Source organism: Streptomyces sp. CNZ287 (genome assembly GCF_007827615.1).
Genome location: NZ_VISV01000018.1, coordinates 1 through 183,459, shown reverse-complemented (window position 1 = coordinate 183,459; position 183,459 = coordinate 1). Strand labels below are relative to the sequence as shown.

Below are 183,459 nucleotides of genomic sequence, written 5' to 3'. Positions count from 1 at the left end.
CGTACGACGTCCTGTCGCAGCGCCTTCTTCTCCGGCCCTTCCGGCATGCCGGAGAGCCGGCGGAACTGTGCGGAGGTGTCGGGTGCGTCGTCGTGCGGGTGTTTCCCGCTCCTTGCCCGGACATGCGCCACGGGGGCCTCCCTCGGGCGAGTTGCGAACGTTCGGTTCTCGCGGGAGGAAGGCTGCGGCCTGATACCGGAGTAGCGGTGGGCGGGCCGCGAACGACAGTCCGGACCGTACGCGGCCGGAGCACCGACGGCTGACAAGCCGTCCGCTCCCGCGGCGTGCCTCTGGTCCGAAGCACTTGAGTCCACCTGCCCGAGGTCCGGCGCCGTAAACGCGAATCGCCCGGCCTACGGCCACACCACACGCCGCATGCCCGGGACCTGAGCGGTCCTTTGGAGGGCTGCGCCGCACACAGGGCCCGCGCCCCTGCCCGTCCTCGTGGGTGCCTTGTGCCGGCCGCGACGGCGCTCACCCGCGCCGGCCGCCGTCCTGGTGCCACCGGGGCGCGTCGGGCGACTCGGCGACCTGGCGCAGCGTGAGGCCGCTGCGGGCGGAGCGGGCCCGCCGCGGGTCCGGCGTGCCGCCGGTGCCGCGCCCGGATCCGGTCCGTACGAGCAGCCACATCGGCTTCTCACCGGAGCCGCCGCCCGGGGCGCCGCCGCGGAAGCGGGTGAGCGCGTACCGGCCGCACAGCTTCCGGCCGTGCAGCTCGAAGGCGGCGTGGCCGTCGTCGATGGCCTGCCCGAACGGCACCGGCTGCCCGCGCCTGCCGTGGCTGAGCGGGCGATAGGTGCCGGTGTCCCAGACGATGACGGTGCCGCCGCCGTACTCCCCCTCGGGGATCACGCCCTCGAACCCCAGGTAGGCCAGGGGATGGTCCTCGGTGGGGATGGCGAGCCTCTTGTCGTGGGGATCGGTGGAGGGCCCCTTGGGGACCGCCCAGGACTTCAGGACGCCGCCGACCTCCAGGCGGAAGTCGAAGTGCACGGTGCTCGCGTCGTGGATCTGCACCACGAACGCCGGCCCGTCCGCGTCACCCGGCGCGGCTTCGCCGCGCGCGGCGGGTTCGCCGCCCGGCTCGCTCGTCCTGTCGAAGTGCCGCTTCTCGCGGCAGGTCCGCAGCTCGTCCCTCTTGCCCACGACAGCCCCTTGCGTCGCCTCGCTCGTTCCGCCTCGGCCGGTGCTCCCGCCGCTCCTTCGCGGCACGTGCGTCCGGGCCTTCATCATCCGCCGGGGCCCGGGTGGTGCGGGCGTGTTACTCCTCCGCCCGGGTGCGGCACGAGCGCGTCGGTGAACGGGCTGGCGAGAGGTCCCGTACGACCGGATCGCGACGGGCTGCGACGGGCATGCGCGGGTCGTGTCAGGTGCCCGTCAGGCGTGTGCCCTCTGCCTGCCCCGCGTCCGGTCCCGTCGTCGTCTGTTCGTGATCGACGCCTACGTCTGCCCACCGGGATCGTCCGGTGGTGGGTGGGGGAGGGCCGGGGGCGCGGGGTCCGGCCGGATCCCGGGCGCTTCGTGCCGCGCCAGGAGGGCCAGGAGGGTGGCCACGGTCAGGCCGGACTCGGCCGGGTGGCGCAGAGGAACGTCCTCCTGGATGCGGTAGGTGTTGGTGCGGCCGTGCCGGGTGCGGGAGAGATAGCCGGCCTGCTCCAGGTCGGCGATGATCCGCTGGCAGGCGCGCTCGGTGAGCCGGCAATGTGCCGCTATGTCACGGATCCGCACCGAGGGGTTGTCGGCGATCACGGCCAGGATGCGGGCGTGGTTGGTGAGGAAGGTCCAGCCGGTGTGGGATTCGGGTGCGGTAGCCATTGCCGGTATCGTACGATGTTTCGTTCGCGTACCGTAAGACACGAAATTCATGTCGCGAATCGTCGTGCGTCATCGAGTGAGGCGAGCAGGAGACCGTCATGCCCTCTCCGCACAGGGACCCCGGGAAGCCCCACACACGGCCTGTGGCCGACAACGACACCACCGCTCAGCCATCACCGCAGCCGGCGGGAGAGCCCGGCACGGCCCTCGGCGAGCTGCCGCCGTGGGTCCGCCACCGGCTGGCCGAGTTGAGCGAGGAGAACGCCCAGCTCAAACAGGCCATCCGGACCAGGCCGGTGGTCGATCAGGCCCGCGGGGTTCTGATGGCCGTCCTCGATGGCGATGCCGACGACGCCTGGCAGGTGCTCCGTCAGACCTCCCAGCACGCGAACGTCCCTCTGCGCGACGTGGCCTCGTGGGTGGTTTCCTCCACCGGGGGCACACCGATGTGCGATGACCTGCGGGTTCCGATGCGCAAGGCGATCGAGCGGGTGTGGAGGCAGCGAGATGGTGAAGGCAGCAGACGCACCGCATCTGCTTCTTGACGAGGTCTGCCGCCTCCTCACCGCCGCCGGCTTCGACGTCACCGCCGGCGGCGGAGAAGGGACGGCGGGCCTGCACGTGCGGCGCAGCGTCGACGCCGTGGTGGTGCGGTGGGAGCCTGGCGCCGCCCTCGATCCCGCCGGACGTGGCCACAACGAGCACGACGGCATCCGGGCGGCCCTGCGTTACGCGCTGCTGGCGACCCTCACCCAGGCCGGCCATGCCGTCGACGTCGACCACGACAGCGACGACGTCCACGTGAGAGAGCCCGTACGAACGGAGCCGGCAGGCGGCTGAGAGCCCGTGGGGCGGCCGCAGGGGAGTCGCGGTCGCGGGAACCGCCGCCCCGGCCCTTCAGGTGGGTGGGTAGGTGGCGGCGGGCAGCCGGTCGATGTTGCCGTGCCACTGGCAGAGCAGGACGGTCGCGTCATCGTCGAGCTTCCCGTCGTGGTAGTCGAGGACGGCGTGGATGAGGCGGCGCAGCGTCTCGGGTACGGGCAGGGCGTCGCTCTGGTGGCGGATGACGAAATCGACGAAGCGTTCGCGCCCGAACTCCCGGCCGTCGGCGTCCCGTGCCTCGGTGATGCCGTCGGTGTACAGCAAAACCCGGTCTCCCGGCTCCAGTTGCACCTCGCACGCGTGGACCGGGAGGCCGAGGTCGGTGCCCAGGGGGTGCGACGGCGGACACGACAGTTCCGACGTCCAGCGTCCGCCCCGGACCAGAACCGGGGAGTGGTGACCGCAGTTGACCCAGGTCAGTACCCCGGTGACCATGTCGAGTTCGGCCAGGATTCCGGTCGCGTAGCGGGTGTGGGTGTAGTGGGCGATGAGCACGTCCTCGATGGCCGCGCACGTATCGGGCAGGCTGACGCCCTGACGGCGCTGGTTGCGGAAGGTGGCCATGGCCAGGTTGGCGGTGAGCCCGGCGGCGGTGTCGTGGCCCATGGCGTCCAGGATCGCCAGGTAGGTGGTCTCGCCGGCGATGCCGTAGTCGAAGGCGTCTCCGGCGGTGGTGTAGGCGGGTTCCATGGCCGCGGCGAGCGTGACCCGGTCGTTGGAGAAGCTCCGGGGCGGCATGAGGGGCCACTGCATCTCCGCGGAAACCGTCATGCTCGTGGTCCGGATCAGCCGGGCGTAGGCGTCGCTGTTGGTTCGCTTGCTCGCCAGCAGCAGGGACACCAGGGAGGTCAGGTCCTGGACCGCCTCCAGGTCCGCGTCGTTGCTGTGGTCGGTGTCGACGCTCAGCACCCCCAGGCGTTCGGCGCCGTTCAGCAGGGGGATCCACTGCCGGAACCGGCCGTGCTCCTCGGTCCGGACCGTGATCAGCCGGGTCTCGGTATAGGCGGTCCCGGGCACGGTGGTGAGGATCCGGAACTCCTGGCCGCCCCGCCCGGCGTCGGAACCGCGCCCGGTCACCTCCCGCAGCACTTCCCCCTGGAGGTCGGCCACGAAGATCCTCGCCCGGTGCAGTCCCGCGGTCCTGGCGTGCTGGGCGACCAGCAGGGGCATCTGTTCGAAGGTGGCCAGATGGCCGGCACGCAGGAGCGCGCGCTGCATCCGCGCGGTGGGCTGGGAAATCAGAAGAAACCCCGGAGAACAGGGACACCCCGAGTTCGCCCGCCTGCGGTCTCGCCGAATGCACGAGAGACCGCTCCCCGGCGTCGGGAGGCGAAAACAAGGAACCGAGCGACTGTTACCAACCGCCAGAGTACGGACCACATGTCCCTGAAAGGCGGTTTTCAGGTTTTACCGAGTGTTGCCCCGTTCGGCGCCCTGATGCCCTGCCCGGTCGCGAACGGAGTTCGGTGATGCGCGCGTCGACGGCGCGCAACCCTGGCGTGAGCGTCGCCGGCCGGTCGTCGGAGGATCGTGACGACCGGCCTGGCCGTGGGGGACGCCCGGGGGGAGTGGGTCCGCTGTCGGGTGCCGCTCGTTCCGATCAGGCGGTCACGGCGTGCACTTGCTTCCACCGCCTATGCCGGCGGCCCAGCCGATGCCTCCGGTGAGGTGCTTGACGAGGTTGTTGTTCCCGCCGTTCTCCGAGTAGGACTCGGCGAAGTGGCCCATGCCGGTGACCCAGATGCGGCCGCCGTCGTACTGCTTGCACCAGGAGATCGGGTGGTCCTCACCCATCGCGTTGGGGCCCGGCTCGTATGTCTCCTCGTCGAGCGTTGCCAGCACGTGCGCGTCGCCGCGTACGCTGCGGGCGAAGTTGTAGTGCTCGTCTCCGAAGCCGAACTCCTTCGGGAGGTTGCGCGTCGACGGGTGGCGGCGGTCCTCGACACGCACCGTGGCGACGTTGTTCAGGTCGCTGGCGGCGTGGCCGGTCATGAGCGTGCCGACCGCGCTGCCGGCCGCGCCGTCCCACCAGTCCCAGGTGGTGACGCCGGCGCCCATGTCGACCGCGTTGTGGTTGGCGGCGATGCCGCCGCCGGCGTTGACGAACCCCCTGATCGCGGCGCGCTGCTCCTCGTCCCACAGCGGGCCCGGGCGGCCCCCGCCGAGCCACTGCGACGAGGAGTTGAAGAGGAAGATCGCGTCGTACTGGGCCAGGTTCTCCGGGGTGAAGACGCGGGGGTTCGCGTCCGGGTGGTCGCAGTTGCCGACGGCCCCGCCGAGGCCGTCGCAGTCCTCTCGTACCGATGAGATCCCGGCCCGATCCAGCGCTTTCTGGATCGGGCCGATGCCGCCGTCGATCGAGCCGGCGTGGCGGTACCCGGTCGTCCCGGTGTAGATCAGGACCTTCGGCTCGGACTTGGCCTCGGCAGGTACGGCCGATGTCGCGACGAGCCCGATCGCCGCCACCGCCAACAACGCACGGTGCACGCCTTGTCGTGCGTAACGCATGGCACTCCCCTCACCTCTGATGTCGTCATCAACTACGGCCTCATTTCGGGGACATGTCAAGACGACCATGCAGGCGGGGAACTCGTCGTGCCGCCGCAAGGTTCCTGCGACCTGGGCTTTTGAGCTGTGCCGCACGTGCCTGTCCGGGCCGGCGCCGGTATGCGAGGCTCTCCGGCAACGCAATCACCCGAGAGGTCCTGAACGACCCGGAACGCACCCGGACGCAGGAGAGTCGAATCCCGGGCGCAGGAGTACCGGAACCCGAACCCGGCACCTCGGTGGTGATCGGCTCACGCATGGTCCGGCTCGCCGCTGCCGGCGACACCGGCGAGGGCGCCGATGTCCGGCTCGGCGGCTACGGGGACACAAGTCGCCGGCCGACCCGGCAAGGCCGCCCGAGGAGTCATGAAGTATCGGTCGGCCCCCTGGCGGGCCGCGGTCGCTCCGGCGCAGCGGAGCGGGCCCCGCCGCGTCTTCTGGATGGAAAGCCAGCATGTCCGTCTACATTCGCCCCAGAACCCACTGGGCGCCGTATGTCGTCGAAGACCCACGTATCAAGGCGCTCGCGGCGGCGCTCGGCCTCCCCGTCGACATGGTGGTGGTGCGCGCCGAGAATCCCCCGCCGAATGACAGGGCGTGGGAGCCGTGGACGGAGGCGTCTTCATCCACCACCGCGGGGAGGGGACCTTCAAGCCCGCCGCGGAGCGCGACTGCCAGAGGGGAATAGCGAAGGTGTGGGCGTCCGGTCATCTCGATGTCGGTGACATTCACTACAACTTCCTGGTGTGCCCGCACGGGGAGATCTACGAGGGCCGGGGGTTCCGGCGAGCAGAGGGGAACGCCGCCGGCTATGTGAACGGTGTGGGGCGCACTACCGGGTTCTATTCGATCTGCGGCCTCCTGCGTTCGGAGGACACCCCGACCCCGAGGCCCGGAGCCGCCCGGAGATCCGGCGCGGTTCCACCGCGGTCAGGCACGCGCAGTGCCTGCTCAGGAATGGGGCGGGCTACGTCAACGTGGAGATCGACGGGATCTTCGGCCGCATCACCGAGACGGCCACGAAGGACGCGCAGAGCCGGTGCGGCGCAGCCGTCGACGGCATCATCGGTCCCGACCCCTGGCGCTGTCTGCACGCGTTCAACCGCTAACCGCCCCTGACGGCGTACGTGACCGGCGGCCCCGTCGCGCCCGACACGCCGTCACCTCCATCCGCCGGTGCACCCCGGCCCCTGCCCGAACCCGGCGTCTGCCACGCGCAGGCGCCGGCAAGCATGCGGTTCACGCTCGTTGAACAGCCGTTTATCGTTTCCTGATCACAGCTTCCTACGCTCGTCCGGCCAGATCCCGCGCCGGGCGGACGAGGCGCGCTGTCGGGCAGGATCCGAACTCAGGCTGGGGGAACGACGTGCTCCGCATTCACTTCACCGATGTGGACCTGGCGAGGACCCGGCTCGCCCCCGCTCCGGACCCCATGTTCGAGATCGCCGCGAGTCTGCACCGGCTGCAGTCCCGCGGGGGCCGGTGGGCCTACGCCGGCTGGTACCGCTCGGCACGGCAACGGCTGCGGGAGGCGGGGCTGGAGCGGGTGCTGCGGAGTGTCCTGCTGCCCCTGTACCCAAGGGCCGCGTACTTCCCGGACTTCCTCACTCCGGCGGATGCGGTGAACGGCCTGGACGCCGGACTGGAGTCGATCCTGGACACGCCTCCGCGACGGGTCGTCGAGGAGATGACCATCCTCGACCGTACCGTCGGAGCACCCGCGTGGGCCGGGCAACTGGCCGGACGGGAGGAGCGCAAGGAGTTCGCGGGCATCCTGCGCGCGTACTTCGACGGCGTCGTCGCTCCCCACGCGGAGCAGGTGCAGGCGCGGATCGAGGCCGAGCGGGCGGCACGCTGCCGCGGGCTCCTCGACGGCGGAGTGGAGGGCATGCTCGCGGGACTCAGACCCATGCTGCGCTGGTCCCCGCCCGTCCTGGAGGTCGCCTACCCCAGGCAGGCCGAGGACCGGGACCTCTATCTGAACGGCCGCGGACTCACCCTCGTCCCTTCGTACTTCAACTGGGGCGAGCCGGTCGCCTTCGCCGACCCGGGACTGCCGCCCGTGGTCTGGTACTCCCTGCTCCACGAGCCCGAAGCCCGCTCCGTGACCGACGGCGCCCCCGAGCAGTCCCTCACCAACCTGTTCGGGCGCGCCCGGGCGGTCGCCCTGCGCGCCGCGTCCGCGGGTGCCACGACCGGCGAGATCGCCCGCGCTGCTGGCGTTTCGGCCTCCGCCGCCAGCAGGCACGCCACCGCGCTGCGCGACGCCGGCCTCATCACCACCGTTCGGCACGGCCCGGCCGTGCTGCACACCCTCACGCCCACGGGCGCATCGGTGCTGCGCGCCGCCATGCGCCGGGCCGAGGACGACGTCACGGGCACCGCCGTCTGAGCCGGCGGCCCCGGCGCCGGGTCCGTGCCCGCGGCATCGCGTCGGCCATGCCGGGCACGACGCCGGCCGGGCAGCCACCGAAACCGGCCGTGACACCCGCTCACGGCGGTTCGTCGCCCAGCAGGACCGCGGCGCCGTACGCGCCCGAGGCCAGGGCCACGGCGGCTGTCATCGCCGCGCTTCTGCTCGCGGGCCGGCGCGCCATGGTCGCGGGCCAGGGGAGCAGGAGCGGGAAGGCCGGGGTCATGAGGCGGCGGCGGGTGATGTCGCCGAACCCGTCCGTGTCCTGGACCGGACTTGCCGCGGCCGTCGCCGGGTCAGCTCCGGTGCCGGTGCTCCTGCCGTACGAGCAGAACGCTCCGCACCAGCGCCCAGACGAGCGTCGCGACCAGCGCCGGCACCCCGAAGAACATCACGAACCCGGCGCCGATGTTGGCGCCGATGCCGCCGGCGGTGAGGATCCGCCAGCCGTACCCGGTGCCGATCCCGGCGAGGACCAGCGGCCCGATCACCTGCCACCACCGCCAGTCGAACCACTCCAGGCAGGTGGCGACCAGGAGCACCAGACCGCAGACGACGGCGACGGCTATCCCGGTGATGCCGAGTGCGGGCTCCAGACCCGGGGGCAGGTCCGGCGGCCGGATGTAGTAGTCCAGGTCGTCGAAGTCCGCGTCCAGCGGACCGATGACCCACCACACCCAGACCGGGCAGGCCAGCACGAGACCCACGGCCGCGACGGCGGAGAGCTGTCTCATGGAGCCATGGTCCGCCGCGCGCGGGATACGGGCATGAGTACGCGTACTCATGCCCGGCGGGGGCCGGGCCGGGAGCGGGAGCGCCGCGAAGTCCTCCTTGGGGGACTTCGCGGGTCGGGAAGGAACCTGTTGTTGCAGGGTTGTTGCCCTACGTGGTGAGGACGCCGAAGGAAAGTCGGTACGCTCCCCGTGACTTCGGGGTGTCGGCAGGATCTCGACTGCCGTGAACAGGGGATGATCACCATGACCAGTGGACCTTCGGCGAACCTTTTCCGGCCGCTCGAGCAGAGCGACCCGGCCGTCGTCGGTGGTTACCGGCTCGCCGCCGTGCTCGGCACGGGCGGGATGGGCAAGGTGTACCTCTCCTACACACCCGGCGGCCGACCCATCGCGATCAAGGTGATCCGGCCCGAGTTCAGTGAGGACCCCGAGTTCCGGCGGCGCTTCCAGCGGGAGGTCCAGTCCGCCCAGCGGGTGCAGGGCCTGTACACCGCGCCGGTCATCGACTCCGACACCGAGGGCGCCCAGCCCTGGCTGGCCACGGCGTACGTACCGGGTCCCTCCCTCGCGCACGCCGTGGCGCAGCACGGCGCGCTGCCGCTGCGCAGTGTGCTGCTGCTGTCCGTCGGCGTCGCCGAGGCGTTGCACGTCATCCACGGTGCGGGCATCGTCCACCGCGACCTCAAGCCCGCCAACGTGCTGCTCGCCTCCGACGGTCCGCGCGTGATCGACTTCGGCATCGCGCGAGCCGCCGAGACCACCGCGCTGACCGGCACCGGGGTGAGCGTGGGCACCCCGTCGTTCATGGCGCCGGAGCAGGCGGCGGCGGGGACGGTCAGCAAGGCGACGGACATCTTCGCCCTCGGCCAGATCGCGGCCTACGCGGCGATCGGCTCACCGGCGTACGGCGAAGGGCCCTCGCACGCGGTGCTCTACCGGATCGTGCACGAGGACCCCGATCTCAGCCGGGTGCCCGCGGAGTTGCTGCCCCTGGTGACGCGCTGTCTGACGCGCGACCCGGACGGCAGGCCCAGCCTGACGGAGATCATCGAGCAGTGCCACGAGATCTCGCCGGAACCGCTGCGGCAGGGCGAGGACTGGCTGCCCCAGGCGGTCGTGGGCTCGATCACCGAGCGGCTGCGGCTGCCGGAACCGGCGAAGACCCCGCCGCCCCAGCCGACCGCCGCGCCGACCCCGGCGCAGGCCGCGCCGCAGCACCCGCCGACCGAGTTCGCACCGCAGCATCCGGCACCGGCACCGGGCCAGATGACGCCGCACCCGCAGGCCGCGTTCTCCCCGACCGCCGCCGCGCCGACGCAGAGCGCGCCGGGGGTCCCCGGAGCGCCGCCGCCGCCCGGGCACCCGATGCAGCCCCCGCCCGGATACCGCACGCCCCCTCCCGGCTACCGCACCCCGCCGCCGGGTGCCCGTCCGCCCTACGCGGCCCCGCCGCCACCCAAGAAGAAGCGGACCGGGCTGATCGTCGCCGCCTCCGTGGTGGGGGCGCTCGTGGTCCTCGGGATCATCGGCTCGCTGCTGCCGGACGGCTCCGACAAGGACAACGAGAGCAAGGCGCCCGCGAGCAGCAGCACCGGCGGCGGCTCGCACAGTTCGGGTGAGGGGGCGGCCTCGGACGCGGAGAAGAAGCCGGTCGACCCGGAGCCGGTCACGTACGAGGGCGTCGACGTGACGCAGAACTACGCCCTCAACCTCGCCGACAACCCTCCGCGGCCGGAGGAAGGCGACGTGGCCTACAGCGGCAAGGACTTGTACTACTACGTCGACACCCTCTTCTCGGACTCCTGGATCGGCACCGACAACGGGAAGTTCATCCTGCTGAACAACTCGGAGCAGGGCTCCCTGGAGACCTGCCGTGCGGAGACCCGCTTCACCGAGAAGATCACTCTCGACCAGGTCGGCGACGGCTCGCAGTTCTGCGTGCTCAGCGACGCGGGCCATATCGCGGTGGCGACGTACCGCGGGAAGCGGGAGTCGGGTGACGCGTCGTACGTCACCTTCGACCTGACGATCTGGCGCAACGCGGAGGAACCCACCACGGAGGACTAGGCCCTTTCCGGCACGAAGTCCGCAGACAGCGGCGCCCGGCGCGTACTCCGCGCCGGGCGCCGCTGTCTGCCGCAAGGAGCCGACGCATCCGCGTCTTGCCCCAACACGCCGCCGTACAGGCTGAGTTGGCTGCCGGGCCGGTCCGGGCGCCCGCGGGGCGGCGCCAAGCACCCTTGCGAGGCGCATTCTTTCGTGGTCCGATATCAACGACCTTGATAGTCAATATCGGTTCCACCGTCGCAAGCGAATCAGTGCCGCCCAAAAGCGAAGCAAGAGGTTCGAATGCGGAACGAAGCGCTGGCGAGCCTCGTCCTCGGTGACGTACTCCGAGAGCGGGCCGAAACCCATCGGACAGAGACCTTCCTCAAATTCCGCGAGGGCGAGGTCACTTACGGCGAGGTCGACTCGATGGCCGACCGCGTGGCCCAGGGACTGGCCACCGCGGGCATCGACCGGGGCGACCACGTCGGCGTGATGCTCCCCAACTGCGCCGACTTCATCCACGTGATCTTCGCGCTGGCCCGGCTGGGCGCCGTCGCCGTGCCGATCAACGTCGGCTACCGCGGCGAACTGCTCCGGCACGTCCTGCACTCCTCCGACGCCTCGGCGCTGATCATCGACGCGCCGTACGCCGACAGACTCCCGGAGGTGGCCCGGCACCTGCCCGACCTGGGCCGCCTCATCGTACGGACGGAAGGCGCGTCCGACGTCCGGCTCGGCGCGCTCGGCAAGCCCGCCGCGACGCTGTCCAGCCTGCTGTCCAACGGCGTGGAGGCACCGCGCGTCGACGTCGGCTTCGGCGACCTCCAGGCGATCATGTACACCTCGGGCACCACGGGTCCCTCCAAGGGCGCGATGATCCCGCACGCTCTGGCGCTGACCTGCGCGCTGGACTCGCTCGACTTCCTCGACCGCTGGGGCAAGACGACGTACTGCCCGCTGCCCCTGTTCCACGCCGCCGGACTCTGGGACGGCGTGATGTCGGCGCTCCTCGCCGGCGGGGCCATCGCCATCGTCGAGCGCTTCAGCGCCTCGCGCTTCTGGGATGACGTGCGCCTGTTCGACGCGCAGGTCGCCATGAGCGTCTTCTCGATGATCCCGATCCTGCTCAACCAGCCGCGCACCGAGCGCGACAAGGAACACCCGCTGGAGACCTTCTACATGGGCAAGTCGAGCCTCGACGAGCCGCTGTGGGAACGTTTCGGCGTCCGCTCGGTGGAGACGTACACCAGCACGGAGGTCGGGATCGCCACCGCCAGCCCGTACGGCGAGTGGCGGCTCGGCTCGTGCGGGCAGGCCCACGAGGAGCGGTTCGAGGTGGCGGTGGTCGACGAGTGGGACCGCGAAGTCGGGGCGGACGAGCCCGGCGAACTGGTCGTACGGCCCAGGCAGCCGTTCGTCATCACCACGGGGTACTACGGCGCCCCCGAGGCCACCGCCGACTGCTTCCGCAACATGTGGTTCCACACCGGGGACCGCGTGTGGCGCGACGCCGACGGCTACTTCTACTTCCTCGACCGGATGAAGGACGCCATCCGGCGCCGCGGCGAGAACATCTCGGCCTTCGACCTGGAGTGCGAGGTCAACCTGCACCCGTCGATCCTGGAGTCGGCCGCCATCGGCGTGCCCTCCGAGCTGGGCGACGAGGACGTCAAGCTGGCGGTCGTGCTCCAGCCGGGAGCGGCGCTGGAGCCCGCGGAACTGGTGGCGTTCTGCGCGGAGCGGCTGCCGCGCTCGATGGTCCCGCGCTACATCGAGTTCATCGACGCCCTGCCGCGCACGCCCACCGACAAGGTCGCCAAGTACCGGCTGCGGGCCGAGGGCGACCACGGCCTCACCCCCGGCACCTGGGACCGGGAGGAGACGCCGTGAACTGGGCGGACACCCCGGAGCAGGCGGCCTTCCGGGAGGAGGTGCGCGCCTTCGTGCGTGACCGCTTCCCGCCTGCCTATGTGCCGGACCCCGAGGCCGAGCAGAGCCTCGAACCCGAGGACGTCTGGGGCTACAACTGGCCGGTCGACCGGCTCTCCGACGACCCGGCGCGGCGCGAGGGGGCCCGCGCGTGGGCGGCGGCCCTCGCCGAGCGCGGGTGGATAGCGCCGCACTGGCCGGCCGAGTACGGCGGCGCGGGACTGCCGGCGCTGGAGGAGTTCGTCCTCCAGGAGGAGATGATGCGCGCCCGCGTCCCGACCGTGAACGGGATCGGCGCCTTCCTGCTCGGCCCGACGCTCCTGGAGCACGGCACCGCCGCGCAGCGCGCCGCACACCTGCCGCCGATCGCCCGCGGCGAGGTTACCTGGGCGCAGGGCTTCTCGGAGCCGGGCTCCGGCTCCGACCTCGCCTCGCTGCGCACCCGGGCGGTCCGCGAGGGCGACGAGGCCACCGGCACGTACACGGTGAACGGGCAGAAGGTGTGGACCTCGCTCGGGCAGTACGCGGACTGGCTGTTCGTGCTCGTACGCACCGATCCGGAGGCGGCGAAGCCGCACCGCGGCATCACGTTCCTGCTGATCGACGCGACCGCTCCCGGGGTGACCATCCGCCCGATCACCGACATCCGCGGGGCGGCGCCGTTCTGCGAGATCTTCTTCGAGGACGTCCGGGTGCCGGCGGCCGACCGGGTCGGCGAGGAGAACCGCGGCTGGTACGTCGCGATGACCGCGCTGAGCTTCGAACGGGCCGGCATCGGCGCCACGATCAAGTACGAGCAGGCGCTGTCGGAGCTCGTCGGCTACGTCGGCTCCGACGAGGGCCGCGCGTACCTCAGGGCCGACACCGGGGCCGCGCTGCGCCGGGAGATCGCCCGCCGCCACACCGAGATCCGGGTGCAGTACAACCTCGCCCGCTACACGGTGTCCAAGCAGGCGGCCGGCGGGGTGCCCGGCTACGAGGCGTCGGTCAACCAGCTCTTCGGCGCGGAGCTGCACCAGCGCCTGGCCCGTACCGGCGCCGCGGCCTTCGGCCGGTCCGCCCAGCTCTGGCAGCGCCGCGACGCCCCGCTCGGCGGCGTCTTCACCCACATGTCGCGCGACTCCGTCGCGTCCACCTTCCTCGGCGGCGCGTCGGAGATCCAGCGCGACGTCATCGCCACCCGGGGCCTGAACCTGCCTCGCAGCCGATAACGACCAAGGAGGAGTCCTCTCCATGTACGAGACCCTCGACCTGAAGATCGAGGAGCGGGTCGCCTGGCTGACCCTGAACCGGCCCGAGAAGCTCAACGCGCTCACCCCGACGACGATGCACGAACTCCGCCGGTTCTTCACCGAGGTGGACGACGACGAGGACGTCTGCGTGGTGGTGCTGCGGGGGGCCGGCGAGCGGGCGTTCTGCGCGGGCATGGACCTCGGCTGGTCGGAGCAGCTCACCAAGCAGGAGCGGGTGGAGCAGGGGCGGCTCGGCGAGAAGACGTTCGCGATGATGGAACGGCTGTCCGTCCCGGTCGTCGCGGCCGTGCACGGCTACGCCGTCGGCGGCGGGCTGGAGCTGGCGCTGGCCGCCGACTTCATCGTCGCCTCCGACGACGCGAAGATGGGCCTGGTCGAGATCACGCTCTCCGCCCGCCCGCCGTACCGGCCGAAGATGACCGAGGACGGCGACCCCGACCAGCCGGAGTTCGGCGGGTCCGCGCCCGGCTGGGGCGGCGTCAAGCGGCTGCCGCGCCGGGTCGGCAAGGCCATGGCCAAGGAGCTGCTCTTCACCGGCGTCCGGCTCGACGCCGCGCGGGCGCAGCGGATCGGCCTGGTCAACGACGTGTATCCGGCGGACGAGTTCGACAAGCGGGTCGGTGAACTGGCCGAGCGGATCGCGGCGATGAACCGGTACAACCTGCGGCTCGTGAAGGAACTGGTCACCAACGAGTACGACTGGATCGAGCCGCACCCGAGCTGAGCGGTGCCGGGCCCGGGAGTGGAAACGAGCGAGGAGGATCTGTGCGGATTTACCGGATCGACCACATCGGCCAGGTCGCACCGGAGCTGGAGCCGCAGGTGGCGCTCCTGGAGGGCCTGTTCGGGTTCCGCTCTACGCGGAGCTGGGAGAACCCCGAAGAGGGCTGCCGCGGCGTACGACTGGAGCTGCCGGGGAACCCGGGGCACACCTGGGAGGTGCTGGCGCCGGCCGGCGAGCGGTCCGCGGTCCAGGAGTTCCTGGACGGCCAGGGCGGCCGCCCGGGACTGCACCACGTCGCCGCGGAGGTCCCCGACCTCGCCGCGGTACGCGCCGAGCTGGAGGCGCTCGGCGTCAAGCCGGCGGCCGGCGGGGACGGCGGCTGGCTGGAGGCGTCGCTGTCGCCGCCCGAGCGCGGCCCCGGCGTGCTGTTCCGGCTGCGCGGCCCCGGCGGCCTCGACCTGTGCGGCGACGGCCCCGCCGTACCGGTGACCGCCGAGCCCCCGGACGCGCCCTCGCTCGGCATCGTCGCCCTCGACCACGTGTGCCAGGCGTTCCCCGACCGCGACGAGCTGGCCCGCTGGTACGAGCGGCTCGCCGGCTTCGTGCAGGTCTGGCGGACGCCCGGGGACGAGCACCCGGACATGGCGGACCTCGTGCTGAACATCCCCGGATCGACGATCTGCTGGGAGGTCATCATGCCGCGCGGCGAGGACTCGTTCATCGAGCGGTTCTGGGACCGCAACGGCGCCGCCGCGCACCACGTGACGTTCGAGGTCGCCGACTGGGACCGGGCGGCGGCGGCCTGCGCGTACCACGGCGTGCCGACGTTCGGCGAGAACGAGGGCAGCACCGACGGCGCCGCCTGGCGCGACACGTTCATCCACCCGAAGCACACCGGCGGCGTGCTCGTGCAGCTCTTCTGGGAGGAACGGCCCGGCGTGTGGGTGCGGTCCGACAAGATCCCGCCGGTGGACTGATGGACCTGACGCTCACCGAGGACCAGGAGCTGATCAAGGACACCGCCCGCGGGCTGCTGGAGTCGCGGAGCGCGAGCGCCGGGGCGCGGGCGGTGGCCGGCGAGCCTGCCGGCTACTCCGCCGCGCTGTGGAAGGAGATGGTCGGGCTCGGCTGGACCGGGCTGGCCCTGCCGGAGGCCCACGGCGGCGTCGGCACCGGGTTCCTGGAGCTGTGCCTGGTCGTGGAGGAGATGGGGCACGCCCTGGTGCCGAGCCCTTTCCTGGCCACGGCGGCGTGCTGCGGGCTGCCCCTCGCCCGGTTCGGCACGGAGGCGCAGCAGGCGCGGTGGCTCGGGGAGATCGCCCGCGGCCGGGTCATGAGCGCCGTGCCTGGCCGCTGGGACGGCACGGGCGGCGAGATCGCCGCGGTCGGGGCGGGCGACGGCTTCGTGCTCGACGGCACGGCGGAGTTCGTGCCGTACGCGCAGGCCGCGGAGGACCTGCTCGTCGTGCCCGGCGAGGGGCCCGCGCTGCTGGTGGACGCCTCGGCGCCCGGCGTCGTCCGCGAGCCGCTCGACGCCGTCGGCGCCGACCGGCCGTGCCGGGTCCGCTTCGACGGGGTGAGGGTGCCCCGCGACCGTGCCCTGCCCGCCGGCCGCGAGGTCGCCCAGGCGATCGACGCGTACGGCGCCGCCGCCACCTGCGCCGCGATGGTCGGCGCGGCCCAGCGGGTCCTCGACCTGACGGTCGCGTACGCCGCGGAGCGGGAGCAGTTCGGCCGGCCTATCGGCTCCTTCCAGGCGGTCCAGCACCACTGCGCGAACATGGCCATCGACGTGCTGAGTTCGCGCTTCATGGCGTACGAGGCGATCTGGCGGCTCTCGGAGGGGCTGGACGCCGCGGCGGAGGTGTCGATGGCCAAGGCGTGGGTGAGCGAGGCGTGCCGGCGGGTCTGCGACACGGGCCACCAGGTGCACGGCGCGATCGGCTTCACGCACGAGCACGACCTGCACTTCTTCTCCGGCCAGATGGCGGCGTGGGCGCTGGCCTTCGGCGATGCCGACCACCACTGGGACCGGGTGGCGGACCACCTGGGCTGGCCCGCCTGAGCGGTACCGGCGCCCGTCGCCCGCCCGGTGCGGGCGACGGGGTGTGCGGCTTTCGCCCTGCGGGACGCAGCGTCGGCGCGCGAGGGCGCGGCCGCGGCGGCTCGGCGGGTCGGGGTCAGTCTCCGGCGGCGTAGTGCAGGAGGAAGTCGCGCTCACGGTCGCGCCCGCTGTCGGGGTCGTGCCTCGGCGTGGCCGGCTGGGTGGCGATCGTGTCGTCCAGCGCGATACGCGGCGGGAGGTGCCGGTAGCGCTCGGATCCCCGCTCCTCGTCCGCGTCGCGGGCCGGGGACTCCTCGTGTCCGGGGAGGCCCGTGGCGATCTCCATGACGACCCAGCCGTTGCCGTCCGGGTCGCTGAACGAGAGGAACGAGCCGTAGCCGCGGCGCCCCGGATCCGGCCCGGAAGCCCCGGCGTCGGCGGCGGTGTGGTGGACGACCTCGCTCGGCCCGGCACCGAGCCGCGTGAGCTCTCCGTACGCGGCGTCGATGTCGTCGACGACCAGGTGCAGGCCCTGCGCCGAGCCCGGCGCCAGGGATGTCACGGAGGTGCCGAAGACGACGGAAGCGGACGAACCCGGCGGGGTCACCTGCACGACCCGGAAGTGCCCGTCCGTGGTGACGTCGGCGTCGAGGCGCCACCCCAGCGCGAGGTAGAAGTCCTTGGCCCGGTCGATGTCGGCGACGGGTATGACGACGACTTCGAGTCTCATGTCCATGATCTGCGCTTCCTTCTCGACGGCCTCGGACACCGTAGTCCTGAGTGGCTATAACGGCCCAGAAGGGGAAGTTCTTCCAGACCGCGGACCCCGCTGCGAGGCGACGTCCCGCTCCCGCCCCTGCCCGTGGCGCACGCCGCCCTGTACATCACTTTCCTGACCTGGGGTTTTCCGGTGGCGGCCTGGCCTGTCACGGGGCCGCGGAAGGAGTGTCCGGCGAGCACGCCCCGTCCTTCGGCGATCTTGGGGTAACGGCGTAGGGGGGCGCGCCAGACCCCCCGTCCCCAGCCCGCGGGTGGACGGGAGGCGGGGGGCGGGGCCGGTTCGGGGTGCGGGTGCGCCGTCGGGTGAGCCTGTCGTGCGCCGGTGCGCGGAGCCCGGCGGTGATGTCAGTGGCGGGTGCGACGATCCGGGTATGACGCACTCCGGGGCCATCGGCGCCTACCGGGACGGTCAGGCAGGCACTTTCGACGACGAAGCCGATCACGGGCTGCGGGACGCGTCCACCCGGGCCGCCTGGGCGGTCGGCTGGACGCGTGGATGCCGCGCCCGGCGGCCGACGTGCTCGACGTCGGCTGCGGGGCCGGCTCGCTGACCTGTCTGCTGGCCGCCGCCGGGCACCGGGTCACCGGTGTGGACCTGGCGCCGCGGATGGTCGGCCAGGCGCGGGCCAAGGTGGCGGCGGCAGGGCTGCGGGCCCGGCTGCTCGTGGCGGACGCCTCGGTTCCGCCGACCGGGGACGAGAGGTTCGACGCCGTGCTCTCCCGGCATCTGGTGTGGACCCTGCCGGAGCCCGAGGCCGCGCTGCGGGAGTGGGTGGCACGGCTCCGCCCCGGCGGGGTGCTCGTGCTGGTCGAGGGGTGCTGGGGCGGCGCGGAGCCGGCCGCCGAGCCGTACGGGCCGGGCACGGGAGTGCTGCCGTGGAGCGGCGGCGTCGGGGCGGAAGCTCTGGCCGGGGCGGTGCGCCCGCCGGTGGCCGGCGTCCGGGTCGAAGACCTCGGCGCCGACGAGCAGTTGTGGGGCGGGCCGGTCGCCGACGAGCGTTACGTCCTGATAGGCAGGGTGTGAACGGGCCGCCTGAGGCGGCCCGTTCGGCCTGCTAAACCTCAGTGCTTCCGAGAGCACCCATCGTGTGGTCTCCATCCTCGTGGGATCTAAGTGGCGGGCGGGGAGGGGACACCGACGTTGGCGCAGTGAGCCGGATGGGTGACCACCGGCCGCACCCGTCGCGCTCGTCACTGGCGCGGCGCAGTCACTCCCTCCCGTCGCGATTCGCGAGGGGACGACTCTTGGAGGCAAGATGTCCGCACAGACGACCCCGGGTCTCTTCCCCGTCCGGGCCGGCGTGGCCGAGCGGGCCGCGCTCACGGCGCTGGTCGACGAGCCGGAGGCACCGTTCAGCGACGCGCCCGTGTACACCCCGCAGGGCGCCGGAGTCCTGCTGCTCCTCGCGCTCCTGTCCCCGAGGGCCCCGAAGGAGTCGCGCCCCTCGTAACGGTCCGCGGACCCGAACTCGAACAACCACGTCCGTGACCGACAGCAGAAGGTGAGCGCCCGATGTCGAATGCCGCGCTGGGGGCCGGGTACGCCGAAGCGGTGGAGCAGTTGGCCGGGCGCGTCCTGGGTGCCCTCCGGGGCACCCGGGTTCCGCTGCCGGCCGTGTCCCACGCGGACCGGCCGGCAGACGCCACCGCGCTGGCCGCCGTGCGCGTCCTGGGACCCGACCTGTTCGCGCCGGCGCTCTTCTGCCGCCAGCCGCTCCCGCAGCCCGACCGGGAGACCCTGGGCTCCGCCCTGCGGGTCTTCCCGCCCCGCCCCGGTGACAGCACCGAGGCGCGCTGGCGCGACCGCACCACCGCCGCGCTGCTCGCCCGCGGCGCGGCCGGGGCCCGGGCGGCGGTCCCGTACGCGGAGGAGGACTCCGAGCGCGCCGCGATCGCCGAGGTGGTGGAGATCGCCGGGTTCGCCGAGGACGCCGAGGACACCGAGTTGACGTGGCAGGAGCGGTCGCAGCGCATGGCGCGGCTCGCCCCGCTGGCGCTTCCGGAGGTGGACGGGCCCTACCAGCAGCGGGCCTGTCTGCACGTCCGGGCGCTCAGCCAGGGCGCGGTCCGCTCCCTGATGCGCCGTGACCACCCCACCGCGGCCCGGCTCGTACGCTGGCTCGCCCTGGCCCAGAGCCGCGGCGCTTCGCCGGCCCTCGACGTCCCGACGGCGCTGGAACACCTGCGCCTGTGGGGCGCCCCCAACGCCCGTACGGCGCTCGACCTCGCCATCGCCGGAAGACTCCTGGCCGCGGCCGAAGGGGGCCCGCGATGACCGCCCCCGGACCGGTGGATCCGGTACGTACCGCGGCGCTGTGCCTGGGCCCCGGCGCCCTGGGCTGGCTGCACCGCAACCGTGCACGGGGCACGTTCGCCGACGGCGCGACGGCCGAACTGGCCGAGCCCGACAGCGTCTACAAGCCGCTGGCCGAGCTGGCACTGGCCGGATCCCTGGTCGTACGCGACGACGCGTTCCCCGCCGCCGAGCGCGACGCGGCCGCGGAACTGCTCGACTTCGCCTGGGACCAGCTCCGCGGCGGCGACCTGCTCTACGAGCGGCAGTTGCGGTTCCCCGCCATGACCGACCCGCTGGAGACGTACGTCCACTTCCACCGCGCCGGCTACCGGCACGAGCCGCTCCAGGAACTGCTCGCCCACCTGACCTCTCTCACGTCCTTCCGCGAGTACGAGCACGTGCCCAACCGCCGCATGGCGGTGGCCAACGCGGCCCGGATCATCGGGGTCGCCGACCGCACCGACGGGCCCGCGCGCACCGCGGCCACCTGGCTCGGGGCGACGCCCGAGCCGTGGACCATGGACTGGATGACGGCGTACCACGTGACCCACACCGTCTTCCATCTCACCGACTGGGGCGCGCAACCGCAGGCCCTGCCGTCCCGCCTGCGCGACTATCTGGCGACCTGGCTGCCGGTGTGGACGGACGTGTGGCTGGAGATCGAGGAGTGGGACCTCGTCGCCGAACTCCTCATCGTCGACGCCTGCATGCCCGAGCCGTCCTTCGAACCGGCCGCCTGGCGGCGGCTGGCCGCCGTGCAGCACGAGGACGGGCTGCTCCCGCGCGACGGCAGGACCGGCACGGACGACGAGGACCGGAGATTCGAGGACCACTACCACACCGCCGCGGTCGCCGCGGTCGCCGGATCCCTCGTGCTCTCGCGCCTGGGCGCCTAGCCGGCGGCGGCGACGTGAACCTCCGTGACCAGCCCCTCAAAGCGGTGGCCGCCGCCGCGGAACCGCGGGCGGCGGTCGTCGTCGCGGTCTTCGCGGGCGGCACGTACCGCGCGCTGTGCCGCGGCGGTGTCGACCGCAAGGGCACCGCCTCGGTCACCGACCGCACGCGCTTCGAAGTCGGCTCGGTGACCAAGACCTTCACCGGGCTGCTGCTCGCCGACACCGCGGCGCGCGGGGAGGTCAGCTTCACGGACCGGATCGCAGAACGGCTCCCGTACGCCGCCCTCCCGCGCGGCCACGGCCGGGCCATCACCTACGAGCACCTGGCGACCCACACCTCCGGCCTGCCCCGGCTCCCGCCCGGGCTGGTGCTCAACGGGCTGCCGTCCTGGTTCGCCAACCCGTACCGGTCGTTCACACCCGAGATGCTGCTGCCCGCGCTCGGCCGCGCCGTCGTGCACCACCCGCCCGGCACCCTCATGCGCTACTCCAACCTCGGCGTCGGCCTGCTCGGCAGGCTGCTGGCCGACGGGGCGGGGACGGACTACGGATCGATGCTCCGCGAGCGCGTCCTCGACCCGCTGGACCTCACCGACACCGGCACCGCGGCCCCGGCCGCCCCGGACCCCGCGTACGCCGTCGGCTACTGGCACGGCCGCCGCCGCCCGCCCTGGGTCATCCCCGCCCTCCCCGGCGCGGGGGCGGTGCGCTCCAGCGCCCACGACCTGATCCGCTTCCTCCGCGCGCACCTCCACCCGGAGGACTCGGACACGCCCCAGCCGCTGCGGATTCCGCTGGCGGAGGCGGTACGGATCCGTGAACTGCCCGCGGGTTACGAGGAGAAGTCGGGCCTGGCGTGGAGCGTCCGCACCCTCTCGGGGGCGACGCTGTACTTCCACAGCGGCACGACCCGCGGCTGCACGGCGTTCGCGGGCCTGAGCCCGGAACGGGAGGTGTGCGTGGTGGCCCTCACCAACTCGGGTGTCACGCTGAGAAGTAGGTTCGTCCAGTCGTCGTATCTGCTGCTGCGGGCGCTGGCGCTGGGCGAGGCCAAGTGACGTTGCGGGGGCGGGGATAGCGGGTGACGGTGCCTTCGGAGAAGTGCTCGACGCCCCGGACGGTGGTGGCCTTCCGGATCACAAACTTGGTCAGGTCGGCCATGTTCCGCAAGGGCGTGAGATCGACTTCCCGGTGATTACGGTGGCACATGACGATGAGGGTCGTGAGTCCGGGAAGTGCCACGGGCACCGGGGACAGATCGATGTCGCCGGGCTGCGAGTAGACGTGGAGCTGGCGGACCTGTGGAGACGGCGGCAGGAGCGCCAGCATCCTCAGGCTGGCCTCGAGTTGGAGCCAAAGGCTCTCGAGTAGAGGAAGTTCGGCCGCCCGGGCGACGCCCTCGACGGGGCAGCAGAGATTGAGGTGGGAGAGGTGTGGCCAGCGCTCGATGCCGTCCAGCCGGAGGTGAGGGGCCGCTGTCGGACCGAGGAGGAGGGAGCAGCCGGGCGGCTGCGCCGCCGCCAGCGGGCAGCGGACCGCGGCCAAGTACTCCTCCGGAGCCGGAAGTTCGCCGCGGCGTACGAGCGTGCGCAGCGGCAGCCAGAACGGCACGCCCCCGCTGAGCTGGCCGAGCCCGCCCGGTAGCGCTCCGTCTGCCGTCGACACCGCCAGCCACTGGAGCAGCGCCGTCTTGCCGCAGCCTGCCAGGCCCCGCACCAGTACCCGCCGCAGCCCCGCCAGCGCCTGCTCGGCGCGCTCCACCCGGACCTCGGTGCGGTGGCCGGGGCCCGCGGCCATGGCGCCGCCGTCGGTGACGGCGGTGTGCAGGGGGTGGCGAGTTCGAGGCTGAGGTAGGCGGCGTCCAGGGGCCAGCGGGCCCGGTCGGGGCGCGACAGGTCCAGGCCGATCACCGAGAGCATGCCGTGGCGTCCGGCGACGTAGCGGCGGTAGCGCTCCTCGAACAACGCCGCCGTGCCGCCCGGGGGAGCCAGCCTCGCCCTGGGCGGCTGCGCTCTGTCGCGTAACTCCAGCAGTTCGCCCGCGTCCGCGCCGAGCGCCCGTGCCGGCTCCACCAGCGTGGTCTCGCTCGGCAGCGCCGAGCCGTTCAGCGCGCGGCTGACCGTCGTGTGCCCCAGCCCCGCCCGCCGCTCCAGACCGCCCATCGTCAGCCGCCGCTCGGCCCGCAACAGCCGTAAGCGCCGCGCCAGTTCCGCCTGCACCTCCCGCTCGTCCCTGCCGTCCGCCCGCACTCCCGGTCCCTCCCCGCGGCCCGTACACCGGTGTTCATCTTCGTACGCTCCGCACTCCCGCGTACGCCGCTCCGGCCATTTTCGTTCCCGACCGCACGGTCTCGCCGGAAGGGGACAGAAACATGCCCGCATCGCCGACCACGCTCACGATCCTCGCGCTCGCCCTCCTCGTCGCCGGCCTGCTCGCCCTCCTGGCCGGCGTCGCCACCGGGCTGCTCGCCCACTGGGACGGCGCCTCCGCTCCCGCCGCCCTGCTGCGCGCCGGTGCCGCCTTCGGCGCGACCCTCACCGTGGCGACCGCGCTGCTCGCCCTCGTCGCCGGCGCGCTGACGTGACTCGCGCTACGCCTCCGGCTCCACCGCCGCCGTCAGCCGCGCCGCCAGCGCCGCGACCGCCGCGCGCAGCTCCGGGCCGCCCTCGACGCGGAACGCGAACGGCATCCGGGCCAGCCAGTCCCGCGCGTACATCGTCGGCGCGCTCGTGCTGCCGGCCAGCACGCAGCCGTCGCCCGCCGCCTCCAGGCGGCCCATCGGCGGCCGCACCCAGCGCGCGACCTCCGCCACCGGGGCGTCGAACGCCACCCGGGTCGGGTACTCCCAGCCCGCGCCGAGGTTCTCCTCCAGCACCGCGACCGCATCGAGGCCGTCGGGCGGGGCGAAGGCGCGGGTCGTCCGGCGGACCTCGCCGATGCGGTCGACGCGGTACGTGCGGATGGCGTCCGCGCGGTGGGAGCGGCACAGCAGGTACCAGCGCCCGTGGCGTACGACCACCGCCCAGGGGTCGACCAGCCCCTCCGACTCCCGCCCCGACTCGCTGCGGTACGTCACCCGCACGCTCGTCCGCTCCGCGCACGCCGCGACCAGCGCGCCGGTCGTCGCCGGGTCGGGGCGGGCCGAGTTCGGGTCGGGGGCGGCAGCGGCGTGGTCCCGCAGCGTCGCCGCCTGCCGGCCGACGCTCTCCGGCAGCACCCGGATCACCTTGTCCAGCGCCTTGCCCACCAGCTCGTCCGCGTCGTCCAGCGCCGCCATGACCAGCGCCAGGGCCTGGGCCTCGGTGAAGACCACCGGCGGCAGCCGCGCGCCGCGCCCCAGCCGGTAACCGCCGTACGGGCCGCGGGCCGACTCCACCGGGACGCCCGCCTCCCGGAGGATCCCGACGTACCGGCGCGCCGCCCGCTCGGTGACGCCCAGCTCGGCGGCGAGTTCGTCCGCGGTCACGCCGGGGCGGGCCCGGAGGAGCTCCGTCGTGCGCAGGGCCCGCGCGGTGGGGCTGAGGTCGGTCGGCATCCGGGCAGGTTATGCGGCCGTGGGGTATTCCGGAAGTGGATTGTCCGGAACCGGTCGTAGCGTGTCGGGTGTCCCACCCCAGGAAGCAGGGAAACGATCATGGACATCTCCCGGTCCGCCGCCGCGCGCCCGCGCGTGCTCGTCGTCGGCGGCAGACTCGCGCAGGTGCGCAAGGCCCGGGCGCTCGGCCTGGACGTCGTGCACGTCCAGTACCCCGACGCGTACGGCAGCGGCCACTGGCCGTACGTCGATCAGGCCCTGCTGCTCGACTACGCCGACACCGGCCGGCTCCTGCCGCTCGTGCGGGCGCTGCACGCGGCGTATCCGGTACGGGCGGCGGTGTCGCTCTTCGAGCTGGGACTGCTGCCCGCGGCCCGGATCAACGAGGCGCTCGGGCTGGGCGGCGAGTCCGTCGAGACCGTGGAACTGCTGCTCGACAAGGGGCGGATGCGCCGGCGCCTGGCCGAGCGCGGCGTCAGCCCGGTGGCCGCGGCGGTCGGCCGGTCGGCGGCGGACGTCCGGGAGTTCACCGCGGCCCACGGGCTGCCGGTCATCGTCAAGCCGGTCCGCGAATCCGGCAGCCTGGGCGTGTTCCACGTACGGGACCTGGCCGCGGCGGACACCGTCGCCGACCGCTTCCGGGCGCTCGACGGCGCGTGGACCGCGCGCGACCTCTCCGACGCCGGCTCCTTCGAGGAGTTCCTCATGGAGGAGTACCTGGACGGACCGGAGATCAGCGTGGAGACCCTGAGCTTCGACGGCCGGCACGTGGTGGTCGCGGTGACCGACAAGGAGACGGGCGGCGCCGGCTTCGTGGAGATCGGCCACGCGCAGCCCAGCGCGGTCGCGCCCGGCACGCTGCGCGACGTCACGCGGCTGGTCGCGGACTTCCTCGACGCCGTCGGGCTGCGCAACGGCCCCGGGCACACCGAGGTCAAGCTCACCTCCCGCGGCCCGCGGATCGTCGAGTCCCACAACCGCGTCGGCGGGGACCGCATCAACGAGCTGACCGAGATCGCCTACGGCGTCGACATGGAGAGCCACGCCCTGGCCGCCGGGCTCGGCGTCCTGCCGCCGCTGACCGCGGCGCCAGAGCCGCGGGGCGGGGCGGCCGTGCGGTTCCTCACCCCGGAACCCGGCCGCGTCGTGGCGGTGACGGGCGCCGACGAGGTGCGCGCCGACCCCGCCTGCGTCGAACTCCGGCTCGGCGTGCGGCCCGGCGCCGTGGTGTCCCCGCTGACCTGGAACGAGGACAAGGCCGGCCACGTCCTCACCCGCGGTGCCACCGCCGCCGAGGCCGCCGCCCACGCCCGCCGCCTGGCCGCCGCGGTCCGGATACGCACCGAGCCCGCCCCGTGACCGCCGCCCCGCGGGGCCTTCCGGACGCCGCCGAGCAGCGGTTCCGCGACGCCCTGCGCGGTCTGCCGGGACGGGTGTGGATCGTGAGCCTCGGCATCCTGGTCAACCGGGTCGGCAACTTCCTGCCCGTGTTCCTCGTGCTCTACCTCACCGGGCGCGGTCACTCCGCCGGCGCCGCGGGCCTCGTGCTCGGCGTCTCCGGCCTCGGCAACGTGCTCGGCAACACGCTCGGCGGCTACCTCGCCGACACCCTCGGCCGCCGCTGGACCATCGTGCTCTCCGGCGTCACCACCGCGGGGCTGACGGCCGCCGTGCCGTACCTCGGGCCGCTGTCCGCCATCGTCGCCGTCGTCGGGCTCATAGGCGTCACGTCGCACGTCTACCGCCCGGCCGCCGCCGCGGCGCTGCTCGACTCGGTGACGACCAACCGGCAGCGCCTCGCCGCCTTCGGCGTGTTCCGGGCCGCGATGAACACCGGCGCCGCGCTCGGCGGAGTCGCCGGCGGCGTGCTGGCCGGCGTCTCGTACACGCAGCTCTTCCTCGCCAACGCCGCCGCCTCCCTGCTCTTCGGAGTGGTCGCGGCGGTGCTGCTGCGCGACGCGCCCCGCCCGCGGGCGGCGGAAGAAGAGCAGGCCGAACGGGCCGCCGGATACCGCCGGGCGCTCGCCGACCGCCTCCTGCTGCGCTTCCTGCTGATGACCGCGGTCGCCGAGTTCGTCTACATCCAGTCCACCGTCGGCCTGCCCCTGCACGTCACCGACGCGGGGCTCGACGCCCGCGACTTCGGCCTCCTCATCGGGCTCAACGGCCTGCTGGTGCTGGCCCTGGAGCTGCCCGCGACGGGCGCGGTGGCCCGCTACCGGCCGGAGCACGTCCTCGCCGCCGGGAACCTCCTCGTCGGCGCAGGGCTCGCGCTCACCGGGCTGATGACGGACATGACCCTGCTGGCGGCGACGGTCGTGGTGTGGACGTGCGGGGAGATGATCACCAGCTCGGTCTCGTACGCCTACCTCGGCAGCCTGACCCCGCCGCACCTGACCGGCCGCTACCAGGGCCTGCACGGCGCCGCGTACACCGTGGGCACCGGTGCCGGGCCGCTCCTCGGCGGCGCCGCGTACGCCGTCGGGCCCTGGGCGCTGTGGAGCCTGGTCGCCGCCGCCGGGGTGCTGTCCGCGTACCTCTGCCTGCCGCCCCGCCCCGCCCCGGCCGGCTGACGCCCCCACCTCTCAGGAGCGGCGGGGCGCGAACTCCGTCGTGGCGAACGTCACCGCGTCGCGGTCCGTCGCGCCCTCGGTGATCCACCAGTACGCGGGCTTCTCCCCGTACAGCGCGAAGAGCGGGTCGGGCGCCCAGTTGAGGATCAGCTCGTCCCGGCCGTCTCCGTCGAAGTCGGCGGCGCCGACCGGCCGGGCGTTGCGGTCCTCCGCCTTCGTCCGCTCGCCGTCCGCGGTCCGGGCCGGACCCTCGCGCAGCACGGGCGTGCGCGCGTCGCCGTCGAGGAGCACGGCGCCGTCGTACGTCGCGACGAGCAGCGCGTCGCGGCCGTCGCCGTCCGGGTCGGCGGCGGCGAAGCCGCCGGGGCCGTAGTACGAGTCCTCGCCGGCCGGCGGCTCGGGCAGGTCGAGGACGACGGGCTCGTCGCCGCTGCCGGGGTAGAGGGTGGCCCTGCCGTCGACCTCCGGCGCCTCCGTCTCGTAGCCGGGCTCGTTGTTGCGGCCGCCGTCGTCGCCCACCGCGACGTCGCGCTCTCCGTCGCCGTCGAAGTCCCCGAAGGCGTGGCCGCTGCCGGCGGTCAGCTCGCGGACCTCGCCGGTCAGCCCGGTGCCGGGGCGCGCCGGGTAGAGCGTGTTCGGGTCCTGCCCGCCGTCGCCGAGCCCCTGCCGCAGCAGCGCGGTCGCGCGCGGCTCGCCGGTGGGGTCGATCCCGTCGGCGGAGAGTGTGCCCTCCTCGTACGGCAGGCTCGTGTCGATGCGCGCGGGCTCGCCCGCCCGGCTGAACGGCCCGTACACCACCACCAGTCTCGCCGCACCCGGGGTGGCCCGCTCCGGCACCGCCAGATCGTGGTGGCCGTCGGCGTCGAAGTCCCCGCGCACCAGCGAGCCCGGCTCCACGCCGGCCACGCCCGGCAGCCGCAGCGGAACCGCCTCGGGCTTCGCGGCGGGCTGTTCCGGGCCGCCGAAGCTCACGTACGGCGCCGCCGGCTCCCCCCTCGGGTCCTGCCGCTCGGCGGTCTCGGTGGAGGGCGTCGTCACGAAGTCGGGGAAGCCGTCGTCGTCCAGGTCGGCGGTGGTCACGTCGGCCGCGCGGAGGCCGTCCGGCCCGGGGAAGCCGGCGGGCAGGGCGGGCAGGCCGAGGTCGCGGCGTCCGTAGACCGTACGGGTCGCCGGGTCCAGGCCGTCCGCCGAGCCGTAGACGACGGCGACGCGCTCCTCTGCGGTCTGCCGGTCGTCGCCGGGGAAGACCGGTACGAGGAGGTCGCGGTGCCCGTCGCCGTTGATGTCGTCGGGGTCCTGCGAGCCGTCGCCGGGCGCCGGGGCCCGGCTCGCGGCCGGGGGCGCGGGCACGCCGGGCTCCGGCGCGCCGTCCGCCGTGGGGGACGGCCCGCCGCCCGCGCCGTCCTCACCGCAGGCGGTGAGGACGAGCAGGGGGCACAGGACGAGCGCGGGGAGCGTGGCACGACGGGTCATGCGCGCCACTGTCGCAGCGCGCGAACGGCGGCCGGCCCGCCGAACGGGCGATCGTTGCACGTTCGTTGGCATCCGCCGCCCGCGTACGGGAGGCTCCGTCAGCGCGGCAGCACGGCCTCGACGGCCGCGATCAGCGCGGCGTCGTCCGGCGTGGTCTGCGGGCGGAACCGGGCGACCGGCCTGCCCTCCGGGTCGAGCAGGAACTTCTCGAAGTTCCACTGGACATCGCCCGCCGTGCCGTCCGCGTCCGGCGTCTGCACCAGCTCCCGGTAGAGGGGGTGCCGGTCCGGGCCGTTCACCTCGATCTTCTCGAACACCGGGAACGTCACGCCGTACGTCGCCGAACAGAACGTCGCGATCTCCTCGGCCGTGCCCGGCTCCTGACCGCCGAACTGATTGCACGGGAACCCGGCGACCGCGAACCCGCGGGCCGCGTACTGCGTGTGCAGCTTCTCCAGGCCCGCGTACTGGGGCGTGAGACCGCACTTCGACGCCACGTTGACGGCGAGCACCGCGGTGCCCCGGAATCGCCCCAGCGAGGCGGGTTCGCCGGCCAGGGTGCGCAGCTCGACGTCGTAGACGCTCATGGGCAAGCAGGTCCTCTCCGCGTGCGGTCATCGCCTCGGGTACGGCCTCACCCGCACCCGCCGCAAGTCTGCCATCTGCGGATGAACGGAAGGGCACCCGGTGGGCCTACGCTTCGGCTGGTCGGCACGGCACGCACACGGCGTACGGCATGGGCACGGCGGTCCCGGCGCGGAGGGGAGGGGCGCGTTGGCGGAGCTGGAACACGGGGACCCGCGTGAGATCGGCGGGTACCGCGTGCTGAAGCGGCTCGGCGCCGGAGGGATGGGCGTCGTCTATCTCGGCCGCTCGCCCGCCGGGACGCTCGTCGCGGTCAAGGTCGTACGCCCCCGGCTGGTCGTCGACGGCCGCTACCGCGCCCGCTTCCGCCGCGAGGTCGCCGCCGCCCGCAGGGTCACGGGCGCGTACACCGCGCCGCTCGTCGGCGCCGACCCGGACGCGGACCCGCCGTGGCTGGCGACCGCCTATCTGCCGGGGCTCTCGCTGGACGAGGCCGTCGGGACCTTCGGCGCGCTGCCCGCCCCCGTGGTGCGGCTGCTCGCCGCGGCGCTCGCGGAGGCGCTGGCCGGGATCCACGGCGCCGGGCTCGTGCACCGCGACTTCAAGCCCGGCAACATCATGCTCACGCCCGGCGGCCCGCGCGTCATCGACTTCGGCATCGCCCGCCCCGAGGACTCCGCGACCCTCACCCAGGACGGCGCGCTGATCGGCACGCCCGGGTTCATGTCGCCGGAGCAGGCCGCCGGCGGCCGGGCCGGGCCGCCCGCCGACGTGTTCGCCCTCGGCTCGGTGCTCGCATACGCGACGACGGGCAGGGCTCCGTTCGACGCGGGCAACCGGATCGACACGCTGCGGCGCATCCAGCGCGGGCAGGCCGACCTCGCGGGCGTGCAGGACCGCAGGCTGCGGAGCGTCGTCGCGGCCTGCCTGCGCGCGGAGCCGCGCCGCAGACCGGCCGCGGCGGCGCTGCTCGACCTGCTGGGGGAGCCCGCGGAGAGCGTGCACGGCACGCGCTGGCTGCCAGCCGCGCTCGCCGAGGAGATCGACGCCCCCAGCGCCCGCGCGCCGTGGCCGGGAGGAGGCGCGGCCGGGTCGGTACGGCCCGGGGAGGCGACCGCGGACCCGTTCGCCGGGACGGCCGCGACCGGCACGGGAGAAGCGGGGGAGGCGGGGGAGGAAGGCGAAGCCCGCGGCGCGCTGCGGCCCCGCCGCCGCGCCCTGCTCGTCGCGCTGACCGCCGCGGGGGTCGCCGGAGCGGGGGCCCTCACCCGCCCGCTGCTGGACGCGTTCGACGACTCCCCGCCTGCGGGAGGCCACCGCCCGCGCACGGACTCCGGTGCCCGGGCCGCGCCGCCCGCCGAGGCGGCGGAGGTCTGGCGGGTACGGGCCCGCTACCGCGGTGAGAGCCTCACCGGGCTCCACGCCGCCGGCGGCGTGGTGTTCGCCCACGGCGGCGAGAAGGGCGGCGTGCAGGCCCTCGATCCCCGTACCGGCGACGAGTCGTGGCACCGTCGCTGGGGCTCCGGCGGCGACGGCGAGTTCACCACCGGCGCCGGCGCCGCCTACCTCGTCGGTCCGCGGGGGGCCGGGACCCAGCGCGTCCTGGCCCTCGCCCCCGCCTCGGGCGGCGAACGCTGGACGTATGCGGAGGAGTTCGGCATCTTCCACGCCGTGGCCGCCGCCGACGGCCTCACCTACGTCGCCACCGGGGGCATCGTCGCGCTGGACAGCCGCAGCGGCGACGAGCGCTGGTCCGACGGGACCACCGCCTTCTCCTTCACCACCGGCTCCGGGTTCGTGGTCGCCGACGACGGTGAGGAGGTCCACGCGCTCGACGCCGCCGGCGGCGGGAAGCGCTGGAGCCACCCGGCCGAGAACTCCACCGCCGTGCTCGCCGCGGACGGCCTCGTCTTCGTCTGCGACGCCTACCTCCGCCTCGTCGCCCTCGCCGCGGCGGACGGAGCCGTCGCCTGGGAGAAGGAACTCGTGTACCCCAGCACCGTCCACGCCGCCGGCGACGGCATCCTCTACCTCACCGAGGACCGCCGCTTCCACGCGTGCCACGCGGACACCGGGGAGGCCGGCTGGTCGTTGCCGGGGGTGGAGTTCGCCGGCCTCGCCGGCGGTGCCGTGCACGTCTGGGGGAGCGTTGCGGAAGACGGCACCACGGGCGGGCGTCCGCGGCTGTACGCTCTGGACCCGTCCGGCGGAGACGTCCTGTGGACGTACGGCGGCGCCGAGTACGTCCACGTCGTCGCCGCCGGCCCGGCCGGGCTGGTCTTCGCCGGTCTCCCCGACGGGTACGTACAGGCACTCAGACCCCCCACCGCACGCCGGCCGAACGGAGGCACGAGTGGAGCCCCTTGAGCCCGACGACCCCCGCTCCCTGGGTGGGCACCGCATCCTGGCGCGGCTGGGCACCGGCGCCACGGCCGTCGTCTACCTCGGCCGCTCCCGCGGCGGGCGGCTGGTCGCCGTGAAGGTCGTGCACGCCGAACGGGCCGGACGCCCCGAGGCGCGGGACCACTTCGTCCGGGAGGTCGCGGCCACCACCGCCGCGGGCGGCGTGCACAGCCCGCCGGTCGTCGCCGCCGACCCCGGCGGCCGGGTGCCGTGGATGGCGACGGAGTTCGTGCCGTCCGTATCGCTGCACGAGGCGGTGGAGCGGTTCGGGCCGCTGCCCGCCCACTCGGTACGCCGGCTGGCCGCCGGGCTCGCGGAGGCGCTGGCCGCGGTGCACCGCGCCGGAGTCGTCCACCGCGACGTCAAGCCCGCCAACGTGCTGCTCACCGCCGACGGGCCCAAGCTCGTCGACTTCGGCATCGCCGCCGCGGCGCAGCCCGCGGAGCTCGCCGGCACCCCCGGCTTCATGTCGCCCGAGCAGGTCGCGGGGGCCGTGGCCGGACCGGCCACCGACGTGTACTCGCTCGGCTCCACTCTCGCCTACGCCTACGCCCGCGGCGACACCGACACCGACACCGACACCGCCGACCCGCCCGGCCCCGGGGACGACGCCGCCCTGCGCGAACTGATCGCCGACTGCCGCCGCCTGGAGCCGGCGGAACGCCCCACGCCCGCCGCGCTCGGCGACCGCCTCGCGGCGGCCGCGGACCCCGGTGCCCCGCCGCCCGGCGCCGCCTGGCTGCCCGCGCCGGTCCTCGCGGCGATCGACGCGCACGCCGGCGAGGCCGCCAACCCGCCGCTGGCACCGACCGGGTCCCCGCGCCGCCGCCTGCTCCTCGGCGGTGCAGCGGCCCTCGCGGCCGGTGCCGGGGCCGTCGCCCTGCTCAGCCTCCGCGAGGACGGCCCGGAGCCGGGGGCGCGGGACAACGCCCGCCCGGCGGCGGAGAACTCCGCCCCGCCCGCACGGAAACCCGAACCCGCGCCGCCGCCGCCCGAGCCGGTGCCGGTCGAGATCGCCCTCACCGGCGACGGGCCCGTCGAGGAGATGACGTACGCCGTCAACCGCGAGCCCGTCACGCTCAAGGACGTCGCGCTGCCCTGGCGCAAGACCGTCGAGGTCCCCCGGGAGAAGGGCAAGGCCGCCTGGAGCATCGACCTGTCCCACTACGGCGAGGTCGCCTACGAGATCCACGTCGACGGCGTCAGGAGGATGTCCCAGCGCTCGCCGGACCCCGGCCTCCCCGCCGCCATGCGCGGTCCCGGCCCGTACAGCCTCCAGGCCGGCGGCGAAACCGCCTGGAGCGCCCCGCCCGCCGACTCGAACGCCTAGTCTCCCGGGCTCGGGACCCCTCCGGGGCGGGCATGGTTACGGTGAGGCGCAGTCACCCGGAGAAGGGGGTACCCGTCATGGCGAGCAAGATCATTCTGCTGCCGAAGGAAGTCGGCAGCCTCAGCCGCGGGCTGCCGCCCGCCGACGTGCCGCCGCAGCCGGAGACGCTGTTCGTGCTCGGTGCGAACGGCGGGATGAGCGTGGCGCCCGACGCGGACTTCACGGTGGTGTTCGGGCGCAACGAGCCTGAGGTGCACGTCTGCGTCGGCGGCGGGGACCAGCACGTCAGCCGCCGGCAGGGGATCCTGACCCGCCAGTACGCGCGCTGGGTCCTCACCAACACCGGGAAGCGCCCCATCCGTTTCCCCGACTCCCGGCTGGTGCACCGCGGCGACCAGGCGTTCCTGCCCGCCGGCTACACCCCGCTGTTCGTCGTCTCACCCCGCCAGGACCACCTGCTGGAGGTACGGATCTCCGCGGCCAGGCCCGGCGGCGGGGCGGGGGGGACGACCGTGCAGGAGGAGTCGACCCTGAGCGACGAGCGCGAACTCGAGGACGACGAGCGGCTCGTGATCGTCTGCCTCGCCCAGCGCTATCTCCAGGGCGACCCGCAGCCCCAGCCGCTGACCTGGGCCCAGGTCGCGGACGAGCTGAAGCGGCGCGAACCGCACCGCAACTGGACGGAGAAGACGACCGCGCACATCGTCTCGGGCGTGCGGCGGAAGCTCAGCCGCAAGGGGGTGCAGGGGCTGCTGGCGAAGGAGGTGCCGCCGCCGGTGGGCAACGCGCTCAACCACAACCTCATCACGGACCTGCTGGAGACCGCGACGATCAAGAAGGAAGACCTGTCGCTGCTGGGGCCGTGAACCCGCGGGGCCGGCGGGCGGGTCAGGGGGCGCCGGGGTCGAAGGGGATGCCCGCGGGCAGGGCCTTCTCCAGGTGGGAGACGAAGGAGGAGTCCTTGAGGCCGAAGTTGGCGCTGCCGAAGTCCGTCGTGGAGAGCTTGTCGCGCAGCCCCGCGGGATAGCCGTTCCAGCCCACCAGATCGGGGAACTGCCAGCCGCCGTGGTGGTTCTCCGGCGGTTCGTCGTTGCCGGTGGCGGGGCGGAAGGCGTGGGTGCCGACGCCGTCCTTGTGGTAGACGACCTTGGGGTGGGTGCCGTCCCACCGGATCTGGTCGCGCGGGTAGGTGTCGAAGTCGCCGTGCGCGGAGGTCGAGACGTACTGCGCCTGGTCGTCCCGGATCCACAGTACGACGTGCTCCCAGTCGTGCCGGTGCCCGAAGAGACCGGTGCCGGGCAGGGCCTGGTCCTTCTCGAAGTACAGGCCGTAGACGACGGCGCACCAGCCGTTGTTGCACTTCGCGCGCGAGTAACCGTTGGTGTTGTCCAGGTCCGCGGCGTCGCGGCAGCCGCCGTCGAGCGCGCCGCCCGGCTCCAGCCCCGGGTTGACCGTGCCGTCGGGGCCGATGGCCGGGGTGGGATAGCAGCCGTCGGTGTCGTAGTCGTACGCGGGCTGGAAGGTCTGCTCCAGGCCGTCCGCGTTGGCCGGCAGCGCCTGCGGCGGTGCGGCGGCCGCCGCGGAGGCGGCGTGCGGTAAGGCGACGACGAGCGCGAACGCGCCGCCCAGGACGGCGGATACGCGGCGGATCCGGCTGCTCGACCTCATGCGGCCTCCCCAGGCGGCTTCGTGGAGCCCCGACGACCGTCACATCCTCCGGCCGCGGTCACCGGCCGGGCAACGGCACAAAGCCGCCCATGGGTGACATGTGACGCGGCGACCGGGCGAAGAGCCGGTGGCCGCGCGGTGGCGCCGCGCCGTCGCTTCGGTGCGCGCGGGCCGGCCGGTCGGCCGGGTCAGCCGGTCAGCGGGATGAGGCCCGCCGGCGTCGGCTCGAAGCCGCAGCCTTCGACGTAGAACGGGCGCAACTCGTCGTCGAAGTCGACGTGCAGCCACTCGCACCCGGCCGCGCGGGCACCGGCCACCGCCGCCGCGACCAGGGCGACGCCGATGCCCTCGCGCCGCCGCGCCGCGGGCACGACGGTGTCCAGGACGAAGGCGTGCACGCCGCCGTCCCAGGCGACGTTGACGAAGCCGACGAGCGCGCCGCCGTCCCGGGCGCACACCCAGCCGAGGCTGTGCCGGTCCAGTTGCGCGCGCCAGTCGGTGTCCAGGACCCGGTGGTGGAACCCCTCGGCGTGCAGGACGTTGACGTCGGCGTTGTCGAACTCGCCGCGCCACTCGTACGTGATCGTCATGGGCCGAGCGTACGGCCGCGGGGGCGAAGCCGGGGGAGCGGCAACTACTCCAGGACGGCGGGGGTCTCGCGGCGCGAGGTGATCCCCGGCTTGGCGAAGATGTGCTCCACGTGCGCGTCCGCGGTCCGCTTGGAGATCACCAGTCGCTCCGCGGCCTCCCGGTTGGACAGCCCCTGCGCGACCAGCGCGGCCACCTCGCGCTCCCGCCGCGTCAGGGCGGGCGCCGCGCTCCTGCCGTCCGCCTCCGGAAGCGCCGTCGCCGCGGGGGCCGCGGCCCCGCCGGGCGGCTCGTCCGCGTCGGTGCGCACCGCCGCGAGGACCGCCGCCCCCGGCATCCGCGCCCCGTCGTCGGCCGGCTCGACGGCATGCCGCTGGTGCTGGAGCTGGCCGCGGTGCGGCTGCGGGCGGTGCCGCTCGCGGAGCTGGCCGACCGGCGCGACCGCCGCTTCGAGGTGCTGACCGGCGGCCGGCGCACCGCCCACATCCGGCACCAGACGCTCCGTACCGCCATCGGCTGGTCCCACGAGATGTGCAAGCGCGAGCAACTGCTCGCGGTTGGCGTCGGTGACCGCGAAGCCCGGCGCCACGGACGCAGCGCGCTGCACGAACAGCTCCAGCGAGTCGGCGGGGCCCAGCGGCGCTGTCGTCAGGCAGCGCTCGCCCGGCACGTCGAGCGGCTGCCGGCTGGTGGCCAGCACGCTGACGCCGGGGGCCTCGCGCAGCAGCACGTCGGAGAGCATCGCGCAGGCGTCCAGCAGATGCTCGCAGGTGTCGAGGACGATCAGCAGCCGCCGCTCGCGCAGATGCGCCACCATCGCGTCCAGCGTGCCCATGCCCGGCTGCTCCGGCAGCTCCAGCACCGCGGCGAGCGAGGTGAGCAGCAGCTCGGGATCGCGCAGCCCCGACAGCTCCGCCAGCCACACGCCGTCGGGGAAGCGGGAGTGAGCCCGGCGGCGGCGCGCATCGCCGTCCGGCTCTTGCCGACCCCGCCGGGGCCGGCCAGCGTGACGAGCCGCGACCGCGCCAACTCGGCGCGGATCAGGGCGATCTCCTCCGTCCTGCCGACGAAGCCGGTGAGCTCCACCGGGAGTTCGCCGCCGCGCCGCTGGCCGAAGCCGAATCCCATGGCACCCCCGGGGCGGTCCGTCCACGTCGGTCGCGATCCCACCACAGCGTACGCAGATCACCGCCGAGCGTGCAGGCCGTACGGCAGCCCTCACCCGTTCGGGACGAAGGCGCTGCCGGAAGCTGGCAGAGGAGCCGGTGCGGGGCCGGGGGAGGGGGCCGGGGAGCGCGGGTCGTAGGCTGCACGGGTGAATGGGAAGCTGTGGCAGATCGAGCCGTCCGGACCGCTCCGCGGTGACGTCACCGTGCGCGGGGCGAAGAACGCGGTGAGCAAGCACATGGTGGCCGCGATGCTCGGTTCCGGGCCGAGCACCATACGCAACGCGCCCGACGTCGGCGAGGTCGGTATCACCGCCCGGATGCTGGAGCACGTGGGCATGAAGGTCGAGCGCACCGACGGCGAGGTCACCGTCGTGCCGGCGCCGGTGGCGGACCCGAGCGTCGACAAGGCGTTCACCGGGCTCAACCGGATCCCGATCCTGCTGCTCGGACCGCTGCTGCACCTGACCGGCGAGGCGTTCGTGCCGATGGTCGGCGGCGATCCCATCGGCCGCCGTCCGGTCGACTTCCACCTCGACGCGCTGCGCCGCTTCGGCGCCGAGGTGGAGCTGGCCGAGGACGGCATCCACGCCCGCGCCGCCCGGCTGCGCGGCACCCGCATCGACCTGCCGTACCCCAGCGTCGGCGCCACCGAGACGGTGCTGCTGACCGCCGTACGGGCCGAGGGCCGCACCGTCATCCGCAACGCCGCGACCGAGCCGGAGATCGTCGAGCTGGCGCTGTTCCTGCAGCGCATGGGCGCGCGGATCTCCCTCTACCCGGACCGCCGCATCGTCGTCGAGGGCGTCGACGCGCTCGGCGGCGCCACCACCCGGCTCGGCGGCGACCGGATCGAGGCGTTCTCCTACCTGGTCGCCGGGCTGGTCACCGGGGGAGAGGTGCGGGTGCACGGCTGCCCGCAGGACCGGCTGGTGACGCCGATCACCACGCTGGCGCGGATGGGCGCCCGGTTCGAGATCACCGACGAGTGGATCACGGCCTCGGCCCCGCGGACGCTGCGTGCCGCGGCCGTGCAGACCGACACCCACCCGGGCTTCGCCACCGACTGGCAGACGCCGCTGATGGTGCTCTTCACGCAGGCCGAGGGGATGTCGGTGCTGCACGAGACGGTGTACGAGAACCGGCTGGCGTACGTCTCCGCACTGCAGGGCATGGGCGCCGAGATCGAGGTGTACGACACCTGCCTGGGCGGCCCCGCCTGCCGCTACCACGACACGGGCGCGCTGCACTCCGCCGTCGTGCGTGGCGTCAGCGGCCTGCGCGGCGGTGACGTCACGATGCCCGACATCCGCGCCGGGTTCTCCGCCGTGCTGGCCGCGGCGGTCGCCACCGGCGGCTCGACGCTGCGCGGGGTGCACCACATCGAGCGCGGCTACCACCGGCCCGTCGAGCAGTTCCGCGCGCTCGGCCTGGAGCTGCGCAGCGTCGAGGTGTAGCGGCGGCGAGGAGCAGGGGCGTCCGCGGGAGGCGGCGCGCGGGGGATGCCCGCTCCCGGCGTAGGGAAACCCGCGGCTCGCGGGGCCGGGCGGGAGCGTGTTCGGGGACGGGATCCGGGAGGGGACTGACGTGGAGTGGTGGTGGGTGGCGGCCGCCGTGCTGCTGGGCGGGGCCGGGGTGGTGGCCGCGGGCTTCCGGCAGGCCGCCGACTCGCCGCGGCGGCTGTCGGGGCGCTCGCAGCGCGCGGCGCGCGGCCTTTCCGTGGTGCTGATCGGCGTCGCGGTGTTCTTCGGGCTGCTGGTGGCGGTGGGCAAGTTCCTCCTCACGACGGGGAACGGCGGGCTCTGAGCGCCGCCAGCATCCGCTGCTGGTGCCGGTGGCCGACCGTCTCGTAGCCGACGACGGTGACGCACGGGGCGAATATCACGACGAGCAGGCACACCGCGACCGGTGTCCCGGTGAGGGAGAGCAGCACGGCCGCGCCCAGCACGGCGAGCGTGAGCGAGATCAGCAGCGCGTGGAAGCGGTCCCTGGCGGACAGCAGCAGGGTGTGCAGCGCGTAGACGACGAGCAGGAACAGGCCGACGGGCAGCGCGACGGAGAGCACCACGGCCGTCTCGCCGATCGCGGCGTGGTGCTCCAGGTACAGCCCGGCCACGTGCAGCCCGGCGCCGGCGCCCGCGATGCCGGCGAAGACGGGGATGTGCCCGTACCCGAAGAGGTACCCGCGGGCGCGCCGGTGCACCAGGATGTCGCCGAAGGGCGTGGTGAAGTACACCCACCACATGCCGAAGGTGAGCCCGGCGCCGGCGACGACGACGGCCACGGCGTTCGCGGTCCACTCGGTGCCGTCCGGACCGCCGAGGAGGCCGCCGGAGGAGGCGACGGTGCCGACGACGCCCTCGCCGAGGGTGATGATGGCGAAGAGGCTGTAGCGCTCGGCGACGTGGTGCGGGTGCCACGGCGTCCCGCCCGCACCGCCCTGGGTGAACACCGGCAGCAGCAGCTCCAGCGGGGTGACGGCCCGGCCGTGCTCCCCGGGGTCGCGGCCCGTCATCGGTACCCGGCCGTGTGCCATCCGCCCGCCGCCCGCGGCGGCTGCGGAGTCGGTCATGGCGCGACGATGCCCCATGGGAAGGCGCTCGCCGCGGGGACTCGCGCGGGGTGCCGTGGGGGCGTACGCCCGCTGCCGTACGGACCGCGCGGCGCACCCGGAGCCCGCGGCGAACCCGTCCCGCGGGCAACGCGACACTCCGCGGGCACCATTGACACCGCCCCGAGCCCCGCTAGCCTCGATTCACGACCGCACGTGACAACGATGTCAGGCGCGTCGGGGGGCGCGTCCAACCGCGAAGGGGCAGCATCGATGGGCACCGCCGCACACCACCGCACCCCTCTCTCCCGCCGCCGGCTGCTGGCAGCCGCCGCCGCGACGTCCGCCGCAGGCGCCGGCGCCCTGGCGCAGGCCGCGCCCGCGCGGGCCCTGCCGGGACCCGCCGCGCACCCCGCGGCCGCCGTGCGCGTACCCGCGGGGCCGCAGGCCGCGCGCGAGATCCGCGCCGAGTTCCTGCACGCCTGGAACGGCTACCGCGCCGCCGCCTGGGGCCACGACGAGGTACGGCCCGTCTCCGGCACCTGGAACGAGTTCTTCGCCGCGGGCCACCCCGTGGGCCTGTCCGTGATCGAGGCGCTGGACACCCTGTACGTGATGGAGCTGGACGACGACCTGACGGAGGCCGCCGACTGGCTGGAGCAGAACCTCGACTTCGACATCGACGCCGACTTCCACGTCTTCGAGGCCATCATCCGCGTCGTCGGCGGGCTGCTCGCCGGCCATCTCGTCACCGGCCGGCGGTCGCTGCTCGACCTCTGCGTCGACTTCACCGACCGGCTGCTGCCGGCGTTCACCAAGTCGCCCACCGGCATGCCGTACACCCGCGCCAACCTGCGCACCGGCGAGGTGCACGGCACCACCCCGCCGCTCGCCGAGATCGGCACGAACATCCTGGAGTTCGGGATGCTCTCGAAGCTCACGGGCGACGGCAAGTACTACGAGGCGGCCAAGCGCGCCTACCGCGCCGTGCTGGACCGGCGCTCCTCGCTCGACCTCCTCGGCACCCGGCTCGACGTCGAGACCGGCCGCTGGACCGACCCGACCGACCAGGGCCCCAACCCGCCCGTCGACTCCTTCTACGAGTACCTCTGGGGCGCCTGGGAGCTGTTCGGGGACCGGGACTGCCTGCGCTGGTGGCGGCTGCTCAACGGCGCCATGACCGAGCACCTGGTGGAGGAGTGGGACGGCCATGTCTGGTACCGCCAGGTCGACTTCGCCACCGGCGAGACCAGCGGGCGCCGCCAGTCCGAGCTGGCGTCGTTCTGGGGCGGCCTGGTCGCCAAGGGCGGCGACCGGAGCCTGGGCGAGCGCTACCACCGCTCGTGGGAGTCGGTCCTGCAGCGCTGGCCCGTGCTGCCCGAGGAGATCGACTACGGCACCATGACCCCGACCTCGCGCGGCAACCAGTTCCGGCCCGAGTACGTCAACGGCGCCTTCGACCTGTACTGGCTGACGAAGGACGACTTCTACCGCCGCACCGCGTGGCAGTACTTCGAGGGTATGAAGGCCACGCCCGGGTCCCCGGCGGCTACACGATCCTGGAGGACGTGACGACCTCCCCGATGCGCCAGGGCGACCTGTTCCCCGCCTACGCCTTCGCGGAGAACTTCAAGTACCTGTACCTGATGTTCGCGCGCACCCGCCGCTTCGACGGCAGCGACTACGTGCTGTCGACCGAGGGCAAGATCCTGCGCGGCCTGCCCCGCCGCCTCTGAGAGCCGCCGGGGCCCGCCCTCCCGCGGACGGGCCCCGGCGCACCCGGCGGGGCGTCAGGCGGCGTAGCCCTTCGGCGGGACGAGCGTGGCGAGCTGGTCGAAGGAGAGCCAGTAGATCTGGTTGCCGCCGAAGGACGCCGGGTCGGCGATGAGGACGGTGCGCTGGGCGTCGTCGTAGCCGATCACCGTGAAGTAGTGGTAGATCGTCTGGTCCGGCGGGTAGCCGGGCGGCTGGTTGCCGGGCGGGGCGACGATGTTCGCGACGACGGGGTAGCCGTTGTCGACGTCGAGCACGACGTCCCGCCACAGCAGGTCGCGCTGGGCCTGCGTGGGCGGGTCGTTCGGCATCTCCTTGGTCTCGTACCAGCCGGTGCCGAGGTTGGCGTTGAGCACGCCCGTGACCTGGCCGATGTGGTCGGTCCCGGCCTCGGTGGTGCCGAGCTGGGCCGCCAGCGCGCCCTGGCTGGGCGGGGCCATGCGCGCCGACAGCGCGATACGGGTGGCGGCCGGGCCGCACCAGTAGCCGGTCTCCTGGACCTGGTAGTCGACGTCCAGCGTACGGGCGGCCGCGGTCCTTTCGCCGTCGACGTGCAGCCGGGTGCCGGGGCGGTTCTGCCCGCTGACGACGGCGGTGCCCGAGGCGGTGCCGTGCTCCAGCACGGACGCCACGGTGGGGCCGGGGCCCGGTGCGGCGGTGGCCGGGGCGGCGAGCACGGCGCAGGCGGCGGTGGCCGCGAGCGCGGTGGCGATGGCGGTCGGGACGAGGCGGGAGCGCGGAGCGTGCGGAGTGCGGTGCTGACGCATCGGGTCTCCTGGAGTGGGGGGTCGTGGGGGTGTCGGGGGGGTCGGGGCGTACGGGCGCGGACGTGGCCGTACCGGATCCGGCCGCTACGCCTTGCGCAGCCGGGCGATGATGCCGTCGAGGTCCTGGCGGAAGATCTCCGGGCGGAAGACGTGCCCGCCGGGCTCCTCGCGCCACTCGTGCGGGATGCCGGCGCCGGCCAGGGCGCCGCGGAACTCCCGCTGGCCGGCCAGGACCTGGGTCTCGTTGGCGGTGTCGAACCAGTTCACCGGGTCGGGGCTGGTGCCCGCGACCAGGAACACCCGCTTGTTGCGGTAGCTGCCGAGACGCTCCATCGGGTTGTCGGCGCTCACCCGCGCCTCGTTCCACAGCGGCGCGCCGTAGACCGTGCCGCCCGCCAGTTCCACGGCGGCCGACGACACGTTCGCCCAGTGCACCACGAGCCCGGCGTCCCGGCGCAGGCTCGCGGGACCCGAGTGGGAGCTGACCGAGGCGAAGTGCCCGTAGTACTTGGCCGCGTACTTCAGGGCGCCGAAGCCGCCCATCGAGAACCCGCCGACCGCGCGCCCGTCGTACTCCGCGTACGTGCGGAAGTTGGCGTCGATCCACGGCAGCAACTGGGCGATGTGGAACGTCTCCCAGTTCCGCGGCCCGGCGTTGGACGAGACGGGGTTGGAGTACCAGCCGGCGTGGCCGCCGTCCGGCATCACGACGATGACGCGCCTGCCGGCGGTCAGCGCCCGGATGCCGAGCCGGTCGAACTGGATGAAGTCCGCGTCGGTGCCGCCGCCGTGCAGCAGGTAGAGCACCGGGTAGCGGAGCCCGCTGTCGTGGTAGCCGTCGGGGAGCAGGACGTTGACGCCCGGGTCCCAGCCGATCGCGTCGGTCGCGAAGCGGTAGTACCACATGCGCGGGTCGGACTCGTTGCGGTCGGTGATCCGCAGGCCGAAGCCGTCGTTCGCGGCGCCGGCGGGCGCCGCCGCGCCGAGGACGCCGGCGCCGCCGGCGGCCACCGCCGCCGTGAGGCCGCCCGCGGCCCTGAGCACGCGCCGGCGGGTGGGACGGGTTTCGCTCACCATGACCTCCTGGGCCGTGTCGGTTCGTGGCGCCGGGCAGGGGCCCGCCGGTCCCGGCCCGTGCGCTCCCGTGTCAGGCCAGGGATCGTAGGCGGCGGCCCGGGGCGCGGCGGGCGGGGCATTTCCGGCTCGGTCGAAAAGCCCACGGCGCGCCGGGCGTTCGGGGCCCTAGCGTGACGGCATGGCCGGCACGCTCCGCATCCACTTCGGCGACCGGGACTTCCGGCACGTGCAGTTGACCGGGAGCGCCGACCCCATGTGGGAGGCGATCCTCGGGCTGCACGTGCTCAGCACGCCCCCGGCCCGGCTGCCCGCCCGGCTGCGGCCGTGGCGGCGGCGCGCGGCGGCGCGGCTGCACGGCGGCGAACTGCGCGCCGCCTGCCGGCTGCTGCGCGACCTGGCGCCCGCCGACGCCGCGTACTTCCCCGACTTCCTCACCCCGGTCGAGTCCGAGGAGGGCCTGTCCGCGGCGCTGGAGACGCTGCTCGCCACGCCCGGCCGGCGGCTCGCCCGCGAGCTGCGCGAAGCCGCCAGGCACCGGCCGCTGCCCGCGTGGACCCGGCGGCTCGCGGCGGGGGACCGGGTGCAGCTCGGCCGGGTCGCGGACGCCGTACGGCAGTTCCACGCGCGGCTCATCGTGCCGGAGTGGAGCGAGGTGGAGGCCACCATCGCCGCGGACCGCGAGTGGCGGATGGCCGCGCTCGACGGCGGGATGCCCGCGGTGCTGGGCACGCTGCGGCCGTTCCGGTGGCGCGGCGGGGTGCTGACGGCGCCGTACCCGGTCGACTACGATCTGCGGCTGCGCGGCCGGGGCGTCCGGCTCATCCCCTCCTTCTTCTGCCACACCGCGCCGATCGCGATCGCCGACCCCAGCCTGCCGCCGGTGGTGGTCTATCCGGTACGCCGCCAGCCGGCGGGACCGGTACCCGGGCGGCCGCCGCCCGCGCTCGCCGCGCTGCTCGGCACGGCCCGCGCCCGGGTGCTCGACGCGCTGGCCGCCACCGCCACCACCGGGTCGGTCGCCGCCCGCCTCGGCATACCGGCGTCGACCGTCAGCGGCCATCTGACGGTGCTGCGCGGCGCCGGGCTGGTGCGCAGCGAGCGCGCGGGCGCGCACGTCGTGCACCGGCTGACGGGCCGCGGCCGGCACCTCCTCGGCCGCTGACTCCTCCAGCCGGGTTACCCGGGTCCGTCGAGGAAGTGGAAGCCGGGGTGCGGGTGCATGAGGAAGCCGTGGTGCGAGATGTTCCAGGCGTACGCGCCCGCCAGCGAGAACACCACCAGGTCCCCGGCGCGCAGCCCCGCCGCCGGGACGCCCCGCGCCAGCACGTCCTTCGGCGTGCACAACTGCCCGGCGACCGTGACCTCCGCCCCGCGCGCCGCCGGCCGCGGCCAGGGATGCGGCCACGGGCGGGGCGAGGAGTGGACGGTGCAGGGCTGGTCGTGGCCCTTCGCCGCGGGGGTGCGCAGATGGTGGGTGCCGCCGCGGACCACGGCGAACTCCTCGCCGTGGCTGCGCTTGACGTCCAGCACCTCGGTCACATACCAGCCGCAGTACGCGGTGAGCGCCCGCCCCGGCTCGACGCGCAGCGTCAGCCCAGGGTGCGCCGCGACCAGCGCCGCGAGGCCGTCGCCGTACGCGCGCCAGTCGAACCGGCCCCCGGGATCGGCGTAGTCGACGGCCATGCCGCCGCCCACGTTGACCTCCAGCCCCTGCGCGCCGAGCCCGGCCCGCCCGGCGAGCCTCAGCGCCCCGGCCACCACCGAGCGCGCCACGCCGAGCAGCCGCGGCGCGTCCAGCCCGCTGGCCAGGTGCGCGTGCACGCCGCGCAGTCGCAGCCCCGGGTACGCGCCCCCGGCGAGCAGCCGCGCGGCCTCCTCGGCGTCGGCGGGATCCAGGCCGAAGGGGGAGGGCCGGCCTCCCATGGCCAGCGCGCTGCCCGCCAGCGAGCCGTCGGCGACGGGCAGGTTGACGCGCAGCAGGACGTCCGTGCCCGCGTCCGGCGGGGCGTCCGCGGTCAGCGTGCCCAGCACGCGCAGCTCGTGCAGGCTCTCGACGTGCACGCGGTGCACCCCCGCCGCACGGGCGGCGGCCAGCTCGCCGGGCGTCTTGCCGGGCGCGCCGAAGGCGAGGCGGCGGCCGGGCACGGCGGCGACGTGGGCGAGTTCGCCGCCGGAGGAGACCTCGTAGCCGTCGACGTACGGCGCGAGGGCGGCCAGGACCGCCGGTTCCGGGTTGGCCTTGGCGGCGTAGTACAGCTCGACGGACGCCGGGAGGGCGGCGCGTACGGCGGCCGCGTGGGCGCGCAGGGCCGCCAGGTCGTAGAGGTACGCGGGCAGCTCCCCGGGCGCCAGGGCGCCGAGGCGGGCCAGCACGGCGGGCGTCGGGGCGGTCAACGGTGGCTCCGGCGGGGGGAGTCGGGGGAGGGGGCGGAGAGCGGGTTCGGCAGGTGGACGTAGCCCGCCTCGCGGTCCGCGCGGCGGCCCCAGCGGGTCAGCAGGTTGGCCTTGGCGGGCAGCGGCGCCCCGCCGAGCAGGGCGCGCAGCCGGGGCGGGTCGCCGAGGTCGCGGGCGCAGTCCAGCAGCACGGCGCGGACCCGTGCCCACAGCGCGGCCTCGGCCCGCGGGTGCAGGTCGGCGAGCGCGGCGAGCATGTCGGCGACGTGGTTGACCAGCAGGCAGTACACCACCCGGTGCCAGCCGCGGCTCGCGTCGTACGTGATCGGCCCCGCCACCTCCGCGGGCAGGGCGGCGAGCGCGCCGGAGTGCCGGCCGGGCAGCAGCTTGGTGCCCTCCAGATCGCGGAAGACCACCTGCGCCGGCATCCCCTCGCCGTCGACGCACAGCAGCACGTTCTGCAGGTGCGGCTCCAGCACCACGCCGTGGTCGAAGTAGGCGGCGAGGACGGGCGGGACGAGCAGTTCCAGGTACACGGACCACCAGTCGAGGGCGGTCTGCGGGGCGGCGGTGGGCGGCAGCCGGGAGAGGTGCGCGGGGCCCGTCGGGTACTCGTCGGCGACGGCGGCGGCGAGCAGCGGGGTGACGCCGGGGCGCAGCACGCCCGACAGCCCGTCGCGCACGATCACCCCGAAGCCTTCGAGCAGCGCCGGGTCCGGCGCGCCGCCGGGTCCCGGCAGCGCCAGGCCGCGATAGGCCGGCTCGCGGAGCAGGGCGGCGGCGGGGTGGCGGGCGGCGAGGGCGTCGAGCACGGGGTGCAGGAGCCGGGTCAGGGCGACCGCGCCGGACAACTCGTAACGGGAGTTCTTGCGTACGCAGTTGGTGATGCGCACGTTGAGGCTGAACTTCAGGAAGCCGTCGCCGGTGTGCAGGGTGCGCACGGACGCGGTCGGCGTGCACGGCGGGGCGCCGGTGCCGAGGTCCAGCACGTCGCCGCGGTCGAGGGCGGCGCGCAGCGCCGGGTGGCCGGCGAGGAGTTCGTGCTGCCAGGGGTGGACGGGCAGCAGCCGGTAGCCGTCGGGGACCGGGCGGAGCCGGTCGAGCGGGGCGGCGGCGCCCGGCCGCGCGGTCTCCTCGGCGGTCAGGTGGGCCCGTACCGCGAGGTGGCGCAGCGGGAAGGCGGCGCCCGCCTCGGGGGCGTACGCGGACCAGGCGGCGGTGCCGCCGTCGCGGGCCTTGGGCGTGGGGTGGAAGCGGTGACCGAGCGGAAGCGACTGCTCGGAGTCCAGATACGCGGCGAGCGGCCCGGCGCCGGCCGCGGGCGCCCGCCGTTCGCGTACGGCCGCCAGCGCGTCGGCCGTGCCGCGGTGGCTGGCGGCGACCTGCTCCAGGAACTCGTCGTTGCGCACGCCCGTACGCGCCGACAGCTCGTCCTGCACCAGCTCCGCCAGCCGCCGCCAGCCGGCCTCCGCCCAGTCGCCGTCGCGCCACTCGGCGGCCGGACCGCGGAAGCGGTGCGCGCCCAGCAGCGAGGTGCGGCGCACCGCCACCCGCAGCAGCACGCCCCGGCGGGGCAGCCGCAGCAGCAGCCGGCCGCCGCCGACGGTGGCCTGCCGCCCGGGTCCGCAGACCTCGCGCAGCAGGCAGTTGAGCAGGGTGTGCGCCACGGCCTCGTCGGCGGTCGGCAGGCCGGCGGGGGAGGCCGACGCGGGCGATGTGGCGGGTGAGGCGGTACGGGGCATCAACGGTTCCAGCCGGTGGACGGGTACGGGACGGTGCCGGGCCGCGGCCCGGGGGCGGCGGCGCGGAGGTAGTTCGGTCCTGTGGTGTAGTGCTTGTTGATGTCGGCCGCGCCCGAGCGCTCCTTGGACATGAGCGTCCCGGAGGTGACCATCGCCTTCACCGGCAGGTGCCCGGCGGTCAGCACGTGCGCGCGCAGCACGGCGCCCGGCTCGCCGGGTCCGGTGCCGAGCCGGGCCACGGCCCCGGCGAGGCGGTCGCGTACGAGGGCGAGCAGCGCCGCGAGCGGGGCGCGGCCGTGCCGGGCGAGGCCGAACGCGTAGGCACCGGCGCACAGATGGACGGTGATCGTGGCGAAGACGTCGGCCACGGGAGCGTCGCCGTCGCAGAGCGTGCGGGGGTCGGCGAAGTCGCCGGGGCCCGGCGCGTCGGGCCCGAGGGCGGCGCGCAGCCGGGCGTGGTGGATGCGCGGGCCGTCGTCGTCCTTGAACAGCAGCCGTACGCGCGGGCGTCCGCCGGCGGTGCGGCCGGGCTGGTCGAGGACGAGCGAGACGTTCTGCTGGTGCGACTCCAGCGCGACGCCGTAGCCGAAGAGCGTGGTCTGGAAGTCGAAGAGCGGGGTGAGGAGGCCGTCGAGGAGGGCGAGGGGGTCGCCGCCGTACCAGCGGTCCGCGAGGTGGTCGGCGACGAGCCCGCCGCCGGGGGCGGGGGCCAGCAGGGCGGCCAGCGGGACGACGAGGGCGCCGTCGAGCCCGGCGGGCTGGCGGCGGCAGAGCGCAGCGAGGAGATCGTGTCCCGCGTGCGCGTAGGCGGTCTCGTCGGCGTGCAGCACGGTCTCGCGGAAGCGCGGCTCGCGCCGGACGACTGCCTCCAGCAGCCGCTGGACGGTCGCCCCGTCGGCGAGGGTGGCGGGCTTGACGGTGCGCCGGTTGCGCAGGCCCAGGGTGGCGGTGGCCAGCGGCAGCTTGAGGTGCAGCCGGGGGTCGGCGGCCGAGGCGACGGTGCGCATGGAGAGGGTCGGCACCACGTCGAGGTACGGAACGGGGGCGAGCGCCGCCCGTGCGGCCAGACCGGTGGCGCGCAGCGCGCCGTCCAGCGGGCCGCCCAGGGTCAGCGGGTGGACGGGCAGGGCGAGATGGGTGCGGTCGAGCGCGGCCGGCAGGCCGAGGGTGGAGGGGGCGGGCCAGGCGGCGGGCGGGTCCGGCGCGGCGGCGGGGTCGAGGGCGCCGCGCAGGGTGAGCGCGTCGTACGGCAGGGCGAGCCAGCGCAGGGCGAAGCGGGGGTGGAACTCGGGTGCGTAGGCGCGCAGTTCCGCCTCGGTGAGGCCGGCGCGCGCTCGTGAGGCGGGGTAGACGGGGTGGTCGAGGCGGGCGGCGAGCGTGTCGTACGCGAGGGTGCCGGCGTGCCCGGTCCAGCGCGCCGGTTCTGCCCCGTACCGCGCGGTGAGCGCCGCCGCCGTCCCGTCCCGGGTGGCGGCGTGCAGCCGCGCTGCGGCCAGCGCCTGCCGGCACTCCGCGGCGAAGCCGGCGAAGCCGCCGCGGTCTTCGGGCTCCGCGCGGCCCGCCAGGGCGGCGAGGACGGCGTCGAGCCCGGTGATCTCGGCGGTCGCGGCGCCGCACTCGCGGAGCAGCAGCGGCAGGCGGGCGCCGTACGCGCCCTGGAAGCCGTCCGGCGCCACGGGCAGCAGCAGCGCGCCGGGTCCCGCGGAGTCCGCGAGCCGCAGCCAGCGCCCGTCCGCCCGGTCGTGCGCCGTCGTACGGGTGCGCAGCCCGGCGGCGTCCTCGCGCAGCAGCGCGCTCAGCACCCGCAGCGTCAGCTCCGCCTCCTCGGCGTCCACGCCTGCCCCCGAGTCCGGCGCGGCCCCGGTCACGGCGTGATCTCCCACCGCTGCGCGGCCAGGAAGTCCGCCACCGCCCGGTCCACCCGTCGCTGGTCGGTGCCGATGCCGCGGGCCACACCGAGGAAGTCGCGGTTGGTGCGGTGCAGTGCGTGCCGCTCGCCCACCGCGCGCAGCGGCCGGTACGTCAGCTCCACCCCGTCCACCACCAGGTCCGCGGGGCCCGGCGCGGCCGTCAGCGTCCCGGCGGTACGGGCGCACGGGTAGGACAGCCGGGCCCGCCCGTCGGTCCGCGCCCCGAGGTCCGCAGGCAGCGGCTCGCCCAGGTGCGTGCGGAGGATGTGTGCGAAGAGCGGGATGCCGAGCAGCCGGGCGAGCAGGAGATCGCACTGGTCGCCGATGGCGCGGTAGTTGACCTCCACGAGCCGGGCCCGGCCCCCGCTCACCACGAACTCGGTGTGGCAGGCGCCGAACCCGACGCCCAGCGCGTCGAGCTGCCCGAGCACCTGGGCCGTGACGGGACCGGGGTGCGTGGGCACGTAGGACATGTGCTCCTCGACGAAGTGCGGCGGCGGCGACAGCTCGGTGTGGAAGCCGCCGAGGAGGTGGCGCACTCGGCCGTCGCCCAGCGTCTCCAGCGTGTACAGCTCGCCGGCCAGGAACTCCTCCACCACCAGCGCCTCGCCCGGCCGCCGCGCCCGGATCTCCGCGCACCGCCGCACCAGCTCCGCCGCGTCGGCCGCCAGCACCACGTCCTCGCTGGCGACGCCCTCGCGCGGCTTGACCACGCACGGGTACGGCGCGTCCAGCGCCGCGGGGTCCGCGCCGGCCGGCAGCTCCGCCGCCCATACCGGCTCCGCACCCGCGGCGGCGAGCCGGCGGCGCATCTCGGCCTTGTCCCTGGTGGCGTGGGCTGCCCGCCAGTTCTTGGCGGGCAGCCCGAAGTAACCGGCCGCGAGCGCGGCCTGCGTCTGCAGGTGGTCGCTGTTGGTGAAGACCGCGTCCGGCCGGTGGTGGGCGGAGATGCGGCCGATCACGGCGCGGAAGTCGCGGACGTCGCAGCCGAGGGTCTCCGGCTCCGGGGCGCGCAGCCGGTGGGCGGCGGGCTGGTCGGTGAGCACGGTGACGGTGAGGCCGAGGCGGCGGGCGGCGGGGAGGAAGCCGTCCGTGACCGAGTCGGTGGGGTTGCGCGCCAGCAGATATAACCGCACGGAATCCTGACCCGACACCTTCCTGGAAGCACCCGCCACCGGCGGCAGAGGTAAGGCTTACCTTACTCTGTCGATCACCCGCCGGTGCACGGGGCGGGAAAACCCGCCGGGGGTCCGCGCCGCCCCGGCGCCGCGCGGCCGGCCTCGTCCCCGGGTGCGGACAGCAGCTGCTGTGGTGGTGCCTGCGGACCGTACGTCCGGCACGGGCCCGTGACCCGCGTCCGCTCTCGCCACCCGCCACAAGAACGCTGGCCGCACGGGGGTGCCGTCGAAACCCGTGAAACGAGTCCACGTACCGAAATGAGTTTGAGCCCGCGGCGGGGTCGGAACGACACTGCGGGAGGAGGCGTGCCGCGACACGGTTCTCCTGCTATGCCCGCACGGCCGTCGCCCCGGCGCTGACGAGTCACCTTTCGAAAGAGAGCCCCCGATGGCCACCGTCTCGCGCCGCCGGCGCCTGTCGCTGTCCCTGATGTTCCTCATACCGGGGCTGTCGCTCGCGTCCTGGGTGACGCGCACCCCGGACGTCCGCGACGAGCTGGGGGCGTCCACCGCGGAGATGGGCCTGATCCTCTTCGGTCTGTCCGTGGGCTCCACCATCGGCATCGCCGGCTCGGGGGCGTTGGTGGCCCGGATGGGCACCCGGCCGGTGATCGGCGGCGGCACGGTGCTGATCGCGCTCGGGGTCGCGGGAGTGGGGACGGGGGCGCTCACCTCGTCGGCGGCCCTCGTGACCGCCGGGCTCTTCGTGTTCGGCCTCGGCGGCGGCTCCGGCGAGGTCGCGCTCAACGTGGAGGGGGCGGAGGTCGAGCGGCTGCTCGGCAGGTCCGTGATGACGGCGCTGCACGGGTTCTTCAGCCTCGGCACCGTGCTCGGCGCGAGCCTCGGCATGCTGGCCACGGCCGCCGGCTTCCCCGTGCAGTGGCATCTGATCATCATGTCCGGCGTCGCGCTCGCCGTCTTCCTCGCCTCCTTCGGCGACATACCCGGCGGCGTCGGCAAGCCGACCGCCACCGCGGAGGCGGACGCGGCCGAGGCGAGCGAGGGCGCGGCCGGCGGCCGGCCGCTGTGGCAGGACACCCGGCTGCTGCTGATCGGCGCGGTCGTGCTGGCCATGGCGCTCGCCGAGGGCGCGGCCACCGACTGGCTGCCGCTGCTGATGGTCGACGGTCACGACCTCGACGCCGCACTGGGTTCGCTGGTGTACGTGGGCTTCGCCACCGCCATGACCGTCGGCCGCTTCTGCGGCGGCTTCTTCATCGACCGCTTCGGGCGCTATCTCGTGATCCGGACCAGCGCGATCTCGGCGGCCCTCGGGCTCGTCGTGGTGATCTTCGTCGACCATCCGGTGGCCGCCGGCGCTGCCGTGCTCTTCTGGGGGCTCGGCGCCTCACTCGGCTTCCCCGTCGCCATCTCGGCCGCCGGCGACTCCGGCCCGAACCCGACGGCCCGGGTGAGCATGGTGGCGATGATCGCGTACGCGGCCTTCCTGGTCGGCCCGCCGGGACTCGGCTTCCTGGGCGACCACTACGGGCTGCGCTCCGCGATGATCGCCGTCCTCGCGCTGGTCGCCACGGCGATCTTCCTCGCCCCCGCGGTCGGCGAGCGCCGCCCCGCGGTGGCGGACGTCAAGAACGAGCCCCGGGCCGCACCGCAGGGCGAGAAGGAACCGGCGGACGACGCCGCGTGCGCGGACCGCGACCGCTGAGACTCCGGCGCCCGGGAGGGACGTTCAGCGCGGGCCGAGCAGCCGGAGAAGCCGGCCGGCGGGCAGAGCGTACCGGGTGCGGCCCGCCGGGCCCGTCGTCGTGGTGGCGGCCAGCAGCGAGTTGAGCACCGCCTCCTCGACGGCGTCCATGACCGCCTCGAAGAGCGGGTCGAGAGCGGCGTCCGCCGGCGGCGGGCCGCCGGGCCGCACGCCGAAGGCGATCGCGTAGTCGCCGCTCCCGTGCCCGTACGCCGCGCCCGTCCTGGCCAGCGCGAAGACCGCCCGCCGCGCCACCCGGGTCAACTGCCGCGCGTCCAGCGGCGCGTCGGTGGCCGCGACGACCATGCACGAGCCGGCCCCGGGCGCGGCCCCGGGGCCGGGGACGCCGAGGTCCGCGGGGGTGACGGTACGGCCGAGGACGCGCAGCGTACCGCCGAAGTTCGCCTGGACGAGGACACCGACGCACGCGCTGTGCCCGCCGGTCTCCACCAGCCGCGACGCCGTGCCCACGCCGGCCTTGAAGCCCAGCGCCGCCACTCCCGTGCCCGCGCCCGTGCACCCCTCGGCGACCGGGCCGCCGGCCGCCGCGTCGAGCGCGGCGCGGACGTGCTCCTCCCGTACCGGCCGGGCGCGGATGTCCGACAGCACGCCGTCGTTGCACTCGCCGACGACCGGGTTGAGGCTGGTCACGTCCGCGCACGCGGGCCGCTCCAGCATCCAGCCGACGAGCGCGTCCGCCGCCCGGAACGCCGACAGCGTCGAGGTGAGCAGCACCGGCGTCTCCAGCGCGCCCAGCTCGGCGAGCTGCGTGCTGCCGATCAGCTTGCCGTACCCGTTGCCGGTGAACACCCCGGCGGGCAGCGGCGCGCCCGGGCGCACGTCGCCGGGAACGATCGCCGTGACGCCGCTGTGCAGCAGCGGGGGGTCACGCAGCGTCACGTGCCCCACGCGCACGCCCGGCACATCGGTGATCGCTCCGTACGGTCCGGCCGGGAACCGGCCCGCCACCAGCCCCAGGTCCCGGGCGCGGCGCCCGGCGGGCGCGGCGAGTTCATCCATGAAGCCGCAGGCTACGCCCCCTTCGCCGGCGGCGGTGCCGGCCGCCGGATGTGCAGGAGGCCGTCGCCGCCTCCGGTGATCACGTGGCGCCCGTCCGGCGTCATCGCCGGCGACTGGATCCCGCCGCGCTGCCGCGCACGGGCACCCGGCCTCGACAACAGCCGTTCCCGCCACCCTGCCACGCCGTGCTCCCCTCCGCGGGCACCGCCGGATTACCGAAGGCCGCGACGGACCACCGCCGTCCGGTCGCCGGTGCCCCAGGCTCACACGCGGGTCCGGGGACCCCCCCCGTGACCGCAGGCGGACAGGCAGACCCGGCGGCGGGGGCGCGGCGCCACCGGGCCCGTACCGTCAGTGGGCGAAGAGCAGTTCGGCAGCGATCACCACGTCCACCACCCCGCACCACTCGGCGAACGTCCGGGACACGATCCCGTCGAGCCCGCGCATCCGCAGGTGGACGAAGTCCCACACGCCGTGGAAGAACCAGCCCGCCGCCACCAGATACCGCCCCAGGTCCGGGTCCACCGCGAGCCCCGCCACCGCGAGCCCGCAGAAGAGCACCGCGCCCGCGCTCTGCAGCCAGAAGACCGCCCCGCCGTGCGGCGTGCCGCGGACGGCGCCCCACAGCAGCAGGCCCGCCGCGACCGCCACCAGCACGGTCGACGGCGCCACGAGACCCGTCGTCCGCAGCGCGACCATCACCGCGACGCCCGCGCCGAGGACCGGCCAGGTCCAGCGCGGCCGGCCCGCCTGGGCGACGATCAGGTAGAGCAGCGGCAGCAGGGGCAGCGCCTCGCCGAAGGCATCGACCGCGCCGTCCGGGTCGCCGTCGCCGCCGGAGAGCAGGCCGGGCACGGTCAGCGCGAGCGCCAGCGCCGTCGGCCAGCGGCGCAGCAGCGCCCGTGCGGGGCCGTTCCCGGGGGCGCTCTCGCCCGCGGGGGTCTTCGGGTACGTCGTCACGGACATGGGAACTCCTCGGTACGCACGGGGGGATCGGGCGGGGTCAGGCGCCGTACTCGGCGCGGCGGCGGAACATGACCAGCAGCATCAGCGGCAGCATCGCCAGGTGCTCCAGCACCGTCAGCGAGTCCGGGGAGACCGCGCCCAGCCACAGCAGCGGGAACAGCACCGCCGCGGGCAGGAACATCGCGCCGCACATCTCGGCCGTGCTCCGCGCGCCGTGGCCGCGGTGGCGCATCCACAGCGCCATGCCCGCCGACATGCTGAACGCCATCTCCAGGCTCGCCAGTTCGGGGTGGCGCTCCGCGGACAGCCCCAGGCCGGCGAGCGCCAGCCCGCCGCGCACCAGCGCGCCGAACACGAGCATCCCGGCGGCCATCGCCACCACCATCTCCACGTAGTGGCGCGCGAAGTGCCACCAGCCGTGGCCCTGCTGCGCCGCGGGCCGGGCCGCGGTCTCGACGGGTGTCTGCACTGCGGTCTCCTTCGGGTACGGGGCCGGGGTATCCCGGCGCCGTTCCAGACTGGCGCCGCCGCGGGAGCGCCAGTAGTGCCGAAGCCGCACGTCCGGGCGTGCCGCCGTCACGTGCGCGCATGACATCTGTCATGCGGCTACGGGCCGTACGGCACGGGCCGCGGGCGCGCGGCTGCTGCCACAATGTCGGCGTGCGCGACGGGGTGAGCGAAGGCGGGACCGGGCTGACCGGCTTCCGCAGGTACACGTGGTGGGCGGTGCCCGGCACCGCGGTGCTGTGCCTGCTGCCGCTGTACGGCGGCTGGCTGCTGGACGGCGACGTACCGGCGTGGGCCCGCGTCCCGGCCGTGGCGGCGCTCGCCGTCGCGGCGGTGGCCGGCGCGGTGCTCCTCAGCGCGCGGCTGGCACCTCCGGACCCGGACGGCGCGGGTCCCGTACGCCCGCCGCGCGGCTGGCTCTTCGCCGACCTCGCCGCCACCGCCGTGCTCGCCGTCCTGCCGCTGCTGCGGCAGAACTACGGGCTCTGGGGCCTCGCCCCCGCGATCGCGGTGGCGATCGGCGCCACGTATCTGACCGGCCGCCGCCGGCTGGCCTTCGTCGGCGGCGCCGTCGGGTTGGCGACGCTGCCGGGGGGCAGTGTCGCCGTCGCCACCGGGGACGGCGAGTTCCTGTACGCCGCACTCTTCCCAGCGGGGCTGGTCGCGTTCAGCGTGTGGATGCTGCTCGGGCCGCTGTGGGCTTGGGACGTCGCGGGGCGGCTGGACCGGGCGCGGCGGCTGGAGGCGGAGGTCGCGGTGAAGGACGAGCGGCTGCGGTTCGCCGCCGACCTGCACGACGTCCAGGGCCACCACCTGCAGGTCATCGCGCTCAAGAGCGAGCTGGCGGCCCGGCTCGCCGAGCGCGACCCGGCGCGCGCCGCCGCCGAGATGCGCGACGTACGGCAGTTGGCCGCCGACGCGCTGCGCGACACCCGGGCCGTGGTGCACGGCTACCGCAGTACGACGCTCGACGACGAGATCGCCAACGCCACCCGGGTGCTCGCCGCCGCCGACATCGACGCCCGGATGACGCTCGACCCCGCGGCGGTCGCCGCCGGCCGCGCCGCGCCCGCGCGCCACCTGCTGGGCCTGGTCGTACGGGAGGCCACCACCAACGTGCTCCGGCACAGCAGCGCCCGGCGCGCCGAGGTCGACTACCGGCTGGCAGGCGGTCTCGCGCGGCTCCGGTTCAGCAACGACGGCGCCGGCGCGCCGGAACCGGCCGCCGCCGCCCGGCCGGCCGGCGGCTCCGGCCTGCCCGGGCTCGCCGAGCGGCTGCGCGCCGCCGGCGGCGAGCTGACCTGGGCCCGCGACGGCGACCGCTTCGAGGTCGTCGCCTCGCTGCCGGGCGTGGCGAACGGCGCCACCCGGTGATCCGGCTGCTCCTCGCCGACGACGAGGACCTCCTCAGAAGCGCGCTGGCCGCCCTGCTCGCGCTGGAGGACGACCTCGACGTGGTCGCCGAGGCGGCCACCGCCACCGACGCGGTGCTGCGCGCCCGCGAGCACCGTCCCGACATCGCCGTGCTCGACCTGGAGATGCCGCCCACCGACGGGCTCACCGCCGCCGAGGAGATCCGAGCGGAGCTGCCCACCCAGGTCGTCATCGTCACCCGGCACGCCCGGCCCGCCGTGCTGCGCCGCGCGCTGGCGGCGGGGGTCCGCGGCTTCGTGCCCAAGACGACCCCCGCGTCGCGGCTCGCGGAGATCGTCCGGGACGTCGCCGCCGGCCGCCGCTACGTCGACCCGGACATCGCCGCCGCCGCGCTCACCGAGGACGACTGCCCGCTCAGCGACCGGGAGCTGGAGGTGCTGCGCGCGGCCCGCACCGGCGCGTCGGTCGCGGAGATCGCCGCCGAGGTGCACCTCGCGCCCGGGACCGTACGCAACTACCTCTCCGCCGCGATGGCCAAGCTCGGCGCGAACTCACGGCACGCCGCCGCGCACCGGGCCTGGCAGCAGGGCTGGATCTGAGCGGTGCGCCGACGACCCCTGTCCGGGGGGATCCAGCCCCGGGCGGGTCAAGGAACGGTAAAATTTAGGGGGATTGGTCCAGTCCTTTCCGGTGGATCGGAGCGTGGCGGAGTCCTCCGGCCGTCCGGATTGGTACGGTCCCGCGCCCCCGGCGCCCGCATTGACATGTCCGCGACCCAGGGTTGTCTTAGAGGTCTATACCGCACGATTCGCGTCCGACCGCCCGAGCACGCGAACCCCCCGCCGCGCGGGTGGACGCCGTCTTCCCCACAAGGAGAGCCGTGTCCGTGCAGAGAGCCGCACCCTTACGCCTCAGATCGTTCCCCGTGTCCCGGCGCCTGCTCGCCGTCCTCGCCGTGCTGGCGCTGGCGCTCACCGGGCTCACCACGCTCGCCCCGCCGGCCAGTGCCCAGGCCGGGCTGACCGCGACCTTCAGCAGCTCCGGCAGCGGCTCGTCGTGGACGGGCACGTTCGTGGTGGCCAATGCCGGCACCGCCGCCGTGGAGAACTGGTCGCTGGAGTTCGACCTCCCCGCCGGAGTGTCGATCATCAACCACACCCACGGCACCGCGAAGGTCGACGGCCGCCACGTCACCGTCACGCCCGCGTACTACAACGCCCGCGTCCCGGCCGGCCGCAACACCGAGCCGTACAGCTACACCTTCACCGGCAGCGGCCCGATGACCGCGCCCACCGGCTGCCTGATCAACGGCGACAAGTGCGACGGCAGCCCGGCCGTCCCCCCGCAGGCACCGGGCGGCGTCGCGGTCGCCGACACCACCGCCCGTACCGTGACGCTGAAGTGGAACGCGGCGACGCAGGGCGACTTCCCGGTGACCTCGTACGAGGTCCTGCGCGGCGGCGCCGTCGTGGCGGCCAGCGCCACCACCCGGGCCACCGTCCGCGACCTGGCCCCCGCCACCTCCTACCAGTTCACCGTCCGGGCCAAGGACTCCCGCGGCAACGAGGGCCCGCCCAGCGCCTCCGTGACCGCGACGACCGTGGACCCGGCGACCGACACCGTGCCGCCCACGGCGCCGCCCAACCTGCGGTCCACGTCCGTGACGTCCAGCACCGTGGGCCTCAGGTGGGACGCGGCGACCGACGACAAGCGCGTCGCCGCCTACGACGTCTACCGCGGCTCCGCGCTGGTCGCCAGCGTGCCCGCGGACACCCTGACCACCACGCTGACCGGGCTGACGCCCGCGACGCAGTACGCCTTCACGGTCAGGGCCCGGGACGCCGCCGACAACCACTCGCCCGCCGGCAACACCCTCACCGTCACCACCGACGAGGCCGTCGGCCAGGGCGGCTACGCCAAGGTCGGCTACTTCGTGCAGTGGGGCATCTACGGCCGCCAGTACTTCGTGAAGGACCTCGACACCTCCGGCGCCGCCGCCAAGATGGACGTCATCAACTACGCCTTCGCCAACATCGACCCGAAGAACCTCACCTGCCTCAACGGCGTCACCAAGGGCACCACCCCGGACCCGCAGGACCCCGACCAGGGCGACGGCGCCGGCGACGCCGAGGCCGACTACGGCCGGGCCTTCCCCGCCGGCCAGTCGGTCGACGGCGTCGCCGACGACGGCTGGGGCAAGCTGCGCGGCAACTTCAACCAGCTCAGGAAGCTCAAGGCCAAGCACCCGCACCTGAAGATCCTCATCTCGCTGGGCGGCTGGACCTACTCCAAGTACTTCTCCGACGTCGCCAAGACGCCCGCCTCCCGGGAGAAGTTCGTCAAGTCCTGCATCGACATGTACATCAAGGGCGACCTGCCCGCGTACAACGGCGCCGGCGGCCCCGGCGTGGCCGCCGGCATCTTCGACGGCATCGACCTGGACTGGGAGTGGCCCGGCTCTCCCGACGGCCACCCGGGCAACCACTGGTCGCCCGACGACAAGGCCAACAACACCGCGCTGATCGCCGAGTTCCGGCGGCAGCTCGACGCGCTGGGCGGCGACCACAAGCTGCTGACCGCCTTCACCCCCGCCGACCCCGAGAAGATCGACGCCGGCTGGGATCTGAAGGAGGTCTTTAAGCACATGGACTTCGCCAACGTCCAGGGCTACGACTTCCACGGCTCCGGCAGCGACAACTCCTGGGAGCCCAACCGCACCGGCCACCAGGCCAACCTGTACCCGGACGCCCAGTCGCCGTACCCGAACGACTTCAGCATCGACGGCGCCGTGCAGCACTACCTGAACGCGGGCGTCCAGCCGCGGAAGCTGACCATCGGCTTCCCGTTCTACGGGCGCGGCTGGCAGCAGGTGGCCGACGGCGGCGCCAACGGCGAGTGGCAGAGCGCCAACGGGGCCGCGCCCGGCCAGTTCCAGGAGGAGGCCGGCAACCGCGGCTACGACAACCTGGTCGCCATGGTGCCCAACATGACCGTGCACCACGACACCCAGTCCGTGGCCACGTACGGGTACACCGGGCCGAACGGCCAGTGGTGGTCCTTCGACGACACCTGGGCGATCGACCGGAAGACCGCATACATCAGACAGAAGGGGCTACTCGGCGGGATGGTCTGGGAGATGTCCGGAGACCTGCCGAACGGCACTCTCTTCAACGCGCTGGACCGCGGACTCCCGTAGAGCGGGGAGGGCCCGTACGGTACGCCACCGCCGTACGGGCCGGGCCCGGCCGCAGCACCGCGGCCGGGCCCGCCGTCCCGCCCGCGGCGCGCCGTCCGGGCGCCGCGGGCGCGGGCGCGTCCCGGGCGGCGGGCGAACGCGGTCGGGTGCGGGCGCGTACCGGACGGTCAGCGCGCGAGCAGCGCGCAGTGCCGGCAGGCGCGGGCGGAGGCCGCGAGCCGGGTGTGCGCGACGAGGGTGATCGCGCCGGCCAGCGCGCCCGCCGGCCAGTCCCGCGCCAGCACGGCGCCGGCGGTGAGCGTGAGCGCGCTGACCGCGAGCGCCACGGCCGCGGTGGTGCCGGTCCAGGCGACCACGAGCGGCAGCCGCCGCGGGGTGGCCGCCCGGCGGGCGACGGCGCCGGTGGCGGCCAGCGACCCGGCGGCGAGCAGCGCGGCCAGCGCCGCGAGGCCGCCGAGGTTGGCCGCGAGCACGTGCACGGCCGCGGGCAGCCGCCCGCCGGCGTCCGCCGCCGTGGCCCCGACCAGATACCAGCAGGCCATCAGGAACGGGACGACGAGCGCGACGATCCGGGCGGTCTGCCGGGCCTGCGCGACGGTCAGTTCGCGCTGGAAGGCGGGGCCGACCTCCGCCACGGTGCCGAAGTCGCGCACCGCACGGGCCGCCGCGGCGGCTTGGGAGGGCGCGCCCGCCTCGGCGTGCGCGTCGGCGGCGTCGGTGAGCCCGTCGCGTACCTCCGCCAGCATCCGGGACTTGACGCGGGCGGGCCCGTGCAGCGCGGCGTCCAGGGCGGCGAGGTGGTCCTCGACGGCGCCGCGTCCGGGGGCGGCCCCACCGGACCCCGCGCCGCCGTGTTCCGCGGCCGTCACGTCGCCGGCCTCGGCGCGCGGCCGGGGTCCAGGACCGAGCCGATCGCGCTGGTGAACTCCCGCCAGGCGGTGCGCTCGTCGGCCAGTGCGCGGCGGCCCGCGTCCGTCAGCTCGTAGCAGCGGCGCCGCCGCTCGCCCACCGACTCCCAGGTGCTGCGCAGCAGTCCCGTACGCTCCAGCCGGTTCAGCGCCGGATAGACCGTGCCCGTACGCAGCTCCAGCGCGCCCGCGCTGCGCTGCTGCACGGCGGTGATGATCGCGTAGCCGTGCAGCGGGCCGCCTTCGAGCGCGGCGAGCAGTAGTCCGTCCAAGTGTCCGCGTACCGGATCGCCTCTCATGGGCACCCACTCTACCTCCTGCTGTTGGTGTGCTATGTATTGGTAGCCAATATATAAACCACCGGGAGGGTGCGGTGACGAAGGTCCTGCTGTCCGTACACGTGCTCGCGGCGATCCTGGCCGTCGGGCCGATCGCCGTGGCGGCGTCGGTGTTTCCCCGGATCGCCCGCGAGTCGGCCGCCGCCGACCCCGCGCACCGCGACCGGACACCCGCGTTCCTGCACCGCGTCTGCCGCGCCTACGCCGTCGTGGGCCTGGCCGTCCCCGCCTTCGGCGTGGCCACAGGGGCACAGCTCGGGGTGCTGACCGATGCCTGGCTGCTCGCCTCGATCGTGCTGACGGCCGGAGCCGCGGCCCTGCTCGCGCTCGCGATCCTGCCGGGACAGCAGCGCATGCTCACCCGGGTGAGCGGCGACGCCCCCGCCGTGGAGGGCGACGGGCTGCGGCCCGCCGCGGGCCGGCTGGCCATGCTCACCGGGGTCTTCAACCTGCTGTGGGCGGTCGTCGTCGTGCTGATGATCGTCCGCCCCGGCTCCACCACGGGGGCCTGAGCCGTGCGCGCGCTGCGGATCGCCGCCGCCGTCGAACTGGTCACGCTCGCGGCCCTGCTGGTCAACCTGGCCACCGTGCACACCGGCGCCGTCACCGCCCTCGGCGGCCCGGTGCACGGCACCGCCTACCTCGCGGTCATCGCCCTCACCTGGGCGACGACCCCGGCGCGCACCGCGCCGGGCACCCGGCCGCGGGCGGTCGTCCCGGGCATCGGCGGCCTGCTGGTGCTGCGCCGGCTGCGCGGCGGGCGGCCACCGGCCCCGCCCGTCAGCTGACGGGTCCGCCGGGCCGGGCGAGGTAGCGGCGACGGCGGTCGGCGAAGCCGTGCGCCGTGAGGTCGGTGCTGTCGGCGTACTGGTCCACGGACCCCACCGGCGGCAGCGCCACCAGCTCCGGATCGCGGACCGTCGCCAGCAGCGCGGCGCAGAAGCGCTCGGCGCCCAGGACGAGGAACGGCCGCTCGTGGAACGGGCGTACCTCCGGCGCCAGCGGCTCTGTCAGCCCCAGCTCGTTGTGGAGCCGCGCCACCCGCTCGTACGCGGGCGACAACTGCCGCTCGCGCTCCCGCCAGCCGCGCGCCGCCAGCGCCCCGGACAGCAGCGGTGCCAGCTCCGCCGCCTCCGGGAGTGCGGCGAAGGCGGAGCCGAGCCACTTGCCGTACGGCGGGTAGACCCGGTGCATCAGCAGGCACAGCCGCATCAGCTCGCGTGCCTGCCGGGCGGCGGTCACCGCGGACCCGAGGTCGTCCCCGACCTCGCCGCAGCGCCCGACGAACGGCTCCTCCTGGTGCAGCCGCTGCCACTGGCACGCCAGCACGTAGCGCCACACCGGGTCCGGGTACCAGCGGAGGTGCTCCCGGTACGCGGTGAGCACCCCGGCGCCGTCGTGGAACACCGCGCCGCCCGTCAGCTCCCGCAGCACCTGCCACGGCGCCGCCAGCCAACCGCCCACCGACAGCCCGCCGTCCGGCACCTCGCCGAGCTGCTCCGCGAAGTGTGCCCCGGTGTCGAGCACGTCGACCCAGTGCCGCGGTGCCGTGCCGCCGGGGAACGCGAAGCGCACCGGGTAGCCGCCGAACCGCTCGGGCAGTTCCCGGTCGAGCAGCGCGGTCAGCTCCGCGGCATGCGCCCGATGGGCGGCCGGGGCGAGGAACACCTGCAGCCGCGGGCCCCAGGCGTGGTCCGTCGAGCGCGGGGTGTCGAAGCCCTGCACCTCCGAGCCCCAGCCCAGCAGCGCGGCCGCGTACGGCGTCCCGGGGAGCACCCGGTCCAGGAGAGGGGCGACGGCCTCGGTATGGAAGTCCCCGGCCAGCGCGAGACCGGGGCGGAATGCGGCGTTCATCGCCGTCACCCTGGCAGACCGAGGCGGCCCGCTGCCACCGTGTTTCTTCGGCAGCTCGGGCGGCCCCAGGGTCTGTCTTCCATCTCGCGTCATTCGCCCGCAGGGCGGGCGGGGCGGAGTCTGGTGCGTGCGATCGCAAGGCGGAGGGTCGACCGCATAGTGGGCCTCTTCGGTCGATCCCGACAACGCAGCGAGCGTGCGTGCCAGGCGTCGCAACGCGACGGGAGATTGAAGACAGACCTAGAGCTAGAGTGCCCGGATGATCCCTTCGGAGCCCCCGGGCGCGGGCCCCGCCCTGGCCGAGACCGTACGTGGGCTGCAAGAGCGGGCGGCGCGGGCGCTGCCCGCGGAAGTGGTCGAGCACGCGGACGGCTGGTGGCTGCGGCACGACTCGGGCAGCTCGTGGTGGGTGGCCTCGGTGCTGCCGCACGGTCCCGACGGGCCCGGCGGTCCCGGCACGTCCGCAGCGACGGCGGGGCTGGCGCGCCGGGTGGCGCGTGCGGAGGAGTTCTACGCCCGGCACGGGGGCACGGCGCGGTTCCAGATCACCCCGGACGCCTGCCCCGCCGGGCTCGACGCCCTGCTCGCCGGCCGCGGCTACGACCGCTCGCACCCGGTGTCGCTCCAGGCCGCCGCGGTCGCCGAGATTCCGGGGCAGCGGGCCGGGGGCCCGCTTCGGGTACGTATCGAAGACCGCCCGGTCGACGCGTGGTTCGGCGTCTGGCTCGCCGTCCGCGGCGAGGGCGCGGGGGCCGCGGCGTGGGGGCTGCTCGACCGGGTCGCGGGACCGTCCGCGTACGCCCGCGTCCTGGACGGCGACGAGACGGTGGCCGTGGGCCGCGCGGTCGCCGACTCCGGCTGGGCCGGCGTCTTCGCCATGGCCACCCTGCCCGCCGCGCGGGGGAGGGGCGCCGGCGGGCGGGTGCTCGGCGCGTTGGCGGAGTGGGCGGGGGCGCACGGCGCGACGGGCCTGTACCTCCAGGTGGAGCGCGACAACCCGGCGGCCCTGCGGCTCTACGCACGCGCCGGGTTCCGCGAGGTGTGCACGTACCACTACCGCACCGCCGGAGCAAAGCCCTGATCCGGCCGTGTGGCGACGCGCCCGGCGGGCCCCGCATCGCCTGACAGCGGGCGGGGCCGCACTGGACAATGGGGCCGGTGGTGTCAGGCAGGTCGACGAAGGAGCCGGCGATGAGCAGCAGCCCGAGCGACGTGGCGGGTCAGGGGAACACGGAGTACGGCAGGAAGCGCTTCAAGCGCTCCCGCAGCCACTTCGCCGACCGGATCACCGCGGCCGGCGAGGACGGCTGGCCCGTCGAGGCCGGGCGCTACCGGCTCGTCGTCAACCGCGCCTGCCCCTGGGCCAACCGCACGCTCATCTCCCGGCGGCTGCTCGGCCTGGAGTCCGCGATCTCCATCGGCGTCACCGACCCGATCCAGGACGACCGGAGCTGGCGCTTCACCCTCGACCCCGGCGACCGCGACCCGGTGCTCGGCATCCGCTTTCTCAGCGAGGCGTACGACGCGCGCGAGACCGGCTACCCGGGCGGCGTGAGCGTCCCCGCGATCGTCGACGTGCCCAGCGGCAAGCTCGTCACCAACGACTTCCAGCAGATCACCCTGGACTTCGCCACCGAGTGGACCGCCCTGCACCGCGAGGGCGCGCCCGACCTCTACCCCGAGGCGCTGCGCGACGAGATCGACGAGGTGATGGACGGCGTCTACCGGAACGTCAACAACGGCGTCTACCGGGCCGGCTTCGCCACCACCCAGGACGAGTACGAGGTCGCGTACCACGACGTGTTCCGGCAACTGGACGAGCTGTCCGCGCGGCTCTCCGGCCGCCGCTACCTGGTCGGCGACACCATCACGGAAGCCGACATCCGGCTGTTCACCACCCTGGTCCGCTTCGACCCCGTCTACCAGGGCCACTTCAAGTGCAACCGCAACAAACTCGCGGAGGACAAGGTGCTGTGGGCGTACGCCCGCGACCTGTACCAGACGCCGGGCTTCGGCGACACGGTCGACTTCGACCACATCAAGCGCCACTACTACGAGGTCCACACGGGCATCAACCCCACCGGCGTCGTCCCCGCCGGTCCCGACCTCTCCGGCTGGCTGAGCCCGCACCACCGCGAGCAGTTGGGCGGGTACCCCTTCGGCGACGGCACCCCGCCGGCCCCGCCGCCCGAGGCGGAGCGCGTCCCCGCCGCCGGCCGCCCCTGACCCCGGCGGCCGCCCGGCCCCGCCCGCGCATGTGCGCCATCCGCCCGCCGGGTAAATGACGTTGGCGGCGCGGGCCCGCCTCCGCCATCCTGTGTCGGGTGAGATTCCGGCTGGCGGACGGCGTGGTGACCACGGGACAGGCGGCCTGGGCCGCCCGCTCCGGCCTGCCCGTACGGCTGGCCGAGCGGACCGGCGCCCCCGCGGGCGCACCCGTTGCGCTCGGCCCGCCGGAGGCGGGGGAGGAGCCCGCCGCGGCCGCCGTCGCCGCGCTGGAGCGGCTGGTCGCGGCCGGCGGCGCGGTCGCGGCCGGCGCGGGCGTCGACCTCGGCGGCGGCTTCCGCTCCGCGCGGCTCGCGGGCGCCCGCGGCGACAAGCGCGACGCCGTCCTGGCCGCGCTGCGCGCGCTGGGCCCCGCGGACGCCGGGAGGCTCGGCGACCGGGCCGCGACCACGGTGGCGCTCTTCGGCCCCGCCGCGACCAAGCGCGTCGGCGCCGCCGCCGCGCGGGCCGCGGCTGAGGAGCGCTGGGGCGCCGTCCGGCTCGCGGCCGCCGCCAGCGACGTGCTGGGCCCCGAACAGGTCGAGGAGATCCTCGCCCTCGACGCACCCGCGGGCGTCGACCCCGTCGAGGGCGGCGCCCCCTCCGTACTCGCGGAGCATCTGGGCCGCGTGCTCGGGCCGCTGCCCGGCCCTCGCCGCCCGGCGGTGCTGACCGACCTGTGGGACCGGGTGCTCGACGGCCGCGCCCGGCAGGCCCGCCGCGAGCGGCTGCTCGCCACCCAGGGCCGCCAGGGCCGGGTGGCGGAACTGCGGACCCGGAGAGCGAAGTTCGAGGAGGAGCTGGTGTTCCGGTGGGCGCCGCACGACGGGCCGGCCGGCGGGACACCGCTGCTCGCCGCGGCCTGGTGGACGCCCGGCGACGCCTACTGGCACGCCCTGCTGCACCGGATCGTGCAGGATGCCCAGGCCGCCACCGTGCTGCTGCGTACCGCCGTCGCCGTCACCGACCACGGCTCGGCCGTCGGACTCGCACATATGGAGGCGCAGTTGGCCGCCGCCGTCGCGGCCACCGGCGACGCCGCCGCGGCCCGTGCCGCCCGCCGCGTCCCGGGGCTGACCGGCCTGCCCGCCCGGCCCGCGAGCCACGCCCGCGAGCTGCACCGGCAGGTGCTCAAGCACGGCCCGGCGAAGGTGCCGTACGAGACACAGGTGCGGCCGCGCCTGGCGCGCGCCCGCGACTACGCGCTGGTCGCCGTCGAGGAGGTCGACCGGCTGCTCCGCGGTGAGCTGCCGGTGCCCGAGGAGGTGCTGCACGACTGGGCGGCGGGGGACCTGAGCGGCTGGCGGCGCGCGACCGGCTACAGCCCCGTCCGCCCGCCCGGGGAGTGGGCCGAGAGCCCGCCGTGGGTGCTCGGCCGCTTCGGCACCCGCGACACGCTCGCCGCCCGGCTGGCCTCCCGGCGGGCGCGGGGCGAGCCGGCGGCGCCCCGCGACGCCGAGGTACTCGGCGACCTGCTGTGGTACGCGGAACTCGCCGACGCCCTCGCGCAGTTGCACGGCCACGAGGCCGCCACCGTCACCCCGTACGGCGGGCCGCTCGGCCTGGACCACGATCCGCCGCCGGCGGCGGAACCGCTGGTGCCCCGGCTGGACTCGGTGGCCCTCGCGGTCTCCGGTGCCGCGCAGCTCGTCGCCCTCGGCGGCACGCCGGGCAAGGGCGTGAAGACCTGGGCGGGACTAATCGGCAGCCTGCGCGCCGACGTCGACGTGGCGGAGGCGCTGAGCGGCGAGTTCCCCGTGCCGCCGCCGCTGGCCGCGGTCGACGCCACCCTCGTGCCCGGCACCCACGCCCGCTTCCGGCTCGCCCGCAGCGCCCGCACCCTCGCCGAGTGGGCGGACTACATGGGCAACTGCATCGCCACCCCGTACTACGTCGACGCCGCGCTGAAGGGCCGCAGCGCGCTGGCCGCGCTCCACGACGACAAGGGCCGCATCCTCGTCAATGCCGAGCTGCGCCCGGCCCGGCCCGCGGAACGCGGCTGGCTCGTCGGCGAACTCGCCGGCCGCTTCAACGACGCCGCCGATCAGGCGCTGGAGGAGCGCTTCCGGCGCTGGGTCGTCACCCTCCCCGGCACCGAGCCGCCGGAGCAGGCACCCGCGCCCCGCGACGAGACGCCGGCCGCGCCCGCGCGCCGCGGGCGGGCGGCGCCGCGGCTGGTGGCGCACGCCGGTCCTGAGCTGGCCCGGTTCGCGGAGGCGGCGTGGGCGGAGCAGGTCACGGACCGGACGGCTGCGGTCTACGCCGGGCTGGCCGCCACCGTGCCCGCCACCGCCGCCGGTGCCGCACGCGGCACCCGTACCGGCACCGCGGCGGCCGCCCCCGCCGCAGCCGCGGCCGCCCTGACCCGGCTGCGCCGCCTCGGCCCGGCGTCACTCGCCCACGCCTGCCGCCGCGCCCTGGACGACGGGACGGTGCGCCCGGCGGACCTGTGGGCCGCCACCGGCGTGCGCCCGCTGGCCGCGGCCGTGGCGGCGCTGGACCCGGCGCTGCGCGACCGCTTCGAGCAGCTCGAACTCCTCGACGGTGCCGGGCCGTTGCCCAAGGCCCTGCGCGCCCTGGTCCGGCGCCCCGCGGTGGCGCCCGCGTACGCCATCGGGCTCATGGGCCTGCGGGTCCGGGAGGCGCTCGGGCAGTTGCTGTACGAGGACGACGCCGCCCTCGCCCGCGCGGTCTCCCGGCGCCCGCCGGCCCCGCTCCTGTGCGCGGCGGCCGTCGCCGTCACCTGCCGCGCGCCCGCGCTACCCCTGGCCGCCGTCGCGGAGCCGCGCGCCGTCACCGTGCCGGGCTTCCCGGCGACCACCCTCGACGACCCGGAGGGCCCCTGGCAGCACGCCTTCCCCGCGGCCCGCGAACTGGGCGCGGACACCGCCGCCTTCTGGGACGCCGTCGCGGCCGGCGGCCTGCGGGCCCCCGCCTCCTGGCTCGCCGCCGCCGGCTGGCCCGCCCTCTGGGCCCGCGCCCACCGCTGACCCCCGGCCCGCAGGACCGCGGCCGCCCGCTCACGGCGCCTGCCCCGCCCCGCGAGCCGCCTCCTCCCGGGACTCCGGCGCGCCCGCCGCGACCACACGGGACTTCCCGCGCGGCAGGGCGAGCGCCGCCAGGACCGCCGGCAGCAGGGCGAGCGCCAGCACGAACGTCGCGTCCCGCATCCCGGCGGCCGTCGCCTCCCGCAGCGCCTGCCCGGCCTGTCCGCCGACGCCCCGGTTCGCGACCGCGACGAGCACGGCGATCCCTGTGGCCGTGCCGATCTGCAGCGCCGTGGACGCCACCCCGGATGCCAGGCCCTGCTCCTCCTCCGCCACCCCGGTGCCCGCCGCGATCCACATGCACTCGTAGGTGACGCCCATGCCCAGACCGACGACCACGATCCCCGCGAGCACGGTGAGGAACGACCCGTCCGCCCGGAAGCCGGGTGCCAGCAGCGCCGCGCCCGCGGCGTTGAGCAGGATGCCGCCCGTGAGCGAGGCGCGGTTGCCGAAGTGGTGGACCAGCTTCTCGCTGAGGAAGTTGCCCGCCGTGATGGCCAGGGTGGGGCCGAGGAAGGCGAGCCCGGTCTCCAGCGCGCTGAAGCCCAGCACGCTCTGGAAGTGGATCGTCAGGAAGTACGGTACGGCCTGCGTGGTGAAGCCGAAGAGCAGGATCACGACGGTCGCCGCGCTCAGCGCCCGGTTGCGGAACACCCGCAGCGGCATGAGCGGGTTGCGCCCGCGCGCCTGGATGCACAGGAACGCGCCGAGCAGCAGCGGCGCGAGCGCCGCCGCGGCGAGCACCTCGGCCGCCGTCCAGCCCGCCTCGGAGCCGTGCGCGACCGCGAAGATCAGCAGGGTCGCTCCCGCGGTGCCGGTGAGCGCCCCCGGCACGTCGATGCCGCCCCGGCCGGCGGGGCCGTCGGCCGGGAGCAGCGCGAACGCCGCCGCCGCGCCCAGCACCGTGATCGGGACGTTGACGAAGAAGACGGCCTCCCAGCCGAACGCCTGGGTCAGCACCCCGCCGGCGAGCGACCCGGCCGTGAGACCGCCCGCGCCGGCCATCGCCCAGACGGTCAGCGCCCGGGTACGCTCCCTGCCCTCCGCGAACGCCGTGTTGACCAGCGCCAGCACCGCGGGGAACAGCACCGCGCCGCCCAGCCCCTGCAGCCCGCGGGCCGCGAGGAGGACCTCCGGCGCGGTGGCCAGGCCGCCGAGCACGGACGCCGCGCCGTACACCCCCATGCCCGCGACGAACATCCGTCGCCGCCCCAGGAGGTCGGAGAGCCGCCCGCCGAGGAGCAGGAAGCCGCCGTAGAGGACCGCGTAGACGCTGACGACCCACTGCTGGGTGTGCGCGGTGAGGCCGACGTCGGCGGCGATGTGCGGCAGCGCCACGAAGACGATGGTCAGGTCCAGGCTGATGACGAGGTGCCCGAGCGCGAGCAGCGCCAGGCTCAGGCCCGGCCGCCGGAGGCGGGCGGGGGAGGGTGGGTACGGCATCGGTGTGCTCCGTGGTGGTGCGGTGCTGCGCAGCCGGCGGCGTGCCGCGCGGCGGGCTGCGCGGTCGCCGGCGCGGTGCCCGTGACGCTAGGCCGGGGGGTCTACGTATCCGCATCCGCAAGTCTTCGGAATGTGCCCGCGGGCGTCGCGCGTTGTGCTGCTGAGGACCGGGGAGGACAGGGCGTGCTGCTGGGGAGATCCGCCGCGCAGGCGGCGCTGAAGGAGCTGCTCGCGGACGCCGGGGGCGGCCGCAGCGGCGCGCTCGTGCTCCGCGGCGAGGCCGGGATCGGCAAGTCCGCGCTGCTCGACTGGACCGCCGGGGAGGCCGCCGGCCTCGGGTTGCCGGTGCTGCGCGTGACCGGCGCCGAGCGGGAGGCGGAGCTGGGCTTCGCGGGGCTGGTGCAGTTGCTGTGGCCGGTGCGGGACCGCATCGACGCGCTGCCGGAGCCGCAGCGGGCGGCGCTGCGCGCGGTGCTGGACGCCGGCCAGGACCGCGGCCCCGACCGGTTCCTCACCGGGCTCGCCGTGCTCACACTGCTGGCCGGTCTCGCCGAGCGCGGCCCACTGCTCTGCCTCGTCGACGACGCCCAGTGGGTCGACCGGTCGTCCGCGGAGGCGCTGCTGTTCGCCGCGCGGCGGCTGGCCGCCGAGGGCGTCGCGATGGTGTTCGCGGTACGGGACGAAGGGCTCGACGGCCACGGCCTGGCGGAGCTGCCGCTGCCGCGGCTCGGCGCCCGGGACGCCGCGGACCTGCTCGCGGACCGCGGGTTCGCGTCGGAACTGCGCGACCGGATCGTCGCCGAGTCGGCGGGGAACCCGCTGGCGCTGCTGGAGTTCGCCGCCGCGGCCGGGTCCTGGCCGGGTGCCGCCCCCGGGGAGCGGGAGCCGCTGCCGGTCGCCGACCGGGTGCTCGCCGGGTTCCGGGCACAGCTCGACGGCCTGCCCGAGCGGGCCCGGCTGATGGCCGTGCTCGCCGCCGCCGAGGCCCGCGGCGACCTGCCACTGCTGCTGCGCGCCGCGAACGCGCTCGGCACCGGACTCGACGAACTCGAAGGCTCCGGGCTGCTGCACACCACCGGCACCGCGGTCGCCTTCCGGCACCCGCTGATCGCCACCGCCGCCTACCGGGGCGCGCCGCTGGCGGCCCGGAGCGCCGCCCACCGCGCGCTGGCGGAGGCCGCCGACGACCCTGACTGCCGCGCCCACCACCTCGCGGCCGCCACCACGGCCCCGGACGCGGGCGCCGCCGCCGAGATCGCGGCGGCGGCCGAGCGCGCCCGGCGCCGTACCGCCTACGCCGCCGCGGCCGGCCGGTTCCGGCGCGCAGCGCAGCTCGCCCCGGACCGCGGCGACCAGGCGGCGTGGCTCGTCGCGGCGGTCAGTGCCGCGGCGTCGGCAGGCCGGCTGGAGTGGGCCGCGGAGCTGGCGGAGGAGGCGGAGCCGCGGGCCGGGGACGGCGCGCTGCGCGCGGAGCTGGCGCGGGTGCGCTCGGTGGTGGAGTTCGAGCTGGGCGCGCCGGGGCGGGCCGCGGGCCTGCTGGTACGGGGCGCGTCCCACGCGGCTCCGGACGACGCGGCGGCGATGCTGCGCACGGCCGCCGGCTTCGGGTGGTTCGCCGGCAGTCCGGAGCCGGTCGGCGTCGCCGCGCGCCGGCTGCGCGAGCTGGGCCGCCCCGACGAGGCGGCGGAGGCCATGGCGCACCTCCTCCACGAGGACTACGCGCGCGGCCTGCCGCTGCTCGCGGGGTACGTCGCGCGGGTGCGCCGCGCCTCGCGGGAGTCCGTGTACGGCACCCCGGCGGACACCCCGGCCGGCACCGGGGGAGACGTCCGGCGGGTCGGCGGCGACGAGCGCATGCAGGCCCTCTACGGCAGCATCATCCTCGGCGACGACGAGGCCGCCCTCGACCTGGCCGCCGACGAGGTCGAACGCTGCCGCGCCGAAGGGCTGATCGGCCGGCTGCCCAAGGTGCTCCAGGCGCAGGCCATGGCCGAGCGGACCGCCGGGCGGCACCGCGCCGCCGCGGCGTCGGTCGCCGAGGCCGCCGCGATCGCCCGGGACACCGGGCTCCACCGCAGGACCGAAGAACTGGACGTCGTACGCGCCTGGCTGGCCGCGGCCGAGGGCGACGGGGCCCGCTGCGCCGAACTGGCCGGCCGGGCGTCCGACACCGGCCGGGTGGCCGCCGACTGCGCGCTGAGCATGCTCGACCTGAGCCGCGGCCGCCACGCCGCCGCCCTCGACCGGCTGGAGACCGCCTGGCGCGGCCCCGGCCGGCACGCGACGGTGCTCATGGCCGCCACCGGCGACCTGGTCGAGGCCGCCGTACGGCTGGGCCGCCCGGAGCGGGCGCACGCACCGCTCGACCGGTTCCGGCGCTGGGCGGACGGCGGCGGCCGGCCGTGGGCGCTGGCGGTCGCGGCCCGCTGCACGGCCCTGCTGGGCGGCGGCGAGGAAGCGTACCTGCGGGCGCTGCGGCTGCACGAGCGGGGCGGCCGGCCCTTCGAACGCGCCCGTACGGAACTGCTCTACGGCGAGTGGCTGCGCCGCGAGCGGCGCCGCAGCGAGGCCCGGGAGCCGCTGCGCGCCGCGCTGGAGTGCTTCGAGCGGCTGGACGCCGCCCCGTGGGCCGAGCGCGCCCGCGCCGAACTGCGCGCCACCGGCACCGCCGTGAGCGCCGCCCCGCCCGCCGCCCGCGCCCGGCCCGCCGACCGGCTCACCCCGCAGGAGCTGCAGGTGGCCCGGCTGGCGGCGCAGGGGCTGAGCAGCCGGCAGATCGGCGCGCGGCTCTTCCTGAGCCCGCGCACCGTCGAGCACCATCTGTACAAGGCGTACCCCAAGCTGGGCGTGGCGTCCCGGGCCGAGCTGGCGCGGGTGGAGCTGGCCGGGCCGGGGGACGGCTGAGGCGGCGGCCCCCGGGGCCCAGGAGGAGCGGCGCTCAGGAAGAGACGTATCCGACGTGGGCGAGCGCCTGCTTGAGCAGGTGGCCCTGGCCGCCGGGCATCTCCTGCTGGACGACGGGAGAGGCCGCCTCCTGGGGCGTGAACCAGACGAAGTCCAGCGCGTCCTGGCGCGGCCGGCAGTCGCCCGCCACCGGCACGATGTACGCCAGCGACACCGCGTGCTGGCGCGGGTCGTGGTACGGCGTGAGGCCCTGCGTCGGGAAGTATTCGGCGATCGTGAACGGCTGCGGCGACGACGGCACCCGCGGCAGCGCCACCGGGCCGAGGTCTTTCTCCAGATGCCGCAGCAGCGCGTCCCTGACCCGCTCGTGGTGCAGCACCCGGCCGGAGACCAGGGCCCGGCTCACCGCGCCGTCCGGGCCTATCCGCAGCAGCAGGCCGACGTGGGTGACCTCGCCCCTGTCGTCGACGCGGACGGGCACCGCGTCGACGTAGAGGACCGGCATCCGTGCGCGCGCCGACTCCAGCTCCTCGGGAGCCAGCCAGCCGGGTGTGGTTTCGGTCAAGTCAGCCATTGGCCGATCTTACGCCGAACCCTCAGCGGGCGTGGACGCCGACCTCGTAGAGCGAATAGCCGTGCCCGGTGCCCCGCTGAACGCCGACGACTCGGACATAGCGGGCGTCGGTGGGGTCGAACACCGCGGTGTCGAGTCCGCCGTCGCCGCTCTCCGTGGCCCAGACCGTGCGCCAGGCGTTCCCGTCCGCGGAGACCTCGACGCGGTACGCCCTGGCGTAGGCCCGCTCCCAGTCGAGCGTGACCCGGCCGATCCGGCGGCCCTCGCCGAGGTCGAGCCGCAGCCACTGGTCGTCGTTCCAGTGGCTGGCCCAGCGGGTGCCGCGGTCGCCGTCGACGGCGCGTCCCGGCGCGTAGCTCGTCAGCAGGCTGAACTCGGTGGAGCTGGCCGTCGCGGCGGCGCCCGCGGCGAGGTTGGCCGGCCGCTCGTGGCCCTGGGTGGCGCCCCAGGTCGTCAGGTACGACTCGGCGCCCGCCATCAGGTCCTCGACCACGTCGCCGCCGCCGTGCAGCCGCATCTGCTCGATCCAGTCGGGTACGAGGCCCGCGTGCGCGCCGCCGTCGGTGTTGAAGTCCCAGGTGCGTTCGCCGGTGACCTGCCGGTCGAGGACCGAGCCGCCGTCGGCGCTCCTGAAGGGGTAGGCGACCTTGTCCGGGGCGTCGGCGCCGCGGGGCGCGGGCCAGCCGCCGACGCCGTTCATGTCGGTGCCGTAGCCGTATCCGGCGCCGTACTTGTCGCGCAGCTCCGCGCCGCGCCGGCCCTGCTCGACGAAGTCCTCGGCCGCGTTCATGTACTGGGCGGAGAAGCCGCCGAGGCGGTAGAGCCGCTCGGTCCAGTCCAGGTCCATCCAGCTGTGGCTGGACAGCACGCCCGGATACGACTCCGACTCCAGGATGTCCAGCGCCCGGCCGGCCGCCTTGACGCTCATGTGGTCCAGCTCCAGCATCATGTTGCGTTCCATCATCCCGCGCACCGCGTACTCGCCGAGCTCGCTCAGCCCGCGGGTGTTGCACCGGGCCTCCTGGTCGTAGGACGGGACGGACACCCCGGCGGGCAGCAGCTTCGCCGCCTCCGCGGGCGGGTCCGCCAGGCCGATGGGGTTGTCCTGCTGCCGGCCGGTGCACTTCTCCGTGGTCCAGAACGTGCCGGTGGAGAGGAACTGCCCGATGTTGACCGCCGCGCCGATCGTGCCGGAGTCGAAGCGCACGCCGCACAGCGCGTTGTCGAACTTGTGGCAGAGGAACATGCTGCGCACGCCCATGCCGTACAGCTCGTCCAGGCCGCGGTCGATGTCGCCCTTGTCGCACTGCGCGACACCCAGCACCTGCTTGCAGCCGAACGGCTCGGAGGTCTCCACGCCCAGCACGACCGCGAGTTTTCCCTGTTCGACCACGGCGCGGGCCTGCTCGGCGTCGGTGACGATACGGAACCAGCCGCGGCCCGCACCGCCGTACATGGCGTCGACGTAGTCCTGCATCTCGTAGGTCTTCTCGGCCTGCAGCCTGATCGAGTCCATCTCGTCACAGCCGCGGTCCTTGGCCGGATAGACCGAGCAGAGCAGGCCGTTGGTGACCAGGTCCTGCACCATGACCCGCTGCCCGCCGCGCCAGGCGCGCTCCAGCCAGGCGTAGTAGTTCTGCTGGTGGCTGAGCGAGTCGTGGGCCGGCCAGTGCTCGAACGTCGGCCAGCCGACCGGGTCGTGGTGGCCGTCGGCGCCGCCGGTGACGTTCTCGAAGAGGGCGAGCGCGCCGTCGGGGTAGTGCTCGGGGCAGTCCTTCAGCGCCTCGGTGACGCCCCGCTGGTCGAACGGCCTGCCGCAGATGATCCGGCCGCCGAAGCCCTCGTTGGACATCACGTGGTTGTGCGCGTCGACGAAGCCGCGCACGTCGCCGCGGGCGTCGGTGCCGCGGAACGGCTCGCCGGTGACGTTCACCCCGGAGTCCGGGGCGGGCCGCGCGACGGGGTCCCACCAGTCGTTCGCCGCGGCGGCGGTGCCCGGCCCGGTGCCGAGCGCCGTCAGGGCGGCGAAGAGGACCGTGACGAGGGTGATCAGGCCGGCCTTGCGCAGGTACGGCTGTCGGGTCATGGGGGTCCCGCCTCCGGTGGCGCGAAAAGGTGAGGATCTTTTCTACGGCTGAGTAACCAGAGGATCGCGGCGGATCGACACCCCGTCAAGACGCGGGGGAGCGCTTTCCCGCACCGGCCGGAAACGCGTGGAGCCGCGCCGCCGCGGCCCGGGGAGGTGGGCCCCGGGCGCCGCGGCGGCGCGGGTCTGGGTGCGGCCCGGCCGGAGCGCGGACGGGCCGCGGCTCTCAGGTGGCCTGCCAGAGGGCGGGCACGTTCGGCGGCTCCCAGCCGGGGGAGGCCGTGTGCGCCTGGAGGCAGCGGTAGGTCACGCCGCCGTACGTGACGGTGTCACCGGACCGGTACGAGCTGCCGGCCGCCCAGGTGCCGCCGGGCGGGTCCGGCGGGTCCGGGTTCTGCCGGACGTTGAGCACGAAGTCGAACGTGCCCTCCCGGCCCCCGCCCACGTCCCGCACCGTCATGAGCAGCGACGGGTGGAAGATCGTGTCGGTGTTGTTCCGCGGCTCGTTCGGGAAGTAGAGCTGTGTCGTCAGGATCGGCTGGTTGGGCGCCTGCACCTTGACGTGGATGTGGCGGGTACGGCCCGGATACAGGCCCGGCGCGATCGTCTGCAGGCTGAAGCGGCCCTGCGCGTCGCTGTACTGGTGGCCGCGGAAGCGGTATCCGGTGTTGTCGTACGCACCGTTCACGTCCGCCTGCCAGAAGTCCAGCAGCGCGTGGGGGACCGGCTGGCAGGTGAGCCCGAAGACGTACCCGCTCACGCTCAGCCGGGTGCCCGGCGTGCCCGGGTCCACCAGCGAGGTGCGCTGCGGGGAGTTGGGCTTGAAGTACGGGCCCTCGGTCTGCTGCATGGTCGGCGGGTCGCCGGGGTCGCACGCCTCCGGCGTCGGGGTCAGCTCGCCGCCGGCCTCCGCCTGGTCGCGGGCGAGGACGGGGGCGGCGGCACCGCCGACCAGCAGCGGCAGCGGCGCGGCGACGAGCGCGGCCTTGAGCAGGTCCTTGCGGCGGATCCCGGACTTCTCCTGCGGCTGTGCGCCCTCGTCCGGTGCGGACTTGTCCTGGTCTGTCACGGCATCACGGCTCCTCGGTCGGGGGAGTGGGGTCGTGAACCCCGCGTCCGGACCGGCGCGGTGGCGCCGCATCCGGCGGGGCGCCAGTGACGCTATTCGGCCCCGCCGGGGCAGTCGATGGACAGAATCCGGCGATCGTGGTGATCCGCACGGGTGCCGCGGCGGTAGTCGCCGGGGCTGCTGCCGGTCTCCCGGCGGAAGAACCGGCTGAAGTACGCGGGGTCGGAGAACCCGGCCAGCCGGGCCACCTGGCGTACGGTCAGATCGGTCGCGGCGAGCAGCCGTTTGGCCTCGCGGGCCTGCGCCTGCCTGATCAGGTGGCCCGGGGTGAGCCCGGTGACCCGCTTGACCGCCTCGTTGAGGTACCCCACGGAGACGCCCACGCTCGCCGCGCAGCCGCGTACGGACAATTCGGCCACCGCGGCGCCCGGTTCGGTCAGCAGCCGGTCGAACCGCCGGGCGATCTCCGCCGCCCGGCCCGCCGCGGGCCAGGCGTCGCCGCCGCCCTCCGGTGCGGTACGGGCCGTCCGGGACAGCCGGTCCGCCCGGATCAGCAGCACGTGCAGATACGACTGGAGCACGCTGATGAAGCCGGGCGCCCGGCCGGCGTACTCCCGGGCCATCTCGGCGAAGAGCGCCGCGAGGATCCCGGCCGAGCGCGGGGCCGGGCTCAGCCACGAGACCCGGGCCAGCTCGCGCAGCCGGTCCCGGTCCCCGGGGGTGGGCAGCAGGAAGTCCTCCGTGAAGATCATCACCCAGCCGTCGAGGCCGGCCGCCCCCTCCCAGTGGTGCACCTGCCCCGGGGTGACGATGCCCAGGTGGGGCGGGGTGATCGGCCATCTGCGCTGGTCGACCACGTGGTGCCCGCGGCCGGCGCGGACGTAGACGATCTCGTGGAACGTGTGCCGGTGCGGGAAGCCGGCGCGGGACAGCGGGCCGATCGAGTCGAACGACCCGAGGGCGAAGGGGAGGACCTCCGGGGCGGGGACCTCCAGCCGGTGCATGGGGACGGGGTCTGCGGACACCTCGTGCTCACCCTCCTCGACATTGGTCCGGACCAAAAGGTTGCCGGGGCCGCCGCAGGACCGCAAGCTGACCGCATGGACCTGGAGTTGCGGCACCTGAAGACCATTCGGGCCATCGCCGAGGAGGGCAGCCTCACCCGGGCCGCCACCGCGCTCGGTCTCGCCCAGCCCGCGCTGAGCGCACAGCTGAAGCGCATCGAGCGCGCACTCGGCGGCCCGCTCTTCGACCGGGGCAGGCACGGCGTGCGTCCCACGGCGCTCGGCGAGCTCGTCCTCGACCGCGCCCGGGTGCTGCTGCCCGGCGTGCTCGAACTGCAGCAGGACGCGGTGCGGTTCGCGCGCGCGTGGGGCGGCATGCCGCGGTTCCGGCTCGGCGGCACCCACGGCCCGCTGCTCGGCGGCCTCATCGACCGGGTCGCCACCGCGCACCCGGCGACCCCCGTGACGACGTACACCCGCTGGTCGGTGCGGGAGCTGGCCGGCATGGTCGCAGAAGGGCGCCTGGACTTCGCGCTGATCGGCGTCTGCGGCGACAGCCGCCCGCCGCTCACCGACCGGCTGGTGTGGCAGAACGTCGGCACCGATCCCGTCTTCGTCATGCTCACCGCGGAGCACCCGCTCGCCGGGCGCCGCCAGATCGAACTGCGGGACCTGGCCGGGGAGAACTGGACCGACGTGCCCGGCGACGGCTGCTTCGGCGACTGCTTCGCCGCGGCGTGCATCCGCGCCGGGTTCACCCCCGCCTCCGTGTACGAGACCGACAGCGCCTCCTGCGTTCATCTGGCCCAGGTGGGGCGGGCGGTGGGGCTGTGCCGGGCGACGTTCCCGCCGACCCCGGGGCTGGCCACCCGGCCGCTGGTGGGGCACCCGCTGAGCTGGCGGCACCTCATCGGCTGGCACCCCCGGTCGCCCGCCGGCGGCACCGCCGCGGCGGTCACCGGCTACGCCCGCGCCGCGCACGCCGAGGCCGCGCGGCGCAGCCGCAGCTACCGCGAATGGCTGCAGGCGCACCCGGACTTCGGCACGGCGCCCGCTCGGGTCGCCGTCTGACGAGGGCCGGTCCCGCTCCTCCCGCGCCCCGCGGGCGCGGGTTCCATAACGCGGTGGCGAGGGCGGACTGGTATCTGCCGACCTGACGTGCCCATGGCTACGGTTTCGCGGTAATCACGAAACCAAGGAGACTTCCATGCTCCACAAACGGGTCATGGGCGCGGCCGGCGCCACCGTCGCCGTCGGCGCGCTCGTCCTCGCCGGGCTCCAGGGAGCGGCCTTCGGGTCCGACTCGCCTGGCACGCCCGGCTCGGCCTCGGGGCAGTACTCCCCGGGCCTGCTCAAGGCGATGCAGCGGGATCTCGGCCTCACCGCCGATCAGGCCGAGAGACGGCTGGCCAACGAGAGCGAGGCCGGCGCCGTCGCCGGCACGCTGCGGCTGTCGCTGGGCCGCAGTTACGGGGGAGCGTGGGTGTCGGGCAAGACCTCCGCCGAGGTCGTGGTGGCGACGACCGACGTCACCGAAGCGCGGAAGATCGCGGACGAGGGCGCCCGGGCGAAGGTCGTCGACCACAGCCTCGCCGAGCTGGACGCGGCCAAGGCCGGCCTCGACCGGATCGCCGAGCGCTCCTCGCCCGCCCACGTGCCCGTCTGGTACGTGGACACCACCGCCAACCGCGTCGTCCTGCACACCTCCAGGCCCGGCGCGGCCGAGCGCTTCGCCGCCGCGGCCGGCGTCGACGCGAGCCTGCTGAAGGTCCGGCGGTCCGACGAGAAGCCCCGTACCTACGCGGACATCGTCGGCGGCGACGCCTACTACATCGGCAGCGGCAGCCGCTGTTCCGTCGGCTTCTCCGTCAACCGCGGCGGCCAGAGCGGCTTCGTCACCGCCGGCCACTGCGGCACCGCGGGCGCCACCACCACCGGCGTCAACCGGCAGGCCCAGGGCAGCTTCCAGGGCTCGACCTTCCCGGGCCGCGACTACGCCTGGGTCGGCGCCAACAGCCAGTGGACCCCGACCCCGACGGTGAACGGCTACGGCACCGGCACCAAGCAGGTCCAGGGCTCCACCGAGGCCGTCGAACGCGCCTCCGTGTGCCGCTCCGGCTCCACCACCGGCTGGCACTGCGGCACGATCCAGCAGCGCAACTCCAGCGTCACCTACCCGCAGGGCACCGTCAGCCCGGTGACGCGGACCAACGTGTGTGCCGAACCCGGCGACTCCGGCGGCTCGTTCATCTCCGGCACCCAGGCCCAGGGCATGACCTCCGGCGGCTCCGGCAACTGCAGCAGCGGCGGCACCACGTACTTCCAGCCCGTCAACGCCGCGCTCCAGGTCTACGGGCTCACCCTGACCACCGGGGACGGCGGGCCGACCGACCCGCCCACCGACCCGCCCGGCGGCACCTGGGCGGCGGGCACCGTCTACCAGGCCGGTGACACCGTCACGTACGGCACCACCACCTACCGGTGCCTCCAGGGCCATCAGGCCATGCCGGGATGGGAGCCGCCGAACGTGCCGGCGCTGTGGCAGGCCGTCTGACAGAGGGCAGGACGGCACCACCGCGGCACGGCGCGGACCGGCAGAGAAGGGGATGAAGACGCCGCGGCGGCAGGCGGCCGGAGGGACCCTGGGGGTGTGCCCTCCGGCCGTGCCGCGTTCCGGCGGCCCGGCCCCCGCCGGAATGAGCTCCCATGCCCGGCACGGCGGTTGAGCCGAGCCGGGCTTTCGGGGGTCCGGGCGTGTACGCCGCCGGGCGGGCCCCTACGATGGGGCGCCGATCGGCGGAGGACGCCGTTGGACCACGGCCGGGGGGATGCAGGGTGGCTGACGAGTACGGGCAGCACGGGCAAGCGGGTGGCTTCGGGCCACCGCCGCCGAACGGCCCCGGTGTGCCGCCCGGCGCGCCGGCACCGCCGCCGGGACCGCCCCCCGCGGGCCTCCCGCCGGCGGGACCGCCGCCGGGACCGCAGCAGCCGGCCGGCGGACCGTACGGACCGCCGCAGCACGCCCAGCCCGTGGCCGCGCCCGGCATGCCGGCGCAGCCCGGCCAGGCCGCCCCGCCCCCGTACGCGTACCCCGCGCCGCCCCCGCCCGGCTCCGGCGGCGGCAAGAAGGCCGTCGGCATCGTGCTGTCGGTGCTCCTCGTCCTCGCGGTGCTCGGCGGCGGCGCCGCGGTCGTCTTCCTCTCCGACGACGACGGCGGCGGCGGAACCAGCGCGCAGGACGAACTGCCCGCCAACGCGCTGGAACAACTGTGGTCCGCACCGCTGGAAGGCAGCCACGTCGCCGCCGGCGACTCCAGCAGCCTGCCCGGCATGTGGCCGGCGGGCGACCACGTCGTCTACGGGGACGAGGACGGCGGCATGCGGGCGTACGACGTACGCTCCGGCAAGGAGAAGTGGCGGGTGAAGCCGCCGAAGCGCGCGGGCGAGCTGTGCGCCATGTCCCGCGGCATCAGCCCCGGCGGCATCGGCGCCGTCGCCTTCGACGCCGGCGGCGACGACTGCGCGTACCTCGCGGCCGTCGAGGTCGACACCGGCACCCTGCTGTGGTCGGAGAACCTCGCCGACGAGTACGGCACCACCAACCCCGTGCTCACCGTCAACGACTCCACGATCAGCACCAACATCGGCACCTACGTCAACAACTGGAACGCCAAGGGCGGCGGCCCCGGGCTGGACTTCACCTCCCGCGGCCGGGAGTGCGACTCCTCCCTCGTCCTCGGCGACGAGCACGCCGTCGGCAGCAGCGAGTGCACCGACGTCTCCCCGCGCCACCAGCTCACCGTCCTCGACACCCGCGGCGGGGAGGATCCGTGGCGGTTCCCCGGCGTGGACCTCGACGTCCTGCGCGTCCTGGGCGAGAACCCGCTGACCGTGCTCCTCCAGGACGACGACGAGAACAGGTTCGTGCAGTCCTTCACCGACGACGGCGGGCAGGGGAAGCTGGTGCCGCTCACCGGCGGCCTCGCCGAGCTGCAGTTCGAGGAGCACACCACCTTCGTCACCGAGGACGGGGTGCTCGTCGCCGAGTACGGGGACAACGTCCACTTCGCCGCCGTGGACCTGAAGTCCGGCGAACTGCTGTGGAAGACGCCGAAGAAGGCATGGCTCCAGATGATCGGCTACGACGCCACCGACGGCCGGCTCATCGCCAGCGCGAAGCCAGGGGAGGGTTTCCACCTGGAGCTCACGGAGTACGACGTGCGCAGCGGCAAGCCGGAGGTCATCGGCGCGCTGGCGGTCAAGGGCCAGTCGATGGGCTCGCCGGCCACGGCCACGTACGCCTGGGACGGCAGCACGGTCTACGTGGTCGCGGAGAACGCCAAGGGCCAGGCGGTGCTGCGCGCCTTCCGCGGCACCGCCTGACCCTCCTTCTCACCCGGCGGTGACCTCGGCGGCGGAGGCGTAGCTTCCGCCGCTGGCCGTGTGCGCCTCCAGGCGTACGTACCGGGCGCCGGCCGCCGCGAAGGAGGCCGTCTTCAGCCGCGCGTCCCGGTCCCAGGTGCCGGCCGCGACCTCGGTGAACTCCCGGCCGTCGGCGGAGACGTACACCTTGTACTGCAGGATCGTGCCGTTGAGGTTGCCGTCGACCCGCGGCTGGTAGGTCACCCGGTCCACCTGCCGGACCGCGCCCAGGTTCAGCGTCAGCGACTGCGGCAGCGGCGTGACGGGGACGTACTCCGAGTGCCAGAAGGTGTTCGGGTCGCCGTCCACCGCGCGCTCGGGCTCCGAGCCGGAGTGCCAGCTCGTGGCGTACACCCGCGGCTCCGTGCACTCCGGGGTGACGGTGACCGGCACCGTGAACGCCTCGTCCCCGACCCGGACGCGCACCGGGTACTCGCCCGGCGGGGTGTCCGCGGCGGCGGTGAGGGAGAGCCGCGCGGCCCGCGCCTGCCCCGCGGGCACCTGGAGCGTCGCGGCGGCGGGGGAGACGGCCAGCGGCGCGTCGGCCGCCGCCGTGACCTCGCGGGTGACGGGCTCCGCCGTGTAGTTGGCGACCAGGGCCACCGCGTCGCCGACCCGCTCGCCCAGCTCGCAGCGCGACATCTCGGCCCGGCCGGGGACCACGGCGGTCGCGGTCGGCGGCGGGGCGGCGAGCCGCGCGAAGGAGAAGGGCTGGTCGGCGTAGTACGTGCCGCGGCACTCCGGCGGCGCGCTCGCGCCCTCGCCGCGGTCGAACGCCTCCTTGCACGCCCGCGCGTCGGGCAGCTCCCGCCGGTAGGCGGCGTCGACGTAGCCGTCGCGCACGTCGCCGCGGGCAAAGAGGTAGGTGCGGTACGCCGACCAGGGCTCGGCACCGCGTTCGTACGCCGTGTCGCGGTACGCCCGCTGCGCGGTCAGGGCGTCCCAGAACGGGGCCGGCGCGCAGCCGATGGCCAGGTACGCCACCGGCTCCGCGCAGCGGCCGGCGCGGAAGTCGCCGCCGAGCACGTCGACCTGGGGCGTGCCGGCCCGCGCCGGGTGGCGCTCGGCGAGGAAGCCGGCGAGTGCCTCGGCGGCCGGCGCCGGGCTGCCGGCGACGTGCGCGCTGACCAGCGGCGCCCGCAGGACCGGGCGGGCGCGGGTCTCCACGACGGCGTACGCCTGGTCCTCGCTCTGCACCCGGTGGAAGCCGGGGGTGCCGACGGTCCGTACCGTGTCGGCGTTGACGACGATCGCCGACTCCCGCACGGCGCCGTCCGGGAGGTACGGGCTGTCGCCGGGGGCGACGGCGACCTGGTAGCGCTCTCCGGTGGCGTCACCGAGCCGCGCGGCGACGTGCCGGGCGCCGGGGCCCAGCACCTCGGTGAGCAGCAGCGCGTCCGGCGGGGCGGGGGCGGCGGCGGTGAGGCGGTCGACGAAGGTGTCGAGGTCGGCGGTCTCGGCCGCGTCGGCGGGACGTACCGCCTCCTGGAGGTTGGCCTGGACGACCAGCAGCCCCCCGGCCTCCGCCGGCTCCCGTGCCGCGGCGCCCGCCGGGGCGGCGGGTGCGGTGAGCGGCGACAGGGCGGCGAACGCGGCCAGCGCGGCGACGGCGGCGCCGGCCCGTCTGCGTATCGGGTGCATGCTCACGCCTCCTGCAGCTCGGGCCGGCCGGCTTCCACGACGAACGAACGGCGGGTGCTCACCGCACCGTCCGGCACGGAGACCTTGTCCACCACGAGGTAGTCGGCGCGCCACTCGCCTGGGGAGACGGTGCAGCGGACGTAGCCGCGCTGGCCGTTGTAGAAGGACAGGTGCGGGTTGGCCGCCAGCCACTCCCCGGCCTGCGGGCCGCTGTCGGCCCCGTTCCCGCCGGAGGTGATCGAGGTGGTGACGAACTCCGGTGCCACGGCGGGGGAGGAGGGGTCGGTGAAGTCCCGCTTGACGGTGCCGGCCATGTTGACGTGCATGTCGCCGGTGAGGACGACCGGGTTGGCCACGCGCCGCTCGGCGATGCCGTCGAGGAGGCGGTTGCGGGTCGCGGTATAGCCGTCCCAGGCATCGCCGTTGAGCTGCTGGAGCCCGGGGTCGGTGAGCCGGTCGAGCTGCATCATCAGCACCTGCTGGGTGAGGACGTTCCAGACGGCGCCGGAATCCGCGAGGCCGTCGAGCAGCCAGCGCTCCTGCGCGGCGCCGAGCATGGAGCGGGCCGGGTCGTCGCGGCGGGTGATGTCGATGGGGTCGCGGAACTGCCGGGCGTCCAGGACGTGGAAGCGGGCCAGCCCGCCGTAGTCGAGGGTGCGGTGCAGCCGCATGTCCGGGCCCTGCGGCAGCGAGGAGGCGCGCAGCGGGAGGTGCTCGTAGTACGCGCGGAAGGCGGCGGCGCGGCGGCGGAGCAGATCCTCGGGGGAGGCGCCGCTGAAGGACGTCTCGTCGGACCAGTTGTCCTCCACGTCGTGGTCGTCGACGGTGACGATCCACGGGGCGGCGGCGTGCGCGGCCTGGAGGTCGGGGTCGGTGCGGTAGAGCGCGTACCGCAGCCGGTACTGGTCGAGCGTCAGGGTCTCGGCGTTGTGCGCGGCGGACAGGTCGGTACCGCGGGGGCCGCTGGTGCGGCCCACCGGGTACTCGTAGATGTAGTCGCCGAGGTGCGCGACCAGGTCGACGTCCTGCGAGGCCAGGTGGCGGTAGGCGGTGTAGAAGCCGTCCGACCAGCTCTGGCAGGTGGCGAGGGCCAGCGTCATCGGGGTGAGCGAGCCGGCCGCGGGCGCGGTCTTCGTCCGGCCCACCGGGCTCAGCTCGCCGCCCGTACGGAACCGGTACCAGTACTCGCGGCCGGGCCGCAGCCCCGTCACCTCGACGTGGACGGAGTGGGCGAAGTCCCGCCTGGCGGCGGCCGTACCGCGGCGTACCACCCGGCGCATCCCGGGGTCCTCCGCGACCTCCCAGCGCACCGCCACGTCCTGCGGCGGCATCCCGCCGAGGCCGTCCTCGGCCAGCGGCACCGGCGCCAGCCGGGTCCACAGCACGACGCCGTGCGGCAGCGGTTCGCCGGAGGCGACGCCGAGGGTGAAGGGGTTGTCGTGGTACCGGGGCGCGGCCGCGGCAGGCGCCGGGGTGAACTGGGCGGCCGCGGCCATCCCGGCGAGCGCGCCGGTGAGCCGGAGCACCTGGCGTCTGCTGGGGCGGGTGGGCCGCACGGGTCTGCCCGGGCGCCCGTGACGGGGGTGCAGGGGAGAGGTGGAAGACATCCGTGCAGTGTTGGCACGCCCCGGAGCAAGGTCAAGACCCGCCCGGCGAACGGGCGTTGAACCCGCGGTGGCCGCCGTCCCGGCAGCGCGGAGCCCCGGAGGGCGTCCCGGCTCGGGCCGGCCGGGACGCCCTCCGGGGCGGGGAGGGATGGTTCCTTACCGGTGTTCGTGGTCCTCGGCCGCGCTGGCCTTCGGGGGGTTCGCCCCCGGGTACCACTCGTTCGCCGCCTTGCCGTTGAGGTCCCAGACGGCCTGGCCGGCGCGGAAGGTGGTCTCGGCGACCAGCTTCTCCTTGCCGTCGATCCGCCAGCCGAAGCTGTCGACGTAGCCGAACGTGCCCTTCTCCAGGGCGAAGACCGCGATGTCCGCGGGCGCCCCGACCGACAGGTTGCCGAGGTCGGGCCGCTGGATGGTCTGGGCCGGGGTCCAGGTGGACGCCTCGACGACGTCCCCCAGCGGCATGCCGAGCGTCAGGAACTTCGACATGACGTTGGACATGTCCTTCATGCCGCTGTTCATGCTGGAGATGTGCAGGTCGGTGGAGATGACGTCGGGCGTGAAGCCCTCCTTCATCCCGGGTACCGCCACGTCCCAGGAGAAGCTGCCGCCGCCGTGGCCGACCTCGAAGACGACGCCGCGGTCGCGGCCCTGCTGCATGGCCGGGTTGAGCTTGCCGTCCTTGCCCAGCTCGCCGCGGAGCCCGGAGAACATGTGCGAGTAGACGTCGCCGGGCCGCAGCTTCTCGTTGAGCAGTTGCGACAGCGGGCGCTCCGGCGTGTTCGCGCCGAAGTCGACCATGACCGGGACGCCGGCTTCCTCGCCCGCCGCGACGGAGTTCTCCACCGGGTCCCACTCGGGGCCGTTGTAGTGCGCCGTCTTGATGCCGACGATGGTCTCCGGGTTCGCCTTGGCCACCTCGGCCGCGGGCCCGGGCTTCATGTCCGCCAGGTCCTGCTCGTACGGGTGGCCCGCCATGCCCTTGCCCACGATGTTCAGGAAGGACAGCACCCGGGTCTTCGACTTGTCGATGACCTCCGTCTTGAACTGGTCGAAGTTGCTCGCGCCCGCCGAGCCGGTGTCCACGGCCGTGGTGACGCCGGCCCGGAGCGTGAAGCCGTCGGGAGCCACGCCGTTCCAGCCGTTGGCGTAGTCCTGCTTCGGGCCCGGGAACATGTGCGCGTGCATGTCGATCAGGCCGGGGGTGACGTAGTTGCCGCGGGCGTCGACCGTCTTCTCCGCGCCCGAGGCGTCGATGCTCCGCGCCACCTTGGCGATCTTGCCGTCCTTGACGGCGACGTCACGCACGCCGTCGATGTCGTTCTTCGGGTCGATGACGTGGCCCCGCCTGATGACGAGGTCGTACGCGGCGCCCTTGTCGTCGTTCCCCTCGGCCTGGGCGTCCGCGGGCGCCGTGGCGCCGACCGTGGAGGCACCCAGTACGAGGGTGAGCGCCGCGGGAAGTACCGTCCAGGAAACTCGCGATCTCACGTGCATGCCGGCTCGATTCCCCATCTCTCTGTCAGGTGGTGGTGGCGCGTGCGCTACGGATCGTCAGATGACGGCGATGCAGTCGATCTCGACCAGGGAGTCGCCGGGGATGCCCGCGGCGGCGGCGATGGTGGTGCGGACGCCCGGCTCCTTGCCCCAGCGGCCGAGGAAGACCTCGTTCATCCCGGCGTAGTCGTCCAGGGTGTTGAGGTAGACGTTGACCTTGAGGACCTTCTCCATGGAGGAGCCGACCGACTCCAGGTAGCGCTCGATCTCGTTGAGCACGTGGTCGGTGTGGGAGCGGATGTCGCCCTCGAAGTGCGCGCCGATACCGGAGATGAAGACCATGTTGCCGTAGGTCACGATCGGGCTGAACAGCGGGTTCTCCGGCGGCTCGCCGCCACCGGGGTAGTGGACCTCCTTGCGCGGCGGCCGGCCGTGGCCCTTGCCGCTGCTCTGGTCCTTGTCGTCGGCCATCGCCTGGCCGCCCGCGACCACCGGCACGGCGGCCACCGCGGCCACCGGGGCCGCCTTGCGGATGAAGTCCCTGCGGTTGGAGGGCATGCGTTTACTCCTTGTGAATGTTCGGTGCATGACAAGCGGGGTACGGGGCGGCGCGCCGGCCGCGGCTGGCCGGCCGGCGCGCGCCGGCCGTCAGGACCGGGTCGCGGTCCAGGAGCCCTTCAGGTACTCGCCCATGTCGAGTTCGCCGCTGATCGTGTCGCCGGCGACGGTGCCGGTGAAGGTGTAGCTCAGCGAGTCGCCGTGCTCCTCGCCGTAGTTGCTGCGCACCGTGACCTTGTCGGCGCTGACGCTGCCGGAGGCCGGGCGGGTGACGAACTCGCCGGCGTGCCGGCCGCCGACCTTCGCGCCGTCCTGGGTCAGTTCGAGCTTGTGCGCGCTCGACGTGCCCGCGGCGTACGTGATCTCCACGGACCAGGTGCCGGCCACGTCCACGGTCGGCGGCCTGGGCGACTCCGGCGCGGGCGGCGGGTCGCGGAGCAGCCGGACGAGTTCGTCGGAGATGGTCCGCCAGTCCTGGGGCTCCATCATGTACGGGGTGATGGAGACGCCGGTCTGGTCCGGGTCGGAACCGCTCGCGGCGTTGAGCGCGATGCGCGGCTCGCCGTTCCACATCGCGTTCATGATGGTGGTGCCGGTGACCTCCTTGCGCTTGGCGCTCCACAGGATGCGCAGCGAAGGCGTCCGGTTCGACAGCCCCACGGGCTGGGTGATCTCGGTGGTCACGCCGCTCTCCGACGACACCCGGCGGGAGATCTGCTTGAGCCAGCTCGTCCACTCGGCGTACTCGGCGTCGTGGTCGCGCTGGACCCACATCTCGACGGCCGCGAGCATGCCCATGGCCTCTTCCTTGCCGACCTTGAAGCCGCGCGCGTAGCCGTGGTGCGGGGCGCTGTGCACCCACGCGGCCCGTACGAGGTCCTCGCGGCCCAGGATCAGACCGGCCGACTGCGGGCCCCGCATGCACTTGCCGCCGCTGTAGCCGACGAGGTCGGCGCCGCGCTCGATGTGCACGTTGGGGATGGTGAGGATCTCCGCGGCCGCGTCGACCAGCAGCGGGACCCCGGCGGGCCTGGTCACCGACGCGATCGTCTCGGTGTCCAGCTCGCTGTCGTCCACCCGCGGCCCGGCCATGATGTAGACCAGCGCGGTCTGCGGGCCGATGGCGGCCTTCAGCTCCTCTTCCGTCTCGACCTGGACGACCTTGAGGCCCACCGCGCTGATCGCGGCCTCGTACACGTTCCGCGAGTGCCGCGGGATGATCGCCTCGGTCTTCTGGAACCCGGTCAGGTCCGGGATGTTGACGTGCAGGTCCGGGTTGCCGCCGGCGGTACACGCCGCCGCCGCGTGCGTGAGTCCCGCCGAACAGCCGGCGCTGACCAGCCCGAACTCCGTCTTGGTGAGCTCGCCGAGGCGGCGGCCGACGGCGTCGGCCAGCTCGTCGAGCTGTACGTACTGCCGCGCCGCCGCATCGATCGCGTCGCGCACCTCGGGCAGCATCAGCGAGCCGCTGAGCGCGGTGTACGTTCCCCGCGCGTTGATCAGCGGACGGACCCCGATGCGGCCGTAGATGTCCTTGGGTCGGCCCTGGCCCGGGTTCGCCGCGGACGGCGCCCCGGACGCGGCCGCGAACGCCTCACCCGCAAGCAGCGGACCAAGCGCGAGTGCTCCCCCGGCCGCCGCGCCTCTTCCGAGCATGGTGCGACGAGAAAGTGCCTCAGCAGGCATTCCGGCCCCCTGTCACCTCGTAAGTTGTGGTGCCGTAGACGTTAGAAAGATCGTGAGGCGGCGTTAAGGCCCTCTTTCCGATGCCGCTATTCGGAACCCGGATCCTGCCCAGTCAGCCCGCGGCTCGCGCTTCTCCGCCACCACCGCCCGCGGGGCGCACCGCACGCCGCCTGCCGTGTCCGGCCCGGCGAGACGCAGATCACAGGTGTCCGGCCATTGACGGCCGGGTTACGCGAGAGCAACATACGTAAACGTTTCCAGCGACTGTAAACCTTTACAGATGCGCCCGGTTGAGGCCGGCCGCGTATACGACGCGAAGGGGCGAGTGCGATGTCCTCGGGGGGGCCACCCACGATCGTGTCGATCGCCGAACGCGCCGGGGTGTCCATCGCCTCCGTCTCCCGCGTCCTCAACGGACTGGGCGCCCGCCCGGAGACCGAGGACCGGGTCCGCCGCGCCGCCGCCGAGCTGGGCTACGTGCCCAACGCCGTGGCCCGCTCCCTGAAGGACGGCCACACCCGCCAGTTGACCTTCGCCGTCCCGGACATCGGCAACCCCGTCTACGTCGCCATGGTCCGCGAGATCCAGGCCGTCGCGAAGGCCGCCGGCTACCGCCTGCTGCTGCACTCCACCGACGCCGACGTCGCCGAGGAACTGGGCGTCGTACGCAGCCTCGCCGACCGCACCAGCGACGGCCTCGTCCTCGTGCCCATCCGCATCACCCCCGAGCACGTCGAGGCGCTGACCGCCGCCCCCGGCCCCGTCGTCGTCATCGGCTCGCTGCCCGACGGTGTGCCCGTCGACGCCGTCCAGGCCGACTCCGTCACCGGCGCCGAACTGGCCGTACGCCACCTGGTCGAGACCGGCCGCCGCCGGATCGCCTTCGTCAACGGCCCCGTCGACACCGTCCCCGGCGGCAACCGAGGCCGCGGCTACCGCGCCGCGCTCGCCGCCTGCGGCATCCCCTACGACCCCGGCCTGGTCGCCGCCACCGAGTTCGGCGTCGGCGCCGGCGCCCGTGCCACCGCCCGGCTGCTCGACGCCCGCCCCGGCCTGGACGCCGTGTTCTGCGCCAACGACCAGCTCGCCATCGGCGCCGCGCGGGCGCTGCACGCCCGCGGCCGGCGCATACCCGAGGACACCGCCGTCGCCGGCATGGACGACAGCGAGCTGGCCGTCGCCGCCTGGCCGCCGCTGACCAGCGTCGACCTCGGTGCCGGCGAACGCGGCCGGCGCGCCGCCCGGATGCTTCTCGAACGGCTCGGTCCGCAGGACGGCGAGCCCGTCCCCGCACGCCGCACGACCGCCGCGCCGCGGCTCGTCGTGCGCGGCTCCACCTCCCCGGGCGCCTCGCCCGCGGGCTCCGACGAGCAGGAAGGCGCGAAGTCCGCATGAGCGTTGCCGCACCACCTCCACCGAAGGCCGCGGGCCGCGGCACCCCGCCACCGCGCACGCCACGCGCCCGCAAGGCCGCCCTCGGCCTCGACGGCGGCACCTGGTTCCTGCTGCTGCCCGCGCTCCTACCCATCCTGGTGCTGAGCGTCGGCCCCCTCCTCTACGGCGCCTCGCTCGCGTTCACCGACGCGCAGGCCGGCCGCACCGAGCCCACCGAGTTCATCGGCCTCACCAACCTCGCCGACCTGCGGCACGACACCCTCTTCTGGGACTCGTTCCGCATCGGGCTCATATGGGCGGTCTGCGTCACCACCCTGCAGCTCGTGCTCGCCCTCGGCCTGGCCCTGCTGCTCAACCAGAACCTTCGCTTCCGCTGGTTCGCCCGCACCCTCGCGCTCGTCCCCTGGGCGATGCCCGAGGTCGTCGTCGGCATCATGTGGCGGCTGGTCTACCACCAGGACGCCGGCATCCTCAACGAGACGCTGAGCCGGCTCCACCTCATCGACGAGAACGTCGACTGGCTCACCAGCCTCTCCCTGGCCCTGCCCGCCGTCATCGCCGTCGGCGTCTGGGCCGGCATGCCGCAGACCACCGTCGTCCTCCTCGCCGGGCTGCAGAACGTCCCGTACGAGCTGAAGGAGGCCGCGGCCCTCGACGGCGCCGGTGTCCGGCGCCGCTTCACGGCGGTCACCTGGCCCGCGATCAAGCCGGTGGTCATCGCCATCACCGCGCTCAACTTCATCTGGAACTTCAACTCCTTCAGCCTGGTCTTCGTGCTCACCCAGGGCGGGCCGGGCGGCGAGACCCGGCTGCCGATGCTCTTCGCGTACGAAGAGGCCTTCGCCTACGGCCAGTACGGCTACGCCGCCGCGATGGGGCTGGCGATGATCGCGGTCATCGCGGTGTTCCTCACCCTGTTCCTCCGCAAGCGACTGAAGGAGGAGGCAAGCTGATGAGCAGCCTCACGGGTCTGCGCACCAAGCGCGCCGCCGGCCGCGCCGGGCAGTACCTCGCCCTGCTGGCCTACCTGGTCTTCCTCGCCTTCCCGCTGGTGTGGCTCGTCTCCACGGCCTTCAAGTCGCCGCAGGAGCTGGGGAAGATCGATCCCACCTGGATCCCCCGGGAACCCACCCTGGAGAACTTCCGCGCCGCCTTCGACGCCCAGCCGCTGCTGCGGTCCGCCGCCAACAGCCTCCTCGTCGCCGGCAGCGCCGCCCTCATCGCGGTGGCCCTCGCGGTGCCCGCCGCGTACGCGATGGTCCGGCACCGCTCGAAGGTCACCACGGCCGCCACCGGCTGGATCCTGGTCAGCCAGATGTTCCCGTTCGTGCTCATCATCATCCCGCTGTTCATGCTCCTCAAGGAAGCGCGGATGATCGATTCGCTGCCGGGGCTGATCCTCGTCTACGTCGTGTGGAACCTGCCCTTCTCGCTCTGGATGCTCCAGGGCTACGTCAAGGCGGTGCCCGTCTCCCTGGAGGAGGCCGCCGCCGTGGACGGCGCGGGCCGGCTGCGCACCCTCGTCAGCGTCGTGCTCCCGCTGCTCACCCCCGGCCTGGTGGCGACGCTGATGTTCTCCTTCGTCACCGCATGGAACGAGTTCTTCTTCGCCCTCGTGCTGCTCAAGTCCCCGGAGAATCAGACGATGTCGGTCATCCTCACCCAGTTCCTGGGGGCCGAGGGCGTCGTGGACCTCGGTCCGCTCGCCGCGGCCGCGACCCTCGCCACCATCCCCAGCCTGCTCTTCTTCGCGCTCCTCCAGCGCCGGCTGGTCAGCGGGATGCTCGCCGGGGCGGTGAAGGGATGAGGCCCGCCGTGCGCATCCGGCACGCCGCCACCGCGGCCGGCGCCGCCGCCCTGAGCCTGGCGCTGCTCGCGGGCTGCAGCGGCGACGGCGGCTCCGACGACGGCACGGTCACCCTCGACTACCTCAGCCTCGCCTGGCAGGAGGAGTCCGTCGCGGCCAACAAGCGGCTCGTCGAGGAGTGGAACGAGGAGCACCCCGATGTTCAGGTCCGCTACGTGCAGGGCATCTGGGACACCGTGCACGACCAGTTGCTGACCTCCTTCGAGGGCGGCGAGGCGCCGGACATCATCCACAATGCCGCCGACGACCTCACCGACTTCGCCTACGGCGGCTATCTCGCCGACCTCACCGACCTGCTGCCCGCGTCGGTGCGCGCCGACATCCCGGAGCAGTCGTGGCGGACCACCACGATGAACGGCGGCATCTACGGCGTCCCCTTCCTCCAGGAGCCGCGGATGATGTTCGCCAACACCGCGCTGCTGGAGGAGTCGGGAGTGCGGGTGCCGACCGCGGCCGACCCGTGGAGCTGGCAGGAGTTCGAGGACGCCGCCGAGGAGCTGACCGCCGACACCGACGGCGACGGCAAGACCGATCAGTACGGCGTCGCGTGGGGCATGAAGGAACCCGTCAGCCAGTCGGTGAACCTCTCCCTGTCCACCGGCGGCGGGCTGTTCTCCCGGGAGCAGACCGACGACGGCCCGAAGAACCGCGTCGCCTACGGGCCCGAGGACTCCGCCGTCGCCGAGACCATCGACCGCCAGGTGAACGAGGACCGCACCGCCCCCCGCAGCAGCCTGGGCATGTCCGGCTCCGACACCCTGCCCGGCTTCTTCGCCGGGCGGTACGCGATGGTGCCGCTGAACTTCTCGTACCGCCAGCTCGTCACCCAGCAGGCGCCCGACGACTTCGCGTGGTCGGTGCTGCCGATGCCCGCGGGCGACGGACCCGCGGGCGGGCTCGCGCAGGGCGTCAGCCCGCAGACGTTGTCGGTGGCCGAGGACAGCGGCCACCGGCAGGCGGCGGCCGACTTCATCGCCTTCATGACCCGGCCGGAGCACATGGCGGAGCTGGCCGCCGGGGACTGGATGCTGCCCACCGGAGCCGAGGCGCTCAAGGATCCCGCCCTGAACACCGAGAAGTACGGGTGGCGTACAGGCGTGGAGGTGGCCCGCTCGCTGCGGCCCGCCCCGGTGCTCGGCGTCCGCGGGTACCGCGAGTGGTCGGACAAGATCGCCACCCCGGCCTTCCAGCGGTACTTCAACGGCGACACCGACCTGGACGAGCTGCGCGAGTCGCTGGTCGAGGACGGCAACCTGGTCCTCGACCGGTACCAGAGATGACGAGGGCGGCCGGCCGGAACGTACGAGCAGGCATCAGGAGCACCCGAGCAGGCGCACGAGGAAAGAGCACGAACAGCACCATGAACACCGCACGATGAGCGCAGCAGCCGGCCCCGAACCGCCCGTCCGGCCCGAGCCCTCCGTTCCCGTCCGCCTGCGTCCCGTCGCCCGCGGCGCCGGGCAGGCCGCCCCGACCGCCCGCGACCGGGCCCGCGGCGCCATGCTCGGCCTCGCGGTGGGCGACGCCCTCGGTGCGCCCGTCGAGAACATGAAGCCCTCGCAGATCCGCGAGCGCTGGGGCCGCATCGAGGACTTCGTGGCCGCCGCCCCGGCGGGCACGGACGACACCGAGTACGCCATCTTCTCCGGGCTGCTCCTCGCCGAGCACGGCGCGCGCCTCAGCCTCGCGCACGTGGAGTCCGCCTGGCACGAGCGCATCGCCGACCTCGACGAAGGCCCCTTCCGCGGCGCCGGGTTCAGCGAGCGCGGCACCCTGGAGAACCTGCGCCGCGGGCTGGCCGCCCCGATCACCGCGCAGCACCGGCACGCCTGGAGCGACGGACTCGCCATGCGCGCCGCGCCGTTCGGCGTCTTCGCCGCGGGCCGCCCGGCGGAGGCGGCGCGGCTCGTCGCCATCGACGGCACCGTCAGCCACGAGGGCGAGGGCATCTACGGCGGCCAGGCCGTCGCCGCCGGGGTGGCCGCCGCCATGGCCGGCGACTCCCCGGACGTCGTCGTGCAGGCCGCCCTCTCCGTCATCCCCGAGGACTCCTGGACCTCGCGCTCCCTCCAGCGCGCGGTCTCCGCGGGCCGCCGCGCGCGCCACGCCCCCGGCGCCACGCCGCTGAGCGTCGAACGCGCCGTCCGCTCCTCCGTCGTCATCGGCGGCTACCCCTGGTCGGATCTGGCGCCGGAGGCCGTCGGACTCGCGCTCGGCGCCTTCACCGCCGCCCGCGGCGACTTCGCCGGCTCCGTCCTCACCGCCGTCAACATGGGCCGCGACGCCGACACCACCGCCGCCGTCGCCGGCGCGCTGGCGGGCGCGCTGCGCGGCGAGTCCGCCATTCCCGGCGCCTGGGCCGCGGCCATCAAGCCGGTACGCGGCACGTGCCTGCCGTCCATGGCAGGACACCACGTGCTCGACATCGCGGACCGGCTCGCCCCCGCAGACGAGGAGGTCGCCTCATGAGCGCACCGCTGCCCGGGTCCCGCCGCGCCCCGGAGTCCGGGGCGGCGCGCGACGCATCAGGCGCGCCGGACGGCGCCGCCGAGGGCGCGGCGCGTACGGCCGCGGCCGCGGGTGCACCCGCGAGCCCCGCCGAGGACGCGGAGCGTCCCGTCGTCGCCGCACGGCGCGTGGAGCGGCCCGCCGCGGAACCGGGCGCGCCCACCGCGGGACGCCCCGTCGCCGCCGGCTTCGCCGAGGCGGGCGGCGACCTGCGGCGCGTGGAGGGGCTGCTGCTGGGCATCGCCGCCGGCGACGCCGCGGGCTGGCCCGCCGGCCGGCACCGCGCGGCCCGGATGCCCGAGTGGACCCGCCGGCTCACCCGCGAGCTGGACACCTTCGCCGAGCAGAACGCGACGACCACCCTGCCGGTGCCCATCGCGCTCAACCAGCCGCCCGAGCCGCTGCGCCTGGGCCCGTCGGACGACGCGGAGTGGGCTGCGTTCACCGCGTACGCCGTGCTCTCCGCCGGCAGCGGGCTGCACACCGACCTCACCCCGGACCGGCGCGTCCGCTCCGCGCTCACCCTCGCCTGGAGCGCGCTGGCCGACGAGGTCGCGGTCGCCGCCGAACGTGCGGACGAGATCGAGTCGGCGGAGATCCCGCTGCGCGCCCGTATCTCCGTACGGGCCGGACTCGGCAACCTCGCCGCCGGCCTGCGCCCGCCCGCCACCGGCCACGACAACCCGCACTACTTCGACGACGCCGCCTGCGTACGGGCCGCCGTGCTCGCCGCCGTCCATCCCGGCGACCCGGAACGGGCCGCCGACCTCGCCGAGTTCGACGCCCGCTACACCCAGGACGGCGACGGCGTGCACGGTGCCCGCGCCACCGCCGCCGCGATCGCCGCGGCGCTCGGCGGCCGGCCCGTGGACGCCTGCGTGGACGCCGCCCTCGCCCAGCTCCCGCAGGGCACCGAGATCCTGCGCAACGCCGAACGCGCGGTGCAACTCGGCCGCAACGCCGTCGCCACCCGCCCCGGGCTGCCCGGCAACGCCTTCGCCCTCGTGCCCGTCCTGGAGCACGAGATCGTCGACCACGTCTACAGCTACGGCATCGCCGCCGCCGAGACCGTGCCCGTCGCGCTGGCCGTCGCCACCGCCGCGGCCGGCGCCATCTCCGAGGCCGTCCCCGCCGCCGCGTGCCTCTCGCGCGTCGCCGACTCCGCGCCGGCCCTGGCCGGCGCGCTCACCGGGGCGCTCGGCGGCGCCGCCGGCCTCCCCACCACCTGGCGGGACGCCTGCCGGATCCTCTCCGGCTGCGCCCTGCCCCAGCTCGCCGGCGCCGACCTCGTCGACGTCGCCCGGCAACTGGCCGACAAGCAGTTCAGCACTCCCGCGGAAGGACCCCTCGCCTCATGACCCCCACGACCGCTTCCGCCACGCCCGGCGACCCCGCAGCCACCGCGTCCACCGCGGCCCCCGGCCTCGCCGACCGCACCGCGGGCTGCCTCGTCGGCGCCGCCGTCGGCGACGCCCTCGGCGGGCCCGTCGAGGGCTGGACCCCCGAGGCCATCGCCGAGCGCTACGGCGGCCGGGTGCGCGGCATCGTCGAGCCGTTCCACCGCGACGCGTGGCGCACCGCCCGGCCCATCGCCCCGTACCACAAGGGCGACGGGCACGTCACCGACGACACCCTCATGACCCACGCCCTCATCCGGGTCTACGACAAGGTCCGCGACCACCTCGACGCCTACGCCGTCGCCGACCACCTCGTGCCCGACCTCATGGGCACGCCGCGCTGGATCCCCGAGCTGGAGGCCGAGGCGCTGCCACTGCAGCGGATCTTCCTCGCCGAGAAGTGGATCGTCGCACGGCTGCACTACGGCCACGTCGACCCGCGCGAGGCGGGCGTCGGCAACATCGTCAACTGCGGTGCCGCGATGTACATGGCGCCCGTCGGTGCCGTCAACGCCGGCAACCCCGCGGCGGCCTACGCCGAGGCGCTGGACGTCGCCGGCGCGCACCAGTCGTCGTACGGGCGGGAGGCCGCCGGGGTCTTCGCCGCCTGCGTCGCGGCGGCCTTCGCGCCGGGCGCCACGCCCGAGTCCGTGGTCGAGGCGGCGCTCGCGCTGGCCAAGGACGGCACCCGCGCCGCCATCGAGGCGGTCTGCGAAGCGGCCGCCGGCCGCACGGACGTCGAAGAGGCGCTGGCGCCGCTCCGCGCGGCGGTCGAGCCGTACGACACCGTCGGCCCCGAGTACCGCAACCCCTCGCTCGGCGCCCGGCGGCCCTCGCGGCTGCACGCGATAGAGGAGCTGCCGGTGGCGCTGGGCATGCTGCTCGTGGGCCGCGGCGACTACCGGCACACGGTCCTCGGCGCCGTCAACTACGGCCGCGACTGCGACTCGATCGCCACCATGGGCGGCGCCATCGCCGGTGCGCTCGGCGGCGCCGCGGCGGTGCCGGGGGAGTGGGCGGAGGAGGTCGCGCGCGCCAGCCGGCTGGATCTGCTCGCCCCCGCCGCCACGCTCACGGAGGTCGCCCGCGAGGTGTTCGTACGGGACGTGGCGCGCCGCCGCGCCCACGAGGCCGTGTTCGGCGCGCTGGCGGAGGCGTCGTGACGGCCCCGGCGGACGTGCACGGGGCGCCGCTCCGGCTGACCTGGGTGCAGCCGGAAGACCTCGTCGGCCACGAGCTGCGGCAGGCGGCCGAGGACGGCCGCGCCGCCGGGCCGCTGCTCCGCCGCTGGCTCGGCGCCGGCGGCCACCAGGCGCCGGCGCGCGCGGGCGCCTCGCCGGGCCCGCCGAAGCCGCGGCTGCGGGCCCTCGCGCTGGAGCTGCTGGACGAACTGGCCGCGCTGGAGACACCGCTGGCGGCGGTCGAGCCGACCGACCTGGACGAGATCAGGGCCGCCTGTCCGCGCTGGCCCGCGCGCGTACCCGCGCCCGGGCCGGACACGGACGGCGCGTACGGGGACCGGCTGTGCACCCGGCTGCACGCCGCGTGGCTCGGCCGCGCCGCCGGGTGCGTCCTGGGCAAGCCCGTGGAGAAGGTGACCCTGGAGGGCATCCGGGCCATCGCCCGCTCCACCGGCAACTGGCCGGTGCACACCTGGTTCACGGCCGAAGGGCTCGACCCCGCCGTCGCGGCGGCGCACCCCTGGAACCGCCGCAGCGCCGCGACCTCCCTGGCCGAGACCCTCGACGGCGCACCCGAGGACGACGACCTCAACTACCCGCTGCTCGCCCTGCTCCTCCTCGACCGCCACGGCCACGCCTTCACCACCGCGGACGTCGGGCAGCTCTGGCTCGACGAACTGCCCGCGGGCCGTACGTTCACCGCCGAGCGGGTCGCGTACCGCAACCTGCTCGACGGGGTGGAGCCCCCGCACACCGGCGCGTACCGCAACCCGTTCCGGGAGTGGATCGGCGCCCAGATCCGCGCCGACGTGCACGGCTGGACCCACCCCGGCGACCCGGCGGGCGCCGCCGCCGCCGCGCACCGCGACGCCGTGCTCACCCACACCGCGAACGGCGTCTACGGCGCCATGTTCGCCGCCGCCGCCCTCGCCGCCGCGGCGGGCGGCGGCACCGACGTGGACGAGGTGCTGCGCACCGGCCTCGCCGTCGTGCCGCCGCGCTCCCGGCTGGCCCGCGCCGTACGGCACGGCATCGAGCTGGCCCGCAGCGAGCCCACCGGCACCCCGGAGGGCTTCGAGGCCGTCGTCGACGACCTGCACGCCGCGCACGAGGGACGGCACTGGGTGCACGTCGTCCCCAACGCCGCGCTGCTCGCCGCCGCGCTCACCCACTCCGGCGGCGACTTCACCGGCGCCGTCTGCCGCGTCGTCTCCGGCGGCTGGGACACCGACTCCAACGGCGCCACCGCCGGGTCCGTCGCCGGGCTGCTCGCCGGTTCGCCGGCGGCGCTGCCGGAGCGGTGGACGGCGCCGCTGCGCAACCGGCTGGCGACCACCGTCGGCGGCATGGACGGCATCGGCTTCGACGAACTCGCCGCCCGCACCGCCGCCCACGCCCTCCCCCCACCCGCTCCGGACGACGCCGCCGCGGCCGCCGGCACCGGGCCCGTACCACCGCACGAACCCCGGAGGCCCTCACCATGACGACCACCAACCCAGCGACGCTCGCCGTCTTCGGCAGCGTCAACATGGACCTCGTGGCCTACGCCGCCACCGCCCCGCTGCGCGGCGAGACCGTCTCCGGACGGGAGTTCCGCACCGTGCCCGGCGGCAAGGGCGCCAACCAGGCCGTCGCCGCCGCCCGCGCGGGCGGGGCGGTGACGATGATCGGGGCGGTCGGCGCCGACGCCTTCGGCGGCGAACTGCGCGCCGCCCTCGACGGCGCGGGCGTGGACACCGCGGGGCTGCGCACCGCCCCGGGCGCCAGCGGCACCGCGCATATCGTCGTCGACGACGACGGCGGCAACTCCATCGTCGTCGTCCCCGGGGCCAACGGCACCGTGACCGGACTCGCCTCCGGCGACGACGAGCGCATCGCCGCCGCCGGCACGCTCCTGCTCCAGCTGGAACTGCCGGTGGACGGCGTCGTGGCCGCCGCCGAGGCGGCCCGCGGGCACGGCGTCCGCACCGTGCTCACCCCCGCGCCCGCCCGGCCGCTGCCCGGCCGGCTGCTCGCCGCCACCGACCTGCTCGTCCCCAACGAGCACGAGGCCGCCGCGCTCACCGGCAGATCCGACCCGCACCGGGCCGCCGCGGCGCTGCTGGAGCAGGTGCCGGAGGTCGTCGTCACCCTCGGCGGTGCGGGCAGCCTGTACGCGGCGCGCGGTCGGGAGCCCGTCGTGGTGCCGGCGCTCGCGGTCCGGGCCGTCGACACCACGGCCGCGGGCGACACCTTCGTCGGCGCGCTGTGCGTGGCGTACGCCGAGGGCCGGCCGATGCCGGCGGCGCTGGCGTGGGCGGCGGCCGCCGCCGCGCTCGCCGTCCAGCGGCCGGGCGCTTCGTCGTCCATGCCGGAGCGCGCGGAGATCGACCGGCTGGCGGCCGAGGGCCCGTGACCCGCGTACCGCCGCACCACCCCGCGGGGCCAGGGGCGTACGGCCCGCGCACGGCACCGCAACGCATCACCGAGGAAGGCGCGACACCATGACCGACACACCCGCCTCCGCCGCTTCCGACGCCGCCGCCACCGACGCCCCGGCGCCGCAGGCCCCGCTCGCGGGGCTGCGCGTCCTGGACCTCGCGACGCTCTTCGCCGGGCCGCTGGCCGCGACCATGCTGGGCGACTTCGGCGCCGAGGTCGTCAAGGTCGAGCACCCCGCCAGACCCGACCCCTCCCGCGGCCACGGCCCCGCCAAGGACGGCGTCGGCCTGTGGTGGAAGCTGCTCGGCCGCAACAAGAAGAACCTCACCCTCGACCTGTCCACACCCGGCGGACGCGACGTGCTGCTGCGGCTGGCCGCCGGATCCGACGTGATCGTCGAGAACTTCCGCCCCGGCACGCTGGAGAAGTGGGGCCTCGGCTGGGCGGAGCTGTCGGCGGCCAACCCCCGGCTGGTGCTCGCCCGGGTCACCGGCTTCGGCCAGTTCGGCCCGTACGCCCGCCGCCCCGGGTTCGGCACCCTCGCCGAGGCGATGAGCGGATTCGCCGCGGTCACCGGCGAGCCGGACGGGCCGCCGACGCTGCCGCCGTTCGGCCTCGCGGACTCCGTCGCCGCGCTCTCCACCGCGTACGCCGTGATGACCGCGCTCGCCGGGCGGGAGCGCACCGGGCGCGGGCAGGTGGTCGACATGGCCATCATCGAGCCGATGCTGACGGTGCTCGGCCCGCAGCCCCTCTGGTACGACCAGCTCGGCTACGTCCAGCCGCGTACCGGCAACCGTTCCACCAACAACGCGCCGCGCAACACCTACCGCACCGCCGACGGCCGCTGGCTCGCCGTCTCCACCTCCGCGCAGTCGATCGCGGAGCGGGTGATGCGGCTCGTCGGGCGGCCCGAGCTGATCGACGAGCCGTGGTTCGGCACCGGGGCGGGGCGGGCGGCGCACGCCGGGGAACTGGACGAGGCGGTCGGCGGGTGGATCGCGCGGCACGACGCGGCGACGGTCGTCGCCGCCTTCGAGAAGGCGCAGGCGGCGGTGGCGCCCGTGTACGACATACGCGACGTGATGGCCGACGAGCAGTACCGGGCGCTGGGTTCGATCACCGAGGTCGAGGACGAGGAACTGGGCACGGTGAAGATGCAGAACGTGCTCTTCCGGCTCTCCGAGACCCCGGGCGCGATCCGCTGGGCCGGCCGGCCGCACGGCGCGGACACCGACGCCGTGCTGGCCGGTCTGGGGCTGACCGGCGCGGAGATAGCCGGGCTGCGCGACGAGGGGGCGGTGTGAGCGCGCCGCGCCCGTCCGCGGTCGCGGCGGATCCGGCGGGCGCCGGCGGGCCGGGGGACGCCGGGGACACGTATCTCACCTGGCTGTACGTGCCGGGGGACCGGCCCGCGGTGGTGGCCAAGGCGCTGCGCAGCGGGGCGGACGTGGTGCTGGTCGACCTGGAGGACGCGGTGGCGCCCGAGCGCAAGGCGTACGCGCTGGCGGCCACCGCGGAGCTGCTGGGCGAACCGCGCCCGGGGCCGGTGCCGGTGCACGTCCGCGTCAACGCGCTGACCGGCCCGCTGGCGGACGTCGAACTGCGCACGCTGGCCCCGCTCCCGGGTCTGGGCGGACTCCGGCTGCCGAAGACCCGCGGCCGGGAGGAGGTCCTGCGCGTGGCAACGGCCGCACTGGCGGCCCGGGCCGGCGCTCCCGCGCCCGTACCGGCGCCCGGTGACGGCACACCCGCCGCCGGGCCGGACGACGCAACCGGCGGTGCGGGCCCGTATCCCGCCCCCGCGCCCGGCCCACGGCACGGTCACGACGCGGCGGACGGCCTTTCCGCGCCGCCCCTCGGCCACCCCGCCACCGGCGGCGTCCCGCCCCTCTACCCGCTCCTCGAATCCGCCCTCGGCATCGAGCGCGCCTACGAGATCGCCGCCGCGCACCCCGCCGTGCGCGGCATCGCCCTCGGCGAGGCCGATCTGCGGGCGGAGCTGGGCGTCGCCGACGACGCGGGGCTGGCCTGGCCGCGCAGCCGCGCCGTCGTCGCCGCCCGCGCCGCGGGGCTCGCCCCGCCGGCCCAGTCGGTCTACCCGGACGTCGCCGACCTCGAAGGACTCGCCCGCTCTTGCGCCGCGGGACGGGCCCTGGGCTTCCTGGGCCGTACGGCGATACACCCCCGTCAACTGCCCGTGATCGAGCGCGCGTTCCTGCCCGCCCCGCGGGAGGTCGAACGGGCCGAGGAGATCGTCGCGGCCGCGGCCGCCGACGCCGGCGCCCTCGCGCTGCCGGACGGCCGCTTCGTCGACGCCGCCGTGGTCGCCGAGGCCCGCCGCACCCTCCGGCTGGCCCGCCGCCGCCCCGCCTGACACGCCACCGCCCCGGCCGGGGTTCCGGCCGGGGCGGTGGCGGCGGTACGGGCACGGCGCCCCCGGGCGCAGGCGGGCGCGAGCGCTCAGCCCAGCGCCGACAGCGCCTCGTTGAACGTCCGCGACGGGCGCATGACCGCCGCGGCCTTCTCCGGGTCCGGCTGGTAGTAGCCGCCGATGTCGGCCGGCTTGCCCTGCACCGCCAGCAGCTCCTCGACGATCTTCTCCTCCCGCTCCGCCAGCGTCGCCGCCAGCGGCGCGAACGCCTCCGCGAGCTTCGCGTCGGCGGTCTGGCCCGCCAGCTCCTGCGCCCAGTACAGCGCCAGGTAGAAGTGGCTGCCGCGGTTGTCGATGCCGCCGACGCGGCGGGTGGGCGACTTGTTCTCGTTGAGGAACGTCGCCGTCGCCCGGTCCAGGGTGTCGGCGAGGACCTGGGCGCGGGCGTTGTCCGTCGTCTGCGCCAGGTGCTCGAAGGAGACGGCCAGCGCCAGGAACTCGCCGAGGCTGTCCCAGCGCAGGTAGTCCTCCTTGACGAGCTGCTGGACGTGCTTGGGCGCCGAGCCGCCGGCGCCGGTCTCGAAGAGGCCGCCGCCGTTCATCAGCGGGACGACGGAGAGCATCTTGGCGCTGGTGCCCAGCTCCAGGATGGGGAAGAGGTCGGTGAGGTAGTCGCGCAGCACGTTGCCGGTGACCGAGATGGTGTTCTCGCCGCGGCGGATCCGCTCCAGCGACAGCGCCATCGCGTCGGCCGGGGCGAGGATGCGGATGTCCAGGCCCTCGGTGTCGTGCTCCGGCAGGTACTCCCGCACCTTGGCGATCAGCCGGGCGTCGTGCGCCCGGTCCTCGTCCAGCCAGAAGACGGCCGGGTCGCCGGTGGCGCGCGCGCGGGTGACGGCGAGCTTCACCCAGTCGCGGATCGGCGCGTCCTTGGTCTGGCACATGCGGAAGATGTCGCCCTCGGCGACCGGCTGCTCCAGCAGGACGGCGCCGGCCGCGTCCACGACGCGTACGGTGCCGGGCGCGGCGGCCTCGAAGGTCTTGTCGTGGCTGCCGTACTCCTCCGCCTTCTGCGCCATCAGGCCGACGTTGGGCACCGAGCCCATCGTCGACGGGTCGAAGGCGCCGTGGGCGCGGCAGTCGTCGATGACGACCTGGTAGATGCCCGCGTAGCTGCTGTCCGGGATGACGGCGAGGGTGTCGGCCTCGGCGCCGTCGGGGCCCCACATGTGGCCGGAGGTGCGGATCATCGCGGGCATCGAGGCGTCCACGATGACGTCGCTGGGGACGTGCAGGTTGGTGATGCCCCGGTCGGAGTCGACCATCGCCAGCGCCGGGCCGTCGGCCAGCTCGTCGTCGAACGACGCCTTGATCTCGGCGCCTTCGGGCAGCGCGTCGAGGCCGGCGAGGATGCCGCCGAGCCCGTCGTTCGGGGTCAGGCCCGCGGCGGCCAGCGTCGCGCCGTAGCGGGCGAACGTCCGGGGGAAGAAGGCCCGTACCGCGTGGCCGAAGACGATCGGGTCGGAGACCTTCATCATCGTGGCCTTCAGGTGCAGCGAGAACAGCACGTCGTCGGTCTTCGCGCGGGCGACCTGCTCGCCGAGGAACGCGCGCAGCGCCTCGACGTGCATCACGGAGGCGTCGACCACCTCGCCGGCGAGCACCGGCACCGCCTCGCGCAGCACCTCGGTGGTGCCGTCGGCGCGGGCCAGCTCGATGCGCAGGCTGCCGTCGCGCTCGACGACCGCGGACTTCTCGGTGGAGCGGAAGTCGTCGGCGATCATGTGCGCGACGTTCGTCTTCGACTCCGGGGTCCACGCGCCCATGCGGTGCGGGTGGTTGCGGGCGTAGTTCTTCACCGAGGCGGGGGCGCGGCGGTCGGAGTTGCCCTCGCGCAGCACGGGGTTGACGGCGCTGCCCTTGACCTTGTCGTAGCGGGCGCGGATGTCGCGCTCCTCGTCGGTCTTGGGCTCGTCCGGGTAGTCCGGCAGGTCGTAGCCGTGCGCGCGCAGCTCGGCGATGGCGGCCTTGAGCTGCGGGATGGACGCCGAGATGTTCGGCAGTTTGATGATGTTCGCCTGCGGCGTCTGCGCCAGCGCGCCCAGCTCGGCGAGCGCGTCGGCCACCTGCCGCTCGGCCGGCAGCCGCTCGGGGAAGTGGGCGAGGATCCGCCCGGACAGGGAGATGTCGCGGGTCTCCACCTCGACCCCGGCGGTCGCGGCGTACGCCTGGACCACCGGCAGGAACGAGTACGTGGCCAGGGCCGGGGCCTCGTCGGTGTGGGTGTAGATGATCGTCGATGCTGATTCGGTCACCGGGTGCTCCAGTCCGCGTCGCTGCTCTGCCGGATTGCTTGATGTCAAGATATCCCCTGCGTGCCGGGCACCGGACAGCGGCCTGCGCCGCGGGGCGGGTGGAGATGCGTCACACCAGGCCGGGGGCGTGGAAGGCGCCTGCGGGCGACCGGATAGGCTCCCGGAACCGACACTCCCGGGGGGATCCGTCTCATGCGTGGACTGCGAATCGTGCTCGTGGTGTGTCTCGTGCTGGGAGTGCTCTTCGTCGCCGCCGACCGGCTGACCGTCTACATCGCGGAAGGGAAGGTCGCGGAGAAGATCCAGGCCAGGCAGGGCCTGGAGGGCAGCACCGACGTCTCCATCAACGGCTTCCCGTTCCTCACCCAGATCTACGGCAAGCACCTCGACGACGTCGACGTCACCATGACCGGCATCCGCGCGGACCCGGCCGCCGCCGGCACCGGCGAACGGCTGATGATCTCCGAGTTCAGCGTGGACCTGAGCGGCGTCGAGCTGGACGGCGACTACGGCGGCGCGACCGCGGAGACCGCCGAGGGCTCCGCCGTCATCGCGTACGAGGCGCTGTCGGTCGTGGCCGGGCAGAAGGGCGTCAGCTTCGCCTACGGCGGCGAGGGCAAGGTGAAGGTCACCGCGAGCGCGGAGGCGCTGAACGCGCCGGAGCCGGCCGAGGTGCTCTCCACCGTCACCACCGAGGGCGGTGACACCATCCGGCTGGAGGCGGTCGAGGTCCCGGCCTCCGGCGCGCCGGGTGCCGAGGACGCGATCCGCGGTGCCGTGGACCTCGACCGGCGGGTCGGCGGGCTGCCGGACGGCGTGCGGCTCGACATGGTCACCGCGACCGGCGACGGCATCGTGGTCGACGTGAAGGGCGAGGGGATCCGGGTCGCGGGCTGACCGCGGGCGCCGCCCGGAGCTCAGGCGAGGTTCACCAGGAAGTCGTGGCACGCCTGTTCGCAGCGGCGGCACGCCGCCGCCCGCTCGGCCGCCCCCGGCGCCTCCGCGGCCAGCCGCTCGTAGTCCTCGGCACACGCCGCGCACGTCGCTGCGCACAGCTCGACCTGGGCCCGCAGCCCAGGGGCATCGTGCCGGCCGTGCTGCGAGAGTATCCGGGCGGTCTGCTCGCACACGTCCGCGCACCGCAGGTCCAGCCGCTGCACCGTGCCCGGCTCTGCCGCGCCGGCGGGCTGCAGGCACGCCGTCGCGCACTCCGCGCACGCCTGCGCACAGACGAAGCCGTCCTCGATGTAGCGGACGAGGGCTTCACGATCGAGCTCGTCGGCCGAAACGGCCACCTGGATCGCCTCCTTCACCGTGACCTGCCGCCCCTCTGCTCTCAGCCCACGGGGCCCGGCTGCGGATCCGGCTCCGGCACCGGGTCGGGACCGGGCGGCCGGGGGATCGGGTCCGGCTCGGGCGGCGGCTGCGGCCCGGGACCCGGCCCCGGCCCGGGGCGCGGATCCGGGCCGGGGCCGGGCGGTGCGGGGGGCGTCGGCGGCGGCATCGGCGGCGGTACGGGGTCGGGCTCCCGGTCCGCCGCCGGGGTCCGGCGGGTCCCGGTGGTCGCTGCCGGCACCCGGGTCGGCTGCGTCGACATGTCGTCCTCCCGTGACGGGGTGTGCTCGTGTGTCCGTAGCGGTCAAGGGGGCGGGTGCCCCGCCGCGCCCCGCTTCACGCCCCGGCGCGGGAAGATCCGCCCGATTGCCGTCGTCCGGGACCGGGCGCGGTGCCGGCGGGCGGAGTGCCCCGGCCTCAGCGGCGGTGCCGCCGGTGCCCGGCGGGCCGGGTGCCGGTGTTGCCGTGGCCCCGGAGCCGGTGCGCGGTCAGCCGGCGTCCGTCCCGGGGCAGCTCCGCGGGTTCGCGCTCCTCCGTGACCCGGCCGACCGGGCCGGACGCCGGCGGCCGCGGCTGCTCCTCGGGCCGCGGCGGGGCGGCTTCACCGGACCGTATCCGGATGCCGAGCCACACCGCGCCGATCAGCACGGCGACCACGACGAGGCCGAGGAGGAAGGGGAGCAGGCCGGCGGCGAGCGCGGTGTCGGCGGTGGTGCCGGAAGCGCGTGTGTGCGGGTCGGTACGCATGGGTCCGGGTACCCGCGGACCGCACTTCCGCACCTGCGGCTTCGGGCCGCACCGCCACGTTCGTGTGAGCGCACCGGCCCCCGCCGCCGGCCCGGGCGGTCCGTCCGGGGGCGATACCGCCGCCACGTGGGACACTCAAGTACGTGCGTTTCCTGAATGACTCTCCCGCCCCGTACGACCTGACCTACGACGACGTGTTCATGGTCCCCCGCCGCTCCGGCGTGGGCTCCCGCCAGGCCGTGGACTTGTCGTCCGCCGACGGCACCGGCACCACCATCCCGCTCGTCGTCGCCAACATGACGGCCATCGCCGGCCGCCGGATGGCGGAGACCGTGGCCCGCCGCGGCGGGCTGGTCGTCATCCCGCAGGACATCCCCATCGACGTGGTCACCGAGGTCGTCTCCTGGGTCAAGGAGCGCGACCTGGTGCTGGACACGCCCATCGTGCTCGGCCCCCACTCCACCGTCGCCGACGCGCTGGCGCTGCTGCCCAAGCGGGCGCACGGCGCCGCCGTCGTCGTCGAGGACGGCCGCCCCGTCGGCGTCGTCACCGAGGCCGACCTGAACGGCGTGGACCGCTTCACCCAGCTCTCCGAGGTCATGTCCCGCGACCTGCTCACCCTCGACGCGGACATCGACCCGCGCGAGGCGTTCAACCGGCTGGACGCCGCCCACCGCAGGCTCGCCCCCGCCGTCGGCCCCGACGGGCGGCTCGTCGGCCTCCTCACCCGCAAGGGCGCCCTGCGGGCCACCCTCTACACCCCCGCCACCGACGCCCGCGGCCGGCTGCGCATCGCCGCCGCCGTGGGCATCAACGGCGACGTCGCGGGCCGCGCCGAGCAGCTCCTCGACGCGGGCATCGACACCCTCGTGGTGGACACCGCGCACGGCCACCAGGAGCAGATGATCCTCGCGCTGCGCGCCGTCCGCGCCCTCGGTCCCGAGGTGCCGGTGGCGGCGGGCAACATCGTCGCCGCCGAGGGCGTACGCGACCTCGTCGAGGCGGGCGCCGACATCGTCAAGGTCGGCGTCGGGCCCGGTGCGATGTGCACCACCCGCATGATGACGGGCGTGGGCCGCCCGCAGTTCTCCGCCGTGCTGGAGTGCGCCGCCGAGGCGCGCCGGCTCGGCAAGCACGTGTGGGCCGACGGCGGCGTGCGGCATCCCCGCGACGTCGCGATGGCGCTGGCCGCCGGCGCCTCGAACGTCATGATCGGCTCCTGGTTCGCCGGCACCTACGAGTCCCCGGGCGACCTCCAGCAGACCGCGGACGGGCGGCTGTACAAGGAGAGCTTCGGCATGGCCTCGGCGCGCGCCGTCCGCGGCCGCACGGTCGAGGAGTCCGCGTACGACCGCGCCCGCAAGGGGCTCTTCGAGGAGGGCATCTCCACCTCGCGGATGTTCCTGGACCCGGCACGGCCCGGTGTCGAGGACGTCATCGACGCCGTCGTCGCGGGCGTGCGCAGCGCGTGCACCTATGCCGGGGCGGCGACGCTGGAGGAGTTCCACGAGCGGGCCGTGGTCGGCGTGCAGAGCGCCGCGGGGTACGCCGAGGGCCAGCCGCTGCACGCGAGCTGGCAGTAGGGCGCGGCACGGGCAAGGGCACCGCTCCGGCCGCCGGGGGAGCCGCCCGGCCGGCCGTGGTGTACTGCGGACATGCGACTCGACGAGCTGGACGAGCGGATCGTGCGCGCCCTCGCCGAGGACGCCCGCCGCACCTACGCCGACATCGGCGCCGAGGTCGGCCTGTCGGCGCCCGCGGTCAAGCGGCGCGTGGACCGGCTGCGCGCCGCCGGCGCCATCACCGGCTTCACCGTACGGGTCGACCCCACCGCGCTCGGCTGGGCCACCGAGGGCTACGTCGAGCTGTACTGCCGCTCCAACACCGGCCCCGGCGACATCCGCCGCGCACTGTCGCGCTACGCCGAGGTGGCCGCCGCCTCCACCGTCACCGGCGACGCCGACGCCATCGTGCAGATCTTCGCCACCGACATGCGCCACTTCGAGGAAGTGCTGGAACGGATCGCGGGCGAGCCGTTCGTCGAGCGCACCAGATCGGTCCTCGTCCTCTCCCCGCTCGTCCGCCGCTACGCCCCCGACCCACCGCTCTGAGCCGCACGGCCCGGCACGCAACGGATCACCGCGAAGGGCCGCGGAGACGCAACGAATCGCCTGGTCGGACGCAATCGACCGGCCTTGTTCCGGGCCGCGCGCAGGACGTACCGTCGGGGGAAACGCACCCACCACCCGCCTGCGAGGTTGCCCATGGCGCCGCTGCGCACCGCCCTGCTCCAGGGGCCGGCCGGGGTGCCCCCGAGCAGACGGGAGGCCCTCGCCGCGCTGGAGGCCGCCGCCCGGACCGCCGCCGCCGGGGGCGCGCGGCTGCTCGTCGCATCCGAGCTGTCCCTCAGCGGCTACGCCACCGATCCCGCGGGCCGCGCCGAGCCGGCCGACGGCCCCGGCGCCCGCGCCGTCGCGGGCATCGCCGCCGACCACGGTCTGTCCATCGCCTACGGCTACCCGGAGCGTGACGGCTCCGACGTGTACAACGCCGTCCAGCTCGTCTCCCCGTACGGCTATCCGCTGGCCAACTACCGCAAGACGCACCTCTTCGGCGACTTTGAGCGCAAGTTCTTCACCGCGGGCGACACCCCCGTGGTCCAGGCCGACGTCGACGGCATCCGCGTCGGCATCCTGATCTGCTACGACGTGGAGTTCCCCGAGCCGGTGCGGGCGCACGCCCTGGCCGGCACGGAGCTGCTGCTCGTGCCCACCGCGCTGATGCGCCCGTACGAGTTCGTGCCCCGCGCCCTCATCCCGGTGCGCGCCTACGAGAGCCAGCTCTACGTCGCGTACGTCAACCGGGTCGGCGCCGAGGGCGAGCACCACTTCGCCGGGCTGAGCTGCCTGGCCGCACCCGACGGCACGGTGCGCGCCCGCGCCGGGCACGACGGCGAGGACCTGCTGCTCGCCGACGCCGACCCGGCCCGGATCACCGCCGCCCGCCGCGACAACACCTATCTCGCGGACCTCAGGCCCGAGTTGTACGCCTGACGCCCCGCGCCGAAGTCCCGCACCCGTAGCCCGTAGCCACCGGACCCGTACCCGCGCACGCCCCGGCGGCGGCCGCGCGCCGCCCCTGCCCGCACGCCCGAGGAGCACCGCCCGATGACGTCCACCGTGCCCACCGCCGTCCACCCCGCGGGGGAGGAGACCGGCCGGCGGCCGATCACGATGTTCGGCCCCGACTTCCCCTTCGCCTACGACGACTACCTCGCCCACCCCGCCGGGCTGGGCCAGATACCGGCGACGGAGCACGGCACCGAGGTCGCCGTGATCGGCGGCGGGCTCTCCGGCCTCGTCACCGCGTACGAGCTGATGAAGATGGGCCTGAAGCCGGTGGTCTACGAGGCGGACCGGATCGGCGGCCGGCTGCGCACCGAGACGTTCCCCGGTTGCGACCCCGCGCTCACCGCCGAGATGGGCGCGATGCGCTTCCCGCCGTCGTCCACGGCGCTGCGGCACTACATCGACCTCGCGGGCCTCGCGACCCGCCCGTTCCCCAACCCGCTGGCCCCCGGCACCCCTTCGACCGTCGTCGACCTCAAGGGCGAGTCGCACTACGCCCGCACCATCGACGACCTGCCGCAGGTCTACCGCGACGTCGCCGCCGCCTGGGCCGACTGCCTGGAGGAGGGCGCGGACTTCAGCGCCATGAACCGCGCCATCCGCGAGCGCGACGTACCGCGGATCCGCGAGCTGTGGGCGGCGCTGGTCGAACGGCTCGACAGCCAGACGTTCTACGGTTTCCTCTGCGACTCGGCGGCCTTCCGCTCCTTCCGGTACCGGGAGATCTTCGGCCAGGTCGGCTTCGGCACCGGCGGCTGGGACACCGACTTCCCCAACTCCATCCTGGAGATCCTGCGCGTCGTCTACACCGAGGCCGACGACGACCACCACGGCATCGTCGGCGGCAGCCGGCAGTTGCCGCTGCGGCTCTGGGACCGCGCGCCCGGCAAGCTCGTGCACTGGCCGCAGGGGACCTCGCTGGCCGCCCTGCACGCCGGCGGCACCCCCCGCCCGGCGGTCACCCGGCTCGCCCGCGCCGCCGGCGAGCGGATCACCGTCACCGACTCCGCGGGCGACGTACGCACCTACCGGGCCGCGGTCTTCACCGCCCAGTCGTGGATGCTGCTGTCGAAGATCGACTGTGCCGACGAGCTGCTGCCCATCGACCACTGGACCGCCGTCGAACGCACCCACTACATGGCCTCGTCCAAGCTCTTCGTGCCCGTGGACCGGCCGTTCTGGCTGGACCCGGCCGTCGACGGCGACGGGCGGCCGACCGGGCGCGACGTGATGTCCATGACGCTCACCGACCGCATGACCCGCGGCACCTACCTCCTCGACGAGGGCCCGGACCGCCCGGCGGCGATCTGCCTCTCGTACACCTGGTGCGACGACAGCCTGAAGTGGCTGCCGCTGACGGCCGAGGAGCGGATGGAGGTCATGCTGAAGTCGCTCGGCGAGATCTACCCGGGCGTCGACATCAGGAAGCACGTCATCGGGCCGCCCCTGACGGTCTCCTGGGAGGACGAGCCGTACTTCATGGGCGCGTTCAAGGCGAACCTGCCCGGCCACTACCGCTACCAGCGGCGGCTGTTCACCCACTTCATGCAGGAGGCGCTGCCCGCGGGCAAGCGCGGGCTGTTCCTGGCCGGCGACGACATCTCCTGGACGGCGGGCTGGGCCGAGGGCGCGGTGCAGACCGCGCTGAACGCGGTGTGGGGCGTGATGCGGCACTTCGGCGGCGCCACCGACCCGGCCAACCCCGGGCCCGGCGACGTCTTCGACGCCATCGCCCCGGTGGAGCTGCCGGAGGACTGACGACGGCGGCGGCCGGGCACCCGGCTCAGCCGGCCGGCCGGCCGCCCAGCGGGACCAGCAGGCAGCGCGAGACCAGCCCCACCGACTGATCCAGCCGCTCGGTGAACTCCTCGCCCACCTCCGGCAGTCCGCGCAGCCGCCACAGCACCCGGGCCGCCGCCCACGCCGCGTCCCGCGCGCGCTCCAGACTCCAGGCGCCCGCGAGGTGGGTGAGCGGATCCGCCACGTCCAGCAGATCGGGCCCCGGCATGAGCTGCTCGCGGATCCGCTCCTCCAGCCGTACGAGCAGCTCGCCCACTCGCTCGTAGTCGCCCTCGACCTCCTCGGGTTCGCGTTCCAGCGCCCGGCAGGTGGCGACGACGGCGAGCGGGAGGTCGTAGCCGATATGGGCGTTGATGCCGGCGAGCGCGAACTGCAGGGTGTGCACCCCGCGATGGCGGCGGGCCTCGAAGAGCGGCCGCCAGCAGGCCGGCGGGCGGCGGCCGGCCGCGGCGTCGTCCACCGCGGCCAGGAACCGGCCGGCGAAGTCCGCGGCGAGCCCCGCGGCCGCGGTCCGGTCGGCGAAGCGGCCGGCCGCCAGATGCAGCCGCACCTCGTCCGTCACCACGAGATAGACCGAGGTGAAGACCGCGACCCCGTCGCGCCGGGGCAACTCGCACGTCAGCGCGCGCATCCGTTCCGCGGCGGCGTCGAGGGTGCCCGGGGCCGCCTTGTCCTGCACAGACGTCATGGCGGCCACCCTGGCAGCCGGGGGACCGCGCGGCCATCACCCGGCCGGGCGGGGCCCGGAGCACCCCTCGTTCGAGTGGTGCCCGCCGTCCCGCCGGGACCGGCCCGGGCCGCGCGGAGGTGATCCAGCCCACAGGATCCGGTGGGTTGACCGCCGCCGGGGCGTGGCAGACTGGAGGCGTACCAGTGACGTACGCGCACTCCGGGGTCGGTGAAAATCCGAACCGGCGGTTAAAGTCCGCGACCCGGCCGCTGCCAGCGGCCGGTTGACCAGGTGAAATTCCTGGACCGACGGTGAAAGTCCGGATGGGAGGCAGTGCGCGGCGGGATGCCACAGGTGCGCCGCCGGCGGCGGCCCGTCCCTTTCCGGGCGGTCCACCCGTCTCCCGGCCGGCGCTCCGGTGATCGCGTTCCGTGACTGTCGTGAAGACAGGCCCCGGAGTCCGTGCCCGACGAGGCAGGAGGACCCGGTGGCCACCCCAGCCGAAGCGCAGGCGATGCGCCGCGCCATCGCGCTCGCCTCCCGGGCGCTCGGCGACACCAGCCCCAACCCCGTCGTCGGCTGCGTGATCCTCGACGCCGCCGGGCACCCGGCGGGCGAGGGCCACCACGCCCGCGCAGGCGGCCCGCACGCCGAGGTCGCCGCGCTGGCCGACGCGGGGGAGCGGGCCCGCGGCGGCACCGCCGTCGTCACCCTCGAACCCTGCAGCCACACCGGCCGCACGGGTCCCTGCGTCCGCGCCCTCGCCGACGCCGGCGTCGTCCGCGTCGTCTACGCCGTCGCCGACCCCACCCCCGCGGCCGGCGGCGGGGCCGCCGCGCTCGCCGCCGCGGGCATCGAGGTCGAGGGCGGCCTGCTCGCCGACGAGGCCGCCGCCGGGAACGAGCCGTGGCTGACCTCCGTGCTCCGCGGCCGCCCCTACGTGCTCTGGAAGTACGCCGCCACCCTCGACGGCCGCAGCGCCGCCGCCGACGGCACCAGCCGCTGGATCACCTCGCCGGCCGCCCGCGCCGACGTGCACCGGCTGCGCGCCGAGGCCGACGCCGTCGTCGTCGGCTCCGGCACCCTGCGCGCCGACGACCCGCAGCTCGCCGTCCGCGGACCCCGCGCCGAGGCCGGCGTCACCCAGCCGCTGCGCGTCGTCGCCGACACCGGGGGCACCGCGCTCACCCCCGGTGCCCGGATCCTCGACGGCGCCGCCCCCACCCTCGTCGCCGTGGCCGCCGACGCCGCGGACTCCGCCGTCGGCCGCCTCGACGCCGTCCTCGACGCCGCCGCGGTCCGCGCCGGCCGCCGCGCCGACGTCGTGCGGCTGCCCCGCGCCGCAGGCGGCCGCGGCCTCGACGTCGCCGCGCTGCTCGCCGCGCTGTACGGGCGGGACGTGCGCTCCGTACTGCTGGAGGGCGGCCCGGCCCTGGCCGGGGCGTTTCTCGCCGCCGGCGTCGTGGACCGGGTCGTCTGCTACCTCGCCCCCGTCCTGCTGGGCGCCGGGCCCGCCGCGCTCGCCGACGCCGGAATCGGGACGATCGGCGAGGCGTTGCGCCTCGATGTGACCGCCGTCGATCACCTCGGCCCCGACCTGCGGCTGACCGCCGTGCCGGGTCCCGCGCCCGAGCCGCCCGCCACCAAGGAGAGCTGACGTTGTTCACCGGAATCGTTGAAGAGCTCGGCGAGGTCGTCGCCGTCGAGGAGCTGCCCGACGCCGCCCGCTTCCGGCTCCGCGGCCCCGTCGTCACCGAGGGCGCCCGGCACGGCGACTCCATCGCCGTCAACGGCGTGTGCCTGACCGTCGTCGACCACGAGGGCGCGGAGTTCACCGCCGACGTGATGGCCGAGACGCTGGACCGCTCCAGCCTCGGCGGCCTCGGCCCCGGTGACCGGGTCAACCTGGAGCGCCCCACCGCCGTCGGCGGGCGCCTCGGCGGGCACCTGGTGCAGGGCCACGTGGACGGCACCGGCGAGATCACGGCGCGCAAGACCTCCGACAACTGGGAGGTCGTCACCGTCTCACTGCCGGCCGGCCTCTCCCGCTACGTCGTGGAGAAGGGCTCCATCACCGTCGACGGCGTCAGCCTCACCGTCGTGGAGGCGGGCCCCGACTTCTTCACGATCAGCCTCATCCCCACGACGCTCGCGCTCACCACCCTCGGCTTCAAGCAGCCGGGGGACAGGGTCAACCTGGAGGTCGACATCGTCGCCAAGTACGTCGAGCGGCTTGTCGCCCCGCACGCGGCCCGCGCGGACGGAGCCCGGGAGTGAGCGCCCTGGACTCCCTCAACGGCGTGGCCTTCTCGGTGTTCGGCGAGGACATCAAGTGGGCCGACATGACCGGCAACGTGCTGGGGCTGGGAGCCCTCGCCCTCGGCTGGCGCCGCTCGGTGGCGGTCTGGCCGGCCCAGTTGCTCTCCGGCGCGGTGCTCGTCGTCGCGTACGCCTCCGCCGGCCTCACCGGCGGCGTCGGCAAGCAACTGCTCGTCGTCGGCGTCTCGGTGTGGGGCTGGGCGCAGTGGACGCGCGGCCGGCGCGAGAGCGGGGCGATACGGGTGCGCTTCGCCACCTGGACCGAGCGCGCCTGGCTCGTCGCCGCCACCGCGGCCGGCACCACCGCCGTGGCCCTGCTCTTCCTCGCCGTCCCGTCGCTGTCCTGGAACCCCTGGCCGGACGCCTACCTGTTCACCGGCTCCGTCGCCGCCATGGTCGCCATGGCCCGCGGCTGGGTCGAGTTCTGGTTCGCCTGGCTCGCCGTCGACGCGGTCGGCGTCCCCCTCGCGTACTCCAGCGACCTGAAGTTCTCCGCCCTCGTGTACGTCGTCTACGGCGTCGTCGTCCTCCTCGGCCTCCGCGCCTGGTGGACCGCGAGCCGCCGCACCGCCCCGCCCGCCGCCGGGCGGCCGGAGGCACTGGAAGGAGCCGCCGCATGACCGCTCTTACGACCTGGCCGCCCGCCGGGGAGGCGGAGGACCTCCGCCTCGACCCGGTCGAGCGCGCGATAGAGGAGATCGCCGCCGGCCGGCCCGTGGTCGTCGTGGACGACGAGGACCGCGAGAACGAGGGCGACCTCGTCGTCGCCGCCGAACTGATCACGCCCGCCACCGTGGCGTTCATGATGCGCGAGTGCAGCGGCATGATCTGCATGCCGATGACCGGCGCGGAGCTGGACCGGCTCGGCATCCCGCAGATGGTCCGGCGCAACACCGAGTCCCTGCGCACCGCCTTCACCGTCACCGTGGACGCCTCCGCCGCCCACGGCGTCACCACCGGCATCTCCGCCTCGGACCGGGCGGCCACGATCCGGCTGCTCGCCGACCCCGCCGCCGTCGCCGCGGACTTCGTCCGCCCCGGGCACATCTTCCCGCTGCGCGCCCGGGAGGGCGGCGTGCTCGTCCGCGACGGGCACACCGAGGCGGGCGTGGACCTGGCCCGCCTCGCCGGGCTGCGGCCGGCCGCCGCGATCGTGGAGATCGCCGGTGAGGACGGCGAGATGCTGCGGCTGCCGCAGCTCGTGCCGTTCGCCCGCAGGCACGGCTTCGCGATCATCTCCATCGCCGACCTCATCGAGTACCGCAGGACCACCGAGCGCGCCCCGGCCGACCCGGAGCCCCCGGCGGCACCGGCCGCCGCCGGGCGCGCGGCCGTGCCTACGGACGCTCCCGCGGACGCCCCCGCCGTACGCCGCGAGGCCGAGACCCGGCTGCCCACCGCGTACGGCGACTTCACCGCGTACGGGTACCGCTCGGCGGCCGACGGCGTCGAGCACATCGCCCTGGTCATGGGCGACGTCGGCGGGGTCGACGACCTCGGCCAGGGGGTGCTCGTACGCCTCCACTCCGAGTGCCTGACCGGCGACGTCTTCGGCTCCCAGCGCTGCGACTGCGGCCCGCAGCTCCACGCCTCGCTGCGCCGCGTGGCCGCCGAGGGCCGCGGCGTCGTGATCTACCTGCGCGGACACGAGGGCCGCGGCATCGGCCTGCTGTCCAAGCTGCGCGCGTACGAGCTCCAGGAGCGCGGCCGCGACACCCTCGACGCCAACCTGGAGCTGGGCCTGCCCGCCGACGCCCGCGACTACGCCGCCGGCGCCCGGATGCTCGCCGACCTCGGCGTCACCTCCGTGCGTCTCATGACCAACAACCCGGAGAAGGTCGACGCCCTGCTCCGCCACGGCCTGGCCGTCACCGGTCGCGAGCCCACCCCCGTCGAGGCCGGCGAGCACAATCTGCGCTACCTGCGCACCAAGCGCGACCGCATGGGCCACCACCTGCCGTGGCTGGACGGCGCGCCCGTCGCGGTGTGCAGCAACCAGTGACGCCGTAGCGACACCGTTTCCGAACACCCCGACACCCCGCACATCCGTAGAGCACAGCGAACGAGGAGAGCCGTGAGCGGCAAGGGCGCACCCGAACTGACCGTGAAGAACTGCGAGGACCTGCGGGTCGCCGTCGTCGCGGCGCTCTGGCACGAGCAGGTGATGGACGGGCTCGTCGACGGCGCCCTGCGCGCCCTCGGCGAGCTGGGCATCGCCGAGCCCACCCTGCTGCGCGTGCCCGGCAGCTTCGAGTTGCCCGTGGTCGCCAAGGCGATGGCCGGCCGCGGCTACGACGCCGTCGTCGCCCTCGGCGTCGTCATCCGCGGCGGCACCCCCCACTTCGACTACGTGTGCCAGGGCGTCACCCAGGGTCTGACCAGCGTCGGCGTGGAGACCGGCGTGCCCGTCGGCTTCGGCGTGCTCACCTGCGACACCGAGGAACAGGCGCTCGCCCGCGCCGGGCTCGCGGACTCGGTGGAGGACAAGGGCCACGAGGCGGCAACCGCCGCCGTGGCCACCGCCACGGCGCTGCGGAACGTCGCGGAACCCTGGCGCTGAGTGCCCCCGCGGACCCCGTAGACTTGGGCCCACCATGGCCAGCAAGACATTCGAGGAGCTCTTCGCCGAGCTCTGCCAGAAGGCCGCCACCGGCGACCCCGCCACCTCCCGCACCGCCCAGCTCGTCGAGCAGGGCGTGCACGCCATCGGCAAGAAGGTCGTCGAGGAGGCGGCGGAGGTCTGGATGGCCGCCGAGCACGAGGGCGAGGAGCGCACCGCGGAGGAGATCTCCCAACTCCTCTACCACCTGCAGGTGATGATGGTCGCCCGGGGCATCTCCCTGGACGACGTCTACGCCCACCTCTGACGCCCGTACGCACCCGTCAGCCGACCCGGCAGAACAGGAAGAGCCACGACCATGCTGCGCATCGCCGTCCCCAACAAGGGTTCCCTCGCCGAGCCTGCGTCGGCGATGCTCCATGAGGCCGGCTACCGTCAGCGCACGGACCGCCACGAACTGGTGCTCACCGACGCGGACAACGACGTCGAGTTCTTCTTCCTGCGCCCCCGCGACATCGCCGTCTACGTCGGCTCCGGCCGCCTGGACATCGGCATCACCGGCCGCGACCTGCTCCTCGACTCCGGCGCCGGCGCCGAGGAGATCATGCAGCTCGGCTTCGGCGCCTCCACCTTCCGCTACGCCACCCGCCCCGGCACCGCCGCGGGCGTCGCCGACTTCGGCGGCAAGACGGTCGCCACGTCCTTCTCCGGGCTGGTCGCCAAGCACCTCGCGGACAACGGCGTGGACGCCGACGTCGTCCACCTCGACGGCGCGGTGGAGACCGCGATCAAGCTCGGCGTCGCCGAGATCATCGCCGACGTCGTCGAGACCGGCACCACGCTGCGGCAGGCCGGTCTGGAGATCATCGGCGAGCCGATCCTCACCTCCGAGGCGATCGTCATCCGCGGCACCGGCTCGCCCCGGGAGGAGCCGAAGGTCCGGCAGTTCCTCCGCCGGATGCAGGGCGTCCTCGTCGCCCGCCGGTACGTGATGATGGACTACGACATCCGCGCCGAGCACCTGGAGAAGGCGGTGGCCCTCACCCCCGGGCTGGAGTCGCCCACCGTCTCGCCGCTGCACCACGAGGGATGGGTCGCCGTCCGTTCGATGGTGCCCACCGCGGACGCCCAGCGGATCATGGATGAGCTGTACGACCTGGGGGCGCGGGCCATCCTCACCACCACGATCCACGCCTGCCGCCTGTGAGCGCCGCCGAGCTGCCGGTCACGTTCCGGCCCCACCGCACCCGGGTGGTACTCGTCGGCGCCGGGCTGGTCATCTTCGCCACGCTCACCGCGATCGGGCTGACGCTGAGCCTGAACGTGGGGGAGCGGATCAGCTTCATCGTCGTCGGGCTGCTCTTCCTCGGCGGCCTGCTGCTGCTCGGCCGGCCCAAGGTGGTCGCGGACGACGACGGCGTCACCGTCACCAACCTCACCCACCGCCGGCATCTGGCCTGGGCCGAGATCCTCCGCGTCAACCTGGGTCCCGGCGACCCCTGGGTCTCCCTGGACCTCGCCGACGGCACGAGCCTGCCCGTGATGGGCATCCAGCCGGGCATCGCCAGGCAGCAGGCCGAGCGGGACGCGCGGGCGCTCGCCGGGATGGCCGCGGAGCGCGGCACGGCCGCGTCCGGCGCCTGACTCTGCCCCGTACCCCCGAGTCGTGTCTACTCTGGTGCCCAGGGCCCCCGAGGGGCCCTCCCGGAGCCGCGCGCACCGGGTCACCCGGCGACCCGAGGAGTGAGCCCCCCAGGGCGATGGACGGATCCTCCTGTAGTACCGGCGCCGCCTCCCGCACGGAGGCGGCGCGGTGATGACCTCACTGGCCCTGCTGGGCTTCGCGTTCCTGCTGATCCTGGCCAACGGCTTCTTCGTGGCGGCCGAGTTCGGGCTGGTCGCGGTGGAGCGCCCGCAGGCGGAGCGGGCCGCCGCGGCGGGCGACCGGCGCGCCGCCCGCGTGGTGGCCGCGCTGCGGCAGTTGTCGTTCCAGCTCTCCGGCACCCAGCTCGGCATCACCCTCACCTCGCTGGTCGTCGGCATGCTCGCCGAGCCCGCCCTCGGCCGGCTGCTGCGCGGCCCGCTCACGGCCGCGGGGCTGCCCGGCGGCGCGGTGCCCGGCACCGCGCTGGCCGCCGGGGTGCTGCTCGCCTCGGCGGCGCAGATGGTCCTCGGCGAGCTGGTGCCGAAGAACTGGGCGGTGTCCCGGCCGCTGGCCGTCGCCCGGTTCGTCGCCGGGCCGCAGACCGCGTTCTCGCGCTTCTTCCGCCCGCTCATCGCGCTGCTCAACACCGCCGCCAACCGGCTGGTGCGGCTCCTGGGCGTCGAGCCGGCCGAGGAGCTGGCGTCGGCCCGTACGCCCACCGAGCTGGGGTCCCTGGCGCGCAGTTCCGCGCAGGCCGGGATGATCGAGCCGGACGCCGCCGACCTGTTCGTACGCACCCTCTCGCTCGGCGAGCTGACCGCGCAGCACGTGATGACCCCGCGGGTACGGGTGGTCGCGCTGCAGTCCTCCGCCACCGCGGCGGACGTTCTCAACCTCACCCGCGCCACCGGACTGTCCCGCTTCCCCGTCTACGCCGGCCGGCTGGACGAGGTCACCGGCATGGTCCACCTCAAGGACGCCCTGGCCGTGCCCGCCGCCCGCCGGGCTCGCACCCCCGTCGCGCGGATCGCGGTGCCGCCGCTGCTGGTGCCGGGGACGCTGCCGGCGCAGCCTCTGCTGGAGAAGCTGCGCGGCGGGCAGCCGATAGCCGTGGTCGTCGACGAGTACGGCGGCACGGCGGGCGTCGTGACGCTGGAGGACATCGTCGAGGAGCTGGTCGGGGAGGTCCGTGACGAGCACGACCGGGAGGTCGACGGCGTCCCCGACCTGCGGGCCGCGCCTGCCGTCGACGGCCGCCCGGCATGGGACGCCGACGGCGGCTGCCGGCTCGACGCGCTGCGCCGGATCGGGCTGACGGCGCCGGAGGGCCCGTACGAGACGGTGGCGGGGCTCGTCGCCGCGCTGCTGGGCCGGATTCCGGCGGCCGGGGACACGGCGGCACTGCCGGGCTGGCGGCTCGCCGTACGGCACGTCGACCACCACCGGGCGGCGCTGGTACGGCTGGTGCGTACCGCCGGCGGCGCGCCCCCGGTGCCCGCCGCGGCGGGCCGGGGCGGGGCGGAGGGGAGGGCCGCGTGAGCGCGCTCCACCTGGCCTTCGCCGCGCTGCTGGTGCTGGCCAACGGGTTCTTCGTCGGCGCCGAGTTCGCCCTCGTCTCCGTACGCCGCAGCCAGATCGAGCCGCACGCCGCCGCCGGCTCCGCCCGCGCCCGCCGGGTGCTCCACGGTCTGGAGCACCTGCCGCAGATGATGGCCGCCGCGCAGTTCGGCATCACGGTCTGCTCGCTGACCCTCGGCGCGCTCGCCGAACCCGCCATCGCCTCGCTGCTGGAGCCCGCCTTCCACGCCGCCCACGTGCCGCACGGGCTCATCCACCCGCTCGGCTACGCCGTCTCGCTGGCCGTCGTCGTCTGCCTCCACCTCGTGATCGGCGAGATGGTGCCCAAGAACCTCGCGCTGGCCGCGCCCGCCGCGGCGGCGCTGTGGCTCGCGCCCGGGCTGGTCGCGTTCGCCCGGATCTGCCGCCCCGTCACGGCGCTCCTCGGGGCCCTGGCCCGGCACATGCTGCGGCTGGTGCGGGTGGAGCCGCGCTCGGCGCTCACCAGCGTCTACACCACCGAGCAACTGACCGACCTGGTCGCCGACTCCCGCGACGCCGGGCTGCTCGGCGACGGCGAGCAGCGGCGGCTCAACGACGCGCTCGGCCTCGGCTCGCGGCCGGTGACGGACGTGCTGCTCGACCCCGGCTCGATGGTCGCGGTCACCGCCTCCGCCACCCCGCGGCAGGTCGAGGAGCTGACGGTGCGCACCGGCTACTCGCGCTTCCCGGTGCGCGACGCCGGCGGCAGCGGCGCGGCAGGACCCACCTATCTCGGCTATCTGCACGTGAAGGACGTCCTCGAGCTGGACGAGCGCGAACGGGCCGTGCCCGCACACCTGTTCCGGCCGATGACCGTGCTGCGCCCGGAGCTGCCGCTGGACGACGCGCTGGCCGCGATGCGGCGCGGCGCCTCCCATCTGGCGGCGGTGGCCGACCCCGCGGCGCCCGGGCGGGTGCTGGGGCTGGTGACGCTGGAGGACGTGCTGGAGCTGCTGGTCGGCGAGGTACGTGACCCCGCCCACCGGCTGACGGTGCGGCAGCGCACGGCGGACGGGACGGCCGCGGAGTCCGTGCCCACCTCGGTCGGCTGACCGGACGCGGTTCGGGCGCGGCCGGTCAGCCGGCGTCCGGCTCGGCCTTCGGCTCGCGGCCGGACAGTATCTCGCCGTACGCCTGCATCAGGTCCGGCAGCCGCAGTGTCGCGAGGTCCTCGCGGCCCGGCGGCCCCGGGTAGGCCGACAGCCGCAGGTCGCGGTAGGCGCAGCTCTTCTCGTACAGCGTGCGCAGGAAGCGGCCGTTGCCCAGCTCGTCGATCCACCCCTGGTCGACGACGTGCCCGCAGATGCTGCGCAGCTCCTCGACCGACTCCTCGTCCCACTTGTCGCCGTTCTGCGCGGCCAGCACCTCGCCGATCGCGGTCAGCTCCAGCGGGCGGTAGCTGGGGAAGTCGACGCGCGTCGTGAAGCGGGACGTGAGGCCCGGGTTGCTGGAGAGCAGGCGGTCCATGCCCTTGGGGTAGCCGGCGAGGATGACGACGAGCCGGTCGCGGTTGTCCTCGGCGCGCTTGAGCAGCACCTGGAGGGCCTCGTCGCCGTACGCGTCGCCGCGGGAGTAGCCGACGCCGGCGAGGCTGTACGCCTCGTCGATGAAGAGCACGCCGCCGAGCGCGGAGTCGATGAGGTCGTTGGCCTTCACCGCGGTCTGGCCCAGGAACTCGCCCACGAGATCGGCCCGTCCGGCCTCCACGAGCCGGTCGCTGGCGAGCAGCCCGAGGGCGTAGAAGACCCGGCCCAGGATGCGCGCCACGGTGGTCTTGCCCGTACCGGAAGGGCCGGAGAAGACGAAGTGCCGCTTCGGCGGCTGCACCGGCAGCCCTTCGCCGGCCCGCAGCCGCGCCATGTTGAGCTGCGCCGACAGCGCCCGCACCTGCCGCTTGACGGGGTCGAGGCCCACCATCCGGTCGAGGTCGGCCAGCGCCTCGGCGAGTATCCCGGGATCGGCGGCGGCCGGCTGGTGTGCGGAGCCCGCGTGCAGCGAGGCGCGCTCGCGCAGGACGCCCGGGCCGCCGGCCGGGGGCGGCGGGCGGAGCACCTCGTCGGCGGGCACCAACTCCCGGCCGTCGGGCGCCGGGGGAGCGGGGTCGCCCGGCGCGGTCTCCTGCTCGGCGCCGCCGAGGGACACCGATGCCAGGCCCGGCACCGGGTCCAGGCCGTCGAAGTCGTCGAGGTCGTCGATGGCGGCGATCCGGGCCGCGGTGTCCATGAAGGAGGGGTCGATCCGGTGCACCGCGCGGTACAGCGGCAGCGCGGCGGCGCTGCGGCCGGAGCCCTCCTGCGCGCGTGCCAGCCAGTAGCGCAGCTCCTTGCGCTGCGGCTGCTCGCTGCGGCAGCGCATCAGCGCGGCGGAGAGCATCGGCACGGCCTGCCCGTACATCTCCAGCCGGACCCGCGCCATGCCGGCGAAGAGCCCCGCCTCGATGCCCAGCAGCGGGTCGTCGGTGAGCGGCACGGTCAGCCGGACGAGCTGCTCCCAGTCCTTGACCAGGTACGCGCGGCAGGCGTGCAGGAAGCGCACCTGCGGGTCGGCCTCGGCGGGGGGACAGGCGGCGAGCGCCTGCTCCAGCTCGGCGACGTGCCGGCCGTCCAGCCAGTGGGAGGCGTGCGCGAGCAGCAGGTCGCGGCCGGAGTCGAGCACGGGCTGCACCCACCAGCCCAGCCAGTACCAGGAGTTGAGGGGGCGGCGGTGCCGGGCCCGCTGCTCGCCGAAGCGGTCGCGGTGCCGGTACATCTCCAGCAGCGCCGTGGCGGTGTCCGCCCGCAGCGCGTGCAGGCCCAGCCAGGCGTCGGCCATCTGCGGGTCCAGCCGCACGGCGGACCTGAACTCCTCCTCGGCCCGGGTGTACGCGCCCATGGTGTAGGCGTCGACGCCCCGCAGCCAGGCGAGCTCCGCGGGGGCCTCGGGCCCGCGCGCGCCGTTGTCCATCACGTAGCCACCAACCGTTCCCCCGTGGATCTCCTCGGGTCGCTGGTCGGCCGTCTCCCGCCAACTCCCTTGCAGAACAGGGGAGTTGCAGCAAAGACGGCCTGCTCGCATGGTACCCGCGGCGGCGATGCGGGCCGACGGCACGTATCGGACGCGCGCGCGGGGGACCCGGCCGCCCGCCGCGGTGACCGTGGGTGAGGGGCGGCCGGTACGTAAGTCATCCCATTGTTCCCTCTTGAGGACAGAACGAAGCCCCCGATCACGGGGGAACAATCGGGGGCTTCGCGCGTGAGGCGGTGCCGGTGGGGCCCGCTCACTGAGAACGTAAGTCCTGTACTGCCCCCGGGTCAAGCGGAGTTGGGGCCTGGAGGGGCCGATTCCGGCCGGGCCTCAGACCGGCTACGCAGGGTGTGCGCCAACCGGGGTCAGCGGGCGCTCGCAGGGCCCGGGACCAGCCGGTACGCGTCCCCCCGGCGCACCACCAGAAGACCGGCGTACGGGCGGGACGGGTCGGCCGAGAAGTGCGCACCCTCCGCCCGCTCCCAGTCGTCCCAGAACTCCGCGAGCCCCGGCCCGTCGCGCTCCCGCCCGCGGGCCCACGCCTCCGCGGCCGGTACCTCCATCCACAGCAGCCGGGCGAGGTGCGGGCGCAGCTCCCGGCGGCCCGCGCCGACGCCCTCGACGAGCACCACGGGCGCCGGCGGCAGGGTGCGGCGCGCGGTGAAGGCGCGGGCGTCCCAGTCGTACGCGTCGTAGACCGCGGGGCGCCCTGCGGCCAGCGGGTCGAGCACCTGGCGGCGCAGCCGTCCGGTCCAGCCGAAGAACTCGCGGTGTGTCGCGAGGTCGTCCAGCCGGAGTACGGGCGCCCCGCCCAGCGCCGCGGCGAGCCGGCCGGCGAACGTCGTCTTGCCGGACCCGGCGTGCCCGTCGACGGCCACCAGCCGCACGGGTCCGCAGGACGGTTCGAGGCCCCGCAGCTCGCGGGCCAGGGCGGCCGGCGCGGGGCCGGACGCCGGGGGGTCGGGTGCGCTCATCGCCGCAAGGCTACGGCGACCGCCCGGCGGGCCCCTTCTCCGCCCCAGGTCACACCAGTGGTATGAACCAATGTTCACCCATCTCGTAGCACGGATTGACTTCCTAACGGCAGAGCGAGGGTGAATAGTTGTGGCCTGCCCCCCCAGCATGCGCCGCTATCGTCTGGAGAGTCCGCCATGCCCCGAAGTGCGTCACGGCGCGCCGTGCTGGCTGCCGCCCTGGCAGCCGCAGCGGCCGGAGCCGCCCCGGCCGCGTCCGCCGCCGCGCTCAGCGCCCCCGTCGCCCCGGGCGGCACGGCCGGCCGGCCGCCGCTCGGCAGCTCCCTCGTCGACTACCACGGCTGGGCCTCCGCGCCGGCCTGGCGCCGCGGCAGTGCCCGCGGCACGAAGGTCGTCCCCGGCAGCCGCCCCGGCATCGTGATCGGCCGCCCCGCGGGCCGTACGGAGTACGCCGACCCGCACACCGGGACCACCGCCTCCTGGGAGTACGCCACCTGGACGTCCCCGGTCCACCGGCTCGCCCCGGCCGCGACCGAGGTCGTCGCCTCCTGGAACGCCGCCACCCCGGCCGGCACCTGGCTGATGGTCGAGCTGCGCGGCACGTACAACGACGGCGGCCGCACGCCCTGGTACGTGATGGGCCGCTGGGCCGCGGGCGACGGGGACATCCGCCGCACCACGGTCGACGACCAGTCGGACGGCAAGAGCAGCATCTGGACCGACACCTTCTCGGTCGACGACGCGGCGAGCGGACTGCGGCTCGTCGACTACCAGTTGCGGGTGACGCTCTACCGCAAGCCCGGCAGCGACGCGACGCCGCAGGTGTGGCGGGTCGGCGCGATGGGCTCGGACGTGCCGGACCGCTTCGAGGTGCCCGCGAGCACGCCGCGGCTGTCGCGCGAGCTGATCGTCCCGCGTTACTCGCAGAACATCCACGCCGGCCGCTACCCGGAGTACGACAACGGCGGCGAGGCGTGGTGCAGCCCCACCTCCGCGCAGATGATCATCGAGTACTGGGGCCGCAAGCCCACCGCCGGGGACCTGGAGTGGGTCAACCCCGACTACGACGACCCGCAGGTCTGCCACGCCGCCCGCTTCACCTACGACTACCAGTACGAGGGCTGCGGCAACTGGCCCTTCAACACCGCCTACGCGAGCACGTACCGCGACATGCACGGCGTCGTCACCCGGCTCGGCTCGCTCGCCGACGCCGAACTCCTCGTGGCCGCCGGCATCCCGCTGATAACGTCCCAGTCCTTCATCGAGGCGGAGCTGGACGGTGCGGGCTACGGCACGTCGGGCCACCTGATGACCGTCGTCGGCTTCACCAAGGACGGCGACGTCGTCGCCAACGACCCCGCCTCGCCGGACAACCCGGCGGTGCGGCACGTCTACAAGCGCCGCCAGTGGGAGAACATCTGGCTCCGCACGAAGCGCTACGACGCCGCCGGCAAGGTCCGCTCCGGCACCGGCGGCATCTGCTACGTGCTGTGGGGCAGCGAGATCACCGGTGCCCAGCAGGCCGCACTGGCCGCGGTCGGCATCCGCTGAACCGTCTGGGCGGGGCCCTCCGCAGCTCTGCGCAGGGCCCCGCCGAGGACGGCCGGTGCGTGCAGGGTGAATCCAGGGAGATCCGCGTCGGGCTGCTTGCCTCGGCATCCGCTCCGGGGCAGAGCTTGGTGACGCCCCAGGTGTCGAGTTCGTAGCACGCCCCGATCACCGGGAGCAGGCCCTGGGCCACCTTGCCGGCCACCGGCTGCTCGGGCAGGATTCCGTCCCGGATGCGGTTGCCGTCCCACAGCTTCGTCTCCGCCTGCGCGGGAGTCAGCGGCGCCCACGGCCAGTTGCGTGTGGCGGGTGCGGAGCACGTGGTGTCGCGGTCGCGGCTCCCGTGCCCAGGCCGATCTGGGCGCATGTGGCGTGGGCGTCATCGATCCACTGTCTGGAAGAATCTGGACCCGAACTGCACGCGGCGGCAGGCGTCTGGCGTCGGAACCGGAGCCGCCGGCGCGGATCGCCGGACGCCCCGGCCGGCGCCTGGCGTTCCGCCGCCGCGCGGACCTCGTGGTGGGAGTCGTGCGCGGTGACGCGCATCGCCTCCTCGTACGCGGCGAGCGCGCCCCGCATCGCCGAGCCGGCGAGCCCGCGGCGGCGTACGACCCCCTTGAGCCAGGTGAGGAAGCCCATCACCGCGAGCAGGCAGCCGCCCGCGGCCAGATACGGCACGACGTCACCCATGTACGGGGCAACTCCCGGTGCGCCCGCGGGGTTCCGCACGGTCAGCCCTCGACGAACTTCAGCCCGATGACGCCCGCGAGGATCAGCCCCAGGCACGCCAGCCGGGCCGGCGACGCGCTCTCGCCCAGCGCGAGGATGCCCACGGCGGCCACCCCCAGCGAGCCGAGCCCGACCCACACGGCGTACGCCGTGCCGACGGGCAGGCTGCGCAGCGCCATCGTCAGCACGACGACGCTCGCCATGGCCATCACCAGACCGATCGTCGAGGGCCAGAGGCGGGTAAGGCCGTCGGACTGATTCAGGGCGCTGGCCCAGACGAGTTCGAGGCCGGCGGCGATCAGCAGGAATATCCAGGGCACGGTGTCTCCCGGGTCGGTCGTTCGGGTGGTACGGGGAGGGGCGCGCGGAACGGCGGGCGGCCGCTCTACGCGGCGAAGCCGCCGTCGACGGCGATCGCCGCGCCGGTGATCTGCGCGCCGCCGGGGCCCGCGAGGTGCGCCACGGCGGCGGCGACGTCCTCGGGGGTGCCGTAACGGCCCAGCGCACTGAGGGCGCGGGCGGCGTCGGCGTCGGGGGAGTCGGCGGGGTTCATCTCGGTGTCGGTGTCACCGGGGTGGACGACGGTGACGGCGATGCCCTGCGGGCCCAGGTCGCGGGCGAGCCCGCGGGTGAGCCCCGTCAGCGCGGACTTGCTGGCGGCGTAGAGGGTCCAGCCCGGTATCGGCACCCGCTCGGCGAAGCTGCTGCCGATGCTGATGATCCGGCCGCCGGGGCCGAGGTGGCGGGCGGCCGCCTGGGAGGCGAGGAAGACCGCGCGGACGTGGATGGCGAGCACCGCGTCCACGTCCTCCCGGCGCACCTCGGCCAGCGGCCCGTACGGCGCGATGCCCGCGTTGTTCACCAGCACGTCCAGCCGGCCGAGTTCGGCGGCGGCGCGGTCGACCGCGGCGACGACGGCGTCGGGGTCCGCGGCGTCGGCCGCGATGGCCAGTCCCCGCCGGCCGGCCTTCTCCACGGCGCGTACGACCTCCGCGGCCCGTTCGGGAGAGCGGTGGTACGTGAGCGCCACGTCGGCGCCCTCCTCGGCCAGCCGCCGCGCGATCGCGGCGCCGATGCCGCGGCTGCCGCCGGTGACCAGGGCCGTCCGGCCCGCAAGCTGCGTCATGTTCGTTCCCTTCGATATCCGGAGAGTTCTCCGGTTGGTGCCTTCGAAGAGTAACCGGAGAACTCTCCGGATGCCAGCGAGAACCGGAGAAGTCTCCTGTTCGCTATCCTCCGGGGAGGAGGGAGCGCAGGTGACACAGGACGACGTGACCAGTCGGCGGCGGCCGGCCGGCGCCGAGCTGCCCCTGGCCGGCGGGCCGCCGGCGGAACGCGCGGACGCCGCGCAGAACCGCCGCAGGATCCTCGCCGCCGCGGCCGCGATGGTCGCCGAGCGCGGCCCCGACGCGCTGTCCATGGACGAGGTGGCCAAGGCCGCGGGGGTCGGCGTCGGCACCGTCTACCGCCGCTTCGGCGACCGGGCGGGGCTGGCGTACGCGGTCATCGACGACCGCGAGGTGCAGTTCCAGGCCGCGTTCCTCCAGGGCCCGCCGCCGCTCGGCCCCGGCGCATCCGCGCCGGAGCGCATCCGCGCCTTCCTGCACGCCCTCGTCGACCGCACCGAGGACCAGCTCGGGCTGCTGCTCGTGGCCGAGATGGACTCCGCCGACGCCCGGTTCACCGAGGGCTCGTACGAGCTGTACCGGCAGCACCTCGCGCTGCTCGTCGGCCGGATCCGGCCGGAGGCCGACGTGCGCTGGCTCGCCGACGCCCTGCTCGCCCCGCTGGCCGCCAACCTCTACGGCTACCAGCGCCGCACCGGCGGCATGAGCGTCGCCCGCGTCAAGGCCGGCTACGACGACCTGCTCGCGGGCCTCGCGGCCGACGGCGGTGCCGCCGCCCCCTGACCTCGGAACCCGAGCCGGTCAGTGGCCGGTTCGGTACGTACCCCGTCTGTCTCGGCGTACCGCCGATCGGGCATACTCCCCTTCACCGCAGCCTTACATGCCGGCCCGCCGCAATCCGGCGGGGCAGCATCGGGCTGCACGAACACAACGGGCGGCGCCGCCATATCCCGGCCGGGGCCGCCGTCGACAGCGCCGTACGCGCGCCCGGCGAAGAGGAGTGCACCGCATGGCCGTACGTGGTCCGCTGCCCGTGGAACGCGAGCTGCCCACCGAGGAGTCACGCGACCTGCTGGCCCTCGTCCGCGAGCTGGTCCGGCGGGAGATCGCTCCCGTGGCCGCAGAAGAAGAGGAAGCGGGCCGCTTCCCCCGGGAGTTGTTCACCACCCTGTCGGAGTCGGGACTGCTCGCGCTGCCCTACGCGGCGGAGTACGGCGGCGGGGAGCAGCCGTACACGGTCTACCTGCAGGTGCTGGAGGAGTTCGCCGCCGCCCGGCTGACCGTCGGTCTCGGCACCTCCGTGCACACCCTCGCCACCCACGCGGTCGCCGGCTACGGCACCGAGGAGCAGCGCAAGGAGTTCCTTCCGGCCATCCTCGGCGGCGGCCTGCTCGGCGCGTACTGCCTCTCCGAGCCCGCTTCCGGCTCCGACGCCGCCGCCCTGACCACCCGGGCCGTACGCGACGGCGACACGTGGACCCTGGACGGCACCAAGGCGTGGATCACCCACGCCGGGGTCGCCGACTTCTACACCGTCCTCGCCCGCAGCGGCGGCCCCGGCGCCGGCGGCATCACGGCCTTCCTCGTGCCCGGCGACGCCCCCGGGCTGACCGCCGCGCCGCCGGAGAAGAAGATGGGCATGAAGGGCTCGCCCACCGGCCTGCTGCACTTCGACGGGGTACGGATCCCCGACGCGCGCCGCATCGGCGAGGAGGGGCAGGGCTTCGCCATCGCGCTCGACGCTCTCGACTCGGGCCGGCTCGGGATCGCGGCGTGCGCGATCGGGGTGGCGCAGGGGGCGCTCGACACGGCGCACGGATACGCGCAGGAGCGGCAGCAGTTCGGCCGGCCCGTCGCAGACTTCCAGGGGCTGCGCTTCCTCCTCGCCGACATGGCGACGCAGATCGCGGCCGGGCGCGCGATGTACCTCGCCGCCGCGCGGCGGCGCGACGCCGGCCTGCCCTTCGCCCGGGACGCCGCGATGGCCAAGCTGTTCTGCACGGACGCGGCGATGCGGGTGACGACCGACGCCGTGCAGGTGCTCGGCGGCTACGGCTACACGGCGGACTTCCCCGCGGAGCGCTACATGCGCGAGGCGAAGGTGCTGCAGATCGTGGAGGGCACCAACCAGATCCAGCGCGTGGTCGTCGCGCGGCACCTGCTGGGTGCCGAGACGGACCGGGGATAACCGGGGTGCGGCAAGCCGGTCCGTAGCGCGTCGGAAGCGGCGGGGCGGGGCCGTGACGCGGCCGGGTGCCGCGGGGCGGTGCCCGGGCGTTACCTGCGCCGGCGCATCCCCGGCAGCCGCCGCAGCACCGGCGCGTTCCCCGTGCCGCCGACGTGCGAGAAGGGCTGGCGACGCCAGTCGAGGCCCTCGGGCAGGGTGAGCAGCACGGCCGTGTCCTCGGCGCGGGCGTCGAGCCGCGCGTCCTCGGGCACGGCGGCCGAGAGCGGGCTGCCGGAGCCGGTGCACACGGTCAGGCCGAACGGGTTCGCCGGGGTGACGCGGGCGTGCTCGGGAAGCACGTCCTCGCCCTCCAGCAGGGCGATGGGCTGGACGCAGTCCGGGCAGAGCACCCGGAAGATCAGCGAGGTCTCGGCGTAACTGCCGCCCTCCTCGTCGTCGACGGCGTCGGGATCGACGAGCTCGACATGCTCGGAACGGCGCATGCTGCTCCCCCTCAGGTTGGGCCACCTGGACGGTCACGTGGTGGTCTCGACCACAGCAAGGATTTCCCTCGCTGTCATCCGAATAATCGTCCGCAGGGTCCCCCTCGCTCCCCGATGGACTGTGGCCTTCGTCACACGCCACCGTGTGCGCCCCGTGCGCCCCCGAAGGCGCCCTCCCCGGCCGCCCGGCGGCCCCGGATGTACCTGACCGCCGCAAACGAAGTAGGTTGATGCGTTGTGGAGGAGTTGGACAGGCACATCGTGGAGCTGCTCGTCAGGGACGGGCGGATGAGCTATACGGACCTGGGCAAGGCCACCGGCCTGTCCACCTCCGCCGTGCACCAGCGCGTGCGGCGGCTGGAGCAGCGCGGTGTGATCCGCGGCTACGGCGCCATCGTCGACCCGGAGGCCATCGGCCTGCCGATGACCGCGTTCATCTCGGTCAAGCCCTTCGACCCCAGCGCCCCCGACGACATCGCGGACCGGCTCGCCGAAGTCCCCGAGATCGAGGCGTGCCACAGCGTGGCGGGGGAGGAGAACTACATCCTCAAGGTGCGCGTCGCCGCCCCGGCGGAGCTGGAGGACCTGCTCGCCCGCATCCGCTCGCTCGCCGGCGTCTCCACCCGCACGACCGTCGTGCTCTCCACGCCGTACGAAGCCAGGCCGCCGCGCATCTGACGGCGCGGCGCCCCCGATCCGAATCCGAGGCACCGCAGCCGTGACCGCCGACCGCCCCGCCGCCCGACCCGCGGAAGCCGCGAACTCCGTGCCCTCCCGGGCCGGTTCCGCCCGCCGCACCGTGCTGCTGCGCGGCGGCACCGTCCACAGCCCGGCCGACCCGTTCGCCACCGCCATGGTCGTCGAGGGCGACCGCGTCGCCTGGGTCGGCTCCGAGGGTGCGGCGGACGGCTTCGCCGGCGCCGCCGACGAGATCGTCCACCTCGAAGGCGCCCTCGTCACCCCGGCGTTCACCGATGCGCACGTGCATCTGACCGCCACCGGGCTGGCGCTGACGGGGCTCGACCTCTCCGGCGCCACCGGGCTGGCCGACGCGCTGGCCCGGATCCGCGCGTACGCCGCCGAACGTCCCGCGGACCGGGTGCTCATCGGCCAGGGATACGACGAGACCGGCTGGCCCGAGGGCCGCCCACCGGCCCGCGCGGAACTCGACGAGGCCGCCGGCGGCCGCCCGCTCTACCTCACCCGCGTCGACGTCCACTCCGCCGCCGTCAGCACCGCCCTGCTCGACCTGGTGCCCGGCGTCGCCGGCCGCGACGGCTACGCCGCCGACGCGCCGCTGACCCGCGACGCCCACCACGCCGTACGCCGCGCCGCGTACGCCGCCATGTCGCCCGCCCAGCGCGCCGCCGCGCAGGGCGCCGCCCTCGACCGGGCCGCGGCCGTCGGCATCGGCTCCGTGCACGAGTGCGCGGGCCCCGACATCAGCGGCGAGGACGACTTCGCGGCGCTGCTCGCGCTCGCCGCCGAGCGGCCGGGGCCGCGGGTGACCGGCTACTGGGGCGAGGCCGTCACCGGCCCCGCGGACGCCCGGCGCGTCCGCGAACTCGGCGCCTTCGGCGCGGCCGGCGACTTCTGCGCCGACGGCTCCCTCGGCTCCCGTACCGCCCACCTGACGCAGCCGTACGCCGACCGCCCCGGGCACCGCGGCAACGGCTACCTGGACGCCGCCGCCGTCGCCGCCCACGTCGCCGCCTGCACCGAGGCGGGGCTCCAGGCGGGGTTCCACGCCATCGGGGACGCCGCCGTGGCCGCCGTGGTCGCCGGTGTACGGGCCGCGGCCGAGCGGGTCGGCCTGGACCGCGTACGGGCGCTGCGGCACCGCGTGGAGCACGCGGAGATGCTCACCGCCGAGACCGTCGCCGGGTTCGCGGAGCTGGCGCTCACGGCGTCCGTGCAGCCGGCGTTCGACGCCGCCTGGGGCGGCGAGGAGGGCATGTACGCCCGCCGGCTGGGAGCGGAGCGGGCGCGGGCCCTCAACCCGTACGAGGCCCTGCTGCGCGCCGGTGTGCCGCTCGCCCTCGGCTCCGACGCCCCGGTGACCCCGCTCGACCCCTGGCGCACCGTCCAGGCCGCCGCGTTCCACCGCACGCCCGAGCACCGCATCTCCGCCCGCGCCGCCTTCACCGCCCACACCCGCGGCGGCTGGCGGGCCGTCGGCCGTGACGACGCCGGGGTGCTCGTGCCCGGCGCGCCCGCGGACTACGCCGTCTGGGCGGCCGGCGACCTCGTCGTACAGGTGCCCGACGAGCGGGTCGCGAACTGGTCGACCGACCCGCGCTCCGGCACCCCGGGCCTGCCCGACCTCACGCCCGGCGCGGAACTGCCCGTGTGCCTGCGCACCGTCGTGGCCGGAAACACCGTCCACCCGGGGCCGATCGGGTGAGTTAACGATCTTCGATAGGCCGAACGAAGGCCGTCCCGGGCGTAGGACCGCGGCCTGATTTCGGGACTGACCAGCCGCTTCGGCAAAACGCCACAGGTGACACGGCTGTTGACACGCAACGGGCAACGGCGGGTAGTTTCGGCCGAGTCCACCACAGGACGTCCGGCTGGATCACCTCCGCGCAGTCGTGGAACGCTCTGGGCCACGGATGGTGTGCCGCACCGGCGCCCCATCGCAGGCAGCCAGGTCCAGGACTCCGGCACGGGGGCGAGGGAGGATGGCATCCGTCGGGCTGGTGTGACCCCGGGTGGGGCCCGGACGCTCAGTAGACAACGGCCCTCGGTCGATCCGCAGCCAGCGGGTCCCAGGTCGGACCGAAGGGCGCCGGGCCCGATCCGCAGCGGCGACGGCCGGGCGGGCACGGCCCCGCGAACCACCGGCCGCCGCTCCCGATTCCCCTTCCTCCGCGGCTCCGCGGCCGTCCCGGTCATCTCCCCGGACCGTCCCGCGGTACCGTTGCGCACCGCCTCGGTGCCGGACTCCGCCGGACTCTGGCTATGGTGGGCGTCCGTCCCGCGCGGCCGTGTGCGCGCGTGGACGGCTCGAGCGGGAATTGCGGAAGGGACGGCAGTGACAGACGGGGTTCAGGGGCGCTACGGCCCGCCGGGCGGGATCCTGGTGATCATCCCCACGTACAACGAGGCCCTGAACCTCGAGTCGATCGTCTCCAGGGTGCGGGCCGCGGTGCCGGACGCCGACGTCCTGGTCGTCGACGACAACAGCCCGGACGGCACCGGGAAGCTCGCCGACGAGCTGAGCGCCGACGACGCGCACGTGCACGTGCTGCACCGGGCGGGCAAGGAGGGCCTGGGCGCGGCGTACCTGGCCGGCTTCGGCTGGGGCCTGGAGCGGGACTACGGCGTGCTGGTCGAGATGGACGCCGACGGCTCGCACCGGCCGGAGGAACTGCCCCGGCTGCTCACCGCGCTCAAGGGCGCCGACATGGTGCTCGGTTCCCGGTGGGTGCCCGGCGGCCGGGTCGTCAACTGGCCCAAGTCCCGGGAGTTCATCTCCCGCGGCGGCAGCGCCTACTCGCGGCTCTGGCTCGGGCTGCGCATCCGGGACGTCACCGGGGGCTACCGCGCGTTCCGGCGGGAGACCCTGGAGGGCATCGGGCTGGCGAACATCGCCTCGCAGGGGTACTGCTTCCAGGTGGATCTGGCCCGGCGGGTGGCCGACGGCGGCTACCACGTCGTGGAGGTCCCGATCACCTTCGTCGAGCGCGAGCGCGGCGACTCCAAGATGAGCAAGGACATCTTCGCCGAGGCGGCCTGGCGGGTGCCCGCCTGGGGCGTACGGTCCCGGCTGGGGCGGATTCTCGGCCGCAGGCACACTTGAGTCATGAGCGATCGCATTCCGCAGCCGTACGAGGACCCGGCAGGTTCCGACGACCGGGGGGCGGGCCCCGGCGGCCCGGGCCGCCGCGGCGGGCCCGGTGACGGCCACGGCCGCCCGCCGCGCAGGCGCCGCTCGCTCGCCCGCACCCTGGCCCCGCTGGGCGTCGCCGCCTGGGCGCTGCTGGAGCTGTGGCTGCTGATCATGCTCGGCTCCCGGATCGGCGTCCTGGGCGTCTTCGCGGTGCTGGTGGGCGGGCTGATCCTGGGCTCGGTCGTCATCAAGCGGGCGGGCCGGCGGGCATGGCGCTCGCTCGCCGAGCAGCTTCAGCGGCAGCAGCGCGGGGAGGCGCCGGAGCCGGACCGCGCACGCGGCTCCGGCAACGGGCTGACGATGCTCGCCGGGCTGCTGCTGATGGTCCCGGGCCTGGTCACGGACGCGGCGGGGCTGCTCCTGCTGCTGCCGCCGGTACGCGCGCTGGTGCGCAGGAGCCTGACCCGCGCGATCGAGCGCTCGGCCTCCGGGAGCGACCTGGGCCAGGCGTACACGCAGGCGCGCATCCACCGCCCGGACGGCAAGGTCGTCCAGGGCGAGGTGATACGGGACGAGGACGAGGACCGGCCGCCGGAGCGCTGAGCCCCGCCGGCCGGTCCGCGCCCGTCCGTCCAGTCACCCCGGGCCCGGCCGCCCGCACGGCGTACGGGCCCGGAGGCCACCATGCGCCGGCCACCGTTTCCGGGCATCGGCAAGGGCCCGTCCCACTGCCGGCGGGACGGGCCCTTGCCGATGCCGTTGTTCCGGAAGCGGCGCCGCGCCTCAGGCCGACTTGCGGCTGTCGCGCGGATGCACGGCGATGTTCATCGCGCCTGAGCGCAGTACCGCGAGCCGCTCGGCCAGGACCTCTTCCAGCTCGTCGCGGGTGCGCCGCTCCATGAGCATGTCCCAGTGCGTCCGGGCGGGCTTGACCTTCTTCTCCTCCGGTCCCTCGCCGTCGACGAGCAGCGCCTGGGCGCCACACGTCTTGCACTCCCACTCCGGCGGGATCTCCGCCTCGACCGAGAACGGCATCTCGAACCGATGGCCGTTCTGGCATGCGTACTCCACCGCCTGGCGCGGGGCCAGGTCGATGCCGCGGTCCGTCTCGTAGCTGGTCACCACGAGTCGCGTGCCGCGAAGAGCTCGCTCACTCATGAATCGTTGCCTCCCGGGCTTGTCGCCCACAGGACAGGTGTCGCTGTCGTCGTCATCCGGTCAACGTCCGGTCGGCGATGAAGATTCCCGTTCCGGGACATGCGTCGCCCGTCGTGCCGCCCCATTGCTTCTACCCACAGGCGTCCGCTTTGTCACGTGTGACGGAGATGTCACCGACTGATTTCATCTCACTGCATGCTGTAACGGTCCGCCTGCCGAGCCGGAGGCGTACACTACCGCTCCGCGCCAGGAGGCACATAATTCACCTCGCGGGTGTCGCGTCGCGCTCCGCCCCGCAGGACCTCCCCGGGCCCGGCCGACGCCGGTTCCGGGATCGCGAAGACGCGCAGGAAGTACTGGGCCAGCGGTCCGATCGCGAGGGCGTAGACGACGGTGCCGGCGCCCACCGCGCCGCCGAGCACCCAGCCCGAGGCCAGCACGGTGATCTCGATCAGGGTGCGGACCAGCCGGACGGACAGGCCGGTGCGCCGGTGCAGCCCGGTCATGAGGCCGTCGCGCGGGCCGGGGCCGTAGCGGGCGGAGATGTACAGCCCGGTGGCCACGCCGTTGAGGACGACGCCGCCGAGCATCTGCGGGATCTGCAGGGCCAGGCCGTGCACGTCGGGCAGCAGCGCGAGGGAGGCGTCCATGGCGACGCCGATCACCACTACGTTCGACACCGTGCCGAGCCCCGGGCGCTGCCTGATCGGTATCCACAGCAGCAGCACCGCAGCGCCCACCACGATCGTCGCGACGCCCATCGTCCACCCGGTCTGCTTGCCGAGCCCCTGGTGGAAGGTGTCCCACGGATCGAGCCCGATCCCGGCGCGCACCATCAGCGCGCAACTCAGCCCGTACAGGGTCAGGCCGACGTACAGATGCGCGAGCCTGCGGGCCGTACGAGATCCCCTCCAGCGCGACAAGACTGGCTCCCCTCTGGTCCTGTTGGATGGCTGCATGCCACTATGTGGACTGGGCTTGTGCAGGTGATATGGCCAATCAGGGAAAGGTGGCCTGGTTCTCATGGCGGAATGGACGTCGGCCGTCGGTGCGGTTCAGCTCGCGCGGCTGCTGCGGTCGCAGGAGAGCGCGGGCGCCGTGGCCCTCGACCGGCCGGGCCGCCGCGTGCCCGCGTACCGCGCCCTGGCCGACGGCGTGCGCCTGCTGGTGCTCGAAGGGCGCATCCCGGTGGCCACCCGGCTGCCCGCCGAACGCGAGCTGGCCGCCGCCCTCGGCGTCAGCCGCACCACCATCGCCGCGGCGTACGAGCACCTGCGCGCGGCCGGCTTCCTCGAATCCCGCCGCGGCGCCGGAAGCTGGACCTCCGTGCCGGCCGGGCATCCGCTGCCCACCCGCGGCCTGGAGCCGCTGCCGCCGGACGCCACCGGCTCGATGATCGACCTCGGCTGCGCCGCGCTGCCCGCCCCCGAGCCCTGGCTCACCCGCGCGATGCACGGCGCCCTGGAGCAACTCCCGCTCTACGCCCACACCCACGGCGACTACCCCGCCGGGCTGCCGGGCCTGCGCGCGGCCATCGCCGAGCGGTACACCGCCCGCGGGGTGCCGACCATGCCCGAGCAGATCATGATCACGACCGGTGCGATGGGCGCGATGATCGCCCTGTGCCGGCTCTTCGCCGGCCGCGGCGAGCGCATCGCGGTGGACTCGCCGAGCTACGCCAACATCCTGCAGCTCATGCGCGAGGACGGCGCCCGGCTCGTACCCGTGGCCATGGGCGAGGGACTGACCGGCTGGGACGTCGAGACCTGGCGGCAGACCCTCCGCGACGCCGCCCCGCGGCTGGCGTACGTCATCCCCGACTACCACAACCCCACCGGCGCCCTGGCCGACGACGACCAGCGCCGCGCGCTCGTCGACGCCGCCCGCCGCGCCGGCACCGTCGTCGTCGCCGACGAGACGATGAGCGAGCTGCGCCTGGACGACACCGGCGAACGCCCCCGGCCCGTCGCCGCGTACGACCCGGCGGGCTCCACCGTCGTCACCGTCGGCTCGGCCAGCAAGGCGTTCTGGGCGGGCCTGCGCATCGGCTGGGTGCGCGCCGCGCCCGAGGTGATCCGCAGCCTGGTCTCCGCCCGCGCGTACGCCGACCTCGGCTCGCCCGTGGTGGAGCAACTGGCCACCACCTGGCTGCTGGAGGGCGGCGGCTGGGCCGCGGCCACCGGCCTGCGCCGTTCCCAGGCCCGCGCCAACCGCGACGCGATCGTCGCCGCACTGCGGCGCCATCTGCCCGACTGGGAGTACACGGTGCCGCACGGCGGGCTGACCCTGTGGGTGCGCACGGGCGGTCTGTCCGGCTCGCGCATCGCCGAGGCGGGCGAGCGGGTGGGCGTACGGATCCCGTCGGGCCCGCGGTTCGGGGTCGGCGGTGCCTTCGAGGGGTACGTGCGGCTGCCGTTCACCGTCACCGGGGCCGTCGCGGAGGAGGCGGTCGGCCGGCTCGCGGCGGCGGCCCGCGCCGTGTCGGAGGGCGGCGGGCCCGTGGCGGCGGAGCCGGCGGGGGCGTTCATCGCCTGACCGGCCATGCCGGCCGGGGCCGTTCGTCCGCCGGCGTCAGCCGCCGGTCTGCTCCGCCGCCGTACCGGCCGCGGAGCCGCCGGCCGGCGGCTCCGGCAGCAGCTCCAGTACCGCGCGGCGCAGCGCCTCCGGCGTCTCGCGGTGGTGCGGGTCGGGCGTCGCGGGTACCTGCAGCCGGTGCACCTCACCCTGGCCGAGGCGTACGTAGCCCCGCCCCGGCGGGACCTCGTACACCGGCGTGGTGTGCGGCGGGGCGCCGAGGACGGAGGCGATCTGCGCCGCCGAGGCGGGGCCCAGCACGACGCGGGCGCGGGTGTGGTCCCGTACCGCGGGTCCCAGCGAGGCGGCGCAGTCGAACTGGTCCGCCACCACCACGGTGACGTTCGCCGCCCGCCCGTGCCGCAGCGGCACCTCCAGCAGTGCCTGCGGATCCTCCCGCCCGGCCGCGGCGGCCAGATGGCTCAGCGCCGCGGGCCGGTCCACGACGATCCACAGCGGCCGCGGCCCCGCCGCCCGGCCGCCGTCCGCCGCGTCGCCCCCGGCGGCGACCGGGCGCTGCAGCCGGCGTTCCGTCTCCTGCGCCGCCCAGCGCAGCAGCGCCAGCGCGCCGGCCACCGTGGACTCCACCCCGAGCACCCCGGGCCGCTCCGCCAGGAAGGCGAACTCGCCCGCGCAGCCGCCGTCGACCACCAGCACCTCGCCGTGCGGCAGTGCCTGGAGCGCCAGCGACCGCAGCAGCGTCGTCGTGCCGGTGCCGGGCTGGCCGAGGGCGAGCAGATGGGGCTCGGTGGAGCGCGGTCCGGTACGCCACAGCACCGGCGGCTCGTCCCGGTCGCCGGCCTCCGTGCGCACCGGCAGCGTCCGCCGCACGCCCTCGGCGTCGGTGAAGCCGAGCACCGACTCGCCGTGCGCCGTGACGTAGGGCTGCGCGCCGATGTCGGCGGGCAGCGGGTCGAGGACGGCGAGGTCGAGGCGGTTGTCGTCCTCGTGCCAGTCGAAGAGGTACTCGCGCCCGCGTCCGCACTTGGCGTACAGCAGTTGCTCGATGCGCGCCCGGGACTCGGGCTCGCCGTCGCGGAAGTACGGCGGGTAGCGCAGCCGCAGCGCGGTCAGCCGGTCGTCGCCGTCGAACTCGGCGTCGCCGAAGACCTGCTCGATGTCGCCCTCGTGGGCGTAGAGCGGGTGCGGGTCGTCGGGGGAGGAGAAGTACGGCACCAGCGCCTCGTACAGCGCCGCCAGCCGCTCCTGCCGCCGGGCCGCCGCGTCCGCGTCCGCCGCCGGGTCCTTCCCGCCCCGGTCGCGGCCGGCCCACACCGCCGCGGCCAGCAGCGCCACTGCGGCGGCGAGCGGCCCGTACGGCATCAGGTACACCAGCAGCAGGCAGGCGCAGGCGAGGAAGGCCGTCGGCCCGCGCCGCTCCTTCGGGGTCGCGCTCCAGCGCCGCCGGGCAGCGGCCGCGAGCCGGCCCGTGCCGCGGGTCACGACCACCACGGGACGCAGTACGTCCGCGGCGCCGTCCGCCGCCGTCCTGGCCGCCTCGCGGCCGCGGGCCGCCGGGGGCGGCTCGCGGCCGGGCAGCCGGGCCAACGGTCGTCGCATGCGTCGGGTCTCCGAGTCCTGGACGGGGGCGGGACGCCGGCGGGGGCGCCCTAGAGCTTGATGCCGCCCAGGAGGCTGGCGAGGCTCTGGCCGCCGGCCTTGATGCTGGGCGCGATCGCGGTGCCCGCCAAGTAGAACCCGAAGAGGGCGCAGACGATGGCATGTGACGGCTTCAGCCCGTCCTTGCGGAAGAACAGGAAGACGATCACTCCCAGCAGGACAACGCCTGAGATCGACAGAATCACGGAAATCTCCAGGGGCGACGGAGCCGTCAGAGGTCGTTTGCCAGCCTGACAGTGAGATTTACCGAGGAAAAGCGGCAATTGGGTGATTTGCCTCGCGCTCACCCGAGTGGCCGGGGAGCGGTCGCCGCCCCGCGCCGGCCGTGCTCCGGCGGCGGGCCGCGCCCTCCCGCGCGGGCCGCGTCACTCGTCCAGCCGCGGCTGGTGCGCGGGTGCCGGGCAGACGCGGCGGCCCTGCTGGTCGAAGACGTACAGGTGTTCCAGGTCGATCAGCAGCGGCACGTGCGTGCCTGCCCGGACCTGGACGTCGGGCCCGGTGCGTACGACGAGGTCGCCCCCGGCGATCGCGGCGCGCTCGGCGCTCTGCGGCGGCGCGGCGGGCACCCGGGGCTCCTCCAGCACGCCCACCGCCCCCTCGCCCCGGTCGTCCTGGCCGAGGGCGTGGAGATGGGCCACCGCCCTGTCGCGCAGCCGCCCGAGGACGGTGCCCTCCTTGTTCTTGCGGTGGCCGCCGGGCGCGGTGTCCGTACGCGGGCCTTCGAGTGCCGGTACGAGGGCCGCGCGCGAGCCGGTGTTCAGATGCAGCAGCGCCTCGTGGCCCAGGTACTCCACGTGCTCCACGATGCCGCTCATCGCGCACTCGCCGGCACGCGCCAGCGATGGCCGGGCGATGCGCACCGCCTCGGAGCGCAGACCGACGATCACCGGCCGGCCCTGCTGGATGCGGAGCATCTGGTGGTCGGGGGAGAGGGGTTCGGGCAGCACCAGGCTCTGCCGGCCGAGGTCGATCGTCATGCGGCCGGGCAGCGCGGCGTGCACGACGGCTTCGAGGAGGTTGATCCGCGGGGTGCCGATGAACGCGGCGACGAAGATGTTCTTCGGCAGCGCGTACGCCTCCCGCGGCGAACCCACCTGCTGGAGCACGCCGTCGCGCATCACGGCGATCCGGTCGCCCAGCGACATCGCCTCGGCCTGGTCGTGTGTCACGTAGACCGTGGTGACCGCCAACTCGCGGTTGAGCCGGGCGACTTCCGCGCGCAGGTGGTTGCGCAGCTTGGCGTCGATGTTGGACAGCGGCTCGTCCATGAGGAACGCGGTGGGCTCCCGCGAGATCGCCCGGCCGATCGCGACGCGCTGCCGCTCGCCGCCGGAGAGCTGCGCGGGGTAGCGGTCGAGCAGGTCCTCGATGCCGAGCAGCCGGGCGGTGGCGTCCACCCGCGGGCCGACGTCGCCGCGGGCCTCCAGCTTCAGCGGGAAGCCGATGTTGTCGCGGTTGGTCATCCGCGGATAGAGGGCGAAGTTCTGGAACACCATCGCCATCCCGCGCTGCCCGGGCGCCAGTTCGGCGGCGTCCTCGCCGTCGAGCAGCAGCCGCCCCTCGGTGACGGACTCCAGTCCTGCGATCATGCGCAGCACCGTGGACTTGCCGCATCCGGAGGGGCCGAGCAGGACGACGAACTCGCCGGGCTCGATATCGAGCGAGAACCGGTCGACGGCCCTGATGCCGCGCTCGTAGACCTTGGTGACGCCGTCCAGTGATATCGCACGTGACATGGTGTTTTGTTCCGTATTTCGGCGACAAGGATGCGGTAGGGGTGCACAGTTGGATTACGGGCCCCGAAAGATAGCGAAGTTCACCCGGGCTGGGAACGCCTTGCGCAGCCCGATACGCCGGCCGGCGGGCGAATCCGCCGGAACGGGCCCGTGGCCGCCCGTACGGGGGCGGTCAGAGCAGTTCCCGCTCGTCCGCCAGGACGAGCCGGGTGCCGCGGCCGTCCTCCTCGCGGGCCTGCTCCAGCCGCAGCCGGGCGGTCTCGCGGCCGCCGAGGGTGAGGGTCATCAACTGGTTGCCGAACCACGGGCCGCCCGTCTTGCGCCACTCGATCGGCGGGGCGGCGAGCCGGCCGTGCCGGGCGAGGACCCGGCCGAGGAGCCGCCCCGCACGGCTCCAGCCGAAGCGGAAGCCGGCCCTGATGGGAGCGGGGACGCTGTTGTGCATCGGCGAGCAGGTGAGCTGCGCGACCACCGGACGCGCGCCTGCGGGACCGGCCGCCTCCGGCCACCGCGGCTCGGCCACGTAGGCGTGGTGGACGTCGCCGGAGAGCACGAGCACCGAGGCCGGCGCCCGGTCGCCACGGCCGACTTCGGCGATGAGGTCTGCCAGTTCGGTGAAGGACCGCGGGAACGCCGCCCAGTGCTCCAGGTCCGCGCGCCGCCGCAGTTTCTCGCCCAGCCGCGCCCAGCGCGCGCCCCGCTCACCGGCGCACAGCGCCGCGTTCCACCCCTCGGCGTCGTGCACCGCGGGCGGCAGCAGCCACGGCAGTGACGTGCCGATCAGGAGGTGGTCGTACGCGCCCGGGTCGGCCAGCGCCTGCCGCCGCACCCAGTCCATCTCGTCCGGGTCGACCAGCGTGCGGCTCTTCTCCTCCAGCACCCGCGCGGCGCGCGAGTCGACCATCAGCAGCCGGGTGCGCCCGAGGTCGCGGCGGTAGCTCCAGCGGACGGCGGCCGGGTCGGCGTCGGCGCGCTCGGCGAACTCCCGCAGCGGCTCCGTGGCGTCGCCGGCCTCGCGCACGGCCGCGTAGAGCGGGTCGGCCGCCAGCTCGTCGGGGGAGAGGTTGCCGAGGTGCTGGTAGACCCAGTACGACATCAGCCCGCCGAGGATCCGCTCGCGCCACCAGGGCTCGGCGCGGATCTCCTCCAGCCAGGAGGCGGAGGTGTTCCAGTCGTCGATCACGTCGTGGTCGTCGAAGATCATGCAGGAGGGCACGGAGGCCAGCAGCCGGCGCACCTCGGGGTCGAGCCAGGACTCGTCGTAGAGGTGGGTGTACTCCTCGTAGTCCGCGATCTGGTCGCCCGGCGGCACGCCGGGGTCGCGGCGTCCTGCGAGGTACTCGCGGGTGGCGGCGGAGGTCTCGTCCGCGTACACCTGGTCGCCGAGGAGGAGCAGGATGTCGGGGCGCTCGGCGTCCGGGTCCGTGTCCAACCGGCGCGACAGGGTGTCGAGGGCGTCGGGTCCGACGGGATCGTGGCCGCCGCCGGGCTTGGCTGCCCAGCGGCAGGAGCCGAACGCGACGCGCAGCGCGGTGCCGGGGCGCGGGGTCCGGATGGTGCTCGCCGGGGCGCCGGGCAGCGGCCAGACCTCGTGGCCGTCGAGGAGCACGCGGTACGGGGTGGGGACGCCCGGCGTCAGCCCGGTCACGGTGATCAGCGCGTAGTGGTGGCCGCCGACCTGCCAGGTGCGGGAGCTGCCGCCGGCGCCGTCCGCGCAGCGGACCTGCGCCTCGCACGGGCCGCCGGTCTCCACCCAGACGGTGGCGCGGGTGTCGTCGGCGTACCGCAGCAGCGGCCCGAGCCGCAGTTCCGCCATCGTCGCCTCCTCGTCCCGGTGGCCGGGCGCCACTGCGGGGGAACGCGCGGACCCGCCGGGAGGTTCCGTGGGGCGCGGCGGCTTCGTACCGGAGGCGGTCAGGCGACGGCCGGGGCGGGGTCGGCGCGCCCGGGCACGAGCGACTCCAGCAGGGCCAGGCAGCGGGCGAAGGACTGCCACTCGCGGTCCCGGTCGCAGTCCCCGCCGGCGCCCACGTCCGCCGGGCCGCCGGTCCCGGCGGGCGCGGTGAACCGGGACCACACGGCCTTGCCGAACGGCCCCGGGGCACTCCATCCCCACGCGTCGCTGAGCGTCGCCACTATCTGCAGCCCCCGCCCGGACTCGGCGACCTCGTCGGCCTCGCGGGGCGCCGGCACGCCCTCGCCCGGGTCGAAGACCGCGCAGACGACCTCGCCGCCGCGGCGGACGAGGGTGAGGGTCACCGGCTGCGGCTCGGCGACGGGGAGCGGCGGGCAGCCGGGCACGCCGTGGCGTACGGCGTTGGTCACCAGCTCGGAGACGACGCACTCGACGCTGTCGGTCAGCTCGCCGAGATCCCAGTCACGCAGCGTCGCGCGGACCGTGCGCCGGGCTTCGGCTATCGACCGCGGGTGGGCATCGAGGGCGCAGGCAGCGAACGCCGATGCCTCGGCCCGCTCGCCGAAAGCTGCCGCCATGCCGATTCCCCGATCGATGCTGTCGCCTTGGAACGTGCTGGTTGTTCAATGGTGAGTGATATGGACCTCCGGATGCAAGTACAGATGCACTTTCATCCGCAAGGACAGGTGCACGTCCCCCGGCAAGTCGGGCATACGGGCCGCACCGGTCCCGGCGGGGTGGATCGGGGGACGCGTCCGGCGCCCGGTCAGTCACGCAGCGCGTTCGCCGCCGTCGTCGTGTAGGTCTCCACGGCGTCGACCCCCGCCTCGTGGGAGTCGTGCCCGTCGGAGAGGACGGCGACGAGCAGGGTGTGGCCGCGGTGTTCGACGCGGCCGATGCTGTTGATGTCCCACAGCCCGGTCGCCGAGCGTGGCAGCCAGCCGTTCTTCAGCGCCGCCTCCCCGGCGTCGTCCGCCGCCGCGGACACGCCCCAGCGCTGGTCGTCGACCACCGAGGCCATCAGCTTCTCGACGTAGTGGCGGGAGTCGCCGTTCAGCGGCGAGCGGCCGTCGCCGTACACCGCTTCGAGGAGCGCGAGCTGGTCGGACGCGGTGGTCTGCGTCAGCCCCCAGGTGCCGCCGTCGCCGGGCTCGGTCTCGGTGAGGCCGAGGCGGCGGTTGGCGTCCGCGAGGCCGGAGCCGCCGCCGATGTCCGACCAGAGCGCGTCGGTGGCGTCGTTGTCGCTGCTGCGTATCATCTCCGCCGCCAGCTTCTTCTGCGCGCCGGTCAGCGTGCCGCCGTCGTCCTGGGCCTGGAGCAGCAGGGCGGCGAGGATGTCGACCTTGACGATGCTCGCGGTGTCGAAAGAGCCCTTGCCCGAGGCGTGCGCGGCCCGGGCGCCCGAGTCGAGGTCCGCCACCGCGAGGTCGTACGCCCCGGCCGGCTTCGGCAGCGCCTTGAGCGCCTTCGTCACGGCCTGGTCCGCGGAGGGAGCAGAGGCCGGAGCCTTCCCGGTCGCCGGCGCGTACTGGACGTAGCGCGTGCGGGACGCACCCGCGGCCTCCGCGGCGTCCCCCACGAGGGGAGCGGAGGACGACGCGGTGGCGGCGATCAGGGCGAACGTGCCCGCGGCGACCGCCGCGGCGCGCAGCGTGGGGAGATTTCTCGACACGCTGCCGGAGGTTAGGCCACCCGAGTGCGGAAACGACTGGGAATCAGATGAACATCCGATGAGAAAACGGGCGCCCATGGCATTTATCCGGACCCGGCGTGATGACCCGTACGCCGCCGGTCAGCGGATGACCGACACGATGCGGCAGGCGGCCTCCGCGAGGCCCCGGTCACCGGCGACCCCGGCGCGGGCGAGCGCTGCCTCGGGCTCCACGCCCCGTACGCACAGCCGCCAGGCGGTCTCCGCGTCGAGCCGCACCAGCGCGTCCGGCTCGCCGTCCCCGGGCGGTGCGGCCAGCGACCAGCGGGTGCCGCCCGCCGGGCCGGGCCCGGTGGCGGTCGCCGTCCAGGCGCCGCCGGCCGGTCCCGGCACCGCCATCGCGACCCGGGTCCCGGGCGGCGCGGCGGTGTCGCGCAGGGTGTGCGGCAGCGCCCGCATGAAGGTGTCGAGCACCGCGGCCAGCGGGCCGGCCTCCGGGTCGGTGGGCAGACCCGCGGCGTGCCGGATCTGCTGCCGGTGCGTCCAGAACTCGGTGAAGTCCCGCGCCACGTCCAGCCAGCGCGGCGCCGGCTCGGCGCCCGCCCACGACACGCCCAGCGACGGGCCGCGCAGCGGGTCGCCTGCGAAGTGGGCGGCGACACCGGCGCCGGCCGCGTCGAGCGCGCCGATCAGCGAAGCGGGGCTGACCCGGGCGTGGGCGTCGACCCACTCCTGGTTGATGCGGTGGATGAACGTCTCCAGCGGCTCGCCGGGCGCGGGTGCCGGGCCGCCGGTGTGCCCGTCGCGCTCGCGGGCGAGGCGGCCGTAGAAGTCGCCGAGGAGGTGCGCGGCCACGTCGTGCACCGTCCAGCCGGGGACCGCCTCGCGCAGCCAGTCGTCCGGCCGCAGCGCGTGCAGCGTCGACATGAGCGCGCGCTGCTCGGGGGCGAACAGCGGCCGGGTGTCGAGGGGCGGGCCGAGCCGGGGAAGGTCCGGCTCCGCGGGGTTCACCTGCGGTTCCATGGCCGGATCGTGCCATCAGCGGGCGGTGCGCGGCCAACCGGTTACGGCCCCCGCGGCCCGGCCGGTCAGAAGAGGCGGGTGAGCGCCGTGGCGTCCACCGCGTGCAGCGGCTCCTCGCCCGCCAGCAGCCGCAGCACCTCGGTGACCGCCGACTCGCCCAGCCGCTCGCGGCATTCGGCCGTGCCCGCCGCCTGGTGCGGGGTCAGCAGCACGTTCGGCAACTGCCGGAACGGGTGCCCCGCGGGCAGCGGCTCGGCGTCGAAGACGTCGAGGGCCGCGTCGATACGGCCGTCGCGCACCTCCGCGAGCAGCGCGTCCTCGTCCACCAGCCACGAGCGCGCGGTGTTCACCAGACCGGCACCGTCCGGCAGCAGCGCAAGCTGCGGCGCGCCCAGCATCCGCCGGGTCGCCTCGGTGGCCGGGGCGTGCACCGCCACGATGCGGCTGGTGCGCAGCAGCTCGTCCAGCGGCAGGAGGCGTACGCCCAGCTCCGCCGCGTCCGCCTCGGACAGGAACGGGTCGGTCACCGACACCCGCGCGCCGAAGGCGCGGACCAGCTCGATGTACGCGCGGCCGGTACGGGAGGCGCCGATGACGCCCACCGCGCTCGCGCCCAGCTCGTGCCGCAGCGGCGCCTGGCCGGCGCTCTCCCAGTGGTCGCCGCGGCGCATCGCGTGGTCGAAGCGGTGGATCCGGTGCAGGAGCGCGAGGCTGAAGGCGAGCGCGACCTCGGCCACCGGCCGCGCCATCGCGTCGCCCGCCTGCGTGACCCGTACGCCGCGCAGGAAGGCGTCCTCCGTGACGTACGGGGCGACGGCGGAGCCGGTGTGCGCGAGGAGTTCGAGGCGGTCGGCCACTGTGAGCAGCCCGGCGTCGAGCCGCGGCGCGCCCCACGCGGTGACCAGCGCCCGGGCCCCGGGCAGGGCGGCGGCGAGCGCCGCCCGGTCGCGGTGCTCGTCGAGCACCGTCAGCTCAGCGGCGTCCGCCAGCCGCCGCCACACCGCGTCGGTGAAGAACTGCGCGCGCAGCTCCGGCGGTACGCACACCACTACCCGGTCCCGGCCGGCGCCGCGGTCAGCGGAGCCAGTCATCCAGGTGCTCCTTCACGAAGTCGTCGTCGGTCAGCCACGGGTACGCGGCCGCCACGCGGGTCAGCTCGTCGGCCTGCCCCGGCGAAAGCACCTCGCCGGGGTCGAGGCACCAGGTGCCCGCGAGCAGCCCCTGCCGCCGCAGCACCTCGTGTACCCCGGCGATGCAGCCGCGGAACCCGCCGCGTACGTCGAAGACCGCGCTGTTGGCGTCGGTGACCTGCGGCCGGCGCGTCAGGCAGCGCAGCAGCGCCTCGTGGTCCCCCGCGCGGGCCCGGCGCACGTCGGCCAGCAGCCCGGCCGCCGGCCGGGTCCACACCGCCCACTGGCCGAGGAGCCCGCCGGCGAACCAGCGCCGGCCCCCGGCCGTGTCGTACGGGGTGAGGAGGTCGCCGGCGATGTCGTCGTCGTTGCCGGTGTAGAGGGCGACCTCCGGGCCGCGGTCGGCGCCGGCGACCGCGCGCACCACGTCCGCGGTGCGGTAGCGGTCGAACGGCGCGATCTTGATGGCCGCCGTCGAGGGCTGGTCGGCGAGCGCCGCCCAGAACGCCGGGGACAAGTACCGTCCGCCGACGGCCTCTTGCAGATAGAAGCCGATGACCGGCAGCACCTCGCCCACGGCGCGGGCCCGGTCCAGCAGCCCCTCCTCGTTGGCGCCCGGCACCGCGGGACTGAGCAGCACGGCGTCGTAGCCGAGGGAGGCGGCCAGCTCCGCCTCGGCGACGGCCTGCGCGGTGTAGCCGCAGGCGCCGGCTATCCTCACCGCCGGCCGGCCCGAGGCGGCGGCGCTCTCCGCCGCGGTCTCCGCGGCGAGTTCGAGCACCGGGCGCAGGAGACCGACCTGCGGCTCGCGGATCGCGAACTGGGTGGTGTGCACGGCGACGGCGATGCCGCCGGCGCCGGCGGCGAGGTAGTAGCGGGTCAGGGCGCGCTGGCGGCGCTCGTCCAGGTGCCGGTCCGCGGTCAGGGCGAGGGGGTGGGCGGGGATGACGGCGCCGTCGGCGAGGACGTCCAGCGGGGTGGGGCGCTCGGTGGGCATGGGGCGGCTCAGAACCTTCCGTCGCGTACCTGGAACTTGGTGGGCTTGCCGGACAGCGGGAGCCCGCGGCGCAGCCAGTCGGCCTGCCAGCCGACGAGGGTGCCCAGCGGCACGTCCGGGTAGCCGAAGAGAGCGTGGCAGGCCGCGGCGTCGGAGAGGAGGGCCGTGGGGGCCTCGGTTCCCTCGAAGACCGGCTCGGTGCCGAACTCGGCGCCGAACCGGTGCGCCAGCCGGCGCACGGCGGCGGTCTCGGGCCCTGTGACGTTGAGGGTGAACGGCTCCCCGTCGCGGGCGTGCAGCAGTGCGCGCAGGGCGACTTCGTTGGCGTACCCCTGCCAGACGACGTTGACGTGCCCGGTGGTGACGTCCACGGGCGCGCCGGCGTGCACCCGCTGGGCGATGTCGGCGAGGACGCCGTAGCGCAGGTCCACCGCGTAGTTGAGGCGCAGCAGCGCGACCTTCGTGCCGCGGGCGAGCGCCGCGTGGGCGAAGAGCCGTTCGCGGCCCAGGCACGACATGGCGTACTCGCCCACGGGACCCACCGGATCCGGCTCGGCCGAGCCGCCGGTGCCCACGGACACCAGCGGATAGACGTTGCCGGTGGAGAACGCGGCGACGCGGGCGCCCGTCCAGCGGCGCGCGACGCGCTCCGGCAGCCCCGCGTTCACCGCCCAGGCGTGCGAAGGCGCCCCGGCGGAGCCGAACTTGGCGCCGACCATGAAGACGAGGTTCCCGGCGTCCGGCAGTGCGGCCAGACCGGCGTCCGGGTCCATCAGGTCCGCGGCCACGGTGCGTACCCCCGCGGCCCGCAGCCGCTCGGCCGCGGCCGGGTCCGACCAGCGGGACACCGCGTGCACCGCCACGTCCGTACGCCCCGCGGCGTCCAGCGCCCGCCGCGCCAGCCGGCAGAGGCTCGGGCCCATCTTGCCGCCGGCGCCGAGCACCAGCAGGTCGCCCTCCAGCTTGGCCATGTCCCCGGTCAGCCCCGGCGAGGGGGTGGCCAGGCGTTCCTCGAGCGCCTTCTCGTCAGCGAACACGATCCGTTCTCACCCCTTGATCCCGGACGCCGTGACGCCCTCGGTGAAGTAGCGCTGGCCCACCAGATAGGCGGCGAAGATGGGCACGAACGCGATGACGGAGCCGGACAGCACGACGTTCAGCGGCACGTTCTGCTGCTGCAGGGACGCGATGCCGACGGTGAGCGTGCGCATGTCCGTGGACTGCCCGATGACCAGCGGCCACAGGAAGTCGTTCCAGTGCCACAGGAAGACGAAGACGCCGAGGGTGGCCAGGACGGGTTTGAGCAGCGGCAGCACGATGCGGCCGAAGATCTGCAGCTCGCCGCAGCCGTCCAGGCGCGCCGCCTCGAAGAGCTCGTCCGGCAGCCCCTGGATGAACTGCCGCATGAGGAAGACCGCCTGGGCGTTGGCGAGGGTCGGCACGATCAGGCCCCAGTACGTGTCCACGCCGCCGAGCTTCGCGATCATCGCGAACGTCGGGATCATCGTGACGTGGTACGGGACCATCACCATCGACAGGAACGACCAGAACATCGCCTCCCGCCCGGGGAAGCGCTTCTTGGCGAAGGCGTAGCCCGCGAGCGACGACAGCAGCAGCACGCCCACCACCGACACCAGCGAGTACAGCAGCGTGTTGAGGAGCCAGCGCGGCACGTCCTGGGAGTTCATGACGCTCTCGTACGCCTCGCCGCCCAGCGGCCAGGGCACCAGGCTGCCGGGGAACTCCACCGCCGCGGCGGGCTTCAGCGACAGCACCACCATGGCGTAGAAGGGGAAGACGGTGACGACGGCGGCCAGGGTCAGCAGCAGGCCGCGGCCTATCCGGCCGCCGGTGCTGCCGCGCATCGCGTGCGGCACCGAGTCGCGGTTCGCGGCGCGGCGCAGCCGGCGCTCGGCGCGCCGGGCGGCGAGTCCCGGCGCGCGGCCCTTGCCGGGCCCGGGCGCCGGAGCCGGTCCCGCCGGCATCTCCTCGTGCGGGGTCTTCGCGGGGGCCGAGGTCATGGTCAGTCGTCCTTCCCGATCGTCAGCCGCTGGATGAGCGCGACCACCAGCGTCAGCCCGAAGAGCGCCACGCCGATCGCCGCCGCGTAGCCCAGGTCGAAGTACGTGAAGCCGGCGTCGTAGAGCTGGAAGACCAGCGTGTAGCTGGAGTTGGCGGGGCCGCCGCCGGTCATCGTGTAGACCGCGTCGAAGACCTGGAACGAGGCCGTCGTCTCGATCACCGCGAGGAAGAACAGCGCCGGGCGCAACTGCGGCAGCACGATGTGCCGGAACCGCTGCCACGGGCCGGCACCGTCGGTGAGCGCGGCCTCCTCCAGCTCCCGCGGGATGTCCTGCATCCGGGCCAGCAGGATGAGCATGCCGTAGCCGAACCGCGACCAGATCCCCACCAGCGCCAGCGCGGGCACCACCAGCGTGTCGTGGGAGAGCCACGACTCCTCCGGCAGCCCGGTCCAGCCCATCGCCGTCGACCACGGGCCGCCGGTGGAGAAGATCCACACGAAGACGGTGGCGGCCAGCACCAGCGAGGTGACGACGGGCAGGAAGAAGACCGAGCGGAAGACCTTCGAGCCGCGGAACGCCCGCCGGGTCAGCAGCGCGAGCCCCACCGAGACCGCGATGGTGCCGGGCACGGCCAGCACCGTGTAGATCACGGTGACCTTCAGCGCGTCCCAGAACAGCGGGTCGTCCTTCAGCCGGGTGAAGTTGTCGGCGCCGATGAAGCTGCCGCCCCCGGTGAGGGTGTAGTCGGTGAAGCTCATCAGCACCCCGGCGACCGCGGGGCCGAACCGGAAGGCGAGGAAGAGCAGGAAGCACGGCAGGACGAAGAGCAGGCCGATCCGGGCCTCGCGGCGCGCGTGCGGCCCGCTGCGGCGCCTTCGCCTGTTCCGGGTGGGTTCCGCGACGACTGCCACGGTGGGTCTCCTTGCGGTACGGGGGTGGTGCGGGGATGCGCGGCCCGGCCGGGCGCGCGGTCCCCGGGGGGGCCCGCGGCCGGCCCGGAGCGGTCGGTGCTCCGGGCCGCGCGGGGCTACGGGAGGGGAAGGGGGGCCGCGGCCCCGCGGGATCAGCGGGCGATCTGGGCGTCGGCCGCCTCGGCCGCCGACTTCAGCGCGTCCTCGGGGCTCTTCCTGCCCAGCAGCGCGGCCTGCAGCTCGGGCGCGAGCACGCCCATCACCTCGCGCGCCTTCTCCTCCAGCGGACCCGCGTTCATCGCGGGCAGCGTGTCGGCTACGGCCTGCTGCAACTCGTCGTCCGGGTAGAGGTCGTCGGCCGAGGTGCGGGCCGGGAAGTAGCCGGCGCCCTTCTCCAGGTCCGCGGCGTTCTCCGGCCGCGCGACGAAGTTGATCCACTTGCCGGCGGCCTCGGTGTCGGCGCCCTTCAGCATCGACAGCGCGCCGACCGTGCCGTAGCCCACCGACTCCTCGCCGGTCAGCGGCGGCTGGACGACGATGTTCTCGCGGCCCCAGAACGGCTCGACGTCGGCCGGGACGTTGGTCCACGTACAGGCGACCTTGCCCTTGGCGACCGGGGTCTGCTCCAGGTTCGGCGTGGTGGTGAGGAGGTCCTTCGGCGTCCAGCCCTCCTCGGCGAACTCCGTCAGATACGTCAGCGCCTCGACGCCCGCCGCGTCGTCGAACGCCACGGACTCGCCGTCCTCGGCGAACACCTCGCCGCCGGCCTGCCAGAGCAGCGGGTAGAACGTCATGTTGAGCGTCTGCGCGGTGTCACCGGTGTAGCTGAGGGCGTAGTAGCCCTCGTCCTTCATCTTCGGCCCGAGCGCCTTCAGGTCGTCCCAGGTCTCCGGGTAGGAGTCCTCGCCGACCGCGTCGAAGACCCGCTTGTCGCATATAAGCGGGTTGGCGCTGGTGAGGATCGGGGTGCCGAGCACGTCCTCGCCCACGGTCACGGACTTCAGCGCGAAGTCGGTGTAGTCGGACTCGGCGTCGGCGGGCATGTAGTCGGCGGCCGGCACGATGTTCGGCGCGTACTTCGGCAACTGGTCCGGCACCAGGTAGACCACGTCGGGACCCTTGCCGGAGGCGATGGCGGTGCCGAGCGCGGTATCGCGGTCGGCCCACGGGTAGGTCTCCACCTTCACCGAGATGTCCTTGTTCTCCTTCTCGAACTTCTCGACCATGCCGTCCCAGTACGCCTTGTTCTTCGCCTCGTCGAAGATCACGGGGTACGTCCACATGGTGACGGAGCCCTTCCCGCCGCCCGCGCCGTCGCTGCCGCCGCAGCCGGCGAGCGCGACGCCGGCCAGCGCGGTGGCGAGCAGTGGTACGGCGACGGCTCTGGTCCGTGAACGCCGGTGGTGGATCAGGGTCATGGCACTTCCTCCGGGGATGGGGCGGGACAAAAGGGTTCGTGGGGGCGGTGCGGATGTCAGCGGGCCGGCACCGCCTGGACGGTGCCGGTGTGCCGGGCGCGCTCCGCGGCGAACGCGGCGAGGTGGCTGCCGAGCGACGCGGCCGTGCCGGAGCGCAGCACACCGGAATCGCCGGTGGCGACGGCCCGTACGAAGGCGTCCATCAGGCCCGCGTCGCCGCCGCCGTGGCCGTCGGCCGCGCTGGAGCCGGCGGCGCCGACGGCGCGCACGGTGGTCTCACCGGTGCGGAAGTCCTGCACGGTGACGCTCTCGCCGTCGCCGCGCAGCCAGCCGTGGGAGCCGAAAACGCGGGTCTGGCGGTGCGTCTGCTCCGTGAAGGCGACCATCTGGAAGGTGGCGGTGACCCCGCCGGACAGCAGCATCGCGAGGACCTGGTGGTCGACGACGTCGTTGTCCGCGCGGTAGGCGCACACCCCGTACGGGCCCGTGCGCAGCGCCCGGAGCAGCCCGGCCTCGTCGGTCCGGCCCGTCGCGCCGGTGACGTGGGTGACCGGCCAGACCGCGCCCTTCTCGCGCAGCACCGGCAGGTAGAGCTTCTGCGCGCTGTATGGGCAGTCCGCCTCGACGGCGCAGTCCGTGCAGCGCTCCCCGGCACCGGCCGGGGCGTTCTCGGGACGGAAGTGCTTGAGCCCGCCGAAGCCGGTGACCTGCTCGATGCGGGCGCCGGTGACGTACGCGATCCAGTCCAGGTCATGGCAGGACTTGGCCAGCAGCATCGGCGAGGACAGCTCCTCCTTCCGCCACGGGCCGCGCACGTAGCTGTGCGCGTAGTGCCACCAGCCGACCGGCTCCAGATGGTCCAGCGAGACCAGCTCGCCGAGCACGCCGGAGTCGACGACCTCCTTCACCAGGTCGGTGTACGGCATGTAGCGCATGACGTGGCAGACCGCGAAGAGCACGCCCGTCCGCTCGACGCCCTCGACGATGCGCCGGGTCTCCTCCTCGGTGGGCGCGAGCGGCTTCTCCGCCAGGACCGCGTAGCCGGCCTCGGCGAAGGCGAGCACCGGGTCGACGTGGTCGCGGTCCTGAGTGGCGACCACGACCGCGTCGGCCTCCACCCCCGCCGCGGCGAGCGCGCGCCAGTCGCCGAACTCGCGCGGCGCGGCCACCGCCGCCCGGGCGGCCGGGTCCGGGTCGGCGACCGCGACCAGCTCGGCCCGCTCCGGGTGCGCCCGTACCCAGTCGGCGTACGTGCGCCCGCGGTTCCCGGCGCCGGCGACGGCGACGCGGACGGGCCTGGCGGTGATCGGGGGATGCGTGGACACGGCGACTCCTGTGCTGGGTACGGGCGGTCGGGGGTGCGGGGAAGAGGTCAGAGCCGCAGGTTGCCCGCGGTGTGGACGACGCGGTCGCCCTCGTCCGGCAGCGCCGTCCGCGTCACGCCCTCCTCGACGCAGCCGGCGTGCAGCAGGTGCGCGCCGGCGTCCGCGAAGGCGGCGGGCGCCAGTTCCAGCCGGCCGCCGGTGAAGGTGCAGCCCTGCGCCCGGTAGCGGTTGACGCCGCCGTCGAGCGCGATGTGCGCGGTGCCGTCTGCCGCGGTGGCGTCGACGCCGGTCAACTGCCAGGTGACGGTGCGGTCCCCGCCGCCGCGCGAGAGGAGCGCGCCCGCCTTGTTGGTGCCCGAGAGCCGCGCGCCGTCCAGGCGCAGCCGCTGCCCGCCCGCGCCGGTCAGCCTGATCCCGGTGTCGGTGAACACCCCGCCCTCGACGGCGATGTCGGCGTGCGCGTACGAGACGGGCTCCGCGCCGGGGGCGCCGGTGACCCGGCAGTGGTCGAGGACCAGCGGTCCGGTGCCGCGGAACGCCGCGCCCCCGGCGCCGTCGAGCACGACGCGCTCCAGCGTCAGCGCGGCCTTCACCCCGGGGGCGGTGATCTCGGCGCCGGGCGCGAAGGAGAACGCGGAGTCGGTGATGACGTTCGGCCGGGCGGAACGGTCGGACGCCTGGGAGACGATCAGCGGGCCGCTGGCCGTACAGCCGCGCATCTGCACGCCGTCGGCGTTCACCCACAGCATCCCCGAGCCCTCCAGGGACTCCTTGCCGATGACGGTGACGTCCTCCAGCGTCAGGTCGGTGACCTTGACGCGGGCGACGAACCAGGAGCACACGTGCCGGCGGACGGTGATCCGCTTGGCCGCGCCGCCCCAGGCGGCACCGGAGTTGGCGAACGTCATCAGGCCGGAGTTGCCGGTGTAGACGAGGTCGTGCTCGAACTGGCCGTGGGTGACGAACGGGCCCTGGTCGTCGCCGTCGCCGTGGCAGTTGGTGACGTAGCAGTAGGCGGAGGCCGTGAAGTCGTTGAGGTGGCGGGCGTTGGAGGTGCGGCAGTCCGTGACGTGCCCGTAGAGGCAGTAGATCTGCTGGGTGAGGTAGCCCGCGCCGCCGTAGGTGACGGACCTGGGGTTGGCCAGGGTGCAGTTCTCGGTACGGAACCGGGTGCACCAGCGGCGCATGATGACGGGCCAGAAGGTGCCGGTCGCCTCGATGCCGGAGACGTCGCAGCCGACGGCGTACTCGTACGCCACCGGGTGCGAACCGGTGTACTGGTCGTCGCCTGCGCCCTCGAAGACGAGGTTGCGCACGTGCGCCCGCTCGACGGGCTCGACCCGGGTCCAGGTCAGCGTGCGCCCGGCGGCCAGCGGCCAGCCGGTCTGGTAGCCGACGCGGATGTGCGTGCCGTCGACGATCCCGGTGACCTGGACGAGCCGCTGGATCTCCTTCTCGTACTTCCCGGACCCGGCGGCGTCCGACTCGACGGCCCACCACTGGCCGACGCCGAACGCGCCGGAGTCGCCGACCTCGTACACGTCGGACAGCTCGGGCAGTCCGGCCCCGAGCCGGTGCTCGTGGACGGTGTCCGTGACCTTGCCGCGGAAGAAGAGCACCGCGCCGAAGGGGTTGTCGTGGCCGTTCTCCTCGATGCCCTCGGTGAGCATCCGGTTGCCGCCGAAGTCCAGCTCGATGTCCGAGCGGTCCGTGGTGTGGCGGCGGGTGAAGAGCAGGTCGGTGTGGGCCTCGATGCGGTGGATGCTCTTGTCGGCGAGCATCGTGTCCAGCGCGTCGTCGGCCGGGCGGCCGGGGCCGGAGTGGCCGTAGTCGCGGAAGTCCGCGACACCTCGCGGGCGGCGGTCGTTGCTGCCGTCGGCGCCGCGCGCGGGGGCGGCCTGGGCGGTGCCGGCGGAGGCCGCGGCGGCACCGGCGGCGGCCAGGCCGGCCAGACCGGTGACGCGCAGCATGCTGCGGCGGGCGGTGCTCGGGTGCTGCGGAACGCTCATGGCGGACTTCGCCTTCCGAGAAGGTCCGGATCGTGAGAAGCGTTCCTGCGGTGACTGCCGTGGCGGCGGATGGCCTTGCGGACCGCGGGCCGCCGGCGGGGCCGGTGGCAGGTCCCGGGCGTGAAGGGCAGGCGCCGGGGACGGGTCCAGTGCATGTCGCGCCGGTGACCGTGAGGTCGCGGCGGTTGGCTGGAAAGGTACGGCCGCCCCCGCCGATCGGTCAAGGGCCGGTTTCCGCGCGCCGGCCGCCGGATGGCCGGGCGGGTGCGCTAGCGGACGCCCGCCCGGGGCGCCGCGCCGGGTGCGTCGCCGTCCTCTCCCGGCCAGCCCAGCTCGCGGCTGATCCGGTGGGCCGCGTCCCGTACCTCGCCGCCCAACTCCTGGTAGCGCCAGGCCGGGAGGCCGAGCTTGAGGCCGGTGATGCTGACCGCGCCGGCGCAGGCGCCGCGGTCGTCCCGTACGGGCGCGCCGATGCAGATGATGCCCTCCGCGTCCTCCTCGTCGTCCAGCGCATAGCCGACGCGGGCGATGTCGCGCAGATGGGCCAGGAACGTGTCCGGGTCGGTGATCGTCCTGCCGGTGCGCCGCGGCAGGCCGTGCCGCTCGATCACGGCCGCCGCCTCCGCCTCGGGCATCGCCGACAGCAGGGCCTTGCCCAGGCCCGTGCAGTGGGGGAGTTCGCGTTCGCCCATGCGCAGGTCGAGCCGGACGCGGTGGTCGACCTCGACCTGGTCCACGACGACGGCGAGGCCGCCCTCGGGCACGGCGACGCGGGAGGCCATGCCGGTACGGGCGCTGAGGTCGCGCAGCACCGGGTGGGCCACCCGGCGGAGCGAGACCTGGGACCTGGCACGGTCGCCGAGCCGGGCCAGCCCCATGCCGAGCCGGTAGCGCCGGCTCATGCCCTCGCCGTCGTCCGAGACCAGGCCGAAGGCGCGCAGCGTCTGGAGGGTGCCGAACGCGGTGCTCTTGGAGACGCCGCACCGCTGGGCGACCTCCGTGACGCTCAGCCCGTCGCCGGGCGGCGGGCTCGCCAGGGCCTCCAGGATCTCGGCCGCCCGCCCCACGCTCCTGACCCAGTACTTCGGCTGGTCGGCATCCGTTCTGTTCGTCATGACCGAACAGCTTAGGGGGTGAGGTCGGGGTTCCGTCGAGTCCAAGGGGTTGACCGGCGCGTTTTTCGGCCGTAGAGTCTGGCTCTGTTCGGTAAGACAGAACGGTGTTCGGAAATTCTCAGCTCGCCGTTCGGGACTCACCGTTCGTACGACCTTCCTGCGACGACTGCCGGGCGGATGGCGCCAGGGTTCACGGGCCGGGCAGGGCCCGTGGAACCGAGACACTCGACGCAAGGAGCACGCACCATGAGCCCAGGCCCGGACGTCACCACCGCCGGAGCCGGAGCAGCCCTCGCCGCGCGCGCCCAGCGGGTCGTGCCCGGCGGGGTGAACAGCGGCCAGCGCAGCATCCCGGGCCTGCCCGGACTCGTCGTCGCCGGTACCGGCGGCGCCCGCTTCCGCACCGCGGACGGGGCCGAGTTCACCGACTACCACGCGGCCTTCGGCCCGCCGCTCCTCGGCCACAACGACCCCGACGTGGCCCGCGCCGCCGCCGAGGCCGGCGCCGCGCTCGGCCACATGGGCGTCGGGGTGACCGAGGGCGAGATCGAGCTCGCCGAGGAGCTCTGCGCGCTGGTGCCCTCGCTGGAGAAGGTGCTGCTCACCAGCACGGGCAGCGAGGCGACGTTCCACGCGCTGCGCGTCGCCAGGGCCGCCACCGGACGCCGGCTGGTGGTGAAGTTCCAGGGCTGCTACCACGGCTGGCACGACGCGGTCAGCCTCAACGTGATCTCCGCGCCCGACCGCGTCGGCGGCCACGACCCGATCTCGGCCGGCATCCTGCCCGAGGTCCTCGACGCCACCATGGTGCTGCCCTTCAACGACAGCGCCGCCGTGCGCCGCTGCTTCGCCGAGCACGGCGCCGCCATCGCCGCCGTCATCGTCGAGCCCGTACCGCACAACGTCGGCGCGCTCCTGCCGCACCGGGAGTTCCTCACCACGCTGCGCGAGGAGACCGCCAGGGCCGGCAGCGTGCTCGTCTTCGACGAGGTCATCACCGGCGTCCGCCACGATCTCGGCGGCTGGCAGCGGATCTCCGGCGTCACCCCCGACCTCACCACCCTCGGCAAGGCCATCGCCAACGGCGCCCCCGCCGGGGCCATCGGCGGCCGGGCAGACCTCATGGAGCTCTTCTCCACCCGCCCCGGCGCCCCCGCGTTCTTCGCCGGCACGTACAACGGGCACCCCTCCGTCGTCGCCGCCGCGCTCGCCACGCTGAAGAAGCTGCGCGAAGAGCCGGTCCACGACCACGTCTTCCGGCTGGGCGAGCGGGTACGCACCGGGCTGCGCACCGTCTACGCGCGCCTCGGCGTGCCCGTCGCCGTCACCGGCTACGGCTCCGTCTTCGTCACGTACTTCATGCCGGGCTACGACGGCGGCACCGCCGGCGCCGAGGCTCCCGCCCCGCGGACGTACAGCGACCTGCTCGCCAACGACGCGGCACTCTTCGTCGGCTACCGCCGCCGGCTGCTGGAGCACGGGATCTTCGAGCTGCCGCTGAACCTCAAGCGCAGCCACCTCTCCTACGCCCACACCGACGCCGACGTCGACCGGCTGCTGGAGGCCACCGAGGCCGCCGTCACCGCCGCGCTCGCCGACGGTGGCGCCCGCGACCTGGAGCATGCCTCCACCATGGGCGGCGCCGCCCCGGCGGCCGCCGCCGGGCGGCGGCAGGAGGCGGGCCGCTGATGCTCACCGTCGACACCACCCGCCCCACCGGACCCGCCGGCCGGATCAGCCGCGTCGAGACGCTGATGCTCGGCACCGCCTGGCGCGACTTCGGCTACGTCCGCGTGCACACCGACGAGGGCCTGTCCGGCGTCGGCGAGATCACCCACCCGTACCGCGGCCGCGAGGTCTGCGCGCTCGCCGAGGCGATGTCCCGCCGCCACCTGCTGGGCGCCGACCCGTTCGACGTCGAGGAGATCTGGCTCCGGCTGCACCAGGGCGACTTCCTGCGCGGCGGCGACGTCGGCGGCATCGTCCTGTCCGGCCTCGACCAGGCGCTCTACGACCTCATGGGCAAGGCCCTCGGCGTGCCCGCCTACCGCCTCACCGGGGGTGCCTGCCGCGACGGCGTCCCCGTCTACGCCAACGGATGGTACGACGGCGAGCGCGACCCCGGGGTCTTCGCCGCCAAGGCACGCGCGACCGTCGCCAAGGGCTACGGCGCGCTGAAGTTCGACCCCTTCGGCTCCGGGCTGCACGAGCTGAGCCCCGCGGAACTGCGCCGCTCCGTCGGCCTCGTCGCCGCCGTCCGGGAGGCGATAGGACCCGACGTCGAGCTCTTCATCGAGGGCCACGCCCGCTTCGCCATGCCCACCGCGGTGCGGCTGCTGCACGAGCTGGAGCCCTACGGCATCGGCTGGCTGGAGGAGCCGCTGCCCTGGACGCACATCGAGCGCTACGCCGAGCTGCGCCGGCGGGCGGCCTTCCCCCTCGCCGGCGGGGAGCACTTCCACGACCGCTACGAGTACAAGCAGCTCTTCGCCACCCACGCCGTCGACATCGTGCAGCCCGACCTGTCCATGGCCGGCGGCCTCACCGAGGTGCGCAAGATCGCGGCCATCGCCGACGCGCACGGCATGCTCGTCGCCCCGCACAACTCCAACTCGCCGCTGTGCACCACCGTCTCCGTACACGCGGCGCTCGGCATCCCCAACCTCAAGGTGCTGGAGACCTTCGACGGCCTGCTGGAGCCCTACGTCTTCGAGGCCCTGCGCGGCACGCTGCCCATCGCCGGCGGCCGTATCGGCCTGCCCACGGCACCCGGCCTCGGCGTCGAGCTGGCCGACGAGGTCTTCGCCGAGCACCCGCCCACCCACCGCTTCTGGAACATGTTCGAGGACGGCTGGGAGAAGCGGGACAGGAGCGCACCGGCATGATCACCGACGTCCACTCCCATCTCTTCCGGCCCGGCACGGACTTCGACGACGGGTTCCGCACCGAGGCCGCCCGCGCCCACGCGGGCGAGGTGGACCTCACGGTGCGCTGGGCGGAGTACGCGGCCGCCGCCCCCGACGACACCCGCACCATCGTCGTCGGGGGCAAGGCCCGGCGCAGCGGGCTGTGGGTCGACGACGCCGCGGTGGCCGCGTACACCGCGGCGCACCCCGGCCGGCTCGTCGGCTACCTCTCCCTCGACCCCACCCAGCCCGGCTGGCGGGACGAACTGCGCCACGGCCACCAGGAGCTGGGGCTGCGCGGGATCAAACTGATGCCTATGTACGCGGGCTTCGACCCCGCCGCCGAGGAGTACGACGACCTCTTCGGCTACGCGGAACGCCACGGCCTGCCGCTGCTGGTGCACACAGGCACGACGTTCGTCTCGGCCGCCCCGCTGGAGTACGCGATGCCCCGCCACCTGGACGCCGTCGCCATCCGCCACCCCGGGCTGCGCATGGTCCTCGCCCACCTCGGCCACCCCTTCGAGGGCGAGTGCCTGGCCGTCATCCGCAAGCACCCGCACGTCTACGCGGACGTCAGCGCCCTGCACTACCGGCCGTTCCAGCTCTGGCACAGCCTGCGCCTCGCACAGGACTACGGCGTCTGGCACAAGCTGCTCTTCGGCAGCGACTATCCCTTCACCACGGTCGACGCCTCGGTCGCAGGACTGCGCGAGATCGCCCGGATCCCGGGGATCCCCGGGCTGCCGCCGCTGGACCGGGACGAAGTGGAGAAGCTGATCCACCGGCCGGCCCTCGACCTGCTGGGGCTGTCGTGACCGGGACGGGGGAGCGGCGGCCCGGGGCGGGGGACCGGGCGGCCGGCCGCTTCGACCTCACCGGGCGCACCGCCGTCGTCACCGGCGCCGCCCGCGGTCTCGGCCGCGCCTTCGCCACCGGGCTCGCCGAGGCGGGCGCCGACCTGGTGCTCGTCGACCTGCCGGACGCCCCCGGGCTGGCGGAGACGGCCGCGGCGGTACGGGCCCACGGCCGGCGGGTGCGGACGTACGGGCAGGATCTCGCGCGCACGGGCGAGCTGGCCGGGCTCGCCGACCGGATCCGCGCGGCGGCCGGCCCGGTGCACATCCTGGTCAACAACGCGGGCACCGCGGCCCTGGAGCGCTTCAACGAGATCACCCCGGAGAGCTGGTCGCACGTCATGCGGGTGAACGCCGACGCGGTGTTCTTCCTCTCCCAGCGGCTCGCCGAGCACATGGCCGCCGACCGGGTGCCCGGCCGGATCGTCACCGTCACCTCGAAGAACGCGCTGGTCGCCGAGGCGGGACTGGCCCACTACAACGCCGCCAAGGCCGCCGCCCAACTGCTCACCGAGACGCTGGCGGTGGAGCTGGCGCCGCACGGCATCACCGCCAACACGCTGGCGCCCGGCATGGTCGACACACCCATCGACGGCGAGTTCCCGCTGGAGCGCGAGGGGTTCGAGGCCGCGTACCGCGAGCGGATCCCGCTCGGCCGCTACGCCCGGCCCGAGGAGTGCGTCGGCGCGCTGCTGCTGCTCGCCTCGGACGCCGGGGCGTACCTCACCGGCGCCAGGATCGTCGTCGACGGCGGGGTGCTCGCCGACCAGATGCCGCGGATGCGCTTCATGCCCCCGTACCGCAGCAGCCTGCCCCCGGACGACGGCGCCGGGGACGGATGACCGGGGACGTCAGCCCCCGGCCAGCGGGAGGAAGGCCAGCCGGGCGCGCTTCGGCGGCAAGTACACCTCCGGCAGGTCCACTTCGGGGAGCGTGACCTCCGGTCCCAGCGCGAAGCCCTCGCGGCGCAGCCGGTCGATCGCGGGCCCGTTGCCCGCGTCCGGCTCGGCCACCAGCCGCCGCGCGCCCGCTGCCGCGGCCCAGCCGGTGATCACCCGCATCAGCGCGGCCGTGAAACCGCGCTCCGCCGCGCCGGCCGCGGGGCTGATCAGCAGGTGGATGCCGAGGTCGCCGGGCTCGGCGGGGTAGCACTCCGAGACCCGGTCCGCCGCCGGTTCGTACGTCTGCACCAGCGCGACCGGCGCGCCGTCGCGCAGCAGCAGGTGGGCGTGGTGGGTCGGGAGGGTGTCCATGTGCGCGTAGACGTCGCGGACCTGGGTGCGGGACAGCCCGGCCATGCCCCAGAAGCGGGCCCGCTCCGCGGTGACCCAGCCGTGCAGCAGGGCCGCGTCCGCGTCCGGGACGACCGGCACGACGCGCACCGTGCCGAAGCCGTCCGCCCGCTGCTCGTGGCGCGGCGTCCGGTCGCGGGGCGCGGGATCAGCGGTCGCCATGGGACTCCTTGAGGGCCTGCCAGTCGGTGAGTACGGGGATCAGCTCGCCGCTCCGCCAGGGCGCGAACTGGTCGACGTGGTGCGGGGCGCCGGGGACGCCGCAGGCGCCGAACGGCACCACCCAGCGGCTCTCCTCGCGGCGGGCGACGTCCCAGACGTAGCGGGCGGCGGGGCCGCGGGCGCACAGGTCGGTGACGCCGGGGACGGCGGCGGTGGCCAGCACGCAGTCGTGGTCGCCGGCCAGCCCGGGCCACGGCTCGCCGGGGCCGCCGGGGTCCCCGGAGGCGCCCGTGCCGCCGGGCAGCGCCTGCCAGGGCGCAAGACGGTGCGCCTCGCCCCAGGTCGCGGGGGCGCCCGGCGCCGCCGCGGCGAGCTGCGCGGCGGCCTCCTCCGCGGCGGCCCGCACCAGGGCGGGCCGGTCGATCTCCGGCAGCAGGTCGGTGGTGAGCAGGCTGCCCAGCGCGTACCCGATCCGGGTGCACAGGTCCAGCCAGGGCTGCAGCAGTGCCGGGTACGGGGGCGGGTCGGCCAGCGGCGCCAGCGCGGGGTGCGCGGCCAGGGCCCGGACGACGGCGGAGCGCAGCCGCGCGTACGCCAGCGCGTCGGCGCTGTCCGCCGCCATCCGCAGATCCCAGCGCAACAGCCGGTCGCGCAACTCCGCGGCGGCGGGGCCGAGTCCTTCGAGCCCGGCGAGCAGGTCCAGCAGCGGCCGGGCCGCGGCGTTGAGGGTGTCGGTGTGGACGGCGGCCATGTCCCCGGCGCGCCAGGACCCGCCGCCGGCGAGCAGTTCGCGGATGCGCTCCGCGCGGTACGGCGGGGCGAACTCGGCGCCGAACGGGGCGGCCGGGCCGCGGTCGTTGGCCATCACCGCGATCCCGCCGGCCACCGGCACCGACGGCATCGGCCCGTGCCGCCCGCGCCACGCGTACGCCGCCTCCCACGCCGGTACGACGCCGCGCAGGTTGGCCTCGTCGCGTACCGGCACCGTCCCGGCGACCCGGTGCAGCAGCCCGCCCGCGGTGTCGGCGGCCAGCACCACGTTGACCGGCTCGACCCAGCGGTCCAGCGCCGCGTCCACGTCGCCGACCTCGCGGGCCCTGAGCAGCGCGGGCAGCGCAGTGAAGCCCAGCTCCCCGTAGACCCGCGGCGGGTACCGCAGGCTCAGCGCCTCCCATTCGCCGTCCGCCGCGCTCCCCGGCACCTCGGCGATCACCGGCCCGCGGCCGGTCTCGACCACCTCGACGCCGGTGGCCGCCGCGCCCGCGACCTCGACGGTCTCGGTGTGCGCCGCGGCGGGCTGCCAGCCGTCGGGGCCCAGCGCCTCGACCCGGCCCGCGCGGCGGCGCAGCCGCTCGCGGTAGAGGTCCTGGTAGTCGGCCATCGCGTTGGTGATGGCCCAGGCGACGCCGCCGGCGTGGCCGAAGTGCGGCAGCCCGGGGACGCCGGGGACGGCGAAGCCGACGACGTCGTACTCCGGGCAGGCCAGATGGATCTGCTGGTAGACGCCGGGGTTCTCGATGAACCGGTGCGGGTCCCCGGCGATCAGCGCGCCGCCGTCCGCGGTGCGCTCGCCGGAGACCAGCCAGCCGTTGCTGCCCGCAGTGCCGGGGCCGTCCGTGGCGAAGAGGTCCACCGCCCCGGCGCCCAGGTGCCCGGCGACCATCAGGCGCCACAGCTTGGCGGGGAAGCCGGCGAAGAGGATGTGGGTGGAGAGCCACACGGCCAGCGGCGTCCATGGCGACCAGCGGCCGGGCGCGAGCCCCGTGGCCGCGAACTCCGGGGCCCGTGCGGCGCCTTCGGCGAGCCCTGCGTTGACCCCGTCGACGTACGACGACACCCAGCCGGCCGTCTCGCGGTCCTCCTCGGCCAGGCGGCGGAAGCATCGGCGCGCGGTGTCGTCCAGCCGGACCCGGCGGGCGAAGACGTCCCAGTCGCGGGCCGCCTCGCCCAGGAAGGCCGCGGAGGTGCCGGCGGCGCGGTGGCGTTCGACCTCCAGTTGCCAGCCGCGGTCGAAGGCGGCGTTGTGCCCCTGGGCGTAGGCGAGTTCGCGGTGGCCGGCGGCGCGGATGTGGGGGATGCCCCAGGAGTCGCGGTACACCTCGATGCCCAACGCCGTCGCCACCCCTCGCTCGAAGAAACTTAGGGCAGCCTAACCAAAGAAGTCGGGTGGGGCGCGGTCGGGGGTCCGCGCCCCACCCGGTCGGGGGCCTGCCTCAGTCTCGGATGAGGGCCGTCGGGGGGCCGTACCTCATCCGGACGAGGGGCCGCCCGGGCTCTCGTCCGCGGATTCGAGCTCGCGGGACCCGCTGCCGGCCGGCAGCTCCGCGTGCTCGTGGTCGTGTGCGACCGCGCGGTATTCCTCGATGGTCGGCTTCGGGACGCGCGTGTGGGGGCCGAACATGGCGTGCGCCAGCTTGGCCCGCACCCGGTTGGTGATGCCGGCCGGCGGCCGGCGGACGCCGTTGGCGTCGGTCTCCGGGCCGAGTTCGTACGGCTGCGGCTGCTCGTGCGAGGTGAGCTTGTGCAGCTCCGCCTGCGACAGCGGCTCGTGCACCTCGATGTACTCGCCGTGCGGCAGCCGCTTGATCATGCCGGTCTCGCGGCCGTGCAGCACCTTGTCGCGGTCGCGCCGCTGCAGCGCCAGGCAGATGCGCTTGGTGAGGATGAAGGTGAGCACGGGGACCACGAACACCGCGATCCGCAGCGCCCAGGTGACGTTGTTCACCGAGACGTGGAAGTGCGTGGCGAAGATGTCGTTGCCGCCGCCGATGAGGAACAGGGCGTACAGCGACAGCCACGAGGTGCCGAGCGCCGTCCGCACGGGCACGTTGCGCGGCCGCTGGAGCAGGTGGTGCTCCCGCTTGTCTCCCGTGACCCACGCCTCGATGAACGGGTACGCGCCGATGACGACCAGCATGAGCGGGAAGAGGGCGATCGGGATGAACACCCCGAGCGAGAGCGTGTGGCCCCAGGCGTTGATCTCCCAGCCGGGCATGATGCGCACCATGCCTTCGGCGAAGCCCAGATACCAGTCCGGTTGGGCGCCCGTCGACACCTGGTCCGGCCGGTAGGGTCCCACGTTCCAGATCGGGTTGATGGACGCCACGGCCGCGATGATGGTGACGAGGCCGAAGACCAGGAAGAAGAACCCGCCCGCCTTGGCCACGTACACGGGCAGGAACGGCGCGCCGACGACGTTCTTCTCGGTCTTGCCGGGACCGCCCCACTGCGTGTGCTTGTGGTAGAAGACCAGGATCAGGTGCGCCACCAGCAGGGCGAGCATCAGCCCTGGCAGCACCAGGATATGGAGCGCGTAGAACCGCGGGATGATGTCGTGGCCCGGGAACTCGCCGCCGAAGAGGAAGAACGAGAGGTACGTTCCGATCACCGGCGTGGAGATCGTCGCGCCCTCCACGAACCGCAGGCCCGTGCCGGAGAGCAGGTCGTCGGGGAGCGAGTACCCGAGCAGGCCCTCGAAGAGGCCGATGAAGAGCATCGTCCAGCCGAACACCCAGTTGATCTCACGCGGCTTGCGGAACGAGCCCGTGAAGAAGTGCCGCATCATGTGGACGAGCATGCCGACGACGAAGATGAGCGCAGCCCAGTGGTGGATCTGACGCACCAGCAGACCGCCGCGCACGTCGAACGAGATGTCCAGCGTGGAGGCGTACGCCTCGGACATCCGCACGCCGTTCAGGGGAGCGTACGAGCCGTCGTACACGACCTCGGTCATCGAGGGGTTGAAGAACAGCGTCAGGTAGACGCCCGTCAGCAGGATGACGATGAAGCTGTAGAGGCAGATCTCACCGAGGAGGAACGACCAGTGGTCAGGGAAGACCTTTCTCGCGTACTTACGCCCGGCGCCATGAATCCCGAGCCGGCCATCGGCCCAGTCCGCGAGGCGCTCGCCGGACTTCGCCCGGGTGGGCGGACGGGTGCCCATCGCGCCCTGCGATGAGTCTTCCGTCTGGGTTACGGACATGCGGTTGCTCCTGCCTCCCTGGTGCACTCCCACCTAAAGGACAGGAACTGGCGGCCGAATGTGACATGAAACGAGAAGGTGTGAGCCACATCACAGCGATGCTCAACTGCCCGGGATCTCCTGCTCAGTCCAGACGACCTTGCCCCGGGGCGAGTACCGCACACCCCAGCGGTTCGCGAGCTGGGCGACGAGGAACAGCCCGCGCCCGCCCTCGTCGTAGCTCGTCGCGTGCCGCAGATGCGGCGAGACGCGGCTGGTGTCGGAGACCTCGCAGGTCAGCACCGACTGCAGGATGAGCTTGAGCCCGATGGGGCCGGGCGCGTGCCGGACCGCGTTGGCGAGGAGTTCGCTGACGATGAGTTCGGTGGGCAGGGTCAGCTCCCGCAGCCCCCAGTCCGTGAGCCGCCTGCGCACCAGGTCGCGGGCGTCGGAGAGGGCGGAGTGGTCCACCGGCAGCCGTACGGAGACCACGCGGTCCGGCGGCAGCGCCCGGAGCCGGGCCGCCAGCAGCACGGCGTCGTCGCTCGGCCGGGCGGGCAGCAGGTCGCGTACGGCCGCGTCGCACAGGCCCTGCACCGGGCGCCCCGGGAGGGCGAGCGTCCGGCGCAGCCGGGCCAGCGACTCCTCGGGCCGCTCGGGCAGCAGGCCGTTCGTGTAGAGCGCGAGCAGGCTGCCCTCGGGCAGGTCGAGTTCCGCGCAGCCGAACGTGCCGGAGCCGCTGCCCAGCGCCGGCCCGGTCGCCGTCTCGACGACCTCGCTGCTGCCGTCCGTCCGGACGACGACCGGCGGCGGATGCCCGGCGAGCGCCAGCGTCACCCGCATGGCGATGGGGTCGTGCACGGCGTAGACGCACGTCGCCGCGGGCGTCGGCGGGTTTCGCTGCGGGTCGGCGAACGGGTCGGGCGGCTCCTGCATCAGCCGGGACACCAGCCCGTCCAGATGGGTCAGCAGCTCGTCCGGCGGCAGGTCGAGGCCGGCCATGGTGTCGATCGCCGAGCGCAGCCGGCCCATGGTCGCCGCGGCGTGCAGCCCGGTGCCGGTGACGTCGCCCACCACCAGCGCCACGCGGGCGCCGGAGAGTCCGATGACGTCGAACCAGTCGCCGCCCGCGCCGCCCGTGCCGGGGAAGGTGCCCGGCACGTACGCCAGGCCCGCCTCGATCGCGCTGTTCTCCGGCAGGTACGCGGGCAGCAGGCTGCGCTGGAGGGCGGAGGCGGTGGTGTGGGTGCGGGTCTGGCGGCGGGCGTTGTCGACGCTCACCGCCGCCAGTTCGGTGACCTCGGTGGCCAGCCGCAGGTCGGCGTCGTCGAAGGGGGTGGGGCGATCGGAGCGGTAGAGGGTCACCAGGCCGAGGAGCGCGCCGCGCGCGGTCAGCGGCACGAGGATGAGCGAGTGCGCCTCGTCCGCGGCGTCGGGCAGGGTCACGGGCGCGCCCTGCCCGCCCGGAGGGCCGTCCGCGGGATCCGGCTCCGGTACGGAGTGCCCCCGGTCCCCGTCGCCGCCGACCGCCGGCCCGGGGTGCGCCGGGTGCTGGATGAGCCGCGGGCGCAGGTCCGTCAGCGCGCTGGACTGCGGGGAGGCGTACGGGTAGCGCACCTGCGCGCCGACGCCGTCCTCCTCCCGGTACGCCGACGGCACTACCGCCGCCCGCCGCAGGGCCAGTTGCTCCACGCCCTGCGCGGGCGCCGACTGCTCGCCCCGCCACACCGAGTCGGCGATGTCGACCACCACCGCGTCCGCCAGGGCGGGTACCACGACCGCGGCCAGCTCCTGCGCAACCCGGCCGACATCGAGCAGCGCGCCGATGCGCGCCTCCGCGGCGTACAGCAGTTCCAGCCGGGACCGGGCCCGGCGGCGCTCGGTGATGTCGCGGACATGGGCGAGCACGGCCACGAGGGCGCCGTCTCCGTCGTCTCCGCCTAGCGGGTAGGCGGAGACCGACAGCACCCGGTCGCCGTCGCCGGCCATCCGCACCCCGCGCACCGGGTCGCCGGACACGAGCACGTGCCGGAGCAGTTGCTGCAGCTCGGCCCCGTCGGCGACCGCCCCCACGTCCTGGGCGGCCGGGGCGCTGCGCTCGGTACGGTCCCCGTCCTTCGCCGCCGGCTCCTCGGGCACTCCGGGGAGCAGGCGCGCGGAGGCGTTGGCGCGCAGCAGCCGCAGCTCGGAGTCGAAGACCAGCAGCGCGGAGTGCGCCCGGTCGAAGAGGGCGCCGAGCAGCAGCGCGTCGAGCTGCCCGTCGCGGGGCGCACTCGGATGGGCACCGGCCATGCCCCCAATCTCGCCTCCGCGCGGGGATCGCGCATCCGCACACCCCCGCGGGCACCGCCCGCGGCGGCTCGGGGCTCACCCGTTCGGGTGCCGGTCGCCCTGCCCGTCCGTCCGGCCGTGCTCCTCTTCGCCCTCCTCGCCCTCGCTGCCGGTGGGCGTCGGGGTGGGCGAGCCGGAGGGGGAGGAGGACGGCGAGCCCGACGGGGTGCCGCTCGGCGCCGACACCCTCGCCCGCGACGAGGCGGTCGACGACGGGCCGGCGGGCTCCGTGGAGCTGCCGCCGGGGCTGGGCCCGGGTGTCGTCGGGTCCGCCGTCGGAGCGGGCGGCGGGGCCGTGGAGGGCCGGGAGCGCTGCGCGCGGTCCGGCGCGTCGGCCCGCGCGGCGGGCGGGCTCGCCGCCGTCGGGGTGCCGGCGTCGGGCGTGCCGGCGGAGTTCGTCGGCAGCGGTCCGAACGGGGCGTCGGGGCGCTCGTCGGCGCGGTCGGCGTCGGGCCTGCCGTCACCGCCGAGCACGTTCGCCGCGACCAGCCCGCCGGAGAGCGCTGCCACCCCGGCCGCCGCGAGGGCCGCGAGCCGCGCGCGGGGCGGGCGCCGGCGCCGTCCCCTGCCGTGCCGGGCACGGCCGGGGACGACGGGGTGCTCCACCGTGCCGTCGTCCGCTGGCACCTGCGCGTACGGGGAGGTGTCCGGGTACGCCGCGCGGCCCTCGGCGAACAGCTCCAGATCCCGCGGATCCGGCCCCGGCACCGCGGGGCCCGGCTCCTGGAGCGGGACGGGCCCGCCGTCCGCCGGGGCGCCCGGGGGCCGGCCGGCGGCGGCGCACCAGGGCGCGCCGCCCGCGTCGTGCCACCTGCCGCAGGCCGGACAGTCCATCATGGCCACCTGACCTCGCCGTCCTTCCGTGGCGTGGAGGGGTCTGCCGACGAATCCTCAGTCTGCCAGCGGGCAACTGCGGATGTAGCATACTGAATCGCCATATATGAGCGCTGCCTGAGACTCGTCTCACACGGCGCCCCCACCCGTCCCCGCGGTTACGGCACCACCACGATCTTCCGGCCCTTCCCCGATGCGAACTGCTCCAGGGCGGCCGGGTACTGCTCCAGCGGCAGCCGGTCGCTGATGAGCAGCTCGGGGTCGAGCACGTCCGCGGCGAAGAGCTCCGCCGCGCGCTCGTAGCTGTGCAGCACGGCCATCGAACCGGTGATGGTGATCTCCTGGTTGTAGATGCGGTACGGCTCGATGGTCGCCGTCGTCGCGTAGTCCGCCACCCCGAACTGCAGGAACGTGCCGGCCTTCCCGACCCGGCCCAGGCCGTCCTGGATCGCCGCCGCGTTGCCGGTGGCGTCGATGACGACGTCCCACCCCTCCGGCTGCCCGAACTCCTCCGGTGTGGCAGCCGCCCGGCTGCATCCCACCTTCTGCGCGGTGGCGAGCCGTTCGGGGTTGAGGTCGACCACGTCGACCGCCGCGGCGCCGGTGCGCTTGGCCAGCTCCAGCATCATCAGCCCCATCGTGCCCGTGCCGTAGATCAGCACATGGGCGGCGAGCTTGCTGTTGAGCACGTCGTAGCCGCGGACCGCGCACGACAGCGGCTCGATCAGCGCCGCGTCCTGGGTGCGCACGTGGTCGGGGAGCCGGACGCAGTTGGCGACCGGCGCGACCGCGTACTCCGCCGCCCCGCCGGCGACGGTGACGCCGATGGCCCCCCACCGCTCGCACAGGTTGCCGTGGCCCGTACGGCACTTGCGGCACTCGTGGCAGTACAGCGACGGGTCGACGGCGACCCGGTCGCCGACCGCGACCTCGGTGACGTCGCGGCCGATGCCGACGACCTCGCCCGCGAACTCGTGCCCCGGCACCACCGGCAGCGTGGGCGCGAACTCGCCCTGCAGGATGTGCAGATCGGTTCCGCACAGCCCGCACGCCGCCACGTCCACCACGACCTCGCGCGGGCCGGGGGAGGGGTCGGGGACGTCGGTCACGGTGACCGTGCCGGGGGCTTCGATGACGGCGGCCCTCATTTGACGGCTCCTAGGGACAGGCCCTGGACCAGCTTGTCCTGGGCGGCGAACCCGGCGGCGAGCACCGGGAGGGAGATGACGACGGAGGCGGCGCAGACCTGGGCGAGGAAGAGCCCCTGACTGGTGATGAATCGGGTGAGGAAGACGGGGGCGGTCTCCGCCGTCACCCCCGTGAGCACCCGCGCGAACAGCATCTCGTTCCAGCTGAAGATGAAGCAGATCAGCGAGGTGGCGGCGATGCCGGGCCCGGCGACCGGGGCGATCACCCGGGTGAGCACGGTGGTGAGCTTCGCCCCGTCGATCTGCGCGGCCTCCACGATCGAGACGGGGATGTCCGCGAGGAACGACTGCAGCATCCACACCGCGATCGGCAGGTTCATCGACGTGTACAGCAGGACGAGCAGCCAGATGTTGTCGAGCATCCCGGTGTTCTTGGCGAAGAGGTAGATCGGGAGCAGCCCGGCGACCACCGGCAGCATCTTGGTGGAGAGGAAGAAGAACAGCACGTCGGTCCAGCGCTGCACGCGCCGGATGGACAGCGCGTACGCGGCCGGCAGGGCCAGCGCGAGCACCAGCACGGTCGAGAACACGCTCGCCATCAGCGAGTTGAGCAGCGCCGGCCACGGGCTGGGGCCGCCGCCGGAGCCGAAGAACGTGCGGTAGCCGTCGAGGGTGAGCGACGCGGCGACCGCCGGCGGGTTGGCGGCGGCGTCGGTCTCCGCGTGCAGCGAGGTGAGCACCATCCACGCCACCGGCAGGAAGAAGGCGATGCCGACGAGCCAGGCCAGCAGCCCGAGCCCGGCGCTGCGGCGCCGCGCCTTGCGCAGGGCGGGCGGCAGTGCGGCGCGGCCGGTGCGGGCCGGCTTCTCCGCCGTCGCTACGGTCGTGGTCATGCGCGGGACACCTCCTCCCGGAACAGGGACGACACGACGCGCAGCGCGAAGGTCGCGATGACGATGGAGCCGATGACGACGAGCACGCCGGCGGCCGAGGCCAGCCCGTACTCGTGCGCCTGGTAGAAGGTCTGGTAGATCGTGTACGGCAGATTGGCGGTGCCCAGCCCGCCCGAGGTGATGGTGAACACCGCGTCGAAGTTCTGCACGATGTACACCGAGCCCAGCAGCACGCCCAGTTCGAGATAGCGGCGCAGATGAGGCAGCGTGAGGTAGCGGAAGATCTGGAAGCTGGTGGCACCGTCGAGCCTGGCGGCCTCGACCATCTCCGTCGGCCGGCTCTGCAGCCCGGCCAGCAGGATCAGCATCATGAACGGCGTCCACTGCCAGATCAGCGCGGCCTCGACAGCGATCAGCGGCATGTCCGACACCCAGTCCGGCTGCGGTGGCGTGTCGTCGCCGAACAGCTCCGCGACCCAGGTGAGGGCGCCGTTGAAGAGGCCGTACTCGGGGTTGTAGAGCGCGTGCTTCCACAGCAGCGCGGCCGCGACCGGCACCAGCAGGAACGGCGCGATGAGCAGCGTGCGCACCACCCCGCGGCCGGGGAACGTCCGGTCGAGCAGCAGCGCGATGAGCAGCCCGAGCACCACGCTGACCAGCACGACCGCGGCGGTCAGCACCGCCGTGGTCACCACCGACTCGCGCAGGCCCTCGTCGCTCGCCACCTGGCTGTAGTTGTCGAGCCCGGTGAAGCTGCGGTCGTCGGGGCGGAGCGAGTTCCAGTCGAAGAGGGAGATCACCAGCGTCGCCACGAACGGCAGTTGCGTGACGGCGATCAGGAACACCAGCGCCGGCAGCAGCGGCGCGCGGGTGGCCCAGGCCCGGGCCCCGCGGCCCGGCCGGCGGGGTGCCGGCCGGCCCGAGCGCGGCGCCGGGCGCTCGGTGCGTACGGCGGTCGGGGTACTCATCGGTCCCGGTACTCCCCGCCGACCTCCTCGGCCAGTTCCTGGGAGTTCTCCAGCGCGTCCTCCACGGACTGCTTGCCCGCGATGGCCGAGCTGATCTCCTGGGAGACCTTGGTGCCCAGATCGGAGAACTCGGGGATGCCGACGAACTGGATGCCGGGCGCGGGCCGCGGCTGGGTGCCCGGGTCGCGCGGGTCGGCGCCCTCGATCGCCTCGCGGGTGATGTCGGCGAAGGATCCCGCGGCCTTCAGGTAGTCCGGGTTGGAGTACGTCGACGCGCGCTTGCCCGCGGGCGCGTTGGCCCAGCCCAGCTCCTTGCCGACCAGCTCCTCGTACTCCTTGCTCGACGCCCAGGAGATGAACTTCCAGGCGCTCTCCGGCCGTTCCGACGCCTTCTGCACGCCCCACGCCCAGGTGTAGAGCCAGCCGGAGGACTCGGTCTTGTCGACGGGTGCCGGCGCGTAGCCGATCTTGCCGCGGACGGGGGAGTCCTCGGCCTCCAGCGAGCCGGTGGCCGCGGTGGCGTCGTACCACATGGCGGTCTTGCCCTGGGTGAGGTTGTTCAGGCACTCGGCGTACCCGGACTGGGCCGCGCCGGCCTCGCCGTGCTCGCGGACGAGGTCGACGTAGAACTTCGCCGCCTTGGTGAACTCGGGTGAGGTGAGCTGCGCCTCCCAGTTCTCGTCGAACCAGGTGCCGCCCATGGTGTTGACCACCGTCGTCAGCGGCGCGATGACCTCGCCCCAGCCGGGCAGGCCGCGCAGGCAGATGCCCTTCATGCCGGGCTCGGCGCCGTCCGCCTCGGCGGCGAGGTCGGCGACCTGCTGCCAGGTGGGCTTGTCGGGCATCTTCAGGCCGTTGTCGGCGAAGACGTCCTTGCGGTACATGAGGAACGACGACTCGCCGTAGAAGGGCTCGGCGTACAGCTTGCCGTCCTCGGCCGTCAGCGACTCGCGCATCGGCGCGAGGACGTCCTCCTGGTCGAACTTCGCGTCGTCCGCGGCGTACTCGTCCAGCGGCAGCAGCCAGTCGTTCTCGGCGAAGAAGGGCACCTCGAAGTTGCTGATGGTGGCCACGTCGTACTGGCCCGCCTGGTTGGCGAAGTCCTGGCTGATCTTGTCGCGGACCTCGTTCTCCGGCAGCACGGTGAAGTTCACCTCGATGCCGGTCTTCTTCGTGAAGTGCTTGGCCGTCAGCTTCTGCAGCTCGACCATCTGCGGGTTGTTGACCATGACGACGTTGACGGAATCGTCGCCCCCGGAGCTGCCGCCGCCCCCCGCGCCGCTGCACGCGGCGAGCAGGGCCGCGGCGGTGGCCACGGGCACGAGGGTGCGGATGGTGCGCTTGCTGCGGGTCGGAGTGAGCATCGCATGCTCCCAAAGAGGGTCGGGGGCGGGAATTGGGGCGTACGGAGCCGGGCCACCCGGCTCGGTACTCGTCCGGGAAGGCGGGGCGTACACGGGTATGGGATGTGGTGAGCGGACGTGCGGAACGGGTGCCGGTCCCGTCAGGTCCTGATGACCTGCGGGCCGAGCAGCGAATACCGGTGGGCCTCCGCGGCGGGCAGCCCGGTGTCGGTGATGATCACATCGAACTCCGAGACCTCGGCGAAGCGGCAGAAGCTCACCGCGCCGAACTTGGTGTGGATCCCGGCGAAGACCTTCCGCCGGGCCACCCGCATGGCCTGCGCCTTCACCTCGCTGACCGCCGGGTCCGGGGTGGTCAGCCCGTAGGCGCGGGAGATGCCGTTGGCGCCGACGTACGCCAGGTCGATGACGAAGCCGGCGAGCATCCTGGTCGTCCAGTGGTCCACGGTGGCCAGCGTGCTGCCGCGCACCCGGCCGCCGAGCAGTAACACCGTGACCCGGTCGTCCCCGGCCAGGGCGCTCGCGGTGGCGAGCGAGGCCGTGACGATGGTCAGCGGGCGGGGCCGCGGCAGCGCCTCGGCGATGAGCTGGGGGTTGAAGCCCTCGTCGATGAAGACCGTCTCGGCGTCGCCGAGAAGCTCCGCCGCCGCGGCGGCGATGCGCGACTTCTCCGGCACGTGCATCGTCGTGCGGTACGCGAGCGTGGTCTCGAACCCCGCGCTCTCCACCGGATACGCGCCGCCGTGCGTGCGCCGGACGAGCCCGTGGTCCTCCAGGAGCGTCAGGTCACGCCGCACGGTCTCCCGGGAGACACCCAGGTCTGCGGCCAGCTTGGCGACGTCCACCTTGCCGGTGCGCCGAGCGGTCTCCAGGATGACCCGTCTGCGTTCTTCTCCGTCCACGACGACCACCTGCCTTCGCGGTTTGGCTGTGGGGGGTGTTGTTTCGGAGTGGTGAAGCCCTGCCCGTTCGGGCTTCCGAAGGCATTTCTACCGGCGGCGGAACCCACCGGCCAGGCTTCCTGCAGCGCACGTCGTGACCGACTGTGCCCGCTTTCACCGCCGTATCGCCGCTGGGGAGCGGCGGTCGGCCGCTTCCGGCGCACGCCGGGCGTGCCCGCCCCGGCCGGGACACGTGCCCGTTCGGTGCCCGGTTGGGCAACGGGCGTGGGTTCGGGCCCCGTTCCCTTCGGGAGGTGAACACGGCGGGATCCGCCGGATCCATTGACGGCGCCCGCGCGAAGGAGTTCACTTTCGCACCGAAACAGGTCTGGACCAAGCTCGATACCCGGCTGACCAGTCGGGACGCCCGGCACCCGCGGCGTTCCACCGGTCGGCAACCCCCCACCAGAGGATCGAGGCGCACCTTCATGACATCACGGAGCAAACGGCGTCGCCGTACGCCCGCCGTCCTGCTGCTCGCGGCCGTCTGCGCCGGGCTGAGCTGGACACCCGGCTCTGCCGGCGCCGCACCGGACGGCGCCCGGGCTGTGACCTTCGAAGACGACTTCGACGGCCCCGCGGGTTCCGCCGTCGACGGCGGCAAGTGGCTGACCGAGACCGGCGACAACGTCAACAACCACGAGCGGCAGTACTACACCGCGGGCAACGCCAACGCCGCGCTGGACGGCCAGGGGAACCTGGTCATCACCGCGCGCAAGGAGAACCCCGGCGACTACCAGTGCTGGTACGGCCGGTGCGAGTACACCTCCGCCCGGCTCAACACCTCCGGCCGCTTCACCACCACGTACGGCCACGTCGAGGCGCGGATGAAGCTGCCGCGCGGGCAGGGCATGTGGCCCGCGTTCTGGATGCTCGGCGACGACATCGGCCAGGTCGGCTGGCCGGCCAGCGGCGAGATCGACGTGATGGAGAACGTCGGCTTCGAGCCGGGCACCGTCCACGGCACGATCCACGGTCCCGACTACTCCGGCTCCGGCGGCATCGGGGCCGGCTACTCGCTGCCGGGCGGCGAGGCGTTCGCCGACGGGTTCCACACCTTCGCCGTCGACTGGTCGCCGGACGAGATCACCTGGTCCGTCGACGGCACCGTCTACCAGACGCGCACGCCCGCCGACCTCGGCGGCAAGAGGTGGGTCTTCGACAAGCCGTTCTTCCTGATACTCAACCTCGCGGTCGGCGGCTACTGGCCGGGGGACCCGGACGGCAGCACGTCCTTCCCGCAGCAGCTCGTCGTGGACTACGTCCGCGTCACCACGCCCGACGCCGCGCGGTAGCCCCGCGGGCCTACGTACGGTAGCTCTGGATCCGGCGGCCGTGGCCGCGCTCGGTCAGCGCCGCGAGGCGCGGCGCGAGCTCGGCCGCGACCTCCGGCACGTCGACGGTGAGCAGCCGCCGGTCGCGCATGAGGACCCGGCCGTCGACGATCGTCGTGCGCACGTCGCCGGCGCGGGCGCTGTGTACCAGGGTGGCGGCGAGGTCGTGCACGGGCTGCGTGTGCGGCCCCGTCAGATCGACCAGGATCACGTCGGCCCGGCGGCCGGGCGCCAGCGAACCCACCCGGTCGCCGAGACCGACGACCCGCGCGCTCTGGGTCGTCGCGTGGTGCAGCACCTGGCGCGCGGTCGCCCAGGTGGCGTCCCGCTCGGCGGACTTCTGCACCAGCGCGGTGAGCGCCATGCTCTCCCAGACGTCGAGCGTGTTGTTGGACGCGGCCCCGTCGGTCGCCAGCCCCACCGGCACGCCGGCCGCCCGCAGCGCGCGCACGGGCGTGGTGTCCCAGCCGAACTTCAGATAACCGCGCGGCGCGGTCGCCACCCCGGCGGCCGGCGCCCGGCCCAGCAGCTCGATGTCGGCGTCCGTGAGCCCCGTGCCGTGCGCGATCAGCACGCCGGTGTCGAGGAGTCCGCAGCACCGGAGCACCTCGATCGGCGTACGGCCGTGCCGGGCGAGGCTGGCCTCTGTCTGCTCCCGGTTCTCCGCGGCGTGCAGATGGACCAGCAGCCCGTGCTCCCGCGCCAGCCGGGCGGTGGCCGCCAGGTCGTCGTCCGTCACGGTGTACGGCGCGTGCGGTGCCAGGCACGTGGTGATCCGCCCGTCCGCGCCGCCGGCGCGGCGCAGTGCGAAGTCCAGTGACCGCTCGCGGCCCTCGGCGCCCTGGGAGGAGAAGTACGCCAGGCCCAGCACCGCGCGCAGCCCGGTGGCCGTGACGGCGTCGGCGACCCGGTCCATGGCGAAGTAGTGGTCGGCGAACGTCGTCACGCCGCCGCGGATCATCTCGGCGCAGGCCAGCAGCGCGCCCAGCTCCACGTCCCGGTCGGTGAGGTTGCTCTCCACCGGCCAGATCCAGTCGTCGAACCACTCCTCGACCGGCACGTCCTCGGCGAACCCGCGCAGGAAGACCATCGGCGCGTGCGTATGGCAGTTGACCAGCCCCGGCATCGCGACCTGGCCGCGGGCGTCGATGCGCTCGGCCGCCGGCACCCGCGCGGCCCCGGCCGCCGTCGTCACCGCCGCGACGGCGCCGTTCCTGATCACGATCCCGGCGTCCTCGGCGAAGTCCACCTCGCCGCCGGGTCCGTGGACCAGCGCGGTGCAGCCCTCGATCACGAGGCCGGCGGGCTCCGCGCCCGGCCCGGGGTCGGCGGTGCGCTCCGGCTGCGCCATGCTCGGCTCCTCGATCGGGCCCGGGGATCTCTTCGGGAACGCTACCGGCCGCGACGGCGGCGCGCGGCGCGTTCCGTCCGTACGCGGACGGCCGCGGGCGGCGCCCGCTGCGGCGGGCCTTGACGCGCGCCGCCCCGAGTGGGTGTATGGGAGCGCTCCCAGATTCCGCGTCAACCGACTTGCGAGGAGCCGCACATGAGCGCACCGAGAACCACACCCCCCACCGCTCGCGGACGCCGCCGGCGCGGCGGGACCCGTACCGGACGCGCCCTGCTCGCCGCCCTGCTCGGCCTGGCCGCCGCCGTCGCCGGGTTCGGCCCCGGCGCGCAGGCCGAGCCCGCCGGCGCGGCCGCAGGGCTGCACACCGAGGGCGGACGGCTGCTGGAGGGCAACGGCAACGACTTCGTGCTGCGCGGCGTGAACCACCCGCACGCCTGGTACACCGGCGAGCTGGACTCGCTGCGCGAGATCAAGCAACTGGGCGCGAACAGCGTGCGCGTGGTCCTGGCCACCGGCGACCGCTGGCCGCGCAGTGACACCGCCGACGTCGACAACGTTGTCTCCCAGTGCAAGGCGAACCGCCTGATCTGCGTGCTGGAGGTGCACGACACCACCGGCTACGGCGAGGAGGACGCCGCCGTCTCCCTCGACCGCGCCGCCGACTACTGGATCAGCGTCCGCGACGCCCTCGTCGGCGAGGAGGACTACGTCATCGTCAACCTCGGCAACGAGCCGCACGGCAACCAGGGCTACGAGCGCTGGACCGCCGACACCCGGGGCGCCATCGCCAGGCTGCGCGCCGCAGGACTGCGGCACACCCTGATGGCCGACGCGCCCAACTGGGGCCAGGACTGGACGAACACCATGCGCACCAACGCGCGCGCCGTCGCCGACTCCGACCCGCAGGGCGACACGCTCTTCTCGATCCACATGTACGGCGTCTACGACACCGCCGCGGAGATCGAGGACTACCTGACGTCGTTCACCGAGGCCGGACTGCCCATCGCCGTCGGCGAGTTCGGGCACGACCACTCCGACGGTAACCCCGACGAGGACGCCATCATGCGCCTCACCCGGGAACTGGGCCTCGGCTATCTGGGCTGGTCGTACAGCGGCAACGGTGGCGGCGTCGAATACCTCGACATGGTGCGGAACTTCGACCCGGCCGCGCTGACCGACTGGGGGCGGCGCTTCTTCCAGGGCCAGGACGGCATCGCGGCCACCGCGAAGGAGGCCACCGTCTACGGCGGCTGAGCACCGGCCACCGCCACGCCCGCCCGGCTGGTACGGGGCCGGCCCCCGGCCGCCGGGCGGGCAGCGGCGCCGCGCCTCCCGGGGACCGGCCCGTACGGCGGCCACGCCGGGCCCGTACCGGCGCCGCCCGTGCCCGCTCCGGCCCGGGGCGCCGCTCAGCTTCCCGTGCCGCCCGGCCCGCCGAAGCTCGTGTACACCGCCGCCAGGTCCTCGCGGCCGTGCCCCGCCGCCGACGCCTGCCCGTACAGCCCGCGCAGCGCCGCCAGCAGCGTCGTGTCGACCCCCGCGCCGCGGGCCGCGCCGTCGATCAGGTCGACGTCCTTCAGCGCGGCGTCGAGCGCGAACTGCGGCTCGTACGAGCCCGCGAGCATCCCCTCGCCCTTCGCGTGCGCGTACCCGCAGTCCGCGGGCGCGCCCTCGATGGCCGTGAGGAACAGCTTCGGGTCCAGCCCGAGCGCACCGGCCAGGGCGAGCGACTGGGCCGCCGCCGCCGTGATCGAGGCGATCCAGGCGTTGCACGCCAGCTTCAGCGCCGTACCCGCGCCGACCTCGGGACCGGTCCACACGGTCTTCACCGAGATGGCCGCCGTCAGCGGCTCGATCCGGGCGAAGACGGCCGGGTCGCCCGCCGTCAGCAGCGTCAGCCGGCCGGTCTCCGCGGGCTGCCTGGTGCCCAGCAGCATGGCCTCCACCAGCGTGCGCCCCGCCCCCGCGGCCAGCTCGGCGGCCATGCGGGTCCCCTCGGGGCCGACGGTGGCCGTCTGCACCCACACGGTGTCCTCGGGCGACGCCTCCAGCGCGTCCCCCAGGACGGTGAGCACGGCGTCCGCGTCGTAGAGCGCGATCAGTACCGCGTCGGCGTCGCGCACCGCCTCCGCCGCGCTCGGCGCGACCCGCGCGCCGTCGGCGGCGAGCGGCCGCGCGCGCTCCGGCGTGCGGTTCCACACGGTCACCTCGACGCCGCCGCGGAGCAGCGAGCGCGCCATGCCGGCGCCCATCACGCCCGTTCCCAGTACTGCAGCTTTCACCTTGCGGACTCCTCGTGTCGTTGCTCGGCTGCGCGGCGCCGTCCCGGACGGACCGCGGGTCACCACTCCTCGTGTGCGTCCGGGTCGCCGCCCACGCGCCGCTGCGGCCGGCCGGCGACCGCGGCCATCTCGGCGGCCGACAGCTCGAAGCCGAAGACGTCGAGGTTCTCCCGCTGCCGTACCGGGTCCGCGGACTTCGGAATGGGCACGGCGTCGAGCTGCGTGTGCCAGCGCAGCACCGCCTGGGCGGGCGTCACGCCGTGCGCCTCGGCCACCCGGGCGATCGACGCGTCGCGCAGCACGTCGGTGCCGCGGCCCAGCGGGCTCCAGCTCTGGGTGACGATGCCCTTCCGGGCGTGGTACGAGCGCAGCTCCTCCTGCGGGAAGTGCGGGTGCAGCTCGATCTGGTTGACCGCCGGCAGCACGCCCGTCTCCCGCTCCAGCCGGTCGAGTTGGGCGACGGTGAAGTTGGAGACGCCGATGGAGCGTACGAGATCCTCCTCGCGCAGCTTGACCATCGCGCGCCAGGAGTCGGTGTACAGGTCCACGCGCGGCAGCGGCCAGTGGATCAGGTACAGGTCGACGTAGCCCACGCCCAGCCGCCTGCGGGACTCCTCGAAGGAGGCGAGCGTCTCCTCGTAGCCGTGGTGGCGGCCGGGGAGCTTGGTGGTGACCACGACGTCCTGGCGGGGCACGCCGCTGCGGGCGATGCCGCGCCCGGTGCCCTTCTCGTTGCCGTAGTTGAGCGCGGTGTCGACCAGCCGGTAGCCGGTCTCCAGGGCGGTGGCGACCGCCCGCTCGGCCTCTGCGTCGTCCATCGGGTACGTGCCGAGGCCGAGTGCGGGGAGCTTCGTACCGTCGTTGAGCCTGCGGACCGGGACGCTGGGCACACGTGCTCCTTCCCTTTATCGTACGGTGCGTTCAGTATAAGGCGGACGCCGGAGGCGGGCATGGGCGAAACGGGCGGGCCGCGCGCGCCGCGGGGCCGGCCGCGCAGCGAGCGGGCCAGGGCCGCGGTGCTCGCCGCCGCCACGGAACTGCTGGTGGCCGGCGGGGTGCAGGCGGTCACCATGGAGGCGATCGCCGCCAGGGCGCGGGTCAGCAAGTCGACGGTCTACAAGTGGTGGCCCACGCGCGGGCACGTGATGCTCGACAGCTTGGCGCACGTCACCGGGGACCCGCCCGCCGGGCCGGCCGCCGGCGCGAGCCTCGCCGACGCCCTCGCCGCCGAGGCCGGCGCGCTCGTCCGGGTCTTCCGCGACACCGCCGCCGGGCCCCTGGTGGCCGACCTCGCCGCCGCCGCGCAGGCCGACCCCGGTATCCGTACCGCACTCGACGAGCGGTGGGTGCGCCCGCGCCGCGCCGCCTGCGCCCGGCTGCTCCACGACGCCGTGGCCCGCGGCGAACTGCGGCCGGACACCGATGTCGCGGCCGCCCTCGACCAGCTTTTCGCGCCCGTCTACCACCGGCTGCTCTTCGGCCACGCCCCGCTCGCCGAGAACCTCGCCGCCACCCTCGTACGCCAGCTCCTCGACGGTCTCGGCGGCGGCCGCGGGCGATCGGACGAAGATCGGTGATCAACCGGGCGACAGTCCCGCACCCGACCTATTCGGTGCAAGAACTCCCTTACGTCCCCAGCGGTGTGGCCGGGTGTCCGCGGACTGGACGCGATCGCACGGCGGGCCGTAGCGTGCTCTTCCGCGCGGGCGGACAGCGAAGGCTTCTGGTCGGCCTCCCGATCAACCGGCACCTGGGGGGTGCTTACCGAATGGATCCGTTCTGTGTGCGCCCGGCCAGCGGGCCACGGACGGGCTGACCGGGCATGGCGGAAGCTGACGCACCGCTCGCGGAGGCGATACGCGCCGCACGGGTCGGCGACGAAACCGCGTTCGTGCGCCTGTACAGATCCCTGCACCCCTGCCTCGTCCGCTACGTCGGCACCCTCGTCGGCGACGCCGCGGGCGACGGCGACGCCGAGGAGGTCACCGCGGGCGCCTGGCAGGACATCGCACGCGATCTGCGCGCGTTCGACGGTGACGCCCCGGGCTTTCGCGCCTGGTGCGCCCGCATCGCCCGCACGCGCGCGCTCACGCACCTCCGCGACCGCCCCGGCCCCGGTCCGCGGGACTCCGGCGGCGGCCCGCGCCCCGAGGGGGTCCCGGGGCGGCCGGAGGGCGGGCGTAGCCTTGCCCTGATCGCCTGGCTGCCGCGCGCGGAAGCCGACGCCGTCGCGCTGCGGGTGATCGTGGGGCTGGACGCCGAGCGGGCCGCCTACGTGCTCGGCACGAGCCCCGCCGCGGCCCGCTCCGCCACCCTGCGCGGTCTGCGCCTGCTGGCGGACCAGCTCGGCGATGCCGCGGTCGGCGCCTGTCCGGCCGGCGCACCGGCAGAGGACGCGACCTGCACGGCCACGTGGATGCTCAGGGGTATGTGATGGGCGACGACGACCGGAACACCTGGCTCGACCAGCGCGCCGCCGAGCGGCTGATCGCCGGCGAGCAGTTGGACGCCGGGCCCGTGCTGCCGCCCGCCGACCGGGACACCGCCGAGCGGCTGGCCGCGCTGCTGGACACCGCGGCCCGCGCCGCCCGCCCGGCGCTCGACACCGAACTGCCGGGGGAGCAGGCGGCGCTGGCCGCTTTCCGCGCAGCCCGCGCCGCGGATGCGGTGGGACCGGCGGGACCGGCCCGCGGCGAGGAGGCCGCCAACGGCCGGGCGGCGAACGGCCGGGCCGCCAACGGTTCCCGCCCCGGCTGCGAGGCCCGCGTGCCGGGACGGCGGGTGCCCGTCGAGCCGGTGGTGCGGCTCGCGCCGGCGTCCGCGGGCGCCGCCCCCGTACACCGCACGCCCCGGCGGCTGCGGCGCCTGCGCACCGCCGCCGCGGTCACCGCGGCCGGCTGCGTGCTCGGCGGTGTCGCGCTCGGGGCCGGCGCGATCCTGCGAACGCCGCCCGACGCTCCCGGCCCCTCTACGGGACCCGCCGTCTCGCCGACGGCCACCCCGGAAACGGACCGCACCGGTGGCGACTACGCCGACGAGGGCGCCGCGTCCGCGGGCGGCAGCCGGCTGGAGGAGAGACCCGAGGGCAGACGCGACGAGCCGGACACCCGCACCGCGCCCGGCGGCGGCGCCGACGGCGCTGACGGCGCCGCCGGGCCGGACGGTACGCGGGACGAGGACGCCGGCCAGGGCGGCTCCGGCCAGGGCGAGGAGCAGGGCGCGCCGGGCAACGCGGTGCGGCGGCAGTGCGAGAAGTTCCTCGCCGAACGCGACGGCGAGGGTCCGGTCAACGACAACAGGTCCTGGAACCGGCTCGTCCGCGAGGCCGGCGGCGAGGAGGCCGTCGCCGGCTTCTGCGAGAAGCACTTCGGCGACGGCGCCCGGAGCGACCACGGCACCAGCGGCGGCGGCAGCGACGGCGACGACGGCCACGGCGACGACGGCCACGGCGAGGACGTCGAAGGCGACGAGGACGACTGAGCGCCCGGCGCCCGGTCCGTACGCCCTCACCCGGACTGCGTCAGCACCATCGTCACCAGCCACAGCGCGATGGCGCACCCGATCGTGACCACCGGCCAGCTCCGCGCCGTCTCGTCCAGCGGATGCCGCCGCCGGACCGAGGTCCACACCACCCAGAACGCCTCCGCCTCAGCGGGCTCCACGCGCTCACCGTCCAGCAGCCACAGCGCGGGCCCGTCACCGCCCGGCGCCGCTGAGTCCGAGGGCGCGCGGCCGTCGCGCACCTGCCCGACCTCCTTCACCAGCCGGCCGCCGCAGTAGCTCTCGCGTCGGATCAAGGGCCGTTCCTCCCGGTGGCGGATGCCGCGAAATGACGATGCACGGGCAAGGAAGTCGATCATAAGGTGGGGCGGTGACGGACGATGAACGCGAGCGCCTGCGGGCGACCTTCACCGAGGCGCCGGAGCTCTACGACCGCGCCCGGCCCCGCTACCCGGGGGAGATGTACGACGACCTCGACGCCGCCGCGCCCGGCGGCCTCGGTCCCGGCTGCCGGGTGCTGGAGATCGGCTGCGGCACCGGGCAGGCCACCGTGCCGGTCGCCGAGCGCGGCTGCCGGGTGACCGCGGTGGAGCTGGGCGCGGGCATGGCGCGGGTGGCGCGCCGCAACCTCGCCGCGTTCCCGGACGTGCGGGTCGAGAACGCGGTGTTCGAGGAGTGGCCGCTGCCGCCCGAACCGTTCGACGTGGTGCTCGCCGCCACCGCGTTCGCCTGGGTCGACCCCGCGGTCCGGGTGCCGAAGTCGGCGGACGCGCTGCGCCCCGGCGGAGTGCTGGCGACCATCCGCACCCACCATGTGGCCGGCGGCAGCGAGGAGTTCTTCGCCGCGGCTCAGGACTGCTACGAGCGCTTCGACCCGGCGACCCCGCCGGGCCTGCGGCTGCGGCCCGCGGACGCCGTCCCCGAGGACCGCGACGACCTCCGCGGCGAGGAGCGCTTCGCGGCGCCGGTCTTCCACCGGTACGAGTGGGAGCTGCCGTACTCCACCGCGGAGTACCTCGACGTGCTGCGCACGTACTCCGGCCACCGGGCCCTGCCCGCCCCGGCCAGGGACGCGCTGCTCGCCTGCCTCGCCGGCCTGATCGACGGGCGGCACGGCGGCCGGATCGTCAAGCGCTACCTCACCGAGCTGCGGATCGCCCGCCGCCTCGGCTGACGAGCCGTCAGCCGTCCCGGTAGCGCAGCAGCAGCATCGCCGCGTCGTCGTGCAGCGGCGCCCGGGCGTGCTCGATCACGTCCTGGCGCAGCGCGGTCAGCGCCCCCTCCGGGTCGGGGTCCTTGAGCAGCCCGGCCCGCTGCTCCAGCGGGTAGAAGGCCCCGGCACGGTCGCGGGCCTCGGTGACGCCGTCGGTGTAGAACAGCAGTTGGTCTCCGGGCGCGAACCCCGCCGTGTGCGGCTGCGGCTGGGCGACGCCGTGCTCCCCGAGACCGAGTGGTAAAGCCCGCTGCGGCGGAGCGAGATAGCGGACGTCGCCGTCATGGCGCACCGCCAGCGGCGCGGGGTGCCCGAAGTTGAGCAGCGTCACCTCCTGGCCGGAGCCCACCTCGGCGAGTATGGCGGTGACGAACTTCTCGCCGTCGAGCTGCCGGTCGAGCGCCCGCTCCAGCCGCTCCCCGACGGCCGTCAGGTCCGGTTCGTCATACGCCGCCTCACGGAAGGCGCTGAGCACCACCGCCGCGGTCTCCACGGCCTCGAGGCCCTTGCCCTGTACGTCCCCGACGATCAGCCGGACGCCCGCCGGCGAGGTCACCACCTCGTACAGGTCGCCCCCGATCCGCGCCTCCGCCACCGCCGAGGTGTACGAGACCGCCGCCCGCAGCCGCCCCGCGCTGCGGGGCACCGGGCGCAGCAGCACGCGCTGCGCCACCTCGGCGATCGACCGCACGCTGGCGAGTTCCTCCTCGCGGCGATGCCGCATCCGCACCGCGAGCAGCGCGGCCACCGTGACGCCGACGACGGACAGCAGGGCCACGTAGCCGCGCCGCGACTCGAACATCACGTCGGAGATGCCCAGCAGGACGCAGAGCACCAGCGCGATCCCGCCGACGAACACCGTGCGCTGCCAGCCGCCGACCAGGCCAGCGAAGGCCGGCCCGAGCGAGACCAGGGGGAGGAACCCGACGCCGGGTCCCGCGGTGACGTCCACGATCGCGACGCAGCCCATGACTGCGTACGGCAGCGCGTTGAGCGTGCGGTGATGCGGCAACTTCCGGTCGGTCATGCGCTACTCGCTACTCCAGCCGCTGGTCGGCTCTGCACCTCGGACGGCGCGGAGATACGGCCCCCGTCGCGGCCGGCCCCACTCCCGTGAGGCTAGGCAAGGACCGGCCCATCCGGGACCGATGCGGCCGAATCGTTGCCTGTCCGGCACCAGGTCAGGTGCCCCGGCCGTCGTACGGCCGGGGCAAAACCCCCGCAACCGGGCGGTCGGCGGCGGCGGTTCCCGCCGGGCGTGGCCGGATCCGAGCGGGCCACGGTCGGATCGGGTCGCGACGCGAACGAACGTCCGTTGTTCCGCAGAGGCGGCCTCGCGGTCATGGGTCCGGACGGGGTGGGGCGACCGGCTTCCGTGCGGTGCCCCGCCCCGCGGCCCGGTGCGTGCTCCCATGCTGAAGCAATCACTCCGGTACAACGCAGGGTTGTCCGTCCAGGCGGATTCGTTGTTTGAAATGGCACGCGACCTGGGGATTTGATGGCGCTGCTGACAACGTCCCGTTGTGGGAGGAGCCGTCGTGGCCAAGCCGCCTTTTACGCATCTGCATGTGCACACGCAGTATTCGCTGCTGGACGGGGCGGCGCGGTTGAAGGATATGTTCGCGGCG

At 74.7% G+C, this 183,459-nt stretch carries 162 protein-coding genes, 5 pseudogenes and 1 riboswitch; of the genes and pseudogenes, 83 read left to right on the top strand and 84 right to left on the bottom strand.

Features of this window, described 5'->3' with window-relative positions; all coding sequences use genetic code 11:
• The 3 genes and pseudogenes from FB457_RS36465 to FB457_RS27800 form a co-directional block, all read right to left on the bottom strand.
• Nucleotides 1-131, bottom strand: a pseudogene (locus FB457_RS36465) (B/F/G family RNA polymerase sigma-70 factor); the annotation flags it as partial.
• 343 nt (nucleotides 132-474) lie between these two features.
• A complete protein-coding gene (locus FB457_RS27805; RefSeq protein ID WP_047019443.1) occupies nucleotides 475-1,146 on the bottom strand; it encodes a DNA polymerase ligase N-terminal domain-containing protein in 672 nt (223 codons plus the stop codon).
• Nucleotides 1,147-1,440: 294 nt separating this feature from the next.
• On the bottom strand, nucleotides 1,441-1,815 hold the full coding sequence (locus FB457_RS27800; RefSeq protein ID WP_078898575.1) for a helix-turn-helix transcriptional regulator: 375 nt from the start codon (nucleotides 1,813-1,815) through the stop codon (nucleotides 1,441-1,443).
• Between the two features lie 143 nt (nucleotides 1,816-1,958).
• On the opposite strand from FB457_RS27800, the gene FB457_RS27795 reads away from it, so the two are divergent.
• Both FB457_RS27795 and FB457_RS27790 read left to right on the top strand, forming a co-directional pair.
• The gene (locus FB457_RS27795; protein ID WP_253911549.1) at nucleotides 1,959-2,360 is read left to right on the top strand and encodes an ANTAR domain-containing protein; all 402 of its coding nucleotides are present in this window, start codon (nucleotides 1,959-1,961) and stop codon (nucleotides 2,358-2,360) included.
• Nucleotides 2,323-2,655: a hypothetical protein gene (locus tag FB457_RS27790; RefSeq protein WP_047019445.1), complete on the top strand. Its 333-nt coding sequence runs from the start codon at nucleotides 2,323-2,325 to the stop codon at nucleotides 2,653-2,655. Before FB457_RS27795 ends, FB457_RS27790 begins: the two co-directional genes overlap by 38 nt.
• Before the next feature lie 57 nt (nucleotides 2,656-2,712).
• On the opposite strand, the gene FB457_RS27785 is transcribed toward FB457_RS27790, so the two are convergent.
• Nucleotides 2,713-3,915 carry a PP2C family protein-serine/threonine phosphatase gene (locus FB457_RS27785; protein WP_047019446.1) on the bottom strand — a complete coding sequence of 401 codons (1,203 nt, stop codon included), beginning with the start codon at nucleotides 3,913-3,915 and terminating at the stop codon, nucleotides 2,713-2,715.
• 390 nt (nucleotides 3,916-4,305) lie between these two features.
• Complete coding sequence (locus FB457_RS27780) at nucleotides 4,306-5,205, bottom strand: ThuA domain-containing protein (RefSeq protein ID WP_253911550.1); 900 nt, start codon at nucleotides 5,203-5,205, stop codon at nucleotides 4,306-4,308.
• 785 nt (nucleotides 5,206-5,990) lie between these two features.
• Between FB457_RS27780 and FB457_RS27775 the strand changes: the two genes are divergently transcribed.
• Together FB457_RS27775 and FB457_RS27770 are read left to right on the top strand one after the other, a co-directional pair.
• A complete protein-coding gene (locus FB457_RS27775) occupies nucleotides 5,991-6,353 on the top strand; it encodes a peptidoglycan-binding domain-containing protein (RefSeq protein WP_078898577.1) in 363 nt (120 codons plus the stop codon).
• A 257-nt stretch (nucleotides 6,354-6,610) separates the two neighbouring features.
• On the top strand, nucleotides 6,611-7,636 hold the full coding sequence (locus tag FB457_RS27770; protein ID WP_047019449.1) for an ArsR family transcriptional regulator: 1,026 nt from the start codon (nucleotides 6,611-6,613) through the stop codon (nucleotides 7,634-7,636).
• 100 nt (nucleotides 7,637-7,736) lie between these two features.
• Here the strand turns inward: FB457_RS27770 and FB457_RS35430 are convergent, their stop codons facing one another.
• On the bottom strand, nucleotides 7,737-7,883 hold the full coding sequence (locus tag FB457_RS35430) for a hypothetical protein (RefSeq protein WP_164492620.1): 147 nt from the start codon (nucleotides 7,881-7,883) through the stop codon (nucleotides 7,737-7,739).
• A gap of 70 nt (nucleotides 7,884-7,953) precedes the next feature.
• Nucleotides 7,954-8,391, bottom strand: a complete 438-nt coding sequence (locus tag FB457_RS27765; RefSeq protein ID WP_047019450.1) for a hypothetical protein — start codon at nucleotides 8,389-8,391, stop codon at nucleotides 7,954-7,956.
• Nucleotides 8,392-8,625: 234 nt separating this feature from the next.
• Between FB457_RS27765 and FB457_RS27760 the strand changes: the two genes are divergently transcribed.
• The 6 genes from FB457_RS27760 to FB457_RS27735 all read left to right on the top strand — a co-directional run bounded on the left by FB457_RS27760 (nucleotide 8,626) and on the right by FB457_RS27735 (nucleotide 16,411).
• Nucleotides 8,626-10,458 carry a protein kinase domain-containing protein gene (locus FB457_RS27760; RefSeq protein WP_145783648.1) on the top strand — a complete coding sequence of 611 codons (1,833 nt, stop codon included), beginning with the start codon at nucleotides 8,626-8,628 and terminating at the stop codon, nucleotides 10,456-10,458.
• A 282-nt stretch (nucleotides 10,459-10,740) separates the two neighbouring features.
• Entirely contained in the window at nucleotides 10,741-12,330 is a 1,590-nt protein-coding gene (locus FB457_RS27755; RefSeq protein WP_047019452.1) for an AMP-binding protein, read from the top strand.
• Entirely contained in the window at nucleotides 12,327-13,580 is a 1,254-nt protein-coding gene (locus FB457_RS27750) for an acyl-CoA dehydrogenase family protein (protein WP_047019453.1), read from the top strand. Before FB457_RS27755 ends, FB457_RS27750 begins: the two co-directional genes overlap by 4 nt.
• A 22-nt stretch (nucleotides 13,581-13,602) precedes the next feature.
• Nucleotides 13,603-14,346 carry an enoyl-CoA hydratase/isomerase family protein gene (locus tag FB457_RS27745; RefSeq protein ID WP_047019454.1) on the top strand — a complete coding sequence of 248 codons (744 nt, stop codon included), beginning with the start codon at nucleotides 13,603-13,605 and terminating at the stop codon, nucleotides 14,344-14,346.
• Nucleotides 14,347-14,387: 41 nt separating this feature from the next.
• On the top strand, nucleotides 14,388-15,323 hold the full coding sequence (locus FB457_RS27740; protein WP_047019455.1) for a VOC family protein: 936 nt from the start codon (nucleotides 14,388-14,390) through the stop codon (nucleotides 15,321-15,323).
• On the top strand, nucleotides 15,323-16,411 hold the full coding sequence (locus FB457_RS27735; RefSeq protein ID WP_145783646.1) for an acyl-CoA dehydrogenase family protein: 1,089 nt from the start codon (nucleotides 15,323-15,325) through the stop codon (nucleotides 16,409-16,411). The genes FB457_RS27740 and FB457_RS27735 overlap by 1 nt, the downstream gene beginning before the upstream one ends.
• A gap of 115 nt (nucleotides 16,412-16,526) precedes the next feature.
• On the opposite strand, the gene FB457_RS27730 is transcribed toward FB457_RS27735, so the two are convergent.
• Entirely contained in the window at nucleotides 16,527-17,159 is a 633-nt protein-coding gene (locus FB457_RS27730; protein ID WP_486589149.1) for a VOC family protein, read from the bottom strand.
• 382 nt (nucleotides 17,160-17,541) lie between these two features.
• Here FB457_RS27730 and FB457_RS27725 point away from each other — a divergent pair.
• From FB457_RS27725 to FB457_RS27705, 5 genes and pseudogenes are all read left to right on the top strand, one after another.
• Nucleotides 17,542-18,194 (top strand): annotated as a pseudogene (locus FB457_RS27725) (class I SAM-dependent methyltransferase).
• Between the two features lie 232 nt (nucleotides 18,195-18,426).
• Complete coding sequence (locus FB457_RS27720) at nucleotides 18,427-18,621, top strand: hypothetical protein (protein WP_047019457.1); 195 nt, start codon at nucleotides 18,427-18,429, stop codon at nucleotides 18,619-18,621.
• Between the two features lie 62 nt (nucleotides 18,622-18,683).
• Nucleotides 18,684-19,445, top strand: coding sequence for a hypothetical protein (locus FB457_RS27715; protein ID WP_253911552.1), 762 nt, complete (start codon nucleotides 18,684-18,686; stop codon nucleotides 19,443-19,445).
• Entirely contained in the window at nucleotides 19,442-20,362 is a 921-nt protein-coding gene (locus FB457_RS27710) for a DUF6895 family protein (RefSeq protein ID WP_145783645.1), read from the top strand. The genes FB457_RS27715 and FB457_RS27710 overlap by 4 nt, the downstream gene beginning before the upstream one ends.
• A gap of 14 nt (nucleotides 20,363-20,376) precedes the next feature.
• Nucleotides 20,377-21,420, top strand: coding sequence for a serine hydrolase domain-containing protein (locus tag FB457_RS27705; protein ID WP_047019459.1), 1,044 nt, complete (start codon nucleotides 20,377-20,379; stop codon nucleotides 21,418-21,420).
• On the opposite strand, the gene FB457_RS36460 is transcribed toward FB457_RS27705, so the two are convergent.
• Nucleotides 21,347-22,159: an NACHT domain-containing protein gene (locus FB457_RS36460; RefSeq protein WP_347615280.1), complete on the bottom strand. Its 813-nt coding sequence runs from the start codon at nucleotides 22,157-22,159 to the stop codon at nucleotides 21,347-21,349. The two genes, FB457_RS27705 and FB457_RS36460, sit on opposite strands and share 74 nt — an antisense overlap.
• A gap of 287 nt (nucleotides 22,160-22,446) precedes the next feature.
• Nucleotides 22,447-22,524: pseudogene (locus FB457_RS36455) on the bottom strand (hypothetical protein); the annotation flags it as partial.
• Between the two features lie 209 nt (nucleotides 22,525-22,733).
• On the opposite strand from FB457_RS36455, the gene FB457_RS27695 reads away from it, so the two are divergent.
• Nucleotides 22,734-22,946, top strand: a complete 213-nt coding sequence (locus FB457_RS27695) for a hypothetical protein (protein WP_145783643.1) — start codon at nucleotides 22,734-22,736, stop codon at nucleotides 22,944-22,946.
• A 6-nt stretch (nucleotides 22,947-22,952) separates the two neighbouring features.
• On the opposite strand, the gene FB457_RS27690 is transcribed toward FB457_RS27695, so the two are convergent.
• Complete coding sequence (locus FB457_RS27690; protein ID WP_145783641.1) at nucleotides 22,953-23,897, bottom strand: WYL domain-containing protein; 945 nt, start codon at nucleotides 23,895-23,897, stop codon at nucleotides 22,953-22,955.
• A 99-nt stretch (nucleotides 23,898-23,996) separates the two neighbouring features.
• Between FB457_RS27690 and FB457_RS27685 the strand changes: the two genes are divergently transcribed.
• On the top strand, nucleotides 23,997-25,256 hold the full coding sequence (locus FB457_RS27685) for an ATP-grasp domain-containing protein (protein ID WP_145783639.1): 1,260 nt from the start codon (nucleotides 23,997-23,999) through the stop codon (nucleotides 25,254-25,256).
• Nucleotides 25,253-26,470: an MFS transporter gene (locus FB457_RS27680; protein WP_145783637.1), complete on the top strand. Its 1,218-nt coding sequence runs from the start codon at nucleotides 25,253-25,255 to the stop codon at nucleotides 26,468-26,470. The genes FB457_RS27685 and FB457_RS27680 overlap by 4 nt, the downstream gene beginning before the upstream one ends.
• 12 nt (nucleotides 26,471-26,482) lie before the next feature.
• On the opposite strand, the gene FB457_RS27675 is transcribed toward FB457_RS27680, so the two are convergent.
• Both FB457_RS27675 and FB457_RS27670 read right to left on the bottom strand, forming a co-directional pair.
• Entirely contained in the window at nucleotides 26,483-27,943 is a 1,461-nt protein-coding gene (locus tag FB457_RS27675) for a hypothetical protein (protein ID WP_047019465.1), read from the bottom strand.
• A 98-nt stretch (nucleotides 27,944-28,041) separates the two neighbouring features.
• Nucleotides 28,042-28,530 carry a glutathione peroxidase gene (locus tag FB457_RS27670; protein WP_047019466.1) on the bottom strand — a complete coding sequence of 163 codons (489 nt, stop codon included), beginning with the start codon at nucleotides 28,528-28,530 and terminating at the stop codon, nucleotides 28,042-28,044.
• Between the two features lie 187 nt (nucleotides 28,531-28,717).
• Between FB457_RS27670 and FB457_RS27665 the strand changes: the two genes are divergently transcribed.
• The 3 genes from FB457_RS27665 (at nucleotide 28,718) to FB457_RS27655 (ending at nucleotide 33,127) form a co-directional block, all read left to right on the top strand.
• Nucleotides 28,718-30,895, top strand: coding sequence for a protein kinase domain-containing protein (locus FB457_RS27665; protein WP_052770576.1), 2,178 nt, complete (start codon nucleotides 28,718-28,720; stop codon nucleotides 30,893-30,895).
• The gene (locus tag FB457_RS27660) at nucleotides 30,882-32,261 is read left to right on the top strand and encodes a serine/threonine-protein kinase (protein ID WP_052770577.1); all 1,380 of its coding nucleotides are present in this window, start codon (nucleotides 30,882-30,884) and stop codon (nucleotides 32,259-32,261) included. The genes FB457_RS27665 and FB457_RS27660 overlap by 14 nt, the downstream gene beginning before the upstream one ends.
• A 77-nt stretch (nucleotides 32,262-32,338) precedes the next feature.
• Complete coding sequence (locus FB457_RS27655) at nucleotides 32,339-33,127, top strand: FHA domain-containing protein (RefSeq protein ID WP_047019467.1); 789 nt, start codon at nucleotides 32,339-32,341, stop codon at nucleotides 33,125-33,127.
• A gap of 22 nt (nucleotides 33,128-33,149) precedes the next feature.
• Here the strand turns inward: FB457_RS27655 and FB457_RS27650 are convergent, their stop codons facing one another.
• The 4 genes and pseudogenes from FB457_RS27650 to FB457_RS27630 form a co-directional block, all read right to left on the bottom strand.
• Nucleotides 33,150-33,929, bottom strand: a complete 780-nt coding sequence (locus FB457_RS27650; protein WP_047019468.1) for an NPP1 family protein — start codon at nucleotides 33,927-33,929, stop codon at nucleotides 33,150-33,152.
• A gap of 188 nt (nucleotides 33,930-34,117) precedes the next feature.
• Nucleotides 34,118-34,519 (bottom strand): GNAT family N-acetyltransferase, encoded by a 402-nt coding sequence (locus tag FB457_RS27645; protein ID WP_047019469.1) that lies wholly within the window; start codon nucleotides 34,517-34,519, stop codon nucleotides 34,118-34,120.
• A gap of 44 nt (nucleotides 34,520-34,563) precedes the next feature.
• A complete protein-coding gene (locus tag FB457_RS27640) occupies nucleotides 34,564-34,854 on the bottom strand; it encodes a helix-turn-helix domain-containing protein (protein WP_078898756.1) in 291 nt (96 codons plus the stop codon).
• Nucleotides 34,855-35,025: 171 nt separating this feature from the next.
• Nucleotides 35,026-35,645 (bottom strand): annotated as a pseudogene (locus FB457_RS27630) (ATP-binding protein); the annotation flags it as partial.
• Between the two features lie 187 nt (nucleotides 35,646-35,832).
• Here FB457_RS27630 and murA point away from each other — a divergent pair.
• A complete protein-coding gene (murA, locus tag FB457_RS27625) occupies nucleotides 35,833-37,140 on the top strand; it encodes a UDP-N-acetylglucosamine 1-carboxyvinyltransferase (RefSeq protein ID WP_047019471.1) in 1,308 nt (435 codons plus the stop codon).
• Between the two features lie 130 nt (nucleotides 37,141-37,270).
• Nucleotides 37,271-37,489, top strand: coding sequence for a hypothetical protein (locus FB457_RS27620; protein ID WP_047019472.1), 219 nt, complete (start codon nucleotides 37,271-37,273; stop codon nucleotides 37,487-37,489).
• On the opposite strand, the gene FB457_RS27615 is transcribed toward FB457_RS27620, so the two are convergent.
• Complete coding sequence (locus FB457_RS27615; protein WP_253911553.1) at nucleotides 37,464-38,255, bottom strand: low temperature requirement protein A; 792 nt, start codon at nucleotides 38,253-38,255, stop codon at nucleotides 37,464-37,466. The genes FB457_RS27620 and FB457_RS27615 overlap by 26 nt on opposite strands.
• A 9-nt stretch (nucleotides 38,256-38,264) precedes the next feature.
• Between FB457_RS27615 and FB457_RS27610 the strand changes: the two are divergent.
• Nucleotides 38,265-39,970: pseudogene (locus tag FB457_RS27610) on the top strand (glycoside hydrolase family 47 protein).
• A gap of 54 nt (nucleotides 39,971-40,024) precedes the next feature.
• On the opposite strand, the gene FB457_RS27605 reads toward FB457_RS27610, so the two are convergent.
• Together FB457_RS27605 and FB457_RS27600 are read right to left on the bottom strand one after the other, a co-directional pair.
• Nucleotides 40,025-40,774, bottom strand: a complete 750-nt coding sequence (locus FB457_RS27605; RefSeq protein WP_047019474.1) for a C39 family peptidase — start codon at nucleotides 40,772-40,774, stop codon at nucleotides 40,025-40,027.
• A gap of 84 nt (nucleotides 40,775-40,858) precedes the next feature.
• Nucleotides 40,859-41,851: an alpha/beta hydrolase gene (locus tag FB457_RS27600; protein ID WP_047019475.1), complete on the bottom strand. Its 993-nt coding sequence runs from the start codon at nucleotides 41,849-41,851 to the stop codon at nucleotides 40,859-40,861.
• A 178-nt stretch (nucleotides 41,852-42,029) separates the two neighbouring features.
• On the opposite strand from FB457_RS27600, the gene FB457_RS27595 reads away from it, so the two are divergent.
• Nucleotides 42,030-43,013, top strand: coding sequence for an ArsR/SmtB family transcription factor (locus tag FB457_RS27595; RefSeq protein WP_047019476.1), 984 nt, complete (start codon nucleotides 42,030-42,032; stop codon nucleotides 43,011-43,013).
• A 14-nt stretch (nucleotides 43,014-43,027) separates the two neighbouring features.
• On the opposite strand, the gene FB457_RS27590 is transcribed toward FB457_RS27595, so the two are convergent.
• Genes FB457_RS27590 through FB457_RS27575 form a run of 4 tightly spaced genes read right to left on the bottom strand, consistent with a single transcriptional unit; the run spans nucleotide 43,028 to nucleotide 49,033 of the window.
• Nucleotides 43,028-44,245: a type III PLP-dependent enzyme domain-containing protein gene (locus FB457_RS27590; RefSeq protein WP_047019477.1), complete on the bottom strand. Its 1,218-nt coding sequence runs from the start codon at nucleotides 44,243-44,245 to the stop codon at nucleotides 43,028-43,030.
• A complete protein-coding gene (locus tag FB457_RS27585; protein WP_145783636.1) occupies nucleotides 44,242-45,987 on the bottom strand; it encodes an IucA/IucC family protein in 1,746 nt (581 codons plus the stop codon). Before FB457_RS27585 ends, FB457_RS27590 begins: the two co-directional genes overlap by 4 nt.
• Entirely contained in the window at nucleotides 45,987-47,855 is a 1,869-nt protein-coding gene (locus tag FB457_RS27580) for an IucA/IucC family protein (protein WP_145783634.1), read from the bottom strand. The genes FB457_RS27585 and FB457_RS27580 overlap by 1 nt, the downstream gene beginning before the upstream one ends.
• Entirely contained in the window at nucleotides 47,852-49,033 is a 1,182-nt protein-coding gene (locus FB457_RS27575) for an ATP-grasp domain-containing protein (protein WP_145783652.1), read from the bottom strand. Before FB457_RS27575 ends, FB457_RS27580 begins: the two co-directional genes overlap by 4 nt.
• A gap of 430 nt (nucleotides 49,034-49,463) precedes the next feature.
• Between FB457_RS27575 and FB457_RS27570 the strand changes: the two genes are divergently transcribed.
• Nucleotides 49,464-50,741, top strand: a complete 1,278-nt coding sequence (locus FB457_RS27570; protein ID WP_486589148.1) for an MFS transporter — start codon at nucleotides 49,464-49,466, stop codon at nucleotides 50,739-50,741.
• 24 nt (nucleotides 50,742-50,765) lie between these two features.
• Here FB457_RS27570 and FB457_RS27565 read toward each other — a convergent pair whose 3' ends face one another.
• The 3 genes from FB457_RS27565 to FB457_RS27555 all read right to left on the bottom strand — a co-directional run bounded on the left by FB457_RS27565 (nucleotide 50,766) and on the right by FB457_RS27555 (nucleotide 53,235).
• Nucleotides 50,766-51,800 carry a P1 family peptidase gene (locus tag FB457_RS27565; RefSeq protein WP_145783632.1) on the bottom strand — a complete coding sequence of 345 codons (1,035 nt, stop codon included), beginning with the start codon at nucleotides 51,798-51,800 and terminating at the stop codon, nucleotides 50,766-50,768.
• A gap of 351 nt (nucleotides 51,801-52,151) precedes the next feature.
• Entirely contained in the window at nucleotides 52,152-52,766 is a 615-nt protein-coding gene (locus FB457_RS27560; RefSeq protein WP_145783630.1) for a hypothetical protein, read from the bottom strand.
• A gap of 37 nt (nucleotides 52,767-52,803) precedes the next feature.
• Nucleotides 52,804-53,235 carry a hypothetical protein gene (locus tag FB457_RS27555; protein ID WP_047019484.1) on the bottom strand — a complete coding sequence of 144 codons (432 nt, stop codon included), beginning with the start codon at nucleotides 53,233-53,235 and terminating at the stop codon, nucleotides 52,804-52,806.
• Between the two features lie 191 nt (nucleotides 53,236-53,426).
• Here FB457_RS27555 and FB457_RS27550 point away from each other — a divergent pair, with 191 nt between their 5' ends.
• From FB457_RS27550 to FB457_RS27540, 3 genes are all read left to right on the top strand, one after another.
• Nucleotides 53,427-54,647 carry a sensor histidine kinase gene (locus FB457_RS27550; protein WP_047019485.1) on the top strand — a complete coding sequence of 407 codons (1,221 nt, stop codon included), beginning with the start codon at nucleotides 53,427-53,429 and terminating at the stop codon, nucleotides 54,645-54,647.
• On the top strand, nucleotides 54,644-55,246 hold the full coding sequence (locus FB457_RS27545; protein ID WP_047019486.1) for a response regulator transcription factor: 603 nt from the start codon (nucleotides 54,644-54,646) through the stop codon (nucleotides 55,244-55,246). Before FB457_RS27550 ends, FB457_RS27545 begins: the two co-directional genes overlap by 4 nt.
• Before the next feature lie 281 nt (nucleotides 55,247-55,527).
• On the top strand, nucleotides 55,528-57,843 hold the full coding sequence (locus FB457_RS27540) for a glycosyl hydrolase family 18 protein (protein ID WP_047019487.1): 2,316 nt from the start codon (nucleotides 55,528-55,530) through the stop codon (nucleotides 57,841-57,843).
• Between the two features lie 167 nt (nucleotides 57,844-58,010).
• Here FB457_RS27540 and FB457_RS27535 read toward each other — a convergent pair whose 3' ends face one another.
• Both FB457_RS27535 and FB457_RS27530 read right to left on the bottom strand, forming a co-directional pair.
• Nucleotides 58,011-58,712: a permease prefix domain 1-containing protein gene (locus tag FB457_RS27535; protein ID WP_047019488.1), complete on the bottom strand. Its 702-nt coding sequence runs from the start codon at nucleotides 58,710-58,712 to the stop codon at nucleotides 58,011-58,013.
• Nucleotides 58,709-59,050 (bottom strand): PadR family transcriptional regulator, encoded by a 342-nt coding sequence (locus FB457_RS27530; RefSeq protein WP_027742643.1) that lies wholly within the window; start codon nucleotides 59,048-59,050, stop codon nucleotides 58,709-58,711. The genes FB457_RS27535 and FB457_RS27530 overlap by 4 nt, the downstream gene beginning before the upstream one ends.
• A 74-nt stretch (nucleotides 59,051-59,124) precedes the next feature.
• Between FB457_RS27530 and FB457_RS27525 the strand changes: the two genes are divergently transcribed.
• Nucleotides 59,125-59,601, top strand: a complete 477-nt coding sequence (locus FB457_RS27525) for a DUF2269 family protein (protein ID WP_047019489.1) — start codon at nucleotides 59,125-59,127, stop codon at nucleotides 59,599-59,601.
• Nucleotides 59,602-59,604: 3 nt separating this feature from the next.
• Nucleotides 59,605-59,877 (top strand): hypothetical protein, encoded by a 273-nt coding sequence (locus FB457_RS27520; protein ID WP_047019490.1) that lies wholly within the window; start codon nucleotides 59,605-59,607, stop codon nucleotides 59,875-59,877.
• Here FB457_RS27520 and FB457_RS27515 read toward each other — a convergent pair.
• Nucleotides 59,870-60,943, bottom strand: a complete 1,074-nt coding sequence (locus FB457_RS27515) for a DUF4037 domain-containing protein (RefSeq protein WP_047019491.1) — start codon at nucleotides 60,941-60,943, stop codon at nucleotides 59,870-59,872. The genes FB457_RS27520 and FB457_RS27515 overlap by 8 nt on opposite strands.
• Before the next feature lie 259 nt (nucleotides 60,944-61,202).
• Between FB457_RS27515 and FB457_RS27510 the strand changes: the two genes are divergently transcribed.
• The 3 genes from FB457_RS27510 (at nucleotide 61,203) to FB457_RS27500 (ending at nucleotide 66,198) form a co-directional block, all read left to right on the top strand.
• Nucleotides 61,203-62,024: a GNAT family N-acetyltransferase gene (locus FB457_RS27510; RefSeq protein ID WP_145783628.1), complete on the top strand. Its 822-nt coding sequence runs from the start codon at nucleotides 61,203-61,205 to the stop codon at nucleotides 62,022-62,024.
• 110 nt (nucleotides 62,025-62,134) lie between these two features.
• Entirely contained in the window at nucleotides 62,135-63,169 is a 1,035-nt protein-coding gene (locus FB457_RS27505; protein ID WP_047019493.1) for a glutathione S-transferase family protein, read from the top strand.
• A gap of 98 nt (nucleotides 63,170-63,267) precedes the next feature.
• Nucleotides 63,268-66,198: a hypothetical protein gene (locus tag FB457_RS27500; RefSeq protein WP_145783625.1), complete on the top strand. Its 2,931-nt coding sequence runs from the start codon at nucleotides 63,268-63,270 to the stop codon at nucleotides 66,196-66,198.
• Between the two features lie 30 nt (nucleotides 66,199-66,228).
• Here FB457_RS27500 and FB457_RS27495 read toward each other — a convergent pair whose 3' ends face one another.
• Nucleotides 66,229-67,698 (bottom strand): MFS transporter, encoded by a 1,470-nt coding sequence (locus tag FB457_RS27495; protein ID WP_145783623.1) that lies wholly within the window; start codon nucleotides 67,696-67,698, stop codon nucleotides 66,229-66,231.
• A gap of 183 nt (nucleotides 67,699-67,881) precedes the next feature.
• Here FB457_RS27495 and FB457_RS27490 point away from each other — a divergent pair, with 183 nt between their 5' ends.
• Nucleotides 67,882-70,602, top strand: a complete 2,721-nt coding sequence (locus FB457_RS27490) for a LuxR C-terminal-related transcriptional regulator (protein ID WP_145783621.1) — start codon at nucleotides 67,882-67,884, stop codon at nucleotides 70,600-70,602.
• A 34-nt stretch (nucleotides 70,603-70,636) separates the two neighbouring features.
• Here the strand turns inward: FB457_RS27490 and FB457_RS27485 are convergent, their stop codons facing one another.
• The 4 genes from FB457_RS27485 to FB457_RS27470 all read right to left on the bottom strand — a co-directional run bounded on the left by FB457_RS27485 (nucleotide 70,637) and on the right by FB457_RS27470 (nucleotide 75,335).
• A complete protein-coding gene (locus FB457_RS27485; RefSeq protein ID WP_173534908.1) occupies nucleotides 70,637-71,176 on the bottom strand; it encodes an NUDIX hydrolase family protein in 540 nt (179 codons plus the stop codon).
• Between the two features lie 22 nt (nucleotides 71,177-71,198).
• The gene (locus FB457_RS27480) at nucleotides 71,199-73,262 is read right to left on the bottom strand and encodes a discoidin domain-containing protein (protein WP_145783619.1); all 2,064 of its coding nucleotides are present in this window, start codon (nucleotides 73,260-73,262) and stop codon (nucleotides 71,199-71,201) included.
• Nucleotides 73,263-73,488: 226 nt separating this feature from the next.
• Nucleotides 73,489-74,331 (bottom strand): dioxygenase family protein, encoded by an 843-nt coding sequence (locus FB457_RS27475; RefSeq protein ID WP_145783617.1) that lies wholly within the window; start codon nucleotides 74,329-74,331, stop codon nucleotides 73,489-73,491.
• Nucleotides 74,332-74,423: 92 nt separating this feature from the next.
• On the bottom strand, nucleotides 74,424-75,335 hold the full coding sequence (locus tag FB457_RS27470; protein WP_047019499.1) for a helix-turn-helix domain-containing protein: 912 nt from the start codon (nucleotides 75,333-75,335) through the stop codon (nucleotides 74,424-74,426).
• A 96-nt stretch (nucleotides 75,336-75,431) separates the two neighbouring features.
• Between FB457_RS27470 and FB457_RS27465 the strand changes: the two genes are divergently transcribed.
• From FB457_RS27465 to FB457_RS27455, 3 genes are all read left to right on the top strand, one after another.
• The gene (locus tag FB457_RS27465; protein WP_145783615.1) at nucleotides 75,432-76,406 is read left to right on the top strand and encodes a LysR family transcriptional regulator; all 975 of its coding nucleotides are present in this window, start codon (nucleotides 75,432-75,434) and stop codon (nucleotides 76,404-76,406) included.
• A gap of 136 nt (nucleotides 76,407-76,542) precedes the next feature.
• The gene (locus FB457_RS27460; RefSeq protein ID WP_145783614.1) at nucleotides 76,543-77,889 is read left to right on the top strand and encodes an alpha-lytic protease prodomain-containing protein; all 1,347 of its coding nucleotides are present in this window, start codon (nucleotides 76,543-76,545) and stop codon (nucleotides 77,887-77,889) included.
• A gap of 476 nt (nucleotides 77,890-78,365) precedes the next feature.
• On the top strand, nucleotides 78,366-79,718 hold the full coding sequence (locus tag FB457_RS27455; RefSeq protein ID WP_047019502.1) for an outer membrane protein assembly factor BamB family protein: 1,353 nt from the start codon (nucleotides 78,366-78,368) through the stop codon (nucleotides 79,716-79,718).
• Nucleotides 79,719-79,727: 9 nt separating this feature from the next.
• Here FB457_RS27455 and FB457_RS27450 read toward each other — a convergent pair whose 3' ends face one another.
• The 5 genes from FB457_RS27450 to FB457_RS27430 form a co-directional block, all read right to left on the bottom strand.
• Nucleotides 79,728-81,398: a discoidin domain-containing protein gene (locus tag FB457_RS27450; RefSeq protein WP_047019503.1), complete on the bottom strand. Its 1,671-nt coding sequence runs from the start codon at nucleotides 81,396-81,398 to the stop codon at nucleotides 79,728-79,730.
• 2 nt (nucleotides 81,399-81,400) lie between these two features.
• A complete protein-coding gene (locus tag FB457_RS27445; protein WP_052770579.1) occupies nucleotides 81,401-82,924 on the bottom strand; it encodes an alkaline phosphatase D family protein in 1,524 nt (507 codons plus the stop codon).
• A gap of 237 nt (nucleotides 82,925-83,161) precedes the next feature.
• Entirely contained in the window at nucleotides 83,162-84,499 is a 1,338-nt protein-coding gene (locus tag FB457_RS27440) for an amidohydrolase/deacetylase family metallohydrolase (RefSeq protein WP_047019504.1), read from the bottom strand.
• A gap of 57 nt (nucleotides 84,500-84,556) precedes the next feature.
• Nucleotides 84,557-85,057 (bottom strand): RidA family protein, encoded by a 501-nt coding sequence (locus FB457_RS27435; protein WP_047019505.1) that lies wholly within the window; start codon nucleotides 85,055-85,057, stop codon nucleotides 84,557-84,559.
• A 90-nt stretch (nucleotides 85,058-85,147) separates the two neighbouring features.
• A complete protein-coding gene (locus tag FB457_RS27430) occupies nucleotides 85,148-86,713 on the bottom strand; it encodes an aminotransferase class V-fold PLP-dependent enzyme (protein WP_145783612.1) in 1,566 nt (521 codons plus the stop codon).
• Between the two features lie 360 nt (nucleotides 86,714-87,073).
• Between FB457_RS27430 and FB457_RS27425 the strand changes: the two genes are divergently transcribed.
• The 11 genes from FB457_RS27425 to FB457_RS27375 all read left to right on the top strand — a co-directional run bounded on the left by FB457_RS27425 (nucleotide 87,074) and on the right by FB457_RS27375 (nucleotide 99,889).
• On the top strand, nucleotides 87,074-88,138 hold the full coding sequence (locus FB457_RS27425; RefSeq protein ID WP_047019507.1) for a LacI family DNA-binding transcriptional regulator: 1,065 nt from the start codon (nucleotides 87,074-87,076) through the stop codon (nucleotides 88,136-88,138).
• Entirely contained in the window at nucleotides 88,135-89,091 is a 957-nt protein-coding gene (locus tag FB457_RS27420; protein WP_047019508.1) for a carbohydrate ABC transporter permease, read from the top strand. Before FB457_RS27425 ends, FB457_RS27420 begins: the two co-directional genes overlap by 4 nt.
• Complete coding sequence (locus FB457_RS27415) at nucleotides 89,091-89,945, top strand: carbohydrate ABC transporter permease (RefSeq protein WP_047019509.1); 855 nt, start codon at nucleotides 89,091-89,093, stop codon at nucleotides 89,943-89,945. Before FB457_RS27420 ends, FB457_RS27415 begins: the two co-directional genes overlap by 1 nt.
• Nucleotides 89,942-91,285, top strand: coding sequence for an ABC transporter substrate-binding protein (locus tag FB457_RS27410; protein WP_047019510.1), 1,344 nt, complete (start codon nucleotides 89,942-89,944; stop codon nucleotides 91,283-91,285). Before FB457_RS27415 ends, FB457_RS27410 begins: the two co-directional genes overlap by 4 nt.
• A gap of 94 nt (nucleotides 91,286-91,379) precedes the next feature.
• A complete protein-coding gene (locus FB457_RS27405) occupies nucleotides 91,380-92,474 on the top strand; it encodes an ADP-ribosylglycohydrolase family protein (RefSeq protein ID WP_145783610.1) in 1,095 nt (364 codons plus the stop codon).
• Nucleotides 92,471-93,871, top strand: coding sequence for an ADP-ribosylglycohydrolase family protein (locus FB457_RS27400; protein ID WP_047019512.1), 1,401 nt, complete (start codon nucleotides 92,471-92,473; stop codon nucleotides 93,869-93,871). The genes FB457_RS27405 and FB457_RS27400 overlap by 4 nt, the downstream gene beginning before the upstream one ends.
• Nucleotides 93,868-95,073, top strand: coding sequence for an ADP-ribosylglycohydrolase family protein (locus tag FB457_RS27395; RefSeq protein WP_145783608.1), 1,206 nt, complete (start codon nucleotides 93,868-93,870; stop codon nucleotides 95,071-95,073). The genes FB457_RS27400 and FB457_RS27395 overlap by 4 nt, the downstream gene beginning before the upstream one ends.
• Nucleotides 95,070-96,575, top strand: a complete 1,506-nt coding sequence (locus FB457_RS27390) for an ADP-ribosylglycohydrolase family protein (protein ID WP_107086181.1) — start codon at nucleotides 95,070-95,072, stop codon at nucleotides 96,573-96,575. Before FB457_RS27395 ends, FB457_RS27390 begins: the two co-directional genes overlap by 4 nt.
• Nucleotides 96,572-97,486: a ribokinase gene (locus FB457_RS27385; RefSeq protein WP_047019514.1), complete on the top strand. Its 915-nt coding sequence runs from the start codon at nucleotides 96,572-96,574 to the stop codon at nucleotides 97,484-97,486. Before FB457_RS27390 ends, FB457_RS27385 begins: the two co-directional genes overlap by 4 nt.
• 88 nt (nucleotides 97,487-97,574) lie before the next feature.
• Nucleotides 97,575-98,819 carry a CaiB/BaiF CoA transferase family protein gene (locus FB457_RS27380; protein WP_047019515.1) on the top strand — a complete coding sequence of 415 codons (1,245 nt, stop codon included), beginning with the start codon at nucleotides 97,575-97,577 and terminating at the stop codon, nucleotides 98,817-98,819.
• The gene (locus FB457_RS27375; RefSeq protein WP_047019516.1) at nucleotides 98,816-99,889 is read left to right on the top strand and encodes an HpcH/HpaI aldolase/citrate lyase family protein; all 1,074 of its coding nucleotides are present in this window, start codon (nucleotides 98,816-98,818) and stop codon (nucleotides 99,887-99,889) included. Before FB457_RS27380 ends, FB457_RS27375 begins: the two co-directional genes overlap by 4 nt.
• An 86-nt stretch (nucleotides 99,890-99,975) precedes the next feature.
• Here the strand turns inward: FB457_RS27375 and FB457_RS27370 are convergent, their stop codons facing one another.
• On the bottom strand, nucleotides 99,976-102,201 hold the full coding sequence (locus tag FB457_RS27370) for an NADP-dependent isocitrate dehydrogenase (protein WP_047019517.1): 2,226 nt from the start codon (nucleotides 102,199-102,201) through the stop codon (nucleotides 99,976-99,978).
• A gap of 192 nt (nucleotides 102,202-102,393) precedes the next feature.
• Between FB457_RS27370 and FB457_RS27365 the strand changes: the two genes are divergently transcribed.
• Nucleotides 102,394-103,098 carry an LmeA family phospholipid-binding protein gene (locus FB457_RS27365; protein ID WP_047019518.1) on the top strand — a complete coding sequence of 235 codons (705 nt, stop codon included), beginning with the start codon at nucleotides 102,394-102,396 and terminating at the stop codon, nucleotides 103,096-103,098.
• 20 nt (nucleotides 103,099-103,118) lie between these two features.
• On the opposite strand, the gene FB457_RS27360 is transcribed toward FB457_RS27365, so the two are convergent.
• The 3 genes from FB457_RS27360 to FB457_RS27350 form a co-directional block, all read right to left on the bottom strand.
• Nucleotides 103,119-103,496 carry a four-helix bundle copper-binding protein gene (locus FB457_RS27360; protein WP_347613074.1) on the bottom strand — a complete coding sequence of 126 codons (378 nt, stop codon included), beginning with the start codon at nucleotides 103,494-103,496 and terminating at the stop codon, nucleotides 103,119-103,121.
• A gap of 41 nt (nucleotides 103,497-103,537) precedes the next feature.
• Nucleotides 103,538-103,798 (bottom strand): hypothetical protein, encoded by a 261-nt coding sequence (locus tag FB457_RS27355; protein ID WP_145783604.1) that lies wholly within the window; start codon nucleotides 103,796-103,798, stop codon nucleotides 103,538-103,540.
• A 155-nt stretch (nucleotides 103,799-103,953) separates the two neighbouring features.
• Nucleotides 103,954-104,283 (bottom strand): DUF6479 family protein, encoded by a 330-nt coding sequence (locus FB457_RS27350; RefSeq protein ID WP_145783602.1) that lies wholly within the window; start codon nucleotides 104,281-104,283, stop codon nucleotides 103,954-103,956.
• 143 nt (nucleotides 104,284-104,426) lie between these two features.
• On the opposite strand from FB457_RS27350, the gene FB457_RS27345 reads away from it, so the two are divergent.
• From FB457_RS27345 to FB457_RS27330, 4 genes are all read left to right on the top strand, one after another.
• Nucleotides 104,427-105,866: a GuaB1 family IMP dehydrogenase-related protein gene (locus FB457_RS27345; protein WP_047019521.1), complete on the top strand. Its 1,440-nt coding sequence runs from the start codon at nucleotides 104,427-104,429 to the stop codon at nucleotides 105,864-105,866.
• A gap of 72 nt (nucleotides 105,867-105,938) precedes the next feature.
• The gene (locus FB457_RS27340; RefSeq protein WP_047019522.1) at nucleotides 105,939-106,394 is read left to right on the top strand and encodes an Lrp/AsnC family transcriptional regulator; all 456 of its coding nucleotides are present in this window, start codon (nucleotides 105,939-105,941) and stop codon (nucleotides 106,392-106,394) included.
• Between the two features lie 153 nt (nucleotides 106,395-106,547).
• Nucleotides 106,548-107,336 (top strand): nitrilase-related carbon-nitrogen hydrolase, encoded by a 789-nt coding sequence (locus FB457_RS27335; RefSeq protein ID WP_145783600.1) that lies wholly within the window; start codon nucleotides 106,548-106,550, stop codon nucleotides 107,334-107,336.
• 114 nt (nucleotides 107,337-107,450) lie between these two features.
• Nucleotides 107,451-109,169 carry an FAD-dependent oxidoreductase gene (locus FB457_RS27330; RefSeq protein ID WP_145783598.1) on the top strand — a complete coding sequence of 573 codons (1,719 nt, stop codon included), beginning with the start codon at nucleotides 107,451-107,453 and terminating at the stop codon, nucleotides 109,167-109,169.
• 25 nt (nucleotides 109,170-109,194) lie between these two features.
• Here the strand turns inward: FB457_RS27330 and FB457_RS27325 are convergent, their stop codons facing one another.
• Nucleotides 109,195-109,899, bottom strand: coding sequence for a DUF5995 family protein (locus FB457_RS27325; protein WP_173534909.1), 705 nt, complete (start codon nucleotides 109,897-109,899; stop codon nucleotides 109,195-109,197).
• A 192-nt stretch (nucleotides 109,900-110,091) separates the two neighbouring features.
• Nucleotides 110,092-110,222, top strand: a riboswitch (FMN riboswitch).
• 173 nt (nucleotides 110,223-110,395) lie between these two features.
• On the opposite strand from FB457_RS27325, the gene ribD reads away from it, so the two are divergent.
• The 10 genes from ribD to FB457_RS27275 all read left to right on the top strand — a co-directional run bounded on the left by ribD (nucleotide 110,396) and on the right by FB457_RS27275 (nucleotide 119,056).
• Nucleotides 110,396-111,538 carry a bifunctional diaminohydroxyphosphoribosylaminopyrimidine deaminase/5-amino-6-(5-phosphoribosylamino)uracil reductase RibD gene (gene ribD, locus FB457_RS27320; RefSeq protein WP_047019525.1) on the top strand — a complete coding sequence of 381 codons (1,143 nt, stop codon included), beginning with the start codon at nucleotides 110,396-110,398 and terminating at the stop codon, nucleotides 111,536-111,538.
• Nucleotides 111,539-111,540: 2 nt separating this feature from the next.
• Nucleotides 111,541-112,158: a riboflavin synthase gene (locus FB457_RS27315; protein WP_047019526.1), complete on the top strand. Its 618-nt coding sequence runs from the start codon at nucleotides 111,541-111,543 to the stop codon at nucleotides 112,156-112,158.
• On the top strand, nucleotides 112,155-112,820 hold the full coding sequence (locus FB457_RS27310; protein WP_047019527.1) for a nicotinamide mononucleotide transporter family protein: 666 nt from the start codon (nucleotides 112,155-112,157) through the stop codon (nucleotides 112,818-112,820). Before FB457_RS27315 ends, FB457_RS27310 begins: the two co-directional genes overlap by 4 nt.
• Entirely contained in the window at nucleotides 112,817-114,202 is a 1,386-nt protein-coding gene (locus FB457_RS27305) for a bifunctional 3,4-dihydroxy-2-butanone-4-phosphate synthase/GTP cyclohydrolase II (RefSeq protein WP_047019528.1), read from the top strand. Before FB457_RS27310 ends, FB457_RS27305 begins: the two co-directional genes overlap by 4 nt.
• Nucleotides 114,203-114,274: 72 nt before the next feature.
• Complete coding sequence (gene ribH, locus FB457_RS27300) at nucleotides 114,275-114,760, top strand: 6,7-dimethyl-8-ribityllumazine synthase (protein ID WP_047019529.1); 486 nt, start codon at nucleotides 114,275-114,277, stop codon at nucleotides 114,758-114,760.
• Nucleotides 114,761-114,794: 34 nt separating this feature from the next.
• Complete coding sequence (locus FB457_RS27295) at nucleotides 114,795-115,067, top strand: phosphoribosyl-ATP diphosphatase (protein WP_047019530.1); 273 nt, start codon at nucleotides 114,795-114,797, stop codon at nucleotides 115,065-115,067.
• A gap of 51 nt (nucleotides 115,068-115,118) precedes the next feature.
• Nucleotides 115,119-115,967 (top strand): ATP phosphoribosyltransferase, encoded by an 849-nt coding sequence (gene hisG / locus FB457_RS27290; protein WP_047019531.1) that lies wholly within the window; start codon nucleotides 115,119-115,121, stop codon nucleotides 115,965-115,967.
• On the top strand, nucleotides 115,964-116,404 hold the full coding sequence (locus tag FB457_RS27285; RefSeq protein ID WP_047019532.1) for a PH domain-containing protein: 441 nt from the start codon (nucleotides 115,964-115,966) through the stop codon (nucleotides 116,402-116,404). The genes hisG and FB457_RS27285 overlap by 4 nt, the downstream gene beginning before the upstream one ends.
• 169 nt (nucleotides 116,405-116,573) lie before the next feature.
• The gene (locus FB457_RS27280) at nucleotides 116,574-117,944 is read left to right on the top strand and encodes a hemolysin family protein (protein WP_173534910.1); all 1,371 of its coding nucleotides are present in this window, start codon (nucleotides 116,574-116,576) and stop codon (nucleotides 117,942-117,944) included.
• Entirely contained in the window at nucleotides 117,941-119,056 is a 1,116-nt protein-coding gene (locus FB457_RS27275) for a CNNM domain-containing protein (RefSeq protein ID WP_145783596.1), read from the top strand. Before FB457_RS27280 ends, FB457_RS27275 begins: the two co-directional genes overlap by 4 nt.
• Nucleotides 119,057-119,081: 25 nt before the next feature.
• Here FB457_RS27275 and FB457_RS27270 read toward each other — a convergent pair whose 3' ends face one another.
• Nucleotides 119,082-120,947: an AAA family ATPase gene (locus tag FB457_RS27270; protein WP_047019535.1), complete on the bottom strand. Its 1,866-nt coding sequence runs from the start codon at nucleotides 120,945-120,947 to the stop codon at nucleotides 119,082-119,084.
• A 425-nt stretch (nucleotides 120,948-121,372) separates the two neighbouring features.
• Nucleotides 121,373-121,981 carry a hypothetical protein gene (locus FB457_RS27265; RefSeq protein ID WP_145783594.1) on the bottom strand — a complete coding sequence of 203 codons (609 nt, stop codon included), beginning with the start codon at nucleotides 121,979-121,981 and terminating at the stop codon, nucleotides 121,373-121,375.
• A 177-nt stretch (nucleotides 121,982-122,158) separates the two neighbouring features.
• Here FB457_RS27265 and FB457_RS27260 point away from each other — a divergent pair, with 177 nt between their 5' ends.
• A complete protein-coding gene (locus FB457_RS27260; RefSeq protein WP_186462052.1) occupies nucleotides 122,159-123,532 on the top strand; it encodes a peptidase C39 family protein in 1,374 nt (457 codons plus the stop codon).
• A gap of 273 nt (nucleotides 123,533-123,805) precedes the next feature.
• On the opposite strand, the gene FB457_RS35425 is transcribed toward FB457_RS27260, so the two are convergent.
• The 3 genes from FB457_RS35425 to FB457_RS27245 form a co-directional block, all read right to left on the bottom strand.
• A complete protein-coding gene (locus FB457_RS35425) occupies nucleotides 123,806-124,219 on the bottom strand; it encodes a hypothetical protein (protein WP_186462051.1) in 414 nt (137 codons plus the stop codon).
• 41 nt (nucleotides 124,220-124,260) lie between these two features.
• Complete coding sequence (locus FB457_RS27250; protein ID WP_047019538.1) at nucleotides 124,261-124,578, bottom strand: DMT family transporter; 318 nt, start codon at nucleotides 124,576-124,578, stop codon at nucleotides 124,261-124,263.
• A 65-nt stretch (nucleotides 124,579-124,643) separates the two neighbouring features.
• A complete protein-coding gene (locus tag FB457_RS27245; RefSeq protein ID WP_047019539.1) occupies nucleotides 124,644-125,384 on the bottom strand; it encodes an SDR family NAD(P)-dependent oxidoreductase in 741 nt (246 codons plus the stop codon).
• Between the two features lie 130 nt (nucleotides 125,385-125,514).
• On the opposite strand from FB457_RS27245, the gene FB457_RS27240 reads away from it, so the two are divergent.
• Both FB457_RS27240 and FB457_RS27235 read left to right on the top strand, forming a co-directional pair.
• Entirely contained in the window at nucleotides 125,515-126,168 is a 654-nt protein-coding gene (locus FB457_RS27240; protein ID WP_047019540.1) for a TetR/AcrR family transcriptional regulator, read from the top strand.
• 226 nt (nucleotides 126,169-126,394) lie between these two features.
• Nucleotides 126,395-127,573, top strand: a complete 1,179-nt coding sequence (locus tag FB457_RS27235; RefSeq protein ID WP_145783592.1) for an acyl-CoA dehydrogenase family protein — start codon at nucleotides 126,395-126,397, stop codon at nucleotides 127,571-127,573.
• An 89-nt stretch (nucleotides 127,574-127,662) separates the two neighbouring features.
• Here FB457_RS27235 and FB457_RS27230 read toward each other — a convergent pair whose 3' ends face one another.
• Nucleotides 127,663-128,055, bottom strand: a complete 393-nt coding sequence (locus tag FB457_RS27230) for a hypothetical protein (RefSeq protein ID WP_047019542.1) — start codon at nucleotides 128,053-128,055, stop codon at nucleotides 127,663-127,665.
• Nucleotides 128,056-128,292: 237 nt separating this feature from the next.
• Between FB457_RS27230 and FB457_RS27225 the strand changes: the two genes are divergently transcribed.
• The 4 genes from FB457_RS27225 (at nucleotide 128,293) to fxsA (ending at nucleotide 132,490) form a co-directional block, all read left to right on the top strand.
• Nucleotides 128,293-128,733, top strand: a complete 441-nt coding sequence (locus FB457_RS27225; protein ID WP_018835479.1) for an Lrp/AsnC family transcriptional regulator — start codon at nucleotides 128,293-128,295, stop codon at nucleotides 128,731-128,733.
• Nucleotides 128,734-128,773: 40 nt separating this feature from the next.
• On the top strand, nucleotides 128,774-130,459 hold the full coding sequence (locus FB457_RS27220) for an amidohydrolase family protein (RefSeq protein ID WP_145783590.1): 1,686 nt from the start codon (nucleotides 128,774-128,776) through the stop codon (nucleotides 130,457-130,459).
• A gap of 630 nt (nucleotides 130,460-131,089) precedes the next feature.
• A complete protein-coding gene (locus FB457_RS27215; RefSeq protein ID WP_047019544.1) occupies nucleotides 131,090-131,857 on the top strand; it encodes a polyprenol monophosphomannose synthase in 768 nt (255 codons plus the stop codon).
• 3 nt (nucleotides 131,858-131,860) lie between these two features.
• Nucleotides 131,861-132,490, top strand: a complete 630-nt coding sequence (gene fxsA / locus FB457_RS27210; RefSeq protein ID WP_047019545.1) for an FxsA family membrane protein — start codon at nucleotides 131,861-131,863, stop codon at nucleotides 132,488-132,490.
• Between the two features lie 180 nt (nucleotides 132,491-132,670).
• Here fxsA and FB457_RS27205 read toward each other — a convergent pair whose 3' ends face one another.
• On the bottom strand, nucleotides 132,671-133,045 hold the full coding sequence (locus tag FB457_RS27205) for an RNA polymerase-binding protein RbpA (protein WP_026276152.1): 375 nt from the start codon (nucleotides 133,043-133,045) through the stop codon (nucleotides 132,671-132,673).
• 233 nt (nucleotides 133,046-133,278) lie between these two features.
• Nucleotides 133,279-134,004 (bottom strand): membrane protein YczE, encoded by a 726-nt coding sequence (gene yczE / locus FB457_RS27200; protein ID WP_347613055.1) that lies wholly within the window; start codon nucleotides 134,002-134,004, stop codon nucleotides 133,279-133,281.
• 64 nt (nucleotides 134,005-134,068) lie between these two features.
• On the opposite strand from yczE, the gene FB457_RS27195 reads away from it, so the two are divergent.
• Nucleotides 134,069-135,580: an SCO1417 family PLP biosynthesis transcription factor gene (locus FB457_RS27195; RefSeq protein ID WP_047019546.1), complete on the top strand. Its 1,512-nt coding sequence runs from the start codon at nucleotides 134,069-134,071 to the stop codon at nucleotides 135,578-135,580.
• Between the two features lie 36 nt (nucleotides 135,581-135,616).
• Here the strand turns inward: FB457_RS27195 and FB457_RS27190 are convergent, their stop codons facing one another.
• The 16 genes from FB457_RS27190 to FB457_RS27115 all read right to left on the bottom strand — a co-directional run bounded on the left by FB457_RS27190 (nucleotide 135,617) and on the right by FB457_RS27115 (nucleotide 154,493).
• Complete coding sequence (locus FB457_RS27190; RefSeq protein ID WP_145783588.1) at nucleotides 135,617-137,179, bottom strand: hypothetical protein; 1,563 nt, start codon at nucleotides 137,177-137,179, stop codon at nucleotides 135,617-135,619.
• A gap of 50 nt (nucleotides 137,180-137,229) precedes the next feature.
• On the bottom strand, nucleotides 137,230-137,424 hold the full coding sequence (locus tag FB457_RS27185) for a hypothetical protein (protein WP_018835487.1): 195 nt from the start codon (nucleotides 137,422-137,424) through the stop codon (nucleotides 137,230-137,232).
• A gap of 180 nt (nucleotides 137,425-137,604) precedes the next feature.
• The gene (locus tag FB457_RS27180; RefSeq protein WP_047019548.1) at nucleotides 137,605-138,975 is read right to left on the bottom strand and encodes an ABC transporter ATP-binding protein; all 1,371 of its coding nucleotides are present in this window, start codon (nucleotides 138,973-138,975) and stop codon (nucleotides 137,605-137,607) included.
• Nucleotides 138,976-139,147: 172 nt separating this feature from the next.
• Nucleotides 139,148-140,791, bottom strand: coding sequence for a DUF7800 domain-containing protein (locus tag FB457_RS27175; RefSeq protein ID WP_145783586.1), 1,644 nt, complete (start codon nucleotides 140,789-140,791; stop codon nucleotides 139,148-139,150).
• A 98-nt stretch (nucleotides 140,792-140,889) separates the two neighbouring features.
• On the bottom strand, nucleotides 140,890-141,468 hold the full coding sequence (locus tag FB457_RS27170; protein WP_047019549.1) for an ATP-binding protein: 579 nt from the start codon (nucleotides 141,466-141,468) through the stop codon (nucleotides 140,890-140,892).
• A 188-nt stretch (nucleotides 141,469-141,656) separates the two neighbouring features.
• Nucleotides 141,657-142,562 carry a serine hydrolase gene (locus FB457_RS27165; protein WP_145783584.1) on the bottom strand — a complete coding sequence of 302 codons (906 nt, stop codon included), beginning with the start codon at nucleotides 142,560-142,562 and terminating at the stop codon, nucleotides 141,657-141,659.
• A gap of 120 nt (nucleotides 142,563-142,682) precedes the next feature.
• Nucleotides 142,683-143,564, bottom strand: coding sequence for a maleylpyruvate isomerase family mycothiol-dependent enzyme (locus FB457_RS27160; RefSeq protein ID WP_047019551.1), 882 nt, complete (start codon nucleotides 143,562-143,564; stop codon nucleotides 142,683-142,685).
• 65 nt (nucleotides 143,565-143,629) lie between these two features.
• On the bottom strand, nucleotides 143,630-144,655 hold the full coding sequence (locus FB457_RS27155) for a hydroxyacid dehydrogenase (protein WP_145783581.1): 1,026 nt from the start codon (nucleotides 144,653-144,655) through the stop codon (nucleotides 143,630-143,632).
• On the bottom strand, nucleotides 144,639-145,691 hold the full coding sequence (locus tag FB457_RS27150) for a beta/alpha barrel domain-containing protein (protein WP_145783579.1): 1,053 nt from the start codon (nucleotides 145,689-145,691) through the stop codon (nucleotides 144,639-144,641). The genes FB457_RS27155 and FB457_RS27150 overlap by 17 nt, the downstream gene beginning before the upstream one ends.
• An 8-nt stretch (nucleotides 145,692-145,699) precedes the next feature.
• Nucleotides 145,700-146,728: an NAD-dependent epimerase/dehydratase family protein gene (locus FB457_RS27145; protein ID WP_047019554.1), complete on the bottom strand. Its 1,029-nt coding sequence runs from the start codon at nucleotides 146,726-146,728 to the stop codon at nucleotides 145,700-145,702.
• A 9-nt stretch (nucleotides 146,729-146,737) separates the two neighbouring features.
• A complete protein-coding gene (locus FB457_RS27140; protein ID WP_052770581.1) occupies nucleotides 146,738-147,712 on the bottom strand; it encodes a carbohydrate ABC transporter permease in 975 nt (324 codons plus the stop codon).
• A gap of 2 nt (nucleotides 147,713-147,714) precedes the next feature.
• Nucleotides 147,715-148,626: a carbohydrate ABC transporter permease gene (locus FB457_RS27135; protein WP_047019555.1), complete on the bottom strand. Its 912-nt coding sequence runs from the start codon at nucleotides 148,624-148,626 to the stop codon at nucleotides 147,715-147,717.
• Between the two features lie 152 nt (nucleotides 148,627-148,778).
• Complete coding sequence (locus FB457_RS27130) at nucleotides 148,779-150,044, bottom strand: extracellular solute-binding protein (RefSeq protein WP_047019556.1); 1,266 nt, start codon at nucleotides 150,042-150,044, stop codon at nucleotides 148,779-148,781.
• A gap of 56 nt (nucleotides 150,045-150,100) precedes the next feature.
• Nucleotides 150,101-151,369, bottom strand: coding sequence for a Gfo/Idh/MocA family oxidoreductase (locus FB457_RS27125; protein WP_145783577.1), 1,269 nt, complete (start codon nucleotides 151,367-151,369; stop codon nucleotides 150,101-150,103).
• A 47-nt stretch (nucleotides 151,370-151,416) separates the two neighbouring features.
• Entirely contained in the window at nucleotides 151,417-153,339 is a 1,923-nt protein-coding gene (locus FB457_RS27120; RefSeq protein WP_047020658.1) for a hypothetical protein, read from the bottom strand.
• 308 nt (nucleotides 153,340-153,647) lie between these two features.
• Nucleotides 153,648-154,493 carry an IclR family transcriptional regulator domain-containing protein gene (locus tag FB457_RS27115; protein WP_145783574.1) on the bottom strand — a complete coding sequence of 282 codons (846 nt, stop codon included), beginning with the start codon at nucleotides 154,491-154,493 and terminating at the stop codon, nucleotides 153,648-153,650.
• Nucleotides 154,494-154,739: 246 nt separating this feature from the next.
• On the opposite strand from FB457_RS27115, the gene FB457_RS27110 reads away from it, so the two are divergent.
• Genes FB457_RS27110 through FB457_RS27095 form a run of 4 tightly spaced genes read left to right on the top strand, consistent with a single transcriptional unit; the run spans nucleotide 154,740 to nucleotide 159,098 of the window.
• Nucleotides 154,740-156,182 (top strand): aspartate aminotransferase family protein, encoded by a 1,443-nt coding sequence (locus FB457_RS27110; RefSeq protein WP_047019559.1) that lies wholly within the window; start codon nucleotides 154,740-154,742, stop codon nucleotides 156,180-156,182.
• Nucleotides 156,182-157,378, top strand: coding sequence for a mandelate racemase/muconate lactonizing enzyme family protein (locus FB457_RS27105; RefSeq protein ID WP_047019560.1), 1,197 nt, complete (start codon nucleotides 156,182-156,184; stop codon nucleotides 157,376-157,378). The genes FB457_RS27110 and FB457_RS27105 overlap by 1 nt, the downstream gene beginning before the upstream one ends.
• The gene (locus FB457_RS27100) at nucleotides 157,375-158,217 is read left to right on the top strand and encodes an amidohydrolase family protein (protein ID WP_047019561.1); all 843 of its coding nucleotides are present in this window, start codon (nucleotides 157,375-157,377) and stop codon (nucleotides 158,215-158,217) included. Before FB457_RS27105 ends, FB457_RS27100 begins: the two co-directional genes overlap by 4 nt.
• Nucleotides 158,214-159,098 carry an SDR family NAD(P)-dependent oxidoreductase gene (locus FB457_RS27095; RefSeq protein WP_047019562.1) on the top strand — a complete coding sequence of 295 codons (885 nt, stop codon included), beginning with the start codon at nucleotides 158,214-158,216 and terminating at the stop codon, nucleotides 159,096-159,098. Before FB457_RS27100 ends, FB457_RS27095 begins: the two co-directional genes overlap by 4 nt.
• A gap of 9 nt (nucleotides 159,099-159,107) precedes the next feature.
• Here FB457_RS27095 and FB457_RS27090 read toward each other — a convergent pair whose 3' ends face one another.
• From FB457_RS27090 to FB457_RS27045, 10 genes are all read right to left on the bottom strand, one after another.
• Nucleotides 159,108-159,710, bottom strand: coding sequence for a GNAT family N-acetyltransferase (locus FB457_RS27090; RefSeq protein ID WP_047019563.1), 603 nt, complete (start codon nucleotides 159,708-159,710; stop codon nucleotides 159,108-159,110).
• Complete coding sequence (locus FB457_RS27085; RefSeq protein ID WP_047019564.1) at nucleotides 159,697-161,820, bottom strand: penicillin acylase family protein; 2,124 nt, start codon at nucleotides 161,818-161,820, stop codon at nucleotides 159,697-159,699. Before FB457_RS27085 ends, FB457_RS27090 begins: the two co-directional genes overlap by 14 nt.
• Nucleotides 161,821-161,958: 138 nt before the next feature.
• The gene (gene qcrB, locus FB457_RS27080; RefSeq protein ID WP_486589147.1) at nucleotides 161,959-163,692 is read right to left on the bottom strand and encodes a ubiquinol-cytochrome c reductase cytochrome b subunit; all 1,734 of its coding nucleotides are present in this window, start codon (nucleotides 163,690-163,692) and stop codon (nucleotides 161,959-161,961) included.
• A gap of 102 nt (nucleotides 163,693-163,794) precedes the next feature.
• Nucleotides 163,795-165,963, bottom strand: coding sequence for a SpoIIE family protein phosphatase (locus tag FB457_RS27075; protein ID WP_047019566.1), 2,169 nt, complete (start codon nucleotides 165,961-165,963; stop codon nucleotides 163,795-163,797).
• Between the two features lie 75 nt (nucleotides 165,964-166,038).
• A complete protein-coding gene (locus FB457_RS27070) occupies nucleotides 166,039-166,839 on the bottom strand; it encodes a hypothetical protein (protein ID WP_486589150.1) in 801 nt (266 codons plus the stop codon).
• Nucleotides 166,840-166,994: 155 nt separating this feature from the next.
• The gene (locus FB457_RS27065; RefSeq protein WP_145783571.1) at nucleotides 166,995-167,984 is read right to left on the bottom strand and encodes a zinc-dependent alcohol dehydrogenase family protein; all 990 of its coding nucleotides are present in this window, start codon (nucleotides 167,982-167,984) and stop codon (nucleotides 166,995-166,997) included.
• Nucleotides 167,981-168,877 carry a carbohydrate ABC transporter permease gene (locus FB457_RS27060; protein ID WP_047019569.1) on the bottom strand — a complete coding sequence of 299 codons (897 nt, stop codon included), beginning with the start codon at nucleotides 168,875-168,877 and terminating at the stop codon, nucleotides 167,981-167,983. The genes FB457_RS27065 and FB457_RS27060 overlap by 4 nt, the downstream gene beginning before the upstream one ends.
• Nucleotides 168,874-169,845 carry a carbohydrate ABC transporter permease gene (locus FB457_RS27055; protein ID WP_047019570.1) on the bottom strand — a complete coding sequence of 324 codons (972 nt, stop codon included), beginning with the start codon at nucleotides 169,843-169,845 and terminating at the stop codon, nucleotides 168,874-168,876. The genes FB457_RS27060 and FB457_RS27055 overlap by 4 nt, the downstream gene beginning before the upstream one ends.
• The gene (locus tag FB457_RS27050; RefSeq protein WP_047019571.1) at nucleotides 169,842-171,209 is read right to left on the bottom strand and encodes an ABC transporter substrate-binding protein; all 1,368 of its coding nucleotides are present in this window, start codon (nucleotides 171,207-171,209) and stop codon (nucleotides 169,842-169,844) included. Before FB457_RS27050 ends, FB457_RS27055 begins: the two co-directional genes overlap by 4 nt.
• 140 nt (nucleotides 171,210-171,349) lie before the next feature.
• A complete protein-coding gene (locus tag FB457_RS27045; RefSeq protein WP_173534911.1) occupies nucleotides 171,350-172,111 on the bottom strand; it encodes a DeoR/GlpR family DNA-binding transcription regulator in 762 nt (253 codons plus the stop codon).
• A 587-nt stretch (nucleotides 172,112-172,698) separates the two neighbouring features.
• On the opposite strand from FB457_RS27045, the gene FB457_RS27040 reads away from it, so the two are divergent.
• On the top strand, nucleotides 172,699-173,445 hold the full coding sequence (locus tag FB457_RS27040; RefSeq protein ID WP_047019573.1) for a glycoside hydrolase family 16 protein: 747 nt from the start codon (nucleotides 172,699-172,701) through the stop codon (nucleotides 173,443-173,445).
• 10 nt (nucleotides 173,446-173,455) lie between these two features.
• Here the strand turns inward: FB457_RS27040 and FB457_RS27035 are convergent, their stop codons facing one another.
• Nucleotides 173,456-174,835 (bottom strand): amidohydrolase, encoded by a 1,380-nt coding sequence (locus FB457_RS27035; RefSeq protein WP_145783569.1) that lies wholly within the window; start codon nucleotides 174,833-174,835, stop codon nucleotides 173,456-173,458.
• Between the two features lie 195 nt (nucleotides 174,836-175,030).
• Here FB457_RS27035 and FB457_RS27030 point away from each other — a divergent pair, with 195 nt between their 5' ends.
• Entirely contained in the window at nucleotides 175,031-176,089 is a 1,059-nt protein-coding gene (locus FB457_RS27030) for a glycoside hydrolase family 5 protein (protein WP_047019575.1), read from the top strand.
• 155 nt (nucleotides 176,090-176,244) lie between these two features.
• Here the strand turns inward: FB457_RS27030 and FB457_RS27025 are convergent, their stop codons facing one another.
• Both FB457_RS27025 and FB457_RS27020 read right to left on the bottom strand, forming a co-directional pair.
• Complete coding sequence (locus tag FB457_RS27025) at nucleotides 176,245-177,117, bottom strand: NAD(P)-dependent oxidoreductase (RefSeq protein ID WP_107086183.1); 873 nt, start codon at nucleotides 177,115-177,117, stop codon at nucleotides 176,245-176,247.
• A 59-nt stretch (nucleotides 177,118-177,176) separates the two neighbouring features.
• Nucleotides 177,177-178,007, bottom strand: coding sequence for an aldo/keto reductase (locus FB457_RS27020; RefSeq protein WP_047019577.1), 831 nt, complete (start codon nucleotides 178,005-178,007; stop codon nucleotides 177,177-177,179).
• 60 nt (nucleotides 178,008-178,067) lie between these two features.
• On the opposite strand from FB457_RS27020, the gene FB457_RS27015 reads away from it, so the two are divergent.
• The 3 genes from FB457_RS27015 (at nucleotide 178,068) to FB457_RS27005 (ending at nucleotide 180,597) form a co-directional block, all read left to right on the top strand.
• Nucleotides 178,068-178,694, top strand: coding sequence for a TetR/AcrR family transcriptional regulator (locus FB457_RS27015; protein WP_047019578.1), 627 nt, complete (start codon nucleotides 178,068-178,070; stop codon nucleotides 178,692-178,694).
• Nucleotides 178,695-178,939: 245 nt separating this feature from the next.
• Nucleotides 178,940-179,551, top strand: a complete 612-nt coding sequence (locus FB457_RS27010; protein WP_145783567.1) for a sigma-70 family RNA polymerase sigma factor — start codon at nucleotides 178,940-178,942, stop codon at nucleotides 179,549-179,551.
• On the top strand, nucleotides 179,551-180,597 hold the full coding sequence (locus FB457_RS27005) for a hypothetical protein (protein WP_145783565.1): 1,047 nt from the start codon (nucleotides 179,551-179,553) through the stop codon (nucleotides 180,595-180,597). The genes FB457_RS27010 and FB457_RS27005 overlap by 1 nt, the downstream gene beginning before the upstream one ends.
• A gap of 26 nt (nucleotides 180,598-180,623) precedes the next feature.
• Here FB457_RS27005 and FB457_RS27000 read toward each other — a convergent pair whose 3' ends face one another.
• Entirely contained in the window at nucleotides 180,624-180,914 is a 291-nt protein-coding gene (locus FB457_RS27000; RefSeq protein ID WP_145783563.1) for a hypothetical protein, read from the bottom strand.
• 74 nt (nucleotides 180,915-180,988) lie between these two features.
• Between FB457_RS27000 and FB457_RS26995 the strand changes: the two genes are divergently transcribed.
• Nucleotides 180,989-181,792, top strand: a complete 804-nt coding sequence (locus tag FB457_RS26995) for a class I SAM-dependent methyltransferase (protein WP_047019581.1) — start codon at nucleotides 180,989-180,991, stop codon at nucleotides 181,790-181,792.
• Between the two features lie 7 nt (nucleotides 181,793-181,799).
• Here FB457_RS26995 and FB457_RS26990 read toward each other — a convergent pair whose 3' ends face one another.
• The gene (locus tag FB457_RS26990) at nucleotides 181,800-182,858 is read right to left on the bottom strand and encodes a SpoIIE family protein phosphatase (RefSeq protein ID WP_145783561.1); all 1,059 of its coding nucleotides are present in this window, start codon (nucleotides 182,856-182,858) and stop codon (nucleotides 181,800-181,802) included.
• A 511-nt stretch (nucleotides 182,859-183,369) separates the two neighbouring features.
• Here FB457_RS26990 and FB457_RS36450 point away from each other — a divergent pair.
• The coding region (locus FB457_RS36450; RefSeq protein WP_388887382.1) for a PHP domain-containing protein at nucleotides 183,370-183,459 on the top strand (90 nt) is incomplete at its 3' end.

Excerpts from the sequence above, each read along its gene's own strand:
- FB457_RS27150 (WP_145783579.1), bottom strand. The coding sequence starts at position 145,691 with ATGCCCACCGAGCGCCCCACCCCGCTGGACGTCCTCGCCGACGGCGCC.
- FB457_RS27010 (WP_145783567.1), top strand. The coding sequence starts at position 178,940 with ATGGCGGAAGCTGACGCACCGCTCGCGGAGGCGATACGCGCCGCACGG.
- FB457_RS27195 (WP_047019546.1), top strand. The coding sequence starts at position 134,069 with ATGGCGGAATGGACGTCGGCCGTCGGTGCGGTTCAGCTCGCGCGGCTG.
- FB457_RS27295 (WP_047019530.1), top strand. The coding sequence starts at position 114,795 with ATGGCCAGCAAGACATTCGAGGAGCTCTTCGCCGAGCTCTGCCAGAAG.
- FB457_RS27385 (WP_047019514.1), top strand. The coding sequence starts at position 96,572 with ATGACGACCACCAACCCAGCGACGCTCGCCGTCTTCGGCAGCGTCAAC.
- FB457_RS27230 (WP_047019542.1), bottom strand. The coding sequence starts at position 128,055 with ATGCGCCGTTCCGAGCATGTCGAGCTCGTCGATCCCGACGCCGTCGAC.
- FB457_RS27605 (WP_047019474.1), bottom strand. The coding sequence starts at position 40,774 with ATGCGTCAGCACCGCACTCCGCACGCTCCGCGCTCCCGCCTCGTCCCG.
- FB457_RS27720 (WP_047019457.1), top strand. The coding sequence starts at position 18,427 with ATGTCCGCACAGACGACCCCGGGTCTCTTCCCCGTCCGGGCCGGCGTG.
- FB457_RS27745 (WP_047019454.1), top strand. The coding sequence starts at position 13,603 with ATGTACGAGACCCTCGACCTGAAGATCGAGGAGCGGGTCGCCTGGCTG.
- FB457_RS27425 (WP_047019507.1), top strand. The coding sequence starts at position 87,074 with ATGTCCTCGGGGGGGCCACCCACGATCGTGTCGATCGCCGAACGCGCC.
- FB457_RS27410 (WP_047019510.1), top strand. The coding sequence starts at position 89,942 with ATGAGGCCCGCCGTGCGCATCCGGCACGCCGCCACCGCGGCCGGCGCC.
- FB457_RS27070 (WP_486589150.1), bottom strand. The coding sequence starts at position 166,839 with ATGATGGACTGTCCGGCCTGCGGCAGGTGGCACGACGCGGGCGGCGCG.
- FB457_RS27760 (WP_145783648.1), top strand. The coding sequence starts at position 8,626 with ATGATCACCATGACCAGTGGACCTTCGGCGAACCTTTTCCGGCCGCTC.
- yczE (WP_347613055.1), bottom strand. The coding sequence starts at position 134,004 with ATGCAGCCATCCAACAGGACCAGAGGGGAGCCAGTCTTGTCGCGCTGG.
- FB457_RS27755 (WP_047019452.1), top strand. The coding sequence starts at position 10,741 with ATGCGGAACGAAGCGCTGGCGAGCCTCGTCCTCGGTGACGTACTCCGA.
- FB457_RS27505 (WP_047019493.1), top strand. The coding sequence starts at position 62,135 with ATGAGCAGCAGCCCGAGCGACGTGGCGGGTCAGGGGAACACGGAGTAC.
- FB457_RS27325 (WP_173534909.1), bottom strand. The coding sequence starts at position 109,899 with ATGACGTCTGTGCAGGACAAGGCGGCCCCGGGCACCCTCGACGCCGCC.
- FB457_RS27695 (WP_145783643.1), top strand. The coding sequence starts at position 22,734 with ATGCCCGCATCGCCGACCACGCTCACGATCCTCGCGCTCGCCCTCCTC.
- FB457_RS27645 (WP_047019469.1), bottom strand. The coding sequence starts at position 34,519 with ATGACGATCACGTACGAGTGGCGCGGCGAGTTCGACAACGCCGACGTC.
- FB457_RS27440 (WP_047019504.1), bottom strand. The coding sequence starts at position 84,499 with ATGCACGTGAGATCGCGAGTTTCCTGGACGGTACTTCCCGCGGCGCTC.
- FB457_RS27075 (WP_047019566.1), bottom strand. The coding sequence starts at position 165,963 with ATGGCCGGTGCCCATCCGAGTGCGCCCCGCGACGGGCAGCTCGACGCG.
- FB457_RS27675 (WP_047019465.1), bottom strand. The coding sequence starts at position 27,943 with ATGACCCGTCGTGCCACGCTCCCCGCGCTCGTCCTGTGCCCCCTGCTC.
- FB457_RS27560 (WP_145783630.1), bottom strand. The coding sequence starts at position 52,766 with ATGTCCGTGACGACGTACCCGAAGACCCCCGCGGGCGAGAGCGCCCCC.
- FB457_RS27015 (WP_047019578.1), top strand. The coding sequence starts at position 178,068 with ATGGGCGAAACGGGCGGGCCGCGCGCGCCGCGGGGCCGGCCGCGCAGC.
- FB457_RS36460 (WP_347615280.1), bottom strand. The coding sequence starts at position 22,159 with ATGGCCGCGGGCCCCGGCCACCGCACCGAGGTCCGGGTGGAGCGCGCC.
- FB457_RS27205 (WP_026276152.1), bottom strand. The coding sequence starts at position 133,045 with ATGAGTGAGCGAGCTCTTCGCGGCACGCGACTCGTGGTGACCAGCTAC.
- FB457_RS27530 (WP_027742643.1), bottom strand. The coding sequence starts at position 59,050 with ATGAGAGGCGATCCGGTACGCGGACACTTGGACGGACTACTGCTCGCC.
- FB457_RS27060 (WP_047019569.1), bottom strand. The coding sequence starts at position 168,877 with ATGACCACGACCGTAGCGACGGCGGAGAAGCCGGCCCGCACCGGCCGC.
- FB457_RS27655 (WP_047019467.1), top strand. The coding sequence starts at position 32,339 with ATGGCGAGCAAGATCATTCTGCTGCCGAAGGAAGTCGGCAGCCTCAGC.
- FB457_RS27190 (WP_145783588.1), bottom strand. The coding sequence starts at position 137,179 with ATGCGACGACCGTTGGCCCGGCTGCCCGGCCGCGAGCCGCCCCCGGCG.
- FB457_RS27405 (WP_145783610.1), top strand. The coding sequence starts at position 91,380 with ATGAGCGCAGCAGCCGGCCCCGAACCGCCCGTCCGGCCCGAGCCCTCC.
- FB457_RS27710 (WP_145783645.1), top strand. The coding sequence starts at position 19,442 with ATGACCGCCCCCGGACCGGTGGATCCGGTACGTACCGCGGCGCTGTGC.
- FB457_RS27615 (WP_253911553.1), bottom strand. The coding sequence starts at position 38,255 with ATGACCGACTCCGCAGCCGCCGCGGGCGGCGGGCGGATGGCACACGGC.
- FB457_RS27800 (WP_078898575.1), bottom strand. The coding sequence starts at position 1,815 with ATGGCTACCGCACCCGAATCCCACACCGGCTGGACCTTCCTCACCAAC.
- hisG (WP_047019531.1), top strand. The coding sequence starts at position 115,119 with ATGCTGCGCATCGCCGTCCCCAACAAGGGTTCCCTCGCCGAGCCTGCG.
- FB457_RS27005 (WP_145783565.1), top strand. The coding sequence starts at position 179,551 with ATGGGCGACGACGACCGGAACACCTGGCTCGACCAGCGCGCCGCCGAG.
- FB457_RS27430 (WP_145783612.1), bottom strand. The coding sequence starts at position 86,713 with ATGCTCGGAAGAGGCGCGGCGGCCGGGGGAGCACTCGCGCTTGGTCCG.
- FB457_RS27765 (WP_047019450.1), bottom strand. The coding sequence starts at position 8,391 with ATGAGACAGCTCTCCGCCGTCGCGGCCGTGGGTCTCGTGCTGGCCTGC.
- FB457_RS27400 (WP_047019512.1), top strand. The coding sequence starts at position 92,471 with ATGAGCGCACCGCTGCCCGGGTCCCGCCGCGCCCCGGAGTCCGGGGCG.
- FB457_RS35430 (WP_164492620.1), bottom strand. The coding sequence starts at position 7,883 with ATGACCCCGGCCTTCCCGCTCCTGCTCCCCTGGCCCGCGACCATGGCG.
- FB457_RS27355 (WP_145783604.1), bottom strand. The coding sequence starts at position 103,798 with ATGTCGACGCAGCCGACCCGGGTGCCGGCAGCGACCACCGGGACCCGC.
- FB457_RS27465 (WP_145783615.1), top strand. The coding sequence starts at position 75,432 with ATGGACCTGGAGTTGCGGCACCTGAAGACCATTCGGGCCATCGCCGAG.
- FB457_RS27460 (WP_145783614.1), top strand. The coding sequence starts at position 76,543 with ATGCTCCACAAACGGGTCATGGGCGCGGCCGGCGCCACCGTCGCCGTC.
- FB457_RS27330 (WP_145783598.1), top strand. The coding sequence starts at position 107,451 with ATGACGTCCACCGTGCCCACCGCCGTCCACCCCGCGGGGGAGGAGACC.
- FB457_RS27170 (WP_047019549.1), bottom strand. The coding sequence starts at position 141,468 with ATGGCGGCAGCTTTCGGCGAGCGGGCCGAGGCATCGGCGTTCGCTGCC.
- FB457_RS27565 (WP_145783632.1), bottom strand. The coding sequence starts at position 51,800 with ATGGATGAACTCGCCGCGCCCGCCGGGCGCCGCGCCCGGGACCTGGGG.
- FB457_RS27735 (WP_145783646.1), top strand. The coding sequence starts at position 15,323 with ATGGACCTGACGCTCACCGAGGACCAGGAGCTGATCAAGGACACCGCC.
- FB457_RS27110 (WP_047019559.1), top strand. The coding sequence starts at position 154,740 with ATGAGCCCAGGCCCGGACGTCACCACCGCCGGAGCCGGAGCAGCCCTC.
- FB457_RS27265 (WP_145783594.1), bottom strand. The coding sequence starts at position 121,981 with ATGAGCGCACCCGACCCCCCGGCGTCCGGCCCCGCGCCGGCCGCCCTG.
- FB457_RS27515 (WP_047019491.1), bottom strand. The coding sequence starts at position 60,943 with ATGAACGCCGCATTCCGCCCCGGTCTCGCGCTGGCCGGGGACTTCCAT.
- FB457_RS27175 (WP_145783586.1), bottom strand. The coding sequence starts at position 140,791 with ATGGCGGAACTGCGGCTCGGGCCGCTGCTGCGGTACGCCGACGACACC.
- FB457_RS27715 (WP_253911552.1), top strand. The coding sequence starts at position 18,684 with ATGTCGAATGCCGCGCTGGGGGCCGGGTACGCCGAAGCGGTGGAGCAG.
- FB457_RS27340 (WP_047019522.1), top strand. The coding sequence starts at position 105,939 with ATGCGACTCGACGAGCTGGACGAGCGGATCGTGCGCGCCCTCGCCGAG.
- FB457_RS27245 (WP_047019539.1), bottom strand. The coding sequence starts at position 125,384 with ATGACGCAGCTTGCGGGCCGGACGGCCCTGGTCACCGGCGGCAGCCGC.
- FB457_RS27415 (WP_047019509.1), top strand. The coding sequence starts at position 89,091 with ATGAGCAGCCTCACGGGTCTGCGCACCAAGCGCGCCGCCGGCCGCGCC.
- fxsA (WP_047019545.1), top strand. The coding sequence starts at position 131,861 with ATGAGCGATCGCATTCCGCAGCCGTACGAGGACCCGGCAGGTTCCGAC.
- FB457_RS27780 (WP_253911550.1), bottom strand. The coding sequence starts at position 5,205 with ATGCGTTACGCACGACAAGGCGTGCACCGTGCGTTGTTGGCGGTGGCG.
- FB457_RS27050 (WP_047019571.1), bottom strand. The coding sequence starts at position 171,209 with ATGCTCACTCCGACCCGCAGCAAGCGCACCATCCGCACCCTCGTGCCC.
- FB457_RS27670 (WP_047019466.1), bottom strand. The coding sequence starts at position 28,530 with ATGAGCGTCTACGACGTCGAGCTGCGCACCCTGGCCGGCGAACCCGCC.
- FB457_RS27570 (WP_486589148.1), top strand. The coding sequence starts at position 49,464 with ATGGCCACCGTCTCGCGCCGCCGGCGCCTGTCGCTGTCCCTGATGTTC.
- FB457_RS27485 (WP_173534908.1), bottom strand. The coding sequence starts at position 71,176 with ATGGCTGACTTGACCGAAACCACACCCGGCTGGCTGGCTCCCGAGGAG.
- FB457_RS27115 (WP_145783574.1), bottom strand. The coding sequence starts at position 154,493 with ATGACGAACAGAACGGATGCCGACCAGCCGAAGTACTGGGTCAGGAGC.
- FB457_RS26990 (WP_145783561.1), bottom strand. The coding sequence starts at position 182,858 with ATGACCGACCGGAAGTTGCCGCATCACCGCACGCTCAACGCGCTGCCG.
- FB457_RS27585 (WP_145783636.1), bottom strand. The coding sequence starts at position 45,987 with ATGCCCCGTACCGCCTCACCCGCCACATCGCCCGCGTCGGCCTCCCCC.
- FB457_RS27260 (WP_186462052.1), top strand. The coding sequence starts at position 122,159 with ATGCCCCGAAGTGCGTCACGGCGCGCCGTGCTGGCTGCCGCCCTGGCA.
- FB457_RS27140 (WP_052770581.1), bottom strand. The coding sequence starts at position 147,712 with ATGACCTCGGCCCCCGCGAAGACCCCGCACGAGGAGATGCCGGCGGGA.
- FB457_RS27160 (WP_047019551.1), bottom strand. The coding sequence starts at position 143,564 with ATGGAACCGCAGGTGAACCCCGCGGAGCCGGACCTTCCCCGGCTCGGC.
- FB457_RS27130 (WP_047019556.1), bottom strand. The coding sequence starts at position 150,044 with ATGACCCTGATCCACCACCGGCGTTCACGGACCAGAGCCGTCGCCGTA.
- FB457_RS27365 (WP_047019518.1), top strand. The coding sequence starts at position 102,394 with ATGCGTGGACTGCGAATCGTGCTCGTGGTGTGTCTCGTGCTGGGAGTG.
- FB457_RS27450 (WP_047019503.1), bottom strand. The coding sequence starts at position 81,398 with ATGCACCCGATACGCAGACGGGCCGGCGCCGCCGTCGCCGCGCTGGCC.
- FB457_RS27480 (WP_145783619.1), bottom strand. The coding sequence starts at position 73,262 with ATGACCCGACAGCCGTACCTGCGCAAGGCCGGCCTGATCACCCTCGTC.
- FB457_RS27495 (WP_145783623.1), bottom strand. The coding sequence starts at position 67,698 with ATGCCGTACCCACCCTCCCCCGCCCGCCTCCGGCGGCCGGGCCTGAGC.
- ribD (WP_047019525.1), top strand. The coding sequence starts at position 110,396 with ATGCGCCGCGCCATCGCGCTCGCCTCCCGGGCGCTCGGCGACACCAGC.
- FB457_RS35425 (WP_186462051.1), bottom strand. The coding sequence starts at position 124,219 with ATGGGTGACGTCGTGCCGTATCTGGCCGCGGGCGGCTGCCTGCTCGCG.
- FB457_RS27335 (WP_145783600.1), top strand. The coding sequence starts at position 106,548 with ATGGCGCCGCTGCGCACCGCCCTGCTCCAGGGGCCGGCCGGGGTGCCC.
- FB457_RS27350 (WP_145783602.1), bottom strand. The coding sequence starts at position 104,283 with ATGCGTACCGACCCGCACACACGCGCTTCCGGCACCACCGCCGACACC.
- FB457_RS27270 (WP_047019535.1), bottom strand. The coding sequence starts at position 120,947 with ATGGACAACGGCGCGCGCGGGCCCGAGGCCCCCGCGGAGCTCGCCTGG.
- FB457_RS27690 (WP_145783641.1), bottom strand. The coding sequence starts at position 23,897 with ATGCCGACCGACCTCAGCCCCACCGCGCGGGCCCTGCGCACGACGGAG.
- FB457_RS27470 (WP_047019499.1), bottom strand. The coding sequence starts at position 75,335 with ATGCACCGGCTGGAGGTCCCCGCCCCGGAGGTCCTCCCCTTCGCCCTC.
- FB457_RS27100 (WP_047019561.1), top strand. The coding sequence starts at position 157,375 with ATGATCACCGACGTCCACTCCCATCTCTTCCGGCCCGGCACGGACTTC.
- FB457_RS27600 (WP_047019475.1), bottom strand. The coding sequence starts at position 41,851 with ATGGTGAGCGAAACCCGTCCCACCCGCCGGCGCGTGCTCAGGGCCGCG.
- FB457_RS27235 (WP_145783592.1), top strand. The coding sequence starts at position 126,395 with ATGGCCGTACGTGGTCCGCTGCCCGTGGAACGCGAGCTGCCCACCGAG.
- FB457_RS27035 (WP_145783569.1), bottom strand. The coding sequence starts at position 174,835 with ATGGCGCAGCCGGAGCGCACCGCCGACCCCGGGCCGGGCGCGGAGCCC.
- FB457_RS27650 (WP_047019468.1), bottom strand. The coding sequence starts at position 33,929 with ATGAGGTCGAGCAGCCGGATCCGCCGCGTATCCGCCGTCCTGGGCGGC.
- FB457_RS27640 (WP_078898756.1), bottom strand. The coding sequence starts at position 34,854 with ATGCCGGGGGCGGCGGTCCTCGCGGCGGTGCGCACCGACGCGGACGAG.
- FB457_RS27790 (WP_047019445.1), top strand. The coding sequence starts at position 2,323 with ATGGTGAAGGCAGCAGACGCACCGCATCTGCTTCTTGACGAGGTCTGC.
- FB457_RS27305 (WP_047019528.1), top strand. The coding sequence starts at position 112,817 with ATGACCGCTCTTACGACCTGGCCGCCCGCCGGGGAGGCGGAGGACCTC.
- FB457_RS27785 (WP_047019446.1), bottom strand. The coding sequence starts at position 3,915 with ATGCAGCGCGCGCTCCTGCGTGCCGGCCATCTGGCCACCTTCGAACAG.
- FB457_RS27685 (WP_145783639.1), top strand. The coding sequence starts at position 23,997 with ATGGACATCTCCCGGTCCGCCGCCGCGCGCCCGCGCGTGCTCGTCGTC.
- FB457_RS27090 (WP_047019563.1), bottom strand. The coding sequence starts at position 159,710 with ATGGCGACCGCTGATCCCGCGCCCCGCGACCGGACGCCGCGCCACGAG.
- FB457_RS27420 (WP_047019508.1), top strand. The coding sequence starts at position 88,135 with ATGAGCGTTGCCGCACCACCTCCACCGAAGGCCGCGGGCCGCGGCACC.
- FB457_RS27180 (WP_047019548.1), bottom strand. The coding sequence starts at position 138,975 with ATGTCACGTGCGATATCACTGGACGGCGTCACCAAGGTCTACGAGCGC.
- FB457_RS27105 (WP_047019560.1), top strand. The coding sequence starts at position 156,182 with ATGCTCACCGTCGACACCACCCGCCCCACCGGACCCGCCGGCCGGATC.
- FB457_RS27435 (WP_047019505.1), bottom strand. The coding sequence starts at position 85,057 with ATGCCCTCCAACCGCAGGGACTTCATCCGCAAGGCGGCCCCGGTGGCC.
- FB457_RS27510 (WP_145783628.1), top strand. The coding sequence starts at position 61,203 with ATGATCCCTTCGGAGCCCCCGGGCGCGGGCCCCGCCCTGGCCGAGACC.
- FB457_RS27395 (WP_145783608.1), top strand. The coding sequence starts at position 93,868 with ATGACCCCCACGACCGCTTCCGCCACGCCCGGCGACCCCGCAGCCACC.
- FB457_RS27155 (WP_145783581.1), bottom strand. The coding sequence starts at position 144,655 with ATGACTGGCTCCGCTGACCGCGGCGCCGGCCGGGACCGGGTAGTGGTG.
- qcrB (WP_486589147.1), bottom strand. The coding sequence starts at position 163,692 with ATGTCCGTAACCCAGACGGAAGACTCATCGCAGGGCGCGATGGGCACC.
- FB457_RS27030 (WP_047019575.1), top strand. The coding sequence starts at position 175,031 with ATGAGCGCACCGAGAACCACACCCCCCACCGCTCGCGGACGCCGCCGG.
- FB457_RS27065 (WP_145783571.1), bottom strand. The coding sequence starts at position 167,984 with ATGAGGGCCGCCGTCATCGAAGCCCCCGGCACGGTCACCGTGACCGAC.
- FB457_RS27595 (WP_047019476.1), top strand. The coding sequence starts at position 42,030 with ATGGCCGGCACGCTCCGCATCCACTTCGGCGACCGGGACTTCCGGCAC.
- FB457_RS27120 (WP_047020658.1), bottom strand. The coding sequence starts at position 153,339 with ATGCTGCGCGTCACCGGTCTGGCCGGCCTGGCCGCCGCCGGTGCCGCC.
- FB457_RS27380 (WP_047019515.1), top strand. The coding sequence starts at position 97,575 with ATGACCGACACACCCGCCTCCGCCGCTTCCGACGCCGCCGCCACCGAC.
- FB457_RS27055 (WP_047019570.1), bottom strand. The coding sequence starts at position 169,845 with ATGAGTACCCCGACCGCCGTACGCACCGAGCGCCCGGCGCCGCGCTCG.